213 protein-coding genes and 10 pseudogenes (2 of these 223 running past the window's edge) are annotated in these 227,557 nt (G+C 62.9%); 96 read left to right on the top strand and 127 right to left on the bottom strand.

All coding sequences use genetic code 11. The annotated features are described in order from the left end of the window. Together HH800_RS09285 and HH800_RS09280 are read left to right on the top strand one after the other, a co-directional pair. Nucleotides 1-1,086 carry the 3' portion of a TonB-dependent receptor gene (locus tag HH800_RS09285; protein WP_169860848.1) on the top strand. The gene continues 1,032 nt to the left of window position 1, outside the view, so only the last 1,086 of its 2,118 coding nucleotides appear in the window; its start codon lies beyond the left edge, outside the window; the stop codon is at nt 1,084-1,086. Nucleotides 1,087-1,143: 57 nt separating this feature from the next. Next, a complete protein-coding gene (locus HH800_RS09280; protein ID WP_206379209.1) occupies nt 1,144-2,703 on the top strand; it encodes an acyl-CoA synthetase in 1,560 nt (519 codons plus the stop codon). Nucleotides 2,704-2,710: 7 nt separating this feature from the next. On the opposite strand, the gene HH800_RS09275 is transcribed toward HH800_RS09280, so the two are convergent. From HH800_RS09275 to HH800_RS09250, 6 genes are all read right to left on the bottom strand, one after another. After that, the gene (locus HH800_RS09275) at nt 2,711-3,772 is read right to left on the bottom strand and encodes a phosphotransferase (protein ID WP_228221256.1); all 1,062 of its coding nucleotides are present in this window, start codon (nt 3,770-3,772) and stop codon (nt 2,711-2,713) included. After that, entirely contained in the window at nt 3,769-5,007 is a 1,239-nt protein-coding gene (locus HH800_RS09270; RefSeq protein ID WP_169860846.1) for an acyl-CoA dehydrogenase family protein, read from the bottom strand. The genes HH800_RS09275 and HH800_RS09270 overlap by 4 nt, the downstream gene beginning before the upstream one ends. 31 nt (nt 5,008-5,038) lie before the next feature. Further along, nucleotides 5,039-5,974, bottom strand: a complete 936-nt coding sequence (locus HH800_RS09265; protein ID WP_169860845.1) for an NAD(P)H-dependent flavin oxidoreductase — start codon at nt 5,972-5,974, stop codon at nt 5,039-5,041. Between the two features lie 42 nt (nt 5,975-6,016). Then, nucleotides 6,017-6,682 carry an SDR family oxidoreductase gene (locus HH800_RS09260; RefSeq protein ID WP_169860844.1) on the bottom strand — a complete coding sequence of 222 codons (666 nt, stop codon included), beginning with the start codon at nt 6,680-6,682 and terminating at the stop codon, nt 6,017-6,019. Between the two features lie 12 nt (nt 6,683-6,694). Continuing rightward, the gene (locus HH800_RS09255; protein ID WP_169860843.1) at nt 6,695-7,480 is read right to left on the bottom strand and encodes an SDR family NAD(P)-dependent oxidoreductase; all 786 of its coding nucleotides are present in this window, start codon (nt 7,478-7,480) and stop codon (nt 6,695-6,697) included. A gap of 87 nt (nt 7,481-7,567) precedes the next feature. After that, a complete protein-coding gene (locus HH800_RS09250) occupies nt 7,568-8,119 on the bottom strand; it encodes a TetR/AcrR family transcriptional regulator (protein WP_169860842.1) in 552 nt (183 codons plus the stop codon). A gap of 116 nt (nt 8,120-8,235) precedes the next feature. Between HH800_RS09250 and HH800_RS09245 the strand changes: the two genes are divergently transcribed. Both HH800_RS09245 and HH800_RS09240 read left to right on the top strand, forming a co-directional pair. Further along, nucleotides 8,236-9,687 (top strand): aldehyde dehydrogenase family protein, encoded by a 1,452-nt coding sequence (locus HH800_RS09245; RefSeq protein WP_066863699.1) that lies wholly within the window; start codon nt 8,236-8,238, stop codon nt 9,685-9,687. A 27-nt stretch (nt 9,688-9,714) separates the two neighbouring features. Continuing rightward, entirely contained in the window at nt 9,715-10,500 is a 786-nt protein-coding gene (locus HH800_RS09240) for an SDR family oxidoreductase (RefSeq protein WP_169860841.1), read from the top strand. Between the two features lie 58 nt (nt 10,501-10,558). Here the strand turns inward: HH800_RS09240 and HH800_RS09235 are convergent, their stop codons facing one another. Next, nucleotides 10,559-10,966: a hypothetical protein gene (locus HH800_RS09235; protein WP_169860840.1), complete on the bottom strand. Its 408-nt coding sequence runs from the start codon at nt 10,964-10,966 to the stop codon at nt 10,559-10,561. A 336-nt stretch (nt 10,967-11,302) separates the two neighbouring features. Then, entirely contained in the window at nt 11,303-12,322 is a 1,020-nt protein-coding gene (locus tag HH800_RS09230) for an AraC family transcriptional regulator (RefSeq protein ID WP_169860839.1), read from the bottom strand. 125 nt (nt 12,323-12,447) lie between these two features. Between HH800_RS09230 and HH800_RS09225 the strand changes: the two genes are divergently transcribed. From HH800_RS09225 to HH800_RS09210, 4 genes are all read left to right on the top strand, one after another. Further along, nucleotides 12,448-13,998, top strand: a complete 1,551-nt coding sequence (locus tag HH800_RS09225) for a 4-hydroxyphenylacetate 3-hydroxylase family protein (RefSeq protein WP_169860838.1) — start codon at nt 12,448-12,450, stop codon at nt 13,996-13,998. A 204-nt stretch (nt 13,999-14,202) separates the two neighbouring features. Further along, nucleotides 14,203-14,904: a nitroreductase gene (locus tag HH800_RS09220; protein WP_169860837.1), complete on the top strand. Its 702-nt coding sequence runs from the start codon at nt 14,203-14,205 to the stop codon at nt 14,902-14,904. Between the two features lie 20 nt (nt 14,905-14,924). Next, nucleotides 14,925-15,803 carry an alpha/beta fold hydrolase gene (locus HH800_RS09215; protein WP_066856784.1) on the top strand — a complete coding sequence of 293 codons (879 nt, stop codon included), beginning with the start codon at nt 14,925-14,927 and terminating at the stop codon, nt 15,801-15,803. A gap of 200 nt (nt 15,804-16,003) precedes the next feature. Beyond that, a complete protein-coding gene (locus tag HH800_RS09210) occupies nt 16,004-16,270 on the top strand; it encodes a hypothetical protein (protein ID WP_066856787.1) in 267 nt (88 codons plus the stop codon). An 88-nt stretch (nt 16,271-16,358) separates the two neighbouring features. Here the strand turns inward: HH800_RS09210 and HH800_RS09205 are convergent, their stop codons facing one another. Then, a complete protein-coding gene (locus tag HH800_RS09205) occupies nt 16,359-17,519 on the bottom strand; it encodes an acyl-CoA dehydrogenase family protein (RefSeq protein WP_169860836.1) in 1,161 nt (386 codons plus the stop codon). Nucleotides 17,520-17,622: 103 nt separating this feature from the next. After that, nucleotides 17,623-18,024, bottom strand: a complete 402-nt coding sequence (locus HH800_RS09200; protein ID WP_169860835.1) for a MarR family winged helix-turn-helix transcriptional regulator — start codon at nt 18,022-18,024, stop codon at nt 17,623-17,625. A 218-nt stretch (nt 18,025-18,242) separates the two neighbouring features. Here HH800_RS09200 and HH800_RS09195 point away from each other — a divergent pair, with 218 nt between their 5' ends. Both HH800_RS09195 and HH800_RS09190 read left to right on the top strand, forming a co-directional pair. Beyond that, the gene (locus HH800_RS09195) at nt 18,243-19,220 is read left to right on the top strand and encodes an NAD(P)H-dependent flavin oxidoreductase (RefSeq protein WP_169863282.1); all 978 of its coding nucleotides are present in this window, start codon (nt 18,243-18,245) and stop codon (nt 19,218-19,220) included. 62 nt (nt 19,221-19,282) lie between these two features. Further along, nucleotides 19,283-20,527, top strand: a complete 1,245-nt coding sequence (locus HH800_RS09190) for an MFS transporter (RefSeq protein WP_169860834.1) — start codon at nt 19,283-19,285, stop codon at nt 20,525-20,527. 2 nt (nt 20,528-20,529) lie between these two features. Here HH800_RS09190 and HH800_RS09185 read toward each other — a convergent pair whose 3' ends face one another. Together HH800_RS09185 and HH800_RS29485 are read right to left on the bottom strand one after the other, a co-directional pair. Next, on the bottom strand, nt 20,530-21,300 hold the full coding sequence (locus tag HH800_RS09185) for a thioesterase family protein (protein WP_169860833.1): 771 nt from the start codon (nt 21,298-21,300) through the stop codon (nt 20,530-20,532). A 17-nt stretch (nt 21,301-21,317) separates the two neighbouring features. Continuing rightward, nucleotides 21,318-23,693 (bottom strand): enoyl-CoA hydratase, encoded by a 2,376-nt coding sequence (locus HH800_RS29485; RefSeq protein ID WP_169860832.1) that lies wholly within the window; start codon nt 23,691-23,693, stop codon nt 21,318-21,320. A 147-nt stretch (nt 23,694-23,840) separates the two neighbouring features. Here HH800_RS29485 and HH800_RS09175 point away from each other — a divergent pair, with 147 nt between their 5' ends. Together HH800_RS09175 and HH800_RS09170 are read left to right on the top strand one after the other, a co-directional pair. Then, the gene (locus HH800_RS09175) at nt 23,841-25,007 is read left to right on the top strand and encodes an acyl-CoA dehydrogenase family protein (protein ID WP_169860831.1); all 1,167 of its coding nucleotides are present in this window, start codon (nt 23,841-23,843) and stop codon (nt 25,005-25,007) included. 9 nt (nt 25,008-25,016) lie between these two features. Beyond that, complete coding sequence (locus HH800_RS09170; protein WP_169860830.1) at nt 25,017-26,195, top strand: 12-oxophytodienoate reductase; 1,179 nt, start codon at nt 25,017-25,019, stop codon at nt 26,193-26,195. 5 nt (nt 26,196-26,200) lie between these two features. On the opposite strand, the gene HH800_RS09165 is transcribed toward HH800_RS09170, so the two are convergent. After that, entirely contained in the window at nt 26,201-26,830 is a 630-nt protein-coding gene (locus HH800_RS09165) for a TetR/AcrR family transcriptional regulator (protein WP_169860829.1), read from the bottom strand. Between the two features lie 74 nt (nt 26,831-26,904). On the opposite strand from HH800_RS09165, the gene HH800_RS09160 reads away from it, so the two are divergent. Both HH800_RS09160 and HH800_RS09155 read left to right on the top strand, forming a co-directional pair. Continuing rightward, nucleotides 26,905-28,692, top strand: coding sequence for an acyclic terpene utilization AtuA family protein (locus HH800_RS09160; RefSeq protein WP_169860828.1), 1,788 nt, complete (start codon nt 26,905-26,907; stop codon nt 28,690-28,692). Nucleotides 28,693-28,796: 104 nt separating this feature from the next. After that, nucleotides 28,797-29,945, top strand: coding sequence for a CoA transferase (locus tag HH800_RS09155; protein WP_169860827.1), 1,149 nt, complete (start codon nt 28,797-28,799; stop codon nt 29,943-29,945). Between the two features lie 41 nt (nt 29,946-29,986). On the opposite strand, the gene HH800_RS09150 is transcribed toward HH800_RS09155, so the two are convergent. From HH800_RS09150 to HH800_RS09135, 6 genes and pseudogenes are all read right to left on the bottom strand, one after another. Next, nucleotides 29,987-30,406: a hypothetical protein gene (locus tag HH800_RS09150; RefSeq protein WP_169860826.1), complete on the bottom strand. Its 420-nt coding sequence runs from the start codon at nt 30,404-30,406 to the stop codon at nt 29,987-29,989. 61 nt (nt 30,407-30,467) lie between these two features. Beyond that, nucleotides 30,468-31,961 carry a class I adenylate-forming enzyme family protein gene (locus HH800_RS09145; RefSeq protein WP_169860825.1) on the bottom strand — a complete coding sequence of 498 codons (1,494 nt, stop codon included), beginning with the start codon at nt 31,959-31,961 and terminating at the stop codon, nt 30,468-30,470. 126 nt (nt 31,962-32,087) lie between these two features. Further along, on the bottom strand, nt 32,088-32,633 hold the full coding sequence (locus HH800_RS28910; protein ID WP_206379207.1) for an acyl-CoA dehydrogenase family protein: 546 nt from the start codon (nt 32,631-32,633) through the stop codon (nt 32,088-32,090). Between the two features lie 43 nt (nt 32,634-32,676). Further along, nucleotides 32,677-32,757 (bottom strand): annotated as a pseudogene (locus HH800_RS29605) (hypothetical protein); the annotation flags it as partial. A 208-nt stretch (nt 32,758-32,965) separates the two neighbouring features. Further along, nucleotides 32,966-33,199: pseudogene (locus HH800_RS29600) on the bottom strand (acyl-CoA dehydrogenase family protein); the annotation flags it as partial. Between the two features lie 135 nt (nt 33,200-33,334). Next, entirely contained in the window at nt 33,335-34,126 is a 792-nt protein-coding gene (locus HH800_RS09135) for an SDR family oxidoreductase (RefSeq protein WP_169860824.1), read from the bottom strand. A 72-nt stretch (nt 34,127-34,198) separates the two neighbouring features. Here HH800_RS09135 and HH800_RS09130 point away from each other — a divergent pair, with 72 nt between their 5' ends. The 6 genes and pseudogenes from HH800_RS09130 (at nt 34,199) to HH800_RS09105 (ending at nt 41,344) form a co-directional block, all read left to right on the top strand. Next, nucleotides 34,199-34,834, top strand: a complete 636-nt coding sequence (locus HH800_RS09130; RefSeq protein ID WP_066856825.1) for a TetR/AcrR family transcriptional regulator — start codon at nt 34,199-34,201, stop codon at nt 34,832-34,834. Continuing rightward, nucleotides 34,831-35,907 (top strand): annotated as a pseudogene (locus HH800_RS09125) (epoxide hydrolase family protein). The gene HH800_RS09130 and the pseudogene HH800_RS09125 overlap by 4 nt, the downstream one beginning before the upstream one ends. A gap of 255 nt (nt 35,908-36,162) precedes the next feature. Further along, nucleotides 36,163-37,443, top strand: a complete 1,281-nt coding sequence (locus HH800_RS09120; RefSeq protein WP_235682068.1) for an MFS transporter — start codon at nt 36,163-36,165, stop codon at nt 37,441-37,443. 85 nt (nt 37,444-37,528) lie between these two features. Continuing rightward, nucleotides 37,529-39,073 carry an acyl-CoA synthetase gene (locus HH800_RS09115; protein WP_169860823.1) on the top strand — a complete coding sequence of 515 codons (1,545 nt, stop codon included), beginning with the start codon at nt 37,529-37,531 and terminating at the stop codon, nt 39,071-39,073. Between the two features lie 16 nt (nt 39,074-39,089). Continuing rightward, the gene (locus tag HH800_RS09110) at nt 39,090-39,908 is read left to right on the top strand and encodes an enoyl-CoA hydratase-related protein (RefSeq protein WP_169860822.1); all 819 of its coding nucleotides are present in this window, start codon (nt 39,090-39,092) and stop codon (nt 39,906-39,908) included. Between the two features lie 221 nt (nt 39,909-40,129). Continuing rightward, nucleotides 40,130-41,344 (top strand): amidohydrolase family protein, encoded by a 1,215-nt coding sequence (locus HH800_RS09105; protein WP_169860821.1) that lies wholly within the window; start codon nt 40,130-40,132, stop codon nt 41,342-41,344. An 18-nt stretch (nt 41,345-41,362) separates the two neighbouring features. Here the strand turns inward: HH800_RS09105 and HH800_RS09100 are convergent, their stop codons facing one another. From HH800_RS09100 to HH800_RS09090, 3 genes are read right to left on the bottom strand one after another with little or no spacing between them, the layout of a single operon-like run. Continuing rightward, on the bottom strand, nt 41,363-42,505 hold the full coding sequence (locus HH800_RS09100) for a CaiB/BaiF CoA transferase family protein (RefSeq protein ID WP_169860820.1): 1,143 nt from the start codon (nt 42,503-42,505) through the stop codon (nt 41,363-41,365). After that, the gene (locus HH800_RS09095; RefSeq protein ID WP_066856840.1) at nt 42,502-42,945 is read right to left on the bottom strand and encodes an acyl-CoA thioesterase; all 444 of its coding nucleotides are present in this window, start codon (nt 42,943-42,945) and stop codon (nt 42,502-42,504) included. The genes HH800_RS09100 and HH800_RS09095 overlap by 4 nt, the downstream gene beginning before the upstream one ends. Nucleotides 42,946-42,970: 25 nt before the next feature. Beyond that, nucleotides 42,971-43,747 carry an SDR family NAD(P)-dependent oxidoreductase gene (locus tag HH800_RS09090; protein ID WP_169860819.1) on the bottom strand — a complete coding sequence of 259 codons (777 nt, stop codon included), beginning with the start codon at nt 43,745-43,747 and terminating at the stop codon, nt 42,971-42,973. A gap of 231 nt (nt 43,748-43,978) precedes the next feature. Between HH800_RS09090 and HH800_RS09085 the strand changes: the two genes are divergently transcribed. From HH800_RS09085 to HH800_RS09060, 7 genes are all read left to right on the top strand, one after another. Beyond that, nucleotides 43,979-44,755, top strand: a complete 777-nt coding sequence (locus HH800_RS09085; protein ID WP_169860818.1) for a thioesterase family protein — start codon at nt 43,979-43,981, stop codon at nt 44,753-44,755. Between the two features lie 103 nt (nt 44,756-44,858). Then, entirely contained in the window at nt 44,859-45,641 is a 783-nt protein-coding gene (locus HH800_RS09080) for an enoyl-CoA hydratase/isomerase family protein (RefSeq protein ID WP_169860817.1), read from the top strand. Between the two features lie 32 nt (nt 45,642-45,673). Next, entirely contained in the window at nt 45,674-46,339 is a 666-nt protein-coding gene (locus HH800_RS29480; protein ID WP_328805851.1) for an NAD(P)-dependent alcohol dehydrogenase, read from the top strand. Between the two features lie 128 nt (nt 46,340-46,467). Continuing rightward, the gene (locus tag HH800_RS29475) at nt 46,468-46,728 is read left to right on the top strand and encodes a hypothetical protein (protein ID WP_328805850.1); all 261 of its coding nucleotides are present in this window, start codon (nt 46,468-46,470) and stop codon (nt 46,726-46,728) included. Nucleotides 46,729-46,877: 149 nt separating this feature from the next. After that, on the top strand, nt 46,878-47,519 hold the full coding sequence (locus HH800_RS09070) for a TetR/AcrR family transcriptional regulator (RefSeq protein ID WP_169860816.1): 642 nt from the start codon (nt 46,878-46,880) through the stop codon (nt 47,517-47,519). Next, a complete protein-coding gene (locus HH800_RS09065) occupies nt 47,516-48,145 on the top strand; it encodes a glutathione S-transferase family protein (protein WP_169860815.1) in 630 nt (209 codons plus the stop codon). Before HH800_RS09070 ends, HH800_RS09065 begins: the two co-directional genes overlap by 4 nt. 11 nt (nt 48,146-48,156) lie before the next feature. After that, nucleotides 48,157-48,945: an enoyl-CoA hydratase-related protein gene (locus HH800_RS09060; protein ID WP_169860814.1), complete on the top strand. Its 789-nt coding sequence runs from the start codon at nt 48,157-48,159 to the stop codon at nt 48,943-48,945. A 6-nt stretch (nt 48,946-48,951) separates the two neighbouring features. Here the strand turns inward: HH800_RS09060 and HH800_RS09055 are convergent, their stop codons facing one another. From HH800_RS09055 to HH800_RS09035, 5 genes are all read right to left on the bottom strand, one after another. Continuing rightward, nucleotides 48,952-49,764 (bottom strand): acyl-CoA thioesterase, encoded by an 813-nt coding sequence (locus HH800_RS09055; protein WP_169860813.1) that lies wholly within the window; start codon nt 49,762-49,764, stop codon nt 48,952-48,954. A 13-nt stretch (nt 49,765-49,777) separates the two neighbouring features. Next, a complete protein-coding gene (locus HH800_RS09050) occupies nt 49,778-50,257 on the bottom strand; it encodes a PaaI family thioesterase (protein ID WP_169860812.1) in 480 nt (159 codons plus the stop codon). Between the two features lie 13 nt (nt 50,258-50,270). Further along, on the bottom strand, nt 50,271-51,065 hold the full coding sequence (locus tag HH800_RS09045; RefSeq protein ID WP_169860811.1) for an SDR family oxidoreductase: 795 nt from the start codon (nt 51,063-51,065) through the stop codon (nt 50,271-50,273). A 185-nt stretch (nt 51,066-51,250) separates the two neighbouring features. After that, nucleotides 51,251-52,414 carry an acetyl-CoA C-acetyltransferase gene (locus tag HH800_RS09040; protein ID WP_066856868.1) on the bottom strand — a complete coding sequence of 388 codons (1,164 nt, stop codon included), beginning with the start codon at nt 52,412-52,414 and terminating at the stop codon, nt 51,251-51,253. 50 nt (nt 52,415-52,464) lie between these two features. Continuing rightward, a complete protein-coding gene (locus HH800_RS09035) occupies nt 52,465-53,448 on the bottom strand; it encodes an NAD(P)H-dependent flavin oxidoreductase (RefSeq protein ID WP_066856871.1) in 984 nt (327 codons plus the stop codon). Nucleotides 53,449-53,575: 127 nt separating this feature from the next. Here HH800_RS09035 and HH800_RS09030 point away from each other — a divergent pair, with 127 nt between their 5' ends. From HH800_RS09030 to HH800_RS09010, 5 genes are read left to right on the top strand one after another with little or no spacing between them, the layout of a single operon-like run. Further along, a complete protein-coding gene (locus HH800_RS09030; RefSeq protein ID WP_169860810.1) occupies nt 53,576-54,547 on the top strand; it encodes an NAD(P)H-dependent flavin oxidoreductase in 972 nt (323 codons plus the stop codon). Next, nucleotides 54,544-54,975 carry a nuclear transport factor 2 family protein gene (locus HH800_RS09025; protein WP_066856877.1) on the top strand — a complete coding sequence of 144 codons (432 nt, stop codon included), beginning with the start codon at nt 54,544-54,546 and terminating at the stop codon, nt 54,973-54,975. Before HH800_RS09030 ends, HH800_RS09025 begins: the two co-directional genes overlap by 4 nt. An 11-nt stretch (nt 54,976-54,986) precedes the next feature. Next, nucleotides 54,987-55,766, top strand: coding sequence for an enoyl-CoA hydratase-related protein (locus HH800_RS09020; protein WP_169860809.1), 780 nt, complete (start codon nt 54,987-54,989; stop codon nt 55,764-55,766). Beyond that, complete coding sequence (locus HH800_RS09015; RefSeq protein WP_169860808.1) at nt 55,766-56,755, top strand: NADPH:quinone oxidoreductase family protein; 990 nt, start codon at nt 55,766-55,768, stop codon at nt 56,753-56,755. Before HH800_RS09020 ends, HH800_RS09015 begins: the two co-directional genes overlap by 1 nt. Next, a complete protein-coding gene (locus tag HH800_RS09010) occupies nt 56,752-57,540 on the top strand; it encodes an alpha/beta fold hydrolase (RefSeq protein WP_169860807.1) in 789 nt (262 codons plus the stop codon). Before HH800_RS09015 ends, HH800_RS09010 begins: the two co-directional genes overlap by 4 nt. A 5-nt stretch (nt 57,541-57,545) precedes the next feature. Here the strand turns inward: HH800_RS09010 and HH800_RS09005 are convergent, their stop codons facing one another. The 4 genes from HH800_RS09005 to HH800_RS08990 all read right to left on the bottom strand — a co-directional run bounded on the left by HH800_RS09005 (nt 57,546) and on the right by HH800_RS08990 (nt 61,843). Further along, nucleotides 57,546-58,625 (bottom strand): DUF2889 domain-containing protein, encoded by a 1,080-nt coding sequence (locus HH800_RS09005; RefSeq protein WP_169860806.1) that lies wholly within the window; start codon nt 58,623-58,625, stop codon nt 57,546-57,548. Continuing rightward, complete coding sequence (locus tag HH800_RS09000; protein ID WP_169860805.1) at nt 58,622-59,692, bottom strand: acyl-CoA dehydrogenase family protein; 1,071 nt, start codon at nt 59,690-59,692, stop codon at nt 58,622-58,624. Before HH800_RS09000 ends, HH800_RS09005 begins: the two co-directional genes overlap by 4 nt. Next, complete coding sequence (locus tag HH800_RS08995) at nt 59,689-60,885, bottom strand: acyl-CoA dehydrogenase family protein (protein WP_169860804.1); 1,197 nt, start codon at nt 60,883-60,885, stop codon at nt 59,689-59,691. Before HH800_RS08995 ends, HH800_RS09000 begins: the two co-directional genes overlap by 4 nt. Before the next feature lie 160 nt (nt 60,886-61,045). Next, entirely contained in the window at nt 61,046-61,843 is a 798-nt protein-coding gene (locus tag HH800_RS08990) for an enoyl-CoA hydratase-related protein (RefSeq protein WP_169863280.1), read from the bottom strand. Nucleotides 61,844-62,047: 204 nt separating this feature from the next. On the opposite strand from HH800_RS08990, the gene HH800_RS08985 reads away from it, so the two are divergent. Beyond that, the gene (locus tag HH800_RS08985) at nt 62,048-62,479 is read left to right on the top strand and encodes a Zn-ribbon domain-containing OB-fold protein (protein WP_169860803.1); all 432 of its coding nucleotides are present in this window, start codon (nt 62,048-62,050) and stop codon (nt 62,477-62,479) included. Continuing rightward, entirely contained in the window at nt 62,476-63,663 is a 1,188-nt protein-coding gene (locus HH800_RS08980; protein WP_169860802.1) for a thiolase family protein, read from the top strand. The genes HH800_RS08985 and HH800_RS08980 overlap by 4 nt, the downstream gene beginning before the upstream one ends. A gap of 13 nt (nt 63,664-63,676) precedes the next feature. On the opposite strand, the gene HH800_RS08975 is transcribed toward HH800_RS08980, so the two are convergent. Both HH800_RS08975 and HH800_RS08970 read right to left on the bottom strand, forming a co-directional pair. Further along, complete coding sequence (locus tag HH800_RS08975) at nt 63,677-64,561, bottom strand: HpcH/HpaI aldolase/citrate lyase family protein (protein WP_169860801.1); 885 nt, start codon at nt 64,559-64,561, stop codon at nt 63,677-63,679. Nucleotides 64,562-64,567: 6 nt separating this feature from the next. After that, the gene (locus tag HH800_RS08970) at nt 64,568-65,347 is read right to left on the bottom strand and encodes a FadR/GntR family transcriptional regulator (RefSeq protein WP_169860800.1); all 780 of its coding nucleotides are present in this window, start codon (nt 65,345-65,347) and stop codon (nt 64,568-64,570) included. A 140-nt stretch (nt 65,348-65,487) separates the two neighbouring features. On the opposite strand from HH800_RS08970, the gene HH800_RS08965 reads away from it, so the two are divergent. Beyond that, nucleotides 65,488-66,282 (top strand): enoyl-CoA hydratase/isomerase family protein, encoded by a 795-nt coding sequence (locus HH800_RS08965; RefSeq protein ID WP_169860799.1) that lies wholly within the window; start codon nt 65,488-65,490, stop codon nt 66,280-66,282. Beyond that, nucleotides 66,267-67,070, top strand: coding sequence for an SDR family oxidoreductase (locus HH800_RS08960; protein WP_235682067.1), 804 nt, complete (start codon nt 66,267-66,269; stop codon nt 67,068-67,070). Before HH800_RS08965 ends, HH800_RS08960 begins: the two co-directional genes overlap by 16 nt. Nucleotides 67,071-67,471: 401 nt before the next feature. On the opposite strand, the gene HH800_RS08955 is transcribed toward HH800_RS08960, so the two are convergent. Continuing rightward, complete coding sequence (locus HH800_RS08955; RefSeq protein ID WP_169860798.1) at nt 67,472-68,782, bottom strand: amidohydrolase family protein; 1,311 nt, start codon at nt 68,780-68,782, stop codon at nt 67,472-67,474. Nucleotides 68,783-69,010: 228 nt separating this feature from the next. Then, a complete protein-coding gene (locus HH800_RS08950) occupies nt 69,011-69,427 on the bottom strand; it encodes a Zn-ribbon domain-containing OB-fold protein (protein ID WP_066856906.1) in 417 nt (138 codons plus the stop codon). A gap of 83 nt (nt 69,428-69,510) precedes the next feature. Here HH800_RS08950 and HH800_RS08945 point away from each other — a divergent pair, with 83 nt between their 5' ends. Continuing rightward, entirely contained in the window at nt 69,511-70,683 is a 1,173-nt protein-coding gene (locus tag HH800_RS08945) for a thiolase family protein (RefSeq protein ID WP_206379204.1), read from the top strand. A gap of 45 nt (nt 70,684-70,728) precedes the next feature. Here HH800_RS08945 and HH800_RS08940 read toward each other — a convergent pair whose 3' ends face one another. The 10 genes from HH800_RS08940 to HH800_RS08895 all read right to left on the bottom strand — a co-directional run bounded on the left by HH800_RS08940 (nt 70,729) and on the right by HH800_RS08895 (nt 81,604). Further along, nucleotides 70,729-72,231 (bottom strand): class I adenylate-forming enzyme family protein, encoded by a 1,503-nt coding sequence (locus HH800_RS08940; protein WP_169860796.1) that lies wholly within the window; start codon nt 72,229-72,231, stop codon nt 70,729-70,731. 18 nt (nt 72,232-72,249) lie between these two features. Further along, nucleotides 72,250-72,558 carry a hypothetical protein gene (locus HH800_RS08935; protein WP_169860795.1) on the bottom strand — a complete coding sequence of 103 codons (309 nt, stop codon included), beginning with the start codon at nt 72,556-72,558 and terminating at the stop codon, nt 72,250-72,252. A gap of 24 nt (nt 72,559-72,582) precedes the next feature. Beyond that, nucleotides 72,583-73,812 (bottom strand): CaiB/BaiF CoA transferase family protein, encoded by a 1,230-nt coding sequence (locus HH800_RS08930; RefSeq protein WP_169860794.1) that lies wholly within the window; start codon nt 73,810-73,812, stop codon nt 72,583-72,585. Between the two features lie 237 nt (nt 73,813-74,049). Further along, the gene (locus HH800_RS08925; protein WP_169860793.1) at nt 74,050-75,420 is read right to left on the bottom strand and encodes a phosphotransferase family protein; all 1,371 of its coding nucleotides are present in this window, start codon (nt 75,418-75,420) and stop codon (nt 74,050-74,052) included. Then, complete coding sequence (locus tag HH800_RS08920; RefSeq protein WP_066856920.1) at nt 75,417-76,472, bottom strand: DUF7065 domain-containing protein; 1,056 nt, start codon at nt 76,470-76,472, stop codon at nt 75,417-75,419. Before HH800_RS08920 ends, HH800_RS08925 begins: the two co-directional genes overlap by 4 nt. Before the next feature lie 118 nt (nt 76,473-76,590). Next, nucleotides 76,591-77,289 carry an enoyl-CoA hydratase-related protein gene (locus HH800_RS08915; protein ID WP_235682066.1) on the bottom strand — a complete coding sequence of 233 codons (699 nt, stop codon included), beginning with the start codon at nt 77,287-77,289 and terminating at the stop codon, nt 76,591-76,593. Continuing rightward, on the bottom strand, nt 77,282-78,139 hold the full coding sequence (locus HH800_RS08910; protein ID WP_169860792.1) for an SDR family NAD(P)-dependent oxidoreductase: 858 nt from the start codon (nt 78,137-78,139) through the stop codon (nt 77,282-77,284). The genes HH800_RS08915 and HH800_RS08910 overlap by 8 nt, the downstream gene beginning before the upstream one ends. 77 nt (nt 78,140-78,216) lie before the next feature. Then, the gene (locus HH800_RS08905; RefSeq protein ID WP_169860791.1) at nt 78,217-79,605 is read right to left on the bottom strand and encodes an amidohydrolase family protein; all 1,389 of its coding nucleotides are present in this window, start codon (nt 79,603-79,605) and stop codon (nt 78,217-78,219) included. Continuing rightward, nucleotides 79,602-80,606, bottom strand: a complete 1,005-nt coding sequence (locus HH800_RS08900; RefSeq protein ID WP_169860790.1) for a CoA transferase — start codon at nt 80,604-80,606, stop codon at nt 79,602-79,604. The genes HH800_RS08905 and HH800_RS08900 overlap by 4 nt, the downstream gene beginning before the upstream one ends. Beyond that, a complete protein-coding gene (locus HH800_RS08895) occupies nt 80,603-81,604 on the bottom strand; it encodes an enoyl-CoA hydratase/isomerase family protein (protein WP_169860789.1) in 1,002 nt (333 codons plus the stop codon). Before HH800_RS08895 ends, HH800_RS08900 begins: the two co-directional genes overlap by 4 nt. A 178-nt stretch (nt 81,605-81,782) precedes the next feature. Here HH800_RS08895 and HH800_RS08890 point away from each other — a divergent pair, with 178 nt between their 5' ends. Further along, nucleotides 81,783-82,436, top strand: a complete 654-nt coding sequence (locus HH800_RS08890; RefSeq protein ID WP_169860788.1) for a TetR family transcriptional regulator — start codon at nt 81,783-81,785, stop codon at nt 82,434-82,436. A gap of 17 nt (nt 82,437-82,453) precedes the next feature. On the opposite strand, the gene HH800_RS08885 is transcribed toward HH800_RS08890, so the two are convergent. Both HH800_RS08885 and HH800_RS08880 read right to left on the bottom strand, forming a co-directional pair. Next, on the bottom strand, nt 82,454-83,374 hold the full coding sequence (locus HH800_RS08885; RefSeq protein WP_169860787.1) for an acyl-CoA dehydrogenase family protein: 921 nt from the start codon (nt 83,372-83,374) through the stop codon (nt 82,454-82,456). A 3-nt stretch (nt 83,375-83,377) separates the two neighbouring features. Beyond that, a complete protein-coding gene (locus tag HH800_RS08880) occupies nt 83,378-84,517 on the bottom strand; it encodes an acyl-CoA dehydrogenase family protein (protein ID WP_169860786.1) in 1,140 nt (379 codons plus the stop codon). A gap of 113 nt (nt 84,518-84,630) precedes the next feature. Here HH800_RS08880 and HH800_RS08875 point away from each other — a divergent pair, with 113 nt between their 5' ends. The 3 genes from HH800_RS08875 to HH800_RS08865 are packed head-to-tail and all read left to right on the top strand — an operon-like array spanning nt 84,631 to nt 87,158. Then, nucleotides 84,631-85,467, top strand: a complete 837-nt coding sequence (locus HH800_RS08875) for an SDR family NAD(P)-dependent oxidoreductase (protein ID WP_206379203.1) — start codon at nt 84,631-84,633, stop codon at nt 85,465-85,467. Continuing rightward, nucleotides 85,464-86,243, top strand: coding sequence for a FadR/GntR family transcriptional regulator (locus HH800_RS08870; protein ID WP_169860785.1), 780 nt, complete (start codon nt 85,464-85,466; stop codon nt 86,241-86,243). The genes HH800_RS08875 and HH800_RS08870 overlap by 4 nt, the downstream gene beginning before the upstream one ends. 30 nt (nt 86,244-86,273) lie before the next feature. Then, nucleotides 86,274-87,158, top strand: a complete 885-nt coding sequence (locus tag HH800_RS08865; RefSeq protein WP_169860784.1) for a crotonase/enoyl-CoA hydratase family protein — start codon at nt 86,274-86,276, stop codon at nt 87,156-87,158. A 50-nt stretch (nt 87,159-87,208) separates the two neighbouring features. Here the strand turns inward: HH800_RS08865 and HH800_RS08860 are convergent, their stop codons facing one another. Then, nucleotides 87,209-87,997, bottom strand: coding sequence for an SDR family oxidoreductase (locus tag HH800_RS08860; RefSeq protein WP_169860783.1), 789 nt, complete (start codon nt 87,995-87,997; stop codon nt 87,209-87,211). A 297-nt stretch (nt 87,998-88,294) separates the two neighbouring features. Here HH800_RS08860 and HH800_RS08855 point away from each other — a divergent pair, with 297 nt between their 5' ends. The 5 genes from HH800_RS08855 to HH800_RS08835 are packed head-to-tail and all read left to right on the top strand — an operon-like array spanning nt 88,295 to nt 92,619. Next, on the top strand, nt 88,295-88,612 hold the full coding sequence (locus tag HH800_RS08855; RefSeq protein ID WP_235682065.1) for a 2Fe-2S iron-sulfur cluster-binding protein: 318 nt from the start codon (nt 88,295-88,297) through the stop codon (nt 88,610-88,612). Between the two features lie 35 nt (nt 88,613-88,647). Then, nucleotides 88,648-90,123, top strand: coding sequence for an aldehyde dehydrogenase family protein (locus tag HH800_RS08850; protein ID WP_169860782.1), 1,476 nt, complete (start codon nt 88,648-88,650; stop codon nt 90,121-90,123). Nucleotides 90,124-90,126: 3 nt separating this feature from the next. Further along, a complete protein-coding gene (locus HH800_RS08845; RefSeq protein WP_169860781.1) occupies nt 90,127-90,552 on the top strand; it encodes a VOC family protein in 426 nt (141 codons plus the stop codon). Nucleotides 90,553-90,576: 24 nt separating this feature from the next. Continuing rightward, nucleotides 90,577-91,845 (top strand): cytochrome P450, encoded by a 1,269-nt coding sequence (locus HH800_RS08840; RefSeq protein ID WP_235682064.1) that lies wholly within the window; start codon nt 90,577-90,579, stop codon nt 91,843-91,845. A gap of 27 nt (nt 91,846-91,872) precedes the next feature. Continuing rightward, entirely contained in the window at nt 91,873-92,619 is a 747-nt protein-coding gene (locus tag HH800_RS08835) for an SDR family oxidoreductase (protein ID WP_169860780.1), read from the top strand. Between the two features lie 129 nt (nt 92,620-92,748). On the opposite strand, the gene HH800_RS08830 is transcribed toward HH800_RS08835, so the two are convergent. From HH800_RS08830 to HH800_RS08815, 3 genes are all read right to left on the bottom strand, one after another. Further along, complete coding sequence (locus HH800_RS08830; protein WP_169860779.1) at nt 92,749-93,846, bottom strand: L-serine ammonia-lyase, iron-sulfur-dependent, subunit alpha; 1,098 nt, start codon at nt 93,844-93,846, stop codon at nt 92,749-92,751. Nucleotides 93,847-93,936: 90 nt separating this feature from the next. After that, nucleotides 93,937-94,836 carry a M20/M25/M40 family metallo-hydrolase gene (locus tag HH800_RS08825; protein ID WP_235682063.1) on the bottom strand — a complete coding sequence of 300 codons (900 nt, stop codon included), beginning with the start codon at nt 94,834-94,836 and terminating at the stop codon, nt 93,937-93,939. 1,802 nt (nt 94,837-96,638) lie between these two features. Next, the gene (locus tag HH800_RS08815; RefSeq protein ID WP_169860778.1) at nt 96,639-97,196 is read right to left on the bottom strand and encodes a TetR/AcrR family transcriptional regulator; all 558 of its coding nucleotides are present in this window, start codon (nt 97,194-97,196) and stop codon (nt 96,639-96,641) included. A 158-nt stretch (nt 97,197-97,354) separates the two neighbouring features. Between HH800_RS08815 and HH800_RS08810 the strand changes: the two genes are divergently transcribed. The 10 genes and pseudogenes from HH800_RS08810 to HH800_RS29595 form a co-directional block, all read left to right on the top strand. Beyond that, nucleotides 97,355-98,461, top strand: coding sequence for an acyl-CoA dehydrogenase family protein (locus tag HH800_RS08810; protein ID WP_169860777.1), 1,107 nt, complete (start codon nt 97,355-97,357; stop codon nt 98,459-98,461). After that, nucleotides 98,458-99,648 carry an acyl-CoA dehydrogenase family protein gene (locus HH800_RS08805; RefSeq protein WP_169860776.1) on the top strand — a complete coding sequence of 397 codons (1,191 nt, stop codon included), beginning with the start codon at nt 98,458-98,460 and terminating at the stop codon, nt 99,646-99,648. Before HH800_RS08810 ends, HH800_RS08805 begins: the two co-directional genes overlap by 4 nt. 49 nt (nt 99,649-99,697) lie before the next feature. Then, a complete protein-coding gene (locus tag HH800_RS08800; protein WP_169860775.1) occupies nt 99,698-100,813 on the top strand; it encodes an NAD(P)-dependent alcohol dehydrogenase in 1,116 nt (371 codons plus the stop codon). Next, nucleotides 100,810-102,150, top strand: coding sequence for an aldehyde dehydrogenase family protein (locus tag HH800_RS08795; protein WP_169860774.1), 1,341 nt, complete (start codon nt 100,810-100,812; stop codon nt 102,148-102,150). The genes HH800_RS08800 and HH800_RS08795 overlap by 4 nt, the downstream gene beginning before the upstream one ends. A gap of 20 nt (nt 102,151-102,170) precedes the next feature. Beyond that, nucleotides 102,171-104,474: a CaiB/BaiF CoA-transferase family protein gene (locus tag HH800_RS08790; RefSeq protein WP_169860773.1), complete on the top strand. Its 2,304-nt coding sequence runs from the start codon at nt 102,171-102,173 to the stop codon at nt 104,472-104,474. Next, a complete protein-coding gene (locus HH800_RS08785; RefSeq protein WP_169860772.1) occupies nt 104,471-105,277 on the top strand; it encodes a crotonase/enoyl-CoA hydratase family protein in 807 nt (268 codons plus the stop codon). The genes HH800_RS08790 and HH800_RS08785 overlap by 4 nt, the downstream gene beginning before the upstream one ends. Next, nucleotides 105,216-106,796: an acetyl-CoA acetyltransferase gene (locus tag HH800_RS08780; protein ID WP_328805847.1), complete on the top strand. Its 1,581-nt coding sequence runs from the start codon at nt 105,216-105,218 to the stop codon at nt 106,794-106,796. Before HH800_RS08785 ends, HH800_RS08780 begins: the two co-directional genes overlap by 62 nt. 64 nt (nt 106,797-106,860) lie before the next feature. Then, nucleotides 106,861-107,241 (top strand): annotated as a pseudogene (locus HH800_RS29025) (transposase); the annotation flags it as partial. A gap of 858 nt (nt 107,242-108,099) precedes the next feature. Continuing rightward, nucleotides 108,100-108,405, top strand: a complete 306-nt coding sequence (locus HH800_RS28900; protein WP_206379202.1) for a serine hydrolase domain-containing protein — start codon at nt 108,100-108,102, stop codon at nt 108,403-108,405. Then, nucleotides 108,314-108,499: pseudogene (locus HH800_RS29595) on the top strand (serine hydrolase); the annotation flags it as partial. The gene HH800_RS28900 and the pseudogene HH800_RS29595, both read left to right, overlap by 92 nt. 41 nt (nt 108,500-108,540) lie before the next feature. On the opposite strand, the pseudogene HH800_RS29020 reads toward HH800_RS29595, so the two are convergent. Continuing rightward, a pseudogene (locus tag HH800_RS29020) lies at nt 108,541-108,895 on the bottom strand (ABC transporter permease); the annotation flags it as partial. Between HH800_RS29020 and HH800_RS29355 the strand changes: the two are divergent. From HH800_RS29355 to istB, 3 genes are all read left to right on the top strand, one after another. Next, the gene (locus HH800_RS29355) at nt 108,894-109,022 is read left to right on the top strand and encodes a hypothetical protein (protein WP_268932920.1); all 129 of its coding nucleotides are present in this window, start codon (nt 108,894-108,896) and stop codon (nt 109,020-109,022) included. The pseudogene HH800_RS29020 and the gene HH800_RS29355 overlap by 2 nt on opposite strands. An 89-nt stretch (nt 109,023-109,111) precedes the next feature. Further along, nucleotides 109,112-110,635 carry an IS21 family transposase gene (istA, locus tag HH800_RS08765; RefSeq protein WP_086485527.1) on the top strand — a complete coding sequence of 508 codons (1,524 nt, stop codon included), beginning with the start codon at nt 109,112-109,114 and terminating at the stop codon, nt 110,633-110,635. Then, the gene (gene istB, locus HH800_RS08760; protein ID WP_069338825.1) at nt 110,625-111,431 is read left to right on the top strand and encodes an IS21-like element helper ATPase IstB; all 807 of its coding nucleotides are present in this window, start codon (nt 110,625-110,627) and stop codon (nt 111,429-111,431) included. Before istA ends, istB begins: the two co-directional genes overlap by 11 nt. 36 nt (nt 111,432-111,467) lie before the next feature. Here istB and HH800_RS08755 read toward each other — a convergent pair whose 3' ends face one another. From HH800_RS08755 to HH800_RS08720, 8 genes are all read right to left on the bottom strand, one after another. Continuing rightward, nucleotides 111,468-111,770, bottom strand: coding sequence for a hypothetical protein (locus HH800_RS08755; RefSeq protein WP_169860770.1), 303 nt, complete (start codon nt 111,768-111,770; stop codon nt 111,468-111,470). Continuing rightward, complete coding sequence (locus HH800_RS08750) at nt 111,767-112,900, bottom strand: AAA family ATPase (protein WP_169860769.1); 1,134 nt, start codon at nt 112,898-112,900, stop codon at nt 111,767-111,769. The genes HH800_RS08755 and HH800_RS08750 overlap by 4 nt, the downstream gene beginning before the upstream one ends. Further along, nucleotides 112,897-115,068 carry a hypothetical protein gene (locus HH800_RS08745; RefSeq protein WP_169860768.1) on the bottom strand — a complete coding sequence of 724 codons (2,172 nt, stop codon included), beginning with the start codon at nt 115,066-115,068 and terminating at the stop codon, nt 112,897-112,899. The genes HH800_RS08750 and HH800_RS08745 overlap by 4 nt, the downstream gene beginning before the upstream one ends. Next, nucleotides 115,065-115,652, bottom strand: coding sequence for a hypothetical protein (locus HH800_RS08740; RefSeq protein WP_169860767.1), 588 nt, complete (start codon nt 115,650-115,652; stop codon nt 115,065-115,067). Before HH800_RS08740 ends, HH800_RS08745 begins: the two co-directional genes overlap by 4 nt. Nucleotides 115,653-116,560: 908 nt before the next feature. Further along, nucleotides 116,561-117,136, bottom strand: coding sequence for a restriction endonuclease (locus tag HH800_RS08735; protein WP_169860766.1), 576 nt, complete (start codon nt 117,134-117,136; stop codon nt 116,561-116,563). Nucleotides 117,137-117,146: 10 nt separating this feature from the next. After that, nucleotides 117,147-120,113, bottom strand: coding sequence for a MobF family relaxase (gene mobF / locus HH800_RS08730; RefSeq protein WP_169860765.1), 2,967 nt, complete (start codon nt 120,111-120,113; stop codon nt 117,147-117,149). Then, nucleotides 120,110-122,209: a type IV secretion system DNA-binding domain-containing protein gene (locus HH800_RS08725; protein WP_010338738.1), complete on the bottom strand. Its 2,100-nt coding sequence runs from the start codon at nt 122,207-122,209 to the stop codon at nt 120,110-120,112. The genes mobF and HH800_RS08725 overlap by 4 nt, the downstream gene beginning before the upstream one ends. Continuing rightward, nucleotides 122,206-122,505, bottom strand: coding sequence for a hypothetical protein (locus HH800_RS08720; protein WP_010338737.1), 300 nt, complete (start codon nt 122,503-122,505; stop codon nt 122,206-122,208). Before HH800_RS08720 ends, HH800_RS08725 begins: the two co-directional genes overlap by 4 nt. 216 nt (nt 122,506-122,721) lie before the next feature. On the opposite strand from HH800_RS08720, the pseudogene HH800_RS08715 reads away from it, so the two are divergent. Next, nucleotides 122,722-123,669 (top strand): annotated as a pseudogene (locus tag HH800_RS08715) (IS630 family transposase). On the opposite strand, the gene HH800_RS08710 reads toward HH800_RS08715, so the two are convergent. Further along, nucleotides 123,661-123,855, bottom strand: coding sequence for a hypothetical protein (locus HH800_RS08710; protein ID WP_169860764.1), 195 nt, complete (start codon nt 123,853-123,855; stop codon nt 123,661-123,663). The pseudogene HH800_RS08715 and the gene HH800_RS08710 overlap by 9 nt on opposite strands. On the opposite strand from HH800_RS08710, the gene HH800_RS29350 reads away from it, so the two are divergent. The 3 genes and pseudogenes from HH800_RS29350 (at nt 123,854) to HH800_RS08695 (ending at nt 124,628) form a co-directional block, all read left to right on the top strand. Next, a complete protein-coding gene (locus tag HH800_RS29350) occupies nt 123,854-124,021 on the top strand; it encodes an IS1096 element passenger TnpR family protein (RefSeq protein ID WP_010338734.1) in 168 nt (55 codons plus the stop codon). The genes HH800_RS08710 and HH800_RS29350 overlap by 2 nt on opposite strands. Before the next feature lie 59 nt (nt 124,022-124,080). Further along, nucleotides 124,081-124,347, top strand: a pseudogene (locus tag HH800_RS29590) (IS1096 element passenger TnpR family protein); the annotation flags it as partial. Then, nucleotides 124,344-124,628 (top strand): hypothetical protein, encoded by a 285-nt coding sequence (locus HH800_RS08695; RefSeq protein ID WP_138984483.1) that lies wholly within the window; start codon nt 124,344-124,346, stop codon nt 124,626-124,628. The pseudogene HH800_RS29590 and the gene HH800_RS08695, both read left to right, overlap by 4 nt. 200 nt (nt 124,629-124,828) lie before the next feature. Here HH800_RS08695 and HH800_RS08690 read toward each other — a convergent pair whose 3' ends face one another. The 7 genes from HH800_RS08690 to phbB (HH800_RS08660) form a co-directional block, all read right to left on the bottom strand. Beyond that, on the bottom strand, nt 124,829-125,860 hold the full coding sequence (locus HH800_RS08690; RefSeq protein ID WP_235682062.1) for a L,D-transpeptidase: 1,032 nt from the start codon (nt 125,858-125,860) through the stop codon (nt 124,829-124,831). Then, nucleotides 125,857-126,981, bottom strand: coding sequence for an ABC transporter permease (locus HH800_RS08685; protein WP_010338730.1), 1,125 nt, complete (start codon nt 126,979-126,981; stop codon nt 125,857-125,859). Before HH800_RS08685 ends, HH800_RS08690 begins: the two co-directional genes overlap by 4 nt. A gap of 3 nt (nt 126,982-126,984) precedes the next feature. Next, nucleotides 126,985-129,762, bottom strand: coding sequence for a ribosome-associated ATPase/putative transporter RbbA (gene rbbA, locus HH800_RS08680; protein ID WP_010338729.1), 2,778 nt, complete (start codon nt 129,760-129,762; stop codon nt 126,985-126,987). Continuing rightward, nucleotides 129,759-130,832 (bottom strand): HlyD family secretion protein, encoded by a 1,074-nt coding sequence (locus HH800_RS08675; protein ID WP_010338728.1) that lies wholly within the window; start codon nt 130,830-130,832, stop codon nt 129,759-129,761. The genes rbbA and HH800_RS08675 overlap by 4 nt, the downstream gene beginning before the upstream one ends. Further along, entirely contained in the window at nt 130,829-132,253 is a 1,425-nt protein-coding gene (locus HH800_RS08670; protein WP_232313660.1) for an efflux transporter outer membrane subunit, read from the bottom strand. Before HH800_RS08670 ends, HH800_RS08675 begins: the two co-directional genes overlap by 4 nt. Before the next feature lie 134 nt (nt 132,254-132,387). Beyond that, a complete protein-coding gene (locus HH800_RS08665; RefSeq protein WP_010338725.1) occupies nt 132,388-132,840 on the bottom strand; it encodes a hypothetical protein in 453 nt (150 codons plus the stop codon). A 104-nt stretch (nt 132,841-132,944) separates the two neighbouring features. Continuing rightward, nucleotides 132,945-133,673 (bottom strand): acetoacetyl-CoA reductase, encoded by a 729-nt coding sequence (gene phbB / locus HH800_RS08660; protein ID WP_010338723.1) that lies wholly within the window; start codon nt 133,671-133,673, stop codon nt 132,945-132,947. Nucleotides 133,674-133,839: 166 nt separating this feature from the next. On the opposite strand from phbB (HH800_RS08660), the gene HH800_RS08655 reads away from it, so the two are divergent. Further along, nucleotides 133,840-134,508 carry a TetR/AcrR family transcriptional regulator gene (locus tag HH800_RS08655; RefSeq protein ID WP_169860763.1) on the top strand — a complete coding sequence of 223 codons (669 nt, stop codon included), beginning with the start codon at nt 133,840-133,842 and terminating at the stop codon, nt 134,506-134,508. 20 nt (nt 134,509-134,528) lie between these two features. Here the strand turns inward: HH800_RS08655 and lptB are convergent, their stop codons facing one another. The 4 genes from lptB to HH800_RS08635 form a co-directional block, all read right to left on the bottom strand. Continuing rightward, entirely contained in the window at nt 134,529-135,311 is a 783-nt protein-coding gene (lptB, locus tag HH800_RS08650; protein WP_010338721.1) for an LPS export ABC transporter ATP-binding protein, read from the bottom strand. A gap of 20 nt (nt 135,312-135,331) precedes the next feature. Beyond that, the gene (locus HH800_RS08645; RefSeq protein ID WP_010338720.1) at nt 135,332-136,516 is read right to left on the bottom strand and encodes an acetyl-CoA C-acetyltransferase; all 1,185 of its coding nucleotides are present in this window, start codon (nt 136,514-136,516) and stop codon (nt 135,332-135,334) included. Nucleotides 136,517-136,543: 27 nt separating this feature from the next. Then, nucleotides 136,544-137,266 carry an acetoacetyl-CoA reductase gene (gene phbB / locus HH800_RS08640; RefSeq protein ID WP_010338719.1) on the bottom strand — a complete coding sequence of 241 codons (723 nt, stop codon included), beginning with the start codon at nt 137,264-137,266 and terminating at the stop codon, nt 136,544-136,546. 91 nt (nt 137,267-137,357) lie between these two features. After that, a complete protein-coding gene (locus tag HH800_RS08635) occupies nt 137,358-138,098 on the bottom strand; it encodes an SDR family NAD(P)-dependent oxidoreductase (RefSeq protein ID WP_029547887.1) in 741 nt (246 codons plus the stop codon). Between the two features lie 525 nt (nt 138,099-138,623). Between HH800_RS08635 and HH800_RS08630 the strand changes: the two genes are divergently transcribed. The 12 genes from HH800_RS08630 to HH800_RS08575 all read left to right on the top strand — a co-directional run bounded on the left by HH800_RS08630 (nt 138,624) and on the right by HH800_RS08575 (nt 152,003). Then, complete coding sequence (locus HH800_RS08630; RefSeq protein WP_010338717.1) at nt 138,624-140,381, top strand: PHA/PHB synthase family protein; 1,758 nt, start codon at nt 138,624-138,626, stop codon at nt 140,379-140,381. 3 nt (nt 140,382-140,384) lie between these two features. Next, nucleotides 140,385-141,806, top strand: a complete 1,422-nt coding sequence (locus HH800_RS08625; protein WP_010338716.1) for a bifunctional enoyl-CoA hydratase/phosphate acetyltransferase — start codon at nt 140,385-140,387, stop codon at nt 141,804-141,806. Further along, complete coding sequence (locus tag HH800_RS08620) at nt 141,803-142,993, top strand: acetate/propionate family kinase (RefSeq protein ID WP_169860762.1); 1,191 nt, start codon at nt 141,803-141,805, stop codon at nt 142,991-142,993. The genes HH800_RS08625 and HH800_RS08620 overlap by 4 nt, the downstream gene beginning before the upstream one ends. After that, nucleotides 142,990-143,763, top strand: a complete 774-nt coding sequence (gene fabI, locus HH800_RS08615) for an enoyl-ACP reductase FabI (protein ID WP_169860761.1) — start codon at nt 142,990-142,992, stop codon at nt 143,761-143,763. Before HH800_RS08620 ends, fabI begins: the two co-directional genes overlap by 4 nt. After that, nucleotides 143,760-144,983: a phospholipase A gene (locus HH800_RS08610; protein ID WP_066856573.1), complete on the top strand. Its 1,224-nt coding sequence runs from the start codon at nt 143,760-143,762 to the stop codon at nt 144,981-144,983. Before fabI ends, HH800_RS08610 begins: the two co-directional genes overlap by 4 nt. Further along, entirely contained in the window at nt 144,980-145,372 is a 393-nt protein-coding gene (locus HH800_RS08605) for a hypothetical protein (RefSeq protein WP_010338712.1), read from the top strand. Before HH800_RS08610 ends, HH800_RS08605 begins: the two co-directional genes overlap by 4 nt. Continuing rightward, nucleotides 145,369-146,493, top strand: coding sequence for an MlaE family ABC transporter permease (locus HH800_RS08600; protein WP_235682060.1), 1,125 nt, complete (start codon nt 145,369-145,371; stop codon nt 146,491-146,493). Before HH800_RS08605 ends, HH800_RS08600 begins: the two co-directional genes overlap by 4 nt. Further along, entirely contained in the window at nt 146,490-147,275 is a 786-nt protein-coding gene (locus HH800_RS08595; RefSeq protein WP_010338710.1) for an ABC transporter ATP-binding protein, read from the top strand. Before HH800_RS08600 ends, HH800_RS08595 begins: the two co-directional genes overlap by 4 nt. Further along, complete coding sequence (locus HH800_RS08590; RefSeq protein WP_010338709.1) at nt 147,275-148,210, top strand: MlaD family protein; 936 nt, start codon at nt 147,275-147,277, stop codon at nt 148,208-148,210. Before HH800_RS08595 ends, HH800_RS08590 begins: the two co-directional genes overlap by 1 nt. Beyond that, a complete protein-coding gene (locus tag HH800_RS08585) occupies nt 148,207-148,845 on the top strand; it encodes an ABC-type transport auxiliary lipoprotein family protein (protein ID WP_080572854.1) in 639 nt (212 codons plus the stop codon). The genes HH800_RS08590 and HH800_RS08585 overlap by 4 nt, the downstream gene beginning before the upstream one ends. A 153-nt stretch (nt 148,846-148,998) precedes the next feature. Next, on the top strand, nt 148,999-150,201 hold the full coding sequence (gltS, locus tag HH800_RS08580; RefSeq protein WP_010338707.1) for a sodium/glutamate symporter: 1,203 nt from the start codon (nt 148,999-149,001) through the stop codon (nt 150,199-150,201). Nucleotides 150,202-150,368: 167 nt separating this feature from the next. Continuing rightward, nucleotides 150,369-152,003 (top strand): Na+/H+ antiporter, encoded by a 1,635-nt coding sequence (locus HH800_RS08575; RefSeq protein WP_066856570.1) that lies wholly within the window; start codon nt 150,369-150,371, stop codon nt 152,001-152,003. A gap of 260 nt (nt 152,004-152,263) precedes the next feature. Here HH800_RS08575 and HH800_RS08570 read toward each other — a convergent pair whose 3' ends face one another. The 7 genes and pseudogenes from HH800_RS08570 to HH800_RS08550 all read right to left on the bottom strand — a co-directional run bounded on the left by HH800_RS08570 (nt 152,264) and on the right by HH800_RS08550 (nt 160,627). Further along, nucleotides 152,264-152,428 (bottom strand): hypothetical protein, encoded by a 165-nt coding sequence (locus HH800_RS08570; protein ID WP_235682059.1) that lies wholly within the window; start codon nt 152,426-152,428, stop codon nt 152,264-152,266. A 276-nt stretch (nt 152,429-152,704) separates the two neighbouring features. Continuing rightward, nucleotides 152,705-152,839: a hypothetical protein gene (locus HH800_RS29345; protein ID WP_268932919.1), complete on the bottom strand. Its 135-nt coding sequence runs from the start codon at nt 152,837-152,839 to the stop codon at nt 152,705-152,707. 210 nt (nt 152,840-153,049) lie between these two features. Continuing rightward, a pseudogene (locus HH800_RS29585) lies at nt 153,050-153,273 on the bottom strand (hypothetical protein); the annotation flags it as partial. Between the two features lie 49 nt (nt 153,274-153,322). After that, entirely contained in the window at nt 153,323-153,712 is a 390-nt protein-coding gene (gene cueR, locus HH800_RS08565; protein ID WP_169860760.1) for a Cu(I)-responsive transcriptional regulator, read from the bottom strand. Further along, nucleotides 153,709-156,075: a heavy metal translocating P-type ATPase gene (locus tag HH800_RS08560; RefSeq protein ID WP_084438969.1), complete on the bottom strand. Its 2,367-nt coding sequence runs from the start codon at nt 156,073-156,075 to the stop codon at nt 153,709-153,711. Before HH800_RS08560 ends, cueR begins: the two co-directional genes overlap by 4 nt. A gap of 938 nt (nt 156,076-157,013) precedes the next feature. Continuing rightward, complete coding sequence (locus tag HH800_RS08555; RefSeq protein ID WP_029547405.1) at nt 157,014-157,907, bottom strand: universal stress protein; 894 nt, start codon at nt 157,905-157,907, stop codon at nt 157,014-157,016. Nucleotides 157,908-157,948: 41 nt separating this feature from the next. Next, on the bottom strand, nt 157,949-160,627 hold the full coding sequence (locus HH800_RS08550; RefSeq protein ID WP_169860759.1) for an HAD-IC family P-type ATPase: 2,679 nt from the start codon (nt 160,625-160,627) through the stop codon (nt 157,949-157,951). 265 nt (nt 160,628-160,892) lie between these two features. Between HH800_RS08550 and HH800_RS08545 the strand changes: the two genes are divergently transcribed. Beyond that, entirely contained in the window at nt 160,893-161,969 is a 1,077-nt protein-coding gene (locus tag HH800_RS08545) for an NAD(P)-dependent alcohol dehydrogenase (protein ID WP_010335677.1), read from the top strand. Between the two features lie 111 nt (nt 161,970-162,080). Here HH800_RS08545 and HH800_RS08540 read toward each other — a convergent pair whose 3' ends face one another. From HH800_RS08540 to HH800_RS08530, 3 genes are all read right to left on the bottom strand, one after another. After that, nucleotides 162,081-162,899 (bottom strand): universal stress protein, encoded by an 819-nt coding sequence (locus HH800_RS08540; protein WP_010335676.1) that lies wholly within the window; start codon nt 162,897-162,899, stop codon nt 162,081-162,083. 78 nt (nt 162,900-162,977) lie between these two features. Then, complete coding sequence (locus HH800_RS08535) at nt 162,978-163,364, bottom strand: response regulator (protein WP_066856547.1); 387 nt, start codon at nt 163,362-163,364, stop codon at nt 162,978-162,980. A 90-nt stretch (nt 163,365-163,454) separates the two neighbouring features. Further along, nucleotides 163,455-163,682, bottom strand: a complete 228-nt coding sequence (locus HH800_RS08530; RefSeq protein WP_010335674.1) for a hypothetical protein — start codon at nt 163,680-163,682, stop codon at nt 163,455-163,457. 28 nt (nt 163,683-163,710) lie between these two features. Here HH800_RS08530 and cls point away from each other — a divergent pair, with 28 nt between their 5' ends. Both cls and HH800_RS08520 read left to right on the top strand, forming a co-directional pair. Then, nucleotides 163,711-165,420 carry a cardiolipin synthase gene (gene cls, locus HH800_RS08525; protein WP_235682058.1) on the top strand — a complete coding sequence of 570 codons (1,710 nt, stop codon included), beginning with the start codon at nt 163,711-163,713 and terminating at the stop codon, nt 165,418-165,420. Nucleotides 165,421-165,833: 413 nt separating this feature from the next. Beyond that, the gene (locus HH800_RS08520) at nt 165,834-166,355 is read left to right on the top strand and encodes a GNAT family N-acetyltransferase (protein WP_010335971.1); all 522 of its coding nucleotides are present in this window, start codon (nt 165,834-165,836) and stop codon (nt 166,353-166,355) included. 29 nt (nt 166,356-166,384) lie between these two features. Here the strand turns inward: HH800_RS08520 and HH800_RS08515 are convergent, their stop codons facing one another. From HH800_RS08515 to HH800_RS08485, 7 genes are all read right to left on the bottom strand, one after another. Continuing rightward, on the bottom strand, nt 166,385-166,588 hold the full coding sequence (locus tag HH800_RS08515) for a hypothetical protein (RefSeq protein WP_157102437.1): 204 nt from the start codon (nt 166,586-166,588) through the stop codon (nt 166,385-166,387). Between the two features lie 300 nt (nt 166,589-166,888). Beyond that, nucleotides 166,889-168,490 (bottom strand): MBL fold metallo-hydrolase, encoded by a 1,602-nt coding sequence (locus HH800_RS08510; protein WP_010335972.1) that lies wholly within the window; start codon nt 168,488-168,490, stop codon nt 166,889-166,891. A 111-nt stretch (nt 168,491-168,601) separates the two neighbouring features. Then, on the bottom strand, nt 168,602-169,021 hold the full coding sequence (locus HH800_RS08505; RefSeq protein WP_010335973.1) for a response regulator transcription factor: 420 nt from the start codon (nt 169,019-169,021) through the stop codon (nt 168,602-168,604). A 215-nt stretch (nt 169,022-169,236) separates the two neighbouring features. Further along, complete coding sequence (locus tag HH800_RS08500) at nt 169,237-169,704, bottom strand: MarR family winged helix-turn-helix transcriptional regulator (RefSeq protein WP_010335974.1); 468 nt, start codon at nt 169,702-169,704, stop codon at nt 169,237-169,239. A gap of 8 nt (nt 169,705-169,712) precedes the next feature. Beyond that, nucleotides 169,713-170,138 (bottom strand): organic hydroperoxide resistance protein, encoded by a 426-nt coding sequence (locus tag HH800_RS08495; protein ID WP_010335975.1) that lies wholly within the window; start codon nt 170,136-170,138, stop codon nt 169,713-169,715. 329 nt (nt 170,139-170,467) lie between these two features. Continuing rightward, complete coding sequence (locus tag HH800_RS08490; protein ID WP_010335976.1) at nt 170,468-171,091, bottom strand: response regulator transcription factor; 624 nt, start codon at nt 171,089-171,091, stop codon at nt 170,468-170,470. Then, nucleotides 171,081-172,967: a PAS domain S-box protein gene (locus HH800_RS08485; protein WP_066856538.1), complete on the bottom strand. Its 1,887-nt coding sequence runs from the start codon at nt 172,965-172,967 to the stop codon at nt 171,081-171,083. The genes HH800_RS08490 and HH800_RS08485 overlap by 11 nt, the downstream gene beginning before the upstream one ends. A gap of 557 nt (nt 172,968-173,524) precedes the next feature. Between HH800_RS08485 and HH800_RS08480 the strand changes: the two genes are divergently transcribed. From HH800_RS08480 to HH800_RS08470, 3 genes and pseudogenes are all read left to right on the top strand, one after another. Next, nucleotides 173,525-174,064, top strand: coding sequence for an ATP-binding cassette domain-containing protein (locus HH800_RS08480; protein ID WP_328805874.1), 540 nt, complete (start codon nt 173,525-173,527; stop codon nt 174,062-174,064). Nucleotides 174,065-174,097: 33 nt separating this feature from the next. Then, nucleotides 174,098-174,755: pseudogene (locus HH800_RS08475) on the top strand (IS5 family transposase); the annotation flags it as partial. 247 nt (nt 174,756-175,002) lie between these two features. Beyond that, on the top strand, nt 175,003-175,998 hold the full coding sequence (locus tag HH800_RS08470) for an IS110 family transposase (RefSeq protein ID WP_169860758.1): 996 nt from the start codon (nt 175,003-175,005) through the stop codon (nt 175,996-175,998). A gap of 111 nt (nt 175,999-176,109) precedes the next feature. Here the strand turns inward: HH800_RS08470 and HH800_RS08465 are convergent. The 3 genes from HH800_RS08465 to HH800_RS08455 form a co-directional block, all read right to left on the bottom strand. Next, nucleotides 176,110-177,242 (bottom strand): IS3 family transposase gene (locus HH800_RS08465; protein WP_155276551.1). Its coding sequence is split into 2 segments (ribosomal slippage): nt 176,110-176,981 and nt 176,981-177,242, totalling 1,134 coding nucleotides; the frame shifts between segments, so codons are not numbered across the junction. A gap of 1,022 nt (nt 177,243-178,264) precedes the next feature. Next, entirely contained in the window at nt 178,265-179,296 is a 1,032-nt protein-coding gene (locus HH800_RS08460) for an IS110 family transposase (protein WP_020818605.1), read from the bottom strand. A 109-nt stretch (nt 179,297-179,405) separates the two neighbouring features. Continuing rightward, on the bottom strand, nt 179,406-179,753 hold the full coding sequence (locus HH800_RS08455) for a hypothetical protein (RefSeq protein ID WP_159365896.1): 348 nt from the start codon (nt 179,751-179,753) through the stop codon (nt 179,406-179,408). Nucleotides 179,754-179,958: 205 nt separating this feature from the next. Between HH800_RS08455 and HH800_RS08450 the strand changes: the two genes are divergently transcribed. Then, nucleotides 179,959-180,195 carry a hypothetical protein gene (locus tag HH800_RS08450; RefSeq protein WP_235682057.1) on the top strand — a complete coding sequence of 79 codons (237 nt, stop codon included), beginning with the start codon at nt 179,959-179,961 and terminating at the stop codon, nt 180,193-180,195. On the opposite strand, the gene HH800_RS08445 is transcribed toward HH800_RS08450, so the two are convergent. The 5 genes from HH800_RS08445 to HH800_RS08425 all read right to left on the bottom strand — a co-directional run bounded on the left by HH800_RS08445 (nt 180,196) and on the right by HH800_RS08425 (nt 184,313). Continuing rightward, nucleotides 180,196-180,717: a hypothetical protein gene (locus HH800_RS08445; protein WP_159365895.1), complete on the bottom strand. Its 522-nt coding sequence runs from the start codon at nt 180,715-180,717 to the stop codon at nt 180,196-180,198. It lies immediately after the preceding gene. A 280-nt stretch (nt 180,718-180,997) separates the two neighbouring features. Next, nucleotides 180,998-181,981: an SLOG family protein gene (locus tag HH800_RS08440; protein ID WP_159365894.1), complete on the bottom strand. Its 984-nt coding sequence runs from the start codon at nt 181,979-181,981 to the stop codon at nt 180,998-181,000. A gap of 402 nt (nt 181,982-182,383) precedes the next feature. After that, nucleotides 182,384-183,394: a DUF2493 domain-containing protein gene (locus HH800_RS08435; RefSeq protein WP_159365893.1), complete on the bottom strand. Its 1,011-nt coding sequence runs from the start codon at nt 183,392-183,394 to the stop codon at nt 182,384-182,386. Nucleotides 183,395-183,480: 86 nt separating this feature from the next. Continuing rightward, nucleotides 183,481-183,729: a hypothetical protein gene (locus HH800_RS08430; protein WP_235682056.1), complete on the bottom strand. Its 249-nt coding sequence runs from the start codon at nt 183,727-183,729 to the stop codon at nt 183,481-183,483. Between the two features lie 116 nt (nt 183,730-183,845). After that, nucleotides 183,846-184,313 carry a DUF736 domain-containing protein gene (locus tag HH800_RS08425; RefSeq protein ID WP_086493719.1) on the bottom strand — a complete coding sequence of 156 codons (468 nt, stop codon included), beginning with the start codon at nt 184,311-184,313 and terminating at the stop codon, nt 183,846-183,848. Nucleotides 184,314-185,668: 1,355 nt separating this feature from the next. On the opposite strand from HH800_RS08425, the gene HH800_RS08420 reads away from it, so the two are divergent. Beyond that, the gene (locus tag HH800_RS08420) at nt 185,669-187,195 is read left to right on the top strand and encodes an alpha/beta hydrolase family protein (RefSeq protein WP_223178421.1); all 1,527 of its coding nucleotides are present in this window, start codon (nt 185,669-185,671) and stop codon (nt 187,193-187,195) included. A gap of 94 nt (nt 187,196-187,289) precedes the next feature. On the opposite strand, the gene HH800_RS08415 is transcribed toward HH800_RS08420, so the two are convergent. The 5 genes from HH800_RS08415 to HH800_RS08395 all read right to left on the bottom strand — a co-directional run bounded on the left by HH800_RS08415 (nt 187,290) and on the right by HH800_RS08395 (nt 192,723). Continuing rightward, nucleotides 187,290-188,213, bottom strand: a complete 924-nt coding sequence (locus HH800_RS08415; protein ID WP_201450263.1) for a hypothetical protein — start codon at nt 188,211-188,213, stop codon at nt 187,290-187,292. Beyond that, nucleotides 188,210-188,416 carry a hypothetical protein gene (locus HH800_RS08410; RefSeq protein ID WP_103094823.1) on the bottom strand — a complete coding sequence of 69 codons (207 nt, stop codon included), beginning with the start codon at nt 188,414-188,416 and terminating at the stop codon, nt 188,210-188,212. The genes HH800_RS08415 and HH800_RS08410 overlap by 4 nt, the downstream gene beginning before the upstream one ends. A gap of 31 nt (nt 188,417-188,447) precedes the next feature. Then, a complete protein-coding gene (locus tag HH800_RS08405; RefSeq protein WP_169860757.1) occupies nt 188,448-189,746 on the bottom strand; it encodes a hypothetical protein in 1,299 nt (432 codons plus the stop codon). 12 nt (nt 189,747-189,758) lie between these two features. Continuing rightward, complete coding sequence (locus HH800_RS08400) at nt 189,759-190,961, bottom strand: ATP-binding protein (RefSeq protein ID WP_159365889.1); 1,203 nt, start codon at nt 190,959-190,961, stop codon at nt 189,759-189,761. Nucleotides 190,962-191,037: 76 nt separating this feature from the next. Continuing rightward, nucleotides 191,038-192,723, bottom strand: a complete 1,686-nt coding sequence (locus tag HH800_RS08395) for an ATP-binding protein (RefSeq protein WP_159365888.1) — start codon at nt 192,721-192,723, stop codon at nt 191,038-191,040. A 135-nt stretch (nt 192,724-192,858) separates the two neighbouring features. On the opposite strand from HH800_RS08395, the gene HH800_RS08390 reads away from it, so the two are divergent. After that, the gene (locus HH800_RS08390) at nt 192,859-193,023 is read left to right on the top strand and encodes a hypothetical protein (protein WP_169860756.1); all 165 of its coding nucleotides are present in this window, start codon (nt 192,859-192,861) and stop codon (nt 193,021-193,023) included. 92 nt (nt 193,024-193,115) lie between these two features. Here the strand turns inward: HH800_RS08390 and HH800_RS08385 are convergent, their stop codons facing one another. The 17 genes from HH800_RS08385 to HH800_RS08305 all read right to left on the bottom strand — a co-directional run bounded on the left by HH800_RS08385 (nt 193,116) and on the right by HH800_RS08305 (nt 208,354). Further along, nucleotides 193,116-194,048, bottom strand: coding sequence for a hypothetical protein (locus HH800_RS08385; RefSeq protein ID WP_235682055.1), 933 nt, complete (start codon nt 194,046-194,048; stop codon nt 193,116-193,118). A gap of 166 nt (nt 194,049-194,214) precedes the next feature. After that, nucleotides 194,215-194,676 (bottom strand): hypothetical protein, encoded by a 462-nt coding sequence (locus HH800_RS08380; RefSeq protein WP_159365886.1) that lies wholly within the window; start codon nt 194,674-194,676, stop codon nt 194,215-194,217. A gap of 632 nt (nt 194,677-195,308) precedes the next feature. Further along, on the bottom strand, nt 195,309-196,997 hold the full coding sequence (locus HH800_RS08375; RefSeq protein WP_169860754.1) for a hypothetical protein: 1,689 nt from the start codon (nt 196,995-196,997) through the stop codon (nt 195,309-195,311). Nucleotides 196,998-197,054: 57 nt separating this feature from the next. Then, the gene (locus tag HH800_RS08370; RefSeq protein ID WP_159365884.1) at nt 197,055-198,140 is read right to left on the bottom strand and encodes a dsDNA nuclease domain-containing protein; all 1,086 of its coding nucleotides are present in this window, start codon (nt 198,138-198,140) and stop codon (nt 197,055-197,057) included. A 530-nt stretch (nt 198,141-198,670) separates the two neighbouring features. Further along, nucleotides 198,671-200,041 carry a hypothetical protein gene (locus tag HH800_RS08365; protein WP_159365883.1) on the bottom strand — a complete coding sequence of 457 codons (1,371 nt, stop codon included), beginning with the start codon at nt 200,039-200,041 and terminating at the stop codon, nt 198,671-198,673. Between the two features lie 191 nt (nt 200,042-200,232). Next, complete coding sequence (locus HH800_RS08360; protein ID WP_048938827.1) at nt 200,233-200,634, bottom strand: type II toxin-antitoxin system VapC family toxin; 402 nt, start codon at nt 200,632-200,634, stop codon at nt 200,233-200,235. A 3-nt stretch (nt 200,635-200,637) separates the two neighbouring features. Next, nucleotides 200,638-200,871: an antitoxin gene (locus HH800_RS08355; protein ID WP_010338822.1), complete on the bottom strand. Its 234-nt coding sequence runs from the start codon at nt 200,869-200,871 to the stop codon at nt 200,638-200,640. A gap of 35 nt (nt 200,872-200,906) precedes the next feature. Beyond that, complete coding sequence (locus HH800_RS08350) at nt 200,907-201,710, bottom strand: PRTRC system ThiF family protein (RefSeq protein WP_159365882.1); 804 nt, start codon at nt 201,708-201,710, stop codon at nt 200,907-200,909. Beyond that, entirely contained in the window at nt 201,700-202,359 is a 660-nt protein-coding gene (locus HH800_RS08345; protein WP_159365881.1) for a PRTRC system protein A, read from the bottom strand. Before HH800_RS08345 ends, HH800_RS08350 begins: the two co-directional genes overlap by 11 nt. Continuing rightward, nucleotides 202,356-203,186, bottom strand: coding sequence for a PRTRC system protein B (locus HH800_RS08340; RefSeq protein WP_159365880.1), 831 nt, complete (start codon nt 203,184-203,186; stop codon nt 202,356-202,358). The genes HH800_RS08345 and HH800_RS08340 overlap by 4 nt, the downstream gene beginning before the upstream one ends. Further along, nucleotides 203,135-204,166, bottom strand: coding sequence for a hypothetical protein (locus tag HH800_RS08335; protein WP_234893141.1), 1,032 nt, complete (start codon nt 204,164-204,166; stop codon nt 203,135-203,137). The genes HH800_RS08340 and HH800_RS08335 overlap by 52 nt, the downstream gene beginning before the upstream one ends. Next, nucleotides 204,159-204,386, bottom strand: a complete 228-nt coding sequence (locus HH800_RS08330; RefSeq protein ID WP_169860753.1) for a hypothetical protein — start codon at nt 204,384-204,386, stop codon at nt 204,159-204,161. The genes HH800_RS08335 and HH800_RS08330 overlap by 8 nt, the downstream gene beginning before the upstream one ends. Nucleotides 204,387-204,397: 11 nt before the next feature. Then, on the bottom strand, nt 204,398-204,604 hold the full coding sequence (locus HH800_RS08325) for a PRTRC system protein C (protein ID WP_159365879.1): 207 nt from the start codon (nt 204,602-204,604) through the stop codon (nt 204,398-204,400). Nucleotides 204,605-204,658: 54 nt separating this feature from the next. Then, a complete protein-coding gene (locus HH800_RS08320; RefSeq protein ID WP_159365878.1) occupies nt 204,659-205,084 on the bottom strand; it encodes a PRTRC system protein E in 426 nt (141 codons plus the stop codon). Between the two features lie 34 nt (nt 205,085-205,118). Beyond that, on the bottom strand, nt 205,119-206,861 hold the full coding sequence (locus tag HH800_RS08315; RefSeq protein ID WP_234893139.1) for a PRTRC system ParB family protein: 1,743 nt from the start codon (nt 206,859-206,861) through the stop codon (nt 205,119-205,121). Beyond that, nucleotides 206,858-207,073, bottom strand: coding sequence for a hypothetical protein (locus HH800_RS08310; RefSeq protein WP_159365877.1), 216 nt, complete (start codon nt 207,071-207,073; stop codon nt 206,858-206,860). The genes HH800_RS08315 and HH800_RS08310 overlap by 4 nt, the downstream gene beginning before the upstream one ends. Nucleotides 207,074-207,157: 84 nt before the next feature. Beyond that, a complete protein-coding gene (locus tag HH800_RS08305; protein WP_159365876.1) occupies nt 207,158-208,354 on the bottom strand; it encodes a DUF932 domain-containing protein in 1,197 nt (398 codons plus the stop codon). Between the two features lie 204 nt (nt 208,355-208,558). Here HH800_RS08305 and HH800_RS08300 point away from each other — a divergent pair, with 204 nt between their 5' ends. Then, nucleotides 208,559-210,316, top strand: a complete 1,758-nt coding sequence (locus HH800_RS08300) for an ABC transporter ATP-binding protein (protein WP_159365875.1) — start codon at nt 208,559-208,561, stop codon at nt 210,314-210,316. Here the strand turns inward: HH800_RS08300 and HH800_RS08295 are convergent. The 4 genes from HH800_RS08295 to HH800_RS08280 all read right to left on the bottom strand — a co-directional run bounded on the left by HH800_RS08295 (nt 210,298) and on the right by HH800_RS08280 (nt 213,035). Next, complete coding sequence (locus HH800_RS08295; RefSeq protein ID WP_235682054.1) at nt 210,298-211,083, bottom strand: N-6 DNA methylase; 786 nt, start codon at nt 211,081-211,083, stop codon at nt 210,298-210,300. The two genes, HH800_RS08300 and HH800_RS08295, sit on opposite strands and share 19 nt — an antisense overlap. Before the next feature lie 63 nt (nt 211,084-211,146). Next, entirely contained in the window at nt 211,147-211,845 is a 699-nt protein-coding gene (locus tag HH800_RS08290; protein WP_159365873.1) for a hypothetical protein, read from the bottom strand. 97 nt (nt 211,846-211,942) lie between these two features. Continuing rightward, a complete protein-coding gene (locus tag HH800_RS08285) occupies nt 211,943-212,557 on the bottom strand; it encodes a hypothetical protein (protein ID WP_169860751.1) in 615 nt (204 codons plus the stop codon). Continuing rightward, on the bottom strand, nt 212,550-213,035 hold the full coding sequence (locus tag HH800_RS08280) for a hypothetical protein (protein ID WP_169860750.1): 486 nt from the start codon (nt 213,033-213,035) through the stop codon (nt 212,550-212,552). Before HH800_RS08280 ends, HH800_RS08285 begins: the two co-directional genes overlap by 8 nt. Before the next feature lie 192 nt (nt 213,036-213,227). Here HH800_RS08280 and HH800_RS08275 point away from each other — a divergent pair, with 192 nt between their 5' ends. Next, nucleotides 213,228-214,298 (top strand): MucR family transcriptional regulator, encoded by a 1,071-nt coding sequence (locus HH800_RS08275; RefSeq protein WP_159365870.1) that lies wholly within the window; start codon nt 213,228-213,230, stop codon nt 214,296-214,298. Nucleotides 214,299-214,394: 96 nt separating this feature from the next. On the opposite strand, the gene HH800_RS08270 is transcribed toward HH800_RS08275, so the two are convergent. Further along, nucleotides 214,395-218,690, bottom strand: coding sequence for a strawberry notch family protein (locus HH800_RS08270; RefSeq protein WP_159365869.1), 4,296 nt, complete (start codon nt 218,688-218,690; stop codon nt 214,395-214,397). A gap of 112 nt (nt 218,691-218,802) precedes the next feature. Between HH800_RS08270 and HH800_RS08265 the strand changes: the two genes are divergently transcribed. Then, nucleotides 218,803-219,468: a UPF0149 family protein gene (locus HH800_RS08265; RefSeq protein WP_159365868.1), complete on the top strand. Its 666-nt coding sequence runs from the start codon at nt 218,803-218,805 to the stop codon at nt 219,466-219,468. A gap of 42 nt (nt 219,469-219,510) precedes the next feature. Here the strand turns inward: HH800_RS08265 and HH800_RS08260 are convergent, their stop codons facing one another. Beyond that, the gene (locus HH800_RS08260) at nt 219,511-221,541 is read right to left on the bottom strand and encodes a ParB/RepB/Spo0J family partition protein (RefSeq protein WP_159365867.1); all 2,031 of its coding nucleotides are present in this window, start codon (nt 221,539-221,541) and stop codon (nt 219,511-219,513) included. 153 nt (nt 221,542-221,694) lie between these two features. Here HH800_RS08260 and HH800_RS08255 point away from each other — a divergent pair, with 153 nt between their 5' ends. Beyond that, nucleotides 221,695-221,970 (top strand): HU family DNA-binding protein, encoded by a 276-nt coding sequence (locus HH800_RS08255; RefSeq protein WP_159365866.1) that lies wholly within the window; start codon nt 221,695-221,697, stop codon nt 221,968-221,970. A gap of 57 nt (nt 221,971-222,027) precedes the next feature. Here HH800_RS08255 and HH800_RS08250 read toward each other — a convergent pair whose 3' ends face one another. Then, entirely contained in the window at nt 222,028-222,906 is an 879-nt protein-coding gene (locus HH800_RS08250; RefSeq protein ID WP_169860749.1) for a DUF7146 domain-containing protein, read from the bottom strand. A 442-nt stretch (nt 222,907-223,348) separates the two neighbouring features. Here HH800_RS08250 and HH800_RS08245 point away from each other — a divergent pair, with 442 nt between their 5' ends. From HH800_RS08245 to HH800_RS08230, 4 genes are read left to right on the top strand one after another with little or no spacing between them, the layout of a single operon-like run. Further along, nucleotides 223,349-224,056, top strand: coding sequence for a LuxR C-terminal-related transcriptional regulator (locus HH800_RS08245; RefSeq protein WP_169860748.1), 708 nt, complete (start codon nt 223,349-223,351; stop codon nt 224,054-224,056). Beyond that, nucleotides 223,957-224,301, top strand: coding sequence for a hypothetical protein (locus HH800_RS08240; protein ID WP_159365864.1), 345 nt, complete (start codon nt 223,957-223,959; stop codon nt 224,299-224,301). The genes HH800_RS08245 and HH800_RS08240 overlap by 100 nt, the downstream gene beginning before the upstream one ends. Further along, nucleotides 224,298-224,792, top strand: coding sequence for a hypothetical protein (locus HH800_RS08235; protein ID WP_234893137.1), 495 nt, complete (start codon nt 224,298-224,300; stop codon nt 224,790-224,792). The genes HH800_RS08240 and HH800_RS08235 overlap by 4 nt, the downstream gene beginning before the upstream one ends. After that, nucleotides 224,735-225,367 (top strand): JAB domain-containing protein, encoded by a 633-nt coding sequence (locus HH800_RS08230; RefSeq protein ID WP_159365863.1) that lies wholly within the window; start codon nt 224,735-224,737, stop codon nt 225,365-225,367. The genes HH800_RS08235 and HH800_RS08230 overlap by 58 nt, the downstream gene beginning before the upstream one ends. A 137-nt stretch (nt 225,368-225,504) precedes the next feature. On the opposite strand, the gene HH800_RS08225 is transcribed toward HH800_RS08230, so the two are convergent. Continuing rightward, nucleotides 225,505-225,783, bottom strand: coding sequence for a hypothetical protein (locus HH800_RS08225; protein WP_159365862.1), 279 nt, complete (start codon nt 225,781-225,783; stop codon nt 225,505-225,507). A gap of 173 nt (nt 225,784-225,956) precedes the next feature. Here HH800_RS08225 and HH800_RS08220 point away from each other — a divergent pair, with 173 nt between their 5' ends. The 3 genes from HH800_RS08220 to HH800_RS08210 all read left to right on the top strand — a co-directional run. Beyond that, the gene (locus tag HH800_RS08220) at nt 225,957-226,712 is read left to right on the top strand and encodes a helix-turn-helix transcriptional regulator (RefSeq protein WP_159365861.1); all 756 of its coding nucleotides are present in this window, start codon (nt 225,957-225,959) and stop codon (nt 226,710-226,712) included. Between the two features lie 87 nt (nt 226,713-226,799). Further along, entirely contained in the window at nt 226,800-227,426 is a 627-nt protein-coding gene (locus HH800_RS08215; protein ID WP_159365860.1) for an acyl-homoserine-lactone synthase, read from the top strand. A gap of 12 nt (nt 227,427-227,438) precedes the next feature. Continuing rightward, nucleotides 227,439-227,557, top strand: the beginning of a protein-coding gene (locus HH800_RS08210) for a phytanoyl-CoA dioxygenase family protein (protein ID WP_159365859.1). Its footprint extends 793 nt past the window's final position; only the first 119 of its 912 coding nucleotides appear in the window; its start codon is at nt 227,439-227,441; its stop codon lies beyond the right edge, outside the window.

Here is a 227,557-nt window from a genome sequence, read left to right as displayed (position 1 = left end):
TTCACGTCGCCGCCCGGCGCCGATTTTTCGTGGGTCATAGGCGCCTTCTATTATTGGAACGCGGCGGGATCGAAGAGCTGGAACCTCAACGGCCGTCCTTTCTACAAGGCGCGCATCACCAGCGATTCCATTTCCGGCTTTGCTGACGGCACCTATGACCTGGGCAGAGTTTCGGTCATCGCGGGAGTGCGTTACAGCAGCGAAAAGCGCCGGTTCAAGCGCGGGCTGCCCGGCGCAGCCTATACGGTCGATACGTCCGCGACCTTCAATTCGTGGACGCCACGTTTCGGCCTGCGCTATGACGTGGGTGATCGGTCGAACATCTATGCGACCTTTTCCAAGGGCTTCAAGAGCGGCCTCTACAACATCTCGTCCCCATCGACCATTCCAGTGTTGCCGGAGAAGATCGACGCCTATGAAGTCGGTTTCAAAAGCGCGAGCCGGCTGCTCGATTTCAACGCTGCGGCGTATCTGTACAAATATAACGACATTCAGGTCACGGCCTATGACTATACGTCCGGGGTGTCACGCCTGTTCAACGCGGCGAAAGCCGAGGTCTACGGGTTCGAGCTGGATGCGGCCTGGCGCCCGTCCGCCAATTTCGATGCGCGCGCGGCGATCGCCTATACCCATGCCGAATTCACCCGCTTCCCTGGCGCTCCGGCGTTCACGCCGTCCGCCACGCTTCTCAACGGTGCGCCTTGCCCTGATCGCAACTGCGGCAATGTGCAGAGCCTGGCCGACGCCAGCGGAAACCAGATGCTGCGCGCGCCCGAACTGACACTGAGCGCGGCGGCCAATTACCGCTTCCCGCTCGGCAATGGCGGGGAGGTGGCGTTCGGCGTGCGTCCTTATTGGTCGAGCAAGATCAACTACAGTTTCCAGGAGCGTATCCGCCAGCCATCCTATTTCACGCTGGATGCCGACATCAGCTGGTCGCTGAACGAACAGGTCCGCTTGACGCTGTGGGGACGCAATCTGACCGACGCCACATACGCAAATTCGCGTTCGGAAAGTTCGGCCCGCGACGCCATCGCCTGGGCGCAGCCGATCTCCTACGGCATCGCAGGCAGCTATAAATTCTGACACCATGGCCCGCGCGCTCGCCTCACCAGGCGCGCGCGGGCGCTATTTTGAGGAGCCATGATGCATCCGCGCCTTCACGCCGCCACCGAACCGGCCCGACCTGCTGCCATATTGGCCGAAACCGGCGAAACGCTGACCTATGGCGCGCTGGAAACGGTCGGCAACCAGGGCGCCCATTATTTCCGCTCTCTTGGCATCGGCGCGGGCGACACGATCGCCATTTGGCTGCCCAATACACTGCGCTATTTCGAGATTTACTGGGCAGCGCAGCGTGCCGGCCTCTATATCACACCGATCTCCACCAAGCTGACAGCGGATGAAGCGGCCTATATCCTCAATGATTGTGAGGCGCGGTTGTTGGTTGCGGATGCGGGCATGGCTGCGCTCGACGATCTGCTGGCACAGCAACCTGGCCTGTGTCCGAAACTCGCGACCATCCTGACCGCCGACAGCGACAAGTCGGGGTTGAGCCATTGGCACGATGCCATCGCGCCTTTCCCGGGCACTCCGATCGCTGACGAGAGCGCGGGCTTCCATATGGTCTATTCATCCGGCACGACCGGACGGCCCAAGGGAATCCGCCTGCCGCTGACCGGCGGCCCGGCGACCGAGCCGCATATGCTCGCCGACCGACAGAAAAGCCGCTATGGCGTAGGGCCGAACACCGTCTTCCTCAGCCCCGCGCCAATCTATCACACGGCTCCCCTTGCCTTTTCCACCTCCGTCCAGCGGCTGGGCGGGACGGTCGTGATGCTGGGCAAGTTCACCCCCGAAGCCGCGCTCGAAGCGATCCAGACCTATTGCGTCACCTCCACCCAGATGGTGCCGACGATGTTCCTGCGCCTGTTGCGCGTGCCAGATGGGCAACGGCTGGGTTATGATTTGTCTTCCCTCACCCATGTCGTCCATGCCGCCGCCCCCTGCCCGGTCGACGTCAAGCAGGCGATGATCGACTGGCTGGGACCAATTATTTACGAATATTATGGCGGGTCGGAGGGCAATGGATCGACCTTCATCACGTCGCAGGAATGGCTACGTAAGAAAGGATCGGTCGGCCGGGCGGATTGGGGGACCATCCATATCTGCGACGAGGCAGGCCATGAACTGCCCACCGGCGAGCAGGGGATCGTCTATTTCGAGGGCGGCTGGGACTTCAAATATCTCAACGACGAACAGAAGACGGCCGATGCGCGCAATCCGCTCCACGCCGACTGGTCCACGCTGGGCGATGTCGGCTATCTCGACGCCGACGGCTATCTGTTCCTGACTGATCGCAAGAGCTTCATGATCATTTCGGGCGGGGTGAACATCTATCCGCAGGAAGCGGAGAATATATTGAGCTTCCATCCCAAGGTTGCCGACGTCGCGGTAATCGGCGTACCCGACGTGGACATGGGCGAGGCGGTGAAAGCGGTGGTCCAGCCGCGCGACTGGACGGAAGCCGGCGATGCTCTGGCCGAAGAGCTTATCGCTTATTGCCGCGCCAGATTGAGTGCGATCAAATGCCCGCGATCAGTGGATTTCGAGCGCGAACTGCCGCGGCACGAGACCGGCAAGCTCTACAAGCGCGAGATTCGCGACCGCTACTGGCAAACGAACGACAAGCGTATCGCCTGATGTACGTTCAGGCGCCCGCGCGCACCGCCTGGTCCCAAGCCAGTTCCGCCAGTGCTGGAAAAGCGTCGGCGCGGCTCTTCGCCTCCGCATTGGCCGCGGTACCGCGCAGATAGCGTCCCTTTATGCCATGGATGATCGCAGCGAAGCGGAAGAAGTTGAATGCCATGGCGAAATCATAGCCTGGCAAGGAGTCCCGGCCGCTGTTGCGGCAATAGGCGGCGAGATATTCCTCTTCGCTGGGGATGTTGAGCGCCTTGAGGTCCGCGCCTGCCAAGCCCGGCACGATCAGCGGCGGCATCCGGTACATCATCGCATGATAGGCAAAATCGGCAAGCGGATGACCGAGCGTCGAAAGCTCCCAGTCCAGCACGGCGGTGATGCGCGGCTCGCTGGGGTGAAAGATCATATTGTCGGAGCGGAAATCCCCATGGACGACCGAAACCTCCTCCCCTACCGGGATGGCGGTGGGGAGCCATTCGATCAGCCGGTCCATATGCGGATTCCGGCCCGCTTCCTCGTCCGCCAGATATTGCTTCGACCACCGGGCGATCTGCCGTTCGAAGTAGCTGCCGGGACGACCATAATCCTCCAGCCCAACGGCCTTGTAATCGACCTTGTGAAGGGCGGCGATGGTGGCGTTCATCGCCGCAAAATAGGCGGGGCGCTCCTCACGATCGACATCGGGGAAGGTCGCATCCCACATGATGCGTCCCTCCACCATCTCCATGATGAAGAACCAAGTGCCGATGACGCTGTCGTCAGTGCACAGACCATAGACATGGGCGACGGGAAAATCGGCCTTTTCGAGCGCCGCGAGGACGCGCGCCTCGCGATCGACCGCATGGGCGCCCTTGACCAGTTGGCCGGGCGGCTTGCGGCGCATGACATAACTGCGCCCGGGCGTGATCAGCTTGTAGGTCGGGTTGGACTGGCCGCCCTTGAACTGCTCGACGATGAGCGGCCCCTGATAGCCTGCCACATGGTCCTGCATCCACGCCGCGAGCGCCGCTTCGTCGAAGCGATGCTGTTCGCGGACGGCGCTCGTGCCCTTCTGGTCCTCGAAGCTCATCGTACCTCCATTGCAGGTGCCGTTTCCAGATCGCCGCCCTGGGCATGTTTCCAATCGCGCTTGATCTTCTTGGCCAGGCTCCATTTATGCACTTCGGTAGGGCCATCATAGATCCGGAAGGCGCGAACCTCTCGGTAGAAGGCTTCCACCATCGTGTCTCGGGTGACGCCGGTGCCGCCCAGCACTTGCACGCAGCGGTCAGCGACGCGACTGAGCGCTTCAGACACGGCGACCTTGGTCATCGAGCTTTCCACGGTGCCCAGGCTTCCGGTGTCCAGCACATCGGCGCACCAGTCGATCATCAGTTCCGACTGCTTGAGGTCGATCATATTCTCCGCCAGCATGAAGCCGACACCTTCATGGTCGATCAACTGCTTGGAAAACGCCTTGCGCCGGTTGGCATAATCTACCGCGATCTCGTGCGCGCGTACCGCGACGCCATGCCAGCGCATACAATGCGAAAGGCGCGCGGGGCTGAGGCGAACCTGCGCATATTTGAAGCCTTCGCCCGGCTCCCCCAGCATCTGGTCGGCGGGGATGCGCAGATTGTCGATCTCGATTTCCGCATGGCCGCCGGGCATGGCATCGTCGATCGTGTCGAGCACGCGCACCGTCCTGATCGCCGGGTCGGGCAGATCGACCATGAACATGCAGGCGCCACCATCGGCGGTTCCGCCCTGCGCCCTGGCCATGATGATACCAACACCTGCGCCATCAGCGCCGGTGATGAACTTCTTGCGCCCGTTCACGACCCAGTGGTTCCCGTCTAGGCGGCAGGTCGTCTTCATCATCGAGGGGTCCGATCCTGCGCCGTCCTCGCTCGCCGGTTCCGTCATGAAAAAGGCCGAACGCATCCTGCCTTCGACCAGGGGCTTGAGGAAGCGCGCCTTAAGTTCGGGACTGCCGACCTTGCCCAGCAGGTACATATTGCCCTCGTCGGGTGCAGTGGTGTTGCAAGCGAGCGGGCCAAGAATCGACAGGCCCGACTTGCGCAGGACCAGCGCGGTCTCCCGCTGGGTTAGATGGCTGCCATCGGGCAGGATGTGGGGCGTGAGCACGCCCGCCTCGCGCGCCAGGCCCTTCAGTTCATCCACCAGTTCGTCCGACGGACCATGGCTGTTGCGGCGCGTGTCGCTTTCATAAGGAACAACGACATTCCTGACGAATTTTTCGACTCGCGCGGCGATCTCCATCGCACGCTGCGAATATTGTTCCTTGGCTTCCACGGTCGCCATATCATTCTCCCTCGAAACGATTTTCCGGGCGTCAGCCCGCTATACGGGCCTTTGCCGCCGCATATTGTGCGGCGAGCTTTTCCACCAGCTTGGCCGCGGGCACGACCGCGTCGACCGCGCCGATACCCTGGCCGCAGCCCCAAATGTCGCGCCAGGCTTTCTTGCCGTCGGACAGATCGGCGAAGTTCATCTTCGACGGGTCGGACTCGGGCAGGTTGTCGGGGTCAAGCCCGGCCAGCAGGATGGACGGCTTGAGATAATTGCCGTGGATACCGGTGAAAAGATTGGAATAGACGATATCCTCGCCGGAACTGTCGACAATCATCTGTTTATAGGCGGGGTCCGCATTGGCCTCCTCCGTCGCGATGAAGGCCGAGCCCATATAGGCAAGATCGGCGCCCATCGCCTGGGCCCCCAATATCGCATCGCCAGTCGCGATTGATCCGGACAGGGCGAGCGGGCCGTCCCACCAACTGCGGATTTCCTGGATCAAGGCGAAGGGCGAGAGCGTGCCGGCATGGCCGCCCGCCCCGGACGCAACGGCGACCAGCGCGTCGGCACCCTTTTCCACCGCCTTCTTCGCAAAGCCATTATCGATGACATCGTGGAACACGATACCGCCATAGCTGTGGATCGCCTCGAACACGTCGGTGCGCGCACCGAGCGACGTGATGACCATCGGCACCTTATATTTAACGCAGAGCGCCAGATCCTCCTCCAGCCGAGGATTGGTGCTGTGGACGATCAGATTGACGGCAAAAGGGGCGTCCTTATCCGTCAACTTGCTGCTGAGCTTCTGCAACCATTGTTCGAATGTGCCGGAAGGGCGCGCGTTGAGCGAAGGGAAGGAGCCGACCACGCCCGCGCGACATTGCGCGATCACCAGGTCCGGCTGCGAAATGATGAATAGCGGCGACGCGATTACCGGGATGGACAGGCGATCCTTGAACAGGGCGGGCATCGACATGGTGGCGGCGGGTCTTTCAGTTGGATGGTGGACGTCGCGCGATCAGACGCGGCCGGTGACGGGCAGGCTGGCGCCAGTGATCGCGGAAGCGGCATCGGACAGTAGGAAGGCGACGACCTGCGCGAGTTCGAGCGGCGTCACCCATTTGCCAGCGTCAGCATCCCCCATGTCGGCGCGGTTGGCGGGCGTGTCCATGATCGAAGGCAGCACTGCGTTGACCCGAATGCCCTGCCCCTTATGCTCCTCGGCGAGCGCTTCGGTGAGGCGGGCGACGCCGGACTTGCTCGCGGTATATGCGCCCATGCCCATGGCGGCCCTTGCCGTGGCGGCCGCCCCCACATGGACGATGGCGCCTCCCGCCGGCATCAGCGGCACGGCGGCGCGGGCAGCATTCAGCGCGGTACGGACATTAATACGGTAGAGGAAATCCCAACTGTCCGGGCTGCCTTCCATCACCGTTTCCCAACGGAAACCGCCGGCGATGCTGGCAAGGCCGGCTATGCCGGATGACAGCGCGGAATGGGCGAACGCAGCGTGGGTCGCTTGCGTATCGGTCAAGTCGACGCCGCCGATGAAGATGCCAGGAAAATCGGCGGCGCTATCGGCCAGGTCGAGCCCGACGACGGAGAGGCCCTGATTGGCCAGATGCGCGGCCACGGCCGCTCCCAATATGCCCGCTGCCCCCGTGACGACGATCGGCTTGCTCATGATCCCATTCCTTCAATTGTCGATGGTCCCGCGGCCGCCGCCGACCGGGATGGTGACGCCCGACAACCAAGCGCCTGCTCGCGACGACAGGTAGATCACGGCGCCGCCAATATCCTCTGCCGTGCCTATCCGCGCTCCGAGGGGCGATGCGGCAGCAGCCATATCCACTTCATTGTCGAAATCGGCGACCGACGCGGTCATCTTCGAAGGGAAGAAGCCCGGCGCGATCGTGTTCACGCTGACATGCTCTCCCGCGAGAAACTTGCCCATATGGCGGCCCATGTGGATGAGGCCCGCCTTGGTCGCCGAATAAGGATAGCTTTCCCATAGCGGCACCTGCATCCCGTCGATCGACGCGATGTTGATGACGCGCGCGGGATCCTCCGCCGTACCGGCGGCCCGCAGGGCGGGCAACAGCGCCTTGGTGATCTCGAAAGGGGCGAGCAGGTTGAGTTGGAGCACCTTTTCGAATCCGGCGCGGGGAAACTGGTCAAGCGGCGCACCCCAGGTCGTGCCCGCATTATTGACGAGAATGTGCAGCGGACCGGCCGCATTCACGACATCCGCCACCTTGGTCACGCCCGCTTCGCTGCCAACGTCAGCGGCGATGGCAGTCACGTCGCCAAAGGCGCGCAAGCGGTCGGCGGCGGCCTCTATATCCTTCTCCTTGCGCGAGCAGATGAAGACCTTGCAACCTGCCTGCACCAGCGCAGTGGCGATCATATAGCCGATGCCGCCCGATCCGCCCGTGACGAGGGCGGTTTTGCCGCTGATGTCGAAAAGCCTTGCAATGTCCATATTTCAGCCTTTCGCCCTGCTCCTGAGTCTGCACGCCTTGGACCAACATAGATATATAGGTCAACTATGTTTGAACAGGCCGAAGCGTCAAGGCGCGACAATTGCCTGCAATTCGGATTCCAGCCAGCCGCGGATGCCGGGACTAAGTTCGCCGGTCAACGGGTCAAGCGGGAATACCGACCGGTAAAGGAAGAGGCCGGCCGTCACCAACAGCAGCCGGGCAGCCCGGTCCTCCGCATCGCTGGTGCCGAACCATTGGGCAAGCGGGGCGGCGAGCTTTGTGCGTACCAGCCTTTCGGTGATCGCACGCGCGCCCTGATCCGAGGTCGAGAGCATCATCATGTTGAGCGGATGGCCGCCGCTCTCGTCGCGCTCGATCAGCCGTTCCAGCAAGGCATGGCCGAAATTCTCGTGCGGTACGCCCGTCAGCACACGATGGTCGAACACCGATTCCAGTGCGGCTTCGAACAGTCCCTCCTTAGACCCGAAATAGCGGCTGACGAGACCCGGACTGACATCGGCACGGCGGGCGATGTCGCGCACGCCGGTTTCGCCGAAGCCATGGCGGGAAAAAATCTGCCGCGCCGCGAGCAGGATACGTTCGCGGGTCGCTTCCGCATCTCGTTTTTTGTCTGCCATCGCGGGCGAGGATGTCAGGGCAACGCGCAATTGACAAGCCATGTATACCACTGTTTACTTATGCAAGAGTCCCGAATCGAACGTGGACCACCGTCATGCGCTAGGAGAGAATTGCCATGAATCTGGAAGCCCCCGACGTCAGCCTCCACATCGGCCACGAAAGCCTTTCGTCCGGTTCGGGCGGAACCCATGACCATATCAGCCCTGTCACCGGCGCCGTGCAGAAGAGCATCCCGCTGGCCGGCCCGGCGGAAATCGAACGCGCCGTCGCCAAGGCCGAATCGGTCCGCGAACAATGGCGCCGCACCCGGCCGGAAGAGCGGCGCGCCATCCTCAACCGGCTGGCCGACCTGATCGAGGCGAATGCGCAGGAATTCGGCAAGATGGCGGCGCTGGATGGCGGCACGCCGCTGATGATGGGCACCGGCAGCGTCGGCACAGCGGTCGCCTGGACCCGCTATTATGCGGGCTGGTGCGACAAGCTGTCGGGCGAAATGATCTCCACGCTCGATACGCGCGGCGAATTTTCCTACACCGTTCCCGAACCGATCGGCATCGTAGGCATCATCATCACCTGGAACGGGCCGCTGATCTCGCTGGGGATGAAGGTCGGCCCGGCGCTGGCGGCGGGGAATTGCGTGATCGTCAAGCCGGCCGAACTGACGCCCTTCGCGCCCGAACTGTTCGCGCGGCTGGCCCAGGAAGCAGGCGTGCCCGACGGCGTGCTGTCGATCCTGCCGGGCACGGCGGAGGCGGGTGAAGCGCTGGTGCGGCATTCCAAGGTCGGTCTCATCACCTTCACCGGGGGGCCGACCACTGCGCGCAAGATCATGTCGGCCTGCGCCGACCGGATCAAGCCGTCGATTATGGAACTGGGCGGGAAGTCGGCCAGCCTTCTGTTCCCGGACGCGGACGTGGACGCGGCCTGCGAACGGGCTATCTTCTGGACGATCGGCATATTGGCCGGCCAGGGCTGCGCGCTGCCGACGCGCTTGCTGGTCCATGCCGATATCTATGACGCCGTGCTCGAAAAGCTGACGGCGATCGCCAGCCGCTACAAGGTCGGCAATCCGTTCGAGGAAGGCACGCAGGTCGGCCCGCTGATCAACGCCGCGGCGGTCGAGCGGGTGCTGGGCATGTTCGACCGGGTGCGGTCGAAAGGATCGGGCCGTTTCCTCATGGGCGGCGCTCGTTGCGGCGGGGATCTCGCCAAGGGCAACTATGTCGAACCGACGATCATCGCCGATGCCGACCCGGACAGCGAGATTGCGCAGGTCGAGATTTTCGGACCGGCGCTGGTCGTCATGAAGTTCCATGACGAGGACGAGGCGGTCGCCATCGCCAACAACAGCGAATATGGGCTGGCGGCCTATATCCAGTCCAATGACCTGAAACGCGTGCATCGGCTGGCCGAACGGCTTCATGCGGGCGGCGTCTATGTCAACGGCGCGACCCAGATCAACGCCCACACGCCCTTTGGCGGCATCGGCATTTCCGGATTCGGCAAGGAAGGCGGGAAGGCCGGGATCGACGAATTCCTGCACTACAAGACCGTCACCATCGCCTGAAATCCAGCCTGAGCAGGAAGACCCGACATGACATTTTCGATCGAACACTATCGGCTGGACGGCAAGGTGGCGATGGTCACCGGCGCCGGGGGCCGAGGCAATAACATCGGCCGCGCCTATGCGACGGGGCTGGCGGCGGCCGGGGCGGCCGTGGTTGTCGCCGACATCAATGGCGAGGGCGCCCATCTGGTCGCCGACGAGATCGTCGCGGCGGGCGGCAAGGCGATCGCCGTTCAGGTGGACATCACCGATCTTGCAGCCGTCGATGCCATGGTCGCGGCGGCACAGGCGGAATTCGGGGGCGTCGACATATTGGTGAATAATGCTGCGCTGATGGTGGAATCGGTCGGCACCCCGCTGCTCGACATGCCGGTGGACGCGTGGCGACGGCTGATGGAGGTCAACTTGCAGGGCGCGGTCAATTGCTGCCGCGCCGCCCTGCCCCTTCTTGAAAAAAGCGGGAACGGGCGCATCGTCAACCAGTTGTCGGCCGGCGCCTTTCCGGCGCAGACCGCCTATGGCGTCAGCAAGGTCGCGATGCTGGGACTGACCACGACGCTGGCGACCGAGCTTGGCCCCAAGGGCATCGCGGTCAACGCCATTGCGCCGGGCATGACCCAGAGCGACGCGGGCAAGATGCTGACCCCGGACGAAGGGCCGCTGGTAGACATGATGAAGATGCGTATCCCGCTGCGGATGAAGGGCCAGCCCGACGAACTGGTCGGCGCGCTGCTGCTGCTCTGTTCGCCCGCAGGGGCGTGGATCACCGGGCAGACGATCAATATCGATGGCGGATGGGTGCTGCGCAACTGAAGCGGAGAAGCGGCTTAAGGTGACAAAGGCACCGCAAGACGCCCAGGCCGCTGTCACCTTATGGCGCTTTTGATGCAGGCAGCGGCGGCGCGTCCCGGATCGCCGCCGCCACCAGATAGCGCGCGATGCCCGGCTCCAGCGTGAAGGCTCCGCCGCGCGTGATGCGGATGGTCGTATGCCCGTCGAGCGCGCGAGTCATGGCGACGTCGAACATCCGGGCGCGACCAATGTCGAGCGCCTGATCCCAGGCTGCGGCAAAACTGTCCGCGCCTGGGCGCGCGCGCAGCCGATAGGCGCTGGCCCGCGTCATGCCGACGGCGCGCGCCGCCTGTCCCAATGAACCGAGCGCGCCAAGCGCGTCGATGAAACGCTGCTGCGTGCGCCGCGTCCAGCCATCATGCCGCTGCCGGGCGAACGGCACGGGTGTGAATGGAATGATGATCTGGGGCGAGTCGGGGACTGTCATCCGACAGTTTGAAGCAAATGAAATCCTACATTGGAAGCGTTTTGTCGGCGCGGCGATTTGGATGCCGCGACGGGGATAGGTGGGACACGGAATGGCGATTTCGCACGATGTTTCCCGGGAAAGGGACATGAAAATCCCGTCACCCCAGCGACCCGAAGGGCGGCCGAAGGCCAACGCTGGGGTTTCGTGCGGCGGGGCGCAGCAGTTCAACTTGGTGCTTGCCCCAAGCGTAGCGCGCCATCGCCTGAGAGCCAAGCGTTCGCTGGGGTGACGGTAATAGGGGATGACAGCATTCGCGCGGCGGCGACGAAGCGGAACGCTGGATCGAATTCGGGGTCACGCAGACAATTCGACGCCCTGCCCGACGCCATGGCGGGCGCGGTAGCGGGAGGGACTCATGCCCGTCCACGCATGGAAGGCGCGCGTGAAACTGCGCGGTTCGGCATAGCCCAGGGCAGCCGCGATCGCTTCCACGCTGCGCCCAGTGCCGGCGAGCGCGCGGGTGGCCGCGTCGCGGCGGACATTTTCGCGAATGGTGGTGAGGCTGCTTCCTTCTGAACGCAGGCGGCGGCGCAGCGTGTCAGGGTGGAACGTGAGCGCCTGCGCCACCCCATCCGCACCCAGCGCCGGGTCCTGCGCCAGCATGAGGCGTACCTTGCGGGACAGGGTGCGGTCGCTCGCGGGGATCGACATCATGGCGAGCGGCGCGTCGCGCAGCATCTCCGCCAGTTCATCCCTGCTGCGGCGCACGGGAGCCCTGAGCGCATGGGCATCCATGGCGATGGCGCGATCGTCCGCGTCGAAAACCCGGGGACAGGGGAAGAGATATTTGAACTCCTCGAAATAGCCGTCCGGGCGCGGATAATCGAAGCGCGCTTCCAGCATCGGCACCGTCTCTCCCGCCAGCCAGCAAGCCAGTCGATGCCAGATGATGAGCCAGAACTCGCTGAAATATCGGGTCGGGTCGCGCTGCGGTTCGGCGAAGCGGACGGCGATGGCCAGACGATCATGACTGTCGTGCGCGACCGTGTGGATGTCCTGGCTGGCGAGATTGTAGAAGCGGATCGCGCGGCGCAAGCCGTCGGCGACGCTGGGGCCGGCGAGCGCGACTTCGCAGGCGAAGGCGAAGGCGCCGAGCGGCATGGCATGGGCGGTGTAGCCCATATATTCGTCACCAAGAGCACGCCATATGCTGCGCACGAGGCGCGCCATCGCATCGACATCGCCGCGCCAGGTGGGGTCATGGAGCTGGGCGGGCGCGATGCCCGCTGCGCGGAGAAGATGGTCGACGTCCACGCCCCGGCGGCGCGCGCCATCGGTGCACACATGGAAATAATAGCGGTCGATCGTGGCCATATCGTTCTGCCCGATTTGGTGAGTTTAAGTCGCTCATACTGACCTGTCGGCGTCCGACAGGGAAGCCTAGACTAAGCCCCATTCGTTTCGCCGGGTAGGACGAGAAACGATCCGAGGAGATCATCATGGCCACCACCATCGACCGCATTCCCGACCGCATCGACACCGGCGTGCAGCGCCGCGAGGAGAGCGCCGCAGAGCGCTGGGCGCGCTTTGCGCCAATCGCCACGGGCGAAGACTATGTGGAGTCGTTGCGCAATCGTGGCGTGACCGTCTATCTGTTCGGAGAGCGCATAGCCGAACCGGTCGACCATCCGATCATCCGCCCGTCCATCAATGCGCTGAAACGCACCTATGACCTGGCGGTGGAAGACCCGGAACTGGCGACCGCCCATTCGTTGCTTATCGATGCGCCGGTCAATCGTTTCCTGCATATCGTAGGCAGTCCGCAGGATCTGGTGATGAAGAACCGGATGCAGCGGCGGCTGGGCCAGTTGACCGGCACCTGTTTCCAGCGCTGCGCGGGGCTGGACACGATCAGCGTTCTGCATTCGATCACCTATGATATCGACCAGAAACACGGCACATCCTACCATCGGCGCTATCTGGACTTCATGAAGGAGGCCCAGCGCAACAACATCATCCTGGGCGCGGGCATGACCGACCCCAAAGGCGACCGGTCCAAGCGGCCGAGCGAGCAGGCCGATCCCGACCTGTTCCTGCACGTGAGCCGCCGCACCGAGAAGGGCATCTATGTTCAGGGCGCCAAGGCGCACATGACCGGCGGCCTCAACAGCCACTGGATCGCGGTGATGCCGACGATGAACATGGGCGAGCAGGATCGCGACTATGCCGTCGTCGGGCTGGTGCCGGGCGATGCGGAGGGCATCACCTATATTTATGGTCGCCAGTCCTGCGACACGCGGGCGATGGAAGCAGGCGACATCGACAAGGGCAACGCGCAATATGGCGGGCAGGAAGTGCTGGTCGTGTTCGACGACGTCTTCATTCCCCATGAGCATGTGCTGATGGATGGCGAATATGAATTCGCGCAGGAGATGGTCGCGCGTTTCACCGCCTATCATCGCGCCTCCTATGTCTGTAAAACGGGGCTGGGCGACGTGATGGTGGGCGCGGCCGCCGCGATCGCCGACTATAATGGCGCCGACGCCGCCAGCCATGTGAAGGACAAGCTGGTCGAGATGACGCATCTCAACGAAACGATCTTTTCGTCCGCCATCGCGTCCAGCCATGAGGCCAAGCCGTTGCCGTCGGGTATCTTCATGAACGACGCGATGCTGGCCAATGTGTGCAAGCATAATGTCACCCGCTTTCCTTATGAGATCAGTCGGCTGGCGCAGGATCTGGCGGGCGGTCTGATGGTGACGCTGCCCAGCGAGCAGGATTTCGACCAGGAGGTCGCGGGCCCGATGCTGAAGAAATATTTCCAGGGCCGCGCGAATGTGCCGATCGAATTCCGCCAGCGCATGTTGCGGCTGGTCGAGAATATGACGCTGGGCCGCAATGCGGTGGGGTATCTGACGGAATCGCTGCACGGCGCGGGCAGCCCGCAGGCACAACGTATCCAGATTCTGCGCGGCATGGAGGTGGAACGGAAAAAAGGCTATGCGCGCGATCTGGCCGGCATCCGTAACGCAGAGAGCGACGCGGCCTGACCGGCGATAGATCGACTGCGGCGCCCGGCGTGATCCGGCATCGGCCGCGGTCATCGCCTGCTGGAAAAGGGGCCGGCCGCATTTCGCCGGTTGCCGTTGGGGGACAAGCCGGGCAGAACGGTGGTTCAGTCGCGGCAGACCCCCTCATGCGCCGGCGCGCACCCTTATATCAGACACGCCGTAAGAGCGGCATTGGGAGGCATTATGACCGGGATCATCGACAGGAGCAGGGCTGATAGCCGTGCCGACATCTATGACCGCATCGTCGCCGAGCGACGATCGGTGCGCGCCTTTCTGCCTACGCCCCTGCCCGCCGACCTGATCACGCGGCTGTTCACCGTAGCCGGGCGCGCACCGTCCAACTGCAATGCGCAGCCATGGACCACGCATATCGTGTCGGGTGCATCGCTGGCGCGCATCCGCAATGTGTTGCTGGAACAGGCGAGGGCCGGACAGATCGATCCCGACGTGCCGCTGACGTCGACCTATGTCGATCAATATAAGGCGCGGCGGATCGGTTCCGCCGTGACCTTGTTCGAGGCGACCGGCGTGGGTCGCAACGATACGGAGGCGCGGGAAGCATCCTTCCTGCGCAATTTCGAGCTGTTCGACGCACCCCACGCGGCATTCTTCTTCATGCCGCGCTATTTCGGGCTGCGCGAGGCGGCCGATGTCGGCATGTACGCGCAGACGCTGATGCTGGCGCTGACGGCCCATGGTCTGGGATCGTGCGCGCAGGGGGCGCTCAGCCATTATGCCAGTGCGATCAAGCGCGAATTGGGCGCGTCCGACGAACTGATATGCCTGTTCGGCCTCAGCTTCGGCTATCCGGACGAGGATCATCCGTCTGCTGCGGCGATCACCGACCGGGCGCCCCTGTCGGAAACCGTCATCCTGCACGACTGAAGTCATTGGGGAGTATCGCCATGTCCACGCTACAACCCCTTGGTCCCACATCGCACAGCTTCGTGTCGCAGCGGCTGCGGCTCAACTATCTGGACTGGGGCAATGCGCAGGCTCCGACCCTGATTCTGATCCATGGCGGGCGAGACCATGCGCGTAGCTGGGACCAAGTGGCGCAGGCGCTGCGCGACGACTGGCACATCATCTGCCCCGACTTGCGCGGCCATGGCGACAGCGCATGGTCGCCGGACGGGGCCTATACCATGCCCTATTTCATCTGCGACCTGGCCCAGCTGATCCACCAGCAGGGTGAGGCGCCGGTCACGATCGTCGCCCATTCGCTGGGCGGCGCGATCTCGCTGCGCTATACAGGCCTCTATCCCGAACATGTGCGCAAGCTGGTGGCGATCGAGGGGCTGGGCCTGCCTTCCGCCGCGACCGGCATGGGCGTGGAGAGGCCCTTCAACACGCTGTGGCGGGACTGGATCGAGGAGCGGCGCAGTCTGGCCGCGCGCCAGCCGCGCCGTTACGCCTCGATCGAGCAGGCGCTGGCGCGGATGCTGGCGGAGAACAGTCATCTGACGGAGGCGCAGGCGCGGCACCTGACCGTGCATGGAGTCGCCCGGAACGAGGATGGCAGCTTCAGCTGGAAATTCGACAATTATGTGCGGAGCGGGCCACCGTTCGACATCAGCCCTGCGGAACTGCACGCGCTGTGGGGCAACATCAGCTGCCCGACGCTGCTATGCTATGGTAATGACAGCTGGGCCGAAAACCCGCTCGAAAATGGACTGTCGGCGCATTTCCGCGATGCGTCGGTCCAGACCTTCGACAATGCCGGTCACTGGCTGCATCACGACCAGTTCGATCAGTTCATCGCGACCCTGCGCGCCTTTCTCTAACCTCGTCGCGGGCGATCGCTTCGCTCCTTGCGGACCACAGGCTGCACGCAGGAGCGATCCCTAGGTTCGCGCGCCCGTCATGCTGCTCCGCACCAATTGGGCTTGACAATATTGAGTGAGCTAATGCTATGCTTGCTCAATATTTGAGTGCCGCACCGTGACCGCCGAGTCCCGCGGCTTTGGAACAGAGGGGAAAATCCATGCGCTTCATTCTTGCTCTTGCCGCCGCGATCACCGTTGCCTCGCCCGCGATGGCGCAGACCGCCGCCAATCCGCCGAAGGAAGGCGCGATCATCCGTGACGCAGCCAAGGCACGATTGGGCAAGATCGACCGCGTCTATCCCGATGGCTCGGTCCAGTTGATCTACCGTTCCAAATTCGTGACGATCCCCGCCGACAAGGTGATCGTGGCCGAAGATGGCGTGATGACCTCGCTCAGTCGCCAGGAAGTGTCGAAACTGAACTGATCGCAGGGCGCGCCGCAAGGCGCATCGCGGACGGAAAAAAGGGCCAGCCGGCAGCGACCGGCTGGCCCTTTTTTGAATGAGGCCGTCTTCAGAGCGTCCGGGCGATCAGCATCTTCATGATTTCGTTCGATCCGCCATAGATGCGGCTGATCCGGGAATTGCGGAACATGCGGGCGATCGGATATTCATTGATATAGCCGTAACCGCCATGCAGTTGCAGACACTGATCGACGATTTCCCATTCGGTATCGGTCGCCCATAATTTGGCGATGGCGGACGTGGTGCCGTCCAGCGTGCCGTCGATTGCCTTTTCGATACAATCGTTGACGAAGGTGCGGGCGATCCGTGCCTTGCTGTACATTTCGGCAAGCTTGAACTGGGTGTTCTGGAAGTCGAACACCGGCTGGCCAAAGGCCTTGCGCTGTTTGGTATAGTCGATCGTGAGGGCCAGCGCTTTTTCCATAACGATAACGCTGGTGATGGCGATCAGCAGCCGTTCGCGTGGCAGTTCCGCCATCAGTTGGAAGAAGCCCTTGCCCTCCTCCTCACCCAGAAGATTCTGCGCCGGAACCCAGACATCGTCGAAAAACAGTTCGGACGTGTCCTGCGCCTCGTTCCCGATCTTGTCGAGATTCTGGCCACGACGGAAGCCCTCCACCTCGTCGGTTTCCACCACCAGCAGGGAAACGCCACGCGCGCCCTTCGACGGGTCCGTCTTGGCCACGACGACGATGAGGTCGGCGATCTGGCCGTTGGAGATGAAGGTCTTGGACCCGTTGATGCGATAGCCGTTCCCGTCCTTGAGCGCGGTCGTGCGGATCGCCTGGAGATCGGACCCGGCGCCCGGTTCACTCATCGCGATGGCGGCAACGAGATCGCCCGTCACCATCCGCGGCAACCAGCGCTGCTTCTGTTCCTCGGTCCCGTGCAGCTGGATATAAGGGGCCACGATGACATTGTGCAGCGACGCGGCGAAGCCTTCCGTGCCCTTGCGCGAAATCTGGTCCACGACGACCAGATCATGGCGGAAATCTCCGCCATGGCCGCCATAGGCCTCCGGCACGGACACACCCAGCAGGCCGGCTGCGCCCGCCTCGCGCCAGAAGGCGCGCTCCACCTGACCGTCCTCGCGCCATCTATCCATCCGCTCGGCGGGAGCATGTTGGTCCAGGAACTTGCCGACCGCGTCATGGAACATGGTGAGTTCCTCATCGGCCATGTAGGCGGGCTGGGGGAATTCGAGCGTCATCGCGGAGCCTTTGCAGCAAGGGGCGAATGGTTCGCCCGCGGGGAATCAAACCATTTCCATCGCAAAGAATGGCGCAAAGAGCAATATTACTTAGTGATATACGTCAGTCAACATCCATCGACTCGCAGGCCGGCAGCCCCGCTGAGAGATCAGCCTGCTCGAGATTGGCAATCATCCGGTCGAGTATATCGCTGACCATGGCCAGCTCCTCACGCGTCACCCCTGCCAGCTGGTTGCGCTGCTCATCCTCGCCAAGCATCGTGAGTTGCGCCAGCAGCGGTGTGGCGGCGGGGGTGAGGTACAGACGGTGGGCGCGGCGATCATATTGATCAACGCGCCGTTCGATCCAGCCCTTTTCCACCAGCCGATCGACCAGCCGACTGGCGGTCACATCGCCGACATCCATTGCTTCCGCGATGGAGCGCTGCGTCGCCCCTTCGGCACGGCTGACGGCATGGATGGCCCGCCATTGGGCCAGCGTCATTCCCATGGTGCGGGCGCGCATGTCGAACCGCTTGCGTTGCAAACGGGCGGCGAGGCTGATGCGCAGACTGATCGTGCGCTCGCAATCTGTCAGGCGCCCGGGGATCGCCCACCTCCCATATAACCTGGTTAAACATCTTGCCCCGTGCCGCATTGCACGGCAAGGACGGTCAGGAGATGAATAGCGGGAGGGAAAGCATGTCGCCAGTTGAATCACAAGCCGTCATCGAACGCCCCGGCATACGCATCAAGACCCGGTTTACCGAACTGGCGGGGATCGAGCATCCCATCGTCCAGGGCGGGATGCAATGGGTGGGAACCGCCGAGATGGCGGCAGCTGTCTCCAATGCTGGGGGCCTGGGCATGTTGACCGCGCTGACGCAACCGACTCCTGACGCACTGCGCCGCGAGATCGCACGATGTCGCACGATGACCGACAAGCCGTTCGGCGTGAACCTGACCATATTGCCGTCCATCAACCCGCCGCCCTATGCCCAATATCGGCAGGCGATCATCGATGAAGGCATATCGATCGTCGAAACCGCAGGCTACAAGCCGCAGGAGCATGTCGATGCCTTCAAGGCGCACGGCATCAAGGTCGTGCATAAATGCACCGCCGTGCGCCACGCTCTGTCGGCCGAGAAGATGGGCGTGGACGCCATATCCATCGACGGGTTCGAATGTGCCGGCCATCCGGGCGAGGACGATATTCCCGGCCTGATCCTGATCCCCGCCGCCGCTGACAAGGTGAAAATCCCGATGATCGCCAGCGGCGGCTTGGGCGACGGGCGCGGCCTGGTCGCCGCGCTTGCCCTGGGTGCCGAAGGGATCAATATGGGCACGCGTTTCTGCGCCACGAAGGAGGCGCCGATCCACGAGAATATAAAGCGGGCGATGGTGTCCGCAGACGAACGTTCTACCGCCCTGATTTTCCGAACCTATCGCAACAGTGCGCGCGTGGCGAAAAATGCGATCACCGAGCAGGTGCTCGCCGCCGAGGCGAAGGGTTTGCCCTTTGCGGAGGTTGCCCATCTGGTGAAAGGCGCGCGCGGCAAGGAAGGCCTGGATAATGGCGATCCCGATCATGGCATCTGGACCGCCGGCCTCGTCCAGGGGCTGATCCACGACATACCCAGCTGCCAGGACCTGATCGACAGAATCATGGCCGACGCGGTGACCATCATCAACGGACGCCTCGCCGGCTTCCTGTCCCGCTGATCCCGACCCGACCGGTCGCAGCGAAGGGGAAGACAGAACGGGCGCCAGTCAAGGAGAGCAGGATGCACAGTGTCGACCACATGAGCCCCGAGACCGGCCCCTCCCCCGCGCGCCAGCTGTCGGCCGCGCGTCGGATACTGCTGATCGCGGCGATTCTGAGCGGTAATGCCGCCGCCGCCCTGCTGTACGATGCGTTGCCGCCGATCCTAGCGGATCTGGCAAGGCTGCTGGGCGGCGGCACGCGCGGCCAGTTCCTGGCGCAATTGGCGAGCACGTTGCCGATGCTGGGCGTGATGCTGTCGGGGCTGTTTTCAGGCCTGCTGATCGCCATGATCGGCATCCGACCCGTGCATCTGGGCGCGTTGGTCCTGTTCGCCCTGTTCGGCACGGCCGGTGCCTTCATCGACCAGCCATTGCTGCTGCTGGGCAGCCGGTTCGTCATGGGTTGCGCGATCGGCACGATGATTACCTGCGGCACGACGCTGATCGCGGCGTGGTTTACCGGCAAGGATCGCGCGCGCATGAACGGGTGGCTGGTGAGCGCCGGGGCGATCGCGGGGATCAGCTTCCTGTTCATTGCCGGGCAGGTCGCTTCGGCCTGGTGGCGCGCGCCCTTCCTTCTGCACGGGCTGGTCGGCATCCTCTTCCTGCTTCCGATCCTGCTGCTGCGCCCCCTGCCCGCCGTGGCGACGCCCCCGCTGGGCACACAGCCGGGCCATATCGCGCGCCTGCGTCGCTTGGCGCCCGTAACCCCCATCTACCTGATCGCGCTCGCTCTCTTCATCCTGATGCTGCTGTTCAATGTCCAGACGACCTTCCTGATGAGCGACGTCGGCATCACAAGCCATGCGAAGATCGCGCTGGTATTCATGGTCAACGCCGCCGCCGTGACGCTGGCGTCGGTGGGATCCGGCTATGTCGCGAACGGCCTGACCCCGGCCAATGCCATGCGGATCGTGTTCCTGCTGGTAGCGGGTTCGATGCTGATCGTCGGGGCCGCCCGTGCGCAATGGCAATTCGCGCTGGGGCTTGGGATCAGCGGCATCGGTGTGGGCGTCGGGCTGACGACGCTGTGGACCTGGACAATGCAGCGCGCGCCCAAGGATGTGCTGCCCCATGCCGTGGGCCTGATGATGACCTGCATGTATCTGGGTGGGGCGGCCAGCCCGTTCGTGCTGGCGCCGGCCCGGGCGATATTCGGCCTTCGCGGCCAATATTTCGCGCTGGCCGCATTGATCGTCGCCATCATATTGCTGCTGGCAATGACGGGACGCCGCCGATCGGATCGCCCGATGCCGGCGGAATAGGCCTATTTGCGCCGTTCGTTCGCAAGCGCGGTGCAGGCGATGAAGCCGATCGCGCCGTTGCGGTCGTGGATCCGGCAATGTCCGACCGCTATGCCGTCCGACGCTTCATGCCCGGTCGCCTCGAAGCCGATCCATTCCCCTTGCGGCGGCCGATGGAGGTGCAGGCTGACGTCGCTGTTGATGTAGCGAATCCCTGCGTCGCCCGCGTGAACGAAGGCGCTGACGAAGTCGGCGGCGAGCGCGACGCGGGCATAGGGCCCGAGCGGTTCGCCGGCGACCAGCGCCAGCGTTTCGCGCAGCCACAGCCGTTTGGGCTCGACCGCGCCCAGATGGCCTGTAATCGCGCGAATTTCGAAATGGCGGGGCTGCTTGCCATCCGGCATCGGCGGCAGGGCGGCGGGATCAGGCGCATCCCAGGGCGGCGGCGCCCAGACGCGACCGGGAGGCGCTTGCGTGAACCGCAGGAATTGCATCGTCGCACGCGCCACGGTCGCGTCGTTCACCATCATCGTCGCTTCGACCAGCGCCATGCGCGGCCCCGCGCGCACGACATGGGTCTCGATCCGGGCCGGGGCGAAAGGCGCGATGCGGACCATGTCGATCGTGAAACGCGCGGGCACCCAGTCGGCCGCACCGTGTCTTAGCGCGATTTCAGCGCCCATCAGCCCGACCAAGGCGCGCCCATGCAGCGAATCATGGCGCCACCAGCCCCGCGCAGCCTCCTGCGGAACGAAGGATGTGCCGTTCCGAACGAAGAATGAAAGCGCGTCCACTCGTTGACCGGCCCCGTCTATTGCCCGCGGCCGCGCGCCTGCACAGCCTGTCGGCGCGCCTCGACATCTTCGGGCGCTACCTTGCCATTGGCCGCCGAGGAAATGCGGTGCTCGATCGCCAGCGCATCGCCGAAGCTGGCGGCATAGCCTTGGTCGATCAACTGCTTGTAGGCGAGCATCATGCGCGGTTCGATGCTGGCCATGTCGGCCGCCAGCGCGCGCGCGCGCGGCATCAACTCCTCCGGCGCGACGACCTGATTGACCAGTCCCCAGCGTTCGGCCGTCGCTGCGTCCAGAAAATTGCCGGTGAACGACAATTGTTTGGCGCGGCTAATGCCGATGATGCGGGAGAGCTTCTGCGACAGGCCCCAGCCGGGCAGGATGCCGACGCGGGCATGGGTGTCGGCAAAGCGCGCATTGGTCGATGCGATCAACACGTCGCAGGCCAAGGCGACTTCGAACCCGCCGGTAATGGCGACGCCATTGATGGCACCGATGACGGGCTTGGTGCAGACCTCGATCGCCTTGACCGGATTTTCGTCCGCGCCTTCAGCATTGGCGGCGCCGAGCGCGCCCGGCTGCGAACCCAGTTCCTTGAGGTCGAGACCGGCGGTGAAGGCCCGCTCGCCCGCGCCGGTCAGGATCGCCGCGCGCACGTCGTCGTCGCTATCGATCTGCGTCATCACTTCATAGAGGCGCGAACGCAACGCCTTCGACAGCGCATTCATTGCTTCGGGGCGGTTGAGCGTCACAACCGCGACGCCATTGTCCTTCTCGACGGTAACCAGATCGCTCACGCGGGCTTCCTTTCCTGCTTCCGCACGCGCTCGTGCGCGCAATTCATGCTTCAATATCTTACCCGTGCTGTTGCGCGGAAAATCATCGACCAGGACCAGTTGTTCGGGCGTCTTTTGCCGCGCGATACCGGCCTTGGCGAAAAAGTCGCGGACCGATTCAAGGTCGACGCTCGCGCCGGGTCGGGGCACCACGTAGGCGCGCACGACTTCGCCCATCCGCGGGTCGGGCGCGGCGACGACAGAGGCTTCGGCAATGTCGGGATGGGTGAAGAGCAGATCCTCCACCTCCCGTGACGAGATATTCTCGCCCCCGCGAATGATGACGTCCTTCTTTCGGTCGGTGATGATGAGGAAACCATCGGCATCCAGTCGGCCGATGTCGCCGGTGCGAAACCAGCCACCAGGCAGGAAGGCGGCAGCGTCGAGCGAATCGTCAAGATAGCCAAGGAACAGTTCGGGGCCACGCACGATCAGCTCGCCTTCTTCCCCGTCCGGCACCCTGTGGCCGTCATCATCGACGAAGCCGACTTCCGATCCGCGCATCACCTGTCCTTCGGTCGTCAGGCGCTTTTCCATCGAATCGCCGGGATGCCCGGTGGTAACGGTGGGATGTTCGCTCGACCCATAGCAGCGGAAGGTCTTCAACCCGTGCGCGGAACAACGGGTGATGAGGCTGGCCGGCACCGGTGCCGCCCCCACCATGCAGCTGCGCAGGCTGGAGAGGTCGCGACCGTCCCGCTCGGCAGCTTCCAGCAGGCCCGAGAGATGAAAGGGCGTGAAGGAAGAGGAGACGATACGGTATTTTTCCACCAGCATCGCCGCTTCGCCCGGTTCCCATTGGTCCATCAGCACCACCGGCGCGCCGGTAACGAGAAAGCGCATCAACTGGAACGCGCCTGCGACATGGCCCGGCGGCCAGGGACAGAAGGCGATTTCATCCTCCAGATCCCGGCGCGACCAGGCGATCGCGTCGACTTCGGACAGAAGCGTGCGCGCGGAATGCTTCACGCCCTTGGGATCGGCCGTGGTGCCGGAGGTGTAGACGAGAATTGCCAGATCGTCGGGACTGCGTACAGCTGCAGGGCCGATCGCGATCGGGGCGAGCATGGCGTCCCAGGGCACCGTGCCGGGCGCGGCATCGCCGATCATGACGTGCGTGGTAAGCGCGGGGAGTTCCCCGGCCTCAGCCAGCGTCGCGGCATAGTCCGCCTTGCGCCAACGGTCGGGGGTGACGATGAGCCGGGCGCGCGACTGGGCCAGGATGAAGCGCAGTTCCTTCGCGCCATAGATGGAGACGACCGGTAACAGTACCGCGCCCGCATGGGCGATTCCGACCGCCGCGATCATCCATTCGGTCCAGGCGGGCAATTGCACCGCAACGACATCCCCCGGCGCGATGCCGCGGGCGCGCAAATGTTCGCCAAAGCGCAACCCCAGTTCGTGGACCTGCATCAGAGTCTGCATGCCCGGCCGAACCTGCGAGGAGACAGCGACCCAGCTGGCCCCGTGGATCTGCGCACCCTGGGCGAACGCCTCGCTCAGGCTGCGATCGGCAAAGCTTCCGGCTTCCATCAGGGTCTTGCGCTCCTCTTCCACATGCGGCCGTGGCCATTGCAGATCCAACAACTCGCCGGTCTCATATAACAACAAAGTCTACTTAGCTAGCGATGTCGCTTCCCATTGTCACCCGCCCTTGCTAACAGCGTCGCGGTAACGGAAGCCAGGAAGAGGGACGCCGCACCGATGACGCACGAATCGCCCGCGGAGACTTACCCCGAAATTCGAGACGGCGTCCGCCAGCTGGTTGCTGCATTCCCCGGCGAATATTGGCGCGCGCTCGATCGCGAGCGCCGCTATCCCACCGCCTTCGTCGAGGCTCTCACCAAAGCGGGCTATCTGGGCATGTTGATCCCGGAAGAATTTGGCGGGTCGGGCCTGGGCCTGTCGGCGGTCTGTGCCGTGCTGGAGGAAGTCCATCGGTCCGGCGCAAACGGCGGCGCGGCGCACGCCCAGATGTACACCATGGGCGCCATCCTGAAACATGGCAGCGAGGCGCAGAAGGCCCGCTATCTGCCGGCGATCGCCGCGGGCGCGCTACGGCTCCAGGCCTTTGGCGTGACCGAGCCGGGCGCAGGCACCGACACGACCCGCATCAGTACCTTCGCGCGGCGCGACGGCGATCATTATGTCGTGAACGGCCAGAAGATATGGATCAGCCGGGCCGAGCATTCGGACCTGCTGCTGTTGCTGTGCCGCACGGCTCCGCGCGATGAAGGCGCCAAGCCGTCTGCGGGCATGAGCCTGTTGCTGGTCGACATGCGCGAGGCGAAGGGCAACGGACTTACCGTCCAGCCGATCCGCACCATGCTGAACCATGCGACGACAGCTTTATTCTTCGATGACCTCAAGGTGCCGGTGGACAACCTGATCGGGATCGAGGGGCAGGGATTCAAATATGTGCTGGACGGCATGAATGCCGAACGCGTCCTGATTGCGGCCGAATGTATCGGCGACGGCCGCTTCTTCATCGATCGCGCTTCCGCCTATGCCAAAGATCGCACTGTCTTCGGTCGGGCGATCGGCGAGAATCAGGGCGTCCAGTTCCCGATCGCCCGCGCCCATGTGCAACTGTCGGCGGCGGCCCTGATGGTCGACAAGGCCGCGGCGATGTTTGATGCAGGCCAAGCGTGCGGTACCGAGGCGAACATGGCCAAGCTGCTGGCATCGGAAGCGAGCTGGTATGCGGCCGATCAATGCATCCAGACCCATGGCGGCTTCGGTTTCGCGGAGGAATATGACGTCGAGCGCAAGTTCCGCGAAACGCGGCTGTACCAGGTTGCGCCGATCAGCACGAACCTGATCCTGAGCCATGTCGCCACACATGTCCTGGGATTGCCCAAGAGCTTTTGATGACTGCGCATGACCGACGCACCGGACCTTTCCCCTCTGTTCGCGCCCTTCGCCTGCAAGACGATGCGGCTGCGCAACCGTATCGTCATGTCGCCCATGACGCGCCAGTTCGCGCCCGACGGCGTGCTCGAGCCAGCGGTGGACGATTATTATGCGCGCCGCGCCGCGGGCGGCACCGGACTCATCATCACCGAGGGCACTGCGGTCGGGCATCCAGTCGCCCATTATTCGAGCAAGATTCCGCATTTCTATGGCGAGGCGGCGTTGGCGCGATGGCGATCCGTGGTCGCGTCGGTCCACGCACAGGATGGCGCGATCGTCCCGCAACTGTGGCATACGGGCCTGTCGCGGCGGCGCAGCCACACGGCCAACCCCGATGCACCCAATATATCGGCGTCCGCCCTGACCGACGAGGATTTGAGCGCCGAGGCGGCGGCAGGCACGGCGCCTGCGCCCACCAAGCCGCGGCGCCCTGCGGAGGTCATGACGAAGCACGATATCGACAGCGTGATCGGTGCCTTTGCCCGCGGCGCGGCAGCGGCCAGGGAGGTCGGGTGCGACGGCGTAGCGATCCATGGCGCCCATGGCTATCTGCTCGACCAGTTCTTCTGGGAACGCTCCAACCGCCGCGAGGACGCCTATGGCGGCAGCCTGGAAAACCGCATCCGCTTCGCGGTCGAAGTGGTCGCAGGGGTGCGCGTCGCGGTGGGCCCCGACTTTCCCATCCTGTTCCGCTTTTCCCAGTGGAAGGCGCAGGATTATGCTGGAAAACTCGCCGACACGCCGACCGACCTGGCACGCATCCTGGAACCGCTGGCCGATGCCGGGGTCGACATATTTGATGCCTCGACACGTCGTTTCTGGCTGCCCGAATTTGACGGCAGTCCGCTGAATCTGGCCGGATGGGCAAAGAAGCTGACCGGTAAGGCGGCGCTGACGGTGGGATCGATCGGCCTGGAATCACCCTTTCTGGGTGGCGGGAGCAGCGCGACCAGCGCAGTTACAGCCGACAATCTGGGCCTGCTGGCGCGGATGATCGACCGGGGCGACTTCGACCTGGCAGGCGTCGGCCGGGCGCTGATCGCCAATCCCGCCTGGGCCGATCTGGTCCGTGAGGCCCGATTTGACGCGCTGCGAACCTATGATGCCCGAGGCCATGTCAAAACGCTGGAGCAAGCAGACGGCTGATGGGTTCAGCCGGTCGCCAGGCCTGCCCCCATTTCCTGCGCGAAAACGTCAATCAGGCGCAGGATTTCGCGGTCGCGGTCGCCTGCGAAGCGGCGCATGAGGAAAGAGAGCGAGAGCGACTGCCACACGACAAGCTGGGCGACGCGGGCGGTATCGACATCGGCCCTGACTTTGCCCGCGCGTTTCAGTCCATCCAGTCGTTCGGCCAGGATGATGGCGCCGCGCTGGGTGATGCTGTTGTCGAATCCGGGGGCAAGCGTGGGATCGCGCACCAGTTGGGGCAGCACGATCTGCAACAGAGGGGCGATGTCGTGCAGATGATCATGCTTCCAATGGAGGAAACGACCGATCTCCTCTTGGGCGGAACCAGACGGGGGCAGCGCGGCATAGGCGGCATCATTGTCGCGCCGTTCCAGAAAATGGGCGTAGACCGCGGAGAGCAGTCCCGCCTTGCCCCCGAAATAGCGGGTGATGAGCTGTTCGTTGAGCCCCGCATGGGCGGCAATGGCGCGCGTGGTCGCCGCGTCATAGCCCTGCTGCGAAAAGAGCGCGATGCCAGCGTCGAGGAGCGCGCGTCGGCTCGCTTCGCGGTCCCGTCGCCGGGTCGGCGTCTTCACCGCTTTGACATCCACCATGCAAAATTCCTTTCCACCCCGCGCAGCTTAGCGTAAGTATGCAGTTGCATACAAGGCCGTTCCGGAGAGTCGATATGTCCAAAGCCCCCATCCGTGTCGCCAATTTTTCTGGCGCGCTCGGCGATTATGTCGGCGCCTTCGCCGAAGCGATCGCCGACGAGACGATCGATGTCGCGATCGGCGACTATCTTGCCGAAATGACGATGGGACGTGTCGCGGAAGGGTTTTGCGCCGCCGGCAAGCCCGAAGCGCTGGCGGGCTATCATGCCGATGTCTTCCTGCGCCAGATAACGCCCGAACTGGGACGGATCGCTGCGCGCGGGGTGAAGGTCGTAACCAATGCGGGTGCGTTCAATCCCGCCGGACTGGCAGGCCGAATTGCGCAGGAGGCCGCGGCGCAGGGGCTGGCCCCGCGCGTCGCCTATGTCGAGGGCGACGATCTGCTTGCCCGCGCGCCCGCGCTGGCGGCGGAAGGGCAACTCGCCAATCTGGACGATGGGAAGGCGATCGGGTCAATCGCGGACAGGCTGCTGGCGGCCAATGCCTATCTGGGCGGATGGGGCATCGTCGCCGCGCTGGAACAGGGCGCGGATATCGTGATCTGTGGTCGGGTATCGGACGCATCGCTGGTGCTGGGACCGGCCGCCTGGTGGCATGGCTGGGCGAAGGATGATTGGAATGCCCTGGCCGGCAGCGTTGCAGCAGGCCATGTCATCGAATGCGGGCCACAGGCGGTAGGCGGCAATTTTTCGGGGTTCGCACAACTGGGCAACCCGGCCCGGCTGGGTTTTCCAATCGCAGAAATCGCGGCGGATGGCAGTTCTGTCATCACCAAGCGCACAGGCGACGCGGGCGCGGTTACGGTCGATACCGTCACGGCGCAACTGATGTACGAGATCCAGGGCGCGCGTTACCTCAATCCCGACGTCATATTGCATGTCGATTCGATCGTGCTCAGCCAGCAAGGCCCCGATCGGGTGCTGCTGAGCGGTGTACGCGGCAGCCCGGCTCCCGAGACGACCAAGGTCGGTTGCTTCTATCAGCACGGATGGCGGGCGATGATCTGGGGATTCGCAACGGGGCCTGACTGGCGCGAGAAGGCGGATTGGCTGCGTGGGCAGTTGGAGGCGCTATCCGCGGACCTGGCGCTCGACGAATTTCATTTCGAGCCGCTGGGCCAGCCCATCGCCGACCCGGCGAGCGAGGCCGAGGGGACGGTGGCGATCCGCATCGCCGCTGCGGCGCAGAGCCGGTCGAGCCTGTCCAAGCTGCTGGCCGGCTATGCCTCCTTCGGATTGGGCGGCATCCCCGGATTCCAGGGCGATGGTGCAGGTCCACCACAGCCACGCGTCCATTATTGGCCAGGGCTGGTGCGGCAGGCGGACCTCGAGCATCGCGTGACCTTTATCAACGCGCCGAGCATGGCGGTGACGATGCCCCCCGTAGCACCCTTCGCCGCCCCTGCCCCGGCTGGCCCGGCGCCTGCTGCCACGGCGGGCGAGACTCGCACAGTCATGCTGGGATCGCTGGTTCATGCGCGATCAGGCGACAAGGGCGCCAACGCCAATATCGGCGTCTGGGCGAAGCGACCGGAGATATGGCCATGGCTGCGCGACACGCTGGATGCCGACCGACTGGCGCAGTTGATGGGCCTCAATCCATCGGTACAGGTGGAACGGCATGACCTGCCCAATATCAACGGCCTGTTGTTCGTGCTGAAAGGCTATTTCGGGACGAGCGGCACCGGCAATATCGCACTCGACCAGATCGGCAAGGCGGCGGGCGAGTTCCTGCGCGCCCGCTTCGTGGAAGCGCCTGTGGTCCTGCTGGACGATGCAGCAACGATGGAGGCGGTGGCATGACGATGATCCAGCATGATGCGCAGGCGCTGGCCGCCCGTATGCGGGCTGCGGCGTCCTAGCCCGCCAGCGACGACAGGTTCGATATCCAGGGAGAGTTGGCCGCGATGCTGGCCGAACTGGGCATGACGCCGGCGGACGGCGGCGGCGCGATCGATTTCCATGGCCTGGACCCGTTGGTGCCCAGCACGATCCGTCTGGGTGGCGGCGCAGCGCTGGGACTGGTGCAGCAGTCGGTCGTCGCAGCCGCGCTGCATCGCGACCGGGGCGGGCCGGGCCAGGATTGCCATCCAACTTTCGCAAGCGCTGCGCAAGCTGGCACCCGGATTCGAGCGGCGATGGGAATTGTCGAGGAGTTCATCGCCGAACCGGTGTTCGACTATCTGGCGGCACGGCCCTTGATCGAGATCGAAAAGATCGCCGACGGCCCGCCCGAACCCCTGCCGCCGGCCGGGGCGATGCCGCTATCGGGCATCCGTGCGCTGGGGATGGGGCATGTGATAGCCGGCGCAGGCGCGGGCCGGTCGCTCGCGTCACTGGATGCCGATGTCCTCAACATCTGGCGACCCGCCGAATTCGAGCAGGAAACGCTGTATCTGACCGCCAATGTCGGGATGCGATCGGCGAAGGTCGATCCGCGATCCGACGCCGGACGGGCAAGGCTGCGCGAACTGGTCGGCGAAGGGGATATTTTCTTCGCCAATCGGCGGCCGGGGCTGCTGTCCGAGTTCGGGCTGGACGCCGCGACGCTGGCACAGGTGCGGCCCGGCATCGTCCATGTGACGATGAGCACCCATGGCGAGGGGGGACCGTGGGCGCAGCGGCCGGGGTTCGACCAGATTGCGGGTGCCGTCACCGGCATGTTGTGCCTGGAGGGATCGCCCGACCGCGTAAGCCTGCCCCCGACAATCATCGTCAACGATTTCCTGACCGGATGGCTGGCCGCGACCGGGGCGATGGCGGCGCTGCGGCGGCGGGCGAGCGAGGGGGGCAGTTATCGCGTCCATGTCTCGCTGACGCGGGTTGCTATGTGGCTGCTATCGCTTGGTTCGTTCGACAAGGCCTATGCCAAGGCCATCGCCGGGCCGGATGGTCCCCATGCCACCGTCAATCCTACCCTATTCACGGTCGATACACCGCTCGAGCGCTATCAGGGAATGGACGAGCAGGTCCGCATGTCAGCTACGCCACGCGCGTTCCAGACAGTGCTGGTCGCGCGGGGATCGAGCCGGCCGGAATGGATGCCAAGGGACTAAGAGTGTGGGCGGAGGCTGACCCTCCGGCCATCAAGCGCGCGTCAGTCGAACATGCCCTCGTCGCCTTCATGGGTGACGCGGATGCCGACGGCCTGTTCTTCGGGGAAGCGGGCGCGGGCCTCCGGGCTTTCCCAGATCACCGACTTGTGGCCGTCGCGCCGCAATTGGGAGACGGTGAAAGCCGAGAAATCCTCGCGATCAAGCAGGTCGAGCGGCCGGGCGGCCTGCCCTTCGCCCGCGACAATCTCGACCCGGACACGGAAACGGGGCAGCTTGACGATCTCTTCGTCCAGTCGGTGGGAAGCGTCATTCTCCTCGCGCCATCCCGCGTCCCAGGCCGCCGCCTTGTCGGTCCCCTGCGGATAGGGATTATAGGCGCTCGTCAGGCGCTGCGCATGATCGGCGCGGGCCATCGCCCGAATGGTATCGAGTTCGCTTTGCGGGGTCAGGGTCGGGGTCAATTGAGGTTCCTCTATCTCGAATGATCCTTAGCCAGGATGAGCGGGATATACCAGCTGCGCCTTATCGTGCGGACGCATCGCGCCGCGCCTGCGCGGCCGCCGCCAGCTTCGGCAGGAGGTCACGCTTGACGATCTTGCCCGTCGCGTTCAGCGGCAATTCGTCCAGGATGAGGATCGTGCGCGGCAGCTTGTTGTTCGCCAGCCGATCGCCACACCAGGCGACAAGCTGTTCGACGCTCACATGTGCACCGGGGCGCAAGGCCACGGCCGCGGCAATATCCTCGCCCAGGACATCGTGCGGGACGCCGAGCACGGCCGCATCCTTGACTGCCGGATGCGCGTGCAGGACATTTTCGATCTCGATCGGCGTGATGTTATAGCCACCGCGAATGATGAGTTCCTTCGACCGCCCACTGATGATGAGGTCGCCATCCTCGTCGACAAAACCCAGATCGCCCGTGCGGGTCCAGCCGCCCGCAAAACCGTTCGCAGTCGCTTCCTCGTCACGCCAATAGCGCCGGGGATTGGACTGGAGGCCGTAGATTTCGCCGACGACCATGGGCGCCGCGACATTGCCCGCCTCGTCGCGTACCTGCATGTTTGCCGGCAGCTTGCCGACGCAACCCGGCTTGAGTACTTCCTTGCCACGCGTCGACACCCCCACACCGCCTTCCGACATGCCGTAGCTGTTGCGGATGCTGGCTCCCGGCCAGAGCGCCATGGCGCGGACTACCGAATCGTTCGGCAATGGCGCGGTCCCGGTCATCAGATAGCGCACACTCGAAAAATCGGTGCTCACGGCATCGGGATGATCGAGGATCAGGCGCAGCATCGTGGGCACGAGATAGACGGTCATCGGCCGTTTGGTTTCGACGAGTTTCAGGAACGCGCCGGGGTCGAAGCGCGGCTGGGTGAAGGTGGTCGCGCCGCCGTAAAGAGGCAGCATGAGCACGCCGAGATTGCCGCCCGATCCGGTGAAGGGCAGCGCGTGGAGGGTGGAGGTCGAACGGTCCTTCTCCTTGCCGGTGCGCGACCGGCCGAGCAGGTCGGGGTGGGTCACGACGACACCCTTGATCCGCCCGGTCGTACCCGATGTACCCAGAATCTCTGCATCGGCCTGCGGATCGAGCGCCGCCTGATCGGGCAGAGCCGCAATGTCGCGCGGCATTGCGTCCGCGGTCCAGACCGCGTCGAGCGCAAGGCCCGCGAGCAGGTCCGGCTGGTTGGTGATGGCAAAGCGCGGTTCGATCAACGCCGCATAGTCGCTCACTTCAAGCGGCGAGAGGCGGGTGTTCACCGGCACGGCGATGCCCCCGGCCCGCAGGACCGCGAGCACGGCGATCGCCATCTCCACCGCATGGGCGTTGCTGATCGGCAGGAAGACACGATCGCCCGGCGCCAGCCCTGCCGCCGCCAGACCACCGCCGATTTCGTCGGCTTCGCGGTCCCATTGCGCGAACGTCAGCACACGCCGCGTATCGTCATGGGCGACAGAATCCGCCATCGTGGCTGCGCGGATACGCAGAACATCGGTGATACGTCGCACGTCGGTCATGAAAGCCCCCGGTATGGCCGCCCTCCAGCAGGACGCCGCCTGTCGCACGCTGCCCGTCGCCGGAACCGCAGCGTGTTCCGAAGCTATCTAGTGCACTAGGTAATATATGTCCAGACGTTGTCTTCGCTATCCCGTGATCCCGCGCCCGAAGATGCGACGGGCGATGATCCAGCGCTGGATTTCGTTGGCGCCTTCGTAGATTTCGCCGATCTTGCCATCGCGATAGATCGCCTCCAGCGGCAAGCCATGCCCTTCGCCCTGAACGTGGCGGGCAAAGCCATAGGCGCCGCAGGCCCGGATAGCATCGCGGGCGACATCGACGGCCAGGCCCGAACCTGCGATCTTCGCCATCGCGGCCTCGATATCGGCCATGCCCTCCCGATCGAAGCGGTATGCCGCCTTCTGGTAGAGCGAACGCGCATTTTCGATGCCGATGGCATGGTTGGCGAAGGTGAACTGCCAATGCTGGAAGCGCGCCAATTCCTGTCCGAATACCTTGCGCTTTTCCATATAGGCGCAGGCCTGATCGAAGGCCGCCTGCGCCATGCCGACCCCGATCGCGCCAACGCCCATGCGGCCGAGTGTCAGCGCGGACAGCGCGCCCTTCAGCCCTGCGCCGGGCGCGCCGATGAAATTTTTCGTCTGGCGTGAAGGCGTCGTCGAAAACGACATCGGCCGTCAGTTGCGCATAGTTGCCCATCTTGAGATCCGGGTCGCCCACGGTGATGCCGGGCTGGTGCATGTCGACCAGCAAAAAGGTCTGGGCATTGTCGTCCGACCGGCACAGCACGAGGATGAAGTCGGCCGCGACCGAATTGGTGATCCAGCGCTTGCGTCCGTCGATGCGCCAGCCCTCCTTCCACCTTGGTCGCGATGGTCCGCATCATCGCTGGAGACAGATCGGTCGAGGCGTCGGGTTCGGAAGTGGCGAAGGCGCCGACCAGTTCGCCGCGGGCGAGGCGCGGCAGATAGCGGCTGCGCAACGGCTCGGGCGCTCGCTCCAGCGTCTTGCCGCACAAGATCGCCTGCCCGTCATACAGGGCAGAAGCGGTGCCAGGCGCATAATAGCCCAGTTCCTCCGCCACGGTCATCGTCGCGAGAGTCGGAAACTCCAGCCCGCGCCCGCCGACATCGGCGGAAAAGGGAATGGTGTAGAGGCCTGCCGCGCCAATTGCCTCGAACGCGGCGCGAGGAACGCCGTCGCGCCGCTCCGCCGTCGTATTGAGCGCATAGGCCATGGGCCGGAGCACGTCGTCAGCGAAGGCGCGTGCTTCCTTGCGGATTCGCACCGTCTCGTCCGGCATCCAGATGTCGGAATAAAGGCTATCCGCGCGTCGCGTGATCTGCATTTTACGCTCCTTGCTGCGCCGGCGTCACGCCATGCCGCGCTCGAGGCTCTGACGGCTGGCGTCGCCCAGTTGCGATCCACCGTCGCAGTCCAGGATGGTGCCTGTGATGTAGCCGGCAGACGGGCTGCTGAGGAATATGGCCGCCTCGGCGATTTCGTCGATCTCACCCCAACGGCGCATCGGAATGCGCTCATAATAGGCGGCCCGGCTGGCGGCGTCCGGCGCGAGGCGGGCCATGCCTTCGGTATTTTCGATCGGGCCGGGCGAAATGCCGTTGACGCGCACGTCCGGCCCCCACTCCATCGCCAGCACGCGGACGAGCTGGTTGATGCCTGCCTTGGCCGCGCAGGCGTGGGCCTGAAGCGGCGCGGCATTGACAGCTTGGCCCGCCGTGATCGCGATCAGCGACGCCCCCGGCTTGTTGAGCAGGTCGTGAGAGCCACGAAACACGTTGAACGTGCCGTTGAGGTCGATATCGACGACCGTCCTGAACGCATTGGCCGACATGCCGAGCGCGGGCGCCAGAAAATTGCCGGCAGCGCCGGACACAACCACGTCGAACGCGCCATGGGCTGCTGCGACCTGCTCCATCGCGGCGCGGATCGCCGCATAGTCCCGCACGTCGGCCGACAGGCCGATCGCGCCGTTACCGATGCTGGCGGCGGCATTTGCGGCCTTTTCGGGATTGCGGCCGACGACGCCGACTTTGGCATCCAGTGCGGCGAATCGCTGCGCGATACCCAGATTGATACCGCTGGTGCCTCCCGCGACGAACACGCTCCTGCCCGCGAACAGGCCATCCTTGAATGCGCTCATGCCTTTTCCTCTCCCGGATACTAAACACTGTTTATCGTTGCATAACGAACGCTGTTCAGTATGACAAGCGGGATGGCACTACTTCTTACCGACGATCAGGTCATGGAATGCCGCGCCCGCATCCGGGCGGTGGCGGAGGAACAGTTCGCGACACGCGGGCTGGCGGCGACGTCGCTGCGATCGATCGCGGCGGAACTGGGCTGGACCGCCGCGTCGCTCTACCGCTATTTCCGCAACAAGAGCGAACTGCTGGCGCTGACGCGGGCGGCCGCGCATGACCGCTTTTCGGACCGGGTTGAGGCTGCCTATGCCAGCACGACGGATCTTTGGGACCGGTCCCGTGCGGTCGGGCAGGCCTATGTCGATTTCGCGTTCGACGAACCCCATGCCTATCAGCTGATGTTTGCCTTTTCCCAGCCCGAGGCCGAGAAAACCGAAGAATTGCGCGCCGCCGAGTGCCGTTCACGCCGGACGCTGACTGCCTATATCGAGGATATGATCGCTGCGGGCCTTTTGCAGGGCGATCCGTCCGTCCTGGGCCATGTCTACTGGGCGGGCATCCACGGGTTGGTCGTGTTGCAGATGGCGGGCAAGCTGGATCCCGACATGCCTTTCGAGCTGATCCGGCATGAGATCATGCGCCTCGTTACCCGAGGCGCCCAGCCACCGGCCGGGGAAGCCAGACCAGCCAAGGGAAGCAAAGAATGACCGCGATCGCGCCCTTCACCCTGCCAATGCCCGGCGGCGAAGAAATCGTCCCGCTCGACCTGTCCGTTCCGCAGCCGCATCTGGACGATCTGCATGAGCGGCTGAACCGCACCCGCTGGCCCGAGCAGGAGACCGTGACCGATGCCAGCCAGGGGGTTCCGCTGCTCACTATGCAGGACATGTGCGCCCATTGGCGCGATCACTATGACTGGCGGCGCTGAGAGGCGATGCTGAACGGTTTTGGCCAGTATCGCACCGCGATCGACGGCCTGGGCATTCATTTCCTCCACCGGCGCTCGCCCGAACCCCGAGCGCTTCCGCTGATCCTGACCCATGGGTGGCGGGGATCGGTGATTGAGTTCAACAAGGTTATCGGGCCGCTCACCGACCCCGCGCGTCATGGCGGCGATCCGGCTGACGCCTTTCATGTCGTTGCCCCCTCCCTGCCCGGCCATGGCTTTTCCGATCGGCCCTCTGGCTCGGGCTGGCCGGTCGAGCGGATCGCAGCCGCCTGGATCACGCTGATGCGCCGCCTGGGCTATGACCGCTTCGTGGCTCAAGGCGGAGACTGGGGGTCTGCCGTGACCAATGCGATCGCAACCTCCGGCGCGCCGGAGGTGACGGCGATCCATCTCAACATGGTCATCGCCCAGCCGGAGGCTGAAGACATGGCCGACCTGACCGACGCGGAAAAGACGGCGCTGGCCGATCTGAAGCGCTACGCCAGGGACGGCAATGGCTATGCCAGACAACAGGGCACGAGGCCGCAGACGCTAGGCTATGGCCTGGTCGATTCACCCGCGGGGCAAGCGGCGTGGATTTACGAGAAGTTCATGGCCTGGACCGACAGCGGCGGCGATCTGACGCTGGACGAGATGCTCGACAATATCATGCTCTACTGGCTGCCGGGAACTGCCGCGTCGGCGGGGCGGCTTTACTGGGAGAGCTTTCGCAAATTCGCCGCCAATCCGGTGGCGATCCCTGTGGCCTGCACCATATTTCCCAAAGAGATTTTCCGCGCATCGCGGCGCTGGGCGGAACGAAAATATCCCAATCTCGTCCATTGGGGGTAGCCGGCGCGCGGCGGCCATTTCGCAGCGTTCGAGCAACCCGAAATCTTTGTCGACGAAATTCGCGCCAGCTTTCGAACGGTTCGATGAGACCCGTTTGCAAGGAGCCGTATCGCTCAGCGCTGGCCTGCAGAATGGACCCGATGGACCATTTCAGTCCATTCAAACCCTCGTTCGCTTGCAACCTCTTCCCGTGTAACGGTAAGGCGGCGGCACGGGCGAGACACAGATTCGCGCGTCGGAGAGAGGAACCCCAGCGTGGCATTCATCCGGAAAGACGCGCAACATGACCAGATATTGCTGTTCTGCGTCATGTTGTGCGTGGCGATCGGCAATACCGGGCTGCAATCCGTACTCCCCGCGATCGGTCGGACGATCGGGCTGCCGGACGCACTGATCGCGATCGCCTTTTCGCTGTCGGCCCTGCTCTGGGCCGTCGTCGCGCCCTTCTGGGCCAGGCGGCTTGACGACCGTCGCGCCAAACCAATGATCCTGGTCGGCATGGCGGGTTTCACCCTGTCGATGACGATCTGCGCCCTGGCGCTGACGGCAGGTGTCAGGGGCTGGATCACCGCCGGCGTGGCCTTCATCCTGTTCGTAATAGGACGAGGCTTTTATGGCGGGTTTGGCGCGGCCGCGCCTCCGGCCGCGCAGGCGATGGTCGTCGCCCGGACATCGCGCGCTAACCGGACGGCTGCGCTGAGCCTGCTGGCTTCGGCTTTCGGCCTTGGCACGATCATCGGCCCGGCGCTGGCGCCCTTTTTCGTGCTGCCTTTCGTCGGTCTGGCCGGACCGCTCTATGCCTTCGCGCTGCTCGGCATCGCGATGCTGGTCGTGGTGCAACTGCGGCTACCGCAGGGCATGGGAACCGGACCGGGCGCTGCGGCGAGCGATCCCGTGATCGGCTACGAACCCAGCGATGCGCCGGTGATCGCGACCGGCGATCCAACCGGCACGGCGCGCGTCGCCATGTTCGACCCGCGCATCCGGCCGTGGATCATCGCAGGGCTGGTGTCGGGACATGCCCAGGCCATCGCCGGGCAGACGATGGCCTTCCTGGTGATCGACCGTCTGGCCGATTCGCCACGCGAGGCGCAACCGCTGATCGGCATGGTTCTGATGGCAGGCGCGGGCGCGGCGCTGCTGGCACAATGGGGTATCATACCCCGACTGCGGATGCAGCCGCCGCCGATGGTGATATGGGGATCGGTCATGGCGGCCGCCGGTGCTGCGGGCTGCGCAGTGGCGCATGACCTGCACGCGCTGGCCATCGCCTTCGCCATCGCCTCGCTGGGCTTCGGCTTCCTGCGGCCAGGCTTCACCGCCGGCGCATCGCTGGCGGTCAGGGAACAGGAGCAGGGCCTGGTCGCGGGCCATGTGACGGCGGTGAATGGCCTGTGCGTCGTACTGGGACCGTCGATCGGTATCGGCCTGTACCAGATCGGCCAGCCGCTTCCCTATCTGCTGTGCGCCGGCGTCATGGCGGGACTGGCAGGCTATTGCCATATCGTGTTGGGCCGCCTGGCGCGCGAAGGATGATGCCGACGGGCTTCTCTTCCGGAGCGGTCGTGCCTAAGATGAGGCAATCATCGCGCCCGGACAGAGGCGCGGGACGGAGACGCGGATGTACCTGACCCAAAGCCTGCACCGGATGGTGCAACGCGCGCCTGACGCCCCTGCGGCGGGCGACCGGAACGGTCTTTTGAGCTGGACGGCGCTGCGCGATCGCGTCGCGCGTCTTGCCGGGGCGCTGCGGGCGAGCGGATTGCAGCCGGGCGACCGGGTGGCGATGATGGCGCCCAACGGCACCGACTTCCTGGTCTATCTGTTGGGCACATGGTGGGCCGGCGGCGTCATCAATCCGGTCAACCTGCGCTGGACGCCGCAGGAGATCGGCTACTCGCTCGACAATTGCCAGACGCGTTTCCTGATCGTCAACCCGCTATTCGAAACGTTGGTGCCGGCCATTCGCGCCCATTCCGGCTGTGTCGCAACCGTGGTGACGACCGGGCCGGGCGATGATGAAGGGATGAGGCTGGAGACCTGGCTGGCGGCGGCTGATCCGGTCGACGACGCGCTACGCGGAGGCCAGGATCTGGCGGCGATCCTCTACACGGGCGGCACCACGGGCTTTCCCAAGGGTGTGATGCTGAGCCACGATAATCTGGTGGCGTCGGCGCTGGGATCGATGGCCAGTGGCGAGGGTCATGCCAGCGCGCGTTATCTGCACAGCGCCCCGCTTTTCCATATCGGCGCTCTGTCCGGCCTGCTGATCGCGCTGCATTCGGGCAGCACCAACCTGTTCCTGCCAGCGTTCGATCCGCTGGCGATGCTCGAGGCGATCGCGCGCTGGGATGTGACCGAGTTCTTCCTGGTTCCCACCATGCTGCGCATGATGGTTCAGCATCCCCGCTTTGCGGAGTTCGACGTCGGCGGCGTGCAGCGCATCCGCTATGGTGCGTCCTCGATCGACGAAGCGCTGCTGGACCGGGCGATGGCGGCTTTCCCCAACGCGCAATTCTGCCAGGCCTATGGGATGACCGAATTATCGCCGGTCGCAACGGTGCTGGGGCATGAGGATCATGGCGCAGAAGCCCGCGCGAAAGGCCGGTTGCGGTCGGCCGGCCGGGCTAGCGCGACCTGCGAGGTGCGGATCGTCGATGGCGAGGATCGGGAAGTGTCGCGCGGTGAGGTCGGCGAGATCGTGGCGCGTGGGCCGATCGTCATGCTGGGCTATTGGAACATGCCCGAAGCCACGGCGGAGGCGACGCGCGGGGGGTGGATGCATACCGGTGACCTGGGCCGGATGGACGCCGATGGCTATGTGACCGTGATCGACCGGCTGAAGGACATGATCATCACCGGCGGCGAGAATGTCTATTCGGCGGAGGTCGAAAACGCGCTTTCGAGCCACCCCGATGTTGCCAACGTAGCGGTGATCGCTGCCCCCGATGAGACATGGGGCGAGCGGGTCCATGCGGTAATCGTACCGCGCCCGGGCACCAGCCCCACGCCCGAAGCACTCACCGCCCATTGCCGCGGCCTGATCGCCGGGTTCAAGTTACCCCGCAGTTTCGATTTTATCGACGCCCTGCCCCTGTCGGCCGCCGGTAAGGTCCAGAAGAATGTGCTGCGGGAACGCGCGCAGGCGTTGGCGGCCGAAGTTTGATTGGGTGAAAGAAACCATGCAGGCTCTGGTGACATTCGCGGTGACGGACGGCGTCGGCCTGCTGACCCTCAACCGGCCAGAACGGCTGAATGCGCTCGATGACGCCATGCATCGTGCGCTCGATGCGGCCTGGGTCGATGCCTATCATAGCGATGCGCGGGTGATCGTGGTGACAGGTGCGGGCCGCGCCTTTACCGTCGGCGCCGATATGGAGCGGCTGGACCGACTGGCCGCAGGCGGCGATTTCGACATTCCCCGGCCCGGCGCGCTCACAGCCGCCTTTGACGGAATCGATGCGCCAGCGGCGCTGATGACGAGCTATACCTTCCCGCTGGCCAGCCCCAAGCCGGTCATCGCGGCGATCAACGGACCGTGCGTGGGGGTGGGCGTGCTGATCGCGGCGGCTTGCGACATTCGCTTCGCCAGCCCCACCGCGATGTTCTCCGCATCCTTCCCGCAGCGGGCTGTCGTGGCTGAATTCGGACTGGACTGGCTGCTGCCGCGGATCGTCGGCCGGGGCATCGCGGCGGACATCCTGCTGTCGGGGCGGCGGGTAGAAGCCGAGGAAGCGGCGCGGATCGGACTTGTCTCGCGCGTGATCGAAGCGGATTTCCTGGATAGCGTGCTGGCCTATGCGCGCGAGATGGCGGCGACTGCGTCGCCGCGATCGACGCGCCTGATAAAGCAGCAATTATGGGACAGCGCGACCAGCGATTATGTTTCGGCCTCGCAGCGCGGATGGGACCTGCTCAAGGAAAGTTTCGGCACGCAGGATTTTGCCGAGGGCATCGCCAGCTTCCGTGAGCAGCGCCCGCCCCGTTTCATTGGGGCCTAGAGTGGTTCGCGTTCCGATTGCATCGGATGAACCGCTCTAGATTATTGGTTTCAGGCGATTTCTGAGTCATCAGACGATTCCATCTGATTGGAAATCGCTCTAGCCGGACCCAGCCCGGAATTTGACTCCGGTCAAAGCAAAACAGGCACCTCTATCATACAGCTCTTTCTGGCTCACCGTGGAACTCTGCGCGAGGCTGATGTCCAGAGAGAGGAAAATCGATGCAGCCCTTCGTCTTCAGTTGCGACGCGCATATCGCCGAGCCCGCCGACCTGTTCACCAGCCGGATGCCCGATCATCTGCGGCAGTTCGCTATTTCTTCCCAGGCCGATGGCGATGTCCGCATCACCCGCATCGGCGAAAAGGTCATCCTCAAGATCAACACCAATTTCCATGCCCATAAGACCGGTGCCGACGACAAGGCGTTCCAGCAGCAGAGCAGCGGCGATACGCCTTCGCCCGACCGAGCGTGCGTCGATGCGCGCGAGCATTTCGTGAGCGACTGCGCCGTCGACACGCGGCGGCGCGGCGCACGCGACCTCGCTTTGCGACTGGCCGACATGGACCGCGACGGTGTGGATGCCGAACTTGTCTTCCCGTCCCTGGGCCTGATGCTGCCGCGCATCGACGACCGCGAAGGCCAGCAAGTCGCCTGCCGCATCTATAATGACTGGGCATGGGACTATACCGCCCCGGTCCGCGACCGGTTGATTCCCGCCGCCATGATCCCCTGTTTCGACTTCGATGACGCTCTGACGGAATGCTTGCGGACCGCAGAACTTGGCTATGCCGCCTACTGCCTGTGGGAAGGGTTGAACAATTATAACGACGCGCGCTGGGATCCGATCTTTGCGCTTGCCGCCGAGCGCCATATCCCGATCGTATTTCATACCGGCGTGGGCGACATCAATATTCGCGCGCTCCGGGGACCGGGGGCCGCAATGTTCAACTACACCCGCCAGATGAACGATGCAGTCGACATCATCACCCAGCTCGTCGGCGGCGGCGTCCTGGACCGCAATCCGGGAGCCCATATTCTGTTTGCCGAACATAGCGCCGGTTGGCTGATGGGCCTGGCAGAGCGGATGGACGAGGTCTATCACGGCCATGCGCCGGCTATTACGCCCAAGCTGTCACGGCTGCCCAGCCAGATCGTGCGGGATCAGGTCCACTGCGCGCTTCAGAACGACGTAGGCGCGCTGAGGACACGCGATGGGGTAGGTATCGGTGCGCTATTGTTCGCCACCGACTATCCTCATTCCGAGGGCACTTTCCCCTATTCGCGCAATGTGGTCGCACGGATGATCGCGGAAAATCCAGCCTGTTCTCAGGAAGATTTCGTCGCGGTGCTGGGCGGCAATGCCGCCAGCCTGTTCGTGCGCGCCAACCTGAAGCACAAGGTCGAAGCGCGCGCCCGGCAGACAGAGGCCGCTTGAAACCGCACGGTCCAGTTGTCAGACAATGATGCCCGATTCCAGCAACGCATCGACCCGGGCTTCGTCATAGCCGATTGACGCCAATATGGTCCTTGCGTCCGCACCGGCAGGCCGGGGCGGCCGCGGCGGGTCGGCCGGAGCGCCGGAGAAGCGGGGCGCGGGCGCGGGCTGGGGCTGGCCGCCCACATCGATGAAAGTGCCGCGCGCCTGGATATGCGGATGATCGAGCGCCTCATCGGGCGACAAGACAGGGGCAAAGCAGATGTCGGTGCCTTCCATGACCTCGCACCATTGCGCACGGGTTCGGGTGGCGATGATCGCAGCGACCCGGCTCTTGAGCGCCGGCCAGGCGGCACGGTCCATCTGCGCGTCGAAATCCCGATCGTCAGCGACGCCCAGCATCTGGCGCAGCAGGGCATAGAATTGCGGCTCGATCGATCCGAACGCGACGAACCTGCCATCGGCGCAAGCATAGGTGTCATAGAAATGCGCGCCGGAATCGAGCCAGTTGGCGCCGGTGCGCTCATCCCACATGCCCGCGCCCTTGAGCTGCCATACCATAGAGGCAAGCAAGGCGGACCCATCGACCATGGCGGCATCAACCACCTGTCCTGCCGCTCCATTTTTCACCGCAAGCAGTGCGGCGACCATGCCGAAGGCGAGCAACATGCCGCCGCCACCGAAATCGCCGACATAATTGACCGGCGGGGTCGGCTTGCCTCCCTGGCGCCCGATCGTATGAAGGACGCCGTTGATGGCGATATAGTTGATGTCGTGGCCTGCGGCATGGGCCAGCGGGCCATCCTGCCCCCAGCCGGTGATGCGACCATAGACCAGCGCGGGATTGTCCGCGATCAGCACGTCCGGGCCAAGGCCGAGCCTTTCCATGACGCCGGGTCGGTAGCCTTCGATAATAGCATCGGCCGAACGGCAGAGATCGCGCACCACAGCCATGCCGGCGTCGGCCTTCATATCTATGGTGAGCAGGCTGCGCGAGCGGGCAAGTACATCATAGCGGTCAAACCCATCGAACAGCTCCGCTCGGGGTCGGGCGATCCGGATCACCTGCGCCCCATGATCCGCCAGCATCATGCCGCAGAAAGGGCCGGGGCCAAGACCGGCAAATTCGATGATGCGGACGCCGGTGAGCGGGCCGCTCATGCCGCGGCATCGCGGCGCACGCGCATCCGGTCCAGCCCGGCACGGAAGCTGTCGGGCAAGGGCGCGGCCTTGCCATCCACCGTCCCGACAAGCACGGCCCGCGCGAAGGCACAGGCCCGTCCATCTTGCGTGGCGAGACAGGCGAGCGTCCAACTCGACCGGCCCAAGTCCAGAACGCCCACATACATGTCGAGCGGGGCGGGATAATGGGCCTCACCGACATAATCGATATGGTTTGCGGCTATCATCGTGCGCATATGGCCCATCGTTTCCAAATGACCCTGCGCCACGTCGAAACGGGCGCGGGCATCTTCGAACGCAGCGGCCATCGCCACGTTGTTGATGTGGCGATTGGGGTCGATATCCGCAAAGCGCGTCGTGATGACGTGGCGGAACGGATAGCGCGTTAAATCGAGAAGGGCGGGATCGGGACGACCCATGGATGAAAGCTCCTTCAGCCGTAAGTCAGAGCGACTGGCCGTCGTCGATCGTGAAATGCGTACCGGTAACCGCGCGGGAGGCATCGGACGCGAGAAACAGCAAGATCGAATCCAGATCGCCCTCCTCCATCAGGCGGCGGCGATGAAATTTCTGGATCTGGCGCTCCCCTGCATCGGTATCGAACCATTCGCCGTTGATTTCCGTCTTGATATAGCCGGGGCAGATCATATTGACGTTGATGCCCTTGCGAATCCAGTCGCGCGCCATGACCCGGCCCATCTGTAGCACGCCGGCCTTCGACCCGGAATAGACGGCAAGGCCGGCGTCCACCTTGTGCGCGGTGATCGAGGAGGTGATGACGATGCGACCATGCTGTTTTTCGGGACTGCCCGCCGCGATGAGTCGACGCGCGCCTTCGCGCGCGGTCAGGAAAGGCCCCCGCAGGTTGACCGCCATGACCCGGTCAAATTCCGCCACCGGTAATTCGGTCGTCATCCCTTCACTGTTCATGCCGGCATTGGCGATGATCGTATCGACGGTTCCGAACGCACCCTCGGCAGCATCATAGGCGGCGATGGTCGATGCCTCGTCAGCGACATCCATGGCGACCGCGATGGCGCGGCCGCCTTTGGCCTCGATCGCCGTCCTGGTCGCCTCCAGCCGTTCGGTACGCCGTGCCGCCAGCACGACCGCAGCCCCCGCGTCGGAAAGGATGTGCGCGAAACGCTCGCCTAATCCCGACGACGCGCCGGTTACCAGCGCGACCCGGCCGGTCAGATCAAATATGGGCGCTGCGATCATTATCGTCCTTTCCGGGGAAACCTGTCGTCTTGTGACACCGCGGTAAACCGGCCCACCATCCGACCACAAGGTAAAACTTGCGCATCAGCGAAACATAGATAACGTAGTAGACCTTATCGAGGGATCGGCTTGCAGGAACGCGGGTGAAAATGGAGGGGATCAAGCGGCTGACGACCTTTATCAATGGGACATCGCGCCGTAGCCGCGTTGCCAGATGCGCGCATTCAGAGCATGACTGAACGGCCAGCGCCCTTCTTCTACGCCGCCGACGGCGACGCCTTTACGCCCACGGGGCTGGCGGCCAGTCCGTGGGAACGAGGCAAGCAGAATGGCGTGGCATTGGGCGGGCTGCTGACCCATCTGGTCGAGCAGGTGCCCGCCACAGTCGCGATGACGACGGCGCGGCTGACCATCGATATATTGTCCGCCGCCGATTTCGCGCCAACGATCGGTCACGCCAGGACCGTCCGCGAAGGTCGACGAATCCAGATGGTGGAGGCCGAACTGTTGACGGGAGATCGCGTCGTGGCGCGCGCGACGGCGCTGCGCGTGCGCAAGGCCGATACGCCCATGATCGCCACTCCCAATCCCTATCCGCCGCCGGAAGATGTCGCGCCCAGCGATTTCATGGGCAACAGAGCTTTCGGCGGATCGATGGAGACGCGGCTGGTGCGGGGCGGATTGCGAACGCGCGGACCAGGCACGCTATGGGTCCGATTCGCCCATGAACATGTAAAAGGCGTGACGCTTTCGCCTCTGCTGCGCACGGCCATATTGGGGGATTTCGGCGGGGGCCTGGGCAGCGAGATCGACAGCGAGGTCTGGACCTACGCCAATCTCGACATTGCGGTCCATCTGGTACGCGAGCCGGTGGGCGAATGGCTGTTGATCGACGCGCGTACCGCGAGCGCAGGACAGGGGGTGGGCCGGTCCGACATGGTTCTGGCCGATCGTGACGGGCCGTTCGCGCGGGCGCACCAGACCCTTTTCATCGCGGCGCGCGGATGAGGACGCTTTTTGCACCACCGCAGCACGAAGATATATGTTCCCGCTGGACCTATCTAACTATGTCGGGCAAGAGCAGCGCAGCCATCGACAGGAGTGCCATGCCATGACCGATCTCGTCACCGGAACGCTTGAAGGCGGGCTTGCCACCATCACACTCGACCGGCCCGAAGCGGGCAACGCGATGAGCTGGGAGTTGGTCGATACGTTCAGCGCGGTAGTCGAGCGGCTGACGGCGACGCCGGCCGTGCGCGCGTTCCTGATCCGGGGGGAAGGCAAAAATTTCTGCGTCGGCGGCGACATTCGCAGCTTTGCCAGCGAAAGCGACCCTGCCGACTTCATCGGGCGTCTGGCGCGGCGTCTGCACGTCGGCCTCGCCCTGCTTGCCGCACATCCAGCCCCGCTGGTCATCGCAGCCCAGGGGGCGGCCGCGGGTGCGGGCCTGAGCCTTGTTGCCAGCGGGGATATCGTGCTGGTGGGACAATCCGCTTCCTTTGCCATGGCCTATACCGGGATCGGCCTGACCGCCGATGGCGGCGCGACCTGGCTGTTGCCGCGGCTGATCGGACTGCGCGCAACGCAGGAACTGGCCTATCTGGGGCGGCGGCTGACCGCGCAGGAGGCAGTGGATCTGGGCCTGGCAACCCGCATGGTCGCCGACGAAGCGCTGGCGGACGAGGCCACTGTCGTGGCCACCCGGATCGCAGCAGGGCCGACCGGCGCCTTTGGCGGCGTGAAGCGACTATTGGCGCGAAGCTATGAGGCGACCCTGCACGATCATCTGGATGCCGAAGCTGCGGCGATCGCCATTGCAATGGCCGGCGCGGATGCTCAGGAGGGCGTCGCCGCCTTCCTGGAGCGGCGCAAGCCGGCGTTCCGCGGCGCGTAGCTGTACCTGTCCACCAAATCGGGAGAATGACCATGACCCATGCGACGGGCTATGCCGCCCTGTCGGCCGAAAGCCCAATGGCGCCATTCACCTTCGAGCGGCGCGCGCTGCGCGCCGACGACGTGCGGCTGGACATCCGCTATTGTGGCGTATGCCATTTCGACTTGCACCAGGCGCGTGACGATTGGCATAACAGCGTCTGTCCGTGCGTGCCAGGGCATGAGATCATCGGGACGGTCACCGAGGTCGGCCCGGACGTCACGCGGTTCCAGATTGGCGACTTGGCAGCGATCGGCTGCATGGTCGATAGTTGCATGGCATGTCCAGAATGCGTGCGCGGGCCGGAGCAATATTGCGTCAAGCGTTCCACGCCGACCTATAATGGCAAGGACCGGATGGACGGATCGCCGACCTATGGCGGCTATTCCGACCATATCGTCGCGCGCGAACAGTTCGTGCTGAAACTGCCCGAAGGTCTGGATCCCGAGCGCGCCGCACCGCTGCTCTGCGCGGGCATCACGACCTGGTCGCCGCTGCGGCACTGGAAAGTCGGTCCGGGAAGCCGGGTGGCGGTCGCAGGACTAGGTGGCCTGGGCCATATGGGCGTCAAACTGGCCGTCGGGCTGGGCGCCGAAGTGACCGTCGTGACGACATCCCCCGCCAAGTCGGCCGATGCTCTGGCGCTGGGCGCGCACTAGGTTCTGATCGCATCGGACAAAGAGGCGATGAAGGCAGCCAGGGGCAGTTTCGACCTGGTGCTCGACACGATCCCAGTGGCGCACGACATCAGCCGCTATCTGATGCTGCTGGCGCCCGGAGCGTTCATGTGACCGTTGGCGCAATCGACATGGTACCCTCGCTCCATAGCGGCCTGCTGGTCGGCGGGCAGAAATCGGTGGCGGGGTCGGCGATTGGCGGCCTGCCCGAAACGCAGGAATTACTGAACTTCTGCGCTGCCAAGACCATCCTGCCCGAAACCGAAACCATCGCCATCCAGGACATAAACCACGCCTTCGAACGTATGGAGAAGGCCGACGTCAAATATCGCTTCGTCATCGATATGGCATCATTGGGTCGGGGAAGCTGATACAATATCATAAATTTGTAGCGATTGCCGATACGAGCCAGGGAATATCCTGCTATGCGAGGATCATGGGGAAGAAACAGATAGACGTCATGTCGCCGCCGTCGGACAATAGTCGCAGCATCGAAACGGGCGCATTCGGCCGACCGGCCATGGGCGCCCAGCCGATCGCGGACCCGGTCCTGAATGCCGCGGCGAGTTGCATTCGGCGCAAAGGCATCGACAATGTGTCATTGGAGGAAGTGGCTGCGGAGGCCGGCGTGTCCCGCACGACCCTGTACCGCCGGTTCGGCAATCGCGAGTCCCTGTTCACAGCGTTGCTGATGGAGGGCGCAAAGCCGTTTCGCGAATGGTCGCACAAAATTCTGATCGGTCCCGGGTCCGTAGCGGACCGACTGGAAACGGTACTGGCGCACGCCATCCTGGAAATGCAGCATGTCGGGTGGCTCGATCGCAGCCTGCATTCGGGCATGTCGCCCGCAAGTGCCCGATTGTTCCGAGCCGCGCAGGCGGACGGATCGACCGGCAGCATCGCTTCGGTGCTGGCGTCGTTGATCGACGAACGGGCGACGGCTGCGGGGGTGACGCTGGACGATCTGACCGGGTGGATCACCGACCAGATGATCGTCCTCGCCAGCGGCGAGATGTGGGACGAAGAGAGATTACGGAGCCGGCTGCGCTACTTCGTGATGCCTGTGCTGACCGCTGCCTGCGAACCCCCGGTTGCCGCCATGCATGAGCGGCTCGATGCCATTGAACGCAAAATCGACATTTTGATGGAGAAGGGTGCATGATTAAGGTCCACCACCTCGACTATTCGCGCTCGACCCGCATCCTCTGGTTGCTGGAGGAATTGGGCGAACCTTATGAACTGACGACCTACCACCGCGATCCCAGCACGTTTCGAGCGCCAGCCGAACTCAAACAGGCACACCCGCTGGGTAAGTCACCCGTCATCGAGCATGACGGCGCAGTGATCGCGGAATCGGGGGCTATCCTGGAATATCTTGCCGCAAAACTGGGCGACGGACGGTTGGGCAGGTCGCCCGCCGACGCTGACTGGGGGGAATATCTGGAATGGCTGCACGCGGGCGAAGGCACCGCCATGATGGGCGTTGTCATGCTGATGCTGGTGCGCGGCTGCGACAAGACGTCACGCGCGAGCGCCTATGGGCTGGAAGTCGTCGACGGGGCGATGGCGGAGATCGAGGCCAAGCTCGACGGGCGAGATTATCTGCTGGCGTCCGGCTTCAGCGCCGCCGACATTCAATTCGGCTATGTCGTGGCGGTAGCTGACCAGTTCGGCGCGGTGGGCGACCGGCCACGGCTGCGCGCCTGGCTGGCGCGAGTGACTGCCCGCCCGGCCTATATTGCCGCCGTCGAAAAGGGCGGTCCATGGCTGCTGCCTATTTCGCGTTGATCGGGACCCGCATGGCTTACGAACATATCGACTTCGCCATCACCGACGGCATCGCCACGCTGGCAATCAACCGGCCGGAAAAGCTCAATGCGCTGTCGCAACAATCGCTCGACGAGATGATGCACGCGCTAGATCGCGTCGCGGATGAAGGCGCGCGCGTTCTGCTGATGAGCGGGAACGGCCGGGCTTTCTGTTCGGGCGCGGATCTGTCTGCCGGCGGGCGCGGCGGCGGGGATGCCGCGCGCGACATGGGCGCCGGACTGGAAAGCGGGTTCAATCCCGTGCTCGAGCGGCTCGTGCGCCTGCCCTGTCCGCTGGTGACCGCAGTGAACGGCGCGGCGGCGGGCGGAGGATGCGGCTATGCGCTGGCTGGCGACATCGTCATCGCCGGGCGATCGGCCTATTTCCTGCAGCCCTTCGCCAATATCGGGCTGGTGCCCGACGTCGGGGCGACATGGTTGCTGCCACGCCTGGCCGGCAAGGCAAGGGCGACCGCGATGATGATGCTGGGCGAGCGTATTCCAGCCGACCTCGCACTGGAATGGGGGTTGATCTATCAGGTGGTCGAGGATGCGGCGCTGATGGAAACGGCCCGATTGATCGCCGCGCGGCTGGCGACCGGCCCCACCGTCGCCTATGGCCTGATGCGCAGGGGGATCGCAATGGCTATGAACCAGTCACTGACGGATACGCTGCGGATGGAACGCATTCACCAGCGCGAGGCGGGGCGGACCGCCGATCATGCCGAGGGCGTCGCTGCGTTCCTGGAAAAACGCAAGCCGGTGTTCCGCGGCACCTGACAGTCGTCAGGCGCCGCGCATCCGGATCATGGCTTCCTGTGCGACCGATGCGACCAGCAGGCCGTCGCCGTCGTAAATCGTGCCCCGGCTGAGGCCACGCTCGCCCGCGCTGATGGGCGTATCCAGCTCACACAGATGCCAGCGCGTGAAGTCGAACGGGCGATGGAACCAGAGGCTATGGTCGAGGCTGGTGAATTGAAAGCCGGGCGTGCGCCAGGTCACAGGATGCGGCTGGACGATGGTGGGCAGTTGGGGGAAGTCCGACGCATAGGCGAGCGCCGCCTGGTGCATCGCGATATCGTTCCCCAGCGGCAAGGCACTGCGGAACCACATGGCGTGGCGGGGCGGGCGAATTCCGTCTTCCATGCCGGGGCGCGGCACCCGGATGTTGCGCAGTTGCAGGCCGACGGCCTCGCCCCGCAGGTCGTCGTCATACAGGTCGTCCGCATCGGGCAGGTCAGCGGCGCGCGTGAATTGATGGTCGAATGTGCCATCGGCCGGCGCCTGAAAGGACGCCGCCAGGTTCAATATCTGCCGTCCGTCCTGAAGCGCGATAACCCGCCGCGTCGCGAACATGCCACCGTCGCGCGCGCGATCAACCTCGAACAGGATCGGCTTCGTGACATCGCCGGGATGGATGAAATAGGCGTGCAGCGAATGGCACGCTCGCCCTGCGACCGTTGCGGCGGCAGCCATGAGGGCCAGGGCCACCACACTGCCGCCGAAGATGCGTGACGCGTCAGGCTCAGGCGGCCACCCGCGGAAGCTGTCGTGCCCACAGGGTTCGAGCGTCAATATTTCAACAAGCGAACGGCTCATGCAGCGCTCGGCATCATGGCAGCGGGCCGGTCTGCTCGAGGTCGATGGGCGGTGCAGGGGGGCCGATGCGGAATATGCCGCTGCCGCGCGCGGTCAATTCGCCATTCACCTCCAGCGTCCCTTGAATGAAGACCATGCGCTTGGTCGTGCGCAAGACCTGCGCCCGTCCTTCGACCCAATCTCCCAGCTTCGGACCGGTCAGATAGTCGATGCCCATCTGAACGGTCAGCAGGAAGCGTTCCTCGAACCCCGCCACATAGCGCGCCGTCAGTGGCAGCACGATGTCGAACATCGTCGCCACCCATCCGCCATGCGCGATACCCATGGGATTGCACAGATGCGGCAGGATGCGGCACCCGAACGTGACTTCGCCATCGGCACGGCGTGCATAGACCGGACCGTTATGGCCCAGAAAGCCATCGGAAAAGGATATAGGGACGAAACCGGGCGGCGGATCTTGCGCCGCCGCCCTTTCCTGCAAGCTTTGCGCCATAGGGACGGGGCGCTTAGCGCGGCGGCATTCGGATGGCGCCATCAATGCGCAGGTTCTGGCCGTTGAAATAGCTGTTCCTGACCAGTTCGACGATCAGCGAACCAAACTCTTCCGGCTTGCCGAGACGCTTGGGGAAGGGCACCGACTTTTCCAGATTGTCGAAGATCTGCGGCGCCGTGTCCTTGACCCCCAACATGGGCGGGGTGGCAAAGATGCCCGGCATGACCGAATTGACGCGGATGCCCAGTTCCATCAGGTCACGCGCCATCGGCAGGACCAGGCCATTGACGCCAGCCTTGAGCGACCCATAGGCCACCTGACCAACCTGACCGTCCTGCGCCGCTGCCGAGCTGGTCAGCACGATCGCGCCGCGCTCGCCATCTTCGTTCAGCGGCTCGGCGGAGGCCATGCCCAACGCCGAAATCGACGCCATGCGATAGCTGGCGATCAGGATGCCCTGCGCGCCAAACGCATAATCTTCCGTCGACAGCCGCTTGAAGCCACCGGTGTCGCGGTCGCGGGCAACCGTCTTGCCGCCCTTCGACACCTGCGCGCAATGAATCAGCGCCCGCTCCTGCCCATGGGCGGCGCGCGCCTTTTCAAAGCCGGCCAGCACCGAATCCTCGTCCAGAATGTTCACCTTGCAGAACAGGCCGCCGATGTCGCGCGCGACGGCCTCACCCGCTTCCTCGTTCAGATCGAAGATCGCAACCTTCATACCCGCATCGGCGAGCGCCTTGGCCGATGCCTTGCCCAAGCCTGATGCGCCGCCGGTAACAATTGCGGCCAATTCATTCGTGATCTGCATGGCGAAACGCCCCTTTTCGTAAGAATCTATCAACAACCTATATAACTAGGTTTGCTACTGGTAAAGCCTGCTCAGACCAGCCCCTCAAAGTCATCGCACCTTGTAAAAAAGCCGACGCTCCCTTGCACCGGAGCGCCGGCTCAGCTTTGGGAGAGGAGATATGGCCAGGCCGTTCTCCCTCCCGTTCAGAGCGCCTCGACGATGGTGACGTTGGCGACACCGCCGCCTTCGCACATCGTCTGGAGCCCGTATTTCTTGCCCTGCGCCTTGAGCGCGTAAACGAGCGTCGTCATCAATTTCGTACCCGACGCGCCCAGCGGGTGGCCCAGCGCGATCGCGCCACCATTGACGTTGAGCTTGGCGGGGTCGGCATCCTGGTGCTTGAGCCAGGCCATCGGCACCGGGGCGAAGGCTTCGTTGACTTCATACAGGTCGATGTCGCCGATCTTGAGACCCGAGCGGGCAAAAGCCTTGTCGGTCGCGAACAGCGGCTCTTCGAGCATGACCACCGGGTCGCCGGCGGTCACGGTCATGTTCACAATGCGCGCCAGCGGGGTCAGGCCATATTCCTTGACCGCCTTTTCAGATGCGATCATCACCGCCGATGCGCCGTCGGTGATCTGGCTCGACGTCGCGGCGGTAATGACGCCGCCTTCGACCAACAGCTTGACCGCCGCCATACCTTCTGGCGAGGCGTCCCAGCGGATGCCTTCGTCGATCGTGTGCATTTCGCTGACGCCATCGGCGCCGACTATCTCCAGCGGCAGAATTTCCGCATCGAACGCCCCCGCCTTGGTCGCGCGCTGGGCGCGCAAGTGGCTTTCCAGACCATAGGCGTCCAGCATGTCACGGGTGAAGCCCCATTTCTTCGCGATCATCTCCGCACCGCCGAACTGGCTGAAGTTCTGGATGCCGAACCGGTCCTTGATCGAGGCCGGGAGCGGGTCGGATCCTTCGGGCGAGAGGGCGGCCGACCCCATGGGCACACGCGTCATGCTTTCGGTGCCTGCCGCGATGACGATGTCCTGCGTGCCCGACATGACCGCCTGCGCCGCAAACTGGATCGCCTGTTGCGAGGAACCGCACTGGCGATCAATGGTGACCGCCGGCACGCTGAGCGGCAGGCCGGACGCCAGCACGCAGTGTCGGCCGACATGCAGAGCCTGCTCGCCCGCCTGGGTAACGCAACCAACGATGACGTCGTCCACAGCTTCGCCCGGCACGCCGGCCCGCGCGACGACCGCGTCGAGGACCTTTGCGCCGAGATCGACCGGGTGCCAGCCGGCAAGGCGGCCACGGCGACGTCCACCGGCGGTACGGACGGCGGCTACGATATATGCTTCTGCCACTTCACTTGCTCCTGAAAGGGATGGGATGGAATAGGATGGGACGTCGGCGGTCAGCCCGCCAACATGCCCGACAGGCGAGTGTTCACGATCGCCGTGGCGTCAGCCACGATACGGTCGATCAGTTCCCGACAGGTCGGGATGTCGTGGATCAGGCCTTGGATCATGCCGGCCCAGAAGATGCCGGCATCCATGTCACCCTCTTCCAGGACCACCCGGCCCTTGGCCCCGGCCACATAAGCCTGCACGTCCTTGAAGGTCGCGTCCGGCTGCGCCAGGATTTCGACAACCTTGTCCGACACCGCGCTCTTGCCGACGCGGGCGGTGTTGTGGAGCTTGCGGAAAATCAGATTCGTGCCGCGCTCGTCATTATCGATATAGGCCTGCTTCACATTGGGATGGATTGGCGCCTCGACAGTGGCGCAGAAGCGCGTACCCATGTTGATGCCCTCCGCACCCAGCGCCAGCGCTGCGACCAGGCCACGCCCGTCGCCAAAACCGCCCGATGCGAGCATGGGGATCGTAACCTTGTCGGCTGCGGCGGGGATCAGGATCAGGCCGGGAATGTCATCCTCGCCCGGATGCCCTGCACATTCGAAACCGTCGATCGAGATCGCGTCCACACCCTTCTTCTGGGCGGACACGGCATGACGCACGGCCGTGCATTTGTGGATGATACGAACATCTGCCGCCTTGAACATTTCCCAGATTTCCGCGACCGCAGGCGTGCCGGCAGTTTCGACCGCCTTGATCCCCATGTCGATGATCGCCTTCGCATAGGCCTTGTAATCAGGTGCGTTGATCGTCGGGAAGACGGTCATGTTCACGCCGAAGGGCTTGTCGGTCATCGACCGGCAACGCTCGATCTCCTTCTTGAGGTCATCGGGCGTGGGTTGGGTAAGGCCGGTCAGGATCCCGAAGCCGCCCGCATTGGACACCGCGGACGCCAGTTCTGCGCGGCCCACGCCCTGCATACCGCCCTGAACGATAGGATGTTCGATGCCGAGCATCTCGGTGATACGTGTCTTGAAAGCCATATGTTTGCCCGCCCCGCTCCACTTTTGCTGCAAAGCCCCTCGACGGGCTTATCGCACCTAGTTACCTATGATGTGGAAAAAGCGCTAGCCACTTTGGTGCGCCACGACAATGGGGAAGGATGACGGCATGTCCATCGACTGGTCACAACTGGCATTGCCGGTGATGCAGGCACCGATGCTGATCTGTTCCAGCCTGGAACTGGTGATTGCGTCGTGTCGCGCAGGAATTATCGGAGCCTTTCCGAGCGGCAACCCGCGCGGCGGTCATAGTCTCGACAGCTGGCTGTCGGCGATTCGCGAAGCGGAGGCCGAATCGCTGGACAAGGGCGAGCGCTTCGCCCCCTTCTGCGTCAATCTGCTCGCCAGCCGCGCGATCGACCAGAAGACCCGCGCCGACCGGCTCGCGACCTGCCGCAAGGCCAGGGTGCCACTGATCCTGACCAATCTGGGCGACCCCCGCGCCGAAGTCGAAGCCGCGCACGAATGGGGCGGCATCGTTTTCCACGATGTGACCACCATGAAGTTCGCGGAAAAGGCAATCGCATCGGGCGTCGATGGGTTGATGCTGGTCAGCGGCGGTGCGGGCGGCCATGCCGGCACGCTCAACCCCTTTTCCTTTCTGCCGCAGGTGCGGCGCATGTTCGACGGCACGATCATGCTGGCGGGCGGCATCGCCGACGGCAACGGGATCGCGGCAGCGCTGGCGCTGGGCGCGGACCTGGTGGTGATGGGCACGCGATTCATCGCAACGAAGGAATCAGGGACGTTCGACGCGCACAAGACTATGCTGGTCGAGTCGCGCGCTGAGGACGTGCTGTTCACCGACGCCATCGCCGGGATGCCGGCGAGCTTTCTGCGCCCGTCGATGATCGCCAACGGACTGGACCCGGACAAGCTGCCGCCGCCCAAGGGGATGCACAAGCCCGACCTGCCCGAAGGACTGCGCGCATGGAAGCATATCTGGTCAGGCGGACATTCCACAGGACTGATCGACGACGTGCCGAGCGTTGCGGACCTGGTCGGGCGGCTGGGGCAGGAATTTGCGGCGGCGCGCCACCCTGGCGACTGGCGCGCGGCGCTGGCGCGGAGCCTGACATGACCATCGAGGAGATGCTGGACCGCGAGGCGATCCGCCTGCTGATGGCGACCTATACGATCAACGGCGATCGGGGCCGCATCGACGGGCTGGTCGATGCCTTCGCCGATGATGGCATATTGGAGTTTTCGGGCGAACAGAGCCACGGACGGAGCGCGATTGCGCAACGGTTGGGGACGCCGGACCGACCGCGTGACCCGCAGCACAGCTTCACCCGGCACAATCTGACCAGCTCGCTTGTGGAACTGGCGGGCGAAACCGCGACAGGCCGAACCTATTTCCAGGTCATGACCGACATCGGCCTCGATCATCACGGCCATTATGCCGATCGTTTCGAGCGGACGGGCGCGGGTTGGAGGATCGCACATCGCCAAGTGCGGATCGACTGGCAATCGCCCGACTCGCTCTACCCGCCCTTCCCGAAACGCTAAGGAGACGAACCATGGAGTTCATCACCGTCGACAAGGCCGATCGCGTGACCACAGTGACCCTGAACCGCCCAGAGGTAATGAATGCCATCAACGGTCGGATGCATCATGAATTGCAGGCCGCGTTCGATGATTTCGCCAGCGACTACGAACAGTTCGTTTGCATCGTAACAGGCGCGGGCGAGCGCGCCTTTTGCGCTGGATCGGACCTGAAGGCCGTGGCCGAGCACGGCGAGCATCCGGTCTATCCGGCCAGCGGCTATGCCGGGCTGATCGAACGGTTCGACTGCGACAAGCCGATCATCGCGGCGGTCAACGGGCTGGCGCTGGGCGGCGGGTTCGAGGTGGCGCTGGCCTGCGACATCATCATCGCGGCGGACCATGCGAGCTTCGGCCTGCCCGAACCGCTCGTCGGCGCGATCGCCTTTGGCGGCGGACTGCACCGACTGGCACGCGAGGTCGGTACGAAGCAGGCGCTGGGCATGATCCTGACATCGCGGCGGGTGAGCGCGCAGGAGGGACTAAGGATGGGCTTCGTGAACGAGGTCGCGCCGCCAGAGGCGTTGATGGCAACGACACATCGCTGGGTCGCGGAGATTTTGCGTGCCTCCCCCATGGCGGTGCGCGCGTCCAAGCAGGTCGTCCATCGCGGGCTGGATGAAGCGAGCCTGGCCGCCGCGCTGGCCAACCAGGCCGATTATCCTGCCTATGTCGCCTGGCGCGAGGCGGAGGACACGAAGGAAGGGCCGCTCGCCTTCGCACAGAAGCGCGCACCACAGTGGAAGGGATGCTGATGAGCCGGGCCGTCGTCATCCGGGCGTTCGGGCCGCCCTCGGGCTTTTCGCTGGAGGAGCATGATCCCGGCGTACCGGGACCCGGAAGGGTCCGCATCGCCATCCGCGCGGCGGGCATCAGTTACGTCGACGTCCTGGTCGCGGCGGGGCTGTACCAGTTGAAGCCCACCCTTCCCTTCGTCCCTGGCAGCGAGTTTTCCGGGGTGATCGAGGCCGTCGGCGAGGGCGTCGATCCCGCACGTATCGGCGAGCGGGTGCTGGGCAGCGCCTTCGGCGCGGCCATCGGTGAAGCTTGCGTCATTCCAGCCAAGCTCGCCCTGCCGCTCCCCGACGCGATGGATTTCGTGACTGCGTCGGTGTTTCGGGTCAGCTACGCCACCGCCTATCATGCGCTGGTGCAACGCGCGCGGCTGCAACCAGAAGAAACGGTCTGCGTGCTAGGTGCAGGCGGCGCGGTCGGCTATGCCGCGATCGAAGTCGCCAAGGCGCTGGGCGCCAGGGTGATCGGATCGGCTTCGACCGCAGACAAACGCGCGTTGGCGACGCGGGGCGGGGCTGACGCGGTGATCGATGCGGCGTCGCCCAGCTGGCGCGACGACCTGAAGGCAGCCAATGCGGGCAAGCCGGTGGACGTGATCGTCGATCCGGTGGGGGGTGAAGCGACCGAACCGGCCTTCCGCTCCCTGGCCTGGAACGGGCGGCATCTGGTCATTGGCTTTGCCGGCGGCTCGATCCCAAGGCTGCCGGTCAATCTCGCGCTGCTGAAGGGCGCTTCGCTGATCGGCGTCGATGTGCGCCAGTTCGGGAATTATGAGCACGCGCTGGCGGAGGCCAATGTGCAGGCGCTGCTCGCCCTTTTCGCACAGGGCAAGCTGCACCCACCCATCGCCCGCACCTATCCGATCGACGATTTCGTCGCTGCAATGGAGGAAGCCCAGCGCGGCGTCACCGCCGGGCGCATCGTCATCACCATGGCCGCGCCACAATGATCCGCACGATCGCGGTAGAGGGCGCGAGGCTGGTCTATGAAGATGTGGGTAGCGGCGATCCGCTTCTGTGCGTTCATGGCTTTGGCGGCAGCCGGGCAAGCTGGGAGCCGATATGGCGGACCATCACTGCCGGTCGGCGGGGACTGAGGCTCGACCAGCGCGGCTTCGGCGAGTCGATCGCGAGCGCTGCTGTGGACTATAGCCACGCCGACGATCTGCTGGCGCTGATGGACGATGCCGGTGTTGCGCGATGCGACCTGATCGGATTTTCGCTGGGGGGTGCGGTATCTCTGCAATTTGCTCTCGATCATCCCGAACGGGTGCGCCGACTGGTGCTGATCGCGCCTGCGCTGTTCGGCTGGGACTGGTCGGAGGCGTGGCGATCCGAATGGCGGGCAGTCACGACTCACGCGCGGGCCGGCGATATGGAGCGCGCGCGCCGTCGATGGCTCGCGCACCCGATGTTCACCGCGGCAATGTGCAATCCTGGACACGCTGCAATCATGCGCGAAGAAATCGCCCTGTTCCCCGGCCGCCAATGGGTCGAGGCAAATGGGCAGCGGCCAACGGGTTCCGACCTTGAACGGATAGACATACTTGCCATGCCCTGTCTGTTGCTCACAGGCGAGCAGGACGTGACCGACCTGCGCGAGATCGCCGACCTGCTGCCTGTGCTGTCGGACCAAGTCCAGCGGCTCGACTATCCCGGCTGCGGCCATATGCTGATGCTGGAGGCCTCCAATCGCGTTGCGGCCGATATCAACAGGTTCCTGGCCACGGGCTGACCATTTCAGCCTTCCAGGGGATCGGGCAGATGGCTCGCCAGCGTCGGCACTTCGGCCAACGCGCGCAGCATGTCGTTGAGATGTGTGCAGCCCGCGGTCTTGCGCAACGTAAGCAACACTTCATTGCGCAGATCAACGAGCGGCACGCCTACAAGTGCGTCGACATTGACCGGCGCGGCGCGACACTCCTTGTACGGCAGGGTGCCCGGTCGCGCGACGACGCTGCGCAAGCACTGGGTTGCGGCGTCGGCCGTCGCAGTGAGTCGATATTCGTGAATCGCGATCCGGTCCCCGCCATCGGGCGCGCTGGCGCTGTCCTGAAAGCCGGATTCGACGTGAATGACATCGCCTTCGCGCCAGACGTCGATGCGCCGGGCACGGCGAAAGTTCACCCCACCCCGATCGATCAGCGGATGCCAGCCATCGGGATCTTCAGGGTTGACCAGCGATGGAACGCGCGAGGCATTCTGGTCCGGAACGGGCCTGCCGACGATGGACAGGGCGTCCGAACCCGGCCGGAAGCCGATGCAGATGCCTTCCATGCGCGCCGCATGGTCTGCTCGTTCCTGCACCGAAAGACGCGACATCCAGTCCTGGGTCCAGCGCGACCAGGCCCAGCCGCCCACCAGCGACGCGCCCGCCAGATCGTCGAGCAGCAGGTAGAGCGGTGTGCCGCCCCGCTTTTCGCCAGGTAGCGCCTTGTCGATTTCCGCGCGCAGATAGCCGCCCGCTCGTGCGCCGGACAATTGGGCAAGTTCGGGACGCGGCGGCGTACTGGTCACCGAAAGCATCACCCGGTGTTCGGCGACCACGTCGATGTGGGCCGTCGCGACGATGGCCGGCTTTGGGACAGGCCCGCCTCCCTGCCATTCCGTAACGATATCGCGCGCATCACCGGCAAAAATCACGTCGCCATCCTGGCCATCCGGCCAGGTCGCGTCGAGCGTCATCGTGCGGCGCACCGATCCCGGCCGGCGCAGGGGAGACGGCCCCCAGGGCTGGCTGACTGGAACGTCGAACAGCGGCAACGGCGCGCCCGAGAGCGCCACGCCGTGGGCCCCCGGTTCAATGGCGATGTCGCTCACCAGCCCGCCAGATCGGCCGCTCGCGCGCGATGCACGGTGGGACTGCCCAGATAAGCGCGATCGAAGAGCGAGCGGCGGAACCAAGTGTTGAGGCTATATTCCCACGTATAGCCGATGCCGCCATGCGCCGCCACCGCGGCGCGGGCCACGGACACGTAGCGATCGGCGATATGCGCCTTGGCCATCGCCGCCGCGCGTGCGGCATCGTCCTGCTGGCTATCCCAGGCATAAGCGGCATACCACATCAGGGCGCGGGCAGGCTCGACCTCCAGCGCCATCTGCGCCAACTGGTGCTTGAGCGCCTGAAAGCGGCCGATCGCGACACCGAACTGTTCACGTTCCTTTGCATAGGCAACGGACAGGTCGAGGCAATATTGCGCGCCGCCGAGCGCGTCGGCCGAGGTCAGCACCAGGGCCGCATCGAAAATGCGCGCAATGCGCGCATCTCCGGGTTCGAACAGGACGGAAGCAGGCGCGCCGTCGAACGTCACGGCGGACAGTCGGCGCGTGCGATCAGCGGACTGCACGGCCTCCACGACGACTCCGGCACCCTTTTCGATCAGCGCCAGCCCGCCGCCCTGCGTGCCAACCAGGATCAGATCCGCCGCATCCGCGCCGGGCACGAAACCGATAACGCCGCTCGCCTTGCCGCCCGCCACTGTCACGGCCCAGCTGTCGGGCAGCCAATTGCCGCCGAACGCCACGGTCGCTACGGTTTCGCCACTGGCGATCTTGCCGAGCCAGGTCTCCCTGGCGTCCGCGTCATCGGCCAGATTGAGCGCCAGCCCCGCGAGGCAATGCTGAAGAACGGGGCCTACCACACCGCCCTGGCCCAAAACTTCGATGCCCATGGCGAGATCGACCAGGCCCAGCCCCGCGCCGCCCACGCTTTCGGGCAAAGCGAGGCCTCCAAGGCCCAGCGCCATCAATGCGTTCCAGCTCTCGCGATCGAAATCGCCGCCGCCATTGACGATCTTTTCAAGTCGTTCGCGCGGCATCGCATCCTCCAGCGTGCCCTTGAGCGCGTCCTGGATCGCCAGTTGCTCTTCGGTCGGATGGAACCTCACTTGTCCGCCTCCATGGCCAGGTCGCGCGGCAGGCCAAGGCCACGCTCCGCGATGATGTTGCGTTGAATATTGGTTGTGCCGCCGGCAATGGAATTGCCAAGCGTGCCCATGATCTGGTCCAGCCATTTTTCCGGGCCACGGCCACGGGTGCCCGCAGAAGCGGGTTCGATCAGCGCATGATCACCGATCAGCTCCTGCGCCAGCAGCGCCATCTCATGCCCGGTTTCAGTCAGCAGCAACTTCATCATGAGGCCGACGAGGCCGGGTTGTTCCTGCGCGGCGGCAAGACTGAACAGACGAAAGCTGGAATAGCGGTGCGCCATCACCCAGCCTTCGATCTTCGTCAGCGCATCACGCACCTTCGCGTCCTTGATCGCAGGCTGGCCGTCAATCTCCATCTCCTGCGCCAGCTCGACCAGCTTGCGGAAGGTGCCACCCAGCGCATCAGCCGAGCCGATGGACGCGCGCTCATGTTTGAGCGTGGTGCGCGAGACATTCCAACCATCGCCCCGCTCGCCAACGATCCAACTCGCCGGGGTCCGGGCATTGTCGAAGAAAAATTCGTAGAAGCCCGCCTCGCCCGTCATCTGGCGGATCGGCCGGCGGGTGACGCCGGGCTGATTCAAGTCCAGCATCAGATAGGAAATGCCGCCATGCTTGGACGCGTTGGGCTCCGTGCGAAACAGGCCGAACATGTGAGTCGCGCGGTCGCCCTGGCTCGTCCAGATCTTCTGCCCGTTGATGACCCATTCGTCACCGACCAGTTCGGCCCGCGTGCGGACCGACGCCAGGTCGGACCCGGTGGCGGGCTCGGAATAGCCCTGCCCCCACATCATGTCGCCGGACATCGTCTGACGGATGAACATGTCCTTCTGCTCGGGCGTGCCCTTTTCCAGCAAGGTTGGGACCAGCATCGACATGCCGTTGCCGCCAATCTCCATCGGAGCACGGGCGCGGGCGAACTCTTCGCGGATGACCTGCGCCTTGACCACGTCGGCCGGCTGCTCCGACCCGCCATATTGTTTTGGAATCGCGCGATAGAGATAGCCCGCGTCCGTCGCCTTGGTCCGGAAATCGCGGATGAAGGCCTTCAACTCATCCTTGCGCCGTTCGCCTGGCTGCCATGCGCCTTTCAGGAAGCTGCGCACCTCCCGGCGAAAGGTCTCGGCGCCTTCCCCATAGCTCAAATCCATCTGACCCATTCTCCCAGGGCTGTCGTTCAATCGCGTTGCCACGTCTGCCATGACACTTCTTATACAACTTAGTCAAATAGCTCTGCACGAGCCGACAGGAAAGTCGGCGATGCAGGGCTACCACGCCACGCATGGCTGACCTGATTGCGGTCTCCGGCGGTCAGGCGCCCTTTGCCTCCTGCATCGCCTTATAGATCTGCGCCGTGACGGTGGTAGACAGCCCCATGTTCAGAGCCTCATGATCCAGCGCGGTTTCGAACGCGCTGTCCTCGGCGATATTGAGGTTCGACTTCATGTACCGATACCCCATGCGCGGACCGTTGGCGAGACGGTGCGCCGCCTTGAGCGTTTCCGCACGCAGCACGGCATCGTCGAAGAGACGGGTGTAGATGCCCTTGGCCAGCGCGGATTCGGCGTCATATTTCTCGCCCAGGAAAAAGATTTCACGCGCGACGCCCGAACCCACTATCTTGGTCCAGAAATAGCTGGAGCCGAAATCGCCACCGGCGCCGATCCGGTCGAATGCAGACAGGAAGGTGGCCGATCGGCCGGCGAACCGCAAATCGCAAGCCCCGGCGATGCCGATCCCCGCGCCTGCCACCGGGCCGTTCACCATCGCGATCGTCGGCTTGGGCATTTCATGCAGCAGGCGGGAGGTTTCCATGTAACCGCGCAGGCGGGCGAACCCCTGCTCCACGCGGCCGCCCACATCATTGTTCGCGGGAAGCGGCTTGTGCCCGCCCCCCTTGAGATCGCCTCCTGCGCAGAAGCCGCGCCCCGCCCCCGTTACGACCACACAGCCCACCGTGGGATCGCGCGCCGCATCGGCGGTCGCGTCGGCCAGCAAGGTCATGATGCCGTCGGCGAGCGCATTGAGTTTGTCGGGCCGGTTCAACGTGATGATGCGAACGCCGCCCTCATTATCCACCAGCACCTCGGGGGCCTGTGCTTCGTCCATCTCTGCCACGCGTCCGGGTCTCCATATGATTTGACGGTCGATGCCTATCATGGTTCACTAGGTGATACAGCATAAAGCGCAAGATACTTGGTTCGCGGGAGGGGAATTTGACGGCGATGACGCACAAACCATCGTGCACGATGGTCCTGCTTGGCGACGGGATTTGCGACAAACTGCTTTTGGCGCAAATGGGGCGGGCGCGCGATGACCGATAAGATCCTCCGTCCGCTGCCCGCGACCGATCGCGACACCCTGCCCTTCTGGACCGGCGGGAAGGATGGCAGGCTGCTGATCGAACGATGTAATGATTGCCATCATCTCATTCATCCGCCGACCGGCTTCTGCCCCCAATGCGAAGGGCGCGATACGGCGCCCCATGCGGTGTCCGGGCGCGCCACGATCGAGAGCTTCACGGTCAATCACAAGCAATGGATGCCCGGCCTCACCGTGCCCTATGTGCTGGCGCTCGTCGCGCTGGAGGAAAGTCCCGAGGTACGACTCGCCACCAATATCGTCGGTTGTGCGCCGCACGAGGTGGAGATCAACATGCCGGTCACGGTGCGCTTCGAGCAGGTGGATGATCTTTGGGTGCCGCTATTTGCGCCCATATCCGCTTCGGTGGAGCATGACGCATGACCGCCTATGCCGAAAAAGAGACTGCGATTACAGGAATCGGGCAGTCGAAAATATCGCGCGGGGCGGACAAGTCTGCGCTTGGCCTGACGATCGACGCGGCTCTGGAGGCGATCGCGGACGCAGGCCTGACCCGCGCCCACATAGACGGCATGGCTACCTGGCCAGGGGACCGGGCGGATGGATCGGGCTTTTCCGATGTCGGCATTCCAGCCTTGCAGGATGCGCTGCGGCTCAAGCTGGGCTGGTATTCCAACGCTGCCGAAACGTCGGGGCAGTTCGGCGCGCTGTTCAACGCGATCGGCGCGATCGCATCCGGACTATGCCGCCACATACTCATATTCCGCACCATGTATGAAGCAACCGCGCGCAAGGCGGGTTTTGCCAACGCGCTGAATAGGCCTGGCGATCGAGTGCGCGGCCCCTTCGCCTGGTATGCGCCCTATCACACCTATGCCGCCGCGGCCCAGCAGGCGCTCATGTTTCAGCGTTACGTCCATGAATCGGGTATCAAGCCCGAGCAGGTCGCACAGATCGCGATCAACGGCCGGCGCAATGCGAGCCGCAATCCTGCGGCCATCTATCGTACGCCGATCGACATGGATGATTATTTCGCCTCTCCGATCATCTCCACGCCGTTGCGCTTGTTCGACTGCGACGTCCCGATCGACGGTTCGACGGCCATAATCCTGAGTCACATCGACGCGGCGCGCGACGGGCCACATCCCGTTACCCATATAGAAGCGATCGGCAGTTCCATGCAGTATCGCAACAGCTGGACCCAACTCGACGCACTCGCCACCCAGGCCCAGCCCAAAGTGGCGCAAATGATGTGGAACCGCACCGACCTCAAGCCCGCCGACGTCGACGTCGCTGAACTTTACGACGGATTCAGCTTCCATACTATCAACTGGTTGGAAAATTTCGGCTTTTGCGGTCGGTATGAAGCGGGTGACTTCATCGGCGACGGCAGCCGCATCGCGCTCGAGGGCGATCTCCCGATCAACACCAACGGCGGCGCGCTGTCCGCCGGACGGATGCACGCCTATGGGCAGGTGCATGAAGCGTGCGTGCAGTTGCGAGGACTGGGTGGCAACCGACAGGTCAATGGCACGCCACGCGTCACAGCGCTATCAACCGCTGGCGGGCCTCTGGCGGGATGTTTCCTGTTGGTGCGTGCCAATTGAGCCGCACCTGCGATCAGCGAAGGCCGGCCTGTTCAAGCAATTTCTGAGCGCGCGACAGAAAGGGCCGGTCGAGCATCCCGCCCCTGTAACCTATGGCGCCGGTGCCCGGACTGGCAGAGAAAAGATCAACGATCGCTTGCGCTTCCGCGATTTCCGCGTCTGTTGGGCTGAACGCTGCGTTGATCACATCCACCTGTGCAGGATGGATCGCCAACATGCCTCGATACCCTTCGCGTCGCACACTTTCCGCCCGCATCTTCAGGCCGTCAAGATCGCGAAAATCGCTCTGTATCGTATCTATCGCCGTCACCCCAGCCGCAGCCACGCCCAAAAGACATAAGGACCGCGCCAGTTCATAGGTAAAACCATAGCTGCCGTCGGAATTTCGATTCGTGGTCGCGCCGAGCGAATCAGCCAGATCCTCACTGCCCCATGTCAGCGCCACGACACGCGGCGCCCCCTTATAGTCGCCGGTATGGAACATCGCTTGGGCAGTTTCAGTCACCAGCGCGATCACCGGGGTCGATCCCGGCGCGATGCCATTCACCGCCTCCAACGCAGAGAGATAATGGTCCAGCCTTTCCACATCCTGCCGTCCGTGAACCTTGGGCAGCATGATCCCGCCGGGCCGTTCGGGCATGATCGCAACCAGATCATCAAGTGTATAAGGTCCATCCAGCGGATTGACCCGGACCCACAATCTTTCGTGCCCGTCCGCCCGCGTCTTCAGAACGGCGCAAACAGTTTGACGAGCGATAGCCTTTTTTTCGGTCGCGACAGCATCTTCCAGGTCGAACAGGACGATGTCGGCCGCACTGTCCACCGCCTTAGCCATTTTGCGATCATCATCGCCCGGCACGAATAGCCAGGACCGCATCGGCAAAAGGGACGCAGCCATGATCGGCTAATCCAACACTTCGATCAGGCTGTCGGCTTGGTCAGGCTCCAGCCAGGACTTGTTTGCATTGATAACATGCAGACGCCAATGCGCTTCCGCTTTGTCGCCATCGCCTGCTTCGATCAGCGCCACCAGCTTGCGGAAGGACCGAATACCGCCCAGCGATCGCTTGCGCTGGATCTCGTCCGAAACGGCGCGCCTCTCGAGATGCTCGACCTGATACCGGGCCACCACGCCATGCAGGATGGTCGTGAGGAACAGCAGCGTCTGATTGCCCCCCAACTCGACCAGAATACGATGGAACTCAGCCAGACCGATCATGAAATCGACATAGCGGGCTTCCTCGACCATCGCCTGCAAACGATCGATTTCACTCGTCAGTCGGCCGACGACATCCTTGGGCGGCTTTTCCGCCAGGCGCCGTGCAATATAAGGCTCAATCGCGAGCCGCGCCTCGTAGATGTCGCCGACGGTCGTACCCTGGGACTGCAAAACGAATCCTGCGTAACGCGACACGCTTTCGACGCGCGGCGCATGAACCCGGGCACCGGTACGCGACCCGCGACCGACGCTGATGAGCATTTCGGCTTCAAGGATGCGAAACGCCTCTCGCAACGTGGGGCGGGATATACCCAGCGTCACCATCAATTGGCCTTCGGGCGGTAGAAAATCGCCCTCCTTCAGCTCGCCGCGCACAATGCGCTTGCGAATATGATCAGCAACAACTTCGGATGTCTTGGGCACGCGAATAGGCCCGGCTGCCGGCGGCGCCTGGTCAGTTGTCATCTCGTTACGCACGCGGGACAAATTCATCTCCCCAAAAAGGTGAACCTTGTTCTAAAACCGGCGGCGGGAGCTTGGCAAGCTTGCACATATCGGCACGGCGGAATAAGGCCTATCTAACCTAGTTATAGGGGAACGTCCCGATGGAATATGAAACTATCATCGTCACAAAGACCGATCATGTGGCCACCGTCACGATCAACCGACCCGAAGCGCTGAACTCCTTTACCAAACGGATGCTGGAAGAGTTCGACTATCTGTGGAAGGATATATCGGCCGACGATGATGTCCATTGCGTCGTGCTGCGGGCAGCGAAGGGGCGGGCTTTCTCGACGGGCGTGGACGTCAAGGACAGCCAGACGCCCGAAGGCAAGATCATGCACGACAATATCTGGACCGCGCAGGATCCTGGTGACTTCCTGGGCCCCAAGGCCAATCGCTGCTGGAAGCCAGTGGTCTGCGCCGTGCACGGCATGGCTGCGGGCGGCGCCTTCTACTGGATCAACGAGAGCGACATCATCATCTGCTCGGACGAAGCGACCTTCTTTGACCCCCATGTCACCTATGGCATGACGTCGGCGCTGGAACCCATCGGTGCGACCTATCGGATGCCATTGGGCGACGTACTGCGCATGGCCCTCCTCGGCAATGACGAGCGGATCGGCGCGGAGACCGCCAAGCGGATCGGATTGGTGAGCGAAGTCGTCACCCTGGAGCGGCTTTGGGAGCGGGCTGACGAACTGGGGCGGCAGATCGCAGCCAAGCCGCCCGCTGCCACGCAGGGCACAGTGCGTGCGATCTGGGAGTCGCTGGACCAGACCCGTACCGGCGCGCTCCAGACGGGTCTCAAATATTGTTTTCTCGGCAACCCCATCGGGACCGCGCAGGTCGATCGCTGGGCAATCATGAACAATGCCAAGAAGTGGGAAATTCGCTGAGCGCGTCGACCGACAGATCGGGGCGTGTCGCCGGCAAAAAGGCACTGGTCACCGGCGGTGCGCAAGGCCTGGGCGCGGCGAGCGCCTGGATGCTCGCGCGCCATGGTGCCAAGGTCGCAATCGCTGACCTGAACCTGTCCGGCGCCGCCGCCCTGGCGGACGCGATCAATGTGGAACTGGGCACCGGCACAGCCTGCGCCTTCTTCCTCGACGTCACGGACGAGGAAGGGTGGCGACCGGTCATCGACGCGGCGGCGGCGGCGATGGGCGGCCTGTCAGTACTGGTCAACAACGCCGGCATCGCGCCCATGGGCACGATCGAGGATATGCCGACCGACCTTTGGGACCGGACCATGGCGATTAATGTCGACAGCGTCTTCTTCGGCAGTCGCGCCGCACTGCGCGTGATGCGTGACCATATGCCCGGATCGATCGTCAATATCTCGTCGATCGCGGGGATGATCGCGAGCGCCAACTTCGTAGGCTACAATACGTCCAAGGCGGCCGTGTGGATGCTCAGCAAATCCATTGCCCTCTACTGTGCACGCGAAGGCCTCGATATACGGTGCAACTCAGTGCACCCTACCTTTGTCAACACGCCGTTGCTGGACGGCATCGGGCGTGGGACGCAGGAAGAGCGGCTCGCCAAGCTCGCGCGGCAGATCCCGATTGGTCGTGTCGGGGAACCCGATGATGTCGCCTATGCCGTCCTCTATCTCGCGTCCGACGAAAGCCGGATGATGACGGGCGCCGAACTCAAGCTGGATGGCGGCATTTCGGCGATGTGAGGTATCCGGCCGGACAGCGCGCTGGGACCAATCGAACGGGTTACCGGAGGCGGCGCCTGTCCCGACGGCGCGGTCGTCATCGCGGACAGACACGTCTCTTGGTCAAGCGGGCCGGGGGACGGATCAGGCGCTGCTGGAGCGGCCCTACCGACGCTATTGCCGTCGGGCGGAAGGCGTCGCGGTCAGACGAAAGACCCTTCCTATGTTGCCAAACTTGCAGGCTTAACCCGTGAGCAAGCGGCAACCGGACGGATCCCGGCCCAAGGCAACCCCGCGCTGCTCGCGCTGCGACGATCCGCGCCATGGTCCAGTTGCCCACGCCGCCCCCCCCCAAAAAAAACGGGGCGGGGCCATGGCGACGGCTCGCCTTGTCCCCGCGACTTCATCTTTTCGGCCGCTCCTCAGGCCGCAGCGAACATCGCCATGATCTCGCCCGACGTGACCGGACGGCGGGCATCGCCGACGGTGTGCATACTGTCCGTCTTCAACCCACCCAGCCCCTGGCGCGGGCTGACATCGACGTCCTTACCCAATTCGCGCAGATGCCCGACGGTGCAGTTCTGGCGGCCGCCCAGCGCCTCAATCGGGTTGAAATTCATCACCCGCATGGCATTTTCGTGCGTGACCTTGTTAATCACCCCGTCGCTAAGACCTTGAACCGACAGCCATAGATGTTCCGGGCAGTTGGGCCACAAAGTGTCGGAATGTGGATAGTCTGCTTCATAGCAAACCATATCCGGGTTCATATATTCCATGCTCTTCAGTCCGAACTGGTCGTCGATGAAGCAGGTGACGATATGGCGTTTGAACACGTCCGACGGGCGTTCGCCATTGGCGAAGTCGGTAAAGGTCCACTCATGATGATGTTCATTGGTGAAGTCGGCCCGTTCCAGGAAATAGGGAATCCAGCCGATGCCCCCTTCCGACAGGGCCATGCGCAAGTCCGGAAAATCCTTCCAGAAGCGGCCGAACAACCAGTCCGCCGCGGAATTGGCGATCGCCATCGGCATGGTCGTGATCCAGGCGTCGATCGGCGTCTCGTCAGAGGCATGTTCCGCGCGGCTGCCAGTGCCGATATGGCAGTTGAGCAGCATCTTGAGGTCGCAGCATTCCTTCCAGAACGACGTCCAATAGTCGTTATGAATGCTGGGCAGTCCGCCGCGCGCGGGATTGTCCGGGAAGGCGATATTGTGGACGCCATATTTTGACATCCGGCGCATTTCGGCGATGGTAAGGTCCATGTCCCAAAGCGGCAGGATAATCATCGGGATCAGACGATGCTTGCCGATTTCGCACCATTCCAGCACATGCCAGTCGTTCCACGCCCGAATGGCGAGCAAAGCCTCTTCACGGTTCGGGTTGGCGATGAAGGTGCCGCCGGCAAAGCCCGGCATGGTAGGGAAGTTGAGCGACCCCAGCACGCCATTGACGTTCATGTCGTCGACCCGCGCCTTGGGATCGAAGCAGCCGGGGCGCAGTTGCTCGAAGCGCGTCGGCTCCATGCCATATTCGCTGCGCGGACGACCGACGACGGCGTTGAGGCCTATGGTCGGGTAGATCTTCCCATCCCACAGCCATACGTCCTTGCCGTCCTTATCGATAATCTTGGGTGCGCGGGGCTTCTTGTCCGCCGGATAGTGGCGGACGAAGGCTTCCGGGGATTCGACGGCGTGATCGTCAACGCTGACGATGATCATGTCTTCCAGTTGCATCCTCAAAACTCCTCGCGCCATTCTTAAAACTGATATTTTGTCATTTTTATGCCCGCCCACGTGATTTTGCAAGCGGCGAATTGCGGGTTTCATTGTCATGCTGCATGTGGCGAGCCGCGCAATCGCGCGGTTCTTAACGAGGCGCTCAACGCCCTGCCGAGAATATTGGCAGCGTGTATCGACGGTGAAGAATTAACCGAACCGGTGCACGCGCTACCGGCTCGCGCGTCAGGCCGGTGCGAACACGGGCACGAACAGGCCGCCCTGCTGCTCGAACCGCACCTGCACCGCCATACCGATCGTGACATCCTGCGGATCGCAGTTCACGATGTTGGTGGCGATCCGCAGATCCTCCTGTTCCTCCAACTGCACGATGGCGATCACGTAGGGCGGCTGGACCGCAGGATTATAAGCCTGATGGTTGACGGTGTAGGTAAAGACCGTCCCGCGACCGCTCACGGGCACGCTTTCCAGCAGCGGGTCATTGTCTGCCACTGGCCAGAAGGGGTGGACGAAACGGCCGGTCTGGCGATTGCGCAACAGGTGGAGCACACCGTCCTGCCCGCCAGTCCAGAAGCTGCGATAGGTTTGGGGTAACATGTCCAGCATCCTGGGCGCGGGCTCGGCAGCCTGTAACTGACTCATTGTCATTTCTCCCGTGACAAGGGCGCGACCCTAGCTCTAGGAGAGACTTTGTCCAGTGATTCAACGACAGACAGGAGATGATGATGTCGAGCAAGAAAGCCGTGATTTCCGGCATCGGTATTTCCGACATCGGTCGCAAGACGGCGATCAGCGATCTCGACCTCACGCTCCAGTCGAGCCGCTTGGCGATCGCGGACGCGGGACTGACCGCGGCCGATCTGGACGGTGTCGCGACGCTGGGGGACACCCCGCGCGCCACCGCCTGCGCAGCGCTCGGTATCGACCCGCCTTATGCCGGGCAGGGCTATGACCGCGGTGGCCTGCTATCTTATGTCATGGCGGCGGCCGAAGCGGTCGAGGCGGGCCAGGCGCGCCATGTACTGGTCTATCGCACGGTCAAGATGATGGGCGGCAACCTGCTGGAGAATGACAAGACCGGGCTGTTCAGTGCCGGGCCTGCCGTCTCCGCCGCGCAGGTGCAAATGCCCCACGGTATGGCCGATGCACCGCAACTGATCGCCTATCATGCCTATGCCGCTACCAACTGGCTCAGTATGCATTGCCGGCGGCATATGGAATTATATGGCACCACCAAAGAGCAGTTGGGCTGGCTGGCGGTCAATACTCGCCATAATGCAGCGCGCAATCCCCAGGCGGTATTTCGCGACCCCTTCACGCTCGACGACTACATGAATGCACGCATGATCTCCACGCCGTTCGGCCTGCTCGACTGCGACATTCCGATCGATGGATCGATTGCGGTGGTCGTTTCCCATCCCGATTATGCGGCGGAATGCCCCCAACCGCCGATCCGCATAGAAGCCTTTGGCGGCAGCAGGGGCCAGGGCGCCTGGACGATGCGGTCCGATTATCCCAAGATGGCATCGGTCGATGCGGCCGCGGAAATGTGGAGCAAGACGGCGCTTCGCCCATCCGACATCGACATCGCCCAGCTCTATGACGGTTTCACCTTCCTGACCTTCGCCTGGCTGGAAGCGCTGGGTATCTGCAAGGATGGTGAGGCCGGACCGTTCGTGGAGGGCGCGAGCCGGATCGCGCTGGACGGGGAAATGCCGCTCAACACCTATGGCGGCCAGCTTTCGGCAGGGCGTATGCATGGCTATTGGATATTGCACGAAGCCTGCGTGCAGCTGCGCCGGCAGGGCGGCGCGCGGCAGGTTTCCAAGCCCATGGACGTGGCCGTGGTCGCCAATGGGGGCGGACCGATCGCCGGGTGCCTGCTCCTGACGGTATGAGGACGGCCGGGCGGGCACCAAGGCCCGCCCCCTCCCAACAACTGCTCAGACCCTGGCTGCCGCCTTCGCCAGCTCGGCTTTGAGCACGCGGCGCAGCAGCTTCCCGGTGTCGTTATAGGGGAGCTCCGCGCGAAAATCCCAGCTTTCCGGCGTTTTGGTGGAACGCAACCGCACCTTCACCCAGTCAGCCAGTTCCTGTATGCTGGGCGCCGGATCATGGGGCACGATGACCGCAGCGACCCGCTCCCCCCACTGGTCGTCGGGTAGGCCCAGCACCGCGACATCAGCGACCCCAGGATGCTGGCGCAGCACGTCCTCAATCTCGCCAGGCGAGATATTCTCGCCGCCGCGCACGATCACATCGTCCAGCCGTCCCTCGACATAGAGATAGCCATCCTCGTCGAGCCAGCCCGCATCATTGGTGGCGAACCAGCCATCGGCGCTCAGCACGCTCTTGTGGGTATATTCGCCCGCGACCTGCTCGCCGCGGACGTGAATCTCGCCAGACTCGCCGGCTGCCACGACCCGTCCCTCGGGACAGCGTATCTCCAGTTCCAGCGCTGGCAGTGGCCGACCGACCGATCCCAGGCGCCGACGCAAGGCCGGATCATCCGACCCGATCGCATCGCGATGATCCTGCGGCCCCAGCACCGCGATAGTCGAACTGGTCTCCGTCAGGCCATACGCGTTGACATAATCGACATGGGGCATGTGGGCGAGCGCGCGTTCGATCACCGGTTGCGGCATACGGCCGCCGCCATAGGACAGTGCCCGCAGGTTCGGCAGATGTTCGCCGCGCACATCCAGTATGTCGAGGATGCGGCCGAGCATTGTCGGCACCACCATGGCGTGCGTCACCTTTTCCGCCTGGACACGGTCGACCCAGGCTTCCGGCGTAAAGGCGTCGAGATAGACGAGCCGACGGCCATTGTAGATATTGGTCAGGATCGCCGAAATGCCCGCAATATGGTAGGGTGGCACACTGACCAGCGCGGCCTCCCCATCATCCGCGTCCATGAACTCGACGGTCGAGATGACATAGGAGGTCAGATTGGCGTGGCGCAGCACCGCTGCCTTGGGTTCGCCAGTCGTGCCGCTGGTGAACAGAAGCACAGCGATGTCCTCGTCGGCATAGTCCAGGTCGGCCTTGCGCCAGAGAGGATCGACACAGGCGGCGTCGAATGCGGCGCGGGCGATGAAAGTCACGCCATCCACGCCCCGGACGCGCGGCAGCATATCGGCATCGACCACAGCGATCGACGGCGCGGTGCGGGCCAGCAGCTTGCACAGGTCGGCATCCGAAAGACGGTAGTTGAGCGGAACGAACGGCTTGCCTGCAAGGCCGCTGGCGAACAGGGCAACGGGCAGCGTGGGTCCGTTGAGGCCGACGAACACCAGCCGTTCGCCCGCCTGCGCACTCACCCAGGCGGCGCCGGCGCGTGCGCGCGCCAGCAACTCGCCATAATCCATGGTCGTCCCGGCGCCTGACATGGCGATCCGGTCGGGGAAACTGTCCGCCCCCATTTCGAGCAGAAGATGCGTCTGCATGGCTTTATCGGATCCCTATCAGTCGGACGCAGGAAGCGCCTTGGCTTCCTTGAGTGCGAGCGGCACGCCATTGGCGGAGAGCGACCCTTTGCCGGCCTTGCTGCCCAGTACCTCGATGCCGATCGCATCGCTGAAATAGCGTTTGCCGACCGACGTGCCGCCGGCCAGATCGGCGGACAGTTCCAGCCCCTCCGGCACGGGCGCGTCCTTCGCGACCATCGGTGCCCCGCCGCATTCCAGCACCACATCACCCTTGGGAGGGCGCACCACGACGACTTCGGTATCGCATACCGCACTTTTCCAGCGCGATCCCGGCTTCAACTGCATGTCTTTTCCTCCTGGAAAGGGCGATCAGGCGATCGCGCCCTTGTTCTTCAGTTCCTCGATCCTGTCCCAGTCCAGGCCCAGTTCCATCAGCACCAATTCGGTATGTTCGCCGGGTTCGGGCGCGCGGGTGGTCTGGACGCCCGCCTTGTTGAACTGGACCGGATTGGCGACGAGCCGGATGGGCGCGCCGCCATCGGCGGATTCCACTTCGAAGATCAGGTCGTTGGCCAGCACCTGTTCGTCGGTCGCGACATCGAGCACCGTCTGGTAGGCAGCCCACTGGCCCCTCATCGTCTTCAGGCGCTCCAGCCAATATTTGAACGGATGCTGCTTGAAAGCTTCGCGCACCAGCGCCTGCGCATCGGCTGCATGGGCCATCAGTTCGACATCGGTCGCGAAGCGGGGATCGCTTGCATGTTCGGCGATATGCAGATGCTCGAAGACATCCTGGATGAACGGACCCGGCTTAAGAACGGTCAGATTGATGTGTCCGCCATCGGCGGTTTCGAATACACCGACAAAGGGGTTGGTGCCCGCGTCCTCTTGGCCGGGCATGGCCGACCGGAACGGAACCGTGTCCAGCTCCATCGCGACATCGATGCTGCACGCCGTGGCCCAAATGCCGGAGGAGAGCAGCGACACATCGACCTCCGTCGCCTCGCCGGTCCGTTCACGATGGAACAGCGCAGCAGCGATCCCGCCCGCCAGGTTCATGCCACCAATCGTGTCGCCATAGGCCGGGCCGGGCTGGAGTAGCGGACCACCCAGTTCGGGCGGACTGACCAGCTTGGCCGAACCACCCCGCGCCCAGAAAGCCGTGGAATCGAAACCACCCTTCTCCCGCTCCGGCCCCTTTTCGCCAAAGGCCGACCCGCGCACATAAATGATATCCGGATTGGCCGCCCGGATATGCTCCAGGTCGATCTGCAGCTTCTGCCGCTGCTGGGGCAGGTAGTTGGTCAGGAACACATCGCAGTTCCTGGCGAGTTCGTAGATCAGCTCCTGTCCTTCGGGCGTGGACACATCGATCCCGACGGAGCGCTTGCCGCGATTGGGATGCTGCATCAGGCTGCTGCGCTGCGGGTTGACTGCGAGACGCGCCAGCATCTGGATGCCGCGCTGGGCGTCTCCGCGCACCGGATGCTCGATCTTGATCACGTCGGCGCCCCAATCGGCCAGCACCGCGCCGGCTGCCGGCACATAAGTGAATTGCGCTACTTCCAGAACACGCACGCCCTCCATGACCCTGGTCATTGCGCGCTTCCAATCAGCCGGTCCGGCATCGTCCATCTCCCTATCGCGCCACGCCTCCGCCCAATGCGGAGATCAATAGCTGACATTGTGTCAGTCTTTTATCGTGCGATGGGACGCATGTAAACCGTCATCCGATATCTGCCCAAACGGGCGCGTGGGGCGCAAAATTCGAGGACATGGTTCAAGGTCGCCCGGCGCGACGCGGCCGGGCGGGTCCAGACAAGCCCTGCCTCTATGCTATTCCAGCGGCGCGAAGTGGGTTGTTGCCAGGCTGCCCATGGCGTCGGCCATCAGGGCATTCTCCCGAACGACGCGGGCATGGACCAGCGAGATCGCAACCGCCCTGTCGATCGTCCCGGCCAGCACCGCGTCGCGCAGCGCCTCACGACCTTCGGTCCGAGTTGCGAAGGATCGCCCCAGCGCCCGCGCCAGTTCGTTGCGCTCGGCCGCGTCATAGCAAGGGCCGTAGCGGGCATGGGCCTGCCACCATTTGACGAGCCGGGCGAGTCCCTTGGCCTTGACCGACGCCTGCTGGTCGGCAATGCGCGGCACGATGATATCGCGCAGATCGTCAAGGGCGATGTTGAAAGACCGATCGAGCGCGCCGGGCGCGGCATCGGGCATCTCGACTTCGGGCAGGTCGATGCCGCTCGCTTCCGCCAGCGCTTGCGCCAGCACGCGACGATGGACCATCGAATAGACCATGTTCATGCCAAGGTTGGGCGGCGGCGGCGCGTCCGGATCCTCATGGCGGGCGCGACTGGCGAAACAGGTCTGGAACAAGAGACGCCAGTACCGCACCCGATCGAGATCGACCGTCTCGCCGCCGGCAGCCTCATAGGCGGCGAAGGCTTCGGGCAGCGGCACCAGCGGCTGGAACAGCCCGCGCAGGCACAGCATCGCCATGTCCGCCATCGGATCGCCGAAATGGACCAGCTCCCAGTCGAGCAGCGCCGTCACCCGGTCGCCCTCGAACATGAAATTGCCTGCCCCCCAGTCGCCATGAACGACGACAACGCGGGCGGGTTCGGGTGGCACGTTGTTTTCCAGCCAGTCAAGCGCAAGATGGATCAGCGGGTCGTCGCCATGAGCGCGCACATGCGCGCGGATCGCCTGCGTCCGCGTCAATATCTCGTCACGCACGGTCCGCACGGCGCCCAGCCCCTCCACGCTCGCGGCATCGATGCGATGAAGCGCCGCCAGCTGGCCCATCAGGTCGGCCGCGATGGCAGAGCGCAGCGCGGGATCACGAACGGTATGAAAATTGGCTTCGCCTGCCACCTTTTCCGTCACAAGCGCGCGCAGTTCGGGCACGCTGGTGATGTAAGGAGCCGTTCGGACGCCAGCATCGCGGAGAGGTCCAGACAAGGCCCGCAATATGCCGGCCTCGCGCAGGAAAGCGGCATCGTCGCCCGCTCCCGCCCGATCGACATCGTGATTCATATAGGCGTGACGGACTGTCCCATCGGGCCATTGCAGGGATAGCTCGGCGCCGGAGCGCGACGCCCCGCCGCCGCCGCGCGGCACCACCTGCGTGATGATGGCGCTGGCGGCCCGCTCCACCGCATCGCCCAGACCTTGGGGGAGAAGCGCCTTGGGATCGCTCACCGCGTCGTCCTCAGCGCATTCAACATTCGCGCGAAATGGTCGCCCACCCATACGTCCTGATCCTCGCCCCAGCCGATCTTGCCGTCCATCTCCCACCGCATCAACTGGTTGAGACCGTAGCCGCCCTCGCTCATCCGGCTGACCGATTGGCCTTCGGCTTCAAGCGTGCGACCGGTGGTATCGGCGAGATCGACCAACATATGGCTGTTCCAGCCCGCGACGGGATCGCGGAAATTGAGCATCCGCGATTTCGTCTTGTCGATCTCTCCGAACACGCCGTCCTTGAGCAACCAGCCGACATTCATTGGCGCCCACCCTTTCGCATCGCCATCCTGCATCCGCACGAAGCCGAGAAAGCCGGTCTGGAAGTCGAGGCTGTGGCCATAAATATAGTCGATCCGTCCCCGCCCGCGCTCGCGCTCGATCTGGCGCCAGAGCGGCCCACCCGGATGCTTCACCCGCTGGCTGTCGTCGGCATGTCTCTTCTGACTGGTCTGATACGGGCCGCCGCGCGGTCCCCAGGTCCGATCCCGCACGCCCACGCCGTCGATCGCGATCTTCTCGCCGCGCAAGGTCATAGTGCCCATGACATGGCCCAGCTGGTCGAAATGCGGCGTCTGCATGAATGGCGGCTCGCCCGGCTGGAAGCGGTGCGGCGGATGGACGCCGCTATGTATGAAATCGAGCGCGAAGCCGCGCTCCTTGTCCTCATAGGCCAGATGATATTTCATCCCGGGCTCCAGCATCTTGAGGCTGTAGCCGCCCTTCGGGAAGCTGATGTCGCGCAGGTCCGGGTCGTCCGGCATCGGCGCTTCCTCGACCTTCTTGTAATAGGCCAGCCGTCCCGGCTCGATCCCCTGATCGTCCCAGACGAAGATGCGCCAGGTCACCGTCTTGCGGTTGGGATAATAGGGCGTGTGGATCCAGCAGCCGATCTTGCGCTCGGGTATATTGAACGACCACCAGTTGGTTTCCGTCTCATAGGGATCGTCCGACAGTTGGTGATAGCAATCATCTTCCGGCATGAAGGCCAGGTGCGGGTCGGCGGTCATCTCATTCTCCCTTGAACTGAGGAGCGCGTTTTTCGATCAGAGCGCTTACCCCTTCGCGATAGTCGGCGGTGGCATGGCTCATCACCTGCGCCGTTGCCGCATCTTCCAGCGCCGCGTCTTAGGTGGCGCTCTGCCCCTGACGCAGCAGCGATTTGGTGAGGCGCAGAGAATGGGGCGGCTGCGCGCAAATCCGTCCGGCCAGCGAAAGTGCCTCGTCCATCAGCCTTTCATGCACAACTACCCGGCTGAGCAGCCCCCATGCCATGGCGGTATCCGCGTCGATCAGGTCGCCGGTGAAGAACAATTCCGACGCGCGGCTCATGCCGATGGTGCGCGGCAGCAGCCAGGCGCCGCCATCGCCCGGTACAAGTCCCAGCTTGAGGAAGGTGACGCCGAATTTCGCCCGGTCAGACGCGATGCGGATGTCGGCCATGCAGGCAACGTCACAGCTCAGGCCGATGGCGGCAGCGTTGACCGCTGCGATAAGCGGCAGGTCAAGGCCATGGATCGCCCGCGCCGCGCCATGGATATTGTTACGGTAATGATCGCGGGTGATGAGGCCACCACGCGAAAAGGCGCTCTCCGAATCTGCCATCGCCTTGACATCGCCGCCAACGGAAAAGGCCCGCCCCGCGCCGGTCAGGATCGCGCGGCGAACTGGCAGATCGGCGTTGAGATCCTCGCAGATCGCCTCGATCGCCGCGCCGTCGCCCTTGTGTCCGAGCGGGTTCATCGCGTCGGGACGGTCGAGGGTCAGGATGGCGATTTCGCCGGGCCGCTCGACGATCATCGGCGGCCTTGTCGTGCTCTCAGTCAAAATTCAGTCCTTCCGCCAAGGTCCAGTTGCCCCGTGTGCCTCGGTGCCATCCAGACGCCGCCATCGTCCCGCCATCAACCGGCAGGGTAACGCCGGTGATATAGCTCGCAAGATCCGAACAGAGGAAGGCAACCGCGTCGCCACACTCCATGTCCACGCCCTCGCGACCCAGCGGTATGGCGCGGCACATCGCGTCCTCTATTTGAGGGCTGGGCTGGGCCCAACTGGTCGGATCGACCGGCCCGGACCGATTGCCGCGATTGCCCGGCGTCACCGTGTGGTCTGGCGCGATGCAGTTTACCCGGATGCCGTCGGCCGACAGCTCCAGCGCCATCGACTTGGTGAAGCTTTCCATCGCGGCCTTGCATGCGGCATAAACCGCAAAACCGGGGGCGGCGCGTGACCCTCCCATACTGCTGACGCCGACGATCGCGCCGCCCTGCCCGCCGCGCCGCATGATCGGGATGACGGCATGGGTAGCGGTCAACATGCTGGTAAAGTTGATATCGATATGGCGCTGCCAGCTTCGCTGAGACTGGTCGGCGAACATTCGACGCGAGACACCGCCGGCATTGTTCACCAATATGTCGACCCTGCCGAATTGCGCATCGACGGCGGCTACCAGCGCTCGAACCTGATCGTCATCCATCACGTCCAGGGGAAAGGCCAGCGCCTCCCGGCCTGATTCGCGAATACGTGCAGCGGTTTCCTCGCAGCGTTCAGTGACGATGTCGCCGATCGCTACATGCGCACCGGCTTCCGCCAGGCGAATCGCGATCGCCCGTCCGATACCGCCGCCACCGCCCGTGACCACAGCTGTTCTGCCGCTCAGGTCGATCAATAGGGTCATGCCACCTCTCCGGCTAAGGACGCCTTGTCGGCTTTCATTAACTGACGCAATGTCATCTTGGCACCGGAGTGTCAAACCTAGTCGCGATGATAGAGTATTCTGCCATCTCGCATGGTCATTTTAACGTAGGTCGATGATGGCGCGGCAAGCACTCGGTCCAATGGCCGGTCGAGCAGGCACAGGTCGGCCGGCTCGCCGATCGCGATATGGCGCGGCGTCCCGCCCGGATCATCGAGCGGCGACAAATAGCGATCCAGCGCGGCTCTCGGCGTCAGCATCTCGTTTGCCCCGACCACCGCCCCTGACGGCGCTCTGCGATCGATACTAGTCGCCATGCTGATCCATGGATCAAGCGGTCCATAAGGCGCGTCGCTACTGCCCGCTACCCTGACGCCGCCGCGTAGCAAAGACGCAGACCGATAGAGATCTGGCTGATCCTGCGTTGCCACGTCGCGCAGATATCGGTCGCCCCGCGCGGCGATGAAACCCGCCTGGGTCACAACCCGGAGGCCCGCATCGCGGATCGCGCCAATTGCATCAGGCGGAATGACGCTGCCATGCTCGATCCGGTCGCCATCTCGACATCCCGCTTCGGCGAAGGCGGCGAGGGTAAAGGCCAGTTCCGTCGCGGTGACGCAATGAACCGCTACCATCCGGCCATTTTCATGGGCATCGGCGATCTTTGCCACCATGATGTCGAAGGGCGGCAACGCACTCGCATCGATCAATATCTTGACCGGCCCGACCGTAAAGGCGAGGTCCGCCGGCGCCTCCAACGGCCCACCACTCATCAGCATCAGCTTTTGAGGCAATGCGCCCGTCCGCACCGCATGGGCCAGCAGTATGGCAGACTGCGGATCATTGGAAACGCTCGCATCGGCCAGCGCCGTGACGCCATAGCGCGCCAGTTCGCGGCCCAGCGGCGCCAGGTCGGGCGGTTCAGCCACTAGGCGGCCGCGCAGCCAATCATCGCCGCGCCAGATACGCCCGGTCGGTCGTCCCGCGCCATCGCGCTCGACGCTGGCAGGCCAGCCGTCGGCGTCCACGCCACCCAGCACCCGATCAAGCGCCACGCCGTTCAACAGCCACAGCGCGCCGGTCTGGTCCTGCATCCGCAACGGCCGATCGGGCAGTATCGCGTCCAGATCGTCGCACGTCATCGTGTCGGCCAGCGTTGCCGGACAGCCGACCGCGCGGATCCATCCCCGCCCCTCGACCTTCGCCAGTCGCACCGCGATATCGTCCATCCCGACAACATCGTCGATGACGACCGATGATCGCCGCGCTGCGGTCGCGAGAATATGAAGATGATGATCGGCCAGACCGGGGATCAGCGCCCCGCCGTCCCCGTCGACGATCACCTCGTGCGCGCTCAATCCCCGTCCAATTTGCGCGATGCGGCCATCTGCGATCCGCACATCGACGAGATCGCCGTCAAGCGCGACCGACCGTAGCAGCATTCTCATGCCACCATGTCCACGGCACCGGCTGCGACCTGCGCCATGGCTGCATCCACCAGAATGCCACCGCCCATTTGCATCGCCCTGATCGTCGCCAATGCCGCGGCCATGCCGGTCAGCGGATCGGCCAACGCGTCGCCTATAAATTGCGGCCCGCCCTCGACCCAGTCGACCAGTCCCCCGGCCGCGGCGGCATCGTCGCCGAAGGCGACCCTGCTCCCCCCTTTGCCGGTCCAGCCATGGCCAGTTATAGCGACCCAAATAAGCGCGGGATTTGCGGCGAACAGCCGCGCCGGCGCCAGGCCGAGGCTTTCAAAGGCGCGCGGCCGGGCATTAGTGATGAGGACATCGGCGGCGCTGGCTAATGCAAGAAGCCGGGCGCGTCCAGCCTCTGTCCCAAAGGAGAAGGTCCGTTCCCTTTTCCTCCAGTTCAGCCGCTCGAAATGATGCGGCGTCGTGACGCGGGTAGGATCGGCCCGTGCCGGATCCTCGATGCGCGTCACTGGCGCGCCCATCTCCGCCAATATGGCCCCGCACAGCGGCCCGGCCCAAAGGCTCGACAGGTCGAGAACAACCGGCGCCGCCTTCGGGCTGCCGCCAGCGCCTATGGTGACGAGAGCGGGCGACAAACTACCTTTCCCAACTTCGCCGACACGCGCCACGGGCAGACCGAGCAAGAGGCCCGTTTCGATTAACTGCGCGGCGGTCGTCACCGCCGCATGATTGCGGGCCGCCTGCCATGGATCGTCGTCGATTTCTGCGCCGATCCAGGCCGGGACCAGCTCCAGGTCGCTGGGCCGCGCGAGATTGAGGGCGACCCATCCGTCCACTGCCGCCAGCATTCGGCAATAGCCGTTGGGCGATACCAACCCCGGTTCTCCAAGGTCTATGTCGCCGCTACGATCCAGCACGGCCTGCGGATCAAGCGACACGCGCCTGCCAAAGGCGGCCGTCGCCGTCTCGATCCGTTCGGCCAGCAGGACGGCGGCACGCCGGGCCGCGTTCATGCCACCTCCTCTACCAGACCCCATTGCACCGCCTCGGCCAGGCCGATCCGCCGACCGCTGAGCAGCATATAGCTGGCGCGATGCCGCCCTATGGCACGGGCCAAGGAGACTGTACCGCCCGCTCCGGGGATTAGTCCCATGTCCAGTTCCGGCAACAAAAAGAAGGTGCCTGGCCGGGCGGAGCGGTACGTTGCGGCGGCTGCGATTTCAATGCCGGACCCGATGCAGGCACCGTGCAGTTCGACGCGCGCGCGCGCTCCCAATGCATGGAGACGCGCCGCGCAGGATCGTAGCGTGCGGATCGCGTGGGCCTTCGCCATGTCGTCTGCGATGCCGAACTCGGCGAGGTCGCCACCGGTCGAGAAGCAGTCGCCCTCACCGCGCAGCGTCATGCCAGGACGGCTCGGATCGTCCAGCACGGCGCATAGCGCCTCGTGCAGTGCATCCCGCATCGGCGCACGCATCGCGTTGCGCGTATCGGGCCGGGCCAATGTGATGGTGACATGATCGTCCTCGCGCTCGACGCGGACCTGCGGCCGATCGACTTCATCGACAATTGCGCTCGGCCTCCCGCGGCCATGCCGCCACGTGCGAAATTCACCCCCGGCCAGGAGTGTCGAGTAGCCAAGCGACTCCACCGTAATTCCAAGGTCGAAAGGCAGATGATCGCAGGCGCGAGCAACATCCATCGCTATCCCGGCCGCCATCGGCGCCTTGGCCACGCGCGCTTCGATCGCCCGCCGCCGATCGTTCATCCGACTCACCGCCACGCCGACCCATGGCGATGGCGGCGCCTCGACGGTGGTCAGCAACATGTCGAAAAACGCAGGATCAAGCGACGGACACGCCCCGACCAGATCGACCCCGACGACGATCGCCCGCATATCTTGCCGATATCGGCGCGCAGTCCCTTCTGCGCTGGCCGTTGCGCAATCGACCCACATGATCGGCCGGTCGCCAAGCGGGCCGAAAGTCTCTGCGGCCAGATGATCAGTCATAGCATCTTCCATGACCACGATCCTACCCATCGCCTTGCGCAGGCGCCAGCATGATGGGTGGCGCCCACGCTGCAAAGGAAATGCCTTGTGCATTTGCAAGAATCCGATGCTTCTGCAAAGACGAACGAATGTCAGGGACGGACTTCGAACCGCCAGTACCGACGCCGCAGGAATGAATATGAAAACCGCGCTTGCGCAACCGAAAGAGAATCAAAGCGGACAACGCATGGGCGCCAAAGGTCTGAAGACCCGCCGCCGGCTGATCGACGCAACCGTAGATCTGCTAAACGGCATTCCGATCCGCGACATCAAGGTCGTGGATATCGCTGCGCGCGCTAAAACCGCATCGGCCACCTTTTATCTTTATTTCGACAGCGTAATTGAAGTGGTTTGCGCCGCAAGCGCGGAACTGGTGCAGAGCACCCCGCAGATCATGGCACTGTTCGACAGCGAATGGACCCAGGACAACAGCATGGAAAAGGCCATCAGCCTCGTCAGGCTGTACATCGCCTTCTGGGACGGACATCGGGCACTGCTGCGCACCCGCAATCTCGCCGCCGAGGAGGGCGACGTGCGATTCGTCCAAGTGCGCGAGGATTCTGTCAGGCCCCTGCTCGTTGCGCTCGCCGACCGTATCGTTGCGGCGCAGCAGGCGGGGCGCACGCCTTCTTTCGCTCCTGCCGCCGCAATGTCGGGCACGATCATGATGATGCTGGAGCGACTGGGCGCCCTGATGGATGTCCATCGCGCGCGCAGTGATGTGACCCTGGAAGGCATGATCGCCGCTTGCGCGCAACAGGTTGCGACCAGCGTAGGCTTTCCGCCAGCCTGAAGAACGCGCGCAGAAAGCTAGGCGGCCCTGTCCCAGAGCGCGTCGTACACCGCACCGGCGGCCGCATCCGCACCGCCCAGTTCTGCCTGGAGCGCACGCAGGCGATAGGTGAAGAAATGCAGCTTATGCTCGGCCGTCACTCCCATGCCGCCGTTGAACTGGTGCAGATCGAAGGCAAGCTTGCCGACATGATCCTGCGCATAGGTCGCCGCAATGTCCGCCGCGACCGCCTCGCCCGACCAGGCAGCGTACAGGGCCAGCATCCGCATCGCGCAGGCGATCTGGTGACATTGGGCGAGCCGGTGCTGCACCGCCTGGAACGATCCGACCGGCCGGCCAAACACCATACGGTCCTTCACATGCTGAACGGTCAGGGTTATCGCAGCCTTCGCCGCGCCAGCACATTCGACAGCGATGGCGACGCGATGCCATTGACGCAGCCGGGCGGCATCCCCGACGGGCCGTGCCACGGACATATCCGGTACGGTGACGAAGCGGCCATAGGGATAGGCGAAGATGGACTCGACCGGCTCCACGACCATCCCTGAAAGATCGAGCAGAACCGCCTGCCCTTTTCGCTCGGCCAGGCCATGGCGCGCCACCGGCAGCAGCCGCTGCGCCTTGCCAAGGTCGCCTGACAGCAACGCTATCGGATCGTCGAGCGTCCCGCCCAGCAATGCAGGTGCCACCAGCGCGGACGCGCCGGCGCTTGTCACGACCGGCAGCTGCGATATTTCCAGCACCACCAGCGCCGCCTCCAGCATTCCCCAATCCACCCCGACGCGCATAAAACCGTGCACATCGAGCGCATCCTGAAGGTCAGCGGCAAAATGGCTATAGTCGCGCTCATGCCCCATCGGCATGTCGCGCCATTTCGCCCCCAGAGTACGGACCGCATCCACCAGCATCTGCTGGTCGCCGTTCAGTTCCATGTCCATGGTCTACCCCTTCGGCAGGTCAAGCGCGCCGCGCGCTATCAGGTTGAGTTGCAACTCGTAGGTGCCTGCCGCGATGGTCGCAGCGATGTTGCCCCGATGGAATTCGCGCAGGATCGCGTCGCCGCCCGCCAATATGTCGGGCAGATACTCCATCAGGAAATGGGTGAGATCCGTGCAGGCCTCAGACGCGGCGATGCGGCTGATATTGCCGTTGACGCTGGGCGGCGCCTGCCTGGCGCGTTCGTCGACGACGACATAGGTCAACAGGCGGGCTGCCTCGAACTTGGCATGGATACGGCCGACCCTCGCCTTGATGATCGGATCATCGCCGCGCCCCTCCGCTGCCAATCGTGCGATGGCGCGATCGAGCAGCTTTCTGCCTACATGATAGCGCGGAATGCCGACCCGCTCGAAGCCGAGCGCATAAGTGATGATGTCCCAGGCCTTGCCCTCTTCCCCCACCCGGGCGCTGTCGGGCACGAACAGGTCGGTAAAGAACATCTCGTTGAGATGCCCTTCGCTCACGAGCCCCGGAAAAGGCTTCACCTCTATCCCGGCTGAATCCATCGGTACCAGGAAGATGGAAATCGCCTTGCGCTCCGCGCCTGTGCGCGCGAGCAGGAAACAGAAATCGGCCTTCCCCGCATAACTGGTCCAGATTTTCTGGCCGTTGACGACATAGCCGCCCTCCACCTTCTGCGCGCGGGTCTGGAGCGCGGCCAGATCGGTGCCCGCCCCCGGCTCTGAATAGCCCTGGCACCAGATTACCTCACCCCGCGCGATCCGGCCCAGATGCTCGGCCTGCTGCCGGGGCGTGCCATATTTCATGAGCGTCGGCCCAAGCCAGTTGACGTTCATATATTGGGGGCCGCGCGGTTCCCCGCGCTGTTTCATCTCTTCGGCCAGTATGAACTGTTCCCATGGATCGGCGCTTCGGCCGCCCCATTGTTCGGGCCAGTGACGCACCAGCAGGTCGCGTTCGGCCAGTTGCGGGCAGAATGTCCGGCTGAAGGCGATCTGGTCGGCCGATCCATAGCCCTGGGGCGCATAATGGCTGTCCCAGTCCGCCGGGAGCAATTCTTCGAGCGCACCCCGCACCCGCTCGCGATACGCCCGCTGGTCGTCGGTCCAGGCGAACTCCATGGCCATCTTCTCCTGCCGTGGCCGATTCATGCCGACCCTGAACCCATCTGATATTGACAGGGTTTCCATGTCAATATCAGATGGGTTCCTTGATAAGTGGCACGGAGAGAGGAATGATGTTCGACCTGACGGGCAAGACCGTGGTGGTGACGGGTGGTGGCCGGGGTATCGGACGCGGGATCGCCCGCGCCATGGCAATGGCGGGTGCCGATATCGTGATTAGCGGCCGCAGCCTGTGTCCGCTGGAGGAGACAGCCACAGAATTACGCGCATTAGGTGTCCATGTCGTTGTCGCTCCCGGCGACATCATGAGCCATCGGGGCATAGCCGACCTGGTCGCCGCAGCGCTGGCGCTCAAGGGGCGCGGGCGCATCGACTGCTGGGTCAACAATGCCGGCAGCGCGACGCCTGCCGATGTCGGCCCGCTGATCGACATGGACGAAGGGCAATGGGACCGGGTCGTCGACCTCAACCTCAAATGGACCTTCTTCGCCGCGCAGGCTGCCGCGCGCGCGATGCGGGACATCGGGGGATCGATCGTCAATATCTCCTCGCGCTCCGGCTCTCAGCCTTGCCCGATGACCGGCAATTACGGCGCGGCAAAGGCGGGCGTGGAAAGCCTCACCGCGACCATGGCGGTCGAATGGGGGCATCTCAATATCCGCGTGAATGCCATTGCGCCCGGTGTTGTTCTGACCGAAAGCTCCTCGGCGATGGATAGCGAGAATCGCCGCCGCCGCCAGATCGAGACCGTACCCCTGCTGCGGCTGGGCGTGGTCGACGATGTCGGCCCACTCGCCGTATATTTCGCCGCCGACGAAAGCAGTTGGACGTCGGGCACGGTGGTACAGGTGACGGGGGGCAGCCGCATTCCGGTGGGGGCATTGACCTATCTCCACAAGCGCAGCCAGGAAGCGTTCGCACGCAGCGCCGACAGGGGCGCGCCATGACTGACCACGCCCCGATCCGCCAACGCGCGTCCGACGCGATCGCCGATCAGTTGCGGCGCGAAATCGCGGCTGGCGCTTTTGCCGACGGCCTGCTTGATCCTACGCCGCAACTGATGCAGCGCTTCGGCGTGTCGCGCCCCACCTTGCGGGAAGCATTCCGCATCTTGGAAAGCGAGCGGCTGATCGAGGTGCGCCACGGCAGCCGCACGGGTGTCCGCGTCCGGCAACCAAGTGGCGAAGGCGCGGTGCGGATGACAGGCCAGACGTTGCAAGCGGCTGGCACGACGATCGAACAGCTTTACGAGGCCCGTCTAGCCTTCGAACCCTTTGCCGCGCGGCTGGTCGCGCAGCGCTGCGACCGGCGCGATATCGGTCGCCTGCGGGGCGCCCATGCCGATCTCGACGGACTGCTGGAGGCCAGGGCCTGGCCTGCGCTCGGCGCAGCGATGGCCCGTTTCCATCATCTGCTGGTCGAACTAACCGGCAACCAGATGCTCACCCTGACTGCCGATACCATCGCGACCCTGCTCGAACGGCACCAGCGAAACCGCAATGCCGCCCTGCACGAGCCGGCCGATCCAGATGCGTCCTGGCTGGCCTTCCGCGGCCTTGGCGTCCGATCGGTCGCGCGTCTGATCGCGCTGGTAGAGGCAGGCGAAGCCAATGCGGCTGAAGTCCATTGGCGCTTGCACGTCGAACGCGCCAATGACTATTGGCTCAAGGATGAGGATCGCCATGCCGTCATCGACGTGATCGGCGATCGCGGCGCACGCTGAAATATTAGCGCATAAGGAGAGAAAAGCCTTATGTTCGAAACGATCCGCTATGACGTGGCCGACGGAATCGCCACCATTACGCTCAACCGGCCCGATCGGCTCAACGCCTTCAATCCGACCATGGCGCAGGAACTGATCGCCGCGTTCGACCGCAGCGATGCGGATGATCTGGTGCGTGTGGTCATTGTTACCGGCAAGGGCCGGGGCTTCTGTGCCGGCGCAGATCTGGAGGCGGGCGCCGACACCTTCAACTATGCCGTCCGCGACGGCGGGCCCATCAGCGCGGACGGCAGTATCGACTGGTCCCACGCAGAAGTGCGGGATAGCGGCGGCCAGGTGACGCTGCGCATCTTCAACAGCCTCAAGCCCGTCATTGCGGCGATCAATGGTCCCGCGGTGGGTGTGGGCATTACCATGACATTGCCGATGGACATCCGCATCGCGTCCGATGGCGCCAAGATCGGTTTCGTCTTCGCCAGGCGCGGCATCGTGCCGGAAGCGGCGTCGAGCTGGTTCCTCCCCCGGCTCGTCGGCATCAGCAAGGCAATGGAATGGTGCGCGACCGGTCGCGTCATGCTGGCGGACGAGGCACTGGCCGGCGGCTTGTTGCGATCGGTCCATGCGCCCGGCGCACTGCTGGGCATTGCGCGAGAGATCGCCCGCGAGATCGCCGAGAATACTGCTGCCGTTTCGGTGTCGCTCATGCGACAGATGCTGTGGCGCGGCCTGGGCATGAGCCACCCGATGGAGGCCCATCGCATCGACAGCCGCGCCGTCTACGCACGCGGGCGCAGCGCTGATGCAGGCGAAGGCGTCACAAGCTTCCTGGAAAAGCGCGCGCCAATCTATCCTGACAAGGTCAGTCAGGACATGCCGGGCTTCTATCCCTGGTGGGAGGAACCCGCCTGGCGCTGAACGGCAGAAGTGCCAGCGGCGCCGCCTTTTTTGCGGCGCCGTCCTGAAGGTCAGTGCCTGTTAGCCCCCGACCTGCTGAGCGAGTCGGGCGTTGCGGGTTTGGCCGAGCGAGCCTCCACAAGATCAAGATTTATGTCGGGGGGCAGCGAAACCATGGCCACCAATGTTTGGGCCATAGTCGTCGGCTCAGCAAAGTCGCCGGTGAAACTGGCATGTCCGGTTTCCTGGATCTTGGCGAAGAAGCGCTGGGCCACCTCGCCATCCCAATGCTGGCCTCCGGTACCGCCTGCCACCGACCCCGAGCGCAGCACCGACACGCGGATGCCGTCACTGCGCAATTCGTCGCGCAACCCTTGCGACAGGGCTTCGACCGCCGCCTTCGTCGCGGCATAGACGGTGAGATAGGGAAAGGGCATTCGCACCGATTCCGAACTGATCGTCACGATCTGCCCCCGGGATTTGCGCAGGTGCGGGATCGCCGCCCGGATGCACCAGATCGGTCCCATCAGGTTGACCGCAACATGCTGTTCCACCTGATCGATGGTCGCATTTTCGACCAGGAACGGATGAAAGATGGCGGCATTGTTGACCAGCAGGTCGATGCGTCCGAAACGATCCGCCGCAGCAGCGATTGCCGCATCGACAGTCTCCGCGTTGCCGACATCGCAGGCAAATCCCGCTGCCATGTCGCCATGTCGCGCGACTACCGCATCGAGTTCACCCGACGCGCGGGCCAGGCACGCCACGCGCGCGCCTGCCGCCACCAGCGCATCGACGAAGTGACTGCCCATCCCCTTGGATGCTCCAGTCACGACTGCAACTCTCCCCTCTAACGTCATGCATCATCTCCTATGTTCAGCCTGCTGGACTGCGCCGCATCCCGAAGACGACAGCCGGCGTGTCTGCAATTTCTATCGCAATATCGCGCCGATGACCCGACTCCCCCCTGTCCACACGCCTAATGAGCAGGCTGCGCGGCAGCACATTCAGCAAGGTATTTTCCAAAATCCGATTGTCGTCCGATCACCGACCAATATCGACTTGAAACAAATATATTTCATTGTATCATAATCCGCAACATAATGATGAATAAGTTCCGCCGGCGGGATCGGCGGTACGTATGTGGGAGAATGTTCGTGGTCAAAGTTCGAGCCGTTCTTCGTGGTGGCGATCTGCATCAACTGGATGCGCCGCCGGGAACGAGCCTGATGGAAGCACTGCGCGACTCGGGCGTCGACGAGATGCTGGCCCTATGCGGCGGCTCCCTGAGCTGTGCGACCTGTCATATAATCGTCGATGATGACTGGATCGACCGTGTCGGCCAGGCAAATGCCGACGAGAACGACCTGCTTGACAGCAGCGACCATCGCACCGCCACATCTCGCCTGTCATGCCAGATCAGGCTGGACGACGCGCTCGACACCCTGCGCGTGACAATCGCGCCGGAAGACTGATCCCCGAAAATATCGCCCTTTCAAGAGTATATCGGATGACAATTCTCAAGAATAAGAACACGCTTTACATCAACGGCGAATGGGTGACGACCACCCACACGGAAGCGGTCATCAATCCCGCGACGGAGGACAATATCGGCGATGCGCCGGTCGGCACGCCTGCCCATGTCGAAGCGGCGATCGCAGCGGCCCATGGCGCCTTTCACAAAGGTCCGTGGCCGCGCCTTTCGCAGCGGGAACGCCAGGTCAAGATGAGCGAATTTCTCGACGCCATCGACCGACGCGCCCAAGAAATCATCGCTCTGATCGTCGCGGAAGCCGGTTCGACCCAGATGCTCGCGCAATTCCTGCAATATGGCATCCCGATGCAACATGCACGGGCCGCGATCGAGTTGTCGGGCCGCCCTGCGATCACGCCCCTGCCGGTTGAGACCACGCCCAATTCGCAAGGCACGACCACGCTTGGCGCAGGCGTCATGGTGCGCGATCCTGTTGGCGTCGTGTCCGCGATCACCCCCTATAATTTCCCTTTCTTCCTGAATGTCGGCAAGGTCGTACCTGCCCTTCTGATGGGCAACACGGTCATCCTCAAGCCGTCACCCTACACCCCGTTCGAAGCGTTGATCCTGGGCGAGATCGCCGACGAAGTCGGCCTGCCCAGGGGCGTTTTCAACATCGTCACCGGCGATGTCGCGGCGGGTGAGGTGCTGACGACCGACAAGCGGATCGATCTGGTGAGTTTCACTGGGTCGGACAAGGTCGGGTCACTGATCCAAGCGCAGGCGGCGCCGACATTGAAACGGCTGGTGATGGAACTGGGCGGTAAGTCCGCACTGATCGTCCGCCCCGATGCCGATCTTCAGGGCGCGGCGATGAACGGCTTGATGGGCTTTACCGTTCATTGCGGCCAGGGCTGCGCATTGCTAACCCGCCATCTGGTCCATAATTCGGTCAAGGCGCAATATATCGAGACATTGAAGGCGATGGTCGCCCATGTAAAAGTCGGCGATCCGGCTGATCCGACCAGCACCATGGGTCCGCTGATCCGTGAAGTCGCGCGGACGCGCACCCAGAATTATGTCGACATCGCGCTGTCTCAGGGCGCCAGGTTGGTCACGGGGGGCAAACGCCCCGCAGGCCTGGACAAGGGCTTCTTCTACGAACCGACCTTATTCACCGACGTGGAAAACCACCATCGCATCGCGCAGGAAGAGGTGTTCGGCCCGATCGGCGTGGTCATCGGCTACGATACGGACGAGGAAGCGATCACCATCGCCAACGACAGCGATTTCGGCCTGTCTGGTGCGGTCTTTTCCGCCGACGTCGGCAAGGCCTATGAGATCGCGCTGCAACTGCGCACCGGCGGAGTCGCCGTCAATGGCGGCGGTGGCAAGATGTCCAGCTACGCGCCGTTCGGCGGCATCAAGCGATCGGGTTACGGACGCGAATATGGCTATGAGGGCATCAACGAATTCACGAACATCAAGACAATCAGCTTCAAGGGAGGATGAGCGATGCAGCCGCGCATCAACATGATCATGACCGCCGCAGAAAATGTACCTGCGCTACGGCGATTCTATGAACAGGGACTGGGATGGACCGCCTGGGGACCGGCTTCCGACATGTCGGTGCTCTACAAGGTCGGGACGTCCATTCTGGTCTTCCTGAACGCTGACTATCAGGCGCAGGAAAGCGGCCTGCCCAAGGCCGACGGCGTCAAGTCGATCTGGGCGATCTTCGTCGAATCCAAGGAGGCGGTCGATCGCGTCTTCCAGAAGGCGATCGATGCCGGCGCTACCGTCGCCAGTCCGGTGCGCGACCGCGATATGGGCCTCTATTCTGGCTATTTCGCCGACCCGGAAGGTAATGGCTGGGAAGTCGTATGGAGCCCGCAGATGCCGATCGGTTCCGATGGCGGCCTGACGCTACCGGGACAATGAGCGCTTTTGCAGAGGAACTCCATCATGGCTGAACTTGCCGCTATCATGCTGAGCCAACCGCCCCAAGAGCCGGTGCGGATCGACGTGCCCGCACCCGACCATGTGCCGCGCGAACTCATCTACGACTTGCGCGCCTATCAGGGGCAATTGCCCAATACCTGCCCTGAACCCTATGCCCATACCGAAAGGCTCCGGGCGGCGGATATTCCCCCGGTAATGTGGTCGCCCTTCCCTGCCACATGGATCACCAGCGGCTACTGGGTGCTGACCCAGTACAAGGATTGTGCGAAAGTCTATCAGGACAGCGCAACCTATGGATCGCACGGTCAGGCGGACTTCCAGAAGCTACTAGGCGAAACCTTCAAATGCATTCCGCTGTCCTTCGACGGCGCGGCTCATATGTCCTATCGCCGCTTCCTCAATCCCTGGTTCACCGTCAAGGCTGTGGCCGAGATGGACGCAGACGTCCGCGCGCTGTGTGACGAGATGATTGACGCGTTTCTGGCTAAGGGCGGTGGCGATTTCGCCTATGACTTTGCCCGCGTCTTCCCGGTCAAGGTGTTCTTCAATCTCATGGGGTTCCCCCATGCGGTACTCGAAGAGTTTCTCGCCTGGGAATATGACATCCTTCATTCGCGCGATTTCGCGAAAATGGGCGCGGCGGTGGCAGCCGTGCTGGCATGGCTGCGTGACTTCATCGCACAGAAGGAGAAACTGCCCGATGACAGCCTGTCATCGAAGATCGTAAACGGCGAGATCGAGGGTCGCCCACTGACCGCCGACGAGAAAATCGGCACCATGTTCTTCTTGTGGCTGGGCGGGCTGGACACGGTCGCATCGACGCTGGGACAAATGTTCCGCAGGCTAGCGCTCGACCATGCCCTCCAGCAGCGGCTGCGCGATAATATCGCGCTGATCCCCGGCGCAATCGAGGAATTTCTGCGCGTCCAGCCTCTGGTCTTCTCCTTCCGCCAACTCAAGAAGGACCAGATCCTGCATGGCGTCGCGATGAAGGAAGGCGACTGGGTGCAGGCTCTGACCTCCGTGAGCAATTTCGATCCAGAAGCCTTCCGATGCCCGCGCGACTTTGATCCTGAGCGCAAGGCGAACCGGCATTTCACCCTCGCGAGCGGGGCACATCTGTGCATGGGAGCCCATCTGGCCCGACAAGAAATGAAAATCGCGCTGGAACATTGGCTCGCGCGCGTGCCGATGTTCAGTATCGCCGATGGCGACAGACGGGAAGTACTCCCAGGGCTGCTATCGGTCTCGCATCTGGACCTGACCTGGTAATAATCGATATATCGAAAAGGAGAGTGTATGCGTTTCGAAAACAAGGTCGCAGTCATCACCGGCGCGGGACAGGGCATCGGCGAGACCTATGCCAAGCGGATGGCCTCCGAGAGGGCAAAAGTCGTCATCGCTGAACTGAACGAGGAACAGGGCCGGCGGGTCGCCAGCGAGATCGGCGAGGCGGCGATCTTCGTCAAGACCGACGTATCCGATCCCGCATCCTGCCAGGCGCTCGCGGATGCCGCCATGGCCGCGTTTGGCGGGGTTGACTATCTAATCAACAACGCTGCGATCTTTGCCGGAATGCGTTACGAACCGCTGATGAGCGTCGACATCGACTATTATATGAAATTCATGGCGGTGAACTTGCACGGCGCGCTGTTCGTCACCCGCGCGATCGTGCCGTTGATGGAGGCCCGCGGCGGCGGCGCGATCGTCAACCAGTCCTCCACCGCCGCCTATCTGTCAGGCAGCGTCGGTGCCTATTACGGTATATCCAAGCTCGGCACCAATGGACTTACCATGAGTCTGGCGGCGGAACTTGGGCCCAAGAATATCCGCGTCAACGGCGTCGCGCCCGGACCGACGATGACCGGTGCAATGCAGCAGGTCGACGAAAAAGTGATCGCAGGCATCGTCGCCCAGATGCCACTCGGGCGCATTGGCGAAACCGACGAACAGGCCAATGCCGTATTGTTCCTGTTGTCTGACGAAGCTTCCTTCATCACCGGCCAAACGCTCTGCGTCGACGGGGGTATGATCCGCAAGCCCTAGACCACGCGAGGGGAGCCCAAGGCGATCTAAATGCCGGCCTGCTTTTCTGAGAAGAGCCGGCTACTATCACATTAGCGCTGCTGCGACATTCCAAGGACGAAAAATCTCACGCCTTTCAATGCTCTCATATTAACATACGGCGGCATTGAGGGCGAGGCCGCCCAGACTGGTCTCCTTATACTGGGATTTCATGTCTTCGCCTGTCTGGCGCATCGTTTCGATCACCGCGTCTAGGCTGACATGGTGGGCGCCATTGCCGCGCAACGCGAGATAGGCGGCGTTGATCGCCTTGATCGCACCCATGGTATTGCGTTCGACGCAGGGAATCTGGACGAGGCCCCCGATGGGATCGCAGGTCAGGCCAAGATTATGCTCCATGCCGATTTCCGCAGCATTTTCGATCTGTGCGTTGGAACCGCCCATAGCGGCCGCCAGCGCCGCCGCCGCCATGGAACAGGCAACTCCGACTTCGCCTTGGCATCCCATCTCCGCCGCCGAGATGGACGCATTCGTCTTGTAGAGCATCCCGATCGCCGCCGCGGTATACAGCATGTATCGGGCGCCGCGATCATCCGCTCCGGCAATGAAATGGCGATAATAGCGGATGACCGCGGGCAGGACCCCGGCTGCGCCATTGGTGGGCGCCGTAACGACGCGGCCGCCGGCGGCATTTTCTTCGTTGACGGCCAGCGCCACCGGACGCGCCGTAGCCTCATCGGCCTCGCCGATCACCGTTCCGCCGCCGATCGAGAAATAGCGTTTCTCGATCGTCTTGCCGTCCGGCAGCCAGGCGATGAAGCGCAGCCCGTTGAGATGTTCGGGCAGAAAATGGGGATCAAAGCGCAAATCGCTGCTCTCGCAAAAGGCGACTGATTGCCGGCCACCCAGCGCCAGGCATTTACCGCGCCGTGCCGATGCGACGATGTTCGCAATCTCGTCCGGGTCGACGCAATCGGGTGTCCAGCCGGAAAGCCCAAGCAGTACGCCGACATTGCTCAAATGGCCCCTGCCGGTCAGCGCCAGCGAGCCGAAGAGCGTGCATTCGATCCGTGCCGGGCGCAGGTACGAATGCGCCAGAAATTCGGCAAAGCGCCAGGCCGCACGCATCGGTCCGACCGTGTGGGAACTGGATGGGCCGATACCGACCGCGAACAGGTCGGTCAAGCCCAGAGCGCGCGTACTGCAGGCGCGCGCAGGACGGGGCGGATCGCAAAACAGATGGTCCATGATGTCACTCCCACGCACGGGCGCGCTGGCCCGCGTGCGGAGGCGGCATTCCGCCTCCGCGTAGATCATTTTTTCGGATGGCCGTGCTGCCTATTTCGGCTGCGCAGCATCCAGCACGGCGAGAGTCAGGACCGTCACCCCCGTGCGGATTGCCGAGACGGGATCGGGCGCGAAATAGGGGGAGTGATTGACCGGCAGTGGTGCGCCGTGCTTCTTGTAGTCAGCGATCATGTCCGGGGAGAATGATCCGATCCCGATCATGACCGACGGGACCCCGGCGTCGATGAAGACGGAAAAGTCCTCGCTCGCCGCCCCGCCCGGCGCGCTGGCGGGCGCGACTTCCACCTTTTCGCCCCAGATGGGCGTCAGGATGGCGCCCAGGCGACGGATCATCGCGGGATCGTTGACCACGGCCGCGGTGCCGCTGAGATAGTTGATCTCCGGCGCGGGCGCGCCCGCCATGTCTGACACCGCCTTTGCCGTCCGGCGCACGCCATCGTTCAGTATTGTGCGATTGACCGCCGAGAAGGACCGCAGCGACAGTTTCAGGTTTGCCGAATCCGGGATGATGTTGCCCACCGTCCCCGCGTTGAACGCGCCCACCGTAATGACGCCGAAGGCTCCAGCGTCCTTCTCGCGGCTGATCACCGTCTGGACGTCAGAGACGAAATGCGCGCCCATGACCACCGGGTCGATCGTCGCCGACGGCATGGAGCCATGGCCGCCGCGCCCTTTGAAGATGATTTCCAGCGCGTCGGAGGCGGAGGTGCTGACGCCTTCTTTCAGCTTGACGCTGCCGGCGGGAAACGGGCCGACATGCGCGGCGAAGCCGATGTCGGGCTTGGGGAAGCGTTCGAACAGCTTGTCGTCCAGCATCGCCTTCGCACCGCCCACCGTCTCTTCGGCCGGCTGGCCGACAAACATCAGCGTGCCCTTCCACTGATCCTTCATCGCCAGCAGCGCCTGCGCAGTGCCGACCCACCAGGTCATGTGGGCGTCATGACCGCAGCTATGTGCTGTCGGCTGCGGCTTGCCGTCCACTATTTCCTGCGAGCGGGCTAAATAGGACGTCTGCACCAGAAGCGAACGGCCCGCCTTCGAAAAGTTGAATTACCATCCGAGCCGCAGGACTGGATATCGTCGACAACATCGCGGCCAGGAAGGAGGGACACGCCCGACAATGGCATCACCTATCGATGAAGCGACGCGGAAATCCTTACGACAATCTATGGACGCCTCCTGCGCAAGATTCTTATTGATGTCGAACCCAGCTTCGGGTGCAGAAATTAATATGGCCCGTTGCCGGGGCGATCACCCACCTGGCCAACGGGATCTGCGACCCCGCCATCATAACGCGATCGGCGTTGAGGGCCATGTCGTAGGTCAGGGTCAAGAACGCGGTTCCTACCATCTCGCCATCAACCTTCGTCTCGCAGGCATCGCCTCTTCCACGCCAATCTCTTCTGCCCGTTCAGCTTAGTCAAGACGGACCGAACCGCCTGATTAGCCATGGCAACGATATTCTTGGTAAACCCCGTCGGTCGATATCGGTCTGGAACCAGAGTGATCGCGCATCGGTCTTCGTCTTCAAGCGCGAAGCCACAGCGCGGGCCCCAGGTACCAACAGTCGGCGTAAAGAATGGGTCGCGCGCCGACCGACACCGCCGAGGCAAGATTTTCCGCCGGGAGAATACTATCATGGAACGGGGCCGATCCAAGCCACCATCTCGCGTCCGGTTCGGAACTGATGCGGGTCGCCTATGCGGGCGACAAGCCTCTTGTAGACCCTCTCTATTCGCCCCTTCACCCTCTCCTGCTCTTTAAAAGTCTCGTGGGCCATCGCCGAAATCCTGGCGTCGCCGAGCGCGACACGGACCGTGATAAAAGGAGCGCTGCGTCCATTGTGGAATGATCAATCGCACCTCTCGACTTCTACGATGAACAACCGCCTCCAACAATGCTCAGTGGTCGCACATGCCTCCATTGCGAAAAACTTCGGATCAAACTTCCCGAACAGCGCCGGCAATCCCTGTCGGCCGAAACGCCGCGATATAACCTGCTCGTTCAAGTTGATTCCGTGCGCGTGGAATGACTGCTTCGCCAGGTCGATAGCCAGCACCTGCGTCTCACTTCCCCCTGCTTCTCACCGAAACATGTGCTCATGAGAAGGCAATAAGCGGGAGACATCCATTCGATAACGCTAAGGCGGAAAGCATCACGAAAACGCTCAAGGTCGAGGCGGTTTACTCGGTTGCGCTCGAGACTTTTCAGGATGTCCCCCCTCTTCATCCGTTCATCGACGGCGTCTGCAATCGACGCCGACTGCATTGCGCTTTGGCTATTTGCGCCCGGTCCAGTTTGAGAAACTACACGCCAGGGCCATGGTCAAATCGGCAGCCTGAAACCTGACCGACGCTGAGACGATGCCATTGATGTTTTGGTCGCAATCCGCAAGCGGTTCCCGCGGATGCAGTATATCTTCGACAACGAGGGCTACGCCGGAGCCAAGCTTGATTTGCTTGCCACAAAAGGGGGCTGGACCACCAAAATCGCTAAACGATCCGACGGGGCTACTGGCGAGGCGGTCTTGCCCCATCCGTGGGTGGTCGAACGCACTCGCTTGGCTCGACAGGTGCTATTGTCTCGCCAAAGAGTGGGAAGGCCTTATCGTCTCATCCACCGTCGGGGCACTCATCGCTTCAATTCGCATCCTCCCACAACGAACCGCAACATATTATTGAAATTGGCGAATCTACGAATCGAGCGATGAGATCAATACCTTCACTTGTCGGTCAACTATCTGATGTCTTCAAAAGCCGCGCGCCCGACAAAATCACATCGACGGTTTCTTTGATAAATATTTTCGAATTTGCCAGCATTTTATTTCGCAACTGTGGCGGCGTCGAGATTATGCGATTAGTTATTCCACCGATCAGCAAGTCCATGATGAGGCCCGGCTTCGCTTCAGCAGGTAATTCTCCCCTATCGAGCGCACGCCTAACGATGCGCCTCCCCTGCAGCACCATCAATTCTCGATAAGGTGCGGCAAATGCTTGGACCTCCTGGAACCGTCGGGCATCTGTTCGCAATTGGAGAGCCACCTCGCCATAGTTGCCGGCAAAAATATCAAACGTACGTGTCGCGAGCGTAAGTAGATCGTCCCGGATATTTCCATTGTCGATGGCGATGATCCAGTCAAAGCGCTGCACCAAAGCCGCTTCCAACAGAGACTCGCGCGATTTCCAGCGTCGATAGAGCGCGTCCTTGCTGACATTCGCACCCCGCGCCACCCCGTCCAGGTTGAACCCCTGCCACCCGACCTGCCCGTAAAGGCGCAGCGCCGCTTCCATGATCTTTATCTCGATCGCGGGGTTCCTAGGCCTCCCGCGACCAGGACGTTCAGAGGCGTCACCGGCATCTAAGGTCACTTGAACAAACCCCTCGAATCATATACCGACGATATCCGTCTGGTAATTGCAGAAGTCTGAAATAGCAGGAGAGCGGCGGCATGACCATGATTAGTCCCGAAGAACGGGCGGCTATGCGCGAAGGGTTTGGGCGACTGCTCGCCGAGAAGTGCGCTGAGGCAGATATTCGCCGCGTGATGGCCACGCAAAGCGGCAACGACCCTGCCCTGTGGACCGCCATGGCGGACATGGGAATCACCGCATTGATGGTATCGGACGACCATGGCGGCATCGGCGCGGGTATGGTCGAAATAGAAGAGATTATGGAGGAGGCTGGCGCCGCGTTGCTAGCTGGCCCCCTTCTGTCCAGCGCTTTCGTCGCGGCGAGCCTGATCGGCCTTTCGCACGATGCCGATGCCAAGGCACGGCTGTTGCCCGCCATCGCTTCAGGCGAGAAGATCGCGACGGTCGCATTTACCGGCGACAGCGGAAGCTGGGACGTAGCCGGTGTGACGGCGACGGCGCAACCGCAGGACAATCAATGGATATTGAACGGCGCGGCGTCCTTCGTTCTGTCGGCCAATCTTGCCAACGTGCTGCTCGTCTTTGCGCAGACCCCCGGCGGGCTTGGTTGTTTCGAGGTCGATTCCGCCCATGTGCAGATCGAACCGCTACAAAGCTGGGATCCGTCCTTGCGCCTTTCGAAGATCATGTTCGACCAGACGCAAGCGGTGCATATTGCAGGCGTCGACCACGCCACGTTCGAACAGACGCTCGATGTCGCGCGGGTCGCGCTGGCTGGCGAACAGGCCGGTGCGTGCCGGAGGATATTCGACATCACCGTCGATTATCTCAAGACACGCGTGCAGTTCGGCCGGCCGATCGGCGGATTTCAGGCGATCAAACATATAGCGGCAGACCTGTTGATCGAGGTGGAGTCTGCAACATCTGCCGCGCGGGCTGCCGCGCGAGCGCTCGACACCGATGCGCCGGACAAGGATGTGCTGATAAATTTGGCCGCGTTCGCCTGTGCCGATGCTTTTTCGCAGGTCGCGGCGACCGCGATCCAGATGCACGGTGGGATCGCCTTTACCTGGGAACATCCCGCCCATCTTTATCTGCGCCGGGCGCGAGCCGACGCGCAACTGTTCGGACAATCGGATACGTACCGTGAACGTTTCGTCGCGGCGATGGAGAAAGCAGCATGAATAGTGATGCAATGACCATAGGGGATGAAGTCCGCGCCTGGCTCGCCGATCATTGGGATGCTGAAAGCCGGCGCGCCAAGGCCGGCGGTTCGCTCGCGCAATGGATGGATCGGGTGGTGGAAGCCGGTTGGGCTGTGCCCAGCTGGCCGACCCAATGGTGGGGTCGCGGACTGGACAAGAAGTCCGTCAGCACCATCGTCAACGAATTTCGCAAGGTGGGCGCACCCGGCGCGGGTCAGGACAGGACGAATATCACCGCAAACAGCGTGATGCAGTTCGGCAGCGACACGCTTAAGCGCAAGATCATTCCCGAATTTCTGACGGGTCGGGCGCATCAGTGCCTGCTCTATTCGGAACCGGGCGCGGGGTCCGATCTGGCGGCGGTACGAACGCGGGCGGATTTGCAGGGCGATCATTATGTCGTCACCGGACAGAAGGTATGGACGTCGGGCGCGCAGAATGCCGACTATGGCCTGCTGATCGCACGCACCGACTGGGACGTGCCCAAACATGAAGGGCTGAGTTTCTTCATCATCGAAATGCGCCAGCCCGGCATCGAAATCCGCCCGATCAACCAGATCACTGGCGACAGCCACTTTAACGAGGTGTTCCTGGATGGGGCGACCGTACCGGCCGAAAATCGCGTTGGCGACGAAGGCCAGGGGTGGAAGGTGATGCAGACCGCGCTGGCCGTCGAACGGCTGGTGATGGGCGATGGCGCAGGCGAGCGGCGCCAGGGATCGTCCAAGAATAATGTCGTCAGCCTGATCGATATTGCCCGCGAGGCTGGCAAGATCGACGATCCGGTCGCGCGTCAGGACATCGCTCAGGCCATGGCCTATCGCCAGCTCAACGCGCTCAACATGCTCCGCGCCAAGCAGGACATGGCGCAGGGCACGGCGTCGCCCATCATGTCGCTGGGCAAGCTGGCGATGAGCCGCATCCTGCATGAGGATGCCCGCGTGATGACCAAGCTGCTGGGCGCGGCGTCGATGCTGGACGGGGCGGAACATGAGCGCGCGGCGGACATTAATTATCGCACCGCCAATGCCTATATGACCTCCATCGGCGGCGGCACGGATCAAATCCAGCGCAACATCATCGGCGAACGTGTCCTTGGCCTGCCGCGCGAAACGGAGGCCGACCGTAACCTCCCCTTCCGGGAATCCCGCGCCGTCACCGGCTGATCGGGGCGTTACGCCTGCAAGAACCAACCAATATTTCGGGGTGCGTGATATGGAAATCCAAGCCGCCGTTGCGCATGGCAACGGCCAACCTTTGATGATCGAGGCGATCGACCTGGACGAGCCGCAGGCGAACGAAATCCTGGTGCGGATCGTCGCCACCGGCATTTGCGGGACGGACCTTGGCATATTGAGCCACGCGCCGCTTCCCTGGCCCGCAGTGCTGGGCCATGAAGGGGCAGGCATCGTCGAGCATGTGGGCAGCGCCGTCACGGGCATTGCGCCGGGCGATCATGTCGTACTGACGACGACATCGTGCGGACACTGCGCAACCTGTCAACAGGGACAGCCGTCCTTCTGTATGCGTTTTCGCGCCGTCAATATGTCCGGCGGACGGCGGGCGGACGGCAGTTGCACCCATCATCAGCATGGCAAACCGGCCTTTGGCGGTTTCCTTGGCCAATCCTCCTTCGCGGCCTATGCCCTCGCGACCGAGCGCAACGCGATCAAGATCGACAAGGATCTGCCGCTCGACGTGATGGCCCCCTTCGGCTGCGGCATTCAGACCGGCGCGGCGGCGGTTCTCAACACGCTCAAGGTGCAGGCAGGCAAGAGCCTCGTAGTATTTGGTGCAGGCGCGGTCGGCCTTTCGGCCCTCATGGTGGCCAAGATCGCCGGTTGCGGACCGCTCATTGTCGTCGATACCAAGGCGGATCGCCTCGCGCTGGCCATGGAACTGGGCGCGACGCGCACGATCAATCCGCTGGAGGAAGATGCCGTAGCGTTGCTCCAGGCCGATGGTGGCGTGGATTATGCCGTCGAGGCGACGGGCATCGCGTCGGTCATGGAAAATGCGGTCAACGCGCTCGGCGTTAACGGGGTCGCCGTGCTGGTCGGCGTCGCGCCGGGGCAGAAGGTCGCGATCGATCCGACCGCTCTCCAGAGCCGCGGCCTGACCGTCATGGGAACGATCATGGCCGGGCGCGACGGTGTGCCGGCTCTGTTCGTGCGCAAACTCATCGACTTCTGGAAGGAAGGCAAGCTGCCGGTCGAAAAGCTGATCCGCTACTATGAATTTTCCGAAATCAACGAAGCGATCGCGGCGGCCAAGGACGGATCGGCGGTCAAGCCGATCCTGCGCCTGCCGATGAATGGAGAAGCAGCATGACGGTCGTCGCTTCCGACCAGCAGGCAATCGAGCGCGTCTTTGCGGCGCAGCGCGCTAATCGCGTAGCTCTCAAGCGGCGTTCGGCCGATGAACGGATCGCCCGGCTGACGGCGCTGCGCACGGCGATCGTCGCGCGCACCGATGCCATCGACCAGGCGCTTAACCTCGACCTGCGCAAGCCTCTTGCAGGCGCACGCAATGCCGAAATCGGCTCGGTGCTGGCGGAAATCGACATGGCCTGCGCCGAACTGGCCGCCTGGATGGCACCCCTGCGGATCGAGCCATCGCCACATTTCGCGGGCAACGACACCTTTATCCAATATGAGCCGCGCGGCGTCGTTTTGCTGCTAGGACCATGGAATTTTCCCTTCTCGCTGGTTTTCGCGCCGCTCGTGCCGATTATCGCGGCGGGCAACGCCTGCATCGTGAAGCCCAACGAAATGCAGCCCCATACGTCCGCGCTCACCGCGCAGATCATCGCTGACGTGTTTCCCGAAAATGAAGTGGCCTGTTTCGAAGGGGGCGTACCGCTGGCCGAAGCGCTCCAGAATTTGCCGTTCGACCATGTCTTCTTCACCGGCAGCCCCGCCATCGGCAAACGGGTGATGGCGGCAGCGGCCAAGCATCTGACCAGCGTGACGCTGGAACTGGGTGGGAAATGTCCCGCGATCCTTGACGCCGATTATCCGCTGATCGACGCCGCTGGCAAGATCGTCGCCGCCCGGTTCAACAATGCCGGGCAGCTTTGTCTGTCGGTCGACCATGTCTGGGTGCCCAGGGCGCGACGCGATGAACTGGTCGCCATGCTCGGCGCCGTTATCGACAAGATGTTCTATGTGGACGGCACGCTCCAGAAGGACCGCCTGGCCCGTATCGTCGACGAGCGCAATTTCGCGCGGGTGCAGGGCCATGTCGATGAAGCCGTCACACATGGCGCCACGGTCGCCAAGGGCGGCGCTTCCCAAATGGACGACCTTACCATCGAGCCGACGATCATCATCGATCCGCCGCTTGATGGCGGCCTGATGCAGAACGAGATTTTCGGGCCTATCCTGCCGGTCATAGCCTATGACGATGTGGACGAAATCGTCAATCAGGTGGACCGGACGGGCAAGCCTCTGGCCATCTATCTGTTCAGTCATAACGAAGCTTTTGTGGATGACATACTCGATCGAACGTCATCCGGCGGCGTGACGGTCAATCATGTGCTGATGCATTATGCCGAACATAAGCTGCCCTTTGGCGGCGTAAATGGCAGTGGCATGGGCCGATACAAGGGTATTTACGGCTTTCACGAACTGTCCAACGCACGATCGATATTCGTCCAGAAAAAGTAATCTGCGGGGAGCAGGATGATATGACGGCAGCTGACATGGCCTCGGGCGGATCGATGGCGGGCAACAGGCCATTGACGGGGGTCCGCATAATCGACGTTGTATCCGGGCCGATGGGGGCGATCGCCCGCACCTATGTCGAGCTTGGCGCGGATGTGGTGCGGATCGAGCCTGTGGCGGGCGCGGATGATCGTCGACTCGGCATGTGCGTGAATGGCACAAGCATAGATTTCGTCACGACAAATCTTGGCAAGCGGTCCGCCACGCCCGATCGCTTCGATGCGTTGGTGGCGGACGCCGACATCGTGATCGCGCCGCGTGGTGAGATCGACGTCGAGGCGCTGATGGCGGGTCATCCCGCGCTGGTCATAGTGTCCGTGTCCGATTTTGGCGACACGCCCCATTTCCGCGAATGGATCGGCTCTGGTCCCGTCTTCCATGCGCTTTCCGGGGAATTATCGCGATCGGGCATTCCGGGTCGCCCGCCCCTGCTGCCCCCCGGCGATCTGGCGATCGCTTGTGCTGCGGTGCAGGCCGCCTATGCCAGCCTGGTCGCCTATTGGCAGGCGCTGGTGACCGGGCGTGGCGATCATCTGGATTTTTCGGTGCTGGATGGCGTTACCCAGGCGCTCGATCCAGGCTATGGCATCGCGGGTAGCGCAACGGCGGGCGTGCCCGCCAGCAAATTGCCGCGTGGCCGCCCCGAAGCGCGCTTCATGTATCCGATCCTGCCTTGCGCGGATGGCTTTGTGCGCATCTGTGTGCTGGCCCCGCGCCAATGGCGGGGCATGTTCGAATGGATGGGACAGCCGGAAGAATTTGCCGACCCCGCTTTCGACAAACTGCAAAACCGCTTTGCTTCGAAAAGCTTGCTGCCCGCCATTGCGCGTTTCTTCGCGGGGAAAAGCCGTCACGAAGTGGAACAGGAAGCCGAGCGCTTCGGCGTACCCGCCGCTGCCGTGCTGGACCTGGACGAAGCGCTGGTGACTGATCAGATCATGGCGCGGCGCGCCTTCGTGCCCATAGATATCGCGCCTGGAATCGTAGCGCCCGTGCCCGATGGCGTCATTGAAATCGACGGGGTGCGGATGGGTGTCGCCGGGCCTGCGCCTGCGCTGCCGCAACCCGACATTCAATGGCATCCGCGCACGCCCCTGTCGCCCGACAAATGCGCTGGCGACCGTCCCTTTAGCGGTCTGCGGGTACTGGATTTCGGCGTGATCGTCGTGGGGGCAGAGGGGGGACGATTGCTCGCAGACCAGGGTGCCGACGTTATCAAGGTCGAAAGCTCCGCCTTTCCCGACGGTAGCCGCCAAAGCCGCGTTCCCGGCCTGATCGCGCCCACCTTCGCCACGGGACATCGCAACAAGCGCAGCCTTGGCCTCGACATGAAAGACCCGCGTGGCAAGGCGTTGTTACTCGACCTGATCCGCCAAAGCGACGTCATATTGTCCAATTTCAAGGGCGGTACGCTTGAATCGCTCGGCCTGGATTATCAATCGCTCCAGGCCATTAATCCGGGCATCATCGTGGCGGATAGTTCCGCATTCGGGCCTAGCGGTCCTTGGTCGCGCCGCATGGGCTATGGTCCTCTCGTGCGGGCATCGGCAGGATTGACGATGCAATGGCGCTATCCGGGGGAAGCGGACAGCTTTTCCGACGCCATCACCGTCTATCCCGATCATGTCGCAGGGCGGATCGGTGTGATCGGCGTAATCGCCCTTCTGATCCGGCGTCTGCGCACCGGACGAGGCGGTCAGGTGAGCGTCAGCCAGGCAGAGGTGATGCTGAGCCACATGGCCTCGAAAATCGCCGCCGAAGCAATCCAGCGTGCCGGTTTCACGATAGACGAGGACGCGTCGACATCGATGATCTATCCCTGTGCAGGGGACGATGAATGGTGCGTGGTAACGATCCGCAATGCGGCGGATGAGGCGACCGTCGCGCAGGTCACGGGCGGATTGCCTCTGGCGGACTGGCTGGCGACGCGGACGCCGCATGATGCGATGGACAGGTTACAGGCCGCCGCCATTCCTGCCGGCGCCATGTTGCGTGTGTCGGAGTTGCCGACATTCGACTATTATGGCGAACGCCGCTTCTTTCGCACCGCCGTCCACCCTCATCTGGACGAACCGTTCACAGTGGAGGACGCGCCCGTCGTGGCGGATCGCCTGCCCAAGCCGCCCGACCGGCCTGCACCTCTTTTGGGCGAGCACACCATAGAAGTGGTGCGCAAAAAGCTGGGACTTCCCGACGCAGATATCAGCGACCTTTTGAAAGCGGGAATATTGGAGCAGTTCGTACTGCCACAGGAGAAGACGATATGAGCCAGATCTTGCCCGAAGACGCCGTCATCGTCGAACGACGCGGCCATGTCATGCTGATCACGCTCAATCGGCCAGAGGCGCGCAACGCCGTCAACCATGCCCTTTGGATCGGCGTCGGCAGCGCCTTGGCGGAGGCTGAGCGCGATGTGGATGTTCGCGTGGTCGTCATTACCGGCGCGGGGGACCAGAGTTTTTGCGCGGGCGCGGATCTGAAAGCCCTGTCGCGCGGAGAGCGGATTGCGCCGGAAGACCCGGAACAACTGGGCTGGGGCTTTGCCGGCATTGTGAGCCACCCCATTTCCAAGCCGATGATCGCAGCGGTCAACGGCACTGCTTTGGGTGGCGGCACCGAAATCGCGCTGGCTTGCGACCTGGTCGTGGCGGCAGACAGCGCCAACTTCGGCCTACCCGAAGTGAAGCGCGGGATATTGGCCGGTGCAGGCGGCGCGTTCCGCCTGGTTCGACAATTGCCACACAAGATCGCGATGGAAATGCTGTTGACCGGCGACCCCATCGATGCCTCGCGCGCAATGGCGCTCGGTCTGGTGAACGCCGTGGTGCCGCGAGTGGACCTGATCGATGCAGCGATCGCGCTGGCAGAGCGAATAGCAGCGAATGCTCCGCTTTCGGTTCAGGCCAGCAAGCGGATAGCCCTGGGGATCGAGGATGGCGCAATTGCCAGCGACGACGCCCATTGGGCGGCCAACCGACGCGAAAGCGCTCTGGTGATGCGCTCCGAAGATGCGCGCGAAGGGCCCCGCGCCTTTGCCGAGAAACGTATGCCAAGTTGGAAGGGGCGCTGATATGTCAAACATGGCTCTTGATCCAGAGTTGATCCCGGTCATTGTCGGCGTCGGCCAGATCAACGATCGCCCCGTCGATCCGCAGGCGGGGCTGGATTCCTTCGGCCTGATGGCAGCAGCGCTACGCGCTGCGGATGCAGATGCGGGCGGCGGATGGTTGACGGATCTCGATTCATTGGCGGTGGTGGATCAGATTTCCTTCCGCAAACTCAATCCGATCGCCCCGTCGCTGGCCGCAGCGCTTGGCGCCTCACCAAGGCATATAGAACAGACCCCGATGGCAAGCGGCGACAGTCCCATATTGCTGTTGAACGAAGCGGCAAACAGGATCGGTGCAGGCGAGATCAGGATCGCCGCCATCGTCGGCGGCGAAGCGTTACGGACTGCCGCCCAGCGTGCCGTGCAGGAACAGGGCACGGCCGTTTCCGCGCAAAATGCCTCCCGTGCGGCATCCACCCGCAAGGTGGCTAATTTCCGCCAGCGTTACGGTCTGACCGCGCCAGTCGACGTCTATCCGCTCTACGAAAATGCCGGTCGCGCTGCCTATGGACAAAGTCTTGCCCAAGGGCAGCGGGAGTCCGCTGAGATATGGTCCCGCTTTTCAGAGGTCGCCGACGCCAATGAAGGGGCCTGGATACACAGGCCCGCATCGATCGACACGATTGAAACGCCGACGGTGGACAATCGGCCGATCGCCTTTCCCTATACCAAGCTGATGGTAGCTAATTCCTCGGTAAATCAGGGCGCTGGCTTCATCGTCACCAGCCTTGGCGAAGCGCGTCGACGCGACGTGGCCGAGGATCAGATCATTTATGTCGGCAATGGCGCTGCCGCGCATGAATGCGACGATCCACTTGGCCGTGATCGCTATGACCGATCGCCCAGCATGGACGTGTCGATCCTGCGCACGCTGGACCTCAATGACGTCACCGTCGCCGACATCGATCTGGTGGAACTCTATAGCTGCTTTCCCTGCGTGCCCAAAATGGCGCGCCGGACGTTGGACTGGCCGATCGAAAAGCCCGCGACAGTGTTCGGCGGCCTGACCTTCGGCGGCGGTCCTATCGGCAATTATATGAGCCACGCCGTCGTCAGCATGGTGCAACGATTGCGAGAGGGCGGGCGTCTGGGCCTATTATTTGCCAATGGCGGTTTTGCTACCCATAATCATACCATAATATTGGGAAGCAAGCCCATCACGGCGGCCCAGTTTCCTCGGAACTTCAACTATCAGGCGGAGGCTGACGCTCATCGTGGCGATGCGCCGCCGACGATCGAGACTTATGCTGGCCTGGCAGCGATAGAAACCTATACCGTGCTGTACAAGCGGTGCGGCACCGTGAAACACGGCGTGATCGTCGCGCGGACGACAGACGGCGCTCGCACTCTCGCGAAGGTTCCAGCAGAAGATGGCGACACTATTGCTCTTCTGATCGATGGGCAGGTTGAACCTGTCGGCAAAATTGGAGAAATTATAGCTGCAGCAAACGGCGATCAAATCTGGCGCCTCCAAAACTGAACTAGATCATTACCCATTGATATGATTGACGTAATCTGATTCAGCCTCCGCCAGGAGATTGAAGATGAGCGATCTTTATTGACTCGCGGACGAGCATTGGCTCTGCTTGAACCCTATTTCCCCGAGAGCCATGGACGACCGCGTGTTGATGATCGTTAAGTGCTCGGCGGCATCATCATCGTCAATCGTAACGGGCTGAGGTGGCGGGATGCGCCCAAGGAGTACGGCCCGTCCAAGACGCTTTACAACAGGTGGAAACGCTGCGGCGAGAAGGGTATGTTCGTCGCGATGATGGATGGGCTGCCTACAGACAGGCGTCGAACGCAAGACAATAATGATCGATGCGACCTATCTCAAAAGCGCACCGAACGGCATCTAGCCTGCGGGTAAGAAGGGGGATTCTGGACGGCCGATCGGTCACGCAAAAGGCGGCATGAAAACCAAGGCTCTCCTAAGCCTGATCGAGTAATCTTGGCAGATAGCCGTCTCAACTAAGGGAGGCGCCATATATCTCTATCGTTGGAAGGTGATGCTCTCGTCGCCTCTCTGGCACCGCTCTAGACGGCCTTGAACGAATGCGCCCAGGAACTGAACTGGACGCCGTGACCAGCTATCTGGTGCCTGCTGAATAGCTTGGAAGACGCTTTTGACAAACTACCCCTGTCGCGGCGTGTCGCCGACCATTTTGCGAATAGTGACCGATTCTGCGAATTGGTCCGGTGGGGCGACAGCCCCCTACCGATGTCGACCCATTGCGGTCCTTCATCCGCCGATTATTCGTTCCCAGATGCGGACGGACCGTTGTCCGGTGTATTTCGACTAAAATTCGCCGGTCAGTGGCAAGGTGCGAATGTCGATCTATTCCAATACACACTGCTGGACAACATCGGTATGCCAGACGGTCATAGGCGCACCAGCGTCTTCGGGCAATCGTAGCTGGCGCCTCATCTAGGTTCGATTATGAACGCCCGCTCGAAACCGCAGCGGACAAGGAACTTGATGGCTCGCAGGCGTGCCATGGCGAGCAGGCGGCGCGCTATAGACCGTCAAATACAGCTTGCATCGTTGCCGTTCAAGACATACGACTACATCTGTAGTCGGAGTAATGAATATGCGGTTTCGGAAATCGATTGGAGCGATATTGGCCTTGCCGCTTGTCGCGGCTGCACCATCTCCCGGACCCGCGAAATCGCCCCATAAGCTTGCTTCTTTGACTGTTGCGGTTCGCCCTTCGCGGTTGCCTCAGTCGGCAGTCCCAGTTCAGCGCGCCCTCCTCACCGCGAATGCCGAGGCGCGGGCGTTCATGCGCGAGCAAATGGCTACGAAGCATATTCCAGGAGCTCAAATTGCGGTAGTACAGCACGGGCACATAATACTCTTGGAAGCTTTTGGAATTGCGAACCTTGAGCATCGGGTGGCAGTTACAGCGGATACGGTGTTTCCGATCAATTCGGCAACGAAATCCTTCACGGGCGTCGCGGCGATGCAGTTGGTCGAAGCGGGAAAGCTAGACCTTGATGCGCCAATTTCGCGCTATCTCGAAGATACCCGCCACATGGCAAAACATACGTGTCCGTCAGCTTCTCGCCCACACCTCGGGCCTGCCTGACATCATAGGACGCACCGGACTAATTGGCGATGGCACCGAGGAAGGCGCTTGGACTGCGGTCAAGGCTTTGCCAATTGAATCTGCGCCCGGTACGCGTTTCGAATACAACCAGACCAACTACGCACTGCTAGCGTGGATCATCACGACTAGCGCGAAGGCGCAGGCGAGCAGCACGACGAGTCCCATCGACCAGACCTTGCTCGCCTTTATCTCGAGGCGTGACCGGCATCACCAGCAGATGCTCAATCGTGCCATGTTCACGCTCCCGGATGAGCGCGGCGCCGGTCAGCACGATCGAGAGCATCGTCACATTGTTGATGATCTCCATCACCGACCCGAACCAGCTCTGCGCGAGCGTCGGGTTAAAACGCAGGCGCAACGCGAGATCGACGGGTGGGGCAGCCACGGCCCGCGTTCCCTTCATGAACTCCGATACCTCGCCTTGGACGATCTGCTGGATATAGCCGCCGCCGGTGAAGGCCTGACTCATGACTCTGCGCGAATTGGATGGCGTTGAGCGCCTAGGCAAGCTGCGCCTGGGCTTCGGATCGCTGGGCATTGAGGACATCGACATCCATATGCGCGACCACCTGCTGTTGATTTCCACTGAGAAGTGACCCGGGTAGGGCGTAAATTTCCACTAAGAATTGACCCATGTTGAACTCGTCCCTGGCTTTGGCAAGCGAGGGTATATGGAGTGTTGGACATGGCGTTATTGAGCGTTATCCGGCGCTGGCATTTTCGCGATCATCTACCGATCCGGGAGATAGCGCGGCGCACCGGACTATCACGCAACACGATCCGCAAATATTTGCGGTCCGAGACGATCGATCCGCGATTCAAGGTGCCTGATCGACCAAGCAAACTGGATCCATTTGCTGAGCATCTGGCGGCCTGGCTGCGGCGCGAGATGGGCCGATCGCGCAAGCAGAAGCGCACGATCAAGCAGTTTCACGCCGATCTGGTGAGCCTGGGTTATGAAGGATCCTACAACCGGGTTGCCGCTTTTGCTCGGGACTGGCGCGAAGATTATCGGCGCCAGCAACAGATTGGCGGGCGTGGGACATTCGTGCCCCTGTCGTTCGCGCCGGGGGAAGCTTTCCAGTTTGATTGGAGTGAGGACTGGGCAATCATTGCCGGGGTTCGGACCAAGCTGCAGGTCGCGCACTTCAAGCTCAGTTACAGCCGGGCATTCATCGTGCGCGCCTACCTTCTGCAAACCCATGAGATGCTGTTCGACGCCCATAATCACGCCTTCCGCGTGCTGGGCGGCGTGCCGCGCCGGGGTATCTATGACAATATGCGCACGGCCGTCGACAAGGTCGGGCGTGGCAAGGAACGCACCGTCAACGCACGCTTTCTGACGATGGTCAGCCACTATCTGTTCGAAGCCGAGTTCTGTAACCCGGCTGCGGGATGGGAAAAGGGGCAGGTCGAGAAGAATGTCCAGGATGCGCGGCACCGTCTGTGGCAACCCACGCCGCAGGCCGAGAGCCTTGATGCGCTGAACCTGTGGCTGGAGGAGCGCTGCAAGGCGTTATGGGAGGACATCTCTCACGGGATCGAACCCGGGTCGGTTGCCAATGCCTGGGCCGATGAATCTGAGTGTCTGATGGTTGCGGGCAGGCCCTTCGATGGTTTTGTGGAATATCGCAAACGGGTATCGCCGACCTGCCTCATCCACTTTGAGCGCAATCGCTACAGCGTACCGGCCTCTTTCGCCAATCGCACTGTCAGCCTGCGCGTCTATCCTGATCGCTTCCAGGTCGTCGCCGAGGGGCAGCCAATCTGCGCACATCAGCGCATCATCAACCGCTCTCACGACGGTCCAGGTCATACGGTTTATGACTGGCGCCATTATCTGGCGGTCGTGCAGCGCAAACCCGGCGCCCTGCGCAACGGAGCGCCCTTCCTTGAGCTACCCGATGCGTTCCAGCGTCTGCAGCGACATCTGTTGCGCAATCCCGGCGGCGACAGGGAAATGGTCGAAATACTGGCGCTGGTTCTTCATCATGATGAGCAACTGGTGCTGACGGCGGTCACCATGGCGCTGGAGGCTGGCGTTCCGACCAAGACCCATATCCTCAATCTGCTCTATAGGCTGGTCGACGGAAAACCGATCTCCACGCCGCCGGTGACGGCGCCCCAGGCGCTCAAACTGGTCAGCGAGCCGATGGCCAATGTCGAACGCTATGATGATCTGCGCAAGGAGAAGCGTCATGCGTCATGACCCTGCCAGCGGCGCCATCGTCGTCATGCTCCGCAGCCTCAAGATGCATGGCATGGCGCAGGCCGTCACCGATCTCATGGAACAGGGATCTCCAGCCTTCGAAGCCGCCATCCCGATCCTCTCCCAGTTGCTCAAAGCCGAGACAGCAGAACGGGAGGTTCGGTCTGTGGCCTATCAGCTCAAGATCGCGCGCTTCCCTGTCTATCGCGATCTGGCCGGCTTCGACTTTACCAGTAGCGAGGTCAATGAAGCTCTAGTGCGTCAGTTGCATCGCTGCGACTTCATCGACATCGCCGACAATATCGTGCTGGTCGGCGGTCCTGGCACCGGCAAGAGCCATGTGGCAACGGCGCTGGGCATCCAGGCCATCGAACATCATCGAAAGCGCGTCCGCTTCTTCTCGACGGTCGAACTGGTCAATGCGCTCGAGCAGGAAAAAGCACAGGGCAAGGCCGGTCAGATCGCCAATCGCCTCCTGCACTCCGATCTCGTTATCCTGGATGAGCTTGGATATCTGCCGTTCAGTGCTTCAGGTGGCGCGCTGCTCTTCCATCTACTGAGCAAACTCTACGAGCGCACCAGCGTCATCATCACCACAAACCTGAGCTTCAGCGAATGGGCCACCGTGTTCGGCGACGCCAAAATGACCACGGCGCTTCTCGATCGGCTTACCCATCACTGCCACATCCTGGAGACCGGCAACGATAGCTTCCGCTTCAAAAACAGCTCTGCCAAGCAGGCCAGAACCCAAAGGAGAAAACCACGGGTTGACCCACCCATGACACCCGAAACATAATCCGCAGACGGGTCACTTCTCGATGGAAAACCCGGGTCACTTCTCAGTGGAAATCAACAAATGTGGCTTAAAGGGGTGGCCGAAGAGCATGACGGCATTGTGACAGGTTGCAATCCCGGCATTTCGCTTCCTGACGATATCGAGGTGACTCAGATCAAGGCCGATCATCTCGGCCAGCCTGCGCCATGCCTCTTCGGCCCAGTAATCGGGCCCGCTATGTTCCCCAATAGCTTTGAACAGCTTGGAAAGGACAAAGCCATTCACCGCCGAGAGGCGCGAGATCAGGCTGATTGCGCTTTCGCCATCGAGCGGCCGCACGACCATCGGGAACGGTGTCATGCCGCTTCCCGGTGCCCGGATTTACGGACTCGGCGACTGGTCGTACCCAAGATCGGCTTTTCGAAGGGATTGAAGACTGCGCGACGCTCGGAGCCTTGAGATTCAGCACTGATGAGGTTCGCCTGGAGTAGGCCGTGGCGATCTTCCATGGCGTCATGAAGATGGGGTTCCCGGATCCGGTCGCTGCCATCGAGAATGGCCAGTTCGGCTGCCCCAGTGATCAGGACGGCTACCTGGCGAAGGAGTCCGAAGGTTGCGATATGCAGTTTGTCGGCGAGTGCAGCCCTTCCAAGGTCGCTGAATTCGTCGAATGGCAGCTCCTGATCCAGGTCATCGAGGAAATCCCGAAACTCGGCAATCTCGGCCTTGGTGCGATAGCGATACCTGTCGACCGCCAGATCATAGGGCGTAATGCTGGCAAGTTCCGGATTCTCGGTCGGTTCGACGATCCGAAGGACCCGCTCAGTGCCAACCATAGCAAAGGGGATATTCTCTTCCGGCTGACCATCGGGCAGCAGACCGGTCCTGATTTTCGCCTTCGAAAGATCCTTCACCCAGGCAGCAATGCGGTTGGCTTTGACGGCACCATTGTCCGTCACGGTGTTGTGAAATTCGTCCATGATCACGAGCTCGACATTCTGCCCGACCAGTTGGACTTTAAGGCGCTGGGTGAGTTCAGCTGTCGCACCGAAGCAATAGCCCTCCTCCACCCCAAGGCTGCGGAGCATCGATCTGGCAACGGACTTCGGAGTGGAAGAATGACGAACATCGACATAAAGCACCGGGCGCCTGATGCAGCCGTTCTCACGCCTGTATTCCGGATTTGCCGCGAGATAGCGTTTCATGATGTCGGTCTTGCCGACACCTGTTTCACCGTGAACGACGACATTACGAGGTTCCGGATATATGGTGCGGGCGCGGCGGGTTGCGTCCAACACCTTGTGGATGCGGGCTTCGATCGCGCGGGAGACAAACAACCGACCGAGCTGGACCAGACGAATGTCGGTCTCCACGCCAGACCAGGGGATTTCACCCTGGTCTCCGACCACCTGCGTTCCAGATGCCGCAAGCATTTTCGCCGTGGGCATATCACCAGATGGCGGCGGCGTTTCCGCATGCGCAAAGCTCATGGTCTGTAACCCCGCTTCGCCCTGCGCGCCGGAAGGGTCGTATCAGCGGATGAGAGCGCGTCCGGATCGGCGAGAGCATCTGCGAATTCAGGCTCATCGGGTGCGTCTGCTTTCTCGATGTTCGGGGCCGTGGAGCATTCTCCATCATTTGCGGCCCCTGGGCTCATGTCATTGCGACGATATCGGCGGTCATGCGCGTCGCAGCCGGCGACGGTCGAGGAGGCATCCGTTCCTGCGCGGGCCATTCGATTGATACCCTCCATACGGGCGATTTTCTTGGCATAGCCGAGGCCCCGGCGCCTGCCCCTCGCCTTGCCGCGCATGACCTCGATCAGATCGAGCTTGCAGAGGAGGAGTTGGTCGGCGTCGTTAGCATCGCGCGCCTGCGCAGCCGCATATTCCCGAATCTTGCGATGATGCCACAGCGAGAGACCGGTCGCATATTTCGTCCACCTTGGCGCGACCGGAACGGTTATGATCTTCTCGACATGGGGAAGGCGCACATGAATCCGGCCGAGATCCGCCGGGTTTAGATGGAATTCCACCTTGCCGTCGGGCATGGCCTTTGTGAACGTGGAATTGGACAGCAGGCCAACCAGTTCGCGGGAGGCATACTGCATGTTCGCGAACGAAATGCCTGCCCGTGTGGGCTTGGCGAACTCGGTGCGTCCATAGAGGTGAGCGACATCCTCGATGGAGCCCACGCTTTCGACAGGGTATCGACGTGTCAGCTCACGCCACACGTCGATGGCGCGGCGATTGGATAGGCTGCGCCGCGGCTCCCGCGGATAGATATCGACAAAATATTTGTGCAGGCCTTCGTCGAGATCCTCGATTGTACAGACCGCGTCCTTGTCAGGCTTATAGCCCATACGCTCGAGAACATTGTGAAAGGTCGTGCCTCTGGCGGGATGGAGCAGCGCCTCCGACATGGTCTTGATGACGCGTTCGACCGCTCCCTTCAGCCATGGCTTCTTTCCGCCGAGAAGAACGACGCGATTGACGCCCGCCCGGACCGCGAAATGGGCGACCTGCACGGATATGTTTTCACGAGCACGGTCCAGCACGAGGGTTCGCGGGATGCCGAAGGTTTCCGCCTCGTGACGGATGTTCCATCCATGGAGAGCGTTCATCTCGGCGATGTAGTCTTTCGACAGCATCGCGTTGCGCAAACATTGCATGAGCGCATGAACGCTCGGCTTCTCGAAGGTCACGAACCAACCCAGCACCATGCGCGTGCATCGGTCGATACACACAATGATCTCCGGCCGTCCGATCGGCAGGCCGGTCTCCGCGTCGATCACGAAGAGGTCCGCAGGCGTTGAATCCAGCTCGACGCGATCCAGCGGGGCCTTGGGATCGGGCTGGGCAATGGCGGATCCATATTTCAGGAAGGCCGCCATGTCGCCATGACGGGCACGCAGAACCTGGTCCTGCGGCAGCACGTCGATCGACGACTGAAGCGCGCTGAGGCCGGGAAAAGGCAATGGAGGAAGACCTTCCGCGCGGCGTTTTGGATTCTCTTCCTCAACCCGCCCGTGAATGCGGACCTTCAGGTCTTCAAGGGTGATGGCCGGCCGCGCAAGGTAGAATTCGTCGATCATTTCCCCGATCAGATTGCGCAGGTCTGTCGGAAGGCGATCGTCATAATTTCCCTTGTGACGGTGGCGCGGGATCAGATTATTGATTGTCGGACGAGGCCCCGCTTCAGCCACCCAGCGGCGCACCGATCTCAGGGACGGCTTGGAACAAGGCTCGCCGACGCGCCTGCCTCGAAGCCTGGTCCACAGATGTTGCTGGCTTGTCCAAATATTGTCGATGACCGCCTGCCAGTCGTCAGGCGTCGCACCCAAGCGCAGCAAATCATTGTCATGCACCGCGACGACGAAGACGAGCTTTCTCTCCGCTTCGGCGCGGTCGGCAGATGTGGGACCACGCTGCCCGTGGATTTTCGAGCTTTTGGGAGCCGAGCGTGGCTCGCGCACACCCCCGTTCCACAAGCGAACATTTCCGAGCCGTATCTCCTTCTGGAGTTCCGCGTCGGTGAACGCGAAATGTTCGAAATTGCTCGCGCGCCACTCCGTGATGTGATCCTGACGACGTTCGTACCGGCAGGATCTGCCGAGATATTCGATGCGGGCGCCGGGGAGGATATTGCTGTAGCTCATATCGCCTCTCCGGGCTGGAGGTCACTAGCAGGATGGCGTCTCGGCAGAAGGCTGCGCGGCAATGCCGCTGGGTCTGGATATCGATTGATCGAGGCCGGGCCGATTGGAGCCTCATAGTCGATGAAGACGCGCTTGTTGGCCGCCAACGACAGTATCTGTTCGAACGTGGGAGCGTCCGCGCCCATACTGCTTCTCAGACGATGCAGCGTGTCGGCGATGGATACTTCTGCGGTGCCAACTGCATCGATAACCGCGATCTCGTGGAGCCTGTCGAAATTCGGGCGGAACCGGCGCCAGACGTCCTGCACCCGCTCGAAACGAGGATCATTGAGGATATCGCCCGTGATCGCGACATTGTATTTCCAGCCGGATCCTTCGACATGGCGCGCTGTCGCAGCCAGCCGCCTTCGGACCTTGGTTTTTGCATAGGCTCGGTCGGCCTTGCCCTCGTGGATCTCGCCCTTGCCGTTTACCAGGACGGCGAAATCCGGCGTCGCCTTGAAGAGATCCCCGTCGAGATCGATCCACATGGTAACTGGTTGCGCCGCCACGGCGGTGACATTGGGGTCCAGTTCGGCGAGCATGAGAAAGAGGAGTTCCGCCGTGGATTCCCCGGCGATGAAACCGGGTCTGCCACCAGGATGGAGATTGGTTCGATTGTAGCCGTTCGAGATGGCGGATGATCGATGGATGGTTCGAACTGGAACCGGTGAGATCTCAATGCCAGGAGGCCATGCAAATCCCATTCTGTCGGCTTTCGCCGTTTAGAACATATGAAATACATACATAGATCATAACAAGATCACAAGGAATCTATTCGGATGTCTGCTCGCGGGTAAGGTCGAAGAACGAACTGGATAGCCGCCGCCGCGCCACAGGCCGCCTGGGCCGAACCTTTGTGCATCCGTGTGCGATTGAAAGTTGTCCCCCAAAAATGCTCGGAAACTCGTAGGTTATCTAGTTTTGGAGACAACTTTTGACCCTGCTCCGGACAACTTGTGGGGGGGTTCTGGAAATCTTTTGCGCATGTGCGCAGCTACAGAAGCAGTGTATCGTCGTTGTCTCCACATTATAGGACTATGATACAGGCCCACCGCTTTCCAATAATCATCTGTGGCCCGCAAAGCCGACAGGAACACCCAGCTAGCCGCCTCCGCGTTGAAGCAGGCATCAAATTGCAGCCAATGCCGCACATGGGCTGTGGGCTTCCCGACCTGAGCTGCGATTCTTGGAACCCACCAACTGTTTACCTGCATCGGCCCGAGATCGTGGCTCCCATTGGTGTTTGCGACCTCTGCGCCGATCCAGCCCGCCTCCTGGTCGCGCAGTCCCCAGAGGGTCTTTTCCAGCCAGGGCCGCCCGAGTGATGCACGGTGGATACATGCTGCAATGACACGCTCGTCCTGCGCGTCGCTCGTTTTCGCCCAGGCGAGTTGCGGTACAAGAATTCCTACAACTATGGCCGGCCACAAGCGTTTGGCTATGCCCCGCATTATATGCGCCTCCCACTCTGCGATATTGGTCGGCGCAACCTCTGCGGGACCGCCAGATCAGGCAGTGGACCACCGGTCAGGAGAGACAGCAGCGAGCGACCGGAAACGATTGCGACACGGGCGTTCCCCGTGACCAAGACGCGGCTTTGCGGACCTGTCCGGCCGGTATGGATAAACAGGCCCCGCCGGCCTTTCGCACGGCACAGTGCTTCGAAGGCTGCGACATGCTCCGGACGGATAGCGTCAGCATAGCGTTTGGCCTGGATCAGCCAGATCTCGCCCTCGATCATGACCTGACCATCAATCCCGCCATCGCCCGTGTAGCGGCGGTTTCTAACAACCCCATGCCCGCGCCGCTCGAAACATTCGAGCAGCAGCTCCTCGAATGCCAGGGGATCCATGGCACGCAGGCGCGCATAGAGAAGCTGGGGTGGCTGCAGACGGCCTCGGCCGCTCAGTTGAAGCGCCATGGCCCTCGCCTGTCGACGACGCCAGCGATGGCGTATCGGCACGCGGGCGCGGTGGAGCAACAGAGCCAGCAAGGCGACGACAATAGCGGAAAGGGCAAGCAGCATGGTGGCAACCTTATCGTTCGGGCCCATGGGCAGGTTCGGAATGAGGCTGTAGTGATCGCGGTTGCTCTGCCACCGGGGCCGGCGCCTCGATATGAGGTGCATCGTGCTGTGCACGCGCATGATCGAGGATGCCGCCCAGAAACCGGTCAAGTACCTGCGCGATACTTCGGGCGCCTTCGGCGAGATGTTCGGCTGTCCCTCGCGGCGGCGCATCCCGACGGTTGAGGTAACGTTCGAGCGCACGATCGCGACGCTGCGGGCGCATCTGTTCCTGTTCGGTCTTGAGCGTTGCGAGGCGTCCTTCATGGCGCGCACCGAAAGCAACGACCTGATTTTGCTTCATACGCCCCAGCCCTTCGGCGGAAGAGGTCTTCTCCCCCGACTGGCGTTCCAGCTTGGCGATCAATTCCTTGACGTCATTGGTCCATAGCCGCACGCCGTACATCGCGCGGGTAATGGCGGTGTAGAAATTCTGGGCGTTGACCAGCGGCGAATCGACGGGTGCCAGAACGAAAACGCGCGGATAGGTCTTCGATTGGGAGGAATAGACGGTCTCGGCATAGCCATGATCCCAGGTTCGGTGTTCAGACAGATTGACTTGCTGGACACGCCCGCCGCGATCCCAGCGGATTGTGGCCATCTCTCCGTCCAGCTTCTCCACCGTGCCGCGCTCGGCGTTGCGCAGATCGAGATCGCGATTGACGAGACGCCATTGGATGCGGTCGCCTTGTGCCAGTTCCCGTTCTTCTGGATTGAACACATTGATATGCCGCGCCTTGGTGGTTTGCGGATCCCATTTGATGGTGCGTCCCTGCTCATCGACAAGACGGACGACCTGGCGGCCGTTGCCGTCCCGCCCTAGTCCGATCACACGATAGTCCGCGCTGCGCGCTACACCCAGGCTGGCAATGTCGCGGTCGAACCGTACGACCTGCCCTGCTCCGTAGAAGCGGGCCATATGCTTCTCGATGTCGGTAAGGCCGGCAGGGGCGAGGATGGAGAGCCGGCTATCCTCGGCAGCGAGCGCGCTTTCATTTCTCAGCGCCTCGCGGATCTTGCTGTTGACGATCAGCCGCGTTGCGTTGTCGAGAACCAGGATGTTCGTTCCGGTCCGTGTTTCTGCCTTGAGGCGAACCCAGGCGCTAACGACCTGGGTGGCCATCTCTTCGTTGTCGCCGGCCGTGTTGACGCTGTCGAGTTTGCCCAGGGCGACTGCGAAATTGCCTGCGCGGGCCGCCGTCACGGCCGATTTGATGGTCCTGGTTTCCTGTCGCACCGCCTCCGTCAGTTCGACGGTCGGGAGCCCGAGGCGACGCATCAGCCAGAAGGGTTTGCCCTGCTCGATGGCTCCGGTCTGCTTTTCGTCTCCCAGCAGCAACAGCCGCGCGCCTGTCGCCCTGCTGATCTCCAGCAGACGGCGGGCCTGACGGTTACCCAATTGGCCCGCCTCGTCGAGCACCAGCACATGACGGTCGGTGATCCCCTGCCCGCCACGGGCAACGAAACTCGCAACGGTATGGGAAGCGATGTTCGCCTTGGTCCCCAGTTCCGCCGCCGCCGAGGATGTGGGCGCGAGCGCGATCAGGGTCGTACCCGGTTCGGCCGCCTCGCCGAGAATCTTCACCAGCGTCGATTTGCCGGAACCCGCGACGCCGTGGATACCGGTGATCCGGTCACGCGTCAGCGCCGTTTCGACAAGCGCGCGTTGCTGTTCCTGATTCAATATGGTGTCGTCGAGGGCACGCAGAACACGGTCGCTCGATGCGATGGGCCGGGCATCGCCAAGGCCAAGGGCGATATGCTGGGTCAGGGCCAGTTCAAGCCGCCAGGACTTGCGGCTGGTCCGCCCGCGCGTAAGTATCTTGTCACCGGTCTGCTCGTGCGTCGGCAACAGTTTGCGGATCGCTTCGTGGTTTTCGATCCGCGGCCGCACATCCTCCAGCCGAACCTCTCCGACATGGGCGGCAAGACCGGTACGCAAGATATCGCCCAGGTTGTTGACCGCTTCGGTGGTTTCCAGTTGCCGCAGCCCGAAGAGCGCTGCACGGGACGCTTCCCTGTCCGTGGGAGACAGGTGCTCGCCTTCGCGCTCCCTGCCGGCGGCAACGATCTTCTCCAGCACGTCGAGCAGTTCGCCGGTGCGCTGGTGCCACTGGACAAGGAGTTCTTCATGGCCGATCTTCACCTTGGCCTTGCGTGTCGCATAGAAGGAGGCGCGCTGTGCCTTCTGGCCAACCAGGCCATGCTCGCGCGCATGCTCCTCGATGTCATCGGCGCGCTGTGAGAATTTTTCGATCAGGGATTGGGGAACGCCGCGTATCTCGAACAGGCCGGAGCGCGGATCAAAATCGACCTGATGCCCTGCTTCGCGCAAGGCGAAGGCCAGCGCATTGCGGTAGATCTGTCCGGCAACGCGCTGTTCGCCATACATGACCCTGCTTTCCAGGCTCGCCATCGGTTCGCCATCCTGGCGGTTGGTCATGTTGAGGACGACGACATGGGTGTGGAGATGCGGGTCGAGTTCGCGGCTGCCATGTTCGGTGAACCGAGCGACGAGAATGCGCCCGGTCGTTTCGTGGACGATCTTGCCCTCGTCACGGCGGCGCAGTTGCGCCTGTTCCTCCAGATAGCCGATCGCTACCGTCACCGCCTGTTCATGAGCTGCCAGCACACGCTCATCGCCGGCGACCAGTGCCATGATAGAAACGGACTTGGGCGCATTGACCGCGAAGTCCCAGCCCGGGTGATGCTGGATTGTTCCGTCGGCGCGGTAACGGCCCAGTTGTTGGTCGCCGACCTTGCCGGCCAGGAGCTCGCGGAACATTTTGGGATCGACCGGCCCGGAGAGACCGAGATCGGCGGCGAGTTTTCCGCCCCATTCGGAAGGCTCATCGCCGCCCTTGGTGTAATAGTCCCCGACCGTATAGTAGCGGGCGATATTGGCAGGCTTGCCGTACAGGCGCTGAGGCTGGATCATGCCGGCTTCGCGGGTTCACGTGGCCCATCATCGCGGCCATGCTGGACAAGATCGGAGCGAATCTCCCCCTGTTTGCCGGCGAGGATGGTCCAGGCCTCGCGTGGCGGGACTGGCAAGTCATCACCTTCCCTGGCGTGCAGGATGTCTTCCACGAGCTTCGGATCGACCTTCGCCTTCGGCGGATTGAACAGGTCAGGTTGCCGTGGTGGCGTTCGGGGAGCCTTCGACGACGGCGCCGACTTCTCCGGCACGTCCGCAGCCGCTTGCGGATGTGTCGAAGGTGGCGGATTCTGTGCGCTTTCTCGCTCGATGGCTTCCCTCACCCGGGCTTCGGCATGGGCGATACGAACCAGATCCTTTGCCTTGTCGACCAGCGCCGGTGGATCAGTGCGTTCAAGAAAGGCCGGTCCTAGCGACGCGATAGCGTTGAAGGCGCTGTCGAAACGCACCACCGGAAGGTTGCGGCCAAAGCGAAGGAAGCCGACAAGATTGGGAAGATTGGTGACCTCGGTCGGCATGACCAGCGGCCGGGTCACCTGCATGCGTGACAGGTTGACGCCGTCCCGCATGTCGTTGACGCCATAGGACATGCCCTCGTTCGCCTCGACCTGTTCGACCTGGCCGAGATTTTCCGAGACATGTTTTGCTGTCGCTGTGTCGTTGGCTCGCAACGCGACCCAGGTCGAGCAGTAGCCGGTGATGGCGGCAGCATCCTGGATGCCATAGGTTGCTTCGAGTTGCGGGTAGGACTGGAAGCCCAATATGCCGCACCCGCCATATTTACGGGCACGGGCGAGGAAGTCCGAGAGTGATGGCAACTTCTGCAACGTCGGCAATTCATCGATCACGCAATAGAGGCGGCGGTCGCGATCGGGGGTCAGGCTCATGATCGCGCTGATCGCGATATCGAGCCAGACGGTGATGAGCGGGCGCAGCGAGGGAAGCTGATCGGCTTTGACCGTGATGAAGAGCCAGCTTCCCTCCTCTCCCTTCTCGACCCAATCGCGGATGGAGAAGCCGTCGTCGGTATCGTCAAGATAGCCGAAACTGCGCATCACCGAGGCGAGTTCGGCCTGGATGCCCGCGGATGTCCGTTCACCTTCGGTGCTGATGAAGGCGGCGGCATCGGTACCGCTGACAAAGGCCGCAAGGTCCTTGAGCTTCGAGCGAAGCAGCCTGTCGAGCAGGACGGAGACATAGGTGTGCTTCTGGCGGGCGAGCTTGCGCATCACCGCGACCAGCGTTCCTCTGGCCGCCTTCGCCCAGAAGGGATCGCCATGCTTGTCGGGAATGGTGGATTCGGCGATCTGGTCATAGTGATAGTCGCGCGGCACATCGACCCAGGGTGACCAGCGCGCCGTACGGTGATCGAGCGGGTTGAGCAGCATATCGGTGCCCTGCCGGTAGAACTTCTCGACGAAGGTGCCGGCGGTGTCGTAGACGATAGCGCGCCGGCCCGATTTGCGGATGCCCTCGAGCATGCCGACGATGAGATTAGTCTTTCCCGTGCCAGGCGCGCCGCACAAGAGGATATGTTCGGGCTCATAGGCTTCCGGCACCGGCACTTTGCCGATCAGGAGCGGCCCCTTGGCCTGGCGCCAGAGTGCGTGCTTGACCTGTCGGATCGTGCCGAAGCGCGCCCCGCGCAGATATTCATTGGAGCCAAGCCCCCTGCCCGTTCGGGTGAAATAGAACCAGGCCCAGGCGAGCATGACGAGGCTGAACAGTCCCGAGATCAGCGCTCCGTGGAGCAGATAGACCTCGAACGCGTGCAAGGTCTTTTTGGCCAGGCTGGACGCGACGAGCCAGTCCGCCGAAGTCCAGTAGGCCTGGCCTTCGGGCGTGCGGAACTGGACGGGATCGTTGGTACCGGCTGCCGCGTCGACCTTGATCATCGCCTCGGCGAGCTTCACGAGGACGAAACGTTCATACTCTGTCGACTTCTCGAACGCGTACCAGAGGGTGCCGATGATCCAGATGATGAAGCCGGCCAACAGGGTCTGGTAGAAGACCTGCGTCGTCATTCGGACGTTATGGACGATGGCCTGTCCGCCGCGTGTCCATGAGCCCAGCGTGTCGTTGCGGAAAATGCTCATCGTACACCCTCCCCGCCCAGCAACCCGCGCTCGGCAAGGATGGCGCGCGCCTGCGCCATGCCCTGCTCGAGTGCTGCGGGTGATTGCTGACCGACAGACGTCGCGACGATCGAGAGGATTTGGATCGAGGTGGCGAGTATCTCGTCCTGAGAGGAGAAGACATAGCGCTTGCGCTCATCGACGGCCTGCTCAAGCACCTGGCGGATGAAGACCGACAAGGGCAGGTTCGCGCCGCGAGCGCGGCGCATTAGAGCAAGACGCAGCGCCTCGTCGAGACGGAAATTGAGCTTGGGCAAGCGAAGGGTCTCCTTATCCGGAGACCTTCCCAACTGTCATGAAGCGCAGCTACATTACTGGAAGGGCGACTGCCGCGCAAGTAGTGTTCATACTTGCAATTTCAGGTCGCTCGATTCGATGATAAGCGGCCGATTCTTACAGCGTGATGCGTGAAAATTGAATCGGTCGATTCCCAAGGTGCGAGATTTATGATTCTCTCGGGCTGGAGGTGGCCGATGGGAAAATCGCATTCGATGGATCTTCGCAAGCGCGTGTATGGAGGCATCGAGACGGAAGGGTCGGCACGCGCTGCGGCGCGCCGTTTTGGCGTCAGCGCGAGCACGGGTGTGCGTCTGGCCCAACGCATGGCGAGGACAGGGTCGCTGGAGCCGGGTCGGCAAGGCCGTCCTGCGGGCGGGGGCAAGCTTGCGGCCTGGCGTGACCGGCTGAGTGGCTGGTCAAAGTGGAACCGGACATCACCATGCCTGAACTGGTTGCGAAACTGCAGGCGAACGGTGGCCCTGCAGTCCACCCCAGCACGCTGTCGCGTTTGCTGTGCGCGGCGGGCTATTCTTACAAAAAACGGCGCTGATAGCGACAGAGGCCACCCGCCAGGAGGTGGCTACGAAACGGCGGGACGGGCGTCAGCCGCGCTGCGCGAACAAGCGCACAAGCTGGTGTTTATCGACGAGACGGCAACCGCGACCAATATGACGCGGCAACGTGGTCGCGCCCCGAAGGGGAAGAGGTTGCGCGCGCATGCCCCCTTTGGAAATCGCAACACCCGCACTTTCATCGCGGCTCTGCGGCACGATGGGTTGACTGCACCGTGGGTCATCAACGGCGCCATGAACCGCGATCTGTTCGAAGCCTATGTCGAAACGCAGCTCGCCCCCACGCTGGAACCCGGTGACGTGGTGATCCTCGACAATCTCTCGAGCCACAAGAGCGAAAAGGCCAAGGCAATCGTCAAGGAGCGCGGCGCGTGGTTCGTCTTCTTGCCGCCCTACAGCCCTGACCTCAATCCAATCGAATTGGCGTTCTCAAAACTCAAGGCGCATCTGCGCCGGATCAAGGCCCGCACCATCGACGACCTCGTCCGCGCCGTGGGCGATATATGCTCCTTGTACACACCCGAGGAATGCATGAACTATTTCAAGCATGCCGGATATGCTTCAGATTAAATGCACGGTGCTGTAAAGCCCGCCCCGAGAGTTGTTGAGCAATACCTGCATGTTGTAATTCACGCCGTACTGCGAGAGATGGAGTGATGATGGCATGGACTGGTATTGCCCGACAGGAGCATAGCCGAAATGGATTGCGCTATTCCAGCGATATGACGAACCCGAGATCTGGCGCACCGTCGACATGCAGCTCACCGGCAGCCTCAGGATGCTGCACGATGTAATCCAGGCTGCGATGGGCTGGCAGGAATGTCACCTGTGGCAGTTCGAGGCCGGCGATCGGCTCTACGACGCTACCGATCCCCATTGGCTCGACTATGATCTCGCCGCCGTCCAGCGACGTCAGGTTTAGTGCACTGATCGAGCGCGGGATCCGCGACCTGACCTACACCTATGTAATGGGGGGACGACCGGCGCTGCACCGTCACTGTCGAGAACGTCGGCCCAGGCAATCCCGACATCCATTACCCGCGTTTCGTGACGGGCGAACACCCCCGCCAGCCCGAAGATATTGGTGGCTTCCCGGGCTTCGAGATGTTCCTCGACGCTATGGTGGACCCGTCGCACGAAGAGCATATGCCCTTCCGCTTGGCCTCGCCCATGCTTAGCGGAGCTTTTCCATGCCAGTTCGCGCCACGCGCAAAACACGCCCCGAGAAGACCGGGCGATGGTGCATGACCATTCCACACCTTGGCGTTGTGGAGGCGTCCAATAATCAGTCGATTAAAATCGTACGTCGTTTCTCTTCTTCCTTTGCACGATCGGATGCTGAACACGTGCCGGGCGAACGCTTCGAAGCCCCCCATCAGTCCGGTGGTGTGTCGCGCGCAGACCGCCGCAATATCTGTGAGCCCAAAATGCGCGAGCGACCGCCTGCCGGCTCCGGGCAGCACGTGTTGGAATTGATGAAAATACTGGTCGAAATTGATCCCGCCCGACTGAATTTGCGCATAAACTAGCGAAACCACCGCGGCAGCAAGCAGGATGGGCGAGAGAATCCAGCCGAAGGCCAGCGAGACAAGCAAAAAGACGACGAAAAAGCTCCTGTCCTCATAAACATCCGTCCCACGTCCGTGGCGGGACAGGTTCATCGGACATGAGCGGGTTATCCGGCAGTCGCCCAGGCGGAAACGGATGGGCCGATGAGGGTGAGCGCCGATCACTGCCCTTCCTCACTGGAAATCACGGTCAACTGCTCGCCCGCGCTACCGCTTGCGAGGCTGTCGGGAGTTACGATTGCCACAGTACCAGGCGTCAGGATTGCGCGCATCTTCTGCTGGAAGGCTGCGGGCAACCTGAGGCGCGCCCGCTCCTCCTGGCTCACCGCGCTTTGCGCTCCGGCTGGCTGATTGGGCAGCGCCAGGCGGACCCAGCGAAACTGGTCGCCCTCAATGCCCGTGAGCGAATAAGCGGCGGGCTCGGTCACAGCCCCCTCTATCCGCACCCGCGCCGCGCCGATCCGCACGCCGTTGCGCAAGACAAGGATGCGCTGGTCTGCAGCACTGATGACGATCGAAAGAGGTCCGCTCGGCGCTGCCTGCGGAGTCCATATCTCGCCAGCGTCTTCCTCCCTGCCGGCGGCATCGCCGCGCAGAAAGTCCGGCGTTGGCGCCAGTCGCGGAACGGGCTGATCCTGGGCGATGAACACGGTCATGCCCAGCCGGCTCACGCCGAACAGAAGGCGCGCAAACGCCAGCGGGAGCCGGATGCAGCCATGCGAGGCGGGATAACCTGGGACATTGCCCGCATGGAGCGCCACTCCGTCCCAGGTAAGGCGCTGCATGAACGGCATGGGTGCGTCGTCGTAAAGATTGGACTTGTGATCGACATGCTTCTGCAGGATCGTAAAAATCCCTGTCGGCGTCTCGTAGCCTGCCTTTCCCGATGAAATGGTCGTCACCCCGATCGGCACGCCGTTGCGATAAACATATGCGCGCTGCGCCTTGAGGCTCACGACTAGAAGGACGGGCCCAGCGGGCGCGACCTCTGGGAACCAGAGATATTTCCCTGGCTTCAGTTCCTGGATCGCCTGCGCCATCGACGGTGCTTCGATGTCCTGTGCCAGAGCGCGCGCCGCTCCGAACAAAATCGGCGTTCCCAGCAAAAGGATCCTGCATAAGGTCGAGCGGCGGCTGACCAGCCGGGCTGCAAAATGGCGTGTTGGTCCTGCGGTGCGGTGGTTTGGTGTCATGCCATCGCCCCGATGGTCTTGCGGAACCGCGAGAGCGCAATGGCGAAGAAGGTCGCACCGATGGCGATGATCGCCAGGAACTGGGGCCAGACGACATCCAGGCCGGCGCCACGATACAGGATCGCCTGGGCCATCTTGACGAAGTGCGTCGTCGGTGCCGCCAGCATCAGCGTCTGGACGATCTCGGGCATACTCTCGCGGGGGGTCATGCCGCCCGACAGCAGTTGGAGCGGCAGCAGGACCAACATCAGCAGCAGACCAAATTGCGGCATCGAGCGCGCGATTGTTCCCATGAATATACCGATCGACGTCGTCGCGAACAGATGGAGGGCGGCCCCCAGCAAGAACAGCGAGACTGACCCTTCGATCGGCACTTTGAGGATGCCCTGGATCATTATGAGCAACGCGAAGGCACAAGAGGCCAGCACGACAAGGCCCATCGCCCAGACTTTGCTGGCCATGATCTCGAACGGGGTGACCGGCATCACCAGCAGATGCTCGATCGTGCCGTGCTCGCGCTCGCGGATCAGCGCTGCGCCGGTCAGCACGATCGAGAGCATCGTCACATTGTTGATGATCTCCATCACCGACCCGAACCAGCTTTGGGCGAGCGTCGGATTGAAACGCGCTCGCAGGGCCAGATCGACGGGCGCGGCGGCTGTCGCGCGGGTGCCCTTCATGAACTCGGACACCTCTCCCTGGACGATCTGCTGGATATAGCCGCCCCCGGTGAAGGCCTGGCTCATCCGCGTCGCGTCGATGTTGAGTTGCACCCCGGGCTTTCGTCCCGCCAGTACGTCGCGCTGGAAATCGGGCGGGATGTTGAGCGCGAAGGTATAGCGGCCAGCATCCATGCCCTTGTCGACCTCATCGAGCCCGACGATCGAGGGCTGGGAAAAATGGGGCGGGTAGAAGGCCCCGGTGATCCGGTTCGAGAGGGGTGACTGATCCTCGTCGATGATCGCGATCGGCGCCATGTGAAGCGATTCGGGCATTGCGCTCGCGGCGACATAGATGCCGAGCGAAAAGGCGTAGACGATCAGCACCAGCATCATCGGATCGCGCCACAGGCTGCGCAGTTCCTTGATGCCGAGGCGATAGATGTTGGCAGCGTGCTGCATGGCTCAGTTTTCCTGCTTCTTGAGCAACACGACGCACAGGCCCAGAATCACCGGGAAGGCCACGGCCAGCGCTAGCAGCGGTTGGGCAAGGTCGCCGAAGCCGAGGCCCTTCGAGAACACACCGCGACAGATCGTCACGAATTGGGTAGTCGGGAAGAGATTGCCGATGAAGGCTCCCGCTCCTTCGAGCGACGAAACCGGATTGATCAGACCGGAGAACTGCACCGCCGGCAGGATCGTGCCGATGGCGGTCGAGAACAAAGCTGCGATCTGGCTGCGCATGAAGATGGAGAAAAGTAAGCCGATCGCGGTGGCGGAGAGGGTGTAGAGGAAGGCGCCCAGCGTCATTGCCAGGATATTGCCGGTGATGGGCACCCGGAAGACCAGCCATGCCAGGAGCACCAGGAGCACATAGTTCGCCATAGCCAGGGCCACATAGGGTAGCTGTTTGCCCAGCAGAAACTCAAAGCGGCCGATCGGCGTCACATAGAAATTGATGATCGATCCCAACTCCTTCTCGCGCACGACGCTGAGCGCGGTCAGCATCGCGGGGAACAGCAGGAGAAGCACAGGGATGACGGCCGGCGCGATTGCGACAAGACTCTTGACGTCGGGATTGTAGCGATAGCGCATCTCGACATCGATCAGGCCGCTCGACGGCCGCGCGCCCAGTTCCTGCACGGCCATTTCGCTCAGCCACTGCGCGTGCATCGCCTGGATATAGCCCTGCACGGTCTCGGCCCGCTGCGGCATCGCGCCATCCATCCACACACCGATCTGAACGGGGGTGCCACGCCGGATATCGCGCGCGAAATTGGGCGGGATCTCGATGGCGAGACTGAGCTCTCCGGAGCGCATGCGCCGGTCGAGCTGGGCATAGTCGCTGATTTGCGGCCGCTCGATAAAATAACGGGAACCCGCAAGGTTGAGCGCGTAATTCTCGCTCGTTGTTGTCGCATCCCGGTCGAGCACCGCGAACGGCAAATTCTCGACATCCATGCTGATGCCATAGCCCATAATGAACATGAGCAGCACGCTCCCGAGCAGAGCCAGCGTTGCGCGGATCGGATCGCGGTTCAACTCCAGCGCCTCGCGGCGGGCATAGCTCATCACCCGGCGGCGACTGAAGACGCGCGAAGAGGAGCCGGGTGCGCGATCGTGAGTATCCGCCTGCGGTGCAGCGACGGCGCCAGTCGGTGCATCGCTCCCTGTCCCTGCGGCGTCCTCCAGATAAGCTATAAATGCGTCTTCGAGATTGGCGCTGCCGCGCTTTTCGATGATGGCTGTCGGTGTGTCGCTGATCAGCACCTTGCCCGCGTGCATCAGCGAGATGCGGTCGCAGCGCTCGGCCTCGTTCATGAAGTGGGTCGAGATGAAGATCGTTACCTTGTCGTTCCGCGACAGGTCGATCATCATCTGCCAGAACTGGTCGCGCGCGATCGGATCGACGCCCGAGGTCGGCTCGTCGAGGATCAGCATCTCAGGCTTGTGGATCATCGCAACGGCGAGGCTGAGCCGCTGCCGCTGCCCGAGCGGCAGCGCATCGGGCAGTGCCTCCATGATATCGCGTAGACCGAAGCGGTCGGCGATCTCTGTCACCCGCCCGGGAATCTCGGCCGATGGTACATGGAAAAGCTCGGCGTGGAGCACGAGATTCTGGCGGACGGAGAGTTCTGAATAAAGCGAGAAGGCCTGACTCATATAGCCGACCCTTTTGCGCGTCGCCATGTCGTCACTCTCGACCTCGCGGCCAAACAGCCAGGCCTGCCCTTCGGTCGCCTTGAGCAGGCCGGTCAGCATCTTCATCGTCGTCGACTTGCCGCAGCCGTTCGAGCCCAGGAAGCCGAATATCTCACCGCGCTCGATCCGAAAATCGACATGATCGACGGCGGTGAATTCGCCAAAGCGCATCGTCAGGCCCTTCGCCTCGATCGCGACGTCCTCGGCGCCGGTATCGCGCGGCGGGATCGTCACGGGCTTGTGGCCGCGCCGGCGCTCCTCGGGCAGCAGTGCGATGAACGCTTCCTCAAGGGCCTTCGTGCCGGTGCGCTCGTAGAATTCCTCCGCCGTACCGGTGGCGAGGACCTTTCCCGCGTCCATCGCGATCAGCCAGTCGAAGCGAGCGGCTTCCTCCATATAGGCGGTGGCGACCAGCACGCTCATCTGTGGCCGGTCGGCGCGGATACTATCGATCAGATCCCAGAATTGCGCGCGCGACAGCGGATCGACGCCCGTGGTCGGCTCATCGAGCAGCAGAAAATCGGGATCGTGGATGAGCGCGCAGCACAGGCCCAGCTTCTGCTTCATGCCGCCCGACAGCTTGCCTGCGGGACGCTTGCGAAATGGTTCAAGGCCGGTGCTTTGGGTCAGCTGTGCTATCCGCCGCTCCCGCTCCCGCGCGCCCTGACCGAACAGTCGCCCAAAAAATTCGAGATTCTCGTCGATCGAGAGCGTCGGGTAGAGATTCTTGCCCAGGCCCTGCGGCATATAGGCGATGCGCGGGCAGACGGCTTCGCGATGATGCCCGTCGGCCATGTTGCCGCCCAGCACCTCCACCAGACCGTCCTGAATCGCGCGGGCACCGGCGATCAGCGAGAACAGGCTGGATTTGCCGACGCCATCGGGACCGATGAGCGCAACCATCTTGCCGGGCGGAATCTCGATATCCACGCCATCGAGCGCCAATGTCTTGCCATAGCGCAGGCTGACACCGGCGAGACGTGCCGCTGGCCCGGCGTCCAGGCTCGGCTCGTTTGCGTTGCCCGTCACCGGATCGCTCAACGAACGGTCCGGATCGCGAGCTTCTCCGGCCACGCCACGCCTGGATCGATGCGCACATAAGCCATGCCCGGCAGCCCCGTCTTGACCTGGCTGATGTGTTTTTCGAGCAGCGCGGGATCAATCCGCGCCTTGACCCGGAACATCAGCTTCTGGCGCTCGCTCTCCGTCTCGACCGTCTTGGGCGTGAACTGCGCCACGTCGGCGACGAACGAGACCTTGGCCGGGATCACGAAGTCGGACGCGGCATCGAGCACGATGCGGACGTCGGTGCCAAGCGCGACCCGGCCTGCAACCGTTTCGGGCAGGAAGAAGGTCATGTAGACGTCGCCCAGATTGACGAGGTTGAGCACCCGCCCGCCGCCGGCGACGATCTCGCCCGGCTGGGCCACGCGATACTGAACGCGCCCGCCGGTGGGCGCGCGCAGGTCGCTGTCGCGGATATCGGCATCGATCCGCTCGATCGTCGCCTTCACCGCATCGACATTGGAGCGTGCGCCGATGACCTGACTGCGCGCCGTACCGATCGCGGCATCGACCGCGGCAAGCTGGGCCCTGGCCGCTTCGACCGCCGCAGCGGCGCCGTCTACCCGCGCCTGATCATCGTCGCGCTCCTGCACCGCGGTCGCGCCTTCGCGCGCCAGCGTCTCTGAACGCCCGAACCGCTTGCGCGCGGCATTGAGTTCAGCCTCACGCTGGCGGACGCTGGCAAGGGCTGCCGCGCGCTCACTCTGCCGCTGCGACACCTGGCTTTGTGCTGTCTGAATGGCGTTGAGCGCCTGGGCGAGTTGCGCCTGCGCTTCGGACCGCTGAGCGCTCAGGACATCGACGTCCATATGCGCAACCACTTGCCCCGCCTTCACGAAGTCGCCTTCATCGGCAACGATGTCGCGGATCCGGCCGGGCGACTTTGCCGCGACGTCGATCTCGATCGCCTCGATCCGGCCATTGCCGCTGACGATGCCTTCCGGCAACCCCGCGGGCTTGAGCATTTGCCAGAGCAACAGACCGGCGGCGACCACCGCCACGAGGATGCCGCCCCGGATAATCCATGTTTTTTTCGGGGTCGTCATCGTGCCAGGTTCCCGGTTTGAGGTGCGTTGATATCGAAGGCGGGGTTCGCGACGAACCCGCCGCCCAGTGCAGCGTAGAGGGCGATCGCGCTCGCAAGCTCGGCGCGACGCAGTTGTACCAGCGCCTGCTCGGTATCGAACAGGTCGCGCTGCGCATCGAGCACCTCGAGATAGGCCGATCGACCACTGTCGAAGCGCAATTGCGCCAGCCGGGCCCGCTCCCGCAGCGCGTCGAGCATCGTCCGCATGCTGTCGATCTGCAGCCCCAGCTGGCGACGGCGGACAAGCGCGTCGGAGACGTCACGGAACGCTGACTGGACAGTGCGCTCATAATCGGCGACCGCAATGTCTCGCCGCGCCCTGGCGACGTCGAGATTGCCCTTCAACTGACCGGCGTTGAAGATCGGCAGGCTGATCGTCGGGGTGAAGCTCCACGCGCGGCTGCCGTCCTTGAACAGGCCATCGAGTTCGCTGCTGGCCGTGCCGAATGCGCCCGTGAGGCTGATATTGGGCAGGAAGGCCGCCCGCGCCGCACCGATATTCGCGTTGGCGGCGCGCAGCGCATATTCGGCGGCGACGATATCGGGCCGGTTGACCAGCATATCGGAAGGCAGGCCGGCAGGCAGCACGACATCGGGCGCTGCCTGGATCAGGCCCAGGGGACCGGGCACAATCTCGACCGGATGCCCGACCAGCAGCGCCAGCGCGTTGCGGTTGATTTCGCGATCCTGATCGAGTGCCTGCAACGTCGTTCGTGCCTGGGCTAGCAATGTCTGCGCTTGCGTCATCTCGAGTTTGGAGCCCGAGCCGACCTCGTAGCGCCGCCGCATGATCCGCAGCGACTCTTCACGCGTCGTAATGGTGCGGGTCGCGATGGCGACGCGCTCTTCATATTCGCGCTCGAGCAGATAGCCGTTGGCGACCTGCGCGATGAGATCGGTCGCAACCGCGCGCCGCGCCTCCTCGGTCGCCAGATATTGCGCTCGCGCCGCCTCGCGCAGGTTGCGCAGGCGACCCCAGAAATCGATCTCCCAGCCCGCGCTCAACTGGGCGTAGATCTGATTGCCTGTGATCGGCCGCCCGATGAGGGACAGATCGGCCGGCGTCCGGCTCCGGGTTCCCGTCGCCACCGCGTCGAGCTGGGGATAGAGCGCCGATCCCTCAATTCGCCAAGCCGCCCGCGCCTCCGCGACACGCCCCGTCGCGATGCGGATGTCGCGATTATGAACCAGCGCCTCGCCGATCAACGCCTGAAGTTGCGGCTCCCTGAAAAAGTCGTGCCAGCCGATGCGCGCGATCACGGGGGCCTCGCTCTCCTGCGCGGCATAAGTGTCGGGCACAGGCAAGGCCGGGCGGACATGCTCTGGCGCGAACGAACAGCCGCTGACGAGGAGGAGAAGCGATGCCGAGAATATTGGCACGCATCTGGAGCAAAAATGATGCCCGCTTATGCCGGAATCTTCCATACGCCCCATATGCACCCTGCTGCTTTTCGAAAAGGTTGGGGTTCACCTTCACTCGCATGTGAAGGTGAACCTCGTTGTGCGTAAGGCTTTCAGGCTTGCGGCGGCGCTTTCTGGGCAGGCTTGGGCGGTGTCACGGGTGCCGGAGCCGGCGTCGCCGCGGAGAACAGGCCGGACCAGGACTGAAACAGGCTCTGGGGCTGAAACAGGCTCTGGAACTTATCGGTCAGTTCCTTCGGCGCCGAAGTGTCGGAGACGACATCCTTCCAGGTGGATTGCCACTCCTCGACCGCGCCCTTGACCTTGGAGAGCGTTTCCTCGCGGCTCTTCTCAAGATCCGACAGAATGGCGGTGCCTGCCTCGCTCTTGAACCCAGGGAACTGCCCGGGCTTGATATCCTGGATCTGGCCGGCAAAGCCGCTGGCCGCCTTGCCGCCGATCTGCAGATATTCCTCGCCGCTGGTTCGTGCGATTTCGGCGAGCTTGAATGCGAGCTGGCCATTGGCCTTTAGCAAATTGACGATCTGATCAACCGGATAGGTCATGAGAAGAAACTTTCTGACAAAGTGGGGGGAGAGAAATTTGCCGGTGTTTGTTGCGGCGCAATATCGGGGATTTCCGAAAGGCCCGCAGCGAGTGCCACGACGTTTCACCCGTTGGCGATATATTGGCCGCCGTTGATGGAGAGGACTGCGCCGGTACAGAAGCCGGCTTTTCGCGAGGCCAGATAACAGACGGCTTCGGCAATCTCATCGGGTGCACCGAGACGCCCGACCGGAATACCCGCGATAATCCCGTCGCGGACCTCCTGCTTGACGGAGGCGACCATCTCGGTGTCGACATAGCCAGGACATACCGCGTTGACGGTGATGCCACGCGACGCATTTTCCTGGGCCAACGCCTTCGTGAAGCCGATCACGCCGGCCTTGGCAGCGGAATAATTGACCTGTCCCACCTGACCCTTCTGCCCGTTGATCGAGGAAATATTGACGATCCGGCCATAGCGCCTCTCGCGCATGCCCTCGATGATCGCGCGGGTCATGGTGAACATCGAGTCGAGATTGGTGCCAAGCACCGCACGCCATTGCTCCCAGCTCATCCGGTGAAACATGCCGTCGCGCGTGATCCCGGCATTGTTGACCAGCAGATTGACCGTTCCAAGCTCGGCCTCGACGCGGCGCACACCTTCCAGACATTCTGCCTCGTCCGCGACATCCCATTTAAAGACAGAAATACCCGTCTCCTGCATGAACCGCTCTGCCGCCTGGTCGTTTCCATGATAGATCGCAGCAACTGCATAGCCCTCGGCTTTCAGGCTTTTCGATATGGCTGCGCCGATGCCACGCGTTCCACCAGTGACCAGTGCGAGTCCAGACATTGTCCTATGTTTCCCGTTCCTGTTTTCCGTCCTCTCCGGCAATGATGAACGATCCCCCGGATCGCCATTCGTATGTATACTTAGTAGTTTTATTATCGGCTCGTTCTCCGGCCCTGACAAGTCAAATATCATGGAATTTGACGCAGACGTCGCTAGGGTTGGCATCATGAAGCAACAAACGCCGAAGGGTCGCGATATTCCGCTTCCACCGCGCAACCCAAAAGGCGGCCGGCCGACGCAGGAGGTCGCTGCGCAACTTGGCGCCCATATTCTTGATGTGGCGCTCGAGGAGTTCATCAACCGTGGCGCTGACGGCGCGAGCATGGAATCCATCGCCGCCAGCGCCAACGTCTCCAAGCGCACTCTCTATTCGCGCTTTGGCTCCAAGACAGAACTTTTGCGCGCGGCTGTAGAGCACGGCTTGTGCCGCCATCTCCGACCGATCGCCTCCACGATCCCGAAGGGGCTACTTCGCGACCGGCTGTTGTTTGTCGGCAGGAAGATGCTTGATTTGTCGCTGAAGCGGGAGGTGATCGGCCTGGAAGCACTGATCCTCTGGCTGTTGGACCATGAATCTTCTCCAACGGCTGCACCAACGCTTGGTGCGTCCGAAGGCATCAGAATTGTTCGATCGATCCTGGAAAGCTCTGAGTGGAACCACAGCATGGACGAGGACGCGCTGCAGTTCTTTGCGCGCCATATATTCGACACACTCGTTATGGTACCCCGCCACCTTATCCTCGTCCGGCGCGAGTTTCCAAATACACCCACTGCCAAGCGCGCATACCTTACTCAGGCGCTCGACATCCTGCTCTGGAAACGAGACACCACCTGATCGGACTGCCAAGCGGGACGTCACGGGAGGAAGTTCTCGCCTAAATATAGGCGCCTGACTTCAGGATCACGCAGCACGGCCTGCGGAACACCCTCGAAGAGAACCTTGCCCTCATGGATGACATAAACACGGTCGATCAGTTCGAGCATTTCATGGACGTTGTGGTCGGTGATCAGGACCCCGACATCGCGATGCTTGAGGTCGCGCACCATGAGTTTGATATCGACGATCGACAGCGGGTCGATGCCGGCGAACGGTTCATCAAGCGACATGATCGCGGGTCCGGCCGCCATCGCCGGGGCGATCTCGCAGCGCCGACGCTCGCCGCCCGACAGCGCCATGGCAGGGGTGTCGCGAACATGGACAATGTTGAACTCGGCCAGAAGCTGTTCGAGATTCTCATGGGCAGAGGCGCCATCTTCGGTAGTCGCCTCCAGCACCGCCATGATGTTCTGCGCCACGGTCATGCCCCGGAAGATCGATGCTTCCTGAGGAAGATATCCAAGCCCCCGCCGCGCACGGCGATCCATTGTCATGGCGGTTATATCTTCCCCGTTCAGCAGCACGCTGCCCGCGTCGATCGGCGTCAGACCGACAATGGCGTAGAAGCACACGGTCTTGCCAGCGCCATTGGGGCCCAGGAGGCCGACGATCTCGCCAGCACCCACCGTCAGCGAAATGCCCTGGATGACCTTGCGTTTGCCATAGGACTTCTCGATGCCAACGATGGCCAGGCGTTGATGCGCGGAGGGACCGGCGCCTGGATTATCCATCGCGCCGGACACCTGCGCCGACATTGTCATCGCATGCGAATCGGCGTAGTTCAGGACACGCTCTCGAGGAGAAGCGCAACCCCCTGCCCGCCGCCGATGCAGAGCGTCACCAGGCCACGCTTCAGTCCGTCGCGACGCATCGACTGCAGCAGGCGCGTCGTCAGCACCGTGCCCGTCGCGCCGATCGGATGGCCATGGGCGATGGCGCCGCCTTCGACATTGACGATGTCCTCGGGGAGGCCAAGTTCCCGGGTGACGGCGATCGCAATGGCCGCAAACGCCTCATTGATCTCGACCCGCTCGAGATCGGCCACCGCCCAACCCGCACGATCGAGCGCCTGACGGACAGCCGGCACCGGGCCAAGGCCGAACATCCCAGGTTCGACAGCGCCGACACCAAAGGCGACCAGACGCCCGAGCGGCGTGACCCCATGCTGCTGCGCCCATTGCTCGCTGGCGACGACCATCGCCGCCGCGCCGCTGTTGAGACCGGGCGCATTACCCGCGGTAATGCTGCCTTCAGGGCGGAAGGCCGGTTTCAGCCGTGCGAGGCTCTCCAACGTCGTGTCCGCGCGGTTCTGCTCGTCGCGCGCGAAGATCGTCGGTCCTTTGCGACCAGCTATCTCCACCGCCACAATCTCGGCGTCGAATTTACCTTCGGCCTGGGCAACGCTAAAGCGCTGCTGGGACCGCATCGCCCAGGCATCCTGCGCCTCGCGCGTGATCTGGAACCTGTCGACAAGATCTTCGGTGACCCAGCCGGAATGCTGGTTGCAGAAGGCGTCGTTGAGACCGTCGTGTAGCATCGCGTCATGGAGCTTGCCATCGCCCATGCGGTAGCCCCAGCGGCCCTTCTCGATCAGGTAGGGCGCTTGGTCCATATTCTCCATCCCGCCGGCAATCGCAGCACTGGACAGCCCGAGCATGATTTCCTGCGCGGCAGTCGCGATGGCCTGGGCGCCCGAGCCGCAGACCCGGTTGACGGTCATCGCCGGCACATTGTCCGGAATGCCGGCACCGATGGCCGCCTGCCTAGCCGGGTTCATCTTTGCGCCAGCTTGCACGACCTGTCCCAGAACGACAGTATCGATGGTGTCACCGCCCACGCCCGCGCGTGCCAGTGTCTCGCGAACGGCTATGCTCCCAAGGGCAGGCGCAGCCATATCCTTAAGGGTGCCACCATAGGCGCCGATCGCGGTACGGACCGGCGCACAAAGAACGATATTGGATGCCATGATTAGTGTCCTTCCAGTGCAGGCCGTTCAGGCCATATATTTGCCGCCATTGATCGAAAGGGTGGCGCCGGTGATGAACCCCGCCTCGTCCGCCACCAGGTAGAGAACCCCGCGCGCGATCTCCTCGGGATGGCCGAGCCGACCGATCGGCACGCCCGAGAGAATGCCCTGCATTGCCTGCTCGGGCACTGCGGCGACCATTTCGGTATCGGTATAGCCTGGCGCGATCGCGTTGACCGTGATGTTTCGCGCGGCGCCCTCAAGCGCCAGCGCCTTGGAGAAGCCGATAACGCCGGCCTTGGCTGCGGCATAGTTGGTCTGTCCAAACTGTCCGGAGAGACCGTTGACCGAGCTGATGTTGACGATACGGCCAAAGCGGCGCTCGCGCATCCCCTCGATAACTGCCCGGCACATGTTGAAACAGCCACTCAGGTCGACATCGATGACGCTGCGCCATTGTTCCTCGGTCATCTTGTGCAGCGTGCCGTCGCGGGTGATACCGGCATTGTTGATGAGCACATCGACCGGACCGAAATCGGCGACGACCTGCGCGACACCGGCCTGGCTGGCGGCGAAGTCGGCAACGTTCCAGCTGTAGACAGGGATACCGGTTTCTTTTGAAAAGGCTTTCGCCTCTTCGTCATTGCCGAAATAATTGGCGGCGACGGTAAAACCCGACTTTTGAAGCAGCGTCGATGTAGCGGCGCCGATGCCGCTGACGCCACCGGTGACAAGAGCGATGCGAGACATGAGTATTCCTTTCTGACATCAGAATTCGTTCTGAGCGAAAACGCGCGCGGGCGCGGTCTTGGGCGCGCCGCCACCCGATCAGGCGAAGACCCTATTGGGCCAGATAGCCTCCATCGACGGGGTAGTAGCCACCAGTCATGAACGACGCCCGGCCGGACAGCAGAAAAGCGACGAGAGCTGCCACTTCCTCGGGCTGCCCGAGCCGTCCGAGCGGATGCCGCTCGACGAGTTCGGCCGCGGGTTCGCCCTGCGCGCGGATCAGGGGGGTATCGATCACGGCAGGGCCGACAGCGTTGATCCGGATGCCCTGCCGCGCATAGTCCATCGCGGCGGTCCGGGTCATGCCGACCACTGCGTGCTTGGCCGCGGTATAGGCGATCGTGCCCGGCAGGCCGATCATCCCGCAGATCGAACTCATGTTGACAATGGCGCCGCCGCCCGAGCGCAGCATCGCAGGGATCTGGTAGCGCATGCCGAAAAAGACACTGTCGAGATCCACGCTCATCACGCGCCGCCACTCGTCGAGAGCATATTCCCCGGCAGGCGCAGAGGCGCCGCCCACGCCGGCATTGTTTACGGCGAAGTCCAGCTTGCCGAAGTTTTCCAGAGCGAAGGCAACCATGGCTTCGACCGCCGCCGCGTCCGAGACATCGACCCTGATGGCGATTGCCTGTTCGCGACCGATTTCCGCCGCGAGAGCATCTGCACGGTCCATGTCGAGATCACCCAGCACCAGCCTAACGCCGGATACGGCAAGCTCGCGAGCAATTGCCGCGCCCAAACCCATCGCGGCCCCGGTTACGATTGCCACCCCTCCTTCGAAGTCTGTCATGCGTCCTCCTTGTCCGATCAAGAATGCTGAACGTGCCAACGTCCGCCAGAACGATGCTGCCGACGATCGGCCGGAAGCTGTAGACGGGCCTGCTCCCCGAGGGCCAACGCCGCCATTGGTAACTATACCTATGCGTTTCGTATTGGCGCAGGGTTCGGAGCTGTGCTTCTGAGCGAAACTTGGACCAAAGCGGCCATACCGCACCGGCTCGTCCAACGAGTCGGCCCTTATGCCGCGCCAATGTTTACGCCATCGGAATCCGCCTGCGGCGGTTCAGCTGCATTGCTAAAACCGGTTCTGGCCTAAATGGCACTTGCCAATATCTATCCTACACAGTACCGTTATCGAGCCGGGCGGGAGACTGGGTTTGGGGTGGGCGCGAGCTTTCGCTCTCGAACCAGTTGATGGCGGCCTGGCGAAGCAACGCAGTTTGGCAAAAAGGTAAACCGGAGGGGATAATTACGTAATGCGAGCTTTCGTGTGACGCCTCACAGGGGAGATCATCCCCAACTGGAGTACAAGTTCATGGTCGCTGCGGATGCTCACCCATCGCCAGATCCCCTTGATGGCATCGCCGAAACCCTGGATCGCGCGGCTGTCGCCGCGATCGCGCAAGCCACCTTCGGCCTTTCACCGGCCACGCTCATCCAGGCTTTCTCAGAATGGGCGCTCCATCTCTCCATCTCTCCCGGCAAGCAGCTGCAACTGGGCGCCAAGGTGGCGCGCAAATATGCCCGGCTGTTCGACTATGCCTTGCGCAGCGCCAGCGATGCCGATGCCGCGCCCGCCATCGAACCGCTGCCGCAGGACCGGCGCTTCCGGGACCCGGCATGGAAGCAGCCGCCGTTCAACATCCTCTCGCAGGCTTTCCTGCTGAACCAGCAATGGTGGTACGCGGCGACGACCGGGATCGGCGGCGTCTCGAAGCATCATCAGGAGATGGTGGAATTCGGCGCACGACAGATGCTCGACATGCTGGCGCCGACCAACTTCCTGGCGACCAACCCGGTCCTGCAGCGCAAGATCGTCGAGACCGGCGGGAAATGCCTCATCGAGGGTTTCCAGCATCTGCTGGAGGACATGCAGCATAGCGTGCGCGGCCTGCCGCCGGTCGGAACCGAGAATTTCAAGGTGGGCGAAAATGTCGCCACTGCGAAGGGCAAAATCGTCTTCCGCAACCGGCTGATGGAACTGATCCAGTATGAGCCGACGACCGAGACGGTGCGTCCCGAGCCGATCCTGATCGTGCCCGCCTGGATCATGAAATATTACATCCTCGACCTGTCGCCTGAGAACTCGCTGGTCAAATGGCTGACCGGCCAAGGCTATACCGTGTTCATGGTGTCCTGGCACAATCCGGGCAGCGAAGATCGCGATCTCGATATGGAGGCCTATCGCCAGTTGGGGCCAATGGCGGCGCTCGACGCGGTGAACGCCATCACCGGCGCGCCCACCGTTCACGCGGTCGGCTATTGCCTGGGCGGCACGTTGCTCTCGATCGCGGCGGCTGCGATGGCGCGCGATGGCGACGATCGGATGGCCAGTATCACGATGTTCGCAGCCCAGACCGAATTCAGCGAGCCCGGCGAGCTCGGCCTGTTCATCGACGAGTCGCAATTGAACGTGCTCGAGAACATGATGTGGAGCCGTGGCTATCTCGACAGCAGCCAGATGGGCGGCGCGTTCCAGATCCTCAAGTCCAACGATCTTGTCTGGTCGCGCATCCTGGGCGAATATCTGATGGGCGAGCGCCCGCCGATGAACGATCTGATGGCCTGGAATGCCGACGGCACCCGTATGCCCTATGCGATGCACAGCCAGTATCTGCGTCGCCTGTTCCTCGACGACGATCTCGCCGAGGGCCGATACAAGGTCGATAGCAAGACCATCAGCCTGTCGGCCATCCGCACACCATTGTTCGTAGTCGGCACCGAACGCGATCATGTGGCACCCTGGCATTCGGTCCACAAAATCCATTTGCTCATCAGCGCCGAGACTACCTTCGTGCTGACCAGCGGCGGGCATAATGCCGGGATCGTCTCGGAACCGGGCCATCGCGGCCGTCGCTACCATGTGATGACCCGCGAACTCGACGGTCCTTCCTATGATCCCGAGGACTGGCTGGCACGCGCAACGCCGAAGGACGGCTCCTGGTGGCTCGAATGGGGCGCCTGGCTGGATGCGCGCTCGGGTAAAGCTATTGCCCCGCCGCCGATGGGCAATGCCGACAAGGGCTATGCGCCGATCGGCGATGCTCCGGGCCATTATGTGCTGGAGCATTGAGCGATGAGCGACGAACCGATGATTGAAAACTACACCTATGACGAGATCGAGGTCGGGCAGACGGCGAGCGTCACGCGCACGCTGTGCGAACAGGATATACAGCTCTTCGCGCTTGTCTCGGGCGATGTGAACCCGGCGCACCTCGATACCAGCTATGCCGCAACCGACATATTTCACCGCGTGATCGCGCATGGCATGTGGGGCGGCGGCCTGATCTCGGCGGTGCTGGGCACCGAACTTCCGGGACCCGGCGCCATTTATCTCAACCAGTCGCTTCGCTTCACGCGGCCGGTCGGTCTGGGCGACACGATCACGACGTCGGTGACTGTCGCGGAGAAGCGCGATCACCACAATATCCTGTTCGATTGCCGCTGCGTCAATCAGGACGGCGACGACGTGATCACCGGCCAGGCCGAGGTCAGGGCACCGACCGAGAAGGTCCGCCGGCCGCGTATCGCCCTGCCCGACGTGCACCTTCGCGACCATGACGGCTATCGCCGGCTGATCGAGCGCACGGAAGGCCAGGGGGCGGTGGCTACCGCTGTGGCGCATCCATGTAGCGCGGCGGCAATTACCGCCGCAATCGAAGCCGCCGAAGCCGGATTGATCGTTCCGATCCTGATCGGTCCCGAAACCAGGGTCCGCAAGGCTGCCGAGGAAGCTGGCAAGGATATCTCGGGCTTCCAGCTGATCGACGCCGCCCACAGCCATGATGCCGCGGCCAAAGCCGTCGCGCTCATTCGCTCCGGCGAGGCGAAACTGCTGATGAAAGGATCGCTTCACACCGACGAACTCATGGGCGCGGTGGTGGCATCCGCCACCGGCCTGCGAACCGAGCGCAGGATCAGCCACGCCTATGTGATGGACGTGCCCGATCACCCGACGCCGTTGATCATCACGGACGCCGCGATCAACATCGCGCCGACGCTGGAAGGAAAAGCGGACATCATCCGCAACGCGATCGACCTCGCGCATGTCATCGGCATCGAACAACCTCGCGTCGCGATCCTCGCGGCCGTCGAGACCGTCAATCCTGCCATGCAGTCAACGCTGGACGCCGCCGCGCTGTGCAAGATGGCCGATCGCGGACAGATTACAGGCGGGGTCCTCGATGGCCCCCTCGCCTTCGACAATGCGATCAGCGAGGCCGCAGCGAAAGAAAAAGGCATTATCTCATCCGTCGCCGGCAAAGCCGAGATCCTCGTCGTGCCCAATCTGGAAGCGGGCAATATGCTCGCCAAGCAGCTCACCTTCCTCGGCGACGCCGATGCGGCCGGAGTGGTGCTGGGCGCCCGCGTGCCGATCATCCTCACCAGCCGGGCAGACAGCCTGCGCACCCGGCTCGCTTCCTGCGCGGTCGCGGTTCTGCTCGCTCGTGCCGCGACGAAGGCTGCCCCGGGGTTGCTGGAGTCGCAAGGCGCATGAAGGCAGTCGTCAGCCTCAATTCGGGATCGTCGAGTATAAAATTCTCGCTGTTCGTGCTCGAAGGCGATGGTGCGCTGCAGCTATCCGCCGGCGGCAAGATCGAGAAGATCGGCATCGCTCCGACAATGATTGTGCGTTCCGTCGAAGGCGGCGTGCTGCTCGAACGCGACTGGCAGGATGGCGCAGCGCTCACCCATGCGGACCTGCTCGCTCATTTGTTCGCCTGGGCGGCCGATCATCCGCTGAAAGGGCGCGAGATCATCGCGATCGGTCACCGGGTGGTGCATGGCGGAACCGAATTCGCGGCTCCGCGCCTGATCGATGCGGCGCTGCTCGACAAGCTGGAGGCGTTGTGCCCGCTGGCCCCGCTCCACCAACCCCACAACCTCGCGGCCATCCGCGCAATTGCAGCACTACGGCCCAACCTGCCGCAGGTGGCCTGCTTCGACACCGCTTTCCATCATGACAAGCCGGAGATCGCTTCGCGCTTCGCGATCCCCCGTGCGCTGCATGACCAGGGCATCCGCCGCTACGGGTTCCATGGCCTGTCCTACGAATATATCGCCCGGCGCCTCGCGCAAATCGATCCCGTGCTGGCCGGGGCCCGGGTGATCGCCGCGCATCTGGGCAATGGCGCGAGCCTATGCGCGATGCAGGCCGGCAAGAGCATCGACACCACCATGGGCTTCACTGCGCTCGACGGCCTGATGATGGGTACGCGCTGCGGCAGCATCGATCCAGGTGTCGTCCTCCACCTCCAGACCCAGCTTGGCATGAGCCCGGCTGAGATCGAGGATCTATTCTACAAGAAATCCGGGCTGCTCGGTGTCTCGGGTATTTCCAGCGATATGCGCACGCTCGCGGCCAGCAAGGCGCCTGAAGCGACCGAAGCGATCGACTTGTTCGCCTGGCGTGTCGCCCGCGAAATCGCTGCCCTCGCCGCCTCGCTCGGCGGGATCGACGGTCTCATCTTTACGGCCGGGATCGGCGAGAATGACGCCGATATCCGCAGCAATATCTGCCGCCGGCTCGCATGGCTCGGCGTGCAGATCGATGAATTGGCAAATGCGGGCAATGGCCCCCGGATCAGCATGCCAGACAGTCCGGTCGCCGTGCTGGTCATTCCAACCGATGAGGAACGTATGATCGCTCACCATAGCCTCAATGTCATCGGCACCGGCGTATGAGCCCGCTCGTCGATCTCACCGGCAAGCGCGGCCTCGTCGTCGGCATCGCCAATGACAAGAGCATCGCGGCCGGGTGCGCCAATGCGTTCGTGCGATGTGGCGCCAGACTCGCGGCGACCTATCTGAACGAAAAGGGCAAGGCCTGGGTCGAACCGGTCGCCGAGCAGCTGGGCGTGGAATGGATGGCCCCTTGCGATGTGCGCTTGCCGGGCCAACTCGAAACGCTGTTCGCGCAGGTCAAAGAACAATGGGGCGGCCTCGACTTCCTGCTGCACTCGATCGCCTTCGCGCCCAAGGAGGATTTGCACGGCCGGGTGGTCGATAGCTCGGCCGAAGGTTTTGCCATGGCGATGGACGTGTCCTGCCACAGCTTCCTGCGAATGGCCAAGCTCGCCGAGCCACTGATGAGCGAGGGAGGCTGCCTGCTTTGCGTCACCTTTTACGGCTCTGAGCGTGTGGTTGAGCATTATAATCTGATGGGGCCGGTGAAGGCGGCGCTGGAAAGCGCCACTCGCTATGTTGCCGCCGAGCTGGCTCCCAAAGGCATCCGCGCCCATGCCATTTCGCCTGGTCCTATCGCGACGCGCGCCGCCAGCGGCATCGACCGGTTCGACGAACTGCTCGCCCGCGCAGCAGCCGAAATACCAGGGCATCAGCCGGTCGACATCGAGGATGTCGGGGCGCTGGCGGCCTTTCTGGTCAGTGACGCGGCGAAGCGGATCACCGGCACGATCATCCCCGTCGATAGCGGCCAGCATCTACGCGCATGATGGGGCGCTCCCTCCCTTGGCTGCTGGCGGGCGCTGCCACCGCTCTGGCACCGGCTGCACATGCAACCTCTCCGGTGGAAATCCTGATCGGCGACGCGGGACAGCGAGATGCCGATGGGGCAGTGCTGGTCGAAGTGCGCTTTCTCAATGGAGGAACCGAACCGCAGACGGTCCCCCTGCCCGACCGGATCGAAGCGCAGCTTACAGCCAACGGCGCACGCCGTACCCTCTGGCTGGAGCGGACGGCGGACATGCCGGCCGATCTGATTGTCCCGCCCGATGGTTTCAGGCGCGCCCGCTATCGCCTGCCGGATGCGGACGAACTTCCGCTGGATGGCGCGGTCTTTTCCATACCGGCCTGGAGCGCGCAGCAGACCGCCATCGCCTTGCGGCCCGCGCCGATGACGCAATCGGCGCAGGCCGAACTCGCCCCCGCGCAGGCTGCAGCCCGCGCAGCATCCGAGCCGGCGGCGCCCCCATCGGACCGATCGGCGGGCAATCCTTTTCTCGCCAACCTTTCCGCCTATGAGCCGATCTATGCCGTCTATGGCCCCGGCACGAACAGCGAGGCGCGGATCCAGATCAGCTTCAAATATCAATTGTTCGGCACAAGGCGCGCCGAGGGCCTACCGCGTTCCTGGCGTGATGGTCTCCATTTCGCCTTCTCGCAGCGCATGTTCTGGGACCTGGGCGGCGACTCCTCCCCGTTTCGGAATATCGATTATCAGCCCGAGCTGTTCTACCTGACACCGTCGGCGACGCTGTCGAGCGGCGTTTCGCTCAGCGCGCAGGGCGGCATCCGCCACGAATCCAACGGCCGCGACGGGACAGCCTCACGCAGCATCAATAGTGTCTATATCGCGCCGATGGCGGCGATCCCACTGGGGGGCGGCTATCGTTTCTCGGTCGCGCCTCGCCTGTCGCTGTTTGTCGGCGACAAGTCCGACAATCCCGATATCCGCCGGTATCGCGGCAATACCGCTCTGTTTATGGAGGTCGGGGAGGATAAAGGATTGCGCCTCTCCACCTCCACCCGGTTTAATTTCGGCAGCGGCAAGGGTGCCTTCAGCGCCGATATCTCCTATCCCCTCCCCCGCCTGCTGGGTGGCGGACCAGACTTCTATCTCTTCGGCCAGAGCTTTGTCGGTTATGGCGAAAATCTGCTCGACTATGATCGGCGGATGACCCGCTTCCGGATCGGCGTGGCGCTCGTGCGATGAACGAGCAATCCGTCAGCCCGGCCGCGGTCGCCCTATATCCCTATGATCTGGACGGCGAGCGAAGGGAACACATTGCCGAGCGCGATGGCGACAAGATTTGGAACGTGGTCTGCGACCATGCGCCCAACATGAACGACAAGCCAATCGACCGCTATATCGAGCCGCCGCTCGAGATCGAGCGCCTGACCGGGCTGTTTCAAGGCGATGGGACCCATCTCGAGTTTGGCATGGCCCAGATGTTTACGTTCCGGCCGCCGCCAGAGATTTCGGGCAATAAGGGTCCGGTGGACGGCACCTGCCTCACGGGCGCCAGCACCGACCCGGGCGGAGGCGTCTGGAGTGCCGGCGGGCGTGGTGCTGCCAAGGTCATGCTGAAGGTGCTGCGATGAGCGCCGGATCCATGACCTTGGCACAATATAGCCTTGAGGACCCCGAGGATGGGGTTGCGCTACATCTCCAGGGCGACTGGACCGCATTAGCCCTGGGTGATGCGTCGCGCCGCCTCGATGTGGATCTCGACGGGCGCAAGGCCAGGACGGTGGATATCACGGCGCTTGGCCGCCTCGACACGGCCGGGGCCCTGGTTCTGCTGCGGGCCATGGAAGAGAACGCGACTGTCGCCGGCGGTGAGCGCGAGGACTTCGCGCAATTGACGACGCTGGTACGGCCCGCACTCGAGCAACCATCACCCGAAAAGGTGCGCCGCACCGGTCTGCCGGCCTTCTTCCACCGGTTCGGGCGGCAAATCGTCGGGATTGCGCGCGATGGCTACGAAATGCTCGTGTTCACCGGCGAAATGATGACAGCGCTCGGGCGCAGCCTCATCCACCCGTCGCGCCTGCGCGTGACGCCGCTGGTCGCGACGATGCAGGAGGCCGGGATCAACTCGCTTCCCATCGTCTTCATGATGACCTTCTTCATCGGCGCCGTAATTGCCCTGGTCGGCACCAATCTTCTGACGACGCTCGGAGTCGGGGTCTTCACCGTGCAACTGGTCGGTGTGGCGATCCTTCGCGAATTCGGTGTGGTCATCGCCGCCATCCTGCTTGCCGGTCGATCCGCCTCGTCGTTCGCCGCCCAGATCGGCTCGATGCGGATGAACCAGGAAACCGATGCGATGCAGGTCATGGGGGTCGACCGGTTCGACGCGCTGGTCGTGCCCCGCATTCTCGCCGCCTTGCTGATGATACCGCTGATGACTTTTGCCGCCGATATCGGCGGCATCATTGGTGGTCTGCTGGTCAGTTGGGTGACGATGGATATCCATCCGATCTTCTTCGTGCAGCGCATGCTCGATACGGTCAGCATTACCCACTTCTGGATCGGCATGAGCAAGGCCCCGTTCCTGGCGCTGGTGATCGCCGCCGCTGGTTGCCGACATGGCCTGATGGTCGGCGGCGACGTCCAGAGCCTTGGGCGGCAGGTCACGTCCGCCGTGGTGCAGTCGGTATTCCTCGTCATCATGTTCGATGCGATCTTCGCGGTGATTTTCATGGCGCTCGATCTGTGAGCCGCCCGGGCACCGAACCGGAGACGCCGCCGATCCGCGTGACGGGGCTCCACACTGCCTTTGGAGATAAGGTCATCCACGAAGGTCTGCACCTTGAGGTCCGACCTGGCGAGATTCTGGGTGTCGTGGGCGGTTCAGGCTCAGGAAAATCTGTTCTGCTCAACTCGATTCTCGGCCTTAGGCAACCCGATGGCGGCTCGGTCGAGCTCTTCGGCCGCGACATCGGCGAGCCATCCGCGCTTTCCGAGGCGGAACGGCGCATCGGCGTAATGTTCCAGCAGGGTGCGCTTTTCTCGTTCCTGACCGTCCAGGAAAATGTCGAAGCGCCGTTCCTGGAGCATAGCAGGCTGCCCCCGCAACTTATCGGGGACCTTGCCAGGCTCAAGATCAAGCTCGCCGGTCTGCCCGACAATGCCGGTGCGCTGCGCCCATCGGAATTGTCGGGCGGCATGCGCAAGCGCGCTGGCGTAGCCCGCGCGATCGCGCTCGATCCAGACATCCTGTTTCTCGACGAACCCACAGCTGGCCTAGACCCGATCGGCGCCAGCGAGTTCGACGATCTCATCCGCAGCTTGCGCGATGCGCTCGGCCTTACCGTGTTCATGATCACCCATGATCTCGACACGCTTTACGCCATCTGTGACCGAGTCGCTGTAATTGCCGACCGCAAGGTCGTCGCCGTGGCCCCGGTCGCCGAACTCGAAAAGTCGGACCACCCCTGGATCAAAAGCTATTTCCTGGGGCCGCGCGGACGCGCCGCCGCCGGGGCGAAGGACCGCTGATGGAACGCCATGCCAATTATGCCCTCGTCGGGATCATCTCGATCATTCTCCTGATCGCCGGACTCGTATTCGTGGTGTGGCTTGGCGGCACGCGGTTCGGGCAGGAAAATGATGAGTATCGCGTTATTTTCCGCGGGCCCGTACGCGGGCTCAGTGTCGGCGGCGAAGTCCAGTTCAACGGCATCAAGATGGGCCAGATCCAGCGGATCACACTCGACGAGAACGACCCCAACCGGGTCCTGACTGATATAGAGATCACGCACAAGACACCGGTGCGGATCGATTCGGTCGCCTCGACCGAAACGCAGGGCATATCGGGTGTGAGCGTCGTGCAGATCAGCGCCGGGACACCGAGCAAGGAACTGCTTCGGAGGGCCAATCGGGGCAGGCGTCCAGTCATTTCCAGCAAACCCAATGCCCTGTCATCGCTCCTTCAAGGCGGCGGCCAGATGGTGGAGAGCGCGACATCGGCGCTGCAACGGGTCAACAAGGCTTTGTCGGATCAGAACATCCAGAATCTCGGCGCCACTCTTCGCGATATCCGGCTGACCACCGGGGCGATCGCCGACAACCGGGCGATGTTCGCCAATGCGGCGTCCGCGCTCGGTAAGCTGGATCGGGCAGCCGAGGATATCCAGCATGCGGCCGCCTCGGTGCGTGACATCGCCGACACCGATGGCCGCAAGGCCTTTGCCGACATCTCGGACACGGCGGCCGAACTCAAACTCGCTATCGGCGAGGCGCGCGGCGCTTTGGCCAACGTCAACAAGCAAAGCGCGACGATCGGCGCGACAACATTGCCGGCAATCAACGCCAGTATGAGCAGCCTGCGTGAAACTGCCGATTCACTCGACGGGCTGATCCGCCAGATCCGTCAGAATCCCCGGCAGGCCTTGGGTAAAGACAGCGGTCTGGAACTGGAGCTCCCCGAATGACTCTCGTTAAGCCTTACAGATACCTTCTGACCGTTTCCGCGCTGCTCCTGCTTGGTGGCTGCGGCGGCCTTTTAGGGAGCAGCGGCAAGCGCGACACCTTGTTTCGCTTCGGGATTGCCGAACAAAATAACGCGACGGTCGCGGAACGCCCTGCCGCGGGCCGACCGCTCACCCTGGCCCGTATCCGCTTCGCGCCCGAGATCGAGGGCGACCGCATATTGACCGCCCGTGGCTCCAGCGTTTTGTACGTCAAAGACGCACGCTGGGTCGCACCGGCACCGGATTTGTTCGCCCAGGCCATGACCCGCCAGTTCGATCAGCGGGCTTCCAATATCCGGATGGTATCCTGGCGGGGCGGGGGCGCCGGAGCGGTCGCGCTCCAACTGAACCTCGACCGCTTCGAGGCCCGTTATGCGCCCGAAAGCGACAAGCAAAGTCCACCGACGATCCTCATATCGGGCGATGCCACCCTCACCGCGCTAACCGATCGGCAGATGAAGGCTTCTCACCGCTTCCTTGAAGAAGAACCCGCCCGCCAAAACAGCAAGGCCGAAATCGCGGCGGCATTCGATCGTGCGACAGCGCGCTTCACGGCCGCCGTGGTCGACTGGACGAGCCAGACGCTAACAGACTAGTCGGTTCCACTCGAATGCATCAGATCGGCTGCTCCAGTTCTTTGTTTTGCCGCATTTTCTTCGACGGCAGGCTTTCTACCTGCTGACCGAGAAGACTCTCTGGCCGGCCCCACAAGCCAAAGCAGGGTGAATGATAATCGATGAAAATGAACGATGATGCTGTACATTGATGCCCTGACCACCTCGACCATTGCGATCCTTTTGCTATTCGCGGGAAAGGCCCTCGTCAGCCGTTTCGATCTTTTCAAGCGCTACAGCATTCCCGAACCGGTCATAGGGGGAATAGTCTGCGCTGCTGTGGTCAGCGGCATTTATCTTCTGCACGGCAGCAAGATAGAGTTTGACATCGGTATCCGCGACACCTTGCTGCTCTATTTCTTCGCAGCCATCGGGCTCAATTCCGACGTCCGGACGATCCGAAGCGGCGGATGGGCGCTCATAATCCTCACCGCGCTCGCAAGTCTCTTCATTTTGCTGCAGAATTTGCTTGCCATGACGATCGCCAGCGCGTTCGGTCTGGATCCGCGCGCCGGACTGATGGTCGGGTCGATTTCGTTGACCGGCGGGATCGGCACTACGCTGGCTTGGGCACCGCATTTCGTGGAAACGCTGGGGATCGCCAACGCCGCGGAAATCGGAACAGCGGGCAATATGTTCGGCCTGATAGCCGCCTGCCTGATCGGTGGCCCTGTAGCCGGCTATCTCATTCGCGCACGCAATATCCCAGTTTCAGGGGCCTCTATGCTCGAGATCGGTACGCTGCACGAGCCGCAGCGGACGCTCCTCGACTATTATGGTGCCCTCCTCGCGCTCTTCTGGCTCAATGTCACGCTCCTGCTTGGTCAATCCTTGACTTTGGCAATCAAGAGCAGTGGCCTCAATCTTCCTGATTTTGTCGGCTGCCTCCTGGCGGGCATTATCCTTCGCGGCGTCACCCCTCATCTAACCACGCGAAAACGCAGGTTATGGGATTGGCCACGCATGCAACGCGGCGTCGCGTTGATCTCTGAGATCAGCCTGGGCATCTTCATCACCATGGCATTGATGAGCCTGCAGCTATGGGCTCTCGATGGCATGGTCGCATTTCTCGCCGTTGCCCTGTGCTTGCAGATAACAATGGCCATCGCTTTCATGATCTTCATTCTCTTCCCCTGCCTTGGGCGCGACTATGAAGCAGCCGTCATGAGCGCAGGGTTCGGGGGAATAGGGCTTGGATCGACCGCGACAGCGATTGCGAATATGAGCGCCGTCACACGGCAATATGGTGCGGCACCCAAGGCTTTTATCGTCGTGCCCCTGGTCTGCGGCTTCTTCATCGATCTCGCCAATGCCATCCTGGTGGGCATCATGATCTAAAAACACACACAATCATCATCATGTGAGCGTTCACTCCAGGTCAAACGTCGCGAAAAACATCAAGGGGCTGGCGGCTGACCGGGATATCGCAAAAAATGGCACGAACTTCCCATTCCTGGGCAGTCCTAGGCGGCCGTCTGATCCAGCCCCAAATGTGAGGAAGACTATTGGAAACCATCACGATCATCCTGCTGCTGCTGCTTGCCGTCATCCTGAGCGGCATTTTCTCGCGCATGGTTCCCCTGCCCCTGCCACGACCTCTGTTTCAGATCGCCCTGGGCGCAATGATCGGGCTGGCCGCTGACTGGCGCGTCACGCTCGATCCGGAGATTTTCTTTCTCCTGCTCCTGCCGCCGTTGCTGTTCCTCGATGGCTGGCGCATTCCCCGCGAAGAGCTGTTCAAGGACGGCAAGACCATCGTCGAGCTCGCCCTTGGCCTGGTCGTCGCTACGGTCGTCGGCATGGGCTTTTTCATCCACTGGATGGTCCCGGCGATGCCGTTGGCTGTCGCGTTCGGTCTCGCCGCCGTCGTCTCCCCCACCGACCCGATCGCGGTGTCCGCGATCGCCCAGCGCGTCTCCATCCCCAAGCGCATGATGCATATTCTCGAAGGGGAATCGCTCTTGAACGATGCCTCCGGACTCGTCTGCCTGCGCTTTGCAATCGCCGCAGCGTTAACCGGAGCATTCTCAGTCCAGGACGCAGCGCTCAATTTCCTGTGGGTCGCGTTCGGGGGCATCGCGATCGGTGCCGGCTTCACCTGGATTGTGTCGCGCGCGAAAAGCTGGGTCTCACGGCATTATGGAGAGGAGGGCGGCGCGCAGATTCTCATAAGCCTGCTCATCCCATTTGGCGCCTATCTCCTTGCCGAGCATCTCCATTGCTCCGGCATTCTGGCCGCAGTCGCCGCCGGCCTCACCATGGGCTTTGTCGAAAGCACTGGCGAACTGGAGGGCTCCACACGCATACGCCGCAACACAGTGTGGGATATGATCCAGTTCAGCGCCAACGGGGTCATCTTCGTGCTGCTCGGCGAGCAGCTGCCCGCCATTCTCGCCAGCTCGGCCGAAACCGTTCGCGCGACCGGCCATCAGGAACCTTGGTGGCTGGCAATATATGTCATCGCAATCAACCTTGGGCTCGCCGCCCTTCGCTTCCTGTGGGTCTGGGCATCCCTTCGTCTCACCTTCTTTCGCGAAGGGGACTGGCGTTCCACGCCCAATTGGCGGATCGTCGCCGCGATCTCCTTTGCCGGCGTTCGCGGCGCCATCACGCTCGCCGGTGTCTTGACACTGCCTCTGGCAATGAACGATGGCTCGCCCTTTCCGGCAAGAGATCTGGCTATTTTTCTGGCGATGGGCGTCATCATCGTGTCGTTGCTAGCTGCCAGCCTGGGGCTACCCCTTCTGCTCAAAGGTCTCGAGATGCCGGCCGAACATGACCATAAGGCGGCCGAGGATGCGGCCCGCGTCAAGGCGGCAGAAGCTGCGATCGCGGAGATCGAGAAGGTCCAGCATGCGCTGGCAGAGGGCCGAAGCGACGCGGATCTCTATGTCTCGACCGCATCCCGCATTATGGATGGTTACCGGCAAAGGATCGAGAGCCGGGTTGGTAGCCCGGAAAACAATGCGCTGGGGCGGCGAGCAGAAGAGATTGAGCGCCGCCTTCGTCTGGCAGCGCTGAAGGCCGAACGCGCGCAAATTTTCCGGATGGTGCGCAAGCGCGAACTGGACAGCGAGCCCGCACGCAAGCTTATCCGAGAGCTTGATCTGCTCGAAGCACGCTATACCGTCGCGGCTTAACCCAGGAGAAAAGCGATCAGAGAGGTTGGCAAGCTGTACCGGCTTGAAGGCGTACTTGCCGGCAATGGTCATGGACTCGCATTCAGGCGCCCCTACCAGCCGGGGTCCGGCAGTGCGAAGGCGCCCATCATTGATGACATTCCCCAGTGAGCCCGAGCACCCGACCGTTCAATGCCGATTTCATCAGCCACTTGGAAAAGGGTCATTTGCTCAAGCGCGTGAGCCTTCGCAAGCGCTCCGGATATGTGATCGTTGCGTTGCTACTGCCGCGTGCGACGTGGCCAGAGGCGAAAGGCCGGTACGTAGATAGCAATGCAGCATGAAAGCGCGATGAACACCAGCGCGATTACCATCGCCACCACCCAGTATCGGGGGTCCTCTTTAGAGACGAACCATCCGGCGATCAGCGCCGGCACAAACAGCATTATCCTCGCGAGCCACGCCATATTCCGACCTTCATCGTAAGAGAGCAACTGCCATCACTCCCGACCGTCGTGATGCCATAGCGCCTTCATTACGATTATCTGTCCCGACACATAGCAAGTATACGTAACAGTACCAATCACGGTCGGGGGAAGGCGCATGTTCCAGTCTCCCCCGTCGCCGTTACTGCTGAAGCGCAATCAGATGTCGTCAAAGGCTCGCATGGACCGTACTTGGGATCCGGACACGTGCGCGTAACGCCAATGCGTCGAACTATCTCAGCTTTCGCGGCAACTCTTCTCGCCTTCCAGCACGACAAAAAGCGGCAAGCCGAGGCCGGTGATCTCGGCGCCAACAGGCATGTTTATGACCATTGCCCGGACTGTCTGGGCATCGCCCCATGCCCAGAGCATGCAAAAAGTCGCCGAGGACAAGGCCCACCTACAAGCCGGACGCGAGCAGAATCAGTTATAAAAGAAAATGGACAGCAGCGGCGCATTGGCCGCGCGTGGCCGCCGCACCATGATGCTGACCCCGATGGCTCAAATACGAGCACGAAACGCAGGATCGCTATCAAGCGGTCAGTCGAGACCACATAAGCAATGTGCGAGTTGGGCCAGTTAGCGGATACGCAACAGCGTCGTAACCGCCGGATCGAAATGGATGCAGCGTATCGCGGGCGCTCCCGCTTCGGCTGGCACCACATGGCCTGTTCGACGCCCGGGCGTCTTTCGAGCGAGCCGATGAGCCTGTCGACACAAGCATCTGCCGCGTCCGGCACGTCAGGGAGAAGAACGGGAATGTCGAGACGGAGTTTTGGATCATGGCTTGTACCTTCGCGGTGCAAGATCTCATAGTGAAGTCGGAAGCGCCCTTCAGGAAGGCAGCTGCGACGATCAACCCTCAGCCAGTCGATCGATGATCGGGCAATCCGACCGTTCGTCTCCGGTACAGCTGTTGGCTAGTTCCATCAGCGCCCGGCGCATACCGTCCAGCGCAGCCGCCTTGCGGCCAAGCTCGTCGGCTCGGGAAAGTGCCAGCGCCTTCACCTCAGCGCTCGATCGGCAACGGTCCTGCCAGAGGTCCAGAAGCGAACGGATTTCCTCGATCGGGAAACCAAGGTCGCGCGCGTTTGCGACGAACCGGAGGCGGTGAACATCGGCGTCCGAATAGTCCCGATAGCCGCTGCCGCGCCTTGACGGTGTCGGGATCAGCGTGATCTTCTCATAGTGGCGGATCATACGCTGCGACACGCTGCTTGCAGCGGCGGCCTGACCGATATTCATGGCTTGCGCGCTTCCAGTCGTACAGCGTTCAAGCGGAGCGCGTTGACGACGACGGTGAATGACGACAGCGCCATCGCGGCCCCTGCGAACATGGGCGACAGCAGGATGCCGGTCACCGGATAGAGCACACCCGCCGCAATAGGTATGCCCACGCCGTTGAACAGGAAGGAGAAGAACAGGTTCTGCCGTATGTTGGCCATAGTGGCACGCGCTAGCCGCCGCGCACGTACCATCGCCGAAAGGTCGCCCTTTGTGAGCGTCAGCCCAGCACTCTCGATCGCCACGTCCGTCCCCGTTCCCATCGCCACGCCGACATCGGCGGCCGCGAGCGCCGGGGCATCGTTGATACCGTCGCCCGCCATAGCGACCCGAGCGCCGTTCGCCTTGAGGTCGACGACGATCCGCGCCTTGTCCTCCGGCTTGAGATCGGAATGGACCTCGTCGATCCCGCCGATCGCCCGAGCGACGGCCTCTGCCGTGCCGCGGCTGTCGCCGGTCAGCATGACGATGCGCAGCCCCTCGGCGTGAAGCGCAGCGATCGCGCCGCGCGATGACGCCTTGACAGGGTCGGCGACGGCGATCAGCCCGGCCGCTTCACCATCAACGGCAACCAGCATGACGCCGCCGCCTTCAGCGCGATGCCGCGAGGCCGATGCCTCTAGCGCTGTGGCATCCGCTCCGGCACTCCGCATCTGCGCGGCATTGCCGATCACGACCCTCCGACCGTCGACCCGGCCGCTTATGCCCATGCCGGTCTGCGAGTCGAAGTCCTCGACCGCCGAGACGGTCAGCCCGCGTTCTCTGGCGCCGGTAACAATCGCGACCGCCAGCGGATGCTCGGAGCGAGCCTCGACCGCTGCCGCCAGCGCCAGCACCCGATCAGCGTTGAACCCTTCAGTTGGCTCGACCGCCACGAGCTTGGGCTTGCCTTCGGTCAGCGTCCCGGTCTTGTCGATCACCAGTGTATCGACCTTGTCGAGCGCCTGCAGCGCCTCGGCATTCTTGACGAGCACGCCGGCCTGAGCCCCGCGTCCCGTCCCGACCATGATCGACATCGGTGTGGCAAGCCCGAGCGCGCACGGACAGGCGATGATCAGGACCGCGATGGCGTTGAGCAAGGCATGGCCGAAGCGCGGCTCGGGGCCGACAAGGTTCCAGACGGCAAAGGTCAGCAGTGCGATCAGCACCACCAACGGCACGAACCAGCCGGAAATACGATCCGCCACGGCCTGGATCGGCGCACGGCTGCGCTGCGCCTCCGCGACCATCGCGACGATGCGCGCCAGCATCGTGTCGGCGCCAACCGCCTGCGCCTCAATGACCAGGCTACCAGTGCCGTTGACGGTGCCGCCGGTAAGCGCGGCGCCCGGCACCTTGAGCACCGGCGCCGGCTCGCCGGTCAGCATCGACTCGTCGACCGACGAGCGGCCGTCGATCACGGTCCCGTCGACCGGGACCGCCTCGCCGGGACGCACGCGCAGACGATCGCCGGCCGTGACCTTGCCGAGATCGACTTCCTGCTCCTCGCCGTCCGGACCGATCCGCCGCGCGGTCTTGGGCGCAAGGTTCAGGAGAGCGCGGATCGCACGTCCGGTCGCGGCGCGCGCGCGCAGTTCCAGCACCTGCCCGAGTAGCACCAGCGCAACGACCACGCCGGCCGCCTCGTAATAGACGGGCACCATGGCGCCATGGTCGCGGAAGCTTGCCGGAAACACCCCGGGCGCGACTGTCGCCACCACGCTGTAGAGGAAGGCCGCGCCGACCCCGATCGCGATCAGCGTAAACATGTTATAGTGGCGCGACTTGAGCGACGCCCAGCCTCGCTCGAAAAACGGCCAGCCTGCCCACAGCACGATCGGCGCAGTCAGCGCGAATTGCACCCAGGGCGACCAGCGCATCGGCACGAGGTGCAGACCCGCCATCTCGGCGCCCATCGAAATCAGCAGCAGGGGCACGGCAAGCATCGCGCTCACCCAGAAGCGGCGAGTGAAATCGACCAGTTCCGGGTTTGCTCCCTCGTCGGCGCTCGGCTCCGCCGGCTCCAGCGCCATGCCGCAAATCGGGCAGATGCCCGGGCTAGGGCGCCGGATCTCGGGATGCATCGGGCAAGTCCACACCGATAGCGAGGACGGGGGCGCTGCCGTTAAAGTATCGGCCTCGCCATTTGTGAACCTGGCCGGATCTACGACGAACTTTGCACGGCAGCCGACGCTGCAGAAGTGATATGTCACACCGCCATGCTCGGCATGATGCGCGCTCGTCGCCGGATCTACCGTCATCCCGCACACGGGGTCCTTGATGGCGGCGGGCGCAGTGGACGGTTTCGAACAGCAATGGCCGCCATGTGCATGAGGATCGTTCATCGTCTTGCTCCTTCGCACTGGCAGATAGGGTCTGACATCATGTCAGGGTCAAGGTCTTTCGACTTTGACCGGTATCAAGGCGCTGAGACCGCTCGACCCTGACATGATGTCAAGCGACAGGCCCGCCCTGACTCGCGCTGTTGCGATGGAAATTGGACAGGTGAGACACGTCGATCGACCGTCGTGGCGTGTTGCGCGGTGCTGCGGTCGTCGGCCGCGGCACGCCTGGCCTGGCACCGCTGCCGGCGCTCGCGGGTGAGACATTACCCTCACCATCGCTCGGCAGATATCGGAAGCGGGGCGGCGATTGTCGGAGCCGTCGTGCTCGCGCGCGATCGACGGCTCCGCATTTTGAATGCATTACCAGTGAGTCCAGAGCAAACAACTGTGCCTACCCGCCGAAGTTGGATCACAGGGATGCACTGGATACGTATTGTTCCCGATAGCCCGAATATATCCGTCTTATAACTTGGTTGCGACCTGCTATCGAGGAGCCGGAAAATGCAATTTCTCAATCGCCTGCGCGGCAACGTGGATGTGGCTTTCCTGACTGCTCTGACCTTCGGACTTTTGGCTTTGATTCTCTGGATGATTGACGCAAAGCTTCCATGACGGGACTGGCTCAATGCCAGTCAGCGATGTTTTGCCAGTCCAGTCGTTTTAAAATCCCAGGTCCATCATGCCAGTTCGCGCTCCAATCGCCTGATCTCGGCATTCTTGGTTACATCGTCTGACGCGGCCCTTGCCAGCGGTTGCCCAAGAACAGAGCGAATGCTGGCTGACCCTGAGCCGCTATGAAATTTCCGCTATCGGGTAACACCGCTACCCGATCCGCGACACAGCATTGCGCTTGAACTCGTCGCTGCAATTCCCCTCACCCATCATCGCCTCCTATCCTCAAAATTAGGATCGAAGGCGTCCAGAAGCCCGAGGGCTATTCACTGGCCCTTGCCCGGCCGATAGTGAACGACGAGCAGGTCACCCTCGAGACTCTCGATCAGGCTCTGTGCGGTGCTGCCGATCAGCGCGTCGAACAGCACGCCGCGGCCATGGCTGCCGATTACGGTGAGGTCGGCATGCTCGTTTTCGACATAGTCAGCAAGAAGCCGTCCGGGCGTTCCATGCTCGATGATGACATCAGCGCTAGCCCTCACGGCTGTATCGACGCGCTCGTCGCTGAGGAATTTCGCACCCAATTCCTTCTCCATTGTGCGCAGGTTACGGACATAGTCCCTTTCATCGAGCAGGCCCGAGAACGGGACGTCATAGGCATGGAACAGCGTCAGGTCGCGCCCTGGAAACAGCGCAGAGGTCGTCAGGAGTGCCTGCAGCGAGGCTTCGGAAAAATCCGTCGCCACGACAATGCTCCTGTAGGCGCCAAGGGCGCGATCATGGACGATGAGGACGGGCACCGGTGAACCGCGTACAAGCCGGTTGACGGTATTGCCCAGGATCATCCGTCCCAGCGTCTCGTCGCGCGCGATCCCGGTCACGATAAGATCACAGCCTTCTCGCGCCGCGATCGAGAGGAGAGTCTCGCCAGGCGGCCCCTCCTCGACGATCACCCGGATGAACTCGGCCGAGGTGCCGAGATCGCGCTTGAGGCGCCAGCGCATCCGTTCAACGGGGCTCGGCAACCGCCTCCAGGAGGCAGGCGTCCGATCGAACCGGTATTGACGGCTTTGATCGGGATCGACGACATAGGCTGCGATCAGCTCCGCCTGCCACTCCTTGGCAAGCTGGACCGCCCGGTCGAGCGCGCGGTCACAGCGGCAGCTGAGGTCCGTGGCGAGCAGGATCTTGTGGGGCGGCGCCAGGCGGGGATGGGTCATCGGATGTCCTTTCACATTTTCCTGAAGAAGATCGGCACTGGTCACGCGAGTTCCTCAAACCAGCCCAGGCGCCGCATCAGCAGCTTTTCCGCCTCGAGGCAGAGGAAGAGGAGGACTCCCAGGCCCACGATCAGCATGGCGTCGGCAAGCGCGAGCGGCCGGCTCTCGAAGATCGCGTGCATGACGGGCGCGTAGGTGTAGAAAAGCTGCGCGCCGATCACGACCGCGATCGCGGCAAGCACGGCTGGTGTTCCCAGCACGCCGCGCCAGGTGAGCGAGCGCATATGCAGATAGCGCACGTTGAAGAGATAGAAGATCTCGGCGACAACGAGCATGTTGACGACCAGGGTACGCGCCGTCTCCAGATCGCGCCCCTGCCCCTTGGCGTGAAAGAATATCCCGAGCGCCAGCGCGGCCATCAGCCCGGAGACCAGGAACACGCGCCACAGCAGGAACGGCGAGAGGAGCGGCGCATCGACGTGCCGAGGCTGCCGCGCCATGGTTCCAGGTTCGCTCGGCTCGAAAGCCAGGACAAGACCCAGCGTCACGGCGAGGACCAGATTGATCCAGAGGATCTGCGTCGCCGTCATCGGCAGCGTGAAACCCACCAGGATTGCCAGAACGACCGCGACCGTCTCGCCGCCATTGGTCGGCAGGGTCCAGGCGATCACCTTGCGGATATTATCGTAAACCGTGCGGCCTTCGCGCACCGCCGCCACGATCGACGCGAAATTGTCATCCAGCAGCACCATCTCGGCGGCCTCCTTAGCCGCCTCGGTGCCCTTGTGTCCCATGGCCGTGCCGACGTCGGCCTGCTTGAGCGAGGGCGCGTCATTGACGCCATCACCGGTCATGGCGACGATCAGGCGATGCGCCTGCAGCGCACGGACGATCCGAAGCTTGTGCTCCGGACTGGAGCGCGCGAAGACATCGACCTCCAGCACTTTGTCAAACAGCTCCCGGTCGGATATCCGTTCGAGCTCGGCTCCGATCATTCCGCGAGGCGCATCGCTCAGCGCAAGCTGGCGCGCGATGCTGAGCGCTGTGGCCAGATGGTCTCCAGTGATCATCTTGACCGCGATCCCGGCGGAGCGACACTCGGCGATCGCTGCCTTCGCCTCCTCGCGCGGCGGGTCGATGAACCCCATCAGTCCAAGAAATTCTATTCCGTGATCCAGATCAGAGAAGGTGAGCCGATCGTCACGAGCCTGGAGCCGCTTGATGGCGAACCCGAGCAGCCGTTCGCCCTGATCGGCAGCAACAGCGAGGCGCGGCTCCCAACTCCGGGGATCGGCGCCTGCCATGGCGATGACGGCCTCCGGCGCGCCCTTGATGAAGATCAAGCCTTCCCCGCCTGGGCCATGATGGAGCGTCGCCATAAAGCGATAGGCCGCGTCGAACGGGATCTCGTCGATCCGCTTCCATTCGCCGCGCAGATGGTCGGGATTGAGACCTGATTTCATCGCGAGCGCGACTAGCGCCCCCTCCATGGGGTCGCCGTCTACATGCCAGCGGCCTGCGTCACTGCGCAGCGCCGCATCATTGCACAGCAATCCGCATCGGATGATCGCCGCCGACGCCGCGATGGCGGCCGCGTCGTCATCCGCGCCCTCGCTGGTGAGCCCGCCCTCCGGCGCATAGCCAGATCCGCCGACCATCAGTTCTTCGCTCGGCAGAAGGATACGGCGCACCATCATCTCGTTGCGCGTGAGCGTACCGGTCTTGTCCGAACAGATGACCGAGGTCGCGCCGAGCGTCTCGACGGCCGGCAGGCGACGGATAACGGCATTGCGCGCCGCCATGCGCTGGACGCCAATCGCCAGCGTGATCGTGATGACGGCGGGAAGGCCTTCGGGAATGATGCCGACGGCGAGTGCCACCACGGCGATCAACGCGTCGATCCAGTGGAACTCGCGAGCGAGCACGGCAAAAGCAAACAGCGCGATCGCACCAACGAGAACGAAGGCGGTGAAGCGCGTGCCGAAGGCGTTGATCTGGCGCAGTAATGGCGTGCTGACCGTCTCCACAGCCTGCATGAGCTTGCTGATCCGGCCGATCTGGGTGCGCGTTCCTGTTTCTACGGCCATGCCGCTGGCCTGACCAGATGCGACCAGCGTTCCGGAGAAGAGCATGCACTGGCGATCAGCGATGGCCGCGTCTTCACCGACCGCCGCCTCCTGCTTCTCCGCTGCGACGGATTCCCCGGTCAGCGCGGCTTCATCGACAAGCAGGCCGCGGGCGCGCAGGATGCGCATATCCGCTGGCACGCGGTCCCCCGCCTCGATCAGCACGATATCGCCGGGGACGATGTCCGGAACTTCTATGGTGCGCCGCGCGCCATCGCGCAGAACCGTTGCATGGGGCGCTATCATATCGCGAATGGCGCCCAGCGCCCTCTCCGCCTTACCCTCCTGGAGAAATCCTACGATGGCGTTGATGAGGACGACGACCGTGATGACCGACGCATCGACGAGATGCCCCAGCAGTGCGGCGGCGAAGGCAGCGGCAAGCAGAAAATAGATCAGAGCGCTATTGAACTGCGCCAGAAACCGGAGAATCGGATGGACTGTCGTCCCGACCGGCAAGGCATTGACGCCGTATACAGCGAGACGACGCTCCGCTTCTACCTGGCTCAGGCCGGCACTGGAGCATTGAAGCACGCCCAGCACCTCTTCGATAGGCATCGCGTGCCACTCGAGCACGACCGGTGTCTCTGCCATTGCCACTCCTCATAGTTGCATCGATCGAGCCTAGGTGGCGGGCGGCCGGACCTGTATAAGGGATGCTACTAAGGCGGGCAGTAACACACCCCATCGGATGGGCTGACGGGCCGTCTGCATCGCGAATCGGCTCGAACAAGGCTACGCACGCTCAAGCCGCAGCGATGACGTCAAGAGCCGTTACGGGACATCCCGTAGAGCAGTTGTCGCCTATCGGCGATATTTCGGCCCGCAACTGTCGTGAGAAATCTGAGGGAGCGGACGTATGGCCCAGAAAATGAAGGCTGCCATTTTCATCGAGCCTGGGCGGATCATCCTGGGCGAAAAGCCAGTCCCCGAAATAGGCCCGCTCGACGCGCTGATCCGGGTGACCCTGACGACGATCTGTGGCACCGACGTCCATATCCTCAAGGGCGAGTATCCCGTCGCGGCGGGGCTGACGATCGGTCATGAACCGGTCGGCATCATTGAGAAGCTCGGTTCGGCCGTTCAGGGGTATCGCGAAGGCCAGCGCGTGGTCGCCGGCGCGATCACGCCGTCAGGCACGTCCTATGCGTGCCTGTCCGGACTGCATTCCCAGTGCGGTGCCGCCCATGGCCATGGCTGGAAGTCGATGGGGGGATGGCGGTTCGGCAACACGATCGACGGCGCGCAGGCTGAATATCTGCTTGTGCCCGATGCGATGGCCAATCTCGCGCCGGTCCCCGAGGGCCTGAGCGATGAGCAGGTTCTCATGTGCCCCGACATTCTTTCTACCGGGATCAGCGGCGCGGAAGCGGGCAAGGTGAAGATCGGCGATACAGTCGCCATCTTCGCTCAGGGGCCGATCGGCCTGTGCGCGACCATCGGCGCCAGAATGATGGGCGCGACCTCGATCATCGCGGTCGATGCCCTATCCGAACGGCTCGAGATCGCGCAACGCATGGGCGCCGATCACCTGGTCGATATGGGCAAGGTCGATCCGGTGGACGAGATCCGGCGCATCACGGACGGGCGCGGCGTCGACGTCGCGATCGAGGCTCTGGGTCGACAGACGACCTTCGAGGCGGCGCTTCGGGTGCTGCGACCGGGCGGGACATTGTCATCGCTGGGGGTCTATTCCGAAGACCTCAGGATTCCGCTGGATGCATTCGCCGCGGGGCTTGGCGATCATCGCATCGTCACAACGCTGTGCCCCGGCGGCAAGGAGCGCATGCGGCGATTGATGGATGTGATCGGGTCAGGACGCGCCGATACCGCTCCGCTCGTCACGCACAGATATGGGCTCGACGATATCGAGACCGCTTACGAGCTCTTCTCGCATCAGCGCGACGGCGTTCTGAAGGTAGCGATCCGGCCCTAACCCCATGTGTTTTCTGGTGTGGGAGAGGCAATTCCTGTCTCGCGCAGATCCAACAGCCTAAGACGGACTTGTGGGGACAGACGGCGACCGGCCACAAGGGAGATTCTGCGTTTAATGCGCGAACAGGATCGGAACCGGCGCGCCGTCGAGCAGATCGTGGGTGACGCCGCCCAGGAACAACTCGCGTAATTTCGAATGCGCCGACGCGCCCAGGACGAGCATGTCGGCCTGCTGGCGGCGGGCCATGCCCTCGAGCACTTCAGCCTCACTGTTTCCATCGGACGCCAGCGCGTGAACCGTCACGGCAAAGCCGTGTCGAGAGAGGTTTCGCGCGATATCCGCACCGGGATCGGAGCCATGGCCTCGGGTCGAAGGGTCGCCATCGACGATCACGATCTCGATCCGTGCGCCAGGAGACGCGAGCATCTGTGCCTCGCTCACGGCCCGGGTCGCTTCGCGGGTCGCGTTCCAGCCAACCAGCAGATGCTTGAACGCGCGCGGCTGCCAGGCATCTGGCAGGACCAGCAACGGCCGTCCCGAGGACAGAGCCACATTTTCAACGAGCCGCCGCCGCAGCCGCTGATTGGCATAGGCAGCGGCCGGGCCGAACAGCACCAGATCGGCATAGCGCGCCTGAACCGGCGCCTTGTCCAGCAGGATCGCCGGATCGTCGCTCAATATACGGACCTCGACACCCTCGCCCCCGACCAGCTTTTCCACGCGCGCCTGCTTCTCTTCCGACGCCTTCAGGAAATCGGCGAGTACGATATAGGGCGGCCCGAAGGCGATGGCGTAATCGGGCGTCGGGATGGCTGACAGGATCGCGATCGAGAGATGGGCTTCATGAAGGCGAGCGAAGGCGAGCACTTCCTTGAGGAACTGTTCGTCGGCTTCGCCTGTATCTACGATCGCCAGAATATCCTTGAGCATGTCCCACTTCCTCCCGATAGGACGAAGGTCGCTGAAAGGGCTGCACCAGGCATTTCGGGAATATACGTAGCTGCGGTGTCAGGTGCGGCCGGTCGCCCGATCCACGGACGCGATCAGGCGCCGCTCGATCGCGGGCTTCTCGAATATGTCGATGAATATCTCCTCGCCCTTAGCCGCGACGAGATAGTCATCGCGATAGGCCGTGACGAGGATAGCCGGGCGGGTCCAGCCTCCCGCGCGCAGGCCGCGCACCAGCGCGATCCCGTCCATGCCCTGCATGAGAAACTCCGTGACCAGGCAAAGGGCATCCCCGATGGCAGGGTCCCTGAGTGCGTGCAGGGGGCTCGAATGCGCACGCACGTCGTAGCCGCATGCCTCAAGCGCCAGCAAGCTCGCGCGGCGCACTGCCGCGTCATCATCGACCACACATATCCTGGGACGCGCGGACAGCGCCGGATCAACCATATCGTGCATCCTCGCACCTGCCGGATCATGCCGACCTGTTTCTGCTATGTGTCTTTATAAGGACGCGCGTCGCTACGTAAGTTCCCGAAGTCAGGCGAGACCAGGGTTGGGTGAGGCGCCATCCCTTATCGAGGCAGGAGGACTCATGTGCCGCACGATCTTGAGGGTGCGTCCGCCGAGCTGCTCCATCTGCAACAGATCGAGGGCAACCTCGACCTCACCGAGCATCTGCAGCTTCCAGGCCAGCGAATGCGAACGAGAATACCCCAACCGCAGGGGGCTCATGAAAGTCTCGTCGTCCGAGGGATGGTAGCCCACCGGAAGTTCACCGAGCGTTGGTCATGCCATGTCCCTTGCCCGCTTTTGCGCTTCATTGATCGCTGTGCGTCGCTCGGTTTCTTCGGCGGCGCGGGCCATCTCTTCCCAGCGTTCTGCGGACCGTTCGCGCTGTTGCCGGCGCTTCGGCAGGCTCTCCTGTCGCGCCGCGCTCCGTTCGCTCAACGTTGCGCTGCGCAGCGGCGAACAAGCACAAGTGCCAACCGTCCCGTGCCAAAGGACCGCAACTCACCATCCTTCGCGCCAGGAAGAACTTGCCGACATCCCGCGCACCAGCAACGATGACGGAATGACTTATCTAGAGGAACATTGGGGCGCATTCTATCTGGCGATCGAGTGGATCATCCGGCTGGCGATGGTCTTGCTCGTTCCGCTCCGCCGGTCTCCCGAAGCGGCCCGGAGCTGGTTGTTGCTCCTCTTCTTCCTGCCGATTCCCGGCCTCATCCTTTATATCGCTATCGGCCGCCCCCGATTTCCCAAATGGCGAAGGCAGCGTTTTGCCGGCAACCCAAGATCCGGACAGGCCGATGCGGCACTCGTTGCGGCAGCGACAGGATTTCCCGCCAACATTGACTGGGGGCGTCGTCCTGTCGCGCAACTCGTCACGAACCTGGGCGGAATGAAAGCGGTTGGTGGCAATGACCTTCAACTGCTTTACGAATATGATGACACCGTCGAGAGCCTTTGCCGGGACATTGGCGACGCGCGCGATCATGTTCATCTGCTGGTCTATATCTTCGCCGACGACGAGGTCGGAACGCAGGTCGTCGAAGCGCTGGGCCGCGCGGCCGGGCGCGGCGTCTCCTGCAGGGTAATGATCGATGCGCTGGGCTCGCGGCCCTGGCGCTCACGCGTGATTGCAGCCATGCAGGCACGGGGCATCGATGCAAGGGAGGTCCTGCCGGTCAGGCCATTACGATGGCGGCCGGCGCGAGCCGACCTTCGCAATCACCGCAAACTCACTATCATCGACGGACAGATCGGCTATATCGGCTCCCAGAATATCGTCGCCGCCGATTTCCGGCCCGGCATCCGCAATCAGGAACTGGTGGCGCGCGCGACGGGGCCGATCGTCGCGCAATTGCAGTCGGTATTCCTGTCGGACTGGTATCTCGAAACCGAACAGCAATTGGCAGGCGATGCTCTGTTCCCCGCTGCGAGGCAAGGCGGAGACGTACCACTGCAGCTGCTGCCCAGCGGACCCGATTATCCGGTGTCTGGAAGCGAACGCCTCACCGTCGAGCTCATTTATGGCGCGCGCGAGCGTGTCGTTATCACCACCCCCTATTTCATTCCCGACGAAGGATTGATCGAAGCCATCCAGTCCGCCGTCCTGCGCGGTGTGGATGTGCGCCTCATCGTCTCACTCGTGCAGGATCAGCTGCTGGTTGGCCTCGCTCAGCGCTCCTTCTACGCGGAAATGCTGCGTGCTGGCGTGCGTCTGTTCCTTTATGAGGACAGGCTGCTCCACGCCAAGCACATCACCGTCGACGATGACCTCGCCACAGTCGGCTCGAGCAACGTCGATATCCGGTCGTTCACACTCAATGCAGAGGCCAATCTGGTCATATACGCCCCCGGCGAAGTCCGCCGCATTCGAGCCGTGGAGGAGCGCTATTTCGCCGGCAGCAGGGAACTGACGCCCGAGGATTGGGCCGGTCGACCGTTCATGCGGAAAATCGCCGAGAATCTGGCGCGCCTGATTAGTCCTCTCCTCTGATGGGGCTGTAAGACGGATTGGCATCCACGTTCGAGCCTTGTGCGCAGAGGCGATTCCGCCGCCGTTGACGGAGTTGCTGCCACGTTGGGATGGCCCTGAAGTTCGTTCCTGCTGGAGTTCCCCGCTAAACGATCCGTACCAACCCTGAACGCAGGCGCTTGGTTATCAAGGGTTCATCGGAGGAGGCTAGGGGAAGTCCAATCCGGCCTCAAAGACATGGGAATTGTGACAGGCATCCAGATCAGGGCATTTGCGTAGTGCGCTCGGCCGGGATGACAGCCACAGCGATTTCGCCAGTGCAGAAGACTCTTGTTCGCCTCCCGTTTCGACAGAATGCCCACGCCGAGATTGGCGGCAAGATCATTCTCCCGGCAGCAACCAAAGGCCGCCTGCACAAACGAATGGGACCTGTCATGAAGATCAATGAAAAACCCGTCCAACTGACGACCCGATCGGGTCTGGAACTGAAGGTCAGACGGGCACGCCCGGACGACGCAGCGGCGCTCACCGACCTGTTCCGCTCGATCACGCAGGAAGATTTGCGTTTCCGCTTCCTCAGCGGGTTGAACGTCATCGGTGCAGATCAAATCAAGGCCATGACTTCGAGCGATAGCAGCAATATCGAGAGTTATCTGGTATTTCTGGCGGATGGGACGGTCGTTGCTACGGGCATGCTCGCCTGCGATGCGGCGGGTGAGCGCGGTGAAGTCGCGATTTCGGTCCATGGCGAACATCATGATGAAGGGATCGGCTGGACCCTGTTGGCCTTCCTTGCCAAGCGCGCCACAGACCGGGGACTTTCCGTGATCGAATCCATCGAGAACCGTGGCAACCGCGCTGCGATCCAGGTCGAGAGGGATTCGGGATTTGTGGTGCAGCCCCTGCCCGGTGACGCCACGCTGGTTCTGGTTCGCAAGATGCTCAAGCCGGCTTAGGTGATCCATTCTAAAATCGCTGCGTATAATTACGAATGCGGCGAGCCCGATCCTGGTTCTAGCCTGGCTCCCGGTTTCATAATGAAAGTAACATCGATGCCGTATTCCCCGTTGGCTCCCCAGACCGGCAGCAGTTTCTGCACGCCGACTTTGCCATCGAGCACATCCCGGTCCGAGCGCGATGAACAGAGGTTGCGGATCACGATCGGTATCAGCTTGCTCGTTGGTATCATGACAGTCCCGCTCGCCATGACGGCAATCGCGGGCTGACGTGTCCGGCCATGTAGCACGACTGGCCCGCTCGACCGTACGGAGTTCATATTTGGCGCTGGCTCATCGCTTTGGGCATCGACACCGCGGTCGGCATCTTCTGTCTCGCCGCCGTTTACGGCGCCGCGCTTGTCTTTGGGGTGATAGCGCGGGCATCGCCCGGCAGTCCTGTCGGGAACCTGCAGGCGACGGCGCTGGCCTCATTGGTTGAAATTTTACGATGGCGCGCGTCACAGAGCGAAAGTGTCGATTGTCCCTATCGATCAATCCTCCGGCGGGACCGATTGTTCGGCTTTTGAAATGGCCAGCATTTCCGTCATGCGCCGCAGTGCCGCCTCGCGACCTTGCGCGGTTGGGATTTCCCGAAGTTTGGCCTGAAGATTGACGAGGAGATCAGCGTAGCTATTGCGCCAGTCCGAACCGATCGCAGCGCCGGCCTCGGGAAGGGCCGCGCCCTCGAGGCTCGCCGGCACCGCTGGAGCCAGGGCATAGCGCTCACCCATCTGCGGAATTATGATCGAACGCGCCAAGCCACCCTCGGTAATCCGGGCGCTGAGCATATCGAGTGCTTTCGCTTCCCCGTGGGTAAGGAACAGACTTCCAGAAATAGGCGCCCGATCCGCGAGCCAGGCGATAAGCCCATCTTGATCCGCATGGGCCGCATAGCTTTCGAGCCGCCGGATCGATGCCTGGACCGGTATCGTGCGGCCCGACATTCGCACGCGTTTGGCACCCTCCAGGATCGCGCGGCCCAGCGTGCCCGCCGACTGGAACCCCACGAACAGGATCGTTGAGTCCGGGCGGGGCAGATTGTGCCGAAGATGATGACGAATGCGCCCGCCCTCGCACATTCCGGACGCAGCAAGGATGATCCCACCCGACACGTCGTTGAGCGCCATCGACTCATCTGCGGTCTCGACAAAATGAAAGGCCGGGTGATCGAAAACCCTGCCCCGCCCCAAATCTTCCAGCGCTTCGGCATGTCTGGCAAATATCTGTGTGGTCTGACCCGCCAGAGGTGAATCGATGTAAACCGGCACCCTGGCGATCCTGCCGGCATTGATCAGGCTGGCAATGTCGAGCAGCAACTCCTGTGTGCGTTCGAGCGCGAACACCGGAATGACGAGATTGCCGCCCCGTGCGAGTGCCTGCCTGATCTCCTGCTGGAGCAGCGTACGGCGTTGCCGGATCGTGGGCTGCGCAAATGTCCGATCACCATAGGTGCTCTCGCACATCACATGATCGAACCCGGCGGGTGCTTCGGGATCGGGATAGAAAGCCTTGTTTTCCGGACCCAGATCGCCGGAAAAGAGCAGGCGCAGACCACCGATGGAAAGCTCGATAGAGGCGGATCCGAGAATATGCGCCGCGTTCCAGAGCCGTGCCCGGATACCGGGTGCGGGCTCAAACCATTGCTGCAAAGCAATGCCGCGCGCCAGGCGTGCTGCGCGCTCACCGTCGCTAACGGTGTAGATGGGCTGTAACGGCCGCTCGGTCGCCCGGTCGGCGCGCCGATTTCGGCGCGCGATATCGCTCTCCTGAAGTCGGCCTGCGTCGGGCAGCACGACGTCGAGAAGATCTCGCGTCTGCGGCGTGCACCAGACCGGACCGTCATAGCCGGCGGCAACAAGCGTCGGTAGCAAACCGCAATGATCGATATGCGCATGGGTCATAAGCACCGCATCGATCCTGTCCGGGTCGAAAGCGAAGGTGCGATAGTTCAAGGTCTCCAGGCTTCGCGATCCCTGGAAGAGCCCGCAATCGATCAGGATGCGACTTTCACCGGAGGCGATTTCCATGCAGGATCCGGTCACTGTGCGGTCCGCGCCGTGGAAAGTAATCGTGACCGGCAGCTGTTCGTCCATGCCTATTCTTCCGACTCCTCGCGAAGGCCTTTCGCGGCAGGGTATTCGTCATGGCCCCGACATTGAAGACCGTACAGGGCAAGCTGGAGACGAGGAACACATGGACTGACTTCAGGGCAACGAAACAGCAGCCTTTTCACCCTTGCCGATGAGCCGGGAGACGGTCTCGCTGAGGAGATGTTCTCGCAGCGGCTTTTCCAGGACGCTCGCAAATCCCTGCCGTTTCGCCTGTTCGATGAGGCGCGGGGAATAATAGGCCGAAACCAGGATAGCAGGCCCGTTCCAGCCGCGCTCGCGCAGCGCGTCGAGCACTGCGATCCCGTCGATCTCGGGCATGAGATAGTCGGTGACAAGACAGGCGGCATCCAGCACCTGCGCGTCTGCCAGCATGGCCGCGCTCGAGGCGTAGGAGCGGACGTCATAGCCGCGTGAGCGGAGAAGGAGCTGAACCGAACGGCGGACACCCGGATCGTCGTCTACAAGGGCGATGACCGGGTGAGGCGCCGGGTCTGCTGCAGTGTTCGTGTTCATATCCATCCTGAAATACCCGCCAATGGGGGCCGGGTCGGACAGATGACACGCTCGCAAGACAATCGTCCTTACGTATTGGTCCGCGGTCACGCGAACCTGCAATGTGGAAGATACTCGGCCACGGGAAGTGGTTCGCTTAGTCGAGTGGAATTTGGACGACCCAATCCGCCTGTGAAACACCAGGATGATGTATGGTCAGCATGACGATCTTCGGATCATTCGAGATTTCCGGGGCGCGCTTTGCGAAGCACCGCGACGAGTTCGCGAACCTGTCCGCGTAGCGCGGCGATGGCCGCCTCGTCGATGGCCAGCCCAGCCGACAACATCGCCGGTACCTTCTCTGCATCCGAACGAAGGGAGCGGCCCTTTCCTGTAAGGCCGATCAATACGCGACGTTCGTCCTCAACGTCACGGATACGGCTGATCAGCCCGGCGAGTTCCATGCGCTTTAGGAGCGGCGTCAACGTCCCGCTGTCCAGGTGCAGCATATCCCCGAGCGATCCCACCGTTTGGGGCGTGTGCTTCCAGAGCACAAGCATCACCAGATATTGCGGATAGGTGAGCCCCAGTTCCCCAAGGATTGGACGGTACAGCCGATTGAGCAAGTTGGAGGCCGCATAGAGCGGGAAGCAGACCTGCCGATCGAGGTCCAACGGATCTTCGTAATGCGGCAGGTCCACCATTCTCATCCTCAGTTGACCGACACCGCGATCGCGACGTCGATATTCCCCTTTACCGCATTCGAATAAGGGCAGACCGCATGGGCCTTGGCAACGATGTCTTCGGCGGCGGCCTGATCGAGACCCGTAATCGCGACGTTGAGTGCCACGGTCAGCGCAAAACCGCCCGCGCCGTTCGGTAGCAACCCGACGTCGGCCACGACGATGATGTCATCGTCCCTGACTTTGTCGGCCGCTGTGCGGGCCACGTGGATCACGGCATTCTCGAAGCACGCCGCATAGCCAGCGGCGAACAGCTGCTCCGGATTGGTGGCGCCTCCCTTTCCGCCAAGTGCCTTGGGAAGTGCCAAGGAGAGATCGAGCAGGCCGTCATCGCTCTTCACCGTTCCTGCACGGCCACCGACTGCTGTGACCTTCGTATTATATAGCGCGCTCATCGTCAGCTCCATCCAATTAACATGGCACAATTATATTGTGCACAATGTTACATGTCAAGGCGGTGCGGGCACTATCAAGCTGAGCCGCGGAACTTGGTGATATCCTGTCTTCGCGCGACCGTTCGGATACGATCTGGGGGAGGCCTGCGCAGGCTATCGCTCCACCCAAGCGCGTCGCGCAGTTCGCCCAAGCCTGGCGGCCTATCGATTCGGCGCAACACTTGATCGGTGGTAAGACCGTTCCAGCGCGGACCGGATCTGGCCCGGGATGTGACCAGTGCACCGGAAAAGCCCCGCTTGGGATCACGAAGATCGTCTGTTCAAGCGGCTTAAGACTGCGCGTCTCCGAGATTGGCTGCAAAGGCAATGCGCAAGGCATCGGACAGGCTCCTCACGCCCAGCTTGGTCATGAGGTTTGCGCGGTGGACCTCAACGGTCCGCGGCGAAATCCCAAGATCAAAGGCAATCGTCTTGTTGGGCAGGCCATCGGCCAGCCCCTTGAGAACATCCTGCTCACGGCTTGTGAGACCGGCAATAAGCACTGCGGCTTCCAAGGCTTTCTCAGAGCGGCGTCCCAGCCCATCGAGCCTGTCGAACCCGGCGGTTATCGCCGCGAGCAGCGTCGCCTTCTCGAACGGCTTCTCGATGAATTCGACGGCGCCCGCCTTCATCGCGCGCACGGCGATCGAAATATCGCCATGGCCGGTAAGGATGATGACCGGCATAGCGATCCCCCGCTCCAGCAGCGTCTGCTGGACTTCGAGGCCGTCCATCTCGGGCATGCGCACGTCGAGCAGGATGCAGCCCTCCTCGACGTGGCGCACTTCCCGCAGGAAGGCGACCCCCGAAGCATAGGTCGCGACGGCATATCCGGAAGTCTTGAGCATGAAACCGGCCGAGCGCCGAATCGCGTCCTCATCGTCGACAATATGGATCATCCGTCTATCCGTCATCGATCGTCTCCGGGTCGGTTGCGACCACCGTGAAGTGAAATTGCGATCCGCCCCCCTCGCGCGGCTCCAGATAAATGCGCCCGCCATTGGCCTCGACGATCGTCCGGCAGATCGAAAGCCCCAACCCCATGCCTTCGCTTTTGGTCGTGACGAACGCGGTGAAAAGCTGGTCGGCGACATGCGCCGGGACGCCAGGCCCCGTGTCGGCGACGGTCACCCGGATCATTCCCTTACCATCGCGGCGCGTCGAGACCCAGATCCGGCGCTCCACTTCACTCGCCATCGCCTCGACGGCGTTGCGAATGAGATTGATCAGAACCTGCTGAATCTGGACTTTATCGACGAGGACCTGGCTCGCGCCGGGGTCGAACTCGAAATGGGACTGAATCCCTCTTTCCCTAGCGCCGATCAGGCCTAGAGCCGCCGCCTCGGTGATCAGCTCGGGCAGATTCTCGACCGTCTTCTCGACTTCGCCCCGCTCCACGAAATCGCGCAATCGCCGCACGATCTGACCGGCACGGATCGCCTCTCCCGCCGCATCATTCAGCGCCTCGGTAATCATCGGCATATCATCGGGATTGCCTTCGGCGAGCAGGTCCCTGACCGCTTCGACATAGTTGGCGACGGCCGTGATCGGCTGGTTGAGCTCGTGCGCCAGTGTGGAGGCCATCGTCCCCATGGCGCTGACCCGGGCCACGTGAATGAGGTCGGACTGAAGCTCCTCCAAGCGCTCCTGCGTCGCATGCTGCTCAGAGAGGTCACGAATGAACCCGGTGAATACCCGTTGCTTGCCGCTAACCGCCTCGCCGACGGACAGTTCCATTGGAAAGGTCGAGCCGTCCCGGCGACAGGCGAGTACCATCCGGCCGATGCCGATGATCCGCCGCTCGCCGGTCTCAAGATAGCGCCTAAGATAGCCATCATGCCGGTCCTTGTCGGGTGACGGCATCAACCGGCTGACGTTGGAGCCCGTAACTTCGGCTTCGGCATATCCGAACAGCTTCTCGGCGGCGGCGCTGAAGGAGATGATGCTGCCTTCTTCATCGATGACGATCATGGCGTCCGGGACCGTCGCCAGAATCGAACGAAGATGCATGGCATTGGCCTTGAGCGCGCTCTCGGCTGCGCGCTCCTCGGTTGCGTCGCGCACGACCTTGCCGAACCCGCGGAGTGTTCCATCCTCGTTGCGCAGAGCCGTGATCGAAACATGGGCAAGGAACTCCGAGCCGTCCTTGCGCACGCGCCAGTCGTCCTCCTCGAACTTGCCGAGATCCTGCGCCCGAGCCAGATCCTGCGCCGGCTTGCCGGCATCGACAGCGTCCGTTGGATAAAAGATCGCGCAATGCACGCCCACCACCTCAACCTCGCTCCAGCCCTTCAGGCGCTCGGCTCCCTCGTTCCAGATCGTAACAACGCCTTCCGGATCGAGCATGTAGATCGCATATCCCTGCGCGCCGTCGATCAGCAGGCCGAGTTCCTCAGCGGCTGCTGCCCCCGCTTGCAAGCGGGTAGCCACACGCTCATTCTCCTTACGGGATTTGCGCTGCCAGGGAGCATTGCCGGCAGCGAAAAGGATGATCCCTCCAGCCAGGACGAGCGCGGTCGCTACACTGATCGGATCGAATATCGTCGAGGGCTCCGTGATTTCGAAGCCAATCCCCGCAACGATCGATAGCAGCGCCGCGATCAGCGCCTGGCGCGGCCCGCCGGCAATCGCAGCGACCAGAACAGCAAGGCAGAACAGGAAATAGGGCTCTCCCGCGACGAGCCAGGGCTTGAGCGTATAGCGGGCGAGAATTGCGACTAGGACGATCGCCACCGTGATCGAGGCGAGGAGCCAGGCGCGCTGGGCCTGTGTCGGGCGCCTGACCATCATCCCCGTGCCAACTCCCCAGGAGTTGGCATGCAGAATCGCTTAAGGGTGGTGAAGCCGCATACGACTTCATTGCCGTGTCGTCGGCACGTCATGACCTTTGCGGAAGATTCCGCGGATAGCTTGTTCGGTCGCCAGATCATGACGCACTCCGATGGCCCGCCCCGCCAGCCGGGACGGTTGATCGCGCGCAAACATAGGAAAACGCGCCCTGCGTATTTCCCGAAGGTATTGCATTCCGCAGGCCGCCCGACCGAAAGTCGAGAGCCTATGTTCAACGCGCCAATTGCGTGCCTTTCCTCACGATCAAGATCGGAAAATGCACGCCTTGGCTAGGATATTTGGCGGCGCGTGTCCACAGGATACGGTGAAACCAGTCGAGATCAAATGAACCCGGACGACTCACGATAGCCGGAGCCGTACGAGCACGAACTACGTAACCTTACAGATATTCCAGTCCCAAGCGGCATGCGAGCCTGGCGTTACGCAAAGGAGCGACACCGTTGGCCGAACCCTTTCTCGAAATCCGGAATCTCCATGCCGCAGTTGGGACCACTCGCGTGCTGCATGGCGTGAATCTCGTGATCCCGGCAGGGGAAACCCATATATTATTCGGACCCAATGGATCGGGCAAATCCTCACTGCTCGCCACAATCATGGGTTTGCCGCCGTACCGGGTCACAAGCGGCCATATCTTGTTCAAGGGACGGCCGGTCGAGGCTGTGCCCGTCGATGAACGCGCGCGACTTGGTTTCGGCATGACCTTCCAGCGCCCGCCGGGCCTCGACGGCGTCACCGTCGAGGCGTTCACCGCCGCGATCGGATCGGCCGACATGCTGAAAGAGGAGGCGGCAGCGCTCGACTTCCGGGGGTTCGAGGAGCGGGACGTCATTGTCGGCTTCTCGGGCGGCGAGATCAAACGCTGGGAAATCCTGAAGCTCTTTCTCAAGCGGTCGGCCTTGTGCTTGTTCGATGAACCGGAAAGCGGCGTCGATCTCGAGCATATCGCGGCCGTAGGCGGGGCAATCGACCCGCTGCTGGGCGCGAACGCGCCTAAGAGCCTGCCCCGAACGTTGTTGGGCAATACCAGCACGTTGTGATTCACGCCTCTTTGCAAAGAGATGGAGTGAACCATGGCATGGACTGGTATTGCCCGGGAGGAGCATAGGCGAAAAGGATTGCGCTATTCCAGCGATATGACCGACCGGGAGTGGGCGCTGGCGGCGCCGTTCATCCCTGTTGCCAAGCGGGGCGGTCGGCGCCGAACAACGGACATGCGCGAAGTGCTGAACGCCTTGCTTTACATCGCGGCGAGCGGTTGCGCCTGGCGGCTTCTGCCCCAAATGCTTCCCGCCGGTCTCGACGGTCCAGCGCTATTTCTACGCCTGGCGCAACGCTGGGCTGCTCGAGGCGATGAACACAGTGCTGGTCATGAACCTGCGCGAGATCGAGGGAAGCGAAGCAAGTCCAAGTGCCGGTGTGATCGACAGTCAGTCGGTCAAAACGACCGAAAGCGGCAGCCCTTGGGGCTATGATGCGGGCAAAAAGATCAAAGGCCGCAAGCGCCACATCCTGACGGACACCTGCGGTTTCCTCATCTTCATCCTCGTGCACACCGCCGATATTCAGGACCGCGATGGTGCGGTCGATGTCCTCAAGGCCGCGCGGCCGCGCTTCCCTTGGCTGCGCCATGTCTTTGCCGATGGCGGCTATGCTGGCGACAAACTCCGCGATGCCATCGCCGGTGCAGGACATTGGACGATCGAGATCATCAAGCGGTCGGACAAGGCCTATGATGCGCGCGGGCGGGCAGGTTCCACATGATGGCTTCCAAGGTTGGTGTCGCAACCGCTCGGAATCACATCAAAACTCGATTGTCCACCGTTACGATAGCGTTCTGACACATGGGGTAATCGCGGGAGCGAGTCGCCGAGATGCCTGTGCAAAGGAATTGAACAGGAGGTGGCTGCTCTCCGATAAGATGAAAGTACGGGCTCACGACTGGACGCCGGGCCCAAGCATTTAACGGAGAACAGCCATGGAACAGTATATCGGACTCGACGTTTCGATGAAAGAGACCGCCGTTTCTATCCGTCGTGAGGGCAAGCGGATTTGGCGCGGCAAGTGCGCGTCAAATCCCGCAGCTTTGGTAAAACTTGTTCGCAAGCGGGCGCCCCATGCGAAGCGAGTTGTATTTGAGACCGGGCCGCTGTCGGTTTGGTTTTTCCATGCCTTAAAGTCCGAAGGGCTGCCGGCGATCTGCATCGATGCACGGCACGCCAAGGCGGCCCTCGACATGGCGCCGAACAAGACCGATGCAAATGATGCCGACGGACTGGCACATCTGGCCGAAATCGGTTTCTTCCGAGAAGTGCGTGTGAAGGGCTTCGAGAGTATGATTTCACGCACGCGTGTGGCCGCACGCAACAGGCTGGTAAGGATTTCGGTGGAGCTTTCCAACCAGATCCGAGGGCTGATGAAGACCTTTGGCTTGATCATCCCTTCAGCAAAGGGAGGCAAGTTCGATGAACATGTCTGCCGTTCACTGGATGGACGCAATGATCTTGCGCCCATTATGATGCCGATCCTCGAGGCGTGGCGCAGCATCCGGATACGAGCAGCAGAACTGGGACGTCAGCTTCTTGCTGATGCGCGGCAAAGCCAAGCGTGCCAACTCCTTATGTCGATACCAGGCGTCGGCGCTATCACAGCGACAGCGTTCACAAGCGCCATTGAGGATCCCGCTAACCTCAAAAAATCACGATCGGTTGGTGCCTGGATCGGTCTTACGACCAGACGTTACCAATCGGGCGAAATCGATTACGATGGCCATATCTCCCGACGCGGTGATGCTCACCTGCGCGGCCTACTCTATGAAGAGGCAACGGTCATCATGACTAGAGCTGCGGCAGAAAGTGATCTGCGATCTTGGGGACTCAAATTGCGCGAGAAAATCGGCTTCAAACGTGCTGCTGTCGCCGTCGCGCGTAAACTCGCTGTTAGAAGTGGCTCGGTTTGTCTGAACAGCCTTTGACGTTTGATAAGTGGATCGTCTGCGGGTTGGTTGTTCAAGCTGCCGCCTGCGGGGCGTCATGGAGGTCGGGCGTAGCCCGGCCGGAGTGACGCCCCGCAAGTCGCGGCCAATTCACGCTGCCACGGCCCGTGGTAGATTGTCAAAGTAGGTTTGATCAGGCGTACGCCCACCGAGGCTCGAATGAGGTCTCCGGGCATTGTAGAAGCCCAGATATCGGGCGATCGAACTGCGCGCTTCGCTGACAGAGGCGTAGGCGTGCAGGTAGACTTCCTCGTACTTTACCGAGCGCCACAGCCGCTCGACTACGACATTGTCGCGCCAGGCGCCGCGCCCGTCCATGCTTATGGCAATTCCCTCGCGCCGGAGCACGCCGGTGAAGGCCTGGCTGGTGAATTGGCTGCCCTGATCCGTATTGAAGATTTCCGGATTGCCATAGCGCGCCAGGGCTTCCTCGAGTGCTTCCACGCAGAAGTCGGCTTCCAGCGTGATCGAAATCCGGTGGCTGAGGACCTTGCGGCTGAACCAATCGACGATGGCGACGAGATAGACGAAGCCCCGGGCCATGGGGATGTAGCTGATATCCGTAGCCCAGACCTGGTTGGGCCTCACGATCGGCAGTTTGCGCAGGAGATAGGGGTAGATCTTGTGCCCTGGCGCCGGCTTGGAAGTGCTGGGACGGCGATAGACCGCCTCGATCGCCATCTTCTTCATCAGGCTCGCGACATGGCAGCGGCCGATCTCGATGCCCTCCTGGCGCAGAAAATCGCGTAGCATTCGGCTCCCTGCGAACGGAAACTCCAGGTGCAACGCGTCCATGCGCCGCATGATCGCAAGGTCTTCCGGCGAAACCGGCCGGGGCAGATAATAGACACTACCCCGGCTGATCCCCAGTTCCTTCGCCTGCCGCTTCACGGGCAAGGTGTGCGAGCGGTCGATCATCGTTTTGCGCTCGGCAACAGACCTGCCTTGCCGAGCGCGCCTTCCAAAAAATCGTTCGCCAGCGTCAGCTCGCCGATCTTGGCGTGCAGCGTCTTCACGTCGATCGCGGGCTCGTCCGAGGCCTTCTCCGAGCCAAACACGCCGGCCGCCCCTTCAAGCAACTGCATGCGCCAGGTCGTGATCTGGTTGGGATGCAGGTCATAATCCTGTGCCAGCTCGGCCAGCGTCTTCTCGCCCTTGATCGCGGCAAGCGCTACCTTCGCCTTGAAAGCCGGGCTGTGGTTGCGCCGGGGTCGTCTGCTCATTCTCTGCTCCTGTCTCGCAGCCCTTCTGGCCGCTCTCAGGCAGAATATCCAATTATCTCAGTGTGCAGATTCTCCAGGCCACCTCTTCATCTTCTGGCTCAATCAATGAGTCCTGAGCCTAGGTCTTGCAATCTGGGCCGCTATTAGACGACAGCCTCTCAGACAGCAAAAGCGTGAGCATCTGGCAGACTTCGGCCGAGCCGATATAGAGGATGTCACCCTCCCCCACGAAGGGGATTGTTGCCTTCCCGCCGACACTTCACAGATGGCTTTGACGACCGCCCGACGAAGGTCGTTGATATACTCCTGGTTCAGCTCAGCCACGGGTGTTCTCCTTCGTCCAAAAGCGAAGAGACCATGATCTCGGTCAAGATTCCACCGTTTCCGCCGAGCCGGTAGTCGGTATGATCCCGATCTGGAATCTGGAGCAGCGTAGGACGTGTCTCACGAAATTACCGGTTTAGTTGCAATGAGATATGCCGCACGATAGACGTCTGGTGGTTCGCGTACTACAGCCGACCGGTGTGGCGTGAGACGTGCAGTACAGCCTCATCTCTTTGTTTTCAGAACAGAATGGTGTCGCAGCACCCGTGCGTAGGGTCCATTACAAAACGGCCTCGCGCCGTGCGTCCCGCCTTACGCAGCGCGCTCGCGCTGCGCAGCCTCGTACCGGCAGGGGCGGGGCACCCTTGCTGCAGTTGCGCGGTGGTGCGTGGCGAGGAGGTTTGAGGGATGGCGTTCATGGGTGGGATCTCCCCGAAAGCAAAAAACGTATGGCCCGCCCCGTTTGCAAGTAGGATTTTACGGTGTTCTGATCAGTCTGCGTCAACGTATGCGGTCTCACGGGAGCATCCCGTGGCCAAGATGGACATCCGCACGTCTGGAGCCACAATAAGGGAACCGGCAACAGGTGCCATTTTTTTGCCCGGGCTTTCCAGACGCCGATCGACTGTCAGGCCATCTTCACGATCCTTCCTGCAAACATCGTTGGGCTACGCGCGCAGAAGCACGCAGCCGATCCGTTATGCCGCTGCTGGATAGCCGCGTTCGAAGCTCACTTCTTTGCGAAGGGCTGCCCAAGCGATCCGCGCCAGTTTATTAGCCAATGCGACGACGATTGCGTTGCGATGAACTCCTCGCTCGATCATTCCTGTCAACCAACGTCCCAGCGGGGTTTCGCTGCGCGCCAGTGACGGTAATGCTGCCCGGGCGCCATGGATGAGCAAAGTGCGCAAATAGGTGTTGCCACGCTTGGAGATGCCGAGCAGCCGGGGCTTGCCGCCGGTAGTATGTTGCCTGGGTACCAAGCCGAGCCAAGCACCCAAGTCTCGCGCTTTGGCAAAGCTGCTGGCATCGCCCACGGCTGCAATCAAAGCGGTTGCGTTCAACGTGCCGATGCCGGGGATGGACGTGAGCCGCCGGGCAGCTGCATCATTGCGAGCCAGTTCGACAAACTCGCCGTTCAGTGCCTCGACCTTGGTATCAAGTTCGTGCCATTCGGCGCGCAGTTCACCCACCAGTTGCTTCAAGCGTGGTGATAGGGCCGTATCTTCGGCGGCCAGCATGGCATCAATGCCCAACTCCAGCTTGCGCCGGCCGGCCGGAAAAATGGTCCCCCGCTCCAGGAGGATCGCCCGCAGTTGGTTGATAAGGTTTGTGCGCTCGGCTACCAGGCGGGACCTGACGCGGTGGAGGGTCTGGATGTCCAACTGCTCCTGAGTCTTGAGTTCGACGAAGCGCATAGTCGGGCGCGAGGCGGCCTCGGCAATCCCCTCCGCATCACGATCATCATTCTTCTGCGCTTTGACATACGGGCGTACGTACTCCGGCGACATCAATCTGATTTCGTGCCCCTGCGCGGCGAAAAGGCGACCAAGGTTGTGGGCACCACAGCACGCCTCCATTGCAATCACGCAAGCCGGAAGCTTGGTCACGTAATCGATAAGTGTCTGTCGGCGCATCGACTTACGCACGATGACAGCGCCTGCTGCATCAACGCCTACGACACTGCAGGCATTCTTGCCCAAATCAACGCCAAGGATAACAATAGACATCGGTCCGCTCCTTTCCTTTTCAAGCACCGGCATCATACCTGATGCCGGGGAAAAGGGGCGGGCCATCCCATAAGGGACCGGGCATCAGGCCCGGTCCCGGGGTATGTGATCAGCCCTGCTGGGCGACCAACGCGTGCGCTTCCAGGATGAGCATGGCCGCCTCGTCGTCACCGCCCTGTGCCCGGATGATCCGATACGCATTGGAGCAGGCGGCCATGCGGGCGAGCTCCGAAGCCCGGTTCCATTCCGCCTCGTATTCCTCGTCGCACTCGCCGGTAATCACGAAGTCGCCGGTCTCGTAATCGGTGTAACCATAGTACTGGCCCGCGTAGGAATTAGCCCGTTTGAGGTGGCGCTCGATCCGGCGAATGAGAGCGAACCCCATCGCCTGCGCAGAGAAATAGTGCGGTTCATGGGTTTCGACGAAGCGGTCGTAGTCGGGTTCGATGGTGAGCATGTAAGCCTCCTCATGGGGGTGTCCGCGGACGACAGGCACTGCGGACCGATGGATGGGATGGGATGTGGTCGGTGACGGACCGGCTGGAGCATTCAGGCGCGAAGCCCCGCCGGTTCCGCAGGAAGCGGCAATCCCCGCTTGCGCCGGTCCGCCGATGTGGCACAGTCGCAAGCGACGGGCAGGCCATCGGGGAAGGACGATGGACATGCCGAAGATGACGGAAAGGGATCGGCTCGCCGATCTGGAAGCGCGTCAGCGCAAGATGAACGATGAACTGAAAAACGCGCGCCGTGCGCTGCGGGGCAGATATGCCGCGATGATCGCGGAGATGCCGGTCGAGAAGCTCACGGAAAGGGAATTCCGCGAGCTTCTCACACAGGCGATCCGGGTCGGTGGCGGCGCGGCGCTGACGGCGATTAAAGGACTGCCGGCAGCGATCTGATCACGCGCTGGACATCACCAGGTTCCGGCAGGGATGCGCCTCGAGAAAGCTGTCCCTGTCGGAATCCGATCTCAGGGTGATGAACCGCGCTTCGGGCCCGAACCAGATCATGATGAAGCGCCGCTGCGCCGCCAACCGGTGGATATTCGCAAGGCTGCCCCGGCTGCGACCATCCCAGATCACGAGACCGAGGGCGGCATCGCGCGCCATCGCCGCATCCTTCGCGGCATGGAAGGCGGCGGTGCCCTTTCGCCCGGAAGTAGGAATGCGCCGGACAGGCCAGTCGCCCAGATTATGACGCGGTTCCTCTCCGGAACAGTAGACCCTGACAGCAGCGATCTCGCGATCGGAAAGATGGCGCTGGACCAGGCGATCCACGCCGCGCGCGTCCCCGATCAGGATGGGAAGCGCACGGTACAGGATACCATCGATGCGTTCGATGACGGGCTCGGGAAGCGCGGTAATGGACAGCGACCCGGAAACGAAAACGGCCGAATTAGAAAGGTGCAAATGCTCGGACATGGCTTTAATCTCCTCGAATGAGCCACCCCTCTCTGCCCTCCTCTCCTCTGGTGGCAGGACGCGGCCTCGCCCCTCAGCCAACCCCGCCCAGACCGCACCCGAAGGGTGTCCCTGCGACGAGCACGGCGAAGCCGCGCGCAGGAGGCCGGGACCGCCTGGCGGTCCCGCATCGCGCCCGCGACGGACCCGCCTGCGGGTCCCTGAGCGGGGGCGAGAGCTACGCTTGATAAAAGGAAATGAGGACCGGCCCGGCGAACCGGACCGATCCTCTGGCGGAACCTCACTGCGCCTCCCATCCCTGATCGCTGAGCCTGACGAACCGCGCCGGGATACGCTTCTCCTTCACGAGGCGCGCGAGGTGAGACTGCAGGCCCGACCCTTCGCAGACCAGCGCCTCGACGGGGCGCAGTCCGACCATCTGCTCGTTCCGGACGAACCCCGCCCTCTTCCCCAGCTTCGCGCTGAGGCGGAACGTGATGAGCTTCACCTTACGCGAGGCGGCCCACGCAGCGGCCATCGCGTCGCATCCCTTATCCTGTGCGGTCGTCGCCAGCACCATCGCCGGGTTCCGGTATTTCGCGTCGTCGAGTTTCGCCCAGATCAGGCGGTCGTCAAACCAGCAGTCCGCGCCGCCGGAGAAGATCACGATGGGCCCTCGCGGGTTATGCGCGTCGGTGCGGCGCTGGCGGCGGGCGGCAAGGAAATCGGTGGCCGCGATGACCGAGGCGGTGCGCTTACTCGAGACCAGCGACCCCTTCGGTGCCGACCACGGCCGTCCGGTTTCGGTGTGGAAGACGTCGGCGGCATGGTCGCGCATGCACCGCAGCGCGTCGGTGGCTTCGTCGAGGAATTCGAGTTCGCCCTGTGCCTGCTCGAGTTCGACACCGTGAATTTCGCTGCCGTCGGCGCGCCGCAGCAGGTCCTGGACGTCGCGCGTCGCCTTATCGGCCTGCCCCTGCCACTGGTCGGCGACGTGATGGAAACTGTTCACGATGCCCCATGCGAGGCGCTCGGCGGCAGGCTGCAGCCGCGTGTCGCGCAGCAGGTCGAAGAGGGTCGTGACGATCAGCTCGACGGCAAGCTGGGCTTCGCGCGGATCGGGCATGTCGGTCGCCATCTCCTCCTCGCCGCGCCCGATGCGGACCCCGTCGAGATCGGAGGAGAAGGCGGCGTGGAAGTCGTCGGTGGTGCCCGCCATCGTCTCCTGCGCGATGAATTCGGCGATGTCGGAGAACGGGCGGATGCTGCGGTGGATCTTCGTCATGGGAACCTCCTGTAGAAACGAAAGAGGTTCCCCCCTGGGCACGGGCTCCGAGCGGCGGGGTCAAGGATCGCGGAACGCGACCGGCGCAGCCGGCGATGGGGGTCACGATTTTTCCGGGCGGCCACATTGCCCGAATGGAAGCATGACGCCCGACCCGCCCGGAAAAATGGTGGGGCCCCGTCGTCCTTGAGGCCGGCGCGGTCCCGTGCCACCATTGGAATTCTTGAGAGAGAGAAGAGGCTTTGCGAATCTGGGGCTCGATGCTCCTGATTCGCAACGGGTGCCTCCAGGCGCTTACCTCTCAATGGAGCGCCCGCGACCTCGCGACCCTGCACGCCCCTTGCGCAAAAAAGGGGGACGGCGCGGCGCGCCGTCCCCGAAAAATACGCTGAGACTTCGGTGTCAGGCTACCCGGCGAACGCGGCCCCGCGGAAGCGCGGTGATCTTCTCGGCGGGTGCCTGATCGGCCTTTCGGAAGGCATGGATCGGAACCCCGACCTTTCGCAGCGCCTGATAGAGGTTCGCCTGAATGCCCGAGCCCTCGCCCAGCACGGCTTCGACCGGTTTCAGTTCGACCAGCTTGCGATTACGGGCAAAGGGCGCGCCGCGCCCCGCGCCCATCAGCGAGTAGGTGACGAGCTGGACGTCGCGGCTCCCCGCCCACGAGGCCACGATCGCATCGAAGCCCTTACGCTGCGCGGTGGTCACCAGCGTCATGTGCGGGATCCGCGCGAGGATCGCGTCGAGCCGGTCCCACAGGATCTGCCAGTCATGCCATTCGGCATGGCCCGAGGCGACGACGATCGGGCCACGCGGGCGGTATCGCTCGCGCTCGGCGAGTTCGCGGGCGCGCAGGAAGTCCTGTATCGCGACCTGCGTGGCGGTAGCGACCTTCGAGACCCGCGAACCGCGCGCAGGCGACCAGGGACGGCCCGAAAGCACGCGGAAGGTGTCGGCCGCATAGTCGCGCATGCACTCGACCGCTTCGCGCTGTTCGGACAGCGACTGGCACAGCAGCTGCTTCTCCTCGAGCTCGGTGTTAAACACCTCGGAAAGGTCGGAGCGGCGCATCATGTCGCGCAGTTCGTCGGCCAGCAGGTCTTCCTGCCGCTCGAGCTTTCCCGCGACGAAATGGAAGCTGTTCACCATGCCCCATGCGATCTCGGGGGCGAGCGCATCGAGGCGGGTGTCGGTCAGCAGGTCGAAGATGGTGGCGATAACCCCGGCGCAATCGGCCTGTGCGTGGAGCGGCTCGGGCATGTCGTGTTCGCCCGGTTCATCCCCCGGGCTGATGATCGAGAGGGGGATGGGATCGCCGAAAGCGCGCTGGAATTCCGGGGTCGCGGTCACTTCGGCGAACAGCGCGGGCAGATCAGCGAAGCGGCTGATGCTGCGCGAATCGTCGTGGCTCATGGAACTTCTCCCTGTCAGGGGGGCAAAAGGAAAAGGGCCGCGAACGCGAGGGTAGCGTCGCGGCCCTGCATGGGTATCGTGCCGGGTTAGTGCCTGCTCGCCCTAGCGGGCGCGGCGAATGCCGCGCGCGTCAGGACGGTATCGACGATCCCGGCCGCATGCGGCGCGAGCGGCGTATTCTCGAGCAGGTCGTAGATGGCGGCGATGATCTCGCCGCAGGTGATACCCGCCGGGATTTTCGGCACGGGAGACGCGCCCTCGACATGCCGCGCGAGCAGGTCGCGGATCGAGGGGCTGGCCATGATCGCCGCGGAGAGCGCGGCAAGGTCGGTCAACGGGGCGGAAGAATGCAATGAAGAGCGGCGCATGGGATGTCTCCTCATGGGCGAAAAAGAAAGAGGCCGGAGAAGCCTGACGCCTCCCCGGCCCGATGGGACTGATCAGCGCCTGATCAGAACGGGTCTTCCTCCTCGAACGAGGTGTCCGAACCCGACCGTTCGCCGCCGGCACCCACGGTGCTGTCACCGAAGCCGCCCTGATCGCCCGGGCCGCGATCGTCGTACCGGCCGCTGCTCGCGCCCATGCCGCCACCGAAATCGGAGCGCATGGTGTCGCGGCGCCAGGCGACCATGTAGCCGCCATGGTCGGCCGGGAAGAGCGCGATCGGCAGCGGCTCGGGCAGGCTGGGGTCGTCGATGTTCCCGGCGAGGAACACATCCCCCTGCTTCGACACGGCCTCCCACAGCGCGCCGATCTGGACGTAGCGGCGGGCGATGTTAAGCGCGAGGATCTCGTAGACCGGAGCCTTCGGATTATCGCTCACGACCTTGCGCAGCCCGACACTGGGCAGATCGATGGTGCGGGTGGCGATCGAGCCCTTCAGACGGCCGTTCCGATTAAAGATTTCACCGATGTTCATCGTCTTTACCTTTCGAATGTCGCTCGAAACCATTCTCGGCGACACCCTCACCGGCCCTTCTCTCCTCTCTATCCCGCGCTCGCCTCCCGCGCCGCCCGCCCGCGGCGAGGCGCTCCGCCTCCACCAGCGCGACGCCGCCGCGGTCCACGCGCAACGCCCCCGCCGCCCGCAACTCCGCGCGACACCGCGGCACGATCAGGGGCAGAGGCGCGGCGCGAGGGATGATGAAGGTGGATTGGGGCGCGAGGCCGGGGGCGCGGCGGTAGCCGCGCGGGTGCTACGCTGGCGAGAGTCGCCGTAGCGAGGGGCGGCGGCGTGAACCGGCGGTCATCGCAGACACTGCGGGAGCGGCGTGGTCGGCGGCACCGGCAGGTGCGGTCCCGGTATCGGGAGCGAACGGGGGATAGTGGCGGGCCGCGCGGCGGAACGGTTGGCCACCAGCGAAATGCCGCTGGCTTGGTCCCCCATTATCCCCAGCGTGGCCTCAAGATAGGGCCGACTAGCGAGCGACCAGTTGTCGCCTACGCCTTCAGACAAGAAATCCTGCGATTAAATGCAACGGGTTGTGTCTCCATAGCTGGCTATCGCAAGGCCGCTACTCGTCAGAATCGGACGGAGGTTATGAAGGCATATTGGCCTGAGAAATCCTTCATTTCGGGTTTCCATCCCCGTAGCGATCGGTACGTTCGACAGGAACCAGAGGAAGGTGCCGGATGAGCAGAGTTGTTATTGCCATGCTTCTTATTCTGGCGCCCTCGATTGTGTCATCGCGCCCCATGTCGGTGGACGACGTACTCGGGATGGAACGTTTGGATCGGGCCCAGCTATCCCCCGATGGAATGCTTCTCGCCGCCGTTGTCCTTCGGCCGGCGAGAGATGGCGAAATATATGGCCGAGCAGCATATGAAATTGATCCATCTCGCGCAGATATATGGCTCATCGATCGCAGCACCGGCGTACGCCGAAATTTGACAGAAGGACACGCCGAGGCTGCCGGATCCTGGTGTGCGACGTGGTCCCCCGATGGGCAGCGCCTGGCGTTTCTGTCTACGCGCCCGGAAGGTACTGAGCCCAAAGGCGGCAATAATGTCAGGCTATACATGTGGGATCGGACGACCGATCGGGTCCACAGACTTAGTGACCAGGCGATCGTAACACAAACCAGGTACGGCAGCGGCGTCAACAGGCTTGATTTCGCGGGTCCGGGGTCGAATTCGCCGAATGTCTGTACGATTGGTGATGAGAATGCCCCGTTCGTTTGGCTTGACGGAAGTCGACTGCTAGCCGCGATGCTCCCGTCGGGCAGCATTTCGAGCCTCCTCGAAGCCACAGAGCGCTTCTATCGTCATGTATCAATGACCCGGGACAAAGTGCGCGAGGGCCAGGAAGCCGTGGTCAGTGCCTCTGCGAGTGGTGCAGAGCGCACGACAGTGGGCTCGGATCAGGAAGCGATCCTTACCATCGTGAACGTAGAGACGGGCACGTCCACAGATTTGGCGCATGTGCCGGCATATCCCTTCAAGGGGAGCCTTGCCGTCCGCGTCTCTCCAAGAGGTGACCGGGCTGCCGTTATGGCAACCACCGGTGTGCTTGCGCCTGCCAAAGATGCATCCTTTCCCAGAAATGACGGCGAATGGCTGGTTCAGAAAAAATTGGGTCTGGTCGATCTTCATAGACCGAAAGCCATCGAGTGGATGAAACTACCAGATGAAGCGGCACTACCATTGCTGCTGGTCGGCTGGGCAGGAGATGCCGGAGACACCTTTACTTTCGCGGCTCGCCCGAAACTGGAAAGCCAAGCCGTCCAATATTTTGCGGCCAATACTGTCACGGGCGTCATCAGACCTGAGACAGATCGTAAAAAGGACATCATGTCATCCCGGCCCGCTGGACTTCCGGAGAAGGCCCAACTGATTGGCCGCGATGCTAAAGGAATCGTATGGAGCGAGCAGACGGCCCAAGGCTTATTCGTTCGCGCATCCGCGCGAAATGGAAAAGCTGTCACTCTGCTTGAGCTTAATCGCCACCTAGCCGCAGTGGAGACCGGGCGTACGTTCGAATTTGATTACCTAAGCGGACACGGTGAGCCTCTGAAGGCGGCCGTTCTGCTGCCTCCAGGATATAAGGGCGGCAGGGTACCCGTGATAACATGGGGATACGCGGTAGCGACTGTTCCAAGCTGGTCAGACTACTCGCTGGATCTGTATATGCCGGGCATCTACAATCTCCATCTCTACGCCGCTCAGGGGTTCGCCATTCTGCTCCCGTCGATCCCATTAAAGCGGGATGGCAAGCAAGATCCGCTCACGGAGCTTGCGCTGGATGTTGATCCCGCAGTGGACCGATTGGTCGAACTTGGCATTGCGGACCGGACACGGGTCGGTTTCATGGGCCAAAGTTTCGGCGGCTATACAGCTTTAGGATTGGCTACGCAGTCCCATCGCTTCAATGCTATTGTGGCCATTGCCCCTATATCCGATTTGAGGGCCTACTATGGGGCATTTGATCCGACGGCTCGCGGGTACGATCTCGACGAACAAGATAAATCAGACAATGTGGTAATTGCTGAACTGACTTCGCCGGCGGCACAAGGGCCTCCATATGCGAAGGGAGAGTTTTACCAGCGTAACTCCCCCTTGAGTTTCGTCGATCAAGTGAACGCGCCAGTATTGCTAATCCACGGAGACCTGGACATCCGCGGCACAACATACCAATCGGAGGCATTTTATACGGGCCTATGGCGCCAAGGAAAGACTGCTCGCATCCTGCGGTACGGGGGCGAAAATCACTCGTTAGCGGGTTCCCCCGCAACCGTCCGAAGCGTGGTCAGCGAGATCTGCGAATGGTTTCACAAATATCTTTCACCAGGCAGCGCTCGATGATCGGCTCGTCTTGAAGCAAAGTATTGCGCATGCTGATCGCGCGTTCATCAAATGCTGGGGCCAGTGGACGGTCACTTTTATACAGGTGAGGCAATCAGGCGGCGAGCTTATCGACACCTTCATTGAAGCGATCGATCCATTCGCGCATATGCGGTCGCCGTTCCACGGGAATGGCCGCAGCGACACGCTGGAAATCAATGAGATCGACGGGTGCGCCTGCGACGATGGCGTCGATCTCGTCGGGATCAAGAAGCCCTCGCTGCCGGATGAACATGGTCATGGAGCCGGGACGGGCTTTTGTCGCCCGACGCCACAATCCCTCGACATTGCGCAGGCGTGGCGCGGCCCGCGCCTCAACCAACACGATCAATCGAAGCACCCAGCGCGGCAATTGCGCGACTTCCTCGGAACGCATATGCGCACAGATGACGCAACTCGATTTCGGGGGAACCGGCAAGCCTTCAGCCTCAATCCGCCTGATGCAGGCGTCGCGGTCCCAATGCCATTCGTGCAGAAGCGGATAAAGATAGTCGTATCGGGCATCCACGATGCCTTCGCGGTTCGCATAACGCCGGCTGTCGGCAGGTGAAGCGTCATACCCGATCAGCTTGACAACCTTACCGCCAACCTGCCATATATTATTTGCAAGTTGCCATTTTGACACCCAAAGGTCTTGAGGCTGTATCTTCCATTTGACCGAACAAGATTTTCTACCAAATGAGGCAGATGGCAAAGTCGAGTTCGTCAGGCAATTCTCCAATATTGTAAAGTACGGCGGCCAATGCTTGAATTTCTTCGGCTCGTATCGAACAATATGGTGCGATATGCCTCGATCGTCCATCCATTTCTCAAAAATCGGAAGGTAGGCGTAGCTCTGGGGCTTTTCGGCGCCAGTATCCGCAGTCAATACGGCATCCAGCCTTCGTCCCCTCGCCACCCATTCGATAATCATGGCGGTGCTGTTTACGCCCATGCCCCAGGCGGCCACAACTGGGTGGTTGGCAGATGGCATCGTCATGCGACCATCGCCAGCCAGCGGTCGGGCCAGGCCGGCGGCCGCATCGTAACCCTGAACGCCTGCAGCGGCGCGACGCCGTGCACGACATAGTGCGGCACACCGGTCGCACGCCGCAGTTGCTGGGCCGTCCTCAGCGCATGATCGAAGCCGGAGAGTTGCCGCCGCAGAGACGACAGGCTGCTGGGCGGGACAGGCGTGGACATGAAACCTCCGGGAAAGAAGCGGCGCCCGTGATCAGGCAGCGATCGGAAGATCGACACCGGCCGGAACAGCGGTATCGAGCGCCAGCAGGCTGTGGAGCGTGACAGGTGGTCTATTGGCCCGCCGCGTCTTAGGGCCTCGCGTGGGACGCGCCGGATCGTTGAACCGGCAGCCGAGGCGCGTGGCATGCTTGCCGATGACGGCGGGATCGCGGGCAAGGGCCTGCGCGACATCGACCATCGAGACGCCATATGTCCAGGCGTTACGGATCGCCCTGTCTTCGTCGGCGCTGAACGCGCGCATGAACCCGTGGACCAGCCCCATGTGGTTCGCATGATAGAGAACGGCGCGCACGCCGCGGCCAAGCGCTTCGGCGATCTGGCGGGTCGGAACCTTGCCATAGTCCGCGCGTAATCGCGCTTCTTCCTCGGCCGTCCATACCGGTCCCTGCCGAAATCCGTCCCGGCGGACATGCGAGCCCCTGAGACCAAGCGCCTCGGCCCGCCAGCGGATCGAGTGAGGTGTGCGGCCAAGCCGCTCGCGCAGCGGCGTCAGGCTCGCGCCCGTCGCGTAAGCATGACGCAGAAGCGCGTCTTCCTCGGCGATCCACGGGCGGCCCCAGCCCCTGCCATAGCCCAGCTTACGCAGGCGCTGAACGAGGCTGCGACTGTTCCGGGCCGGGAAGCCTTCGGCCACCAGAACCTCGGCGATGGCGACATAACGTGCGCCGGTTGCCGCGAGTTCTAGGGCGCGGTTAATTTCCGCGTCGCTCCAGTCGTCCGGCTGGCAGGCATGGCGCAGCCCCAGCGCCGAAGCGCGCGAGATGACACCGGCGAAGGGTCGCCCGATCAGGCTCGCGATCTGCGCGACAGGAACGCCTTTCGCGTAGCCGGCGCGCAGCTGCGCGTCCTCCCAGCCACTGTACCGCGGGGATCCGGGCTCGGAGAGGCCGAGCAGCCGGGCGCGGGCATAGAGCGCGCTCACCCCGCGGCCCAGCCGCGCCGCCAATGTCGCGGTCGACTCGTGAGCGTAGCAGCGCGCCAGTTCCTCATCGTCCCAGTCGCTCCATGCTTGCCGCGAATTACGGCGCAGGCCCAGGTCATGGATCCGGGTAGCGACGGCGGCCCGGGACCGCCTAAGCCGGGCGGCGATCTCCTCCATCGTGCAATCGTCGATAAATGCCGCGCGGAGGCGCGCCGTCTCATCGGGAAGCCACGCATCCGCGCGGAAAGCCAGTTCAGAGAGCGGAATGGTCGGCGCGGTCTCCGTCGCGGGGACGAACGGGGTCAGTTCGACGATATCGGCGTCGAGATCAAAGCTGGTTTGGGTCATGGTGGGCTTCCTTCAGGCCAAGCCGACGACTGGAGTGTCGACGACGCGCAGGCGCAACCGGGCCGACAGGCGCGCGATACGCGTATCGCCGCGCGGCATGGTGTCCGAGGCGCCGATCGCGGCGAGCAGATCGAGACCGGCGTCGATGTCAGTGGTGGGGAGCGCGAGATGGCGCGCAAGATCATCTGCGGTGGTCGCGTTAGGCGCGATGCTGCCCAGCGCCCCGACGATGCGTGCGGCGGCGGATGCAGCGGGATCGAGCAGGAAAGCGTCGAGCGCGCGTTGCCCCCGCATGACGGCATGGGTGGTCCTGGCTGGTGCGACCTCGCGCAAGGTGTCTAGATCGAGGAGCGTGCGGCTCTCGTCCGCGTCGAGATCGGCGGCGGCGACCAGATCGGGTGTTCGACCGATATGCGGTGTGATCGTGGGATCGATCTTCGCCAGTACCGGCAGGGGCGAGAGCGCGGGTCCGAAGGCGAAGAACTCTCCCGGCGGCAACTGGCGGAGCAGCGCCGCCTGATCGCTGGCGAAGCCGAGCAGGTCAGCGGCGCGCGCCACGTCACGGTCAAAGACGTTGAGACCGATCAGGTGATTATGCAGTTCGGAGACCACTGAACTGGCGAGCTTGGCGAGACGCTGCGTGGCGATGATCGTGCCAATCCCGCGTTTGCGCCCGCGCGCGCACATGTCAGTGAGGGTAGCGACGCCTAGGCGGCGTGTTTCGGCGTCGCGGGCCGAGGCCGCCATATGCGGTGCGAGCAGATGCGCTTCATCGATGCAGACCAGCACCGTGTGTGCCCAATGCTCGCGCGGCGCCGAGAGGAGCCCTGCGAAGAAGGCGGCGGCCTTCTCAATGCGGTGGTCGGGCTCCAGATCCGTGAGATCGAGATGCAGGGCAATGCGGTGCTGGCGGGTGCGCAGCGCGAGCGCGGTAAGACCGTCATTGGCATAGTCGCGCGCGATGACGGTGGTGGCGCCGATATGCGCGGCAAGATTGGCGAACTCGCCTTCGGGATCGACGATGATCGTGGTCAGATAATCGAAGGCCTCCTCGATGATCCGGCGCAGCGTCTGGCTCTTGCCTGCGCCCGACGATCCCTGGATCAGGCATCGGCCCGACATCAGTTTGCCGAGATCCAGTTCCAGCGTGCCGGCCGAACAGTGACCGAGCGGAACTTTCGCATTGCGGGTGAAGTCATGAGTGGCGATGGTCATGGGCGTGCTCCTTCCGTCGGCATCGTGTGCGGACGCCGGATCTGCTGCTCAGGGGATGGGTTCGGGCGGCAGCGTCTCAGCCCGGCATGAAATCGGCAGTGATGCCGCCGCGATCCGCGGGGATGACAATCCGGCGATCCTTCGGGATCAGACAGGCGAGATGCTGCCGCGCCTCCATGACAATGGCCTCGAGGGTGGCGGCGTCCTCCCCCAGAAGAATGCCGGTCGCCACCTGCCGGGCTTCGCGCGCGAAGGCGCGGGACTGGGTCTCCCAGCTATCGGTGTCGGCATCGTCGCGCGAAGAAAACAGCGTCGCGTGGATCACGCATCCCAGGCGATCCGGGTCGATACCGCCGCCGCGGGTCACAAGGATCACGGCCTCCTCGATATCCCAACTGCCAGTGGGACAGACCAGGGCCGGGATTTCAATGGAATGGACGTGCCGCGGCGCATCCTCATGCCCGGTCTCGGCGATCTCCAGGTCGGCAACGATCCTGTCGACGAAACCTGAAGCGAAACCGCATGGAAGGCGGTCGTCTTCACCATAAGGATATTCGATGCCGTCCCGGTAAATCCGGAAGGAAACGTAGAGGATGATCGGTAGAGCGTCGTACCAGTCATAGCCGTCGAGCCAGCGTTCCTCCTCCACCAGCACGAAATCCTGAAGCGGCGGCTGATGGTGGGCGAGCGCCAGCGCCTGCGCGATCTCGGAGCGCAGCGACGGGACAATCATCATTGCGCCCGCAGAGGCAATTTCTAGGATAGTCATCCCGTCCGCGGGCTTTTGATGTTCATCGTCGGACGATGGATCCCAGATCGAGAGCCCTGGCCGTACCGCGGGCAGCGTCACACCGAGTCCTCGAGCCCGCAGCCATAAGGCGAAGGGCAGGCGATGATCCTCCTGGGCGGCGATGGCCGTGTATAGGGCCCGTTCCATGGCGATGCGCAGCGCTTTCATCGCCTCGTTCGCGATCACCGCGCGGCGGGCCGGCAGGGCGAGGCGAATTTCAGGCGCGTCGATCACATCGATGCGAACGGACCAGCGGCAGTCCTGCCTCTTCAACTCGAATATATTGGGAAGAGAGCACGGGACGGCCAAACCATGGAAGTTGATGCAGGGGCCATCCTGCTGGACCAAATTGCCTTTATAGACGCCGATACGGCAACCGCAGGCCTCTTCGATCAGCAGCGCATCCTCGAGAAAATCCTCACGGGGCAGCAGCGCACCGTCCAGCGTCACCGGCAAGGGATAGTAACGGGCGGCCTCAGCAATGGTCGAACGAATGCCCATCTTCCAGTCGCCGGATATCTCGATGCGGACCATCGTTTCCCAGCTGAGGTCGCACGGTTCGGGTTCGAGCGCCCTGTCGCCATTCCAGGATTCAGCGGGAATCCGGACCTTCCAGCCGTGTCCCATCGCGGGCGAGAAGGCGTGGATCTCGATGGCATGGCCGGCAAGGCTGAACAGGCCAATGCCGGCCGGATCCTCACGCCGCATGATATCGTCGCCCCAATCGGATAAACCGAGGGTCAGGAGCGCTGCGGGATTATCGATGCCGCAGCCGTCATCGTGGATATCGAGAAAGGCGCGGCCATCTTCCTCGACAAGGTTGATCATGACGCGCTGCGCGCCGGCCCGGCGGCAATTCTGCAGGATTTCGTGGATCGCAGCGAGCGCGCTACTCGCGACAAGGCGGGACGCGCAGCGAATGGCATCCTGGCTGACCGCGATCTCGATCGTGGCGGGAAGAAGCATGATCATCTCCTGTCTCGGCGACGGACCAACCGGCCGTCTCCCCTACCCTGCCCCCTTCCCTTTCGTCCCGGCTTGACGCTCTGCCGACGCAAAGCGCCAAGATAGTTGTCGTCGCGGTGAGCGTCCTGCAAAGAGGAGGCGATGAGCGATTCAAACGATGTGAAACTGCGGGACCTCGTGCGGCGACTGCCCGACTGGATGCGCAAGGACTTGGCCTCAAGCGATGCACCCCGGCGCGAGCGCGCGGAGGATGCCCTCCATGCGATGCTGCTGCCGCTGCTGGAGGCCGGCGCGGGCGCTCCATGATGGATTGAAGGCAATGGTATTCCGAGTGGAGCCCATCGCCGGCGGGATGCCAACCAGACTCTTCCCGGCTGGTAAGCCGTTCCTCGATACGGTCACCAGTCGTGGACGGGGAGATCGGCGGCACGATCCGCGTCGCAGTCGAGCAGCAGGAACTGGAAGCCCCGATCACGTCCGAACGCGATGATCTCCTGAAGATCATCCGGAATCTGCGCCCGACGGTTATCGGGTAGCGGCCGCGTCGGCACGAACCAGCCATAGACGGAGGCGGCGATGTCGATGGGGCGGTCGCTCGGAGGCCAGCAGGCCCATTTGTCGAGAAGGCCGGCCGTCTGCACCGTCAGATGGGCTGTCGAGAGCACGCAGTAGGCGCCGCTTTCAATCGAAGAGACTGAGCGGACTGCCGGGAGAGGCAGCAGGCGCAGGATCTCGGTCGAATAGCTTTCCGAAGGGTGATCGTCGAAATAGGCGGCCATGACCTCGTCATCTGGCAGCGTATTCGGATCGCGCCTGTCGCCGATCTCCTTCCACCATTCGCGCGCATATTCCGCCATCTCCGCGACGAGAACGTCACGGTTCAGGCCTGCGTAGAAATTGATGCCATGACGGTGCTCGATGATGCCCGGATGGACATCAATCGGCCAGGGCAGCGCACAAACCCTGAGCCCGCTTTCGCTGGCGCCGATCACCCCGATCAATGCGGCGCGCGCGGCGGCATCGAGGCTGTCCGGCCTCTCCAGGGCAGCGCGCACGCGGGCGAGCAGGGCGACATGATCGTGCCGAGTGATTTGCGGCCCCGCTGGCCCGGCCGACTTCGCCCCCGCTTGGGCCGCCGTAGTCACATTGTCCGTCATGTCAGTGCCCGAAGCATCTATCCGGATCGCCGGATTATCGGGATCCGACCAGTCGATGGTGTCGATGACCCACTGTTTCACAAAGGACCAGTCGAAACAGAAGGGGCAGGTCTCCTGGTTCCTGTACCAGGCGGCATCGACCGCATCGATCCAGCCCACGACAATGATGCGCATGGCGCAGGTCCCGATCGCCTCGAACGATTTGCGGATCGCCAGCGCACGAACGAGAGCGTCGGGTTCGGCGGCCGGATGGTCGCGCAGGTCGAGAACCGCTTCCCACAGGGAGGCGGCCGCTTCGAGATGGGAAAGTGTGTAATGTATCATGTGCGAGTTTCCTGGATCAGGCGGCGCGGCGATCGATGGACCGAGGCGGCGCCAGTTCGGCGGCTGTCAGGGTGTCGATGCGCGGGACGACGGCATCGAAAGCGGCATTGAGATCGATGGTCGCGACGCGGTGGGACGCGCTTCCCGGGTCATGGTCGAGCCGAAGCGCGATCGGCGCCAACCATGTGGTCATCTCGGGAAACACCGACTGCAGCAGAAGCGCTTCGATGCGCCGCGCGGCGAGGCCGAGCTGGGCGGCGAGGCCAAAGGAAACGGCGATATCCCGTTCGAACCAACGATGGGGCGCAATCGTGTCGGCAATGCGCGTGCATGCCGCACGGATGGTCGCGGTCTGGACATGCAGGACCGCAACGCGGTGTCGCCGATCGGGATCGACGCCTTCCAGCGGGACCAGCGCACGATAGGAATAGAGAGGCGCGCACCCGGCGATGCGGGTGCGGGAAACGATCACATCCATGGGATAATCTCCAGAGGCACGGAAGAGGCAGTCGACCGCCCCGGGTCCGTCGCCCCAGCCCTCCTCCCCTCTCCGCTCCCTGCTCTCCGGCCCACGCACACGCCCAAGATCGGCGTCGGAAATCGGCGGCTATGCTACGGGAGACGTAAGGCGTCGGGATGTAAGGGGCGGTTGCCTCGATCAGTTTACCGCAGAGCTGGTCGCCGCGTTGTCGTAGAGCGGCTATCGGCGCGCTGCCAGGCGCCTGCGGTCCAGATGGCCTCTGTGCATTATTCGAACACTCACGGTAACATTAGCGATACGAGGACGGTTAGGTCGGTCGGTCATCAGTCGCGGTCGATTCGGACGCTCTACAGAGCGCCCGGTTTGCGCCCATCCAAGCCGTTCTATTGGGAAAATGGCGCGCCCATGAGCGGACATTCCGCTTGAGACCAAGGCTGGGACTTACCCGCCATTCCTAGTCCAGCCTCGAAAGAGCACGTTTCGGATAATCCGGTTATCAATGGATCCGGAGCCATCAGGGGAGCACGTTTGATCAACGGCTGATTATGCCGACACATGCTAAAGCGCGAGATGCGGCAACTAGGTTTTAGTCGCGCTCAGGTTGCCGCCGCAATAAACCATTCAAAATATCATAGCAGTAGTTGCCTAGTGTATACAGAAAACCTTTCGTTGATCTCATCGAACTCAGCTTCGCGCAGTACTTGCCGCCGCTGCACGCCATAGGATCGGATATCCACATCGGCCGGCAGACCCTGCGACGCCTCCTCAACAGCGACGATGACCTGCGCATCAGCCGGCGCCTGCGCGAAGATAAACCTCAGCATTTGAGGCAGGTGCACTGCGTCCTGGCCCTGTTGATTGGGGGCGTCGATCACAATCGGAAATGCCGTGGCGGTAGCATATTTAACGCGGGTTTGCAGAAACGCATAGTAATATGCCAGAAGTCCACGAGGCCCCTCGCTGCCACGCGCGGCCTGGATACGGTGTATAGACTGCGCGCCATCCTGCTCGAGCGCAACATCTAGGTCGAAGGCATATTTAGCGAGTAGCGCGCGGTAGAATTTTAGAATCTCGCCACTTCGCTTGGCACTAGTGAGGCTGGTCATTGTATCTCGATGCTTATCGACGCGGTAGCGTACATCAGCGGCATCGGCGGCCTTCTCACCCAGCGAGCTGCGAAGAATCTTGGCAGCTTCGGTCTTCCCAGCGGCGATCACAACATCATTAAAAGACAGGGCTGCTCGTTCGACCGCAAGAATATGCTCGATCCGTCGGAGGCTCCTCTCGATCTCGTGCAGCTTATCTTGTTTCTGCTGCTCGTCTTCCCTGACGCGGGTTAGCTTGATATTAGTGGCGCCGATCGCCTCAGTCAGCACGCCTTCGTCCTGGATCAGCGCGAAGCGGTCGGCCAAGTCGTTCGCATAGCCCTGACCGCAGGTAGGGCACTCGATCTCGTCGGGCAGCGCGGCGGCGACATCAAACTCCTCGCGCAGTTCGCGGAGCGCGCGCTCAAGCAGGCTCTTCTCGGACTGAAGAAGGTGCGTTTCCTCGTGCAATTCGGAGATTTCGCGCCGGTACTCGCGTTGCTGCGTCAGCAAAGTCTCGCTTTCCCGAACAAGGTCTTCAACCTCAGCGCGAAACTCTCCCATGTCATAGGTAGGGCTTACACCCTCATCAATCTGCTGGATTTGGTCTATAGCATCTCGCAGTGTCGAGACACTTGCTTCGAGTTCGGACAGCGCGATGCGATCAACGGCGAGATTAGCGCGCGCTTCATAATAAGCATCGGGCCTGAGCCCCGAGTGATAGTCAGCCAAGGTGCGCGTGCTATCGGGGAGGTAGAGATCTTGGAAGGATGACCAAGGCCGACTCCAGCCCATATCTTGATCGATATAGAAGGGCGCGAACATGTAGGATGGTGGCGGTACAACAATGTCGCCGTCGCGATCCTTCATTATTAGCTTGAAGCCAAAGAATTTCGCAAGCTGCGGCCCCCATTCCTTTACTATTTGTTGGCCCGAGAATAGCAATTTACGCTCAGCGTCGAACAAGGCGTACATGCCCAGCGCCTTTACCGCAGTGTAGCGTTTTCCTTGATATTCAAAGACCAATGCACTCGAGACGTTCCCGGCCCGCCATCGGCTATCAATCTTTTGGGGTAAGGCTCCCAGCGTCTCGTAGATGCTCTTCAGAATCGCTGATTTTCCGAAGCCGTTTCCACCTTGAATGACGATCCTTGACGCGTTCAAGGGCACCTTCAACGCGCGCTTCTCGGTCCGCGACAATAGGAAGAGTCCGACGAATCTTACGTTGGTCATGGCTAGCGTCTTTCAGCGATCGCAAGATGCGGCGCAGCCGCGTGACATTGGGACCGGTCATCCGAGCGATTCCATGATTTCGACAAGTAGTGCGGCTTGGCCGGTATAGGGCTCACCTACGGGGTCCAATATACTGCCGGCGAGCTTATAGGCGGCCATCGTTCCTACGATGGTGTCGTCCACCAAGTCTGGGTGCGCGGCAAACAACTCAGCGAGCGCTTGATGAAGATCAAGGGCAATCCCAGCGCCGCGTTCGCGGGCCCGCCAATATTCTAGACAGGCAAGCGATAGGCGGCGTAGCGGTATGGTCTTCCACCCATCGGCTATTAGCTCAGCTTCGACGGTCGGCCACCATTCGGTCGGCGTGCGGCCACGTCGCTTCATTTGCTCAACCAGCGCCGCGACATCCGAAGCCGCGAGACCCTTTTGCTTTTTGAGCTCGGGGAGATTCCTCGCGCTGGAAGCGACGGTCCCGGTGCAACGCGAGATTTCGCTGAGCAGCGCCTGATAAAGCGGTTGGGCGGATACCGCATATTCTGGCCCGATCGCGGTCGCAAACTCGGTGACAATGCCGAGCAAGGTCTGGCGGAAGCTTTGCATGTCGAGCGCGATGCGCTCATAAACCAAAAGTTCGGCGTGCCGTGGATCGATGCTTCCGGGGAAATCGGCTTGGATCGCGGCGACCAAGACGCCATGATCCTCAGCGGATAATGCTGAAAGCAATATCTCACCGTCGTCTGGTCCGGTCTTGCTGCCATCAGGATATTTCGCCTGGAGGTGTTGGTTCGAGATGATCGCTGCCTTCCGAACCAGCGCCCCGAATTCGTGCAGGTTGTGATAGGTCTTGCCAACGATGGATTTGGGCAGGTCGCCTTTGGCTGGCCTGCTTGCCAACCGTTTAGGCGTCCAGGCCGAGCCGGCGCGGGATTTCATCTGGTAAAAGCAAATGGCAGCGTCGTCGCCGTCTCCGGTCAGAAAAATTAAGTCGTCAAAGAAGTCGAAATAGGCAACAAAGCCTTCGCCGTTTTGGTAGGCCTCGAGAATTCGCGCCATCGACGCGTGCATTTGAAAGTCAAAAGCGCGTGAGGCCACCGAGCCTGCTTGTTCACGCGGTTTCTTTGCGATCAGAGCCTTGGATGCCATCGAAATTGCTTCCCCCGGAGGCCAAAATGCCACGTGGATAAAGCTTTGCAACCAACAATTTCGCCGTGTGAGCCGCTTTGACCGGAACTGAGCGATTGACTGGCTCCCAGGGAAGCCGCCGTTCCAAGGGCGATCGGTGAAGGGCCCATTCTAGCCGGCAGCCGACACCGCGTGAGCATTACCTATCCCCGCAACCCGGCTTCGAACCGGACCGTCATCTACCGGCCAGAGCTGGGCTTTCGCAGCCGAGGAGTGGTTTCAACCGGAATCGTCGGAAAACTCGGTTGCGATAACAGCTCGTATATCAGACTGCGATTGTCGGGAGGATATCAAGGCTTCGCCAAACGTACCGGCATAAACGGCGATACCATTTCCAGTTCTGGTGTGCTTTCGCACGGGCACCCTTCTGAAAGTCACCGGGCAGGAGCGCGACGAGCACGCAGCGGGAAGTGTGGGGATGGCGTTGCGGAATTCGGCGCGGTTCAATCTCGGAAAGTCCGCTTGTGCCCCGCTCGGTTCAACGGCCATCGTCAATCGGTCCCGGCAGGAGGATTGCGGCTTGCGTGTCCTTGCCCGGCATGACGGGCAAGCTGGTCATCTCGTTCATGGGGTACTCCCGGATTGTCTGGTCGTGCTGTGCGGGCAGCCATGTCGGGGTGATGCGGAATGGCGGCTGCAAAGCATCGCAGCATCGCCGCCATGTGTCTGCGCATATGCGCTTTGTTGGTAATGATCGCCTCGGGGTTCAGCAGTTCGCCCTGCGGCGTCATGAAGCCGATTGCGGGATCGCCATCGCGTAGTTCGATAACGAGGCGGTGTCCGCGTGGCTGGGCTTTATGGGCATAGCGGGCGACGAATTCGCCGAGGCGGCCGGACAGACCCTGCGCGAGCCTGGTCCAGCGGATATGGCCGCCGGCGAGGACCTCGCCCTCGCATAGTCCGCGCTCGAGCCAGGCGCGCAATTGCGCGCGCTGCTGGATCGCCGAATTACGCGTGCGCTCCATGGTCCGGCAGAGCGGAAGCATGCCGGCATGTCGGTCTATCCAGGCGAGATCTTCGCCATCGGCAATGATCAGCAGGTCGTCCGGTTCGATCCCGGCAAACAAGGCCCGTAACTGATCTGCTGGATTCCCGGTCTGGGCGGGCTCCGCACTGCGCCACGCACGAAAGCCCCGACCGACGTCGGCTATGATGATATGCGCCATTTCATGCCCGGGCTGTGTCTGGAGCATGGTCATCAAGCCTGCTGCGGCATTCGATGCAGTGGCAGCACCGATGATCACGGTGCGTTTCGACCATAATGCGGGACGCGGGGCGTCTGTCGGAGACGGCCAACTGCTCGGAGCCGGCCGTGAAACCAAAGCCTTTCCGGGAGCCGGGAATCGGTCCTCCTGTCGCATGGCAGCCGCGTAGGAACGCCTGGCAACGTCGAACAGATCTTCGAAACAACCACCGCCATCGCGGAACCCCTGGGCGTAAGCGGGCGAGGTTTCACCCGGTGGCGCCGAGAAATCGCGAGGTCCCCAGCCAGCCTCCGCCGCGTATCGACCCTGAGCATAGAGGACTGCAGCGTCCCAGTTATAGCCATGCTCGGCGCGTGCCTGGAGGATGGCCTGATCGAAGGGCCTGATCTGGCCGCTTGCTACGCGCTTCTCGATGCAGGCGAAGTTCGTGCGCTGTCTTTCGCGTTCGGCTTCCTCGCGGATGGCATCATTGAAGGGGCGGAGCGCGGCGACGCGCGCGCGGCTGCGCGCCATGCATTCATGCAGCGGTGCATCGGAAGGAAGGTCCGGATAGTCCTTCCATACCGATGCCAGTACCTCGGCATGCTCGGGACGGCGGCCATGGGCGATCCAGCACTGCCGGTCGGCGGGATCGAAGGTGGCAGGATCGGTCGTCACGCCGCAAGACCCGGCATCGATGAGGTGGCGAATGCTTCAGCCGCGCGCCAGGAATGGCAGGGCTGCCGACACTGACAGTACGAGGTGAGCATGGGGCGATCTCCCTGGGACCACCCTTCTGCCCTCCCCCTTCCCTTCTTCATGCTCGCTAACCACGAGAACCAGACCGGGAACGCCGTGCGAACCGGGCGTCAGGTGGTTCGGAGCCAGTTCACCAGTTGCAAGCCATCGACCCGCTCGAATTCGCGGATGTTGTCGGTAACGAGGGTCGCGCCGATTGCGAGCGCATGGGCGGCGATCAGCATGTCGTTAGCGCCAATCGGCGTGCCACGGCGCTCGAGGTCGGCACGCAGACGCCCATAGCAGGCGTCGGCATCGTCCTTGAGCGGCAGCACTGCAATGAGAGACAGCAAATCCTCGATCTTGCTTTTCAGGCGCGGCGATCCGCGCTTTTCTGCGCCATAGCGCAGTTCGCCGGCAACGATGATGCTGGTCGCAACCGCGTCCTCGCCGACGTCGGCGATAGCGTGGGCGACCATGCCATCGGGCTGTCGGATCAGGTCCGACAGGATATTCGTATCGAGCAGGAACATGGATCAGATGTCGACCGGTTCTGCTGGCAGGTCCTCGATCGGGCCGATCTCTTCATCGAGCGGTTCCCATGTCTTGAGAACGGCAAGCAGGGAGCGCGGCCGGGCGGGTTCGATGATCAGGCGCGAGCCTTCCTTGCGGATAATGGCGTCCTCGCCCGGAAGCTCGAACTCACGGGGAATGCGGACCGCCTGGCTGCGGCCGTTCTTGAACAGTTTGACGTGACGCTCGAGGTTCATGGCGACTCCTTAGCATATGACATAGCCTATACAGGCTACAAGTGCGAGATGTTTGCGTGTCCGGCCGCCGCAAGTGACGTGCCATTCGCGAAAGGAAGCGGGATCGGAACGGTCTGACCGCCGGCAAGATTGATGAATGCCCCGGCATGCCCGATCGAACCGCGCCCGAGAAGATCGAAAAGCAGCGCGAGCGCATGGCTTGCGACGACGCGGTTGACGAACAGTGACTGACGCTCGAGCGCCTCTGCGACCGAACAGGATGGCGCATCGTCTTCAGCCACGCTTTCGTCGGCGAGTTCCGGAAAGACTTCGAGCACGGTGGGAAGACGTGGGCGATCGCTGTGACTGGTGCGGCGCGGGCAGCCGATCAGGTACTGGCCGTCGCCGGCGCGGTTACCGAGGTCCATCCAGTAGAGGGGCGGATTTCTGCCGGTCTGCAGAGCCGCCCCCAGCGCCCGGCGGGCCGCAGCGGTATCGACGCAGCTGATGAGCATGTCGAAGCCGTCGATCCCGATCGCTTCAGGAGCGCGTCCGTGAACCGCTTCCCAGGCCAGGCCATGCGCGAGATTGATGCGCTCGGTCAGCGTACGCGCCTTGGAATGGCCGATATCGCAGCGGTAGAATGGCTGACGGCCAAGGTTCGCCTCGGTGACGATATCGTCGTCGACCACGGTGACGTCGAGCGAGCGCGAGGAGATCGCGCGCAGTGCGGTGTCGAGCGCGGCGAGACCCATCAACATCTGCGCCCCGTTCCCGCCACAGCCGACCAGCAGGATCGTGATCGCACGATCGTCAAAGACAGCAGGAAGATAGTGACGCCGGGCCTGATCAGTCTGCATCGGGAGCTCCTGCAAAGGGACAGCGCGGCAAGGGCAGGAACATGCCGCCCGCACAGAGCCGTGCCGCCATGGTGGGACCATCGGGATGGTCGAGACGTCCGAAGACGATCGCTATCTTGGTGGCATGGGCATCATCGGTATCATCGGTGGCGCTGAAGAATGCGCGGCCGCGCGCATGGCTGTGGATGTCACAGACCATGTGCCAGTCAGGCGGCAGCCTGGGCATGCGATAGACCAGTCGCGTCGGCGTCGCTTCATCGATAGCGGGGAACTCCACGGCAAATTCACGGGTCGCCTCGTTCCACAGGATGAATGCGGCGGCCTCGTCAGGAATCTTGCTACGCAGATGCCCCAGTACCTCGTCGTAAAAGGCGCGCGGAACGAGGCCGCAGCGTAGATCGGCCCGCGGTGCCCCGATGCTGCCATAAGGAACATAGGCGGCGATGGACGCCGCAACCGGCACGTCCAGCGCCAGCCACGGGCGACGCAGGATCAGCTTCACACCGTCATGGCCGATGGCGAGACCATGGCCGACGCGAGAAGCGCGCAGCGCCTCGATGGCGGGCGACCTTCCGAATGGCGGCACCGGATAGCAGGGCATGGCGTCAAGCACCGCCGCTGCCGTCGCATCATCGGCGAGCATCGTCATACACGGCCCCGCGCGATGAGCCGGCCTACCGTCACCGCGCAGGCGGCGGTCCTTCGCGGGCCTATCCCCTGCCCGGCCGCGCCGGCGCCGAAAGGCTTAAGACGGCTCACCGGAAACCGGCGCGCGCCGCGCGCCGCCAGATCGTCCCAGAGCCGCACCAGCCCGCCCTTCCCGCGTATCGTCCGATCCTGCCCGATATTGGGATGTGTCGACCAGGAGTCGAACAGCGCGCTTTCATAGGCGGGAATGGAGGCGATGCTGAGCGCCCTGGGTTTCGGGATGTTGCCCCAGCAGAGACGTCCGTCGACGAAGACGTTGAGGATCGGCGAGTGCAGAACCGGGGTCTCGGCGCCAGGGCGTTCATTTACCGGGAGGGCATAGACGCCAAGCCCATGGCGTGTGGCGATCAGGAGATGGGGTGGATAGGGAACCGGCAGCGTCGTTCGCGCAGCAAGCGCATGGAGATCGGCAGGAGGATCCGACAGCGCGAAATAGGCCGGGCGCACCTCAGCCGGCACCCACCAGGCCAGCATGTCGGGATGAGCGACCAGCACATGTTCGGGGAGAAGCTCGGGCTGGGCGGTACGGCCAAGCGCCTGTGACCACTGCCGCAGATGCGCGCGCGTCAGCGGGCTGCCGACCGCGATCGTCGGCCGGCCATCGCCATCGTGTTCCACGGCATGGATGCTGGCGAAGGCGGTGGTATCGCCCTGCGCGGTGCCATAGGGTTTGAGATACCGAGGCGCCTGGTTCGTATAGAGCAGGATGGCGTTCGTCAGGACGAGACCGCCACCGCTGGCTTCGAAGTGGGTGCTATGGTCGGACATGGGTGGCTCCTGGGCTTGGGGGGATCGAAGCGGATGAGGTTCTGGACCGCGAGCAGGAACTGTGCGCCGAGCCGCAGTGAGGCGAACCAGTCGTCGATGCAGGCCACATCCGGCAGCGGGCAGATACCGGCGATATCCGTGAACCCCATTTCCATGCCGCTGCGCATGACATCGTCGAGTTCGCGCGCAAACGGCACGAAGGGAACCAGCGTCAGCGGCGGCAACGAGGCGCATTCCTCGATACCGGGAAGATATGCGCTCGCGACCTCGAAATCGAAGTGCCAGGCGCCGGCTTCGGGCAAGAGTGTGCCAAGCACCTCCCGCGCAGTACGCATATCCGCCAGCTTGCGACGCAGGGCAGCGGGAAGCCGGCTCGGCGGCGCCGCGTTCGCTGCGATCATCCAGCCCGGGCGGCGCTCGTCGAGCTGCGAAGGGAGCATGTGGCCGTCGAGATCCTCGGCGTCCGCGCCGTGACATTCGATCAGGCTGCGGCGGGCCGCTTCGTCATCGATTTCCCCCTCCCAGTAGTACATGGACATCTCGTCGAAGAGATCCTGGTAGCTGAAGACCGGCAGTACGCGCCCCAGCGTCTGCTCGAGCGCCCGGTAGGCGGCGGCGCGCCAGGCGGTGGGCGCATCGCCGGTTTCGATCCATCCGAGATCAAGCTGTCCCATGCTGTCGCAGATGATGGCGATCGCGGGCGGCCCATCCGCCTCGCTGCCCAGGACGGCGATGCGCAGATCGACGATATCGATCGGGTTCAGGATTTCGCGCACGGCGGCATCGAACACCGCCTCGATGCGGCGGCGGGCTTCGAGCCGCGTACAGGCTCTCGCATCCTGTGCCTGGGACGCGGCCCAGCGCCCGATCACCCGGTGATGGGGGGCGAGCGGCGCGTCGAAGATCGCCGGGACATCGGGCGATAGCGCGACGGCCCTGCCCGCAAGATCATCCCCAGGATCACTGGCAAGATCAGCCAAGCGGCGGGAGGCGAAGTCCGGCCGGCGGCTGCAGCGGTTCGCGGGACTCGCCCGCCCCGCCCTGCGGGTCGACGACGATCCGTGCATGGAGGGCTCGGGCCCGGGGGCTGCAGGCGGGCGGGGTGAAGCCGGCAGTGTCGCCATCGTCCGTCTCGATCCAGTCCAGGAGGGTTTTGCGCAGCACCGGCGGGATGGTCGCGCCGCGGCGACGCGGCGCCATCGGCACCGGGATCAGCCCTTGGTGCCGACGGCGCGGCGATATTCGGTGACATGCGCGCCGCCCATGACCCCGGCATCGACCGTCTCGGCGTTGAGGATCGCCGGGTAGAGCGTCGCATGATAGGCGCGCAGCGCGGCCGGATCCTGCGCGAGATGCGGCGGCACCGGCAGGTCGATGCCGTCATAGCGAAAGGTTCGGGTGAGATGATCGATCTGCATGACTGTCTCCTGGGAGTGATCGGGAGCGATGGGGCGAGTTTTTCCTGCCGTGCGTCACCAGAGGCTGGCGGGCTCTTCGGGCTTGGCGCCGGTAGGCAGACTGCCGGCCGCCTGCGCTTTCGCGCCGGCGGTCGCCGGTTTCGGTGTCGGTGTCGGTGTCGCCGGCTTGGCCTTCGCGGCCGCGGCAGCGCGGGCGGCTTGCGTCGCCTGGCGCTGCTCTTCCAGCTGATCGGCGAGCGCCTTGCGACCCGCGATGAGCTGGCCGAGCGCGCCGTCCTCGCCCCGCGCAAGTTCGGCATCGATCTCGGCGGCGCTCGCGGTGAGCGCGATCGGCCGGAGTTCACCGGCTTCGGGCTTGTGGCCGCCGCCTTCGATCATGCGCGGGATGATGGTGAGCGTGACCATGCCCTCGGGGCCGGCGACAAGATCGCAGCCGAGCGAATAGCGGGCGAGCAGCGGGAGCAGGCTGGTTATCAGCATAGGGAGACATCCTTCTGGAAGAGCGTGGGTTCGTTCAGGCGGCGAGGTGCGTGATCGGAACCTCGCTCGTGGGTGCGACCGGGCGCGCAGGCGGCGACCCATATGCACCGTCGAGGGTCATGGCGCTCGGCAGACGGCCTGCCCACTCGAAGCCGAGCACATGGAGCATGCCGGTGATGAGATCGGTCTTCTTCTGGCCGAGCAGTTTTGCGAACGCCTTCTCGCCGATGTGCGTGATCAGCCCGCATTCGCGGGCGATGAACCTGAGTTCCTCCTTCGAGTAGCGTGCGAGGAAGGTCTTATCGACCTGCCAGGCGTCGCGCAGGTCGACGGCGAAAGCCCGCGCCAGGTCGGCGACATGATTGAAACTGGTGACATCCTTCGCATAGGCCGCGCCGATGGCGGACAGCACTGTCGCGGCCTGCGCTTGCGGCAGTGCTTGGATCTCCGCGATCTTCTCGCTGAAATCGAGATCGGGGAAGGACGCGCCGACCAGCAGCCCGGCACGCCCGCGCAATGTCTCCGCCTTGATCTGTGGGAGCGTGCCGGACATCGCGGCGACCAGGATCGTGGTCTGGGCATGGGCCGGATTAGCGGCGAGCGCGCGGGCGAGCGCGGTGCGCCAGGTCGCCTCGCGCAGTTCCCTGGTCCGGGTCGCGATCGACCGGGCGGTGACGGGGGACTTCGGCGTGTCCGGCTTCCTGGCGCCAGTATCGATCGGCGCTGTCGGTTTTCGGGCATCATTCGCAGAAGATGCGGCCTGTTCATCCCGGAGATGAAGGAAGGGCGCGCCGCTGTCCCCGGTGTCGTCATCCACGACACCGTCTTCGTCGCCATCGGCAGCGATATCCGGATCGTCGATAGCGTCGATCTCGTCCTCGGCCTGCTTAGCGCCGGTATCGTCACCAGTGGTTTTCGCAGCCCGCGCAGCCTTTTCTGCGCATTCCTCCTGTTCGAAGCGGATCATTTCGGCGGCCTGGGTCTTGAGTTCGAAACACCCGGCATTGGTGCAATGCCCGTCCTCGATATGCGTCTCGAACAGCGCACGCTGCGCTGCGGAGTTGAACGGGCAGGCAAGGCACTCGCTCTTATCGAAGCAGGCATGGGCGAGATCCTGGGTGACCCGCATCAGCAGGTCGCGCGTCTTCCCGACGTCGAGACCGGAGGCAAGGATCGTCTCCAGCGCCTTCTCCTGCTTGTCGGCGGGAACGGCGGCGAGCAGTTCGGCATGTCCCAGCTTGATCCGGCGCTCGTCGAGCGCGTGCTTGACCGGCTCGCAGAGGCCCGCGAGCGCGAGGCGGCGATCGAGCTTGGTTTTGGACCACCCGAGCCGGCGAGCGGCTTCACCGCGATCGTCCTGGCAGGCGGCAAGAACGCGGACCGCCGCATCGGCCTGCTCGGTTTCCGAAGCATCGTCGCGCACGTCGTTCTCGTCGATCGCCGCCTCGAGGGCCTCCTGGTCGGTCATCTCGCGGATGATGACGGGGACTTCGCCCTCGGGCCCGAAGGCCTCGAGCGCCGCGCGGTAGCGGCGCCCCCCGGCGACGATGAGATAGCCATCGCCCGTCTCCCTGGCGGGACGAACCAGTATCGGCTGGAGCATTCCGCGCAGGCGCAGCGATGCCACGAGCTCTTCATGCTTTCGGCTGTCGAAATAGCGGCGCGGATTATATCCGGCGCTGATGCTGGCGAGCGGCAGCGTGGTGGCGGGCGGGGGCGATGCGGCGATCAGCGCGGAGATCCCCGTGCCGAGGCGGCGGGTACGAGCGCGGGTCATGAGCCGGGCCGCAGGGTGGCGGTGCGGCTGAGACCGGGAATGCGCGGGTCGTCATAGACGCTGTTCACCGACATCTGCAGCGCCTGCTGGCGGGCGCTGAACCAGGTCGAGGCGGTGACTGTGTAGCTCTGGGTGGCATAGTGCTCGCCGTCGCTGAAGAAGGCGACGTCCACGGTGAAATCGGAAAGGGGAACATCGGACTGGGCACGCATGGCCTTATCCTTTCATGAGCATAGCCGCCCCGGTCGAAGACCGGAGCGGGCGATGGCGGGGAAATTCGGATCGGGAAGTGCGCCTCAGAGCGCCTGTTCGAGCAGCTTTCGGGCCTTGCCTTCGAGTTCGAGGCGGCTGTCCTGATGCGGCCTCGTGCGGGCCAGCGCGGTGATGCCCTGCACGAAATCATAGACGCTCGTGGGCGGATGCCCTTCCTCGGCGAGGACCGTCTGGATGATCTTCGTCGTCTCGGTTTTCGAGAAGCCGCGCCGCCGCAGGAAGGCGTCGCGGTCCTCGTCCTTGCGCGCGACGATACGTTCGTGCGCGGCGTTGATGCCGGTGATGAAACGCTGCGGGGAGGAGTTCGCGAAGTGCTCGAGCGCCGGGGCGGCCTGGTGCGCGAAGCGGGCGCCGGCGAACTTCGAGTGGCGGATGTTCACTTCCTCGAAATTCTCCACGCCCCATAGGCACCGGTTCGCGCATACGCCCCGTAGATAGAATGTCGCGATGCCAAGGGTCTTGGAGCCGACCTCGGAATTCCAGGCATAGAACCCGCGAAAATAGAGGTCGGGATCACCATTCGGCAGTTTACCGGCCTCGATCGGATGCGTGTCGTCGACAAGGAATACGAAGACATCCCTGTCCGATGCGTAGAGTGTGGTTGTGTCTTTAGTAATATCGACATAGGGGTTATAGCGCATGCTTCCCCAATCGATATTTCCAGGGACTTTCCACCGTGTATCGCCGACGCCGTCCCCGGCGAATGCCATGATGGCCTGTATCAGTTCCCAGTCGTACACCCTGCCATACTGACTTCCGGTCGCAGCCCGCAGTTCTGTTCGGCCATCGTCGGTCTGCAATATTTTGACCTGTTCGCCTCTGTGGGTAAACAGTCCGTGCTGGAGATTGATACCGGCGAGCGCCGCGGGCAGCTGGCGCAGATAGGAGGCCGGGGCGCCGACGAGGCTCGCGACCTGGCCGAAGGACCAGTTGGTGGGTGTGAGTGGACGCTCGTCGCCAGGGGCGATCAGCGTGAGCCGTTCGGGAGCATCGCTTCTCGCCTCGACGCGGATCGCGCGGCTTTCGACAGTCCGGGTGGTCGAGCGATCGGCGCGGGCTCGCACGCTGTCGTAGAGGCTGGAGAGCGAGAGGAATTTCTCGTCGTCGGGCCTGGAGAACCATTCCGAGGACACGCGGCCACTGCGGCCGCCGCGCGAGACGTCGATGCGATAGGGAGCGGACGCGGGGGGCGTGTCGGTCATGCGGGCTATGCTCGCCATGGAAACCATCTCCTTGAGCTTGAGGGTAACGGGACGATCCACGTCTCCCGTCACCTTCCCGCACCCCCTTCCCCCCCCTTTCCGGGTCATGGGATCGCGCATTCCAAAGCGGCTGATTTGGCGCTAGGATAGCGGCCGCGTTCCAAATCCTCCTTCTGGCTCAACGATCGCCAGGAGGTCTGTGCAGTGACGACATTTGGTATATTGGCGCGGCTGACGCAGCTGATGCTGTCGGCGCGGCTGGGTGCAAGGCGAAGCCTGTTCGAGGCCTTCACCCTCGAAGCCCTCGTGATCGCGATGGGCGTTGCCGGACCCTACGCCCTCAAACTCCTGATCGACATGCTGGCAGCTTCCTCGGAATCGCGCCTGTATCTGTTCGTCACCGTGATGCTGTTCGTGGGATGCTGGGCAGGCGCATCGATCCTCGAAACCGCGAGGATGTCGTGCACCGCGAAAATGGTCGATGCGCTGGCGCGGCATTACACCATCCGCGCGCTCGCCGCGGCCCTGCCCGAGATCACCGCGGCGCGCGACAGCCGCAGCGGCCGCGTTCCCGGCATGCTGGAGCGCCTGCCCTATAGCCTGACGCTGGTCGTCGAGGGTCTGATCTGGCGGCTCGGGCCGGTGATCCTCCAGGCTCTGGCCAGTCTCGTGGTGATCGCAGGCCTGATCCGGCCGCGTTATGTCCTGATCCTGGCGCTGACGCTGGTGGGTTTCCTCGCCGCGACCTGGCTCGGCGCCAGGCGTCACCGCGTTCATGCCGAGGCGACGAATACGGCGGCATCGCATGTCTCGCGCACCATCGGCGATATCCTGCGCAACGCCCGCCGCGTGGTGCTGAACGGCGCGCTCGACCGCGAGCTGCGGCATACCGGCGCTGCCCTCGGTTCGAAACGGTACGAGGCGGCCGGCATGTACCGTTCGCTCACGCTCATGGCCGCGCTGCAATTCTGCGTGGTCGGGCTCGGTCTCGTGGCGCTGCTGCTGCTTGCCGCTCTCGATGTCGGCCAGGGGCGCATGAGTGCGGGCGATTTCGTCCTGCTCCAGACATACGCCTTCCGGCTGACCGTGCCGCTCAGTTCGCTCGGGTATATCCTCGCGCAGGCTGGAGTGGCGATCGCCAATATTCGCGACGTCCTGAACTTTGCGACCATCGATACAGATAACAGCGCCCTGTCCCCTGGTCTTACAGCGTCGTCAGATCTTGTCGCCGAGAATGTAAGCTTCCGCTATGGCGAGGGCATGCCCGGCGTGGCCGGGATATCTGTGCATGTTCCGGCTGGTTCTTTCGTCGCGATCGTCGGTCCCAACGGTTCGGGCAAGTCCACGCTCGCCCAGCTTCTCGCAGGCGTGCTTACCCCCTCTTCCGGCAGGATCGCGGTGGGCGGGACAGATATCGCGACGATCCCCTGGGCGGATCGGCATCGCCATATCCTCTATGCGCCGCAGTTCATCGGCCTGTTCAACCGGTCGCTGCGCGAGAACATCCTCTATCCCCCGGCGAACCAGGCGATCGGCGATGTCGAGGAATTGCTGCACCTTTGGAGGTTTCACGAGCCCGGCAGGTCGATCGACTTCGAGATGGAACTCGGGGAACAGGGCGAGCGTCTTTCGGGAGGCCAGGTCCAGAAGCTGGAGCTCGCACGGCTGGCAGGCGTGGACGTGCCGGTGCTGATCCTCGATGAAAGCACCTCCGCGCTCGATCCGCGCAGCGAGGCGAACGCGATCGCGAAATTGCGGGGCAGAGCCGGCGGGGACACCACGCTCATCATGATCACCCATCGGCTGGCAACGGCGCAGGACGCGGACCAGATCCTGTTCATGGAGGGCGGACGATTGGTAGGCTTGGGGAAACATCGGGAGCTTATGGATCTTCACCGGTCATATCGGCAATTGTGGTTGGAGGAACGCTCGGCGAAGTTGCCTGATGGTCAATGGCCGGATCAGAAGAGGCTGAGTTGACGTGGTAGCGGCGCTGGTTTGTTGCAGTCGGGCGCAGGTTCGGTCTCACCGATTGAGTAGGCCGTTTTCGCAGCCAAAACAGGCGGAATCATTTCGTTGGGGGTCTTGTCCTGGGACGCTGACGCGAGCCGGGCCGTCCAACCGCCAAGGATGTGGGCCGGTGTGAGCCACTGTTCGCGGAACTCACCGGAAAGGGTATTGCCGACGATCAGGCGCGCGGGAACGTGCAGCAGCGACAATTGCGCATAGGCCATGTGGACTGCGCGGGGATCGATATCGATCGCGGTCACATGGAGGTGGCGCTGGTAATTGATACCTTGCGATCGCAGGACGTCGGTAAGCGCGATGACCATGCTACCGGACCCGCATGCCGGCTCCATGGCGGTAAGATGTCCGCGAGTTTCTATGCTTTCCCGAAGGGTGGCGGGATTGCCGATCAGCATGGCCGCCATCGCTCTGCTGAGCGAATAGGGCGTGAAGAACTGGCCCTTCGCCTTGTTGTGCAATTCGAGATCATGGAACAGCGCGCCGAGCACATCGCCCATCCCCGCCTCCAGCGCGAGGGCGAGTTCGGCCATGACCCGTGGGAAACTTTCGACGACGTCGGCGCCGTAGCGCCCGATAATGTCGAGGTAACGGGCTTCGCGCCGCGCACGCTCGCGCAGATCGACGCTGTTGGCGATCGCGATCGCCATCGCCTCCGTGCAGTGCCCGAACACCGTGTAGATATCGTGGCGCGGCTGGCAGCGCTCGAGGAGCTTCCGCATGGCCTTGAGATGCGGGGCATGGGCTGCGGACCCATCCAGAGCAAACAATGAGGCGGCCATCGCTCAGGCCGCTGCTCGCCACTCGTACAGCAGATGGGCATCCGGGTCGTGATCCGAACCGATGGAAATGCGCACCAGCTTGCCGTCGCAGGCGAAGGCAGCGGCGCGTGGGAAATCGAGATGGCTCCTGCCTTCGAGGATCAGGTCGCCCGATCGTACCTTGGTGATCGTGCGGGTGGTTCCCAGCGATCGATGGCCCGCCGGCGCATCGATGAGTTTCAGGGTATCGCCCGGCTTCACCCGCTTCTTGAACGCGGCGAGCGACACCAGCGCTTCGACCGGATTTCTGGGACCGCGCCTCTTCGCGAGCGCCGCCCAATAGGCCCGCCCGATCCACGCTTCGCAGAAGAAAGAGCAACTGTGAAATCCCTGCAGCGCATTGGCGCACGTGAAACCGAACCGCTCCATCTGGTCGCGCACATCGACGATGAACGCGTTCTGCCTATCGCGGTCGGTAAGGTCGGCAGGCGTATCTAGGATTTCTGCGGTGACCTTCCGGCCGCCCGCAAATTTACTCGTGCTGATCGCGAAGCGCGTGAGGATGAACTGATCAGCGAGATGCCGTCCCATCCGTGACGCAAGGGAAGGCAGATCCTCCCCCGAGCGGTACAGATCGCCCTGGTACTGGAAATTGCCGCGTTCGTCGTAATCGGTCTGGCTATACAGGCGCGCGGGCGCACCCGGCGCGGTGACGTCGGTCATGGGTCTATCCTTGTTTTGCGGAAGAAGGTCGCGACGGGACGCGGCGGCGTCTCGCCGACCGCCGTTTCACGGCATGTAGATGCCGAAGGGATTAGGTTTAAGGTGCCGCACCGGCCGAGCTTTGCCGTACGGCGATCCAGTCGAGATAGCCGAGACAGGTCGCGTCATTGGCGACTTCGGTTCTCCAGTCGGACACGGGATGGAACGGGTGATCGCTCCAGGGATCGGCAGCGGGCTGCAGCGCTTTCGAAAGTCCCTCGGCAGTCTCGCTGAATTCGATCCGATCGGCAAAGATGGCGCACCATCCACCGCCCGTATCCTCGGGCCGGGGACGCGAAGACCCATAGCTCCACGTAAAGCCGATCGGCGCTTCGCCCAGCGTCTGCCGGCAGCAGCGCTGGATCAACGCGGCTATGGCGTCGGGTTTAAAATCGCTGTCACCATAGATCGACACCCTGCACGGATCGGCTCCGGTGACCCGGAGCTCGGCGCTGAACTGGGGAAACCGCGGATCGTCGAAGATCGCGAGCAGGCCATTGAAAGGGTTGCCCAGTTCGACCGGCGGGAAAGCCGCGAGGAATTCTGCGCTCGGGTTGCCTGGTGCCAGCTCGTCGTCGAGGTCAGCGGCATGCTGCCATGCCTCTTCGATCAGCGCGGCTTCCTTCGCCGTGCAAATGAATGCGACCGAGCCCTGAACATGGTGATCAGCCATGGGGGATCTCCGAGATGACGACATCGGTGGGCTCGTCGTCCACGATCAGCAGGGCAGGCGGATTCCTGCGCGCACGCTGGTAGTCCGCTTCGATTGTTTCGATGCTTCCCAGTTCCCGGATGCGTTCGATGGAGAAGACCTGCTCGTCTTCCTCGGTCGTCAGAAATTGCTGTGGTTCGCCGTTACCCGTGTAAACGATGCGAACCGACGGGAAGCTTCCAGGAGAAGCGCCAGACCAGCGAATATAGTGGAGACCGTGCCGGCGACAAATTTCCTCGATCTCTTCGAAACAGCCGTTGGCGACATCATGATCCATGAGCGCGAGTGGCTTGCCGACCGGGATATCGTCGGGATCGAACGGCGTGCCGTTCCAATCGACCGCCGGATTATCGGCTCTGATCGCGTTGATCAGTTCGGGGTAGCAGGACCGGGCTAGTCTGCCGCCGATCAGGATGTGCGCGGATACGCAGTTCGCCATGTTGCACCTCATGGAATAGCGAGACCTCGAACTGGTCTTCTGCTCTACTCCTCCCCCTCCCCTTTCCGCGGACTGACGGGCTTGTTTCACTGACGACTTGCATGAGGCGTGGGAACAGGCTTAGCTTTCCGGCAATTCTTTTTCGGCAAGAGCCAACTTCCCTATTGCCTTGCCTTAGCCTGGAGTTTTTGCGTGGCCGATACCGAGCAGCCCGATCTCACTGCAATGACCGTGCAGTTACTGAGCGCCTATTTCTCGAACAACCAGGTGCCGGCCGGCGACATCGCCGGGATCATCGAAGCGACACGCGGCGCCCTCGAAGGAAAGGCCGAAGCCGAAGCGCCCGCGCCGGTGGAGCATGTTCCTGCCGTATCGGTGCGCAAGAGCCTGGCCTCGCGCGAGCACATCATCAGCATGATCGACGGCAAGCCATACAAGACGCTGAAACGGCATCTGGCGACCAACGGGCTGACCCCGGCCGAGTATCGCGAGCGCTACAAGCTCCCGCGGGACTATCCGATGGTGGCTCCCGCCTATTCCGAGCACCGCCGTGCTGTCGCTGCTAAGCTGGGCCTGGGAAGAAAGGCTGGCGAAACGGCACAGAAGGAAGGGTCCGTCACCGAACAGGCCGTACAGGAGGCAGCGCCGACGCCGGCCCCGGTGAAGGAACAGAAGCCGAAACGTGCGCCCGGCAAGGCCAGCGCGGTAAAGCAGGGTGACGAGGCCCTTGGTGTTACATCCGGGCAAACGCCGGAATCAGCGCCTGCATCGGCGCCGGAAAAGCCCAAGCGCTCGCGCGCGAAAGGGGCTAACGCCAAGCCGACCATCGAGGCTCCCGTGATCGCCGTCGAGACGCCGGAAGCCGCACCCATGGCATCGGTCACACCGGCTGTCTCGGCTGCGGCCGCACCTGCGCCTGTGCCTGTGCCTGTGCCAGCACCCGCGCCCAGAAAGGCGAAGGGTGCAGCCACAAAGTCTGTCGCAAAGAAACCGGCGGCGAAGAAGGCATCCCCGAAAGCATCCAGCGGTGCGAAGAAGCCCGCCGCTGCCAAGGAAGCTGCCGCCCCGTCGACCACTCCGGAAACCCAGACTCCTGAAGCTGCGAAAATGGAATCGTCCACGCCTGCCCCCAAGAAGAAGAAGCTCGGGATCGTCACTGACGCTAAGTCCACCACATCGCCGAAAGCCAAGACTTCCAGCAAGCGTACGAATGCCGCCAAGAAAGATGCGGCCAAGGTTGATACACCGGCATCCGCAGAATGATTGGAGAGGGTGAAGTGCGATGCTGCCGCGCTTCACCCTTTCCTTCTGCAATATAGTGGGATCTGGAGCGGCATAGCTTCGCGCGGCAGCGGTGGATCAACTCCGATCCTCAATGATCCTCGTCAATATGTCGCACGCGCAATCGGGTGGCAGGAACAATCTGGTCCTGAAACTCAAGACCTCCGAGAATGCCCCACAGGACTTGAGCCAGGTGCGATCCTCCGGCCGGTAATCGCGGATTTCGAGGCGGGGACTATCGTTGACCTGGACCCGAACCAGCCTGGCTGGGCCCAGGCCCGGAATCGCTACGCCGCCGGCCATGCGCGCGCCGGCAATGATCTCGTCAGGCCCTAGAATCACGCCACCGGCAAGCCCGAATGCCTGTTCGAGCCGCTCGAGGGCGCCGGGATGGATGATACGCCCGAGAATGGACATGCCGGTGCCGTCGTCGATCCGCCATACGCGCACGTCATCGGCGGGTAGCCTCTTCCACACGGGCAGGAGCAGGCCCGTCGCCAGCGTGATCGTTTCGACCACAAGCCTTTCCCCAGCATCGCGGGCTTCCGCGTCCCAGAGCGCCTGGAAGCTATCACGCTCGATCTCCTCCCAGTGGCTGCCGGCAAGTGCCGCGACGTCCATTCGCGCCCGGCCACCAGGGCGTATGAGATAACAGCGTTCGATCCATTGGCCCTCGTCGTCCTGCCCCGGCCATGTCGGCACATAGAGCGCCACCCGACCCGAGCGCGTGTTGTGCAGCCACCGCACGTCGTCCGAACCGCGCAACTCGTACTGCAACGCGGCCCAACTGGTGACCGGCGGTCTTCGATGAAGTTCGAGCCGTAACAGCCTCGTTTCCGCGCCGGTCACCGGGTCGGCGCGCAGGAGCTGGTCGGACAGAACATGCACACGTTCGGCGCGGATCGTCTCGATCCCCAGATCAAGCGTCCCGGCGGCCCGCGCCGCCTCGACGCGATCCTCGACCAGTCCCAGGAATTCTTCGAAGATGCGGTTCTGCGTGGCGATGCGCAAGGCCAGGATGCGATTGAGCCAGCGGTGGATCGGCGGCAGGCGCTCCTTCAGTTCCCCGCCCTCGTCGCACAGTTCCAATCCGGTGATCTCCTGGAAATCGGCGAGCGTCACACTGCGCAGCTTGCCCTCATAAAGAAGATGGAACCACTGGACGAGCGCATCGCGCGCGAACTCGGATTCCAGACTGTCGGATGGATCGAAAAGATTCTGCGATCCGGCCTGACGCTGGCCCCGGGTCAGCGCGCCGAGCGCTTCGAGGCCCCGGATAATCGTGCTGAGGAACCGGCGCTCGCCGCGGCAATCGGTCGTGAGCGGGCGATAGACCGGCGGCGTCACCTGATTGGTGCGGTGGCTGCGACCGAAGCCCTGTACTGCCGAAAGGATGCGAAATCCCAGTTCGAGGAGAAAATGGGTCCGGCGACAATGCGCGGTCGGGCAGTTCCGATCCGAATGCATGGACCGGCCGGTGCTGCCCGCGAGAGAGAAGGCGGCGATCGATTTATTGCCGTTCTGAAAGGCCTGGACCTCGAGGACATTGGCGCGGGCGCCGCGCCTCTCGATCTTCTGCCGGCCCGTACTGTCGGTGACGATGCGCCGGGAACGGCCCGTGATCTCGGCGACCCGCTCCGTACCAAAATGTGCGATCAGCGCGTCGAGCGCGGTCGGAATGGCAGGCAGAGCGCACAGGTCCTCGATCAGTTCGTCGCGAGAAGCAATTGCCTGCCTGCAGAGCACGGGATTGCCTTGGGCGTCACTCATCGGTTCCGAGCGAACCGTGCCGTCATCGGCGCGAAAGACCCGCATCTGGCGCACCGGGAAGGCATTTTTCAGATAATCGACGAGGGTCTCCTTGGGAGAGACCTGGACATCCATCATCGCCCGTTCCTCCGGCGAGAGTTCGGACAGTCGCCGGTCCATGATGGCTTCGCCCGTGCTCGCCAGCTGCACCAGCACGGCATTACCCGCCGCCAGTTCCTGCTCGATGGCCGCGATGAGCGTCGGAATCTTCAGGCTCACGAGCAGGCTGGAGAAAAACCGCAACTTCGCCCCCTCGAAGGAGCTGAGCGCTGACCCGCGCGCCTGGCCGTTCTGGGTCTTGCCGGAAATCCTATCGACCACGCCGATCTCGGCGAGAACTTCTCGGAGGCCTCGATGGATGATCCCCCAACTGTCCGCGTAGGCATCGTATACCGAGATCTGGTCCGGCGTGAGCGCATGCTCCAGCGGTTCATACTCGACGCCGGCGAAGCTCAAGGCGCGCGCGGTGTAGAGACCCATCGCCTTGAGATCGCGGCAAACGACTTCGAGCGCGGCGATGCCGCCCTCTGCCATGGCCTTCATGAACATGTCGCGTGTGGCGAAGGCCGTACCGGCTCCCCATAGCCCGAGACGAACGGCATAGGCGAGGTTTTCCGGCCGCGCCGCGCCGGTCGCCGACATGTAGAGGATGCGGGCGCGTGGGAGCGCATTTTGCAGGCGGACGCCGGCGAGCCCCTGTTCCGAGCCGTGCGCCTTCCCGAAATCCGTCTCGGTCCCGGCTGCATGGGCCATGGCGTGGGATTCGTCGAAGACGATCACCCCAGAGAAATCCTTACCGGTCCAGTCCAGCAACTGCTGCAGGCGCGATGCCGTATCATGGCGGCTCGAGCGCAGCGCAGCGTAGGTCAGGAAGACGATGCCGCTTTCCATGGTGATCGGTGTGCCCAGCGCAAAGTTCGCGACCGGCTGGATATCGATGGCAAGGCCGCCAAGCGCTGTCCAGTCACGGCGCGCGTCCTCGATGAGATCGGCCAGCGAAATCCAGATCGCGCGGCGATTGCCGCGGTTCCATTGATCGAGAATGATGCCTGCTGCCTCGCGCCCTTTCCCGACGCCGGTCCCATCGGCAACGAAGAAGCCGGTCCGGTAGGCGCTGCCCTCCTCGTCCTCGAGCAGGCGATCACCGGCCAGATTGGCCGAGAAGCGCCCGGGAAGATCGCGTTCGTGCGCTTCGCCTGCATGGATGATGGTCTCAAGCTGCGCGTCGGAGAGCGCCTTGAAGGCACGCTTCTGGAGACGGGGGTGGTAGCGAGGGGCCGGAAGCGAGACGGATGCCATCGCGATGGATTCGACGAGTTCGTCCGGATGCGCGCAGGCGTCGTCGATCACAAGCCGAGCGGGTTGCCACAGGGAATAGATGCCGATCGCCTGTCCCGGTGCGAGCGGCGTCTCCCGTACGCTGTAAGATACCGGTTCGGGCGGTTCGCTCGCGGGAATGCGGACTGGCGGCGCTATTTTCCGTGAAGGCCGCGTTATCAGGGGAGCAGTCAGCGGTGGCTTGGGTTCGGGCGCGGGACAGGGCTTGGCCACCGGTGCGGGCGCCGGGGGTGGATCGAAAGGATCAAGCCGGGAGGGAAGAGCCAGCACGATATCGAGAGCAGCCTCGATCGTGTCCGCGACATGACGCTGGGCTTCTCCTGTCCATCCCTTGTCGTAAACGAAGAGACGGACATCGATACTGGTCCCATGCTTGGCATAGGGGTTACCGCGGATGGTGATCTCGGCGCGCGGCGGCGCCATCTCGGCAACGGCAGTGTAGCCGAGCGAGGCGGTGCCATCCGCCGCGAAGTTCGGCGGCATGATCGCCACGCAGCGGCCGCCGGGGGCGAGGCGGCCCAGCGCGGCGCGCGGATGGCGGGCGCCGGCGTGGCGATCGACACCGCGCCCGGCACTGCGGCTGAAGGGTGGGTTGATCAGCACCAGCGTCGGCCTCGGAGCGCTCGCGAGCAGATCGCCGATATGTTCGCCGTCATGGCGAGTAACGGTTCGATCGAAGATCCGGCCGAGCAGGTCGGCCCGTTTCGGATCTAATTCATTGAGTTGCAGGCACGCACCCGCTCGCCATGCATGGACCGCGAGCATCCCCGTGCCCGCCGACGGCTCGAGCACGAGGTCATCCTGCCGGATCTGCCCGGCAAGGCCTGCGAGCCAGGCGAGGCTCAGCGGCGTGCTGAACTGCTGAAATTCAATTTGTCGCTCGGAACGATAGGTCTGGGTCGGGAGCGCATGTTCGAATCCCCGCAGTGCCGTGAATATCTGCCGTGGCTCTCCCTGAAGAAGCGGGCAATCGGCGTCCTGGAGCAGCATCACCTGCGCGGCTTCGAGTGCATCGTAGGCATCGCGCATGGTCCAGGCGCCATCGGCGTCGTCGGCCCCGAATGCCTCCAGCATGAAGCGCTTGAGAGCCTGTCGTGTAATCTGCGCGCCGCGGCGCATGTGCTGGGCGAGCGATATGGCGACGCAATGCAAGGATGCTGGTGCATCCATGGTGGCGAAGGCGAGTTGGGACATATGCTTGGACACCTCGGCAGACAACGGGATCATTCATCGCTCCCTTCCCCCCCTCCGCTCCTTGCGCGCTGGTCCCGGTGCGGATGCCAAGAATTGGAGATGTCCCGAACGATGACGAGCGGGCGAAGGCGGGCTAGAAAGGGAAATGGCTTTCTCGTTCGACTATCTCGATGAACTCGATCAGCTGCTGCTCGCGCAGGGCGACGACTGCATGCTGCTCACCCAGCTCGACGGCTTCCTCACCGGCGTCATCGTCAGCCCGGACCTGATCGTGCCCAGCCAATGGCTTAAGACGGTCTGGGCGGGAGACGACGGCGAGGGCATTCCCACTTTCGTCGATGCCGGCGGCATGCAGCATTTCATCGATCTGGTGATGCATCGCTACCATGAGATCCTCGCATCGCTGGCACAGCCCGGCACGTTCGAGCCGGTGCTGGAAATCGACACCCGGACCGACGAGACGCTGTGGGAGATGTGGATCGAGGGGTTCGGGCAGGCGATGGACATCTCGCCGGCCGGATGGCTACGGGTTCTGGCCGACGATGACGCCGGATGCCGGGCGGCGATCGAGGGCATCCGGACATTGCGCGCCTTTGCCGACGGGACGCGGAAGCTCACGCGCGCCGAGGAGGATCGCTGGGATACCGAGGCGCCCGACCTGATCCCGATCTGGGTGGAGATGCTGCATCAGTGGCGGCTGGAGAATGATCCACACCGGCCTTCCAGCATCAAACGCCAGAAGATTGGCCGAAACGACCCCTGCCCCTGTGGATCGGGGCGCAAATACAAGAAGTGCTGTGGCCTGAACTGAGGGGACGAGGCGGGACCGGGACAGGCCCGGTCCCCACGATCTTCACGCAGCGTGCGGCAGAGTTTCGTCGGTTGCATTATCGGATCCGTCGACCGACCGGACGGGCATGTCCGCATCGGCATTCGCCGCTTTAGCATCGGCATCGGCTTCCCCTTCGGAAGGGCCAAATCGCATCTGCTCGGGCAGCCAGGCGAGTGCCCGTTCCTGGATCTCGGGCTCGATGACCACGTCTCCGCCAAAGAGCCGCTCGGCCGATGCGGCAAGGTCGTGCTTCTTCGAACCCGAATAGCGCACGCGCAATTCCTCGCCGCCGATCCCCTCGAAGAGAGCGAGGATGCCGGGCCTGGTCAGCTTGTCGAAGAAGGTCAGTGCGGTGGGGCGCCACCAGGCGGCGACGTCGATGCCGAGCTTGCGACCGAGATGGTTGAGGAAGTCGGTGCCCTCGCGCCCATCGGGAACGGCATGGAGCGTGCGCGCGATCGCCCAGCCCAGCCAGGCCGCCCGCGCTTCATCGCCAAGCGCGCAGAAGGCATCGTAACGCTCCTCAAGCCCCGAGTAGCCGGTCCAGCTGCGATCGAGCGCCTCTTCGAACCTGCGCCATTCTGCCGCAGCCGGGGTCTCGGGCTTGAAATCGGCAAGCAACGGTTGGGGCGCCGTGGCATATAGATCGCACGGCACGATGCAGGGCATATGCCGGCATTCCCGCTCGACCATGAGGAAGGTACCGAGATCGAGCGCGAATGCCGGGTCGCTGGCGACATGGACGGCGAGGAGCTCGGTCTTCATCATCGCCAGCATCTCCCGCAGGCGCTGGCTCATGGCGGGCGCGGTATCGATCGCCGCACCGGAGCCGCTGAGCCCGTCGGCAGGTTCGGCGTCTTCGTCATCGCTCTCGTCGGCACCCGTGTCGGCAGTGGGTGCGAGGTAGAGCTGATGATGGATCTGCGGGGTTCCATCGGGTTTCAACACGACATAGCCGAGCGCGGAGGCTTTCTGCTCGGCGTCGAGCACGGGTTCACGTTCGGTGATCGCACCCAGTTCAGCCTGGAGGTCGGCATAGCGCTGCGCCTCATCGCCTTCGGGCTCACAGGTTTCATCTCCCGCGCGAAGGTCGATCCCGGCGATTTCCGCTTCGATCTCCTGTTTACGTGCTTCCTGGTCTTCGGTGAGGGGCTCGATGCTTCCGCTCAGCGGTTGCAGCGCGAAGGTCGCCATATAGGGAACGTGCTCGGCGGCAACCACCCGCACCTCGCCCAGCCCTTCACGCTGACGGATCACCTCAGCCTGCGCGGCGAGCTTTTCTGCGGCGAGGTCATCGAGAATATGGGTATCGATCCAGCGCTCATCGGTAGCGGTCGAAAACAGATCCTGGTCTTCGACCCGCCCACCGGCGGCGATATAGGCGTCGCGTCCGACCAGCAGCGCCCTGGGATCATCGGCGCGGTAGCTGTAGGTCTTGAGCGCGCGCCGGATCTCGTTGACGTTATCGCGCGAATAGCCGGTCCGCAGCGATTCCCACACCGCCATCTGCCGGCCCGTATCTGCGGTCGTGGCATAGGCCTTGGCAACGTCGAGCGTGATCTCGTCGCCCTCGAGCGCGGCGAAGATCGGATCGGCGAGATTAGCCAGGCGCAGGCGGCCGAGCACGAAGCGTTCCTCGATGCCGAAGCGCCGGGCGATGTCCGCGGGGTTCAGCTTTTCGACCTCGATAAGGTCGCGGAAAGCGAGGCAATCTTCGGCGGGAGAAAGCGGCGCCCGTTCAAAATTCTCGACGAGGCTGACCTCGCGACCGTCCTTCGTATTGGAAAGGACCAGGACAGGCACTTCATGATCGGGCCGCAGTCGGCCCTTCTCGATCAGGCGGTGGATCGCGTCGAGGCGCCGGCCACCGGCGGTGATGCGGTAATGCCCCTTCTTTCGGGACACCGGCACGCCGACGAGGTTCTGAAGGAGGCCGTGCGCGGCGATGCTGGCTTCGAGCTCGGCATCGGCGCGCGGATCGGTCCGCTTGCGCACGTTGATGGGCGACTTGGCGAGATGGCTCGCGGGGATGAGAAGGGCTGGTTTGATCATAGGATAACTCCTGGAGCAGAGACGGCCCGCACAATCAGGCCGCGCGCGCTGCCCCCTTCCCCCTCTCCTTTCCGGTCGCGCCTTTTTGGGTCGTGACCATGGGCTACTGCGCGACTAAGGAAACGAGCTTCGCCATTTTCCAGGAGACTCTTCATGAACAATTCCGAACTCGCAGAAGCGCTGGCGGCGGCGCTCGGCCTCACGAAAGCCGATGCACGCCAGGCCGTCGACAGCATCTTCGATCTGATCACCGATGCCGCCGCGAAGGGCGAGGAGATTTCGCTGAACGGCTTCGGCAAGTTCAAGGTCAAGGATTCCCCGGCGCGCGAGGGCCGCAATCCGGCGACCGGCGAGACCATCGCGATCAAGGCCTCGAAGAAGCTGAGCTTCGCCCCGGCCAAGGCGGTGAAGGATCGCCTCAACGGCTGATGGGTTCGCTGCCCCGCGTCTCGTGACGCGGGGCAGCCTCCTCTCGTTGGCATCCCCTCAGGCCGCGCGCAGCCGGGCGGCGAGCACATCGGCCCAGTCGTTATACCCTGCAGGCGGCCAGGCGCTGCGAATCTCCAGGTCAGGCCGGGCATAGGCTTCCAAAGCGCGCTGGTGCGCGGACCACCCGGGCCCATCCCTGTCGAACAGGAGTACGAGTCGTTCGAGACTGTCGGGCAGGAGAATATGCCCGGCGCGCTCGGCGCCGAGCGTGGCCCAGACCGGAAGCCGGTGCAGCCGCATGGCAGCAAGCGCGGTCTCGATCCCTTCGGCGAGACCCAGAATGTCGTTTGCGGGGGCCAGCTGGACCGCGCCGCGACCGGGTCGTCCCAGCATCATGCGAGCATCGGTCAGGTCGTTCGCGAGAGTGAATGACACCGGATCGAGGAAGGACCGATGGACAGCGACGATCCGGTGCCTCTCGCGCACCGCGGCGATGAGCGCCGGGCGGAATACCACGTCGCGACCGCGTCCGAGCGGTGTGCGCGCGTTAAAGCGCAGGTCATGCCACGGCGGCTGGAGCAGGCGCCCGGACAGATAGGTGTCGGCGGGCGTCCCGATGAGTGGAGCAGATGCATCCCAGAGGCGCAAGGCTGGCCCCGGTCGCGGTGCGGTCTGGTTCGAGCGCGATAATGGAACATCGGGAGCCGGGCGGGGAAGAGGCAGATGCAGCCGTCGGATCGCATGGAGGACGGCGATCGTGTCACAGCCCGCAAAGCATTTGAACAGCAGGGCGCGGCGGCCGACGCGGATGGACAGGCTCGGATCGTGATCGTTATGGGCAGGACACAGGCAGAGCCCCTGCCCATTCGTCCATCTGCCGCTAAGCCGTCGGCACAACCGTTCACCCTCGATCTCGAGGTCAGGTGCTGGGGCCATGGTGCTCGCTCCCTACATGGGCGGGGGATATGCGGATGTCGGCAACGGGCGATATCCAGTGGGAGCTTCGCACGACGATACCTCGTTTCGTTCGCCATTCGCCCTCCCCCTCCCTTTCGCCGCATCCCGCTCGCGCCCGACTCGGATTGGCGTCGGGGTGAAAAAGCGAGTCGTCGCCGGTACGAACCGGGTTAATAGATTTTAACCGTCTACCGTTGCCTTAAGGCTACATATCGTTGATTCCCTTGACCAATCGCCTGTTTGACCTGTCACCAGGCGGATCGGAGAGGTATAGTCTGAAGCGGCATGTGATCGAATTCGACACCGTTACCGGCAGGCATAGCCGGAAGATCGGATACGACGCGCAGCAGGAAAGGTGCGACTTCATATTGCCCGAGGAGGGCGACGGGAAATGCCCTTGGTTACAGACCATTCGGACAAGATGAAGCTTCTCAGCCGGCGGCATGGCGACTGTCTGCGCGAGGCGGCAAAGAGCTATTCCGCCAAGGAAATCGGCCTGATTTTGGGTCTGTCGCCCAGCACCGTGAACAATCTCATATTCGAGGCGCGCCAGATATTGGGCGGGGTTTCCCGCAGGGTCGCAGCCCAGATGTTCGTGGCCTGGGAGGCACAAAATGCCCCATCAGAATTCCAACATTTTTTGCCCCCTCATTTATTGCCCCTAGGCGAGAACCGCGATTCCTGCCCTGATGTGGGTGTTGACGAACCTACGGACACACAGACGCAAGTAGCACAGGCAGTCGACAGCTTCGCGGAGGAACAACGGCCTTTGGCCAATGGAAACCGCGCTCGCTCGTTACGCGCCCTGCGTGATCTGGCTCCCGTCCGTACAGCAGGGAGGCAAGACAATGACCTGACCGGATCTTATACGCTGATCATCTTTGTGTTCCTGATGGCGGCGTTGCTCGTCATCATAGGTTCCGCAGTGTCGCTGCTCTCGGCGCTCAACACTCTCGTGAGCCAGTACGGCAGCATCTATCCCAAAAACCATATTCTTGAACCTGTCCGTGAGGATGGGAAGGAGCAACCATGCGCGCTCAACGCCAGACCATCGCCCGAAACGTCGCTGAACGTCTCTTCGCCGCTGAAGCGGCCCTCGATATCGCTGCCGCCCGGATTGCCGAACTGAATGCGGCCCTCCCCCTGGCTCGCCTGGATGCCCGTCTATCGGCGGCCATCGGCCAGGACGCCTTTGCCAGTTCCGCCTCAGCCATGGTGCTTATGGCCGAAACGCGCGAAAGGATCGTCGCGACCCACGCCAATCTCAAACGGGCCAGCGACGACATGGGCCTGACCGAGGTGAGCTATGGCGACCTGCTCAAGGTCAGGGGCGCTATCTCGGAGCCCGCCAGCCAGCACCTGCGGGCGGTATGATCGCCCGCGTCGTGTTTGACGAGCTTTCACAAATCATGTTGCCATGGGTCATGACGAGACAAATCCTGTTCTCCGCTCTACTGGTCGTCAGCAGCGGCTATGCATTCGTGAAAGGGGGCCGTCCCGAGCAGATCGGGGCGGCAACCCTCCTTGGAGGCGCGGGTCTCAGCGTTCTGGCTGCATCGCCCGCCATTCACCGCTTTGAGCACGTCGAGACAGGTATTCTTCTGACCGACCTGGCTATCCTGGGAATATTCCTATGGCTATCCCTTCGGAGCAATCGCTTCTGGCCGATGTGGGTCGCAGCCATGTTGGCGGACGAGGTCATCGTCCATGTCATGCTGCAGACTGTGCCTAATGTCGTGCCGCGCGCTTACATGCATGCGATAGCGGTATGGAGCTGGCTGGCGCAGATCGTCCTGATCGCCGCGACATGGCGTCATCAGGACCGGCTGAAGCGCCGGGGTGCCGACGCGCCCTGGAAGAGCTGATCGGGCTCACCCGGCCCGACCGGGCCCGCGAACTGGCCGATCGTCTCTTCACCCGGTTCGGGTCACTGGGTGGTGCGCTGGCGGCCTGTCCGGCTGAGCGGATCGAGCTGCTCGACCACGCCATGGATGTCGAGCGAACATTCCGCTGCTTCCAGCGCGTCGTGGAGCAGGTGCTGCGGGCACCTTTGGCCGAGCGACCGATATTGTCGAGTGATCGGACCGTCCACGCCTATCTGCGCGGCAAAATAGCCTATGAGCGGGCGGAGCATTTTTGCGTGCTGTTCCTCAACGCGAACAACGAACTGATCGCCGACGAGATCATGGGCGTCGGGTCGGTTTCCGGTGTCCAGGTCTGGCCACGTGAGATACTCAAGCGGTGCCTTGAACTGGATGCCACGGCTATCCTGCTCGCACATAATCATCCCTCAGGGTCGCCCGTACCGTCGCGAGCCGATCGGGATGTTACGGAGAAGATCGCGGACGCGGCCCGGTGCTTCGGTATCGTCGTGCACGATCATCTCGTTGTCGCGCGCCGGGGGATCGTGAGCTTTCGCAAGGCGGGGTGGCTGAAATGATGCTCATCTCTCCAATCCACTGCGCGCTCTACGGGCCGGGGGCTGGACAATCCACAATCACGGGCTTCGTTGCGCGATACGCTGGTCCGGCGGATTGGCTGAGCCTTGCTCCAGAACCCGGAAAGCAGATGGACATATCAATGCACATCCGCTTCGAAGTGTTCGACAATACGAAGAAGCGCGTCCCGGACCTCTTCGGCGTCGATGCCGAGTGTCTCGGCAATGACCGGGACAGGCTGTTTCTGGCGGAAAAACAGGTCGACGGCCTCGGCGACATAGGGCGGCTCTTCGCGCAGTATCGCTTCAAGCTTGCGGGTATGGCGCACAAGCTGCCGCTTGCGTTGCCAACGGGCATGCGCACCACGCGCACGACGAAGAAGTTCGCGAAACGCGGTCAGGATTTTTTGTGTGGGCATGGCGGGCTCCACGCTGAGAATGAGGAAAACTACAGATCATCTGTCTTCCTCCTCCCGCTCCACTTCGCGAGACGCCGAAAATATTACGTTCGCCCTCAAACATAACGCCGAACATGGCGCGACCAATGGATGCCTGAAAGGAAATTTCCGAACATGAATTAAGGAGGCATACGATGTTCGACAGGGACGACTACAAGCAGATAGTCAGTATTCTGGGGGAGACGTCAGACGATAACCGGGTCTATGAAGCCCTTGAACGCCTGACATTCGTTTTGGGATTCGACCGATTCGCGATCAGCCATCATGTCGATCTGCTGCACCCGCCGGTCGGCGCTTATGGCCTCACCAATTACGACAGCGACTGGCTGAATGAGATCATCACCGGGCAATATTTCCTCGACGACCCGGTCCAGATCTCGTGCGACGGGCGAAACACCGGCTTCCTCTGGCCCAACCCCCGGATGCTGGAAACGCTCACGCCGCGTCAGCGCTACATCTTCGAACAGGGTGCGAAGCGGAACCTGCGCGGCGGTTATACGGTACCGATGCACCTCCCGGGCGAATATGCCGGAAGCTGCACGTTCGCCACGTCCCGGCTCGACACAGTGCCATCCGAGGCGATGCCTGCCGCCTTCTTCGCGGTGTCCTTTGCCTTTGAAGCGATGCGGCGCGTCGTAAGGCTCCGGGCAGGTCTTGAACTCCCCGCGCCGCCCAAGCTCAAACCCCGAGAGCGGGAAGTGTTGATCCTGCTCGGGCGCGGCAAGACCTATGGCGAGATCGCCGACATCCTGCATCTCTCGGAACATACGACGCATGAATATGCCAAGCGGATCATGCGGGCCTATGGGAATATCCAGCGCAACAACCTCATCGCCCGCGCCCTGTTCGACGGCATCGTCACGTACCCCGAGTTGTTGTCGATGCACTGATCAAGTCCCAGTTCCGGGTACAGACTCGCGGTGTCCCTCACACCGATGATGCTCTCTGCCGATTCCGGCCAGACAGGGAGCATCACCATGATCCGGATTTTCGAAGGACACGAACCACCGGGCGCCAACCCGGTTCTCGACGCCATGCATCATGCGCGCAAGCGGGTGTTCGTGGACCTGCTAGGCTGGGACGTCCCGGTGGTCGCCGAAGCGTTCGAAATCGACCAGTTCGATGATGACCACGCGATCTACATCGTCGCCAGCGACGACGGCGGCGCCCATCAGGGATCCATCCGCTTGTTGCACACCAACCGTCCGCATGTGCTGGGGACGATCTTTCCTTCGCTATGCGACGCAAGCGTGCCCGTTGGCCCGCAAATCTTCGAACTGAGCCGGCTATGCCTTTCGCGCGGCCTGCGGGCCGCCAGGAGGCTGGAAGTCCGCAACGCGCTCGCGACAGCCGTGGTTCAGTTCGCCCTCCAGCGCGGCATTGCAGGGTATAGCTGCGTTGCCGATTCCAGCTGGCTCAGCCAGATCCTCTCGCTGGGCTGGACGGTTCGGCCACTGGGTATACCGCAGATGATCTCGGGTCTGCCGACCGGCGCCCTCCTCATCGAAATCGATGCCGACACGCCTGACAAGCTGCGGGCGGCCGGAACCCACGTTCCGATGCGCATCCTTCCCACCGCCGCGATCGATCGCGAAGCCGCCTGAAGGGAGATAGTCATGACCCTCATTGCTATCGACAGCCTGCAGCAGGACATCGCGCACTATGGCGATCAGCTCGACCGGGACGGCTACTGCATCGTCCGCGGTGCCGCGCCGCGGCTTCTGGTCGAAAAGCT

This window comes from Sphingobium yanoikuyae, assembly GCF_013001025.1.
Classification (GTDB): domain Bacteria; phylum Pseudomonadota; class Alphaproteobacteria; order Sphingomonadales; family Sphingomonadaceae; genus Sphingobium; species Sphingobium yanoikuyae_A.
Note: the sequence above shows the minus strand (reverse complement) of the source record. Positions and strands in the feature narration are given on the sequence as shown.

What these genes read in the sequence shown, in the direction of transcription:
- HH800_RS09280 (WP_206379209.1), top strand. Translation starts at nt 1,144, where the DNA reads ATGATGCATCCGCGCCTTCACGCCGCCACCGAACCGGCCCGACCTGCT.
- HH800_RS09275 (WP_228221256.1), bottom strand. Translation starts at nt 3,772, where the DNA reads ATGAGCTTCGAGGACCAGAAGGGCACGAGCGCCGTCCGCGAACAGCAT.
- HH800_RS09270 (WP_169860846.1), bottom strand. Translation starts at nt 5,007, where the DNA reads ATGGCGACCGTGGAAGCCAAGGAACAATATTCGCAGCGTGCGATGGAG.
- HH800_RS09265 (WP_169860845.1), bottom strand. Translation starts at nt 5,974, where the DNA reads ATGTCGATGCCCGCCCTGTTCAAGGATCGCCTGTCCATCCCGGTAATC.
- HH800_RS09260 (WP_169860844.1), bottom strand. Translation starts at nt 6,682, where the DNA reads ATGAGCAAGCCGATCGTCGTCACGGGGGCAGCGGGCATATTGGGAGCG.
- HH800_RS09255 (WP_169860843.1), bottom strand. Translation starts at nt 7,480, where the DNA reads ATGGACATTGCAAGGCTTTTCGACATCAGCGGCAAAACCGCCCTCGTC.
- HH800_RS09250 (WP_169860842.1), bottom strand. Translation starts at nt 8,119, where the DNA reads ATGGCAGACAAAAAACGAGATGCGGAAGCGACCCGCGAACGTATCCTG.
- HH800_RS09245 (WP_066863699.1), top strand. Translation starts at nt 8,236, where the DNA reads ATGAATCTGGAAGCCCCCGACGTCAGCCTCCACATCGGCCACGAAAGC.
- HH800_RS09240 (WP_169860841.1), top strand. Translation starts at nt 9,715, where the DNA reads ATGACATTTTCGATCGAACACTATCGGCTGGACGGCAAGGTGGCGATG.
- HH800_RS09235 (WP_169860840.1), bottom strand. Translation starts at nt 10,966, where the DNA reads ATGACAGTCCCCGACTCGCCCCAGATCATCATTCCATTCACACCCGTG.
- HH800_RS09230 (WP_169860839.1), bottom strand. Translation starts at nt 12,322, where the DNA reads ATGGCCACGATCGACCGCTATTATTTCCATGTGTGCACCGATGGCGCG.
- HH800_RS09225 (WP_169860838.1), top strand. Translation starts at nt 12,448, where the DNA reads ATGGCCACCACCATCGACCGCATTCCCGACCGCATCGACACCGGCGTG.
- HH800_RS09220 (WP_169860837.1), top strand. Translation starts at nt 14,203, where the DNA reads ATGACCGGGATCATCGACAGGAGCAGGGCTGATAGCCGTGCCGACATC.
- HH800_RS09215 (WP_066856784.1), top strand. Translation starts at nt 14,925, where the DNA reads ATGTCCACGCTACAACCCCTTGGTCCCACATCGCACAGCTTCGTGTCG.
- HH800_RS09210 (WP_066856787.1), top strand. Translation starts at nt 16,004, where the DNA reads ATGCGCTTCATTCTTGCTCTTGCCGCCGCGATCACCGTTGCCTCGCCC.
- HH800_RS09205 (WP_169860836.1), bottom strand. Translation starts at nt 17,519, where the DNA reads ATGACGCTCGAATTCCCCCAGCCCGCCTACATGGCCGATGAGGAACTC.
- HH800_RS09200 (WP_169860835.1), bottom strand. Translation starts at nt 18,024, where the DNA reads ATGCGCGCCCGCACCATGGGAATGACGCTGGCCCAATGGCGGGCCATC.
- HH800_RS09190 (WP_169860834.1), top strand. Translation starts at nt 19,283, where the DNA reads ATGCACAGTGTCGACCACATGAGCCCCGAGACCGGCCCCTCCCCCGCG.
- HH800_RS09175 (WP_169860831.1), top strand. Translation starts at nt 23,841, where the DNA reads ATGACGCACGAATCGCCCGCGGAGACTTACCCCGAAATTCGAGACGGC.
- HH800_RS09170 (WP_169860830.1), top strand. Translation starts at nt 25,017, where the DNA reads ATGACCGACGCACCGGACCTTTCCCCTCTGTTCGCGCCCTTCGCCTGC.
- HH800_RS09165 (WP_169860829.1), bottom strand. Translation starts at nt 26,830, where the DNA reads ATGGTGGATGTCAAAGCGGTGAAGACGCCGACCCGGCGACGGGACCGC.
- HH800_RS09160 (WP_169860828.1), top strand. Translation starts at nt 26,905, where the DNA reads ATGTCCAAAGCCCCCATCCGTGTCGCCAATTTTTCTGGCGCGCTCGGC.
- HH800_RS09155 (WP_169860827.1), top strand. Translation starts at nt 28,797, where the DNA reads ATGCTGGCCGAACTGGGCATGACGCCGGCGGACGGCGGCGGCGCGATC.
- HH800_RS09145 (WP_169860825.1), bottom strand. Translation starts at nt 31,961, where the DNA reads ATGACCGACGTGCGACGTATCACCGATGTTCTGCGTATCCGCGCAGCC.
- HH800_RS28910 (WP_206379207.1), bottom strand. Translation starts at nt 32,633, where the DNA reads ATGTCGTTTTCGACGACGCCTTCACGCCAGACGAAAAATTTCATCGGC.
- HH800_RS09135 (WP_169860824.1), bottom strand. Translation starts at nt 34,126, where the DNA reads ATGAGCGCATTCAAGGATGGCCTGTTCGCGGGCAGGAGCGTGTTCGTC.
- HH800_RS09130 (WP_066856825.1), top strand. Translation starts at nt 34,199, where the DNA reads ATGGCACTACTTCTTACCGACGATCAGGTCATGGAATGCCGCGCCCGC.
- HH800_RS09115 (WP_169860823.1), top strand. Translation starts at nt 37,529, where the DNA reads ATGTACCTGACCCAAAGCCTGCACCGGATGGTGCAACGCGCGCCTGAC.
- HH800_RS09110 (WP_169860822.1), top strand. Translation starts at nt 39,090, where the DNA reads ATGCAGGCTCTGGTGACATTCGCGGTGACGGACGGCGTCGGCCTGCTG.
- HH800_RS09105 (WP_169860821.1), top strand. Translation starts at nt 40,130, where the DNA reads ATGCAGCCCTTCGTCTTCAGTTGCGACGCGCATATCGCCGAGCCCGCC.
- HH800_RS09100 (WP_169860820.1), bottom strand. Translation starts at nt 42,505, where the DNA reads ATGAGCGGCCCGCTCACCGGCGTCCGCATCATCGAATTTGCCGGTCTT.
- HH800_RS09095 (WP_066856840.1), bottom strand. Translation starts at nt 42,945, where the DNA reads ATGGGTCGTCCCGATCCCGCCCTTCTCGATTTAACGCGCTATCCGTTC.
- HH800_RS09090 (WP_169860819.1), bottom strand. Translation starts at nt 43,747, where the DNA reads ATGATCGCAGCGCCCATATTTGATCTGACCGGCCGGGTCGCGCTGGTA.
- HH800_RS09085 (WP_169860818.1), top strand. Translation starts at nt 43,979, where the DNA reads ATGACTGAACGGCCAGCGCCCTTCTTCTACGCCGCCGACGGCGACGCC.
- HH800_RS09080 (WP_169860817.1), top strand. Translation starts at nt 44,859, where the DNA reads ATGACCGATCTCGTCACCGGAACGCTTGAAGGCGGGCTTGCCACCATC.
- HH800_RS29480 (WP_328805851.1), top strand. Translation starts at nt 45,674, where the DNA reads ATGACCCATGCGACGGGCTATGCCGCCCTGTCGGCCGAAAGCCCAATG.
- HH800_RS09070 (WP_169860816.1), top strand. Translation starts at nt 46,878, where the DNA reads ATGGGCGCCCAGCCGATCGCGGACCCGGTCCTGAATGCCGCGGCGAGT.
- HH800_RS09065 (WP_169860815.1), top strand. Translation starts at nt 47,516, where the DNA reads ATGATTAAGGTCCACCACCTCGACTATTCGCGCTCGACCCGCATCCTC.
- HH800_RS09060 (WP_169860814.1), top strand. Translation starts at nt 48,157, where the DNA reads ATGGCTTACGAACATATCGACTTCGCCATCACCGACGGCATCGCCACG.
- HH800_RS09055 (WP_169860813.1), bottom strand. Translation starts at nt 49,764, where the DNA reads ATGAGCCGTTCGCTTGTTGAAATATTGACGCTCGAACCCTGTGGGCAC.
- HH800_RS09050 (WP_169860812.1), bottom strand. Translation starts at nt 50,257, where the DNA reads ATGGCGCAAAGCTTGCAGGAAAGGGCGGCGGCGCAAGATCCGCCGCCC.
- HH800_RS09045 (WP_169860811.1), bottom strand. Translation starts at nt 51,065, where the DNA reads ATGCAGATCACGAATGAATTGGCCGCAATTGTTACCGGCGGCGCATCA.
- HH800_RS09035 (WP_066856871.1), bottom strand. Translation starts at nt 53,448, where the DNA reads ATGGCTTTCAAGACACGTATCACCGAGATGCTCGGCATCGAACATCCT.
- HH800_RS09030 (WP_169860810.1), top strand. Translation starts at nt 53,576, where the DNA reads ATGTCCATCGACTGGTCACAACTGGCATTGCCGGTGATGCAGGCACCG.
- HH800_RS09025 (WP_066856877.1), top strand. Translation starts at nt 54,544, where the DNA reads ATGACCATCGAGGAGATGCTGGACCGCGAGGCGATCCGCCTGCTGATG.
- HH800_RS09020 (WP_169860809.1), top strand. Translation starts at nt 54,987, where the DNA reads ATGGAGTTCATCACCGTCGACAAGGCCGATCGCGTGACCACAGTGACC.
- HH800_RS09015 (WP_169860808.1), top strand. Translation starts at nt 55,766, where the DNA reads ATGAGCCGGGCCGTCGTCATCCGGGCGTTCGGGCCGCCCTCGGGCTTT.
- HH800_RS09010 (WP_169860807.1), top strand. Translation starts at nt 56,752, where the DNA reads ATGATCCGCACGATCGCGGTAGAGGGCGCGAGGCTGGTCTATGAAGAT.
- HH800_RS08995 (WP_169860804.1), bottom strand. Translation starts at nt 60,885, where the DNA reads ATGGATTTGAGCTATGGGGAAGGCGCCGAGACCTTTCGCCGGGAGGTG.
- HH800_RS08990 (WP_169863280.1), bottom strand. Translation starts at nt 61,843, where the DNA reads ATGGACGAAGCACAGGCCCCCGAGGTGCTGGTGGATAATGAGGGCGGC.
- HH800_RS08985 (WP_169860803.1), top strand. Translation starts at nt 62,048, where the DNA reads ATGACCGATAAGATCCTCCGTCCGCTGCCCGCGACCGATCGCGACACC.
- HH800_RS08980 (WP_169860802.1), top strand. Translation starts at nt 62,476, where the DNA reads ATGACCGCCTATGCCGAAAAAGAGACTGCGATTACAGGAATCGGGCAG.
- HH800_RS08975 (WP_169860801.1), bottom strand. Translation starts at nt 64,561, where the DNA reads ATGGCTGCGTCCCTTTTGCCGATGCGGTCCTGGCTATTCGTGCCGGGC.
- HH800_RS08970 (WP_169860800.1), bottom strand. Translation starts at nt 65,347, where the DNA reads ATGACAACTGACCAGGCGCCGCCGGCAGCCGGGCCTATTCGCGTGCCC.
- HH800_RS08965 (WP_169860799.1), top strand. Translation starts at nt 65,488, where the DNA reads ATGGAATATGAAACTATCATCGTCACAAAGACCGATCATGTGGCCACC.
- HH800_RS08955 (WP_169860798.1), bottom strand. Translation starts at nt 68,782, where the DNA reads ATGCAACTGGAAGACATGATCATCGTCAGCGTTGACGATCACGCCGTC.
- HH800_RS08950 (WP_066856906.1), bottom strand. Translation starts at nt 69,427, where the DNA reads ATGAGTCAGTTACAGGCTGCCGAGCCCGCGCCCAGGATGCTGGACATG.
- HH800_RS08945 (WP_206379204.1), top strand. Translation starts at nt 69,511, where the DNA reads ATGTCGAGCAAGAAAGCCGTGATTTCCGGCATCGGTATTTCCGACATC.
- HH800_RS08940 (WP_169860796.1), bottom strand. Translation starts at nt 72,231, where the DNA reads ATGCAGACGCATCTTCTGCTCGAAATGGGGGCGGACAGTTTCCCCGAC.
- HH800_RS08935 (WP_169860795.1), bottom strand. Translation starts at nt 72,558, where the DNA reads ATGCAGTTGAAGCCGGGATCGCGCTGGAAAAGTGCGGTATGCGATACC.
- HH800_RS08930 (WP_169860794.1), bottom strand. Translation starts at nt 73,812, where the DNA reads ATGACCAGGGTCATGGAGGGCGTGCGTGTTCTGGAAGTAGCGCAATTC.
- HH800_RS08920 (WP_066856920.1), bottom strand. Translation starts at nt 76,472, where the DNA reads ATGACCGCCGACCCGCACCTGGCCTTCATGCCGGAAGATGATTGCTAT.
- HH800_RS08910 (WP_169860792.1), bottom strand. Translation starts at nt 78,139, where the DNA reads ATGACCCTATTGATCGACCTGAGCGGCAGAACAGCTGTGGTCACGGGC.
- HH800_RS08905 (WP_169860791.1), bottom strand. Translation starts at nt 79,605, where the DNA reads ATGAGAATGCTGCTACGGTCGGTCGCGCTTGACGGCGATCTCGTCGAT.
- HH800_RS08900 (WP_169860790.1), bottom strand. Translation starts at nt 80,606, where the DNA reads ATGAACGCGGCCCGGCGTGCCGCCGTCCTGCTGGCCGAACGGATCGAG.
- HH800_RS08895 (WP_169860789.1), bottom strand. Translation starts at nt 81,604, where the DNA reads ATGACTGATCATCTGGCCGCAGAGACTTTCGGCCCGCTTGGCGACCGG.
- HH800_RS08890 (WP_169860788.1), top strand. Translation starts at nt 81,783, where the DNA reads ATGAAAACCGCGCTTGCGCAACCGAAAGAGAATCAAAGCGGACAACGC.
- HH800_RS08885 (WP_169860787.1), bottom strand. Translation starts at nt 83,374, where the DNA reads ATGGACATGGAACTGAACGGCGACCAGCAGATGCTGGTGGATGCGGTC.
- HH800_RS08880 (WP_169860786.1), bottom strand. Translation starts at nt 84,517, where the DNA reads ATGGAGTTCGCCTGGACCGACGACCAGCGGGCGTATCGCGAGCGGGTG.
- HH800_RS08875 (WP_206379203.1), top strand. Translation starts at nt 84,631, where the DNA reads ATGATGTTCGACCTGACGGGCAAGACCGTGGTGGTGACGGGTGGTGGC.
- HH800_RS08870 (WP_169860785.1), top strand. Translation starts at nt 85,464, where the DNA reads ATGACTGACCACGCCCCGATCCGCCAACGCGCGTCCGACGCGATCGCC.
- HH800_RS08865 (WP_169860784.1), top strand. Translation starts at nt 86,274, where the DNA reads ATGTTCGAAACGATCCGCTATGACGTGGCCGACGGAATCGCCACCATT.
- HH800_RS08860 (WP_169860783.1), bottom strand. Translation starts at nt 87,997, where the DNA reads ATGACGTTAGAGGGGAGAGTTGCAGTCGTGACTGGAGCATCCAAGGGG.
- HH800_RS08850 (WP_169860782.1), top strand. Translation starts at nt 88,648, where the DNA reads ATGACAATTCTCAAGAATAAGAACACGCTTTACATCAACGGCGAATGG.
- HH800_RS08845 (WP_169860781.1), top strand. Translation starts at nt 90,127, where the DNA reads ATGCAGCCGCGCATCAACATGATCATGACCGCCGCAGAAAATGTACCT.
- HH800_RS08840 (WP_235682064.1), top strand. Translation starts at nt 90,577, where the DNA reads ATGGCTGAACTTGCCGCTATCATGCTGAGCCAACCGCCCCAAGAGCCG.
- HH800_RS08835 (WP_169860780.1), top strand. Translation starts at nt 91,873, where the DNA reads ATGCGTTTCGAAAACAAGGTCGCAGTCATCACCGGCGCGGGACAGGGC.
- HH800_RS08830 (WP_169860779.1), bottom strand. Translation starts at nt 93,846, where the DNA reads ATGGACCATCTGTTTTGCGATCCGCCCCGTCCTGCGCGCGCCTGCAGT.
- HH800_RS08825 (WP_235682063.1), bottom strand. Translation starts at nt 94,836, where the DNA reads ATGACCTGGTGGGTCGGCACTGCGCAGGCGCTGCTGGCGATGAAGGAT.
- HH800_RS08815 (WP_169860778.1), bottom strand. Translation starts at nt 97,196, where the DNA reads ATGGAAGCGGCGCTGCGCCTTTACGGGCAGGTCGGGTGGCAGGGGTTC.
- HH800_RS08810 (WP_169860777.1), top strand. Translation starts at nt 97,355, where the DNA reads ATGACCATGATTAGTCCCGAAGAACGGGCGGCTATGCGCGAAGGGTTT.
- HH800_RS08805 (WP_169860776.1), top strand. Translation starts at nt 98,458, where the DNA reads ATGAATAGTGATGCAATGACCATAGGGGATGAAGTCCGCGCCTGGCTC.
- HH800_RS08800 (WP_169860775.1), top strand. Translation starts at nt 99,698, where the DNA reads ATGGAAATCCAAGCCGCCGTTGCGCATGGCAACGGCCAACCTTTGATG.
- HH800_RS08795 (WP_169860774.1), top strand. Translation starts at nt 100,810, where the DNA reads ATGACGGTCGTCGCTTCCGACCAGCAGGCAATCGAGCGCGTCTTTGCG.
- HH800_RS08790 (WP_169860773.1), top strand. Translation starts at nt 102,171, where the DNA reads ATGACGGCAGCTGACATGGCCTCGGGCGGATCGATGGCGGGCAACAGG.
- HH800_RS08785 (WP_169860772.1), top strand. Translation starts at nt 104,471, where the DNA reads ATGAGCCAGATCTTGCCCGAAGACGCCGTCATCGTCGAACGACGCGGC.
- HH800_RS08780 (WP_328805847.1), top strand. Translation starts at nt 105,216, where the DNA reads ATGCGCGCGAAGGGCCCCGCGCCTTTGCCGAGAAACGTATGCCAAGTT.
- HH800_RS28900 (WP_206379202.1), top strand. Translation starts at nt 108,100, where the DNA reads ATGCGCGAGCAAATGGCTACGAAGCATATTCCAGGAGCTCAAATTGCG.
- HH800_RS29355 (WP_268932920.1), top strand. Translation starts at nt 108,894, where the DNA reads ATGACTCTGCGCGAATTGGATGGCGTTGAGCGCCTAGGCAAGCTGCGC.
- istA (WP_086485527.1), top strand. Translation starts at nt 109,112, where the DNA reads ATGGCGTTATTGAGCGTTATCCGGCGCTGGCATTTTCGCGATCATCTA.
- istB (WP_069338825.1), top strand. Translation starts at nt 110,625, where the DNA reads ATGCGTCATGACCCTGCCAGCGGCGCCATCGTCGTCATGCTCCGCAGC.
- HH800_RS08755 (WP_169860770.1), bottom strand. Translation starts at nt 111,770, where the DNA reads ATGACACCGTTCCCGATGGTCGTGCGGCCGCTCGATGGCGAAAGCGCA.
- HH800_RS08750 (WP_169860769.1), bottom strand. Translation starts at nt 112,900, where the DNA reads ATGAGCTTTGCGCATGCGGAAACGCCGCCGCCATCTGGTGATATGCCC.
- HH800_RS08745 (WP_169860768.1), bottom strand. Translation starts at nt 115,068, where the DNA reads ATGAGCTACAGCAATATCCTCCCCGGCGCCCGCATCGAATATCTCGGC.
- HH800_RS08740 (WP_169860767.1), bottom strand. Translation starts at nt 115,652, where the DNA reads ATGCTCGCCGAACTGGACCCCAATGTCACCGCCGTGGCGGCGCAACCA.
- HH800_RS08735 (WP_169860766.1), bottom strand. Translation starts at nt 117,136, where the DNA reads ATGCTGCTTGCCCTTTCCGCTATTGTCGTCGCCTTGCTGGCTCTGTTG.
- mobF (WP_169860765.1), bottom strand. Translation starts at nt 120,113, where the DNA reads ATGATCCAGCCTCAGCGCCTGTACGGCAAGCCTGCCAATATCGCCCGC.
- HH800_RS08725 (WP_010338738.1), bottom strand. Translation starts at nt 122,209, where the DNA reads ATGAGCATTTTCCGCAACGACACGCTGGGCTCATGGACACGCGGCGGA.
- HH800_RS29350 (WP_010338734.1), top strand. Translation starts at nt 123,854, where the DNA reads ATGCAGCTCACCGGCAGCCTCAGGATGCTGCACGATGTAATCCAGGCT.
- HH800_RS08710 (WP_169860764.1), bottom strand. Translation starts at nt 123,855, where the DNA reads ATGTCGACGGTGCGCCAGATCTCGGGTTCGTCATATCGCTGGAATAGC.
- HH800_RS08695 (WP_138984483.1), top strand. Translation starts at nt 124,344, where the DNA reads ATGACCATTCCACACCTTGGCGTTGTGGAGGCGTCCAATAATCAGTCG.
- HH800_RS08690 (WP_235682062.1), bottom strand. Translation starts at nt 125,860, where the DNA reads ATGACACCAAACCACCGCACCGCAGGACCAACACGCCATTTTGCAGCC.
- HH800_RS08685 (WP_010338730.1), bottom strand. Translation starts at nt 126,981, where the DNA reads ATGCAGCACGCTGCCAACATCTATCGCCTCGGCATCAAGGAACTGCGC.
- HH800_RS08675 (WP_010338728.1), bottom strand. Translation starts at nt 130,832, where the DNA reads ATGACGACCCCGAAAAAAACATGGATTATCCGGGGCGGCATCCTCGTG.
- HH800_RS08665 (WP_010338725.1), bottom strand. Translation starts at nt 132,840, where the DNA reads ATGACCTATCCGGTTGATCAGATCGTCAATTTGCTAAAGGCCAATGGC.
- phbB (WP_010338723.1), bottom strand. Translation starts at nt 133,673, where the DNA reads ATGTCTGGACTCGCACTGGTCACTGGTGGAACGCGTGGCATCGGCGCA.
- HH800_RS08655 (WP_169860763.1), top strand. Translation starts at nt 133,840, where the DNA reads ATGAAGCAACAAACGCCGAAGGGTCGCGATATTCCGCTTCCACCGCGC.
- lptB (WP_010338721.1), bottom strand. Translation starts at nt 135,311, where the DNA reads ATGACAATGTCGGCGCAGGTGTCCGGCGCGATGGATAATCCAGGCGCC.
- HH800_RS08645 (WP_010338720.1), bottom strand. Translation starts at nt 136,516, where the DNA reads ATGGCATCCAATATCGTTCTTTGTGCGCCGGTCCGTACCGCGATCGGC.
- phbB (WP_010338719.1), bottom strand. Translation starts at nt 137,266, where the DNA reads ATGTCTCGCATCGCTCTTGTCACCGGTGGCGTCAGCGGCATCGGCGCC.
- HH800_RS08635 (WP_029547887.1), bottom strand. Translation starts at nt 138,098, where the DNA reads ATGACAGACTTCGAAGGAGGGGTGGCAATCGTAACCGGGGCCGCGATG.
- HH800_RS08630 (WP_010338717.1), top strand. Translation starts at nt 138,624, where the DNA reads ATGGTCGCTGCGGATGCTCACCCATCGCCAGATCCCCTTGATGGCATC.
- HH800_RS08625 (WP_010338716.1), top strand. Translation starts at nt 140,385, where the DNA reads ATGAGCGACGAACCGATGATTGAAAACTACACCTATGACGAGATCGAG.
- HH800_RS08620 (WP_169860762.1), top strand. Translation starts at nt 141,803, where the DNA reads ATGAAGGCAGTCGTCAGCCTCAATTCGGGATCGTCGAGTATAAAATTC.
- fabI (WP_169860761.1), top strand. Translation starts at nt 142,990, where the DNA reads ATGAGCCCGCTCGTCGATCTCACCGGCAAGCGCGGCCTCGTCGTCGGC.
- HH800_RS08610 (WP_066856573.1), top strand. Translation starts at nt 143,760, where the DNA reads ATGATGGGGCGCTCCCTCCCTTGGCTGCTGGCGGGCGCTGCCACCGCT.
- HH800_RS08605 (WP_010338712.1), top strand. Translation starts at nt 144,980, where the DNA reads ATGAACGAGCAATCCGTCAGCCCGGCCGCGGTCGCCCTATATCCCTAT.
- HH800_RS08600 (WP_235682060.1), top strand. Translation starts at nt 145,369, where the DNA reads ATGAGCGCCGGATCCATGACCTTGGCACAATATAGCCTTGAGGACCCC.
- HH800_RS08590 (WP_010338709.1), top strand. Translation starts at nt 147,275, where the DNA reads ATGGAACGCCATGCCAATTATGCCCTCGTCGGGATCATCTCGATCATT.
- HH800_RS08585 (WP_080572854.1), top strand. Translation starts at nt 148,207, where the DNA reads ATGACTCTCGTTAAGCCTTACAGATACCTTCTGACCGTTTCCGCGCTG.
- gltS (WP_010338707.1), top strand. Translation starts at nt 148,999, where the DNA reads ATGATGCTGTACATTGATGCCCTGACCACCTCGACCATTGCGATCCTT.
- HH800_RS08570 (WP_235682059.1), bottom strand. Translation starts at nt 152,428, where the DNA reads ATGCTGTTTGTGCCGGCGCTGATCGCCGGATGGTTCGTCTCTAAAGAG.
- HH800_RS29345 (WP_268932919.1), bottom strand. Translation starts at nt 152,839, where the DNA reads ATGCTCTGGGCATGGGGCGATGCCCAGACAGTCCGGGCAATGGTCATA.
- cueR (WP_169860760.1), bottom strand. Translation starts at nt 153,712, where the DNA reads ATGAATATCGGTCAGGCCGCCGCTGCAAGCAGCGTGTCGCAGCGTATG.
- HH800_RS08560 (WP_084438969.1), bottom strand. Translation starts at nt 156,075, where the DNA reads ATGAACGATCCTCATGCACATGGCGGCCATTGCTGTTCGAAACCGTCC.
- HH800_RS08555 (WP_029547405.1), bottom strand. Translation starts at nt 157,907, where the DNA reads ATGACCCATCCCCGCCTGGCGCCGCCCCACAAGATCCTGCTCGCCACG.
- HH800_RS08550 (WP_169860759.1), bottom strand. Translation starts at nt 160,627, where the DNA reads ATGGCAGAGACACCGGTCGTGCTCGAGTGGCACGCGATGCCTATCGAA.
- HH800_RS08545 (WP_010335677.1), top strand. Translation starts at nt 160,893, where the DNA reads ATGGCCCAGAAAATGAAGGCTGCCATTTTCATCGAGCCTGGGCGGATC.
- HH800_RS08540 (WP_010335676.1), bottom strand. Translation starts at nt 162,899, where the DNA reads ATGCTCAAGGATATTCTGGCGATCGTAGATACAGGCGAAGCCGACGAA.
- HH800_RS08535 (WP_066856547.1), bottom strand. Translation starts at nt 163,364, where the DNA reads ATGGTTGATCCGGCGCTGTCCGCGCGTCCCAGGATATGTGTGGTCGAT.
- cls (WP_235682058.1), top strand. Translation starts at nt 163,711, where the DNA reads ATGTCCCTTGCCCGCTTTTGCGCTTCATTGATCGCTGTGCGTCGCTCG.
- HH800_RS08520 (WP_010335971.1), top strand. Translation starts at nt 165,834, where the DNA reads ATGAAGATCAATGAAAAACCCGTCCAACTGACGACCCGATCGGGTCTG.
- HH800_RS08515 (WP_157102437.1), bottom strand. Translation starts at nt 166,588, where the DNA reads ATGATACCAACGAGCAAGCTGATACCGATCGTGATCCGCAACCTCTGT.
- HH800_RS08510 (WP_010335972.1), bottom strand. Translation starts at nt 168,490, where the DNA reads ATGGACGAACAGCTGCCGGTCACGATTACTTTCCACGGCGCGGACCGC.
- HH800_RS08505 (WP_010335973.1), bottom strand. Translation starts at nt 169,021, where the DNA reads ATGAACACGAACACTGCAGCAGACCCGGCGCCTCACCCGGTCATCGCC.
- HH800_RS08500 (WP_010335974.1), bottom strand. Translation starts at nt 169,704, where the DNA reads ATGGTGGACCTGCCGCATTACGAAGATCCGTTGGACCTCGATCGGCAG.
- HH800_RS08495 (WP_010335975.1), bottom strand. Translation starts at nt 170,138, where the DNA reads ATGAGCGCGCTATATAATACGAAGGTCACAGCAGTCGGTGGCCGTGCA.
- HH800_RS08490 (WP_010335976.1), bottom strand. Translation starts at nt 171,091, where the DNA reads ATGACGGATAGACGGATGATCCATATTGTCGACGATGAGGACGCGATT.
- HH800_RS08485 (WP_066856538.1), bottom strand. Translation starts at nt 172,967, where the DNA reads ATGATGGTCAGGCGCCCGACACAGGCCCAGCGCGCCTGGCTCCTCGCC.
- HH800_RS08470 (WP_169860758.1), top strand. Translation starts at nt 175,003, where the DNA reads ATGGAACAGTATATCGGACTCGACGTTTCGATGAAAGAGACCGCCGTT.
- HH800_RS08460 (WP_020818605.1), bottom strand. Translation starts at nt 179,296, where the DNA reads ATGTCTATTGTTATCCTTGGCGTTGATTTGGGCAAGAATGCCTGCAGT.
- HH800_RS08455 (WP_159365896.1), bottom strand. Translation starts at nt 179,753, where the DNA reads ATGCTCACCATCGAACCCGACTACGACCGCTTCGTCGAAACCCATGAA.
- HH800_RS08450 (WP_235682057.1), top strand. Translation starts at nt 179,959, where the DNA reads ATGCCGAAGATGACGGAAAGGGATCGGCTCGCCGATCTGGAAGCGCGT.
- HH800_RS08445 (WP_159365895.1), bottom strand. Translation starts at nt 180,717, where the DNA reads ATGTCCGAGCATTTGCACCTTTCTAATTCGGCCGTTTTCGTTTCCGGG.
- HH800_RS08440 (WP_159365894.1), bottom strand. Translation starts at nt 181,981, where the DNA reads ATGACGAAGATCCACCGCAGCATCCGCCCGTTCTCCGACATCGCCGAA.
- HH800_RS08435 (WP_159365893.1), bottom strand. Translation starts at nt 183,394, where the DNA reads ATGAGCCACGACGATTCGCGCAGCATCAGCCGCTTCGCTGATCTGCCC.
- HH800_RS08425 (WP_086493719.1), bottom strand. Translation starts at nt 184,313, where the DNA reads ATGAACATCGGTGAAATCTTTAATCGGAACGGCCGTCTGAAGGGCTCG.
- HH800_RS08420 (WP_223178421.1), top strand. Translation starts at nt 185,669, where the DNA reads ATGACCCGGGACAAAGTGCGCGAGGGCCAGGAAGCCGTGGTCAGTGCC.
- HH800_RS08415 (WP_201450263.1), bottom strand. Translation starts at nt 188,213, where the DNA reads ATGACGATGCCATCTGCCAACCACCCAGTTGTGGCCGCCTGGGGCATG.
- HH800_RS08410 (WP_103094823.1), bottom strand. Translation starts at nt 188,416, where the DNA reads ATGTCCACGCCTGTCCCGCCCAGCAGCCTGTCGTCTCTGCGGCGGCAA.
- HH800_RS08405 (WP_169860757.1), bottom strand. Translation starts at nt 189,746, where the DNA reads ATGACCCAAACCAGCTTTGATCTCGACGCCGATATCGTCGAACTGACC.
- HH800_RS08400 (WP_159365889.1), bottom strand. Translation starts at nt 190,961, where the DNA reads ATGACCATCGCCACTCATGACTTCACCCGCAATGCGAAAGTTCCGCTC.
- HH800_RS08395 (WP_159365888.1), bottom strand. Translation starts at nt 192,723, where the DNA reads ATGATCATGCTTCTTCCCGCCACGATCGAGATCGCGGTCAGCCAGGAT.
- HH800_RS08390 (WP_169860756.1), top strand. Translation starts at nt 192,859, where the DNA reads ATGAGCGATTCAAACGATGTGAAACTGCGGGACCTCGTGCGGCGACTG.
- HH800_RS08385 (WP_235682055.1), bottom strand. Translation starts at nt 194,048, where the DNA reads ATGCGCATCATTGTCGTGGGCTGGATCGATGCGGTCGATGCCGCCTGG.
- HH800_RS08380 (WP_159365886.1), bottom strand. Translation starts at nt 194,676, where the DNA reads ATGGATGTGATCGTTTCCCGCACCCGCATCGCCGGGTGCGCGCCTCTC.
- HH800_RS08375 (WP_169860754.1), bottom strand. Translation starts at nt 196,997, where the DNA reads ATGACCAACGTAAGATTCGTCGGACTCTTCCTATTGTCGCGGACCGAG.
- HH800_RS08370 (WP_159365884.1), bottom strand. Translation starts at nt 198,140, where the DNA reads ATGGCATCCAAGGCTCTGATCGCAAAGAAACCGCGTGAACAAGCAGGC.
- HH800_RS08360 (WP_048938827.1), bottom strand. Translation starts at nt 200,634, where the DNA reads ATGTTCCTGCTCGATACGAATATCCTGTCGGACCTGATCCGACAGCCC.
- HH800_RS08355 (WP_010338822.1), bottom strand. Translation starts at nt 200,871, where the DNA reads ATGAACCTCGAGCGTCACGTCAAACTGTTCAAGAACGGCCGCAGCCAG.
- HH800_RS08350 (WP_159365882.1), bottom strand. Translation starts at nt 201,710, where the DNA reads ATGCAGACTGATCAGGCCCGGCGTCACTATCTTCCTGCTGTCTTTGAC.
- HH800_RS08345 (WP_159365881.1), bottom strand. Translation starts at nt 202,359, where the DNA reads ATGACGATGCTCGCCGATGATGCGACGGCAGCGGCGGTGCTTGACGCC.
- HH800_RS08340 (WP_159365880.1), bottom strand. Translation starts at nt 203,186, where the DNA reads ATGTCCGACCATAGCACCCACTTCGAAGCCAGCGGTGGCGGTCTCGTC.
- HH800_RS08330 (WP_169860753.1), bottom strand. Translation starts at nt 204,386, where the DNA reads ATGGCGCCGCGTCGCCGCGGCGCGACCATCCCGCCGGTGCTGCGCAAA.
- HH800_RS08325 (WP_159365879.1), bottom strand. Translation starts at nt 204,604, where the DNA reads ATGCAGATCGATCATCTCACCCGAACCTTTCGCTATGACGGCATCGAC.
- HH800_RS08320 (WP_159365878.1), bottom strand. Translation starts at nt 205,084, where the DNA reads ATGCTGATAACCAGCCTGCTCCCGCTGCTCGCCCGCTATTCGCTCGGC.
- HH800_RS08315 (WP_234893139.1), bottom strand. Translation starts at nt 206,861, where the DNA reads ATGACCCGCGCTCGTACCCGCCGCCTCGGCACGGGGATCTCCGCGCTG.
- HH800_RS08310 (WP_159365877.1), bottom strand. Translation starts at nt 207,073, where the DNA reads ATGCGTGCCCAGTCCGATGTTCCCCTTTCCGATTTCACCGTGGACGTC.
- HH800_RS08305 (WP_159365876.1), bottom strand. Translation starts at nt 208,354, where the DNA reads ATGGCGAGCATAGCCCGCATGACCGACACGCCCCCCGCGTCCGCTCCC.
- HH800_RS08295 (WP_235682054.1), bottom strand. Translation starts at nt 211,083, where the DNA reads ATGCGGAAGCTCCTCGAGCGCTGCCAGCCGCGCCACGATATCTACACG.
- HH800_RS08290 (WP_159365873.1), bottom strand. Translation starts at nt 211,845, where the DNA reads ATGACCGACGTCACCGCGCCGGGTGCGCCCGCGCGCCTGTATAGCCAG.
- HH800_RS08285 (WP_169860751.1), bottom strand. Translation starts at nt 212,557, where the DNA reads ATGGCTGATCACCATGTTCAGGGCTCGGTCGCATTCATTTGCACGGCG.
- HH800_RS08280 (WP_169860750.1), bottom strand. Translation starts at nt 213,035, where the DNA reads ATGGCGAACTGCGTATCCGCGCACATCCTGATCGGCGGCAGACTAGCC.
- HH800_RS08270 (WP_159365869.1), bottom strand. Translation starts at nt 218,690, where the DNA reads ATGATCCCGTTGTCTGCCGAGGTGTCCAAGCATATGTCCCAACTCGCC.
- HH800_RS08265 (WP_159365868.1), top strand. Translation starts at nt 218,803, where the DNA reads ATGGCTTTCTCGTTCGACTATCTCGATGAACTCGATCAGCTGCTGCTC.
- HH800_RS08260 (WP_159365867.1), bottom strand. Translation starts at nt 221,541, where the DNA reads ATGATCAAACCAGCCCTTCTCATCCCCGCGAGCCATCTCGCCAAGTCG.
- HH800_RS08255 (WP_159365866.1), top strand. Translation starts at nt 221,695, where the DNA reads ATGAACAATTCCGAACTCGCAGAAGCGCTGGCGGCGGCGCTCGGCCTC.
- HH800_RS08250 (WP_169860749.1), bottom strand. Translation starts at nt 222,906, where the DNA reads ATGGCCCCAGCACCTGACCTCGAGATCGAGGGTGAACGGTTGTGCCGA.
- HH800_RS08245 (WP_169860748.1), top strand. Translation starts at nt 223,349, where the DNA reads ATGAAGCTTCTCAGCCGGCGGCATGGCGACTGTCTGCGCGAGGCGGCA.
- HH800_RS08240 (WP_159365864.1), top strand. Translation starts at nt 223,957, where the DNA reads ATGCGCGCTCAACGCCAGACCATCGCCCGAAACGTCGCTGAACGTCTC.
- HH800_RS08235 (WP_234893137.1), top strand. Translation starts at nt 224,298, where the DNA reads ATGATCGCCCGCGTCGTGTTTGACGAGCTTTCACAAATCATGTTGCCA.
- HH800_RS08230 (WP_159365863.1), top strand. Translation starts at nt 224,735, where the DNA reads ATGGCGTCATCAGGACCGGCTGAAGCGCCGGGGTGCCGACGCGCCCTG.
- HH800_RS08225 (WP_159365862.1), bottom strand. Translation starts at nt 225,783, where the DNA reads ATGCCCACACAAAAAATCCTGACCGCGTTTCGCGAACTTCTTCGTCGT.
- HH800_RS08220 (WP_159365861.1), top strand. Translation starts at nt 225,957, where the DNA reads ATGTTCGACAGGGACGACTACAAGCAGATAGTCAGTATTCTGGGGGAG.
- HH800_RS08215 (WP_159365860.1), top strand. Translation starts at nt 226,800, where the DNA reads ATGATCCGGATTTTCGAAGGACACGAACCACCGGGCGCCAACCCGGTT.